The sequence below is a fragment of the Streptomyces harbinensis genome, assembly GCF_900116145.1.
GTDB classification, from domain to species: domain Bacteria; phylum Actinomycetota; class Actinomycetes; order Streptomycetales; family Streptomycetaceae; genus Streptomyces; species Streptomyces carpaticus.
The window spans coordinates 168,167-395,903 of the sequence record NZ_FPAB01000004.1; the positions used below are offsets into that span (position 1 = coordinate 168,167).

At 72.9% G+C, this 227,737-nt stretch carries 203 protein-coding genes, 3 tRNA genes, 4 pseudogenes and 1 riboswitch (2 of these 211 cut by a window edge); of the genes and pseudogenes, 95 read left to right on the top strand and 115 right to left on the bottom strand.

Translation table 11 applies throughout. The features are described 5' to 3' along the window. Window positions 1–24 carry the 3' portion of a TetR/AcrR family transcriptional regulator gene (locus BM385_RS12205; RefSeq protein WP_093843055.1) on the top strand. Its footprint begins 564 nt before the window's first position, so only the last 24 of its 588 coding nucleotides appear in the window; its start codon lies off the left edge, out of view; the stop codon is at window positions 22–24. Window positions 25–92: 68 nt separating this feature from the next. On the opposite strand, the gene BM385_RS12210 is transcribed toward BM385_RS12205, so the two are convergent. Beyond that, entirely contained in the window at window positions 93–1,772 is a 1,680-nt protein-coding gene (locus tag BM385_RS12210; protein WP_093843056.1) for a DUF885 domain-containing protein, read from the bottom strand. Window positions 1,773–1,835: 63 nt separating this feature from the next. On the opposite strand from BM385_RS12210, the gene BM385_RS28370 reads away from it, so the two are divergent. Beyond that, complete coding sequence (locus BM385_RS28370; protein ID WP_367889595.1) at window positions 1,836–3,734, top strand: ATP-binding protein; 1,899 nt, start codon at window positions 1,836–1,838, stop codon at window positions 3,732–3,734. Between the two features lie 1,126 nt (window positions 3,735–4,860). On the opposite strand, the gene BM385_RS12220 is transcribed toward BM385_RS28370, so the two are convergent. The 10 genes and pseudogenes from BM385_RS12220 to paaA form a co-directional block, all read right to left on the bottom strand. Further along, entirely contained in the window at window positions 4,861–5,718 is an 858-nt protein-coding gene (locus BM385_RS12220; protein WP_093843057.1) for an ABC transporter permease, read from the bottom strand. Beyond that, window positions 5,715–6,671 carry an ATP-binding cassette domain-containing protein gene (locus BM385_RS12225; protein ID WP_093843058.1) on the bottom strand — a complete coding sequence of 319 codons (957 nt, stop codon included), beginning with the start codon at window positions 6,669–6,671 and terminating at the stop codon, window positions 5,715–5,717. The genes BM385_RS12220 and BM385_RS12225 overlap by 4 nt, the downstream gene beginning before the upstream one ends. Window positions 6,672–6,703: 32 nt before the next feature. Further along, window positions 6,704–6,970 (bottom strand): annotated as a pseudogene (locus tag BM385_RS12230) (GNAT family N-acetyltransferase); the annotation flags it as partial. 165 nt (window positions 6,971–7,135) lie between these two features. Then, window positions 7,136–7,462, bottom strand: a pseudogene (locus BM385_RS12235) (GNAT family N-acetyltransferase); the annotation flags it as partial. A 7-nt stretch (window positions 7,463–7,469) separates the two neighbouring features. After that, complete coding sequence (locus tag BM385_RS12240) at window positions 7,470–8,354, bottom strand: alpha/beta fold hydrolase (protein ID WP_093843060.1); 885 nt, start codon at window positions 8,352–8,354, stop codon at window positions 7,470–7,472. Window positions 8,355–8,521: 167 nt separating this feature from the next. Then, on the bottom strand, window positions 8,522–9,601 hold the full coding sequence (locus BM385_RS12245; protein WP_093843061.1) for a 2Fe-2S iron-sulfur cluster-binding protein: 1,080 nt from the start codon (window positions 9,599–9,601) through the stop codon (window positions 8,522–8,524). Between the two features lies 1 nt (window position 9,602). Next, window positions 9,603–10,139, bottom strand: a complete 537-nt coding sequence (paaD, locus tag BM385_RS12250; RefSeq protein ID WP_093843062.1) for a 1,2-phenylacetyl-CoA epoxidase subunit PaaD — start codon at window positions 10,137–10,139, stop codon at window positions 9,603–9,605. Further along, window positions 10,136–10,828 carry a 1,2-phenylacetyl-CoA epoxidase subunit PaaC gene (gene paaC, locus BM385_RS12255; RefSeq protein ID WP_246337869.1) on the bottom strand — a complete coding sequence of 231 codons (693 nt, stop codon included), beginning with the start codon at window positions 10,826–10,828 and terminating at the stop codon, window positions 10,136–10,138. Before paaC ends, paaD begins: the two co-directional genes overlap by 4 nt. Further along, complete coding sequence (paaB, locus tag BM385_RS12260) at window positions 10,825–11,118, bottom strand: 1,2-phenylacetyl-CoA epoxidase subunit PaaB (protein ID WP_019432056.1); 294 nt, start codon at window positions 11,116–11,118, stop codon at window positions 10,825–10,827. Before paaB ends, paaC begins: the two co-directional genes overlap by 4 nt. Continuing rightward, window positions 11,115–12,098: a 1,2-phenylacetyl-CoA epoxidase subunit PaaA gene (gene paaA, locus BM385_RS12265; protein ID WP_093843064.1), complete on the bottom strand. Its 984-nt coding sequence runs from the start codon at window positions 12,096–12,098 to the stop codon at window positions 11,115–11,117. The genes paaB and paaA overlap by 4 nt, the downstream gene beginning before the upstream one ends. A 142-nt stretch (window positions 12,099–12,240) precedes the next feature. Here paaA and BM385_RS27765 point away from each other — a divergent pair, with 142 nt between their 5' ends. Genes BM385_RS27765 through BM385_RS12280 form a run of 3 tightly spaced genes read left to right on the top strand, consistent with a single transcriptional unit; the run spans window position 12,241 to window position 14,962 of the window. Beyond that, window positions 12,241–12,963, top strand: coding sequence for a DUF5819 family protein (locus tag BM385_RS27765; protein WP_093843065.1), 723 nt, complete (start codon window positions 12,241–12,243; stop codon window positions 12,961–12,963). Further along, complete coding sequence (locus tag BM385_RS12275) at window positions 12,960–14,222, top strand: HTTM domain-containing protein (protein ID WP_019432059.1); 1,263 nt, start codon at window positions 12,960–12,962, stop codon at window positions 14,220–14,222. Before BM385_RS27765 ends, BM385_RS12275 begins: the two co-directional genes overlap by 4 nt. After that, entirely contained in the window at window positions 14,219–14,962 is a 744-nt protein-coding gene (locus BM385_RS12280; RefSeq protein WP_093843066.1) for a TrmH family RNA methyltransferase, read from the top strand. The genes BM385_RS12275 and BM385_RS12280 overlap by 4 nt, the downstream gene beginning before the upstream one ends. 126 nt (window positions 14,963–15,088) lie before the next feature. Here BM385_RS12280 and BM385_RS12285 read toward each other — a convergent pair whose 3' ends face one another. The 3 genes from BM385_RS12285 to BM385_RS12290 form a co-directional block, all read right to left on the bottom strand. After that, on the bottom strand, window positions 15,089–15,361 hold the full coding sequence (locus BM385_RS12285) for a DUF7848 domain-containing protein (RefSeq protein WP_093843067.1): 273 nt from the start codon (window positions 15,359–15,361) through the stop codon (window positions 15,089–15,091). Then, window positions 15,361–15,525, bottom strand: a complete 165-nt coding sequence (locus tag BM385_RS27120; RefSeq protein ID WP_019432063.1) for a hypothetical protein — start codon at window positions 15,523–15,525, stop codon at window positions 15,361–15,363. The genes BM385_RS12285 and BM385_RS27120 overlap by 1 nt, the downstream gene beginning before the upstream one ends. 66 nt (window positions 15,526–15,591) lie before the next feature. Further along, window positions 15,592–16,806: a helix-turn-helix domain-containing protein gene (locus BM385_RS12290; RefSeq protein WP_093843068.1), complete on the bottom strand. Its 1,215-nt coding sequence runs from the start codon at window positions 16,804–16,806 to the stop codon at window positions 15,592–15,594. 122 nt (window positions 16,807–16,928) lie between these two features. Here BM385_RS12290 and BM385_RS12295 point away from each other — a divergent pair, with 122 nt between their 5' ends. The 3 genes from BM385_RS12295 to BM385_RS12305 all read left to right on the top strand — a co-directional run bounded on the left by BM385_RS12295 (window position 16,929) and on the right by BM385_RS12305 (window position 18,985). Then, the gene (locus BM385_RS12295) at window positions 16,929–18,176 is read left to right on the top strand and encodes an NsdA family TPR-like regulatory protein (RefSeq protein ID WP_093843069.1); all 1,248 of its coding nucleotides are present in this window, start codon (window positions 16,929–16,931) and stop codon (window positions 18,174–18,176) included. A gap of 50 nt (window positions 18,177–18,226) precedes the next feature. Continuing rightward, window positions 18,227–18,439, top strand: coding sequence for a DUF4287 domain-containing protein (locus BM385_RS12300; RefSeq protein WP_019432065.1), 213 nt, complete (start codon window positions 18,227–18,229; stop codon window positions 18,437–18,439). A gap of 90 nt (window positions 18,440–18,529) precedes the next feature. Continuing rightward, on the top strand, window positions 18,530–18,985 hold the full coding sequence (locus BM385_RS12305) for a hypothetical protein (protein WP_093843070.1): 456 nt from the start codon (window positions 18,530–18,532) through the stop codon (window positions 18,983–18,985). Here BM385_RS12305 and BM385_RS12310 read toward each other — a convergent pair whose 3' ends face one another. Both BM385_RS12310 and BM385_RS12315 read right to left on the bottom strand, forming a co-directional pair. Then, window positions 18,986–20,443 (bottom strand): serine/threonine-protein kinase, encoded by a 1,458-nt coding sequence (locus BM385_RS12310; RefSeq protein ID WP_175542969.1) that lies wholly within the window; start codon window positions 20,441–20,443, stop codon window positions 18,986–18,988. A 75-nt stretch (window positions 20,444–20,518) separates the two neighbouring features. Beyond that, window positions 20,519–21,754: an FAD-dependent monooxygenase gene (locus BM385_RS12315; RefSeq protein WP_093843072.1), complete on the bottom strand. Its 1,236-nt coding sequence runs from the start codon at window positions 21,752–21,754 to the stop codon at window positions 20,519–20,521. Between the two features lie 145 nt (window positions 21,755–21,899). On the opposite strand from BM385_RS12315, the gene BM385_RS12320 reads away from it, so the two are divergent. Beyond that, window positions 21,900–22,415 carry a MarR family winged helix-turn-helix transcriptional regulator gene (locus BM385_RS12320; protein WP_093843073.1) on the top strand — a complete coding sequence of 172 codons (516 nt, stop codon included), beginning with the start codon at window positions 21,900–21,902 and terminating at the stop codon, window positions 22,413–22,415. 196 nt (window positions 22,416–22,611) lie between these two features. On the opposite strand, the gene BM385_RS12325 is transcribed toward BM385_RS12320, so the two are convergent. Both BM385_RS12325 and paaN read right to left on the bottom strand, forming a co-directional pair. Next, window positions 22,612–23,589, bottom strand: a complete 978-nt coding sequence (locus BM385_RS12325; protein ID WP_093843074.1) for a GlxA family transcriptional regulator — start codon at window positions 23,587–23,589, stop codon at window positions 22,612–22,614. Between the two features lie 8 nt (window positions 23,590–23,597). Next, the gene (gene paaN, locus BM385_RS12330) at window positions 23,598–25,241 is read right to left on the bottom strand and encodes a phenylacetic acid degradation protein PaaN (protein WP_093843075.1); all 1,644 of its coding nucleotides are present in this window, start codon (window positions 25,239–25,241) and stop codon (window positions 23,598–23,600) included. 109 nt (window positions 25,242–25,350) lie between these two features. On the opposite strand from paaN, the gene BM385_RS12335 reads away from it, so the two are divergent. Continuing rightward, entirely contained in the window at window positions 25,351–25,977 is a 627-nt protein-coding gene (locus tag BM385_RS12335; protein WP_019432071.1) for a TetR-type transcription factor C-terminal domain-containing protein, read from the top strand. 156 nt (window positions 25,978–26,133) lie between these two features. Continuing rightward, window positions 26,134–27,309, top strand: a complete 1,176-nt coding sequence (locus tag BM385_RS12340; protein WP_093843076.1) for a nitric oxide synthase oxygenase — start codon at window positions 26,134–26,136, stop codon at window positions 27,307–27,309. Between the two features lie 36 nt (window positions 27,310–27,345). Here the strand turns inward: BM385_RS12340 and BM385_RS12345 are convergent, their stop codons facing one another. Continuing rightward, the gene (locus BM385_RS12345) at window positions 27,346–27,978 is read right to left on the bottom strand and encodes a dihydrofolate reductase family protein (protein WP_093843077.1); all 633 of its coding nucleotides are present in this window, start codon (window positions 27,976–27,978) and stop codon (window positions 27,346–27,348) included. Between the two features lie 91 nt (window positions 27,979–28,069). Further along, on the bottom strand, window positions 28,070–28,588 hold the full coding sequence (locus BM385_RS12350; RefSeq protein WP_019432075.1) for an Lrp/AsnC family transcriptional regulator: 519 nt from the start codon (window positions 28,586–28,588) through the stop codon (window positions 28,070–28,072). Between the two features lie 149 nt (window positions 28,589–28,737). Between BM385_RS12350 and pdhA (BM385_RS12355) the strand changes: the two genes are divergently transcribed. From pdhA (BM385_RS12355) to BM385_RS12365, 3 genes are read left to right on the top strand one after another with little or no spacing between them, the layout of a single operon-like run. Continuing rightward, window positions 28,738–29,880, top strand: a complete 1,143-nt coding sequence (gene pdhA, locus BM385_RS12355) for a pyruvate dehydrogenase (acetyl-transferring) E1 component subunit alpha (protein ID WP_093843078.1) — start codon at window positions 28,738–28,740, stop codon at window positions 29,878–29,880. Next, complete coding sequence (locus BM385_RS12360) at window positions 29,877–30,875, top strand: alpha-ketoacid dehydrogenase subunit beta (RefSeq protein WP_093843079.1); 999 nt, start codon at window positions 29,877–29,879, stop codon at window positions 30,873–30,875. The genes pdhA (BM385_RS12355) and BM385_RS12360 overlap by 4 nt, the downstream gene beginning before the upstream one ends. Before the next feature lie 5 nt (window positions 30,876–30,880). Next, entirely contained in the window at window positions 30,881–32,137 is a 1,257-nt protein-coding gene (locus tag BM385_RS12365; protein WP_093843080.1) for a dihydrolipoamide acetyltransferase family protein, read from the top strand. A 73-nt stretch (window positions 32,138–32,210) separates the two neighbouring features. Here the strand turns inward: BM385_RS12365 and BM385_RS12370 are convergent, their stop codons facing one another. The 4 genes from BM385_RS12370 to BM385_RS12385 form a co-directional block, all read right to left on the bottom strand. After that, entirely contained in the window at window positions 32,211–34,310 is a 2,100-nt protein-coding gene (locus BM385_RS12370) for a xanthine dehydrogenase family protein molybdopterin-binding subunit (RefSeq protein WP_093843081.1), read from the bottom strand. Then, window positions 34,307–35,311, bottom strand: coding sequence for an FAD binding domain-containing protein (locus tag BM385_RS12375; RefSeq protein WP_019432080.1), 1,005 nt, complete (start codon window positions 35,309–35,311; stop codon window positions 34,307–34,309). The genes BM385_RS12370 and BM385_RS12375 overlap by 4 nt, the downstream gene beginning before the upstream one ends. Next, the gene (locus BM385_RS12380; RefSeq protein WP_019432081.1) at window positions 35,308–35,895 is read right to left on the bottom strand and encodes a (2Fe-2S)-binding protein; all 588 of its coding nucleotides are present in this window, start codon (window positions 35,893–35,895) and stop codon (window positions 35,308–35,310) included. Before BM385_RS12380 ends, BM385_RS12375 begins: the two co-directional genes overlap by 4 nt. A 297-nt stretch (window positions 35,896–36,192) precedes the next feature. After that, window positions 36,193–36,495: a hypothetical protein gene (locus tag BM385_RS12385; RefSeq protein ID WP_093843082.1), complete on the bottom strand. Its 303-nt coding sequence runs from the start codon at window positions 36,493–36,495 to the stop codon at window positions 36,193–36,195. A gap of 182 nt (window positions 36,496–36,677) precedes the next feature. On the opposite strand from BM385_RS12385, the gene BM385_RS12390 reads away from it, so the two are divergent. From BM385_RS12390 to BM385_RS12430, 9 genes are all read left to right on the top strand, one after another. Then, complete coding sequence (locus BM385_RS12390; protein ID WP_254791533.1) at window positions 36,678–37,526, top strand: NTP transferase domain-containing protein; 849 nt, start codon at window positions 36,678–36,680, stop codon at window positions 37,524–37,526. After that, a complete protein-coding gene (locus tag BM385_RS12395; RefSeq protein ID WP_019432084.1) occupies window positions 37,523–38,815 on the top strand; it encodes a molybdopterin molybdotransferase MoeA in 1,293 nt (430 codons plus the stop codon). Before BM385_RS12390 ends, BM385_RS12395 begins: the two co-directional genes overlap by 4 nt. Next, entirely contained in the window at window positions 38,812–39,963 is a 1,152-nt protein-coding gene (locus tag BM385_RS12400) for a potassium channel family protein (RefSeq protein WP_019432085.1), read from the top strand. Before BM385_RS12395 ends, BM385_RS12400 begins: the two co-directional genes overlap by 4 nt. 53 nt (window positions 39,964–40,016) lie before the next feature. Further along, the gene (locus BM385_RS12405) at window positions 40,017–40,985 is read left to right on the top strand and encodes an NAD(P)H-quinone oxidoreductase (RefSeq protein ID WP_019432086.1); all 969 of its coding nucleotides are present in this window, start codon (window positions 40,017–40,019) and stop codon (window positions 40,983–40,985) included. Window positions 40,986–41,071: 86 nt separating this feature from the next. Beyond that, window positions 41,072–41,338 (top strand): hypothetical protein, encoded by a 267-nt coding sequence (locus tag BM385_RS12410; RefSeq protein WP_139275170.1) that lies wholly within the window; start codon window positions 41,072–41,074, stop codon window positions 41,336–41,338. Between the two features lie 60 nt (window positions 41,339–41,398). Next, window positions 41,399–42,082, top strand: a complete 684-nt coding sequence (locus BM385_RS12415) for a PadR family transcriptional regulator (protein ID WP_093843084.1) — start codon at window positions 41,399–41,401, stop codon at window positions 42,080–42,082. Continuing rightward, window positions 42,079–42,828, top strand: a complete 750-nt coding sequence (locus BM385_RS12420; protein ID WP_019432088.1) for an ABC transporter ATP-binding protein — start codon at window positions 42,079–42,081, stop codon at window positions 42,826–42,828. Before BM385_RS12415 ends, BM385_RS12420 begins: the two co-directional genes overlap by 4 nt. Further along, window positions 42,825–45,665, top strand: a complete 2,841-nt coding sequence (locus BM385_RS28190; RefSeq protein ID WP_093843085.1) for an FtsX-like permease family protein — start codon at window positions 42,825–42,827, stop codon at window positions 45,663–45,665. Before BM385_RS12420 ends, BM385_RS28190 begins: the two co-directional genes overlap by 4 nt. 21 nt (window positions 45,666–45,686) lie before the next feature. Next, complete coding sequence (locus BM385_RS12430; protein WP_026047140.1) at window positions 45,687–46,256, top strand: bacterial proteasome activator family protein; 570 nt, start codon at window positions 45,687–45,689, stop codon at window positions 46,254–46,256. 72 nt (window positions 46,257–46,328) lie between these two features. Here the strand turns inward: BM385_RS12430 and BM385_RS12435 are convergent, their stop codons facing one another. From BM385_RS12435 to pdhA (BM385_RS12445), 3 genes are read right to left on the bottom strand one after another with little or no spacing between them, the layout of a single operon-like run. Next, window positions 46,329–47,756 carry a dihydrolipoamide acetyltransferase family protein gene (locus BM385_RS12435; RefSeq protein ID WP_019432091.1) on the bottom strand — a complete coding sequence of 476 codons (1,428 nt, stop codon included), beginning with the start codon at window positions 47,754–47,756 and terminating at the stop codon, window positions 46,329–46,331. Window positions 47,757–47,780: 24 nt separating this feature from the next. Further along, on the bottom strand, window positions 47,781–48,776 hold the full coding sequence (locus BM385_RS12440) for an alpha-ketoacid dehydrogenase subunit beta (RefSeq protein WP_019432092.1): 996 nt from the start codon (window positions 48,774–48,776) through the stop codon (window positions 47,781–47,783). A gap of 1 nt (window position 48,777) precedes the next feature. Next, on the bottom strand, window positions 48,778–50,103 hold the full coding sequence (gene pdhA, locus BM385_RS12445; protein WP_019432093.1) for a pyruvate dehydrogenase (acetyl-transferring) E1 component subunit alpha: 1,326 nt from the start codon (window positions 50,101–50,103) through the stop codon (window positions 48,778–48,780). Between the two features lie 357 nt (window positions 50,104–50,460). Here pdhA (BM385_RS12445) and BM385_RS12450 point away from each other — a divergent pair, with 357 nt between their 5' ends. The 5 genes from BM385_RS12450 (at window position 50,461) to BM385_RS12470 (ending at window position 54,509) form a co-directional block, all read left to right on the top strand. After that, entirely contained in the window at window positions 50,461–51,156 is a 696-nt protein-coding gene (locus BM385_RS12450) for a response regulator (protein WP_093843086.1), read from the top strand. 52 nt (window positions 51,157–51,208) lie between these two features. Further along, a complete protein-coding gene (locus BM385_RS12455; RefSeq protein WP_093843087.1) occupies window positions 51,209–51,595 on the top strand; it encodes a pyridoxamine 5'-phosphate oxidase family protein in 387 nt (128 codons plus the stop codon). A 69-nt stretch (window positions 51,596–51,664) separates the two neighbouring features. Continuing rightward, the gene (locus BM385_RS12460) at window positions 51,665–52,426 is read left to right on the top strand and encodes an IclR family transcriptional regulator (protein WP_093843088.1); all 762 of its coding nucleotides are present in this window, start codon (window positions 51,665–51,667) and stop codon (window positions 52,424–52,426) included. Beyond that, complete coding sequence (locus tag BM385_RS12465) at window positions 52,423–53,625, top strand: CaiB/BaiF CoA transferase family protein (RefSeq protein WP_019432097.1); 1,203 nt, start codon at window positions 52,423–52,425, stop codon at window positions 53,623–53,625. The genes BM385_RS12460 and BM385_RS12465 overlap by 4 nt, the downstream gene beginning before the upstream one ends. Then, window positions 53,622–54,509, top strand: coding sequence for a citryl-CoA lyase (locus tag BM385_RS12470; protein WP_217650950.1), 888 nt, complete (start codon window positions 53,622–53,624; stop codon window positions 54,507–54,509). The genes BM385_RS12465 and BM385_RS12470 overlap by 4 nt, the downstream gene beginning before the upstream one ends. Window positions 54,510–54,596: 87 nt before the next feature. Here BM385_RS12470 and BM385_RS12475 read toward each other — a convergent pair whose 3' ends face one another. After that, window positions 54,597–55,652, bottom strand: coding sequence for a phosphotransferase (locus BM385_RS12475; RefSeq protein ID WP_093843089.1), 1,056 nt, complete (start codon window positions 55,650–55,652; stop codon window positions 54,597–54,599). Between the two features lie 33 nt (window positions 55,653–55,685). Further along, window positions 55,686–57,389, bottom strand: a complete 1,704-nt coding sequence (locus BM385_RS12480) for a protein kinase domain-containing protein (RefSeq protein WP_093843090.1) — start codon at window positions 57,387–57,389, stop codon at window positions 55,686–55,688. 192 nt (window positions 57,390–57,581) lie between these two features. On the opposite strand from BM385_RS12480, the gene BM385_RS12485 reads away from it, so the two are divergent. Beyond that, window positions 57,582–59,207, top strand: coding sequence for a protein kinase domain-containing protein (locus BM385_RS12485; RefSeq protein WP_019432101.1), 1,626 nt, complete (start codon window positions 57,582–57,584; stop codon window positions 59,205–59,207). A 28-nt stretch (window positions 59,208–59,235) separates the two neighbouring features. Here the strand turns inward: BM385_RS12485 and BM385_RS12490 are convergent, their stop codons facing one another. The 7 genes from BM385_RS12490 to BM385_RS12520 all read right to left on the bottom strand — a co-directional run bounded on the left by BM385_RS12490 (window position 59,236) and on the right by BM385_RS12520 (window position 69,858). Beyond that, window positions 59,236–60,060, bottom strand: coding sequence for a maleylpyruvate isomerase family mycothiol-dependent enzyme (locus BM385_RS12490; RefSeq protein WP_019432102.1), 825 nt, complete (start codon window positions 60,058–60,060; stop codon window positions 59,236–59,238). A gap of 241 nt (window positions 60,061–60,301) precedes the next feature. After that, window positions 60,302–61,600 (bottom strand): M18 family aminopeptidase, encoded by a 1,299-nt coding sequence (locus BM385_RS12495; RefSeq protein WP_093843091.1) that lies wholly within the window; start codon window positions 61,598–61,600, stop codon window positions 60,302–60,304. Between the two features lie 81 nt (window positions 61,601–61,681). After that, entirely contained in the window at window positions 61,682–63,127 is a 1,446-nt protein-coding gene (locus tag BM385_RS12500; protein WP_093843092.1) for a DUF6177 family protein, read from the bottom strand. Between the two features lie 22 nt (window positions 63,128–63,149). Continuing rightward, window positions 63,150–67,190: a type VII secretion protein EccCa gene (eccCa, locus tag BM385_RS12505; protein ID WP_093843093.1), complete on the bottom strand. Its 4,041-nt coding sequence runs from the start codon at window positions 67,188–67,190 to the stop codon at window positions 63,150–63,152. Then, the gene (locus BM385_RS12510; protein WP_078575797.1) at window positions 67,187–68,317 is read right to left on the bottom strand and encodes a CpaE/TadZ family protein; all 1,131 of its coding nucleotides are present in this window, start codon (window positions 68,315–68,317) and stop codon (window positions 67,187–67,189) included. Before BM385_RS12510 ends, eccCa begins: the two co-directional genes overlap by 4 nt. 21 nt (window positions 68,318–68,338) lie before the next feature. Next, on the bottom strand, window positions 68,339–69,646 hold the full coding sequence (gene eccD / locus BM385_RS12515; protein ID WP_380979697.1) for a type VII secretion integral membrane protein EccD: 1,308 nt from the start codon (window positions 69,644–69,646) through the stop codon (window positions 68,339–68,341). Beyond that, window positions 69,643–69,858: a hypothetical protein gene (locus BM385_RS12520; RefSeq protein ID WP_019432108.1), complete on the bottom strand. Its 216-nt coding sequence runs from the start codon at window positions 69,856–69,858 to the stop codon at window positions 69,643–69,645. Before BM385_RS12520 ends, eccD begins: the two co-directional genes overlap by 4 nt. 148 nt (window positions 69,859–70,006) lie before the next feature. Here BM385_RS12520 and BM385_RS12525 point away from each other — a divergent pair, with 148 nt between their 5' ends. The 5 genes from BM385_RS12525 to BM385_RS12545 are packed head-to-tail and all read left to right on the top strand — an operon-like array spanning window position 70,007 to window position 73,595. Continuing rightward, on the top strand, window positions 70,007–70,339 hold the full coding sequence (locus tag BM385_RS12525; RefSeq protein ID WP_026047143.1) for a hypothetical protein: 333 nt from the start codon (window positions 70,007–70,009) through the stop codon (window positions 70,337–70,339). Window positions 70,340–70,350: 11 nt separating this feature from the next. Further along, window positions 70,351–70,659 carry a pore-forming ESAT-6 family protein gene (locus BM385_RS12530; RefSeq protein ID WP_019432110.1) on the top strand — a complete coding sequence of 103 codons (309 nt, stop codon included), beginning with the start codon at window positions 70,351–70,353 and terminating at the stop codon, window positions 70,657–70,659. Between the two features lie 25 nt (window positions 70,660–70,684). Next, window positions 70,685–71,080, top strand: a complete 396-nt coding sequence (locus tag BM385_RS12535) for a DUF6507 family protein (protein ID WP_093843095.1) — start codon at window positions 70,685–70,687, stop codon at window positions 71,078–71,080. A 2-nt stretch (window positions 71,081–71,082) separates the two neighbouring features. Further along, a complete protein-coding gene (locus tag BM385_RS12540; protein WP_093843096.1) occupies window positions 71,083–73,233 on the top strand; it encodes a hypothetical protein in 2,151 nt (716 codons plus the stop codon). Further along, complete coding sequence (locus BM385_RS12545) at window positions 73,230–73,595, top strand: DUF6086 family protein (RefSeq protein ID WP_093843097.1); 366 nt, start codon at window positions 73,230–73,232, stop codon at window positions 73,593–73,595. Before BM385_RS12540 ends, BM385_RS12545 begins: the two co-directional genes overlap by 4 nt. Window positions 73,596–74,026: 431 nt before the next feature. Here the strand turns inward: BM385_RS12545 and BM385_RS12550 are convergent, their stop codons facing one another. Then, window positions 74,027–75,856 (bottom strand): acyl-CoA dehydrogenase, encoded by a 1,830-nt coding sequence (locus BM385_RS12550; RefSeq protein WP_019432114.1) that lies wholly within the window; start codon window positions 75,854–75,856, stop codon window positions 74,027–74,029. Between the two features lie 107 nt (window positions 75,857–75,963). On the opposite strand from BM385_RS12550, the gene BM385_RS12555 reads away from it, so the two are divergent. The 3 genes from BM385_RS12555 (at window position 75,964) to aspS (ending at window position 79,392) form a co-directional block, all read left to right on the top strand. Further along, on the top strand, window positions 75,964–76,461 hold the full coding sequence (locus BM385_RS12555) for an SseB family protein (protein ID WP_019432115.1): 498 nt from the start codon (window positions 75,964–75,966) through the stop codon (window positions 76,459–76,461). An 82-nt stretch (window positions 76,462–76,543) separates the two neighbouring features. Beyond that, on the top strand, window positions 76,544–77,518 hold the full coding sequence (locus BM385_RS12560) for a pirin family protein (RefSeq protein ID WP_019432116.1): 975 nt from the start codon (window positions 76,544–76,546) through the stop codon (window positions 77,516–77,518). 101 nt (window positions 77,519–77,619) lie between these two features. Beyond that, the gene (gene aspS, locus BM385_RS12565) at window positions 77,620–79,392 is read left to right on the top strand and encodes an aspartate--tRNA ligase (RefSeq protein ID WP_019432117.1); all 1,773 of its coding nucleotides are present in this window, start codon (window positions 77,620–77,622) and stop codon (window positions 79,390–79,392) included. A gap of 76 nt (window positions 79,393–79,468) precedes the next feature. Here aspS and BM385_RS12570 read toward each other — a convergent pair whose 3' ends face one another. Beyond that, entirely contained in the window at window positions 79,469–80,017 is a 549-nt protein-coding gene (locus BM385_RS12570) for an SgcJ/EcaC family oxidoreductase (RefSeq protein WP_093843329.1), read from the bottom strand. A 120-nt stretch (window positions 80,018–80,137) separates the two neighbouring features. Next, window positions 80,138–80,593 (bottom strand): tellurite resistance TerB family protein, encoded by a 456-nt coding sequence (locus BM385_RS12575; protein WP_019432119.1) that lies wholly within the window; start codon window positions 80,591–80,593, stop codon window positions 80,138–80,140. A gap of 98 nt (window positions 80,594–80,691) precedes the next feature. Here BM385_RS12575 and BM385_RS12580 point away from each other — a divergent pair, with 98 nt between their 5' ends. Further along, the gene (locus tag BM385_RS12580; protein WP_093843098.1) at window positions 80,692–82,260 is read left to right on the top strand and encodes a DUF6461 domain-containing protein; all 1,569 of its coding nucleotides are present in this window, start codon (window positions 80,692–80,694) and stop codon (window positions 82,258–82,260) included. Here BM385_RS12580 and BM385_RS12585 read toward each other — a convergent pair. The 3 genes from BM385_RS12585 to BM385_RS12595 form a co-directional block, all read right to left on the bottom strand. Then, on the bottom strand, window positions 82,220–82,564 hold the full coding sequence (locus tag BM385_RS12585; protein ID WP_093843099.1) for a hypothetical protein: 345 nt from the start codon (window positions 82,562–82,564) through the stop codon (window positions 82,220–82,222). The two genes, BM385_RS12580 and BM385_RS12585, sit on opposite strands and share 41 nt — an antisense overlap. A gap of 192 nt (window positions 82,565–82,756) precedes the next feature. Continuing rightward, window positions 82,757–83,119, bottom strand: coding sequence for a class I SAM-dependent methyltransferase (locus tag BM385_RS12590; RefSeq protein ID WP_093843100.1), 363 nt, complete (start codon window positions 83,117–83,119; stop codon window positions 82,757–82,759). Window positions 83,120–83,246: 127 nt separating this feature from the next. Further along, window positions 83,247–85,571 carry a heavy metal translocating P-type ATPase gene (locus BM385_RS12595; protein WP_093843101.1) on the bottom strand — a complete coding sequence of 775 codons (2,325 nt, stop codon included), beginning with the start codon at window positions 85,569–85,571 and terminating at the stop codon, window positions 83,247–83,249. Between the two features lie 166 nt (window positions 85,572–85,737). Between BM385_RS12595 and trxA (BM385_RS12600) the strand changes: the two genes are divergently transcribed. Together trxA (BM385_RS12600) and BM385_RS12605 are read left to right on the top strand one after the other, a co-directional pair. Then, the gene (gene trxA / locus BM385_RS12600; protein WP_019432123.1) at window positions 85,738–86,136 is read left to right on the top strand and encodes a thioredoxin; all 399 of its coding nucleotides are present in this window, start codon (window positions 85,738–85,740) and stop codon (window positions 86,134–86,136) included. A 10-nt stretch (window positions 86,137–86,146) separates the two neighbouring features. Further along, complete coding sequence (locus BM385_RS12605; protein WP_093843102.1) at window positions 86,147–87,343, top strand: aminotransferase class I/II-fold pyridoxal phosphate-dependent enzyme; 1,197 nt, start codon at window positions 86,147–86,149, stop codon at window positions 87,341–87,343. Here BM385_RS12605 and BM385_RS12610 read toward each other — a convergent pair. Continuing rightward, window positions 87,300–87,812, bottom strand: coding sequence for a MarR family winged helix-turn-helix transcriptional regulator (locus tag BM385_RS12610; RefSeq protein ID WP_093843103.1), 513 nt, complete (start codon window positions 87,810–87,812; stop codon window positions 87,300–87,302). The two genes, BM385_RS12605 and BM385_RS12610, sit on opposite strands and share 44 nt — an antisense overlap. Before the next feature lie 261 nt (window positions 87,813–88,073). Between BM385_RS12610 and BM385_RS12615 the strand changes: the two genes are divergently transcribed. Continuing rightward, on the top strand, window positions 88,074–89,084 hold the full coding sequence (locus BM385_RS12615) for a radical SAM/SPASM domain-containing protein (protein WP_019432126.1): 1,011 nt from the start codon (window positions 88,074–88,076) through the stop codon (window positions 89,082–89,084). A gap of 73 nt (window positions 89,085–89,157) precedes the next feature. On the opposite strand, the gene BM385_RS12620 is transcribed toward BM385_RS12615, so the two are convergent. Genes BM385_RS12620 through BM385_RS12630 form a run of 3 tightly spaced genes read right to left on the bottom strand, consistent with a single transcriptional unit; the run spans window position 89,158 to window position 90,784 of the window. Next, window positions 89,158–89,496 carry a rhodanese-like domain-containing protein gene (locus BM385_RS12620; protein WP_093843104.1) on the bottom strand — a complete coding sequence of 113 codons (339 nt, stop codon included), beginning with the start codon at window positions 89,494–89,496 and terminating at the stop codon, window positions 89,158–89,160. Between the two features lie 16 nt (window positions 89,497–89,512). Beyond that, a complete protein-coding gene (locus BM385_RS12625; protein ID WP_019432128.1) occupies window positions 89,513–90,379 on the bottom strand; it encodes a hypothetical protein in 867 nt (288 codons plus the stop codon). A gap of 27 nt (window positions 90,380–90,406) precedes the next feature. Next, a complete protein-coding gene (locus tag BM385_RS12630; RefSeq protein WP_026047145.1) occupies window positions 90,407–90,784 on the bottom strand; it encodes a winged helix-turn-helix transcriptional regulator in 378 nt (125 codons plus the stop codon). Window positions 90,785–90,911: 127 nt separating this feature from the next. Between BM385_RS12630 and BM385_RS12635 the strand changes: the two genes are divergently transcribed. Beyond that, the gene (locus BM385_RS12635; RefSeq protein ID WP_019432130.1) at window positions 90,912–91,553 is read left to right on the top strand and encodes an FMN-dependent NADH-azoreductase; all 642 of its coding nucleotides are present in this window, start codon (window positions 90,912–90,914) and stop codon (window positions 91,551–91,553) included. A gap of 80 nt (window positions 91,554–91,633) precedes the next feature. Here BM385_RS12635 and BM385_RS12640 read toward each other — a convergent pair whose 3' ends face one another. Both BM385_RS12640 and BM385_RS12645 read right to left on the bottom strand, forming a co-directional pair. Continuing rightward, window positions 91,634–93,106: an NAD(P)-binding domain-containing protein gene (locus BM385_RS12640; RefSeq protein WP_175542970.1), complete on the bottom strand. Its 1,473-nt coding sequence runs from the start codon at window positions 93,104–93,106 to the stop codon at window positions 91,634–91,636. Beyond that, the gene (locus tag BM385_RS12645) at window positions 93,091–94,386 is read right to left on the bottom strand and encodes a carboxylate--amine ligase (protein ID WP_093843106.1); all 1,296 of its coding nucleotides are present in this window, start codon (window positions 94,384–94,386) and stop codon (window positions 93,091–93,093) included. Before BM385_RS12645 ends, BM385_RS12640 begins: the two co-directional genes overlap by 16 nt. Window positions 94,387–94,496: 110 nt before the next feature. Between BM385_RS12645 and BM385_RS12650 the strand changes: the two genes are divergently transcribed. After that, window positions 94,497–95,543, top strand: coding sequence for a glycoside hydrolase family 26 protein (locus tag BM385_RS12650; RefSeq protein WP_093843107.1), 1,047 nt, complete (start codon window positions 94,497–94,499; stop codon window positions 95,541–95,543). 161 nt (window positions 95,544–95,704) lie between these two features. Here the strand turns inward: BM385_RS12650 and BM385_RS12655 are convergent, their stop codons facing one another. Further along, window positions 95,705–96,319, bottom strand: a complete 615-nt coding sequence (locus tag BM385_RS12655) for a TetR/AcrR family transcriptional regulator (protein WP_026047146.1) — start codon at window positions 96,317–96,319, stop codon at window positions 95,705–95,707. A 127-nt stretch (window positions 96,320–96,446) separates the two neighbouring features. Here BM385_RS12655 and BM385_RS12660 point away from each other — a divergent pair, with 127 nt between their 5' ends. Further along, a complete protein-coding gene (locus BM385_RS12660) occupies window positions 96,447–97,451 on the top strand; it encodes a glycoside hydrolase family 113 protein (protein ID WP_019432135.1) in 1,005 nt (334 codons plus the stop codon). A gap of 19 nt (window positions 97,452–97,470) precedes the next feature. Here the strand turns inward: BM385_RS12660 and BM385_RS27125 are convergent, their stop codons facing one another. The 10 genes and pseudogenes from BM385_RS27125 to BM385_RS12710 all read right to left on the bottom strand — a co-directional run bounded on the left by BM385_RS27125 (window position 97,471) and on the right by BM385_RS12710 (window position 114,518). After that, entirely contained in the window at window positions 97,471–98,121 is a 651-nt protein-coding gene (locus tag BM385_RS27125) for a YveK family protein (protein ID WP_175542971.1), read from the bottom strand. A 3,695-nt stretch (window positions 98,122–101,816) separates the two neighbouring features. Beyond that, complete coding sequence (locus BM385_RS12670; RefSeq protein WP_019432137.1) at window positions 101,817–102,905, bottom strand: glycosyltransferase; 1,089 nt, start codon at window positions 102,903–102,905, stop codon at window positions 101,817–101,819. Further along, entirely contained in the window at window positions 102,902–103,594 is a 693-nt protein-coding gene (locus BM385_RS12675) for a polysaccharide deacetylase family protein (protein WP_093843330.1), read from the bottom strand. The genes BM385_RS12670 and BM385_RS12675 overlap by 4 nt, the downstream gene beginning before the upstream one ends. A gap of 164 nt (window positions 103,595–103,758) precedes the next feature. Beyond that, the gene (locus BM385_RS12680; protein WP_254791536.1) at window positions 103,759–105,390 is read right to left on the bottom strand and encodes a lipid II flippase MurJ; all 1,632 of its coding nucleotides are present in this window, start codon (window positions 105,388–105,390) and stop codon (window positions 103,759–103,761) included. Continuing rightward, a complete protein-coding gene (locus tag BM385_RS12685; RefSeq protein ID WP_093843109.1) occupies window positions 105,387–106,814 on the bottom strand; it encodes an O-antigen ligase family protein in 1,428 nt (475 codons plus the stop codon). The genes BM385_RS12680 and BM385_RS12685 overlap by 4 nt, the downstream gene beginning before the upstream one ends. Before the next feature lie 2 nt (window positions 106,815–106,816). Then, window positions 106,817–108,157, bottom strand: coding sequence for an exopolysaccharide biosynthesis polyprenyl glycosylphosphotransferase (locus BM385_RS12690; RefSeq protein ID WP_259454209.1), 1,341 nt, complete (start codon window positions 108,155–108,157; stop codon window positions 106,817–106,819). Between the two features lie 2,587 nt (window positions 108,158–110,744). Next, window positions 110,745–111,881 (bottom strand): annotated as a pseudogene (locus tag BM385_RS27785) (glycosyltransferase); the annotation flags it as partial. A gap of 11 nt (window positions 111,882–111,892) precedes the next feature. After that, window positions 111,893–112,987 (bottom strand): hypothetical protein, encoded by a 1,095-nt coding sequence (locus BM385_RS12700; protein WP_037755279.1) that lies wholly within the window; start codon window positions 112,985–112,987, stop codon window positions 111,893–111,895. A gap of 127 nt (window positions 112,988–113,114) precedes the next feature. Further along, on the bottom strand, window positions 113,115–114,098 hold the full coding sequence (locus BM385_RS12705) for a pyridoxal-phosphate dependent enzyme (RefSeq protein ID WP_175542972.1): 984 nt from the start codon (window positions 114,096–114,098) through the stop codon (window positions 113,115–113,117). 333 nt (window positions 114,099–114,431) lie between these two features. Continuing rightward, a tRNA-Leu gene (locus BM385_RS12710) sits at window positions 114,432–114,518 on the bottom strand. Window positions 114,519–114,863: 345 nt separating this feature from the next. On the opposite strand from BM385_RS12710, the gene BM385_RS12715 reads away from it, so the two are divergent. From BM385_RS12715 to pknB, 6 genes are all read left to right on the top strand, one after another. Then, window positions 114,864–115,676 (top strand): FHA domain-containing protein, encoded by an 813-nt coding sequence (locus BM385_RS12715; protein ID WP_019432145.1) that lies wholly within the window; start codon window positions 114,864–114,866, stop codon window positions 115,674–115,676. A 10-nt stretch (window positions 115,677–115,686) separates the two neighbouring features. Continuing rightward, window positions 115,687–116,199, top strand: coding sequence for an FHA domain-containing protein FhaB/FipA (locus BM385_RS12720; RefSeq protein WP_019432146.1), 513 nt, complete (start codon window positions 115,687–115,689; stop codon window positions 116,197–116,199). A gap of 79 nt (window positions 116,200–116,278) precedes the next feature. After that, window positions 116,279–117,772, top strand: coding sequence for a PP2C family protein-serine/threonine phosphatase (locus tag BM385_RS12725; protein WP_051131035.1), 1,494 nt, complete (start codon window positions 116,279–116,281; stop codon window positions 117,770–117,772). Between the two features lie 73 nt (window positions 117,773–117,845). Next, window positions 117,846–119,240: an FtsW/RodA/SpoVE family cell cycle protein gene (locus tag BM385_RS12730; RefSeq protein WP_019432148.1), complete on the top strand. Its 1,395-nt coding sequence runs from the start codon at window positions 117,846–117,848 to the stop codon at window positions 119,238–119,240. After that, window positions 119,237–120,700: a peptidoglycan D,D-transpeptidase FtsI family protein gene (locus tag BM385_RS12735; RefSeq protein WP_093843113.1), complete on the top strand. Its 1,464-nt coding sequence runs from the start codon at window positions 119,237–119,239 to the stop codon at window positions 120,698–120,700. The genes BM385_RS12730 and BM385_RS12735 overlap by 4 nt, the downstream gene beginning before the upstream one ends. 235 nt (window positions 120,701–120,935) lie before the next feature. Then, window positions 120,936–122,933, top strand: a complete 1,998-nt coding sequence (pknB, locus tag BM385_RS12740; protein ID WP_093843114.1) for a Stk1 family PASTA domain-containing Ser/Thr kinase — start codon at window positions 120,936–120,938, stop codon at window positions 122,931–122,933. 80 nt (window positions 122,934–123,013) lie between these two features. On the opposite strand, the gene BM385_RS12745 is transcribed toward pknB, so the two are convergent. Next, the gene (locus tag BM385_RS12745; RefSeq protein ID WP_019432151.1) at window positions 123,014–123,589 is read right to left on the bottom strand and encodes a DUF5324 family protein; all 576 of its coding nucleotides are present in this window, start codon (window positions 123,587–123,589) and stop codon (window positions 123,014–123,016) included. 171 nt (window positions 123,590–123,760) lie between these two features. Between BM385_RS12745 and BM385_RS12750 the strand changes: the two genes are divergently transcribed. Next, the gene (locus tag BM385_RS12750; RefSeq protein WP_019432152.1) at window positions 123,761–124,282 is read left to right on the top strand and encodes a peptidylprolyl isomerase; all 522 of its coding nucleotides are present in this window, start codon (window positions 123,761–123,763) and stop codon (window positions 124,280–124,282) included. A 90-nt stretch (window positions 124,283–124,372) separates the two neighbouring features. After that, complete coding sequence (locus BM385_RS12755; RefSeq protein WP_019432153.1) at window positions 124,373–125,257, top strand: rhomboid family intramembrane serine protease; 885 nt, start codon at window positions 124,373–124,375, stop codon at window positions 125,255–125,257. A 183-nt stretch (window positions 125,258–125,440) separates the two neighbouring features. Here BM385_RS12755 and crgA read toward each other — a convergent pair whose 3' ends face one another. Next, on the bottom strand, window positions 125,441–125,701 hold the full coding sequence (gene crgA, locus BM385_RS12760) for a cell division protein CrgA (protein WP_019432154.1): 261 nt from the start codon (window positions 125,699–125,701) through the stop codon (window positions 125,441–125,443). A gap of 109 nt (window positions 125,702–125,810) precedes the next feature. On the opposite strand from crgA, the gene BM385_RS12765 reads away from it, so the two are divergent. From BM385_RS12765 to BM385_RS12790, 6 genes are all read left to right on the top strand, one after another. Then, the gene (locus tag BM385_RS12765; protein WP_019432155.1) at window positions 125,811–126,548 is read left to right on the top strand and encodes a DUF881 domain-containing protein; all 738 of its coding nucleotides are present in this window, start codon (window positions 125,811–125,813) and stop codon (window positions 126,546–126,548) included. 91 nt (window positions 126,549–126,639) lie between these two features. Next, complete coding sequence (locus BM385_RS12770; protein WP_019432156.1) at window positions 126,640–126,822, top strand: hypothetical protein; 183 nt, start codon at window positions 126,640–126,642, stop codon at window positions 126,820–126,822. Beyond that, window positions 126,822–127,475 carry an aminodeoxychorismate/anthranilate synthase component II gene (locus BM385_RS12775; protein WP_093843115.1) on the top strand — a complete coding sequence of 218 codons (654 nt, stop codon included), beginning with the start codon at window positions 126,822–126,824 and terminating at the stop codon, window positions 127,473–127,475. The genes BM385_RS12770 and BM385_RS12775 overlap by 1 nt, the downstream gene beginning before the upstream one ends. Then, window positions 127,472–128,650, top strand: a complete 1,179-nt coding sequence (locus BM385_RS12780) for a class E sortase (protein WP_019432158.1) — start codon at window positions 127,472–127,474, stop codon at window positions 128,648–128,650. The genes BM385_RS12775 and BM385_RS12780 overlap by 4 nt, the downstream gene beginning before the upstream one ends. Continuing rightward, the gene (locus tag BM385_RS12785; protein WP_093843116.1) at window positions 128,634–129,410 is read left to right on the top strand and encodes a class E sortase; all 777 of its coding nucleotides are present in this window, start codon (window positions 128,634–128,636) and stop codon (window positions 129,408–129,410) included. The genes BM385_RS12780 and BM385_RS12785 overlap by 17 nt, the downstream gene beginning before the upstream one ends. 188 nt (window positions 129,411–129,598) lie before the next feature. Then, window positions 129,599–130,795, top strand: coding sequence for an MFS transporter (locus tag BM385_RS12790; protein ID WP_367889596.1), 1,197 nt, complete (start codon window positions 129,599–129,601; stop codon window positions 130,793–130,795). 7 nt (window positions 130,796–130,802) lie between these two features. Here BM385_RS12790 and BM385_RS12795 read toward each other — a convergent pair. Beyond that, window positions 130,803–130,875: transfer RNA gene (locus BM385_RS12795), tRNA-Ala, on the bottom strand. Between the two features lie 142 nt (window positions 130,876–131,017). Between BM385_RS12795 and BM385_RS12800 the strand changes: the two genes are divergently transcribed. Next, window positions 131,018–131,578 (top strand): helix-turn-helix domain-containing protein, encoded by a 561-nt coding sequence (locus BM385_RS12800; RefSeq protein ID WP_019432166.1) that lies wholly within the window; start codon window positions 131,018–131,020, stop codon window positions 131,576–131,578. Between the two features lie 154 nt (window positions 131,579–131,732). On the opposite strand, the gene BM385_RS27130 is transcribed toward BM385_RS12800, so the two are convergent. The 10 genes from BM385_RS27130 to dnaA form a co-directional block, all read right to left on the bottom strand. Then, the gene (locus BM385_RS27130; RefSeq protein ID WP_019432167.1) at window positions 131,733–131,876 is read right to left on the bottom strand and encodes a DLW-39 family protein; all 144 of its coding nucleotides are present in this window, start codon (window positions 131,874–131,876) and stop codon (window positions 131,733–131,735) included. Between the two features lie 164 nt (window positions 131,877–132,040). Continuing rightward, window positions 132,041–132,114: transfer RNA gene (locus tag BM385_RS12805), tRNA-Ile, on the bottom strand. A 69-nt stretch (window positions 132,115–132,183) separates the two neighbouring features. Beyond that, on the bottom strand, window positions 132,184–132,729 hold the full coding sequence (locus BM385_RS12810) for a DUF3566 domain-containing protein (RefSeq protein ID WP_019432169.1): 546 nt from the start codon (window positions 132,727–132,729) through the stop codon (window positions 132,184–132,186). Window positions 132,730–132,842: 113 nt separating this feature from the next. Beyond that, window positions 132,843–135,455 carry a DNA gyrase subunit A gene (gene gyrA, locus BM385_RS12815; RefSeq protein ID WP_093843117.1) on the bottom strand — a complete coding sequence of 871 codons (2,613 nt, stop codon included), beginning with the start codon at window positions 135,453–135,455 and terminating at the stop codon, window positions 132,843–132,845. A 50-nt stretch (window positions 135,456–135,505) separates the two neighbouring features. After that, entirely contained in the window at window positions 135,506–137,563 is a 2,058-nt protein-coding gene (gyrB, locus tag BM385_RS12820; RefSeq protein WP_019432171.1) for a DNA topoisomerase (ATP-hydrolyzing) subunit B, read from the bottom strand. Window positions 137,564–137,843: 280 nt separating this feature from the next. Further along, window positions 137,844–138,473, bottom strand: a complete 630-nt coding sequence (locus BM385_RS12825; RefSeq protein WP_078575804.1) for a DciA family protein — start codon at window positions 138,471–138,473, stop codon at window positions 137,844–137,846. Next, window positions 138,409–139,539: a DNA replication/repair protein RecF gene (gene recF, locus BM385_RS12830; RefSeq protein ID WP_026047151.1), complete on the bottom strand. Its 1,131-nt coding sequence runs from the start codon at window positions 139,537–139,539 to the stop codon at window positions 138,409–138,411. Before recF ends, BM385_RS12825 begins: the two co-directional genes overlap by 65 nt. Window positions 139,540–139,566: 27 nt before the next feature. Beyond that, window positions 139,567–140,442, bottom strand: a complete 876-nt coding sequence (gene gnd, locus BM385_RS12835; RefSeq protein WP_019432174.1) for a phosphogluconate dehydrogenase (NAD(+)-dependent, decarboxylating) — start codon at window positions 140,440–140,442, stop codon at window positions 139,567–139,569. A gap of 206 nt (window positions 140,443–140,648) precedes the next feature. Further along, the gene (gene dnaN, locus BM385_RS12840; RefSeq protein WP_093843118.1) at window positions 140,649–141,779 is read right to left on the bottom strand and encodes a DNA polymerase III subunit beta; all 1,131 of its coding nucleotides are present in this window, start codon (window positions 141,777–141,779) and stop codon (window positions 140,649–140,651) included. Between the two features lie 808 nt (window positions 141,780–142,587). Continuing rightward, the gene (gene dnaA / locus BM385_RS12845; RefSeq protein WP_093843119.1) at window positions 142,588–144,423 is read right to left on the bottom strand and encodes a chromosomal replication initiator protein DnaA; all 1,836 of its coding nucleotides are present in this window, start codon (window positions 144,421–144,423) and stop codon (window positions 142,588–142,590) included. Between the two features lie 369 nt (window positions 144,424–144,792). Here dnaA and rpmH point away from each other — a divergent pair, with 369 nt between their 5' ends. From rpmH to BM385_RS12885, 8 genes are all read left to right on the top strand, one after another. Continuing rightward, window positions 144,793–144,930 (top strand): 50S ribosomal protein L34, encoded by a 138-nt coding sequence (gene rpmH / locus BM385_RS12850; protein WP_019432177.1) that lies wholly within the window; start codon window positions 144,793–144,795, stop codon window positions 144,928–144,930. A 28-nt stretch (window positions 144,931–144,958) separates the two neighbouring features. Next, window positions 144,959–145,327 (top strand): ribonuclease P protein component, encoded by a 369-nt coding sequence (gene rnpA, locus BM385_RS12855; protein ID WP_026047152.1) that lies wholly within the window; start codon window positions 144,959–144,961, stop codon window positions 145,325–145,327. Then, window positions 145,324–145,638 carry a membrane protein insertion efficiency factor YidD gene (yidD, locus tag BM385_RS12860; protein WP_078575806.1) on the top strand — a complete coding sequence of 105 codons (315 nt, stop codon included), beginning with the start codon at window positions 145,324–145,326 and terminating at the stop codon, window positions 145,636–145,638. Before rnpA ends, yidD begins: the two co-directional genes overlap by 4 nt. Before the next feature lie 12 nt (window positions 145,639–145,650). Further along, the gene (gene yidC / locus BM385_RS12865; RefSeq protein WP_093843331.1) at window positions 145,651–146,721 is read left to right on the top strand and encodes a membrane protein insertase YidC; all 1,071 of its coding nucleotides are present in this window, start codon (window positions 145,651–145,653) and stop codon (window positions 146,719–146,721) included. Then, window positions 146,721–147,245, top strand: coding sequence for a Jag family protein (locus BM385_RS12870; protein ID WP_276034927.1), 525 nt, complete (start codon window positions 146,721–146,723; stop codon window positions 147,243–147,245). The genes yidC and BM385_RS12870 overlap by 1 nt, the downstream gene beginning before the upstream one ends. A 38-nt stretch (window positions 147,246–147,283) precedes the next feature. Next, a complete protein-coding gene (gene rsmG / locus BM385_RS12875) occupies window positions 147,284–148,021 on the top strand; it encodes a 16S rRNA (guanine(527)-N(7))-methyltransferase RsmG (protein WP_086024429.1) in 738 nt (245 codons plus the stop codon). Between the two features lie 274 nt (window positions 148,022–148,295). Beyond that, window positions 148,296–149,342, top strand: coding sequence for a ParA family protein (locus BM385_RS12880; RefSeq protein WP_078575807.1), 1,047 nt, complete (start codon window positions 148,296–148,298; stop codon window positions 149,340–149,342). Continuing rightward, entirely contained in the window at window positions 149,339–150,442 is a 1,104-nt protein-coding gene (locus BM385_RS12885; protein ID WP_019432183.1) for a ParB/RepB/Spo0J family partition protein, read from the top strand. The genes BM385_RS12880 and BM385_RS12885 overlap by 4 nt, the downstream gene beginning before the upstream one ends. Before the next feature lie 101 nt (window positions 150,443–150,543). Here BM385_RS12885 and trxA (BM385_RS12890) read toward each other — a convergent pair whose 3' ends face one another. From trxA (BM385_RS12890) to BM385_RS12920, 7 genes are all read right to left on the bottom strand, one after another. Then, entirely contained in the window at window positions 150,544–150,891 is a 348-nt protein-coding gene (trxA, locus tag BM385_RS12890; protein ID WP_019432184.1) for a thioredoxin, read from the bottom strand. Between the two features lie 36 nt (window positions 150,892–150,927). Next, window positions 150,928–151,890 carry a thioredoxin-disulfide reductase gene (trxB, locus tag BM385_RS12895; RefSeq protein WP_093843120.1) on the bottom strand — a complete coding sequence of 321 codons (963 nt, stop codon included), beginning with the start codon at window positions 151,888–151,890 and terminating at the stop codon, window positions 150,928–150,930. 111 nt (window positions 151,891–152,001) lie between these two features. After that, window positions 152,002–152,835: an anti-sigma factor family protein gene (locus BM385_RS12900; protein WP_093843121.1), complete on the bottom strand. Its 834-nt coding sequence runs from the start codon at window positions 152,833–152,835 to the stop codon at window positions 152,002–152,004. Beyond that, on the bottom strand, window positions 152,832–153,554 hold the full coding sequence (gene sigM / locus BM385_RS12905) for an RNA polymerase sigma factor SigM (protein WP_019432187.1): 723 nt from the start codon (window positions 153,552–153,554) through the stop codon (window positions 152,832–152,834). The genes BM385_RS12900 and sigM overlap by 4 nt, the downstream gene beginning before the upstream one ends. 67 nt (window positions 153,555–153,621) lie before the next feature. Continuing rightward, on the bottom strand, window positions 153,622–155,259 hold the full coding sequence (locus BM385_RS12910; protein ID WP_019432188.1) for a protein kinase family protein: 1,638 nt from the start codon (window positions 155,257–155,259) through the stop codon (window positions 153,622–153,624). A gap of 172 nt (window positions 155,260–155,431) precedes the next feature. Further along, window positions 155,432–157,522: a murein biosynthesis integral membrane protein MurJ gene (gene murJ, locus BM385_RS12915; protein WP_093843122.1), complete on the bottom strand. Its 2,091-nt coding sequence runs from the start codon at window positions 157,520–157,522 to the stop codon at window positions 155,432–155,434. A 36-nt stretch (window positions 157,523–157,558) separates the two neighbouring features. Further along, on the bottom strand, window positions 157,559–159,841 hold the full coding sequence (locus BM385_RS12920; protein ID WP_093843123.1) for a DUF6049 family protein: 2,283 nt from the start codon (window positions 159,839–159,841) through the stop codon (window positions 157,559–157,561). A 64-nt stretch (window positions 159,842–159,905) separates the two neighbouring features. On the opposite strand from BM385_RS12920, the gene BM385_RS12925 reads away from it, so the two are divergent. Next, window positions 159,906–161,486: a CCA tRNA nucleotidyltransferase gene (locus BM385_RS12925; protein ID WP_086024425.1), complete on the top strand. Its 1,581-nt coding sequence runs from the start codon at window positions 159,906–159,908 to the stop codon at window positions 161,484–161,486. Here BM385_RS12925 and BM385_RS12930 read toward each other — a convergent pair. The 3 genes from BM385_RS12930 to BM385_RS12940 form a co-directional block, all read right to left on the bottom strand. Next, the gene (locus BM385_RS12930; protein WP_093843124.1) at window positions 161,458–162,795 is read right to left on the bottom strand and encodes an MFS transporter; all 1,338 of its coding nucleotides are present in this window, start codon (window positions 162,793–162,795) and stop codon (window positions 161,458–161,460) included. The two genes, BM385_RS12925 and BM385_RS12930, sit on opposite strands and share 29 nt — an antisense overlap. A 12-nt stretch (window positions 162,796–162,807) precedes the next feature. Further along, window positions 162,808–164,244, bottom strand: coding sequence for a glycosyltransferase family 87 protein (locus BM385_RS12935; protein ID WP_093843125.1), 1,437 nt, complete (start codon window positions 164,242–164,244; stop codon window positions 162,808–162,810). Between the two features lie 61 nt (window positions 164,245–164,305). Then, on the bottom strand, window positions 164,306–166,984 hold the full coding sequence (locus tag BM385_RS12940; protein ID WP_093843126.1) for a transglycosylase domain-containing protein: 2,679 nt from the start codon (window positions 166,982–166,984) through the stop codon (window positions 164,306–164,308). Window positions 166,985–167,395: 411 nt separating this feature from the next. Between BM385_RS12940 and BM385_RS12945 the strand changes: the two genes are divergently transcribed. Then, window positions 167,396–168,004: a PadR family transcriptional regulator gene (locus BM385_RS12945; protein ID WP_019432195.1), complete on the top strand. Its 609-nt coding sequence runs from the start codon at window positions 167,396–167,398 to the stop codon at window positions 168,002–168,004. Between the two features lie 71 nt (window positions 168,005–168,075). After that, on the top strand, window positions 168,076–169,158 hold the full coding sequence (locus BM385_RS12950; RefSeq protein ID WP_019432196.1) for an inositol-3-phosphate synthase: 1,083 nt from the start codon (window positions 168,076–168,078) through the stop codon (window positions 169,156–169,158). 103 nt (window positions 169,159–169,261) lie between these two features. On the opposite strand, the gene BM385_RS12955 is transcribed toward BM385_RS12950, so the two are convergent. The 3 genes from BM385_RS12955 to BM385_RS12965 all read right to left on the bottom strand — a co-directional run bounded on the left by BM385_RS12955 (window position 169,262) and on the right by BM385_RS12965 (window position 171,921). Next, entirely contained in the window at window positions 169,262–170,293 is a 1,032-nt protein-coding gene (locus BM385_RS12955; protein ID WP_019432197.1) for an alanine racemase, read from the bottom strand. Between the two features lie 54 nt (window positions 170,294–170,347). Next, a complete protein-coding gene (locus BM385_RS12960) occupies window positions 170,348–171,466 on the bottom strand; it encodes a lipid II:glycine glycyltransferase FemX (RefSeq protein ID WP_019432198.1) in 1,119 nt (372 codons plus the stop codon). A gap of 152 nt (window positions 171,467–171,618) precedes the next feature. Then, the gene (locus BM385_RS12965) at window positions 171,619–171,921 is read right to left on the bottom strand and encodes a hypothetical protein (RefSeq protein ID WP_019432199.1); all 303 of its coding nucleotides are present in this window, start codon (window positions 171,919–171,921) and stop codon (window positions 171,619–171,621) included. Window positions 171,922–172,126: 205 nt separating this feature from the next. On the opposite strand from BM385_RS12965, the gene rpsF reads away from it, so the two are divergent. The 4 genes from rpsF to rplI all read left to right on the top strand — a co-directional run bounded on the left by rpsF (window position 172,127) and on the right by rplI (window position 173,863). Further along, window positions 172,127–172,417, top strand: a complete 291-nt coding sequence (gene rpsF / locus BM385_RS12970) for a 30S ribosomal protein S6 (protein WP_026047156.1) — start codon at window positions 172,127–172,129, stop codon at window positions 172,415–172,417. Between the two features lie 102 nt (window positions 172,418–172,519). Continuing rightward, window positions 172,520–173,083 (top strand): single-stranded DNA-binding protein, encoded by a 564-nt coding sequence (locus tag BM385_RS12975; RefSeq protein WP_093843127.1) that lies wholly within the window; start codon window positions 172,520–172,522, stop codon window positions 173,081–173,083. Between the two features lie 72 nt (window positions 173,084–173,155). Further along, window positions 173,156–173,392: a 30S ribosomal protein S18 gene (rpsR, locus tag BM385_RS12980; RefSeq protein ID WP_003978893.1), complete on the top strand. Its 237-nt coding sequence runs from the start codon at window positions 173,156–173,158 to the stop codon at window positions 173,390–173,392. Between the two features lie 18 nt (window positions 173,393–173,410). Continuing rightward, window positions 173,411–173,863 carry a 50S ribosomal protein L9 gene (gene rplI / locus BM385_RS12985; protein WP_019432202.1) on the top strand — a complete coding sequence of 151 codons (453 nt, stop codon included), beginning with the start codon at window positions 173,411–173,413 and terminating at the stop codon, window positions 173,861–173,863. Window positions 173,864–173,982: 119 nt separating this feature from the next. On the opposite strand, the gene BM385_RS12990 is transcribed toward rplI, so the two are convergent. After that, the gene (locus BM385_RS12990) at window positions 173,983–175,317 is read right to left on the bottom strand and encodes an MATE family efflux transporter (protein ID WP_051131037.1); all 1,335 of its coding nucleotides are present in this window, start codon (window positions 175,315–175,317) and stop codon (window positions 173,983–173,985) included. Window positions 175,318–175,717: 400 nt separating this feature from the next. On the opposite strand from BM385_RS12990, the gene dnaB reads away from it, so the two are divergent. Beyond that, complete coding sequence (gene dnaB, locus BM385_RS12995) at window positions 175,718–177,172, top strand: replicative DNA helicase (RefSeq protein WP_019432204.1); 1,455 nt, start codon at window positions 175,718–175,720, stop codon at window positions 177,170–177,172. Here dnaB and BM385_RS13000 read toward each other — a convergent pair. Further along, window positions 177,136–177,453, bottom strand: a complete 318-nt coding sequence (locus tag BM385_RS13000) for a thioredoxin family protein (protein WP_175542973.1) — start codon at window positions 177,451–177,453, stop codon at window positions 177,136–177,138. The two genes, dnaB and BM385_RS13000, sit on opposite strands and share 37 nt — an antisense overlap. Here BM385_RS13000 and BM385_RS13005 point away from each other — a divergent pair. Next, a complete protein-coding gene (locus BM385_RS13005; protein WP_093843128.1) occupies window positions 177,437–177,862 on the top strand; it encodes a hypothetical protein in 426 nt (141 codons plus the stop codon). The genes BM385_RS13000 and BM385_RS13005 overlap by 17 nt on opposite strands. Before the next feature lie 409 nt (window positions 177,863–178,271). Here the strand turns inward: BM385_RS13005 and BM385_RS13010 are convergent, their stop codons facing one another. Then, a complete protein-coding gene (locus BM385_RS13010) occupies window positions 178,272–179,021 on the bottom strand; it encodes a glucose 1-dehydrogenase (protein WP_019432209.1) in 750 nt (249 codons plus the stop codon). A 101-nt stretch (window positions 179,022–179,122) separates the two neighbouring features. On the opposite strand from BM385_RS13010, the gene BM385_RS28195 reads away from it, so the two are divergent. Then, on the top strand, window positions 179,123–179,800 hold the full coding sequence (locus BM385_RS28195) for a helix-turn-helix transcriptional regulator (RefSeq protein WP_302848650.1): 678 nt from the start codon (window positions 179,123–179,125) through the stop codon (window positions 179,798–179,800). Here BM385_RS28195 and BM385_RS13020 read toward each other — a convergent pair. Then, window positions 179,793–180,185, bottom strand: coding sequence for a VOC family protein (locus tag BM385_RS13020; RefSeq protein ID WP_093843130.1), 393 nt, complete (start codon window positions 180,183–180,185; stop codon window positions 179,793–179,795). The two genes, BM385_RS28195 and BM385_RS13020, sit on opposite strands and share 8 nt — an antisense overlap. Before the next feature lie 147 nt (window positions 180,186–180,332). Between BM385_RS13020 and BM385_RS13025 the strand changes: the two genes are divergently transcribed. After that, a complete protein-coding gene (locus BM385_RS13025) occupies window positions 180,333–181,625 on the top strand; it encodes an MFS transporter (RefSeq protein ID WP_093843131.1) in 1,293 nt (430 codons plus the stop codon). Between the two features lie 220 nt (window positions 181,626–181,845). Here BM385_RS13025 and BM385_RS13030 read toward each other — a convergent pair whose 3' ends face one another. After that, window positions 181,846–182,328: a MarR family winged helix-turn-helix transcriptional regulator gene (locus tag BM385_RS13030; RefSeq protein ID WP_093843132.1), complete on the bottom strand. Its 483-nt coding sequence runs from the start codon at window positions 182,326–182,328 to the stop codon at window positions 181,846–181,848. A 139-nt stretch (window positions 182,329–182,467) separates the two neighbouring features. On the opposite strand from BM385_RS13030, the gene BM385_RS13035 reads away from it, so the two are divergent. Further along, the gene (locus BM385_RS13035) at window positions 182,468–183,754 is read left to right on the top strand and encodes an MFS transporter (RefSeq protein ID WP_093843133.1); all 1,287 of its coding nucleotides are present in this window, start codon (window positions 182,468–182,470) and stop codon (window positions 183,752–183,754) included. Here the strand turns inward: BM385_RS13035 and BM385_RS13040 are convergent. Then, window positions 183,714–184,580, bottom strand: a complete 867-nt coding sequence (locus tag BM385_RS13040; RefSeq protein ID WP_093843134.1) for a GNAT family N-acetyltransferase — start codon at window positions 184,578–184,580, stop codon at window positions 183,714–183,716. The genes BM385_RS13035 and BM385_RS13040 overlap by 41 nt on opposite strands. Before the next feature lie 83 nt (window positions 184,581–184,663). Between BM385_RS13040 and BM385_RS13045 the strand changes: the two genes are divergently transcribed. Continuing rightward, on the top strand, window positions 184,664–186,037 hold the full coding sequence (locus BM385_RS13045; RefSeq protein WP_175542974.1) for a serine hydrolase domain-containing protein: 1,374 nt from the start codon (window positions 184,664–184,666) through the stop codon (window positions 186,035–186,037). Window positions 186,038–186,077: 40 nt separating this feature from the next. Here BM385_RS13045 and BM385_RS13050 read toward each other — a convergent pair whose 3' ends face one another. Continuing rightward, a complete protein-coding gene (locus BM385_RS13050; RefSeq protein ID WP_093843135.1) occupies window positions 186,078–186,542 on the bottom strand; it encodes a GNAT family N-acetyltransferase in 465 nt (154 codons plus the stop codon). Between the two features lie 194 nt (window positions 186,543–186,736). Here BM385_RS13050 and BM385_RS13055 point away from each other — a divergent pair. Both BM385_RS13055 and BM385_RS13060 read left to right on the top strand, forming a co-directional pair. Continuing rightward, window positions 186,737–187,969: pseudogene (locus tag BM385_RS13055) on the top strand (globin domain-containing protein); the annotation flags it as partial. Window positions 187,970–188,002: 33 nt separating this feature from the next. Then, complete coding sequence (locus BM385_RS13060) at window positions 188,003–189,034, top strand: pyridoxamine 5'-phosphate oxidase family protein (protein WP_093843136.1); 1,032 nt, start codon at window positions 188,003–188,005, stop codon at window positions 189,032–189,034. A gap of 6 nt (window positions 189,035–189,040) precedes the next feature. Here BM385_RS13060 and BM385_RS13065 read toward each other — a convergent pair whose 3' ends face one another. From BM385_RS13065 to BM385_RS13080, 4 genes are read right to left on the bottom strand one after another with little or no spacing between them, the layout of a single operon-like run. Further along, window positions 189,041–189,538 carry an NUDIX domain-containing protein gene (locus tag BM385_RS13065; protein ID WP_026047158.1) on the bottom strand — a complete coding sequence of 166 codons (498 nt, stop codon included), beginning with the start codon at window positions 189,536–189,538 and terminating at the stop codon, window positions 189,041–189,043. Window positions 189,539–189,597: 59 nt separating this feature from the next. Continuing rightward, complete coding sequence (locus BM385_RS13070) at window positions 189,598–190,743, bottom strand: cystathionine gamma-lyase (protein ID WP_093843137.1); 1,146 nt, start codon at window positions 190,741–190,743, stop codon at window positions 189,598–189,600. Then, the gene (locus tag BM385_RS13075) at window positions 190,740–191,273 is read right to left on the bottom strand and encodes a low molecular weight protein-tyrosine-phosphatase (RefSeq protein WP_019432222.1); all 534 of its coding nucleotides are present in this window, start codon (window positions 191,271–191,273) and stop codon (window positions 190,740–190,742) included. The genes BM385_RS13070 and BM385_RS13075 overlap by 4 nt, the downstream gene beginning before the upstream one ends. Before the next feature lie 10 nt (window positions 191,274–191,283). Beyond that, window positions 191,284–191,655, bottom strand: coding sequence for a phage holin family protein (locus BM385_RS13080; protein WP_019432223.1), 372 nt, complete (start codon window positions 191,653–191,655; stop codon window positions 191,284–191,286). Window positions 191,656–191,706: 51 nt separating this feature from the next. Here BM385_RS13080 and BM385_RS13085 point away from each other — a divergent pair, with 51 nt between their 5' ends. Both BM385_RS13085 and BM385_RS13090 read left to right on the top strand, forming a co-directional pair. Further along, on the top strand, window positions 191,707–192,024 hold the full coding sequence (locus tag BM385_RS13085; protein WP_019432224.1) for a cupin domain-containing protein: 318 nt from the start codon (window positions 191,707–191,709) through the stop codon (window positions 192,022–192,024). Between the two features lie 149 nt (window positions 192,025–192,173). Next, window positions 192,174–192,386, top strand: a complete 213-nt coding sequence (locus BM385_RS13090) for a DUF5326 family protein (RefSeq protein WP_019432225.1) — start codon at window positions 192,174–192,176, stop codon at window positions 192,384–192,386. On the opposite strand, the gene BM385_RS13095 is transcribed toward BM385_RS13090, so the two are convergent. Continuing rightward, window positions 192,352–193,608, bottom strand: a complete 1,257-nt coding sequence (locus tag BM385_RS13095) for a YibE/F family protein (protein WP_093843138.1) — start codon at window positions 193,606–193,608, stop codon at window positions 192,352–192,354. The two genes, BM385_RS13090 and BM385_RS13095, sit on opposite strands and share 35 nt — an antisense overlap. A 73-nt stretch (window positions 193,609–193,681) precedes the next feature. After that, window positions 193,682–193,794, top strand: a riboswitch (TPP riboswitch). On the opposite strand from BM385_RS13095, the gene thiC reads away from it, so the two are divergent. Beyond that, window positions 193,789–195,375 (top strand): phosphomethylpyrimidine synthase ThiC, encoded by a 1,587-nt coding sequence (gene thiC / locus BM385_RS13100; protein ID WP_019432227.1) that lies wholly within the window; start codon window positions 193,789–193,791, stop codon window positions 195,373–195,375. It overlaps the preceding riboswitch by 6 nt. Before the next feature lie 19 nt (window positions 195,376–195,394). On the opposite strand, the gene BM385_RS13105 is transcribed toward thiC, so the two are convergent. Next, window positions 195,395–196,378 (bottom strand): BRO-N domain-containing protein, encoded by a 984-nt coding sequence (locus BM385_RS13105; RefSeq protein ID WP_019432228.1) that lies wholly within the window; start codon window positions 196,376–196,378, stop codon window positions 195,395–195,397. A gap of 232 nt (window positions 196,379–196,610) precedes the next feature. Here BM385_RS13105 and BM385_RS13110 point away from each other — a divergent pair, with 232 nt between their 5' ends. Further along, window positions 196,611–197,270 (top strand): DUF2637 domain-containing protein, encoded by a 660-nt coding sequence (locus BM385_RS13110; RefSeq protein WP_093843139.1) that lies wholly within the window; start codon window positions 196,611–196,613, stop codon window positions 197,268–197,270. A 131-nt stretch (window positions 197,271–197,401) separates the two neighbouring features. Then, on the top strand, window positions 197,402–198,202 hold the full coding sequence (locus BM385_RS13115; protein ID WP_019432230.1) for an SAM-dependent methyltransferase: 801 nt from the start codon (window positions 197,402–197,404) through the stop codon (window positions 198,200–198,202). A 15-nt stretch (window positions 198,203–198,217) separates the two neighbouring features. On the opposite strand, the gene BM385_RS13120 is transcribed toward BM385_RS13115, so the two are convergent. The 6 genes from BM385_RS13120 to hisC form a co-directional block, all read right to left on the bottom strand. Next, complete coding sequence (locus tag BM385_RS13120; protein ID WP_093843140.1) at window positions 198,218–198,985, bottom strand: SDR family NAD(P)-dependent oxidoreductase; 768 nt, start codon at window positions 198,983–198,985, stop codon at window positions 198,218–198,220. 17 nt (window positions 198,986–199,002) lie between these two features. Beyond that, a complete protein-coding gene (locus tag BM385_RS13125) occupies window positions 199,003–200,670 on the bottom strand; it encodes a sensor histidine kinase (protein WP_093843141.1) in 1,668 nt (555 codons plus the stop codon). A 14-nt stretch (window positions 200,671–200,684) separates the two neighbouring features. Beyond that, a complete protein-coding gene (gene cydD, locus BM385_RS13130; RefSeq protein ID WP_093843142.1) occupies window positions 200,685–204,290 on the bottom strand; it encodes a thiol reductant ABC exporter subunit CydD in 3,606 nt (1,201 codons plus the stop codon). A gap of 33 nt (window positions 204,291–204,323) precedes the next feature. Further along, window positions 204,324–205,328: a cytochrome d ubiquinol oxidase subunit II gene (cydB, locus tag BM385_RS13135; protein WP_093843143.1), complete on the bottom strand. Its 1,005-nt coding sequence runs from the start codon at window positions 205,326–205,328 to the stop codon at window positions 204,324–204,326. A 23-nt stretch (window positions 205,329–205,351) separates the two neighbouring features. Beyond that, window positions 205,352–206,914: a cytochrome ubiquinol oxidase subunit I gene (locus BM385_RS13140; protein ID WP_093843144.1), complete on the bottom strand. Its 1,563-nt coding sequence runs from the start codon at window positions 206,912–206,914 to the stop codon at window positions 205,352–205,354. Between the two features lie 141 nt (window positions 206,915–207,055). Next, on the bottom strand, window positions 207,056–208,204 hold the full coding sequence (gene hisC, locus BM385_RS13145) for a histidinol-phosphate transaminase (protein ID WP_254791543.1): 1,149 nt from the start codon (window positions 208,202–208,204) through the stop codon (window positions 207,056–207,058). Window positions 208,205–208,528: 324 nt separating this feature from the next. Between hisC and BM385_RS13150 the strand changes: the two genes are divergently transcribed. The 3 genes from BM385_RS13150 (at window position 208,529) to BM385_RS27135 (ending at window position 212,260) form a co-directional block, all read left to right on the top strand. Further along, window positions 208,529–209,695 carry a LacI family DNA-binding transcriptional regulator gene (locus BM385_RS13150; RefSeq protein WP_093843145.1) on the top strand — a complete coding sequence of 389 codons (1,167 nt, stop codon included), beginning with the start codon at window positions 208,529–208,531 and terminating at the stop codon, window positions 209,693–209,695. Window positions 209,696–209,894: 199 nt separating this feature from the next. Continuing rightward, window positions 209,895–210,875 (top strand): metallophosphoesterase, encoded by a 981-nt coding sequence (locus tag BM385_RS13155; RefSeq protein ID WP_078575809.1) that lies wholly within the window; start codon window positions 209,895–209,897, stop codon window positions 210,873–210,875. 254 nt (window positions 210,876–211,129) lie between these two features. After that, entirely contained in the window at window positions 211,130–212,260 is a 1,131-nt protein-coding gene (locus tag BM385_RS27135; protein ID WP_093843146.1) for a hypothetical protein, read from the top strand. Between the two features lie 27 nt (window positions 212,261–212,287). Here the strand turns inward: BM385_RS27135 and BM385_RS13165 are convergent, their stop codons facing one another. Beyond that, complete coding sequence (locus BM385_RS13165) at window positions 212,288–213,175, bottom strand: HAD hydrolase family protein (RefSeq protein ID WP_380980860.1); 888 nt, start codon at window positions 213,173–213,175, stop codon at window positions 212,288–212,290. Window positions 213,176–213,279: 104 nt separating this feature from the next. Between BM385_RS13165 and BM385_RS13170 the strand changes: the two genes are divergently transcribed. The 5 genes from BM385_RS13170 to BM385_RS13190 all read left to right on the top strand — a co-directional run bounded on the left by BM385_RS13170 (window position 213,280) and on the right by BM385_RS13190 (window position 217,837). Further along, window positions 213,280–214,209 carry an LLM class flavin-dependent oxidoreductase gene (locus tag BM385_RS13170; RefSeq protein WP_019432242.1) on the top strand — a complete coding sequence of 310 codons (930 nt, stop codon included), beginning with the start codon at window positions 213,280–213,282 and terminating at the stop codon, window positions 214,207–214,209. Between the two features lie 101 nt (window positions 214,210–214,310). Further along, on the top strand, window positions 214,311–215,264 hold the full coding sequence (locus BM385_RS13175; RefSeq protein WP_175542975.1) for an ABC transporter ATP-binding protein: 954 nt from the start codon (window positions 214,311–214,313) through the stop codon (window positions 215,262–215,264). Next, window positions 215,261–216,187, top strand: a complete 927-nt coding sequence (locus tag BM385_RS13180) for a hypothetical protein (RefSeq protein WP_093843148.1) — start codon at window positions 215,261–215,263, stop codon at window positions 216,185–216,187. Before BM385_RS13175 ends, BM385_RS13180 begins: the two co-directional genes overlap by 4 nt. Further along, entirely contained in the window at window positions 216,184–217,101 is a 918-nt protein-coding gene (locus BM385_RS13185; RefSeq protein WP_093843149.1) for an ABC transporter ATP-binding protein, read from the top strand. The genes BM385_RS13180 and BM385_RS13185 overlap by 4 nt, the downstream gene beginning before the upstream one ends. Window positions 217,102–217,114: 13 nt before the next feature. Continuing rightward, complete coding sequence (locus BM385_RS13190) at window positions 217,115–217,837, top strand: ABC transporter permease subunit (protein ID WP_093843150.1); 723 nt, start codon at window positions 217,115–217,117, stop codon at window positions 217,835–217,837. 128 nt (window positions 217,838–217,965) lie between these two features. On the opposite strand, the gene BM385_RS13195 is transcribed toward BM385_RS13190, so the two are convergent. The 10 genes from BM385_RS13195 to BM385_RS26760 all read right to left on the bottom strand — a co-directional run. Continuing rightward, a complete protein-coding gene (locus BM385_RS13195; protein ID WP_093843334.1) occupies window positions 217,966–218,646 on the bottom strand; it encodes a hypothetical protein in 681 nt (226 codons plus the stop codon). Window positions 218,647–218,853: 207 nt separating this feature from the next. Continuing rightward, window positions 218,854–219,693, bottom strand: coding sequence for an HAD family hydrolase (locus tag BM385_RS13200; protein ID WP_019432247.1), 840 nt, complete (start codon window positions 219,691–219,693; stop codon window positions 218,854–218,856). Continuing rightward, the gene (serS, locus tag BM385_RS13205; RefSeq protein ID WP_078575811.1) at window positions 219,690–220,970 is read right to left on the bottom strand and encodes a serine--tRNA ligase; all 1,281 of its coding nucleotides are present in this window, start codon (window positions 220,968–220,970) and stop codon (window positions 219,690–219,692) included. Before serS ends, BM385_RS13200 begins: the two co-directional genes overlap by 4 nt. Before the next feature lie 456 nt (window positions 220,971–221,426). Next, window positions 221,427–222,359, bottom strand: a complete 933-nt coding sequence (gene pheA / locus BM385_RS13210) for a prephenate dehydratase (RefSeq protein WP_019432249.1) — start codon at window positions 222,357–222,359, stop codon at window positions 221,427–221,429. Between the two features lie 34 nt (window positions 222,360–222,393). Continuing rightward, complete coding sequence (gene efeB, locus BM385_RS13215; RefSeq protein WP_019432250.1) at window positions 222,394–223,653, bottom strand: iron uptake transporter deferrochelatase/peroxidase subunit; 1,260 nt, start codon at window positions 223,651–223,653, stop codon at window positions 222,394–222,396. A gap of 11 nt (window positions 223,654–223,664) precedes the next feature. Next, complete coding sequence (locus BM385_RS28200; protein ID WP_093843151.1) at window positions 223,665–225,491, bottom strand: copper resistance CopC/CopD family protein; 1,827 nt, start codon at window positions 225,489–225,491, stop codon at window positions 223,665–223,667. 8 nt (window positions 225,492–225,499) lie between these two features. Continuing rightward, complete coding sequence (locus tag BM385_RS13225; RefSeq protein WP_019432252.1) at window positions 225,500–225,934, bottom strand: copper chaperone PCu(A)C; 435 nt, start codon at window positions 225,932–225,934, stop codon at window positions 225,500–225,502. Next, a complete protein-coding gene (locus BM385_RS13230; protein ID WP_093843152.1) occupies window positions 225,931–226,593 on the bottom strand; it encodes an SCO family protein in 663 nt (220 codons plus the stop codon). The genes BM385_RS13225 and BM385_RS13230 overlap by 4 nt, the downstream gene beginning before the upstream one ends. Before the next feature lie 64 nt (window positions 226,594–226,657). Further along, the gene (locus BM385_RS13235) at window positions 226,658–227,419 is read right to left on the bottom strand and encodes a YcnI family protein (RefSeq protein WP_019432254.1); all 762 of its coding nucleotides are present in this window, start codon (window positions 227,417–227,419) and stop codon (window positions 226,658–226,660) included. Between the two features lie 93 nt (window positions 227,420–227,512). Then, window positions 227,513–227,737, bottom strand: partial view of a hypothetical protein gene (locus BM385_RS26760; RefSeq protein ID WP_019432255.1) — the 3' portion only. Its footprint extends 528 nt past the window's final position; only the last 225 of its 753 coding nucleotides appear in the window; the start codon falls outside the window, past its right edge — the gene reads right to left on this strand; the stop codon is at window positions 227,513–227,515.

Genomic DNA, 227,737 nt, shown 5'->3' on the forward strand with positions numbered 1-227,737 from the left:
GCCGTCGCGACCCTCCGCGACTGAGCCGCACCACGCCCCCGCCCGGGTGGCCCGCCGGTGGCCGTCCCGGGCAGGGGTGGGTCAGCGGGCGGTCACAGGGCGGCGAGTTCGTCCGTCAGATCGTCCAGGCCGAGTGAGCCGAGCGACAGCGCCGCCATGTGCCATGCCTTCGGGTCGAACGCGTCGCCCCGCGCCGCGCGGGCCGCCTCCCGGCCGGCCAGCCAGGCGCGTTCGCCCAGCTTGTAGCTGATCGCCTGGCCCGGCATGCCGAGGTAGCGGGTCAGCTCGGAGCGGGTGTACTCCGGCTCCGTGCCGGTGTGGGTCCGGAAGAACTCCGTGGCCAGCTCCGGCGTCCACACCTCGCCCGGGTGGTAGCTCTCGCCCGCCGGGATCTTCAGCTCCAGGTGCATGCCGATGTCGATGATCACCCGCACCGCGCGCAGCATCTGGCCGGAGAGGTACCCGAGCCGGTGCGCCGGGTCGGTCAGGTACCCCAGCTCGTCCATCAGCCGCTCGGCGTACAGCGCCCAGCCCTCGGTCGCCGCGCTCACCGAGCCGACGCTCACCTGGAAGCGGGAGAGCCGGTCCTGCACCAGCACCCACTGCGCGAGCTGGAGATGGTGGCCGGGGACGCCCTCGTGGTACCAGGTGGAGACGACGTTCCACACCGGGAACCGGGTCTCGCCCAGCGTCGGCAGCCAGGTACGGCCCGGCCGGGCGAAGTCCAGGGACGGCCGGGTGTAGTACGGGGCCGCCGCGCTGCCGGGCGGGGCGATCCGGGCCTCGACCCGCTTGATCGGGTCGGCCAGGTCGAAGTGCGTACCGTCCAGTTCGCCGATGGCGCGCTCCATCAGGTCCTGGAGCCAGACCCGCATCTCCTCCTCGCCCTCGATCGCCTGGCCCTTCTTCTCCAGGTACTGCATCACGGCGAACGTCGACTCGCCGGGCAGGATCTCGGCGGCGACCGCGCGCATCTCGCGCTCCAGGCGATGGAACTCCTCCCAGCCGTACGCGTACGCGTCCGCCAGGTCGAGATCGGAGCCGGTCCAGCGGCGCGCCGAGAGCAGGTAGCGCTCACGGCCCACCGCGTCCGGGGTGCCGGCGACGGAGGGCAGGTAGCTTTCGGCGAGATACGCGCGTAGCTCGGACAAACCGGTGGTGGCGACGTCGGCGGCGGCGGCCAGTTCGGCGCGCTGGGCCTCGGGGCCGCCGGCCGCGAAGGTGCGGTACCAGTCGGACTCCAGCCAGGCGTCCAGCTGTTCGACGACGGTCTCCACCTGGCGCGGCGCCGCGTTCAGGCCGCGGGCGCTGCCGGCCCGCAGCGAGTCGGCGTAACCGCGCAGCGCGGCCGGGACGTTGCGCAGCCGGCGGCCGATGACGGCCCAGTCCTCGTCGGTGGCGGTGGGCATCAGCAGGAAGACCGAGCGCTGTTGCTGCACCGGGGAGAAGAGGTTGCTGACCTGGCGGAGGTTCTCGCCGGCCTCCTCCAGGGCGAGGGAGGCGCCGAGCCGTTCCCGCAGCAGCCGCGCGGCGCGCCGCTCGTCGGGGTCGGCGGCCCGGCCGGCGGCCTCGGCGGCGTCCAGCCGGGCCAGCGTGGCGCGTTCGGTTTCGGCGAGGGCGGCGTGGCCGGCCGGGGAGTAGTCGGGGAAACCGTCCGCGTCCGGGGTGACACCGAGCTGGGTGCCGACGACCGGGTTGAGGGCGACGAGGGCGTCGACGTAGCCGTCGGCGATCTCGCGCGGGGTGGCGGAAGAGGAGTCGTTGCGCTGCATCGTGCCATCCTCTTCCACATGCGAAGCAAAGGGAAGGAACCTTTGTTCGATTATGGTGCGGCGGTGGACCCCACACCCCTCATCGGACGTGAACACCCCGCCGGCGTCCTGCGCTCGGCCGTCGCCCGGGCCCGGGACAGCCACGGCGGGCTGATCCTGGTCACCGGCGAGGCCGGCATCGGCAAGACGACGCTGGTGGCCGGCGCCGCCGAGGAGGCCAGGCGCGGCGGGGCGCTCGTCCTGGGCGGCTCCTGCTGGGAGGCGGCCGGCACCCCCGGCTACTGGCCCTGGACGCAGGTGCTGCGCGCACTGCGGCGCGCCGAGCCCGGCACCGTACTCGACGGGCCGCTCGCCGCCCTGCTCGGCGACCCGCACACCGGGACGGCGCCGGAGGCCGACGCGTTCGCCCTGCACGACGCCGTCACCTCCGCGCTGGTCGCCGCCGCCCAGCACCGGCCCGTCCTCGTCGTCCTGGACGATCTGCACTGGGCGGACGGCGCCTCGCTGCGGCTGCTGGAATTCGCCGCCCGGCACACCTGGTTCGAACGCCTGCTGCTCATCGGCGTCCACCGCGACACCGGACCCGAGGGCCCGCCGGCCGTATCCGCGCCCGCCACCACCCTGGCGCTGACCGGGCTCAGCCGGGACGAGACCGGCGCGCTGCTCGCCCGCACCACCGGCGAGGCGCCGGATGCGGCGCTGATCGACGCCACCCACCGGCGTACCGGCGGCAACCCCTTCTTCATCGAACAGACCGCCGCACTCGGCGAGATCACGCCCGGCGTACGCGACGCCCTGCACCGGCGCCTGGCCCTGCTGTCCGCGCCGGTGACAGCGCTGCTGGGCCACGCCGCCGTCCTGGGCCGGGAGTTCGGCCTGCCGCTGCTCGCCGCCGTCTCCGGCACCCACCCGGCCGAGGCGGCGGCCCTGCTGCGGCAAGCCGTCACCGCCCGGCTGCTCACCCCGCCGACCGGGGACCGGTACGGCTTCGCGCACGATCTCGTCCGCGAGGTGCTGTACGAGGCGCTGCCCGCCGCACACGCCCGCGACCGGCACGCCGCCGCCGTCCGCGCCCTCGGCGACGGCGCGCCGCCCGCCGAACGCGCCCGGCACGCCCGTCTCGCCGGGGACACCCTGCCGCCGGCCGACCGGCTGGACATCCTGCAGGCGGCAGCCGCCGACGCCACCAACCGCCTCGCCCACGAGGAGGCCACCGGCCATCTGCGCCACGCGCACCGGCTGGCACGCGCCGGGGACGACGCCCGCGCCCGCGTGCTGACCGGGCTGCGGTACGGCGAGAGCGTCCGCGACTGGGACGTGCTGCGCCGCACCGCCGACGAGGCGCGGGAGCTGGACGATCCGGGGCTGCTGGCCCGGGTGGCGCTGTCGCTGTACCGGGTCGAGGGCGAGGAACACCGCCCGTTCCAGGCCGAGATGCTGCTGGCCGCAACCCGCGCCCTGACCCGCGCCGGGCAGGTGGCGGCGCCCGGGCCCGCCGGGAGCTGGGCCGAGCTGGAGCGGCTGGCCCGCAAGGTGGCGCTCCAGGCGGCGGTACGCGCCCGCCGGGGGGCGACGACGCGACGCTCGCGTTCAGCCTGCTGGCCCGCTACAACACGATCTGGTCCCCCGAGCACGCCGCCGAACGCGAGGTACTCACCCGGGAGATCCTGGCCCTGGCCCGGCGCACCGGCGACATCGACGCCGAGCACTTCGGCATGGCGCTGCGCTGGGTGGCCCTGGTGGAACTGGGCGATCCCGGCTACGCCGCGCAGTTGCGGGAGTTCGCGGCGGTCGGCCGGCGGCGCGGACTGCCCCGGTACCGGTTGTCGGTGTACACGGACGAGGCCATCGGGGCGGCGCTGCGCGGTGACTTCGCGCTCGCCGACCGGCAGTGGCGGCGGCTGCGGGAGCTGGCGCAGGCGCCGGAGGCGGAGTGCATCCCGTTCGCCGACGCCCATCTGACCTGGTCGTTCGGGCTGCTGCGCGGCCGGTACGACGAACTCGACGCGCTGCACGCCCGGCTGACCGCCCACGAGCACCCCTGCCCGGAGCTGCTGGCCGGGATCACGGCGGCGCACCGCGGTGACCGTCCGGCGGTGCTGCGGACGCTCGCCGCCATCGGCACCGACGGCGACCGCCGCTACGCCGGGGACATGGCCGCGCTGTGGCTGCGCTTCCAGGCGCAGGCGGCCGAGGTGACGGCGGACCGGGCCCTGGCGCTGCGGGCGCGGGACGCGATCGCGCCGCACGAGGGCCGGTGGGCGGTGGCGCTGTACGGGTACGACATCGGCGGTCCGATGGCGCTGTGGCGCGGGGTGGCCGAGGCCGCGCTGGGCGACCGGGACGCCGCGGTGGCGGCGTTCGAGGCGGCGGCCGGCTCGGCCGACGCGCTGGGCGCGCGCCCCTGGGCGCTGGAGGCGCGCACCCGGCTCGCGGCGGCCCTCACCGTACGCGGTGGGCCCGGCGACACCGCTCGGGCCGCGGAGTTGCGGGACCGGGTCCGGGCGGAGGCCGCCGCGCTGGGCCTGGCCACCGGCGGGCCGCTGCCCGCCGCGAACGTGTTCCGGCCGGGCGACGGGGCGGCCGGCGAGGAGGGGGTGTGGACGCTGACGTACGACGGCGTCACCGTCCATGTCCCGGACGCCAAGGGGCTGCACGATCTGCGGCAGCTGATCGCCAACCCGGGCACCGGGATCCCCGCCACGTCCCTGCTTTCCCCGGATCCGGGCGCTCCCGTCCCGCCCGGCGCCGACCCGGTGCTCGACGACGAGGCGCGCGCCCGCTACCAGCGGCATCTGGCCGCCCTCGACGAGGAGATCGACCGGGCGGCGGCGCTCGGCCGGGACGAGAAGGCCACCGCCCTGGACGCCGAACGGGCCGCCCTCGTCGCCGAACTGCGGGCCGCCGCCGGGCTCGCCGGCCGGCCCCGGCGGCTGGGGGACGCGGCCGAACGGGCCCGGAAGACCGTCACCGCCCGCATCCGCGACACCCTGCGCAAGCTGGACGTGCGCCACCCGGCGCTCGCCGCCCACCTGCGCGCCTCCGTCACCACCGGCACGCACTGCACGTACCGCCCGGCGGAACCGGCTCACTTCCGGTTGTAGGCCCGCATCGTCAGCGTCCCGAACACCCCGACCAGCAGCGCGCAGGCCACCGCCACCCACAGCAGATCCCCGGCCACCGGCTCGCCGCCCATCAGCCCGCGCACGGCCGCCACCACCCGGGTCACCGGGTTGACGTCCACGAAGCCCTGGAGCCAGCCGGGCATGGTCGCCGGGTCGACCAGGATGTTGCTGAGGAAGGAGAGCGGGAAGAGCAGCATCATCGACACGCCCATCACCGACTTCTCCGAGCGCAGCAGCAGCGCCAGGTACGTCCACAGCCAGGAGAACGCGAACGCGAACAGGATGAGCAGCCCCATCCCGGCCAGCGCCCCGGCCGCCCCGCCGCCCGGCCGGTAGCCGAGCACCAGCCCCACGGTGAGGATGACGACGCAGGCCATCGCGTACCGGAAGGCGTCGCCCAGCAGATAGCCGACCATGACGGACGGCCGCCAGATGGGCAGGGTGCGGAACCGGTCGAAAACGCCCTTTTCCATGTCGGTCTTGACGGAGACGCCGGTGTACATGGTGGTCATCACGACGCTCATCGCCATGATCCCGGGCAGCAGATAGTCCAGGTACTCGGCGGTCGAGCCGGCCAGCGCGCCGCCGAAGAGATAGGTGAACATCAGCGTCATCAGCACCGGGAACGCCGTGACGTCGAACAGCTGCTCCGGTACGTGCTTGATCTTCAGCATCGCCCGCCAGGTGAAGGCCAGCGAGGCCGCGGCGGCGCTCGGCCGGGGCGGCCGGGCGGGGCCGCCGTCCAGGGCGGCGTGGAACGCCTCCCCCGTGGCGACCGGCTGCGCGGCGTCGCCGGTTCCGGTCTCGGTGACGGTACTCATGCGGCGGACGCCTCCTTGCGGTCGGTCAGGGCGAGGAAGACCTCGTCCAGGCTGGGCTGGCCCAGCGCGAACTCGTCGACGGTGATCCCGGCGGCGCTCAGTTCGGCGAGCGCGCGGGCGGCCGGGCCGGCCGCGCCACCGGGCGGGGTGCGGGCGGTCAGCGCCAGCGGGTCGGCGGCGGCGCGCACCGGGGTGCCGAGCGCCGTGGCCAGGACGGCGCGGGCGGCCTCGCGCTGCTCCGGGTCGCGCAGCCGTACGGCGACGGTGCCGGCGCCGACCGAGGACTTCAGCTCGCCGGGGGTACCCTCGGCGACGACGCGGCCGGCGTCGATGACGGCGATCCGGTCGGCGAGCTGGTCCGCCTCGTCCAGGTACTGGGTGGTGAGCACCACGGTGGTGCCCCGGGCGACGACCGCGCGCACGATGTCCCACACCTGGTTGCGGCTGCGCGGATCGAGGCCGGTGGTCGGCTCGTCCAGGAACAGCAGCTCCGGGGTGCTGACGATGCTGGCGGCGATGTCGAGCCGGCGGCGCATGCCGCCCGAGTAGTTCTTCACCTGGCGGCGGGCGGCGCCGGTCAGCCCGAAGACCTCCAGCAGCTGGGCGGCGCGCTCGCGGGCGGCCGGGGTGCGGTGGCCGAGGAGCCGGCACAGCAGCACCAGGTTCTCCTCGCCGGTCAGGTCCTCGTCCACCGACGCGTACTGTCCGGTGAGGCTCACCAGGTCGCGTACGGCGGCGGCCTCCCGCACCACGTCGTGCCCCAGCACCAGCGCCCGCCCGGCGTCCGGGCGCAGCAGGGTGGCCAGCATCCGCACGGTGGTGGTCTTGCCGGCGCCGTTGGGGCCGAGCACCCCGTAGACGGTGCCGGCCGGCACGGCCAGGTCGATCCCGTCGACGGCGCGCTGGGCGCCGAAGGTTTTCACCAGCCCCGTTGTCTCGATCGCGAGACCCATCGGGTCCCCCCTTGTGTTCCGGTTCTCTGTTGTCACCCCTGGGGCGCGAGATCCGGTCCAGCGGGTGCTGGATGGGGTGCTGGACCGGGGGCCGTCAGCGCGTACTCCACCTCGCCGTGCTCCGAGCCGGGGATGGCCTCGGGCCAGTCGCCGGTGTACGAGCGGACGAAGCGCAGTCCGGCCTTCTCCATGACGCGGCGCGATCCGGTGTTGACGGCCATGGTGTTGGCGGTGACGCGGCGGGCCCCGAGGTCGGTGAAGGCGGCCTCGACCAGGGCGCGGGCGCCCTCGGTGGCGTAGGCCGTGTCTTTCGGATCTTCGCGGGGCCGCGCCGCCAGCTACGGCACCTCGCTGCGTTGTCGCATCTCGCGAGTACGACCCGGTACGAGCGAGATCCTCCGCCTTGCGATGCACCGCATCTGACGACGCGGCCTGATCCACGAAGATCCGAAAGACACGGCCTAGCCATGGCCCCAGGCGGCGCGCGTCAGCCGGTAGCCGAGTTCGAGGACGGCGGCGCTGCCGGCGTCGAGGGGCCGCAGCTCGAACCAGCCGAGGAACGCGCCGTCCGCCCGGCGGTGCGCCGCCCAGAACCCGGGCCGGCCACCCAGGCAGGCGTACCGGCGGGCCAGCCGGGGCAGCGTCCGCTCCCGTACGGTGCGCGGGGTGGTGGGCCGGCCGCCGTTGATCCAGCGCATCACCTCGGGGTCGCTGTCCAGCGCGAGGACGAGCGCCGCGTCGGCCGCCGTGCCGGTGAACGGCCGCAGGGTCATCCGTCCGGTGCCGTACATGCCGGGCTCAGCGGGCGGTGTGGGCGGCGAGGGCGTCGACCAGGACGGGCCACAGCGCGGGCGGCCGGTCGTGGCCCATGTCGGGGACGAGGAGGAGTTCCGCTCCGGGGACCAGTTCGGCGGTGCGCCGGCCGCCGCTCGGGTCGATGAGGGTGTCGTCCAGGCCGTGCACGACCAGGGTCGGGACGCGCAGGGCGCGCAGCCCGTCCGCGCGGGAGCCGGCCAGCACCATCGCGCCGACCTGGCGGCCGGCGCCGGCCGGCTCGGGGGCGCGGTCGTAGCTCCGGGCGGCGAGGTCGCGCAGCGCCGCCGGGTCGGGATAGCGCCGGGAGGCCCACAGCAGTTGCCGCTCGGCGGCGGCGATCCGGCCCGCGCGGTCGGTGGGCTGCGGGGCGAGCAGCGCGGCCAGGGCCTCGGGGCCGGCTTCCCCGTACCCGCTTTCGCCGGTGGTGGACATCATGGAGGTCAGGGTCCGCACCCGCTCGGGGTGGGTGATGGCCATGAGCTGGGCGATCATGCCGCCCATCGAGGTGCCGACGACGTGGGCGCGGTCGATGCCGAGCGCGGTGAGCAGGCCCAGACCGTCCTCGGCCATGTCCTGCAAGGTGTACGGCATCATCGCGCGGGCGGCCGGGAGGTCCCCGGCGGTGACGGCGTCGATGAAGCGCGGCAGGTCCACGGGGTGGTCGTCGAAGCGGGTGGACAGGCCGCAGTCGCGGTTGTCGTACCGGATCACCCGGCGGCCCCGCGCGGCGAGCGCCCGGCAGAAGCCGTCCTCCCAGGCGATCAGCTGGGCGCCGAACCCCATGACGAGCAGCACCGGGGGGTCGCCGGGGTCGCCGAAGCAGTCGTAGGCGAGGGAGATCCCGGGTGATACGGCGACAGTCGGCATATCCGGGATCCTGCCGGAACGGGGGCGGGGGCGCAGCCGAATTGTCCGGGCGTACGGCGTTCGGCGGGCGAGGCGGGCCGGCGACGGCCGCAGCCGCCCCGGGGCCTGTCCGGCGGCCCCTGCCGCCCCGGGATCCACCGGACAGACGCGGTGGGGCCCCCGGCGCGCTACGTGTCGTAGTCCACCTCGACGGCGGCCGTGGCCTGGTGGGACTGGCAGGGGAGGATGTAGCCGGCGGCCAGCTCGTCCTCCTCCAGGGCGTAGGTGCGCGCCATCCGCACCTCGCCGTGCAGCAGCCGGGCCCGGCAGGTGCCGCAGACGCCGCCCTTGCAGGCGTACGGAGCGTCCGGACGGTTGCGCAGCGTCGTCTCCAGCACGGTCTCGCCGGGGCGCGGCTGCCAGGTGGCGGTCTGGCCGCCGAGGGTGGCGGTGAGCCGGGCGCCGGGAGCGTGCGGCACCGGCGCGGGGGGCGGGGGCGCGCCGGCTTCCGTGCCCGCGTGGAACAGTTCGGCGTGCACCCGGGTACGCGCCACCCCGAGCGCGCCGAGCGCCGTGCGCGCGGCCTCGATCAGTCCGAGCGGCCCGCACAGGTACCAGTCGGTGACCTCCGCGACCGGGACCAGCGCGGGCAGCAGGGTGCGCAGCCGGGGGCTGTCCAGCCGTCCGGTGGCCGGGCCGGTGTGCCGTTCCTCCCGGGTGAGGGCGTACAGCAGCTGGAGCCGGCCGGGGTGGCGGTCCTTGAGGTCGGCGGCGGCCTCCAGGAACATCGCGGCGGCGGCGGTGCGTTCGCTGCGCAGCAGAGTGAACCGGGCGGCCGGGTCGCGGTCCAGGGCGGCGGCGGCCATCGCCAGCACCGGGGTGATGCCGGAGCCGCCGGTGATCGCGACCGCGTGGCCGCCGCCGGGGCCGTCCTCGCGGAGGGTGAAGCCGCCGGCCGGGGGCAGCACCTGGAGGGTGTCCCCCTCGGCGAGGTCCTGCACCGCGTGGCCGGAGAAGGCGCCGCCGGGGATGTGCCGTACGCCGATGGTGAGTTCGCGGACCGGGCCGCCGCGCGGAGGCGGTGCGCAGACCGAGTAGGTGCGGCGCAGTTCGGCGCCCGAGACGTCGTGGTGACGGATCGTCAGGTGCTGTCCGGCCGCGTACCGGAACCGCTCGGCCAGGTCCCCGGGCACCTGGAGGGTGAGCGCCACCGCGTCGTCGGTGAGCTGTTCGCGGCGGGCGATCCGCAGCGGGTGAAAGGCCGCCACCTCAGATCTCCTTCATGTGGTCGAACGGCTCCCGGCAGGCGGCGCAGCGCCGCAGTTCCATGCAGGCGGTGCCGGAGAACCGGCTGAGCACGGGGGTGTCCACGGCGTCGCAGCGCGGGCAGTGGATGGCCAGGGTGAGCAGCCCGCCGGGGCGCGGCGGGGCGATCCCGGCCGCCCGCAGTTTGCGGCGCCCGGTGTCGGTGATGTCGTCGGTGGACCACGGCGGGGTGAGCACCGTGCGTACCGCGACCCGGGGCACCCCGGCGCCGCGCAGCGCGGCCGTGATGTCGTCGGCCATGGTCTCCACCGCCGGGCAGCCGGTGTAGGTGGGGGTCAGTTCGACCTCCGCGCCGCCGTCGGCCGTCAGCCGGACGGCGCGGAGCACGCCGAGTTCGGCGAGGGTGAGCACCGGCAGTTCCGGATCGGGGACCGCACCGGCCACCGCGTACAGCTCGGCTTCCCGCCCGCGTGCGCGCCCCGGCGCCCGCCCGGGCTCCTGCGCCCGCTCGCGCTCCCGCGCCTGCTCGCGCCCGGTCACCAGGACGCCCCCGGGTGGCTGCGGTGCAGATGCTGCATCTCGGCGAGCAGCCGCCCGAACGGCTCGGTGTGGATGCCCTGCCGCCCGCCGCCCGCCGCCCAGGCGGTGCGGGGCGGCGGCCCGGCGGGCACGGTGAGCCCGGCGGCGCGCAGCGTGGCGGTGACCCGGGCCAGCCACTCCCCGGGCAGCCCGCCGGGCCCGGTCAGCTCACCGGTGTACGGCCACAGCGCGTCGACGGCCCGCTGGGTCCGCTCGTGGCTCTCGGCCGTCCCGTCCCCGAGCCGCAGCGTCCAGTGCTCGGCGTGGTCGCGGTGGTACGCCGTCTCCCGCACCGCCTTGGCCGCCAGCGGCAGGAGGGGGGCGAGCTGCCGGTAGCGCAGTTCCTGCCACACCGAGAAGTACAGCTGGCGGACGATGGTGTGCGCGAAGTCGCCGTTGGGCCGTTCGACCAGCTGGACGTTGCGGAAGGCGCGCTCCTCGCGCCGGTACGCCAGCGCGTCCTCGTCGCCGACCATCGACAGCAGCACCCGGGCCTGGCCCAGCAGGTCGAGCGCGATGTTGGCCAGCGCCACCTCCTCCTCCAGCACCGGGGCGTGGCCGGCCCATTCGGCGAGCCGGTGGGAGAGGATGAGCGCGTCGTCGCCGAGCCCGAGCAGTTCGTCGCGGTCCACGGCCGCTTCCCGGCTCACAGGTGCCGCACCCCGTCCGGGATGGTGTAGAAGGTCGGGTGCCGGTAGGTCTTGTCGGCGGCCGGGGCGAAGAACGGGTCCTTCTCGTCCGGCGAGGAGGCGGTGATCGCCGCCGCCGGCACCACCCACACCGAGACGCCCTCGCCGCGCCGGGTGAACAGGTCGCGGGCGTTGCGCAGCGCCAGCTCGGCGTCGGGGGCGTGCAGGCTGCCGGCGTGCGTGTGGGCCAGGCCGCGCCGGCCCCGGACGAACACCTCCCACAGCGGCCAGTCCGCGTCCTGCCCGCTCATGCCGCCACCTCCCGTCCCTGCTCGCGCCGCGCGTCGGCCGGCCGCCGGTCCCGCTGCTTGCGGGCGTACGCGGCGGCGGCCTCCCGTACCCACGCGCCCTCGGCGTGCGCCCGGCGCCGCTGGCCGATGCGCTGCTCGTTGCAGGGGCCGGCGCCGCGCAGCACGGCCTTGAACTCGGCCCAGTCGATCGGTCCGTGATCGAAGTGGCCGCGCTCCTCGTTCCAGCGCAGCGCGGGGTCGGGCAGGGTCAGCCCGAGCGTCTCGGCCTGCGGGACGCAGATGTCCACGAACCGCTGCCGCAGTTCGTCGTTGGAGTGCCGTTTGATCTTCCAGGCCATCGACTGGCGGGTGTGCGGCGACTCGGCGTCCGGCGGCCCGAACATCATCAGCGACGGCCACCACCACCGGTCGACGGCGTCCTGCGCCATCGCCCGCTGCGCGTCCGTTCCCTTCGCGAGCGCCAGCAGCAGCTCGTACCCCTGCCGCTGGTGGAACGACTCCTCCTTGCAGATCCGCACCATGGCGCGCGCGTACGGGCCGTAGGAGCAGCGGCACAGCGGGACCTGGTTGGTGATCGCCGCGCCGTCCACCAGCCAGCCGATCGCGCCGACGTCCGCCCAGGTGAGGGTGGGGTAGTTGAAGATCGAGGAGTAGCGCTGGCGGCCCTCGTGCAGCGCGTCGAGCAGCTCCTCGCGCGCGACGCCCAGCGTCTCGGCGGCGCCGTACAGGTACAGGCCGTGTCCGGCCTCGTCCTGCACCTTGGCGATGAGGATCGCCTTGCGGCGCAGCGAGGGGGCGCGGGTGATCCAGTTGGCCTCCGGCTGCATGCCGATGATCTCGGAGTGGGCGTGCTGGGCGATCTGCCGCACGAGGGTGGCGCGGTACGCGTCGGGCATCCAGTCGCGCGGCTCGACGCGCTCGTCGGCGGCCAGCGTCCGCTCGAAGGTGTCCGGGTCCGGGTCCGGGTCTGTGGCCGTCATGGGGCGGTCTCCCCTCCGTCGATCCTCACCGACCGATCGTTCGGTCCGATGGTGGACGGAGGCCGGGAACGTGTCAAGGCGGCCGTGCGACAGGTACCGTGCTCGGGTCAAGCGTGTGCAGTCTGGGGGAAGCCGGCGAGGCATGGTGCCAACCGATCACGACGATCACAGCGGTCCCGCGGACCGCGCGGATGCCGTCGTTCCAACCGAATCCGTAAGGCTCAGCAGCCTCTCGCTGCCCGCGCGGCTGGTCGTCGCGCTCAGCATCGGCGGGCTCGCCGTGTTCGCCGCCTGGCACGCCCTGGCGGCGTTCCTCTTCGTGGCGCCGTCCAACACGATCATGAAGGATCACGGCCCGGCCATCCGCGGCTACATCTACCCGGAGTTCGAACAGAACTGGAAGCTGTTCGCACCCAACCCCCTCCAGCGCAATGTCGCCGTCGAAGTACGCGCCGAGATCACCGACCCGGCGGACGGCAGCACCGAGATCACCGAATGGCTGGATCTCACCGCCATCGACATAGCCAACATCCGGCACCACCCCCTCCCCAGCCACACGGCCCAGAACGAACTGCGCCGCGCCTGGGACTTCTACGTCTCCTCCCACGACGAGGACGGCGCCCCGCGCGGCCTGCGCGGCGAACTCTCCGAGCAATACGTCACCCGCATCGCGCTGCTGCGGCTCGGCGAGGACCTCGGCTACGACCTGGACACCGTGAACCGCATCCAGCTCCGCTCCGCCACCACCCGCGTCCCCGCCCCCTCCTGGAGCGAGGAGAACATCGACACCACCACCGGCTACGACGAGCTGGAGTGGCGCACCGTCGACGCCGCCGACCTGCCGGGCGGGAGGAACAACCGGTGACCACGACGACACCGCACGACGTCCCGTCCCCGTTCGCCGGCCTCGGCAAGAAGTTCGACGCCGCGCTCGGCCGCGGCATCGGCCACATCACCCGCCGCGCGCTCGGCCCGCACCAGACCGCCATCGTCCGGATCGGCTTCGCCGCCACCTGGCTGGTCTTCCTGCTGCGCGAATGGCCGCACCGCGCCGAGCTGTACGGGCCGGACAGCCCGTGGAGCTGGGAGATGGCCCAGCGGCTGCTCGCCGACAACGGCGCCTTCACGGTCCTCATGTGGTCCGACTCCACGCTCTGGTTCGAGCTGGTGTACCACGTCGCCATCCTCGCCAGCGTCGGCCTGCTGCTGGGCTGGCGCACCCGGTTGACCAGCGTGCTCTTCATGCTCGGGGTGCTTTCCCTCCAGAACCGCAGCATCTTCATGGGCGACGGCGGCGACAACGTCATCCACCTGATGGCGATGTACCTGGTGCTCACCCGCTGCGCCCAGGTGTGGTCGCTGGACGCCCGCCGCCGCGCCCGTCCCGGCCGCACCGACCGCGCCGACATCGTCATCTGGTCGCTGACCGGCGCCGCGCTGCTGGCCGCGCTGATCAGCGGCAATCTCACCAGCCCCGTCTGGTCGCTGTTCCTGGCCGGGCTGTGGCTGGTGTACGCGGGCTGGTGGGTGCTGGAGCGGTACGCGCCGGCCGGCGAGCCGCGCACGGTCGCCGACATCCTCGGCAACCTCATCCACAACGCCACGCTCCTCGTCATCATGTTCCAGGTCTGCCTGATCTACGCGACGGCCGGCTGGTACAAGATCCAGGGCTCGCGCTGGCAGGACGGCACCGCCGTCTACTACCCGATGCAGCTCGACTACTTCACCCCGTGGCCCGCGCTCACCGACGCGCTCAGCAACAGCGGCCTGGTGGTGATGGCGCTCTCGTACGGCACGGTGTTCGTGCAGGTCGCGTTCCTGTTCGCGCTGCTCAACCGGCGGGCCAAGAACGTCCTGCTGGTGCTGATGATCGGCGAGCACATCGGCATCGCGGTGCTCATGGGGCTGCCGTTCTTCTCGCTGGCGATGATCGCGATGGACGCCGTGTTCCTGCCGACCGCGTTCCTGCTGTGGCTGGGCTCGCGCACCGTACGGGTACGGGACCGGCTGCTGCGCCGCCGCCCGCCCGCACCGGCGGACGCGCCACCGGCCCCCGCCCCCGCCGCCGTACCGATCCCGCCGCAGAGCGAACGGACCGCCCCCGCCTGGGCGGACCGGCCATGACGGAACCGGCCGAACCCACCGTCGTCCTCGACGGCTTCCACGCCCTCAAACACGCCCTGCGCTTCGGCGCGCACATCGAACGGGCGCTGACCACCGACAAGGCGGCGGCGCTCGACCTGGCGCGGCAGCTCGCCCCCGACCTCACCGACCGGCTGGCCACCCTCCTGGAGCCGGCCGCCCCCGAGGAACTGACGGCGCTCACCCCCCGCCTCCACCCCACCGGCGTCGCCGCCCTCGCGGTGCGCCCCGCCACCGACGTACCCGCGACCGGGCGCACCGCGCCCACCGTCGTCCTCGACAACCCGCGCCACCTCGGCAACATCGGCGCCGTCGTCCGCCTCGCCGCGGGCACCGGCGCCACCGGGGTCATCACCACCGGCACCACCGACCCCTGGCACCCGCACGTGGTACGCGCCGCCGCCGGCCTGCATTTCGCGCTCCCCGTCACCCGCCGCACCAGCCCGGACGAACTGCCGCCGGGTCCGCTGTACGCGCTCGACCCGGAGGGCCAGGACATCCGCACCCTCGCCGAGCCCATCCCGCCGGACGCCCTGCTCGCCTTCGGCTCCGAACGCCACGGCCTGACCGCCGCGACCCGCGCCCGCGCCACCCACCTCATCGCCCTGCCCATGCGGCCCGAGGTCTCCAGCTACAACCTGGCGACCAGCGTCGCCATGACCCTCTACCACTGGCTCAGCACCTCCCCGGCGGAGCCAGCAGGCCCAGCAGCAGGCCGATGAGCCCGGCCAGCCCCACGGCGCAGGCGACCCCGCCCAGGAACAGCAGGCCGCCCACGGTGGGTTCGGCCCGGTACGGGTCGGCGGACCCGCCGCACGCCCGGCACACGCCCCCGTCTCCCGGCCGCCTCACGCCCCGGCCCCCCGCTCCAGCTCCCGCAACGGATTGCCGTGCGCCGGGTCCACCCGCAGGAACCACTCGCTGACCAGCCGGTACTGCCGGTGGGCGGGCAGCGCACCGGTGTGGGCCAGCGCCCACCGCTCCACCCACACCGACTCGTCGTCCACCGCCCCCGAATCCGCCCCACAGGTGAGGCACACCGTGCGGAAGATGCCCCGGGGCACGCCTTCCCCCGTCTGCTCGCCCAGCACCCACGCGGCACCGCCCACGACCAGCCGCATCACAGCGCCTCCACGTCCTCCGGCAGCGCCGCCCACTCCCGGCCCCCACCCTCGGGCCGCAACCAGACCCGCCCCGACTGGTGAGCCATCACCCTGCCGGTCCGCTGCGTGACCGTGTCCCGCACCAGCGCGCCCACAGCCGGGCGCTCGTTCTGTTCATCCATACGCACAGCGTGGCGGCAACTGCACCGTGCGCTACAGGGACGGAACATCCCACTTTCCGGGCGCTGTCACCCGGCGACACCCAACTCCGCCGCCAGCTTGCGCAACCCCGGCGGACGCGCCGGACCCGCCCACAGATCGCTCACCACCGCGACCGCGAGGGTGTGGTGCCGCATCCAGCCAGGGGCCGCTCGGCGCAACGACTCCAGCGTCCGGACCGCGCGTTCGGGGTTCCCGAGGTCGGTGTACGCGCGCGCCACGTCCAGCAGGAGCCAGGTCCGCCACGAGACCGGAACATCCCGGCTCAGCCGCAACCCGCGGGCCAGACCGAGCGCTTCCTCCGGGCGCTCGTGCTGCACGGCCAACCGGACCCGTTCGATGCGCACCGACGACCGGCTGAAGACCGAGACGAGCTTGCCGTTGGCCGCAGGCGGCAGCGCGCCGAGGGAGCCCGCCAACTGCTCGGCCACCCCCATCATGTCGCGGGCACGGTCGTAGTCCCCGGCTCGCGCGGAACTGGTGGCGGCCGACATCAGCAGGCTGCCCCGCACCCGGACGCTCTCCGCCGTGTTCCCCTCCTCACGCTCCGCCCTGTCGGCGGCGCCGACCGCGAGGTGGCCCGCGTCATCGAGCCGGTTCTGCCGCTGGTAGGCCCAGGCCACCGAGTTGCAGATCATCGGAGGGAGCAACGGGTCGGACGACGCCTCGGCTGCGCCCATGGCACGTTCGAGGCTGGAGATGGCGAGATCCGACTTCCCCAGCCGGATGGCCAGATGCCCGCCCAGTTGGAGCGCCTTGGCCAGCGCGGCCTGACCGGCGGCCCGTTCGTCCGGGCTCCCGACCGCTGCGACGAAGCGCGCGTCGGCGATCAGCCCCGGGAGCAATTCCATCAGGCGGCCGAACGCGGCGGCGTGGTACAGCGTCCAGGCTTCGCTGATCTCGGCGAACACCAGCGGCAGCGACAGCCGTTCGGGCCCGCGCGGCTCCGGCGGCGCGGCGAACATCGGTGGCAGGATCGCCCGGCGGATCGCCACCAGTTGCGGTGGCTCGACCTCGCCGGTGGACGGCACCGCCGGCGGATCCCCCAACAGGGCGGTCAGTTCGACCCCGAGCCCCCGCGCCAGCGCGTGCAGCGTGGGCAGCCGCGCGGAATGCTTACGCCGCTGCTCCAGCTTCCGCACCACATCGACGGACACGCCCGCTCGTTCCGCCAACCGTTCCTGCGTCAGATCCCCGATCCGCCGCAGTCTGGCCAGCCGGTCACCCAGGTGCTCACCTGCCATGACCCCACGCTACGCCGGTCGGGGCCGGACAGCACCGGCTGAGCAGGCGCCCGCCCGTACGGCGAAGCGCCGTCGCGGCGCTCCCACCCTGGACCCCCATAGGACCGCCCTATAGTCGCTACATGGGCGCTGGCGACTCCCCGGATGTGTGGTCCCACCCCCGGCTTGCGGCTGCGGCGCGGGCGGGCGACTGGGGGGCCGTGCTGCGGACCTATCGTGCGCTCACCGGCTTGAGTCAGACGCGGATCGGCGCCCGTACCGGTCTGGCGCAGTCCGACGTGTCCGCCATCGAGCGCGGGCGGCGCGTGGTGACCTCCGCCGAGGTCCAGCAGCGGATCGCGGCCGGCCTCGGCATGCCGGACGGCAGGTCAGCGCCCGCGCGGTCGTCCCCTGTCGCCGCGCTCGACCTGGCCGGGACCGCGCCCGATCCCGACCTGCTGGAGCGCATCACCGGCACCGTCCGGGACGGCAAGCGCGTCGACACCGAGACCCTGGAGTGGCTCGAACGGCTGCTGGCCGAGCACCGGCGCGCCGAGGACACCATCGGCTCGCGGCCGTTGATGGCGGTGATGAGCCAGCAATTGTCCACGGTGGTGGGTCTGCACGCCGGGGCACGGGGCAAGCTCGCGCGCCGGGTGGTGCGGCTCGCCGCCGAGCACGCGCAGTTCATGGCGTGGATGACGCACGACCAGGGCAACAGCGCGGCGGCCCTCGCCTGGTACGACCGCGCGCACGAATGGGCGCTGGAGGCCGGGGACGCGGACATGGCGGCCACCACGCTCAGCATGAAGGCCCACATGGCGTGGTCGAAGGAGCAGCCGGCGCGCTGCGTCCGGCTCGCCGAGGCGGCCCGCTGGTCGGCGCCCGGCGCCTCGCTGGGGGTGCAGGGCATGGCGGCGCAGATGGCGGCCAGGGGCCACGCGCTGGGCGGTGAACGGTCGGCGGCCCACCGGCTGCTGGACGAGGCGGAGGACCTGATCAGCCGCGCGGCACAGCGGTCCGCGGACGAGCCGCCCTGGATGTACTTCTACGACGAGACCTGGTTCACCCTGCAACGCGGCATGGCCGACATGCATCTGCGCGACTGGGCGGGCGCCACGGAACGCCTGACGGCCGGTCTCGCCGCCCTTCCCGAGGACTACCGCCGGGACCGGGCCTGGTACCGCTCCTGCCTGGCCACCTCCCTCGCCCGCCGGGGCGAGGCCGTGCCCGCCCTGGACCTGGCGCTGGCCACGGTGCCGGACGCGGACGCGGTGGGCCGTCCGCACTCCTGGAACGAACTCCACACCACGGCCGCCGCCCTGCTGCGCCTCGGCGCCCGGCAAGGGCGCACGCTCGCCGCCGCGCTCCGGGAGTACGGCGGCCCCTGACGGCCCGGCCGGCGGCGGGCGTTGTCAGTGGGGGGTGCGAAGCTGCGGGTATGGCTGAGACGGTGAAAGGTCCCGCGAGTTACTTTCCGGCGATCGAGAAGAAGTACGGGCGGCCGATCGGGGACTGGCAGCAGCTGGTCCGGGAGTCGCCGCTGACGAAGCACATGGAGCTGGTGGCCTGGCTCAAGAGCGAGCACGGTATGGGGCACGGCCACGCGAACGCCCTGGTGGCGCACACGCTCGCGGAGGGCCGTGGCCGGTAGCCGGGGGTCGGTGCCGTGCTGGCGGGAATCCGGGGAAGGGTGGCAATCCAGCCCGTTCCGGTGCGGCGGGCGGGTGTCTAGCGTCCTGGCGTGAACAAGTTTCTGCTCAGTGTCCATGTGCTGGCCGCCATCATCGCGATCGGTCCGGTGACCGTCGCGGCCAGCATGTTCCCGCCGTATGTACGCAAGGCCGTGGCGGAGCCGGGGGATCAGAAGGTGACGGCCGCGCTCGCGCTGCTGCACCGGATCTGCCGGGGGTACGCGGCCGTCGGGATCGTGGTGCCGGTGTTCGGGGTGGCCACCGCCATCGGGCTCGGGGTGCTCACCGACGCCTGGCTGATCGCCTCCATGATCCTCACGGCCGCCGCGGCTGCCGTGCTGCTGGGCCGCATCCTGCCGGTGCAGGAGGCGCTGCTGGCGCCCGAGGGGGATACGGCCGTCCGGCAGAGCCGGCACCTCGGCATGACGGTGGGTGTCTTCAACTTGCTGTGGGCCGTGGTGGTGGTGCTGATGATCGTCCGGCCGGGATCGACGACCGGAGTGTGATCACTTCGGCCCGGCAGCGGCGGGCAGCGCCTCGTTCTGCCAGCCGAACGCGAGGGCGACCAGGGCGGCGATCAGCCCCTGCGCGGTCCAGATCGCGCCCCACAGCGGCAGGACCTCCCACAGCATCCGCACCGTTCCCAGATAGGCGGCGCACGGCAGCAGGACGCCCACGGCGGCCGTCACCGTGTACACCGCCCAGGTGACCGTGGGGCCGGCGGTCCGGACGACGCGGGCGAACCCCGCCCGGACGAAGCGCAGCAGCACCGTGGCCGTGACGGCACCGGCCGCCAGCCCGGCCGCGACCAGCAAAGTGATCATGGGCCGCTGGGGGTTGAGGTCCAGCGGACGCAGCGCCGTCTCGACCGGGCCCCAGCCCACGGCGACACCGACCCAGGCCGCCGGGCAGAGCAGTAGCAGGGTCAGCAGGGACGCCCATGCCTGCCAGGCGAGCGTCCCCTTCCGCCGCCCCGGCGCGCCCGGCTCCGGGACGGTCCGCGTGGTGTGCCCCGCATCCCCGGGCCGCAGGTCCCCGGATGCCGTCTCCCCCTCGGCCCGGTCGCCCCCGTTCCGGCTCCTCTCGGCCCGGTCGCGCGCGGCCGGACCGGCGGGTTCGTACCGGTCCGGTCCCTGCGGCTGCGGGCCGGTCTGCCCGTCCGCCGCGTCCAGGGCGTCCAGCGCCGCCAGCGCGTCCTCGACGGTCGGCCGGTCTGCCGGGTCCTTCGCCAGCAGCCCGGTGAGCAGCGGCGCCAGCCGCCCCGCCCGGCGCGGCGGTGGCACCGGGTCGAACAGGACGGCGGTCAGCGTCTCCGTCGCGCTCTCCCGCCGGAACGGCGAGACGCCCTCCACCGCCTCGTACAGCGTCACGCCCAGCGAGAACAGATCACCGGGCGGCGCCGAGCGGCCCCGGGCCCGCTCCGGGGCCACGTACTCCACCGACCCCAGCAGCGCCCCGGTGACGGTCAGCGTGGTGTCCTCCCGGTGCACCGCGATCCCGAAGTCGGTGAGCAGCGCGCGGCCTTCGTCCGTCAGCAGTACATTGGCCGGTTTCACGTCGCGGTGGACGACGCCCGCCTTGTGCGCCGCGCCGAGGGCCCGCAGCAGCGACCGGGCGATACCGGCCACCTCGTCCACCGGCAGCGGGCCGCCGGCCGCGATCCGGCCGGCCAGCGAACCGCCGTCCGCCAACTGCATGACGATCCACGGCACCTCGTCCTCGACGACGACGTCGTAGACGGTGGCGATGTCCGGATGGTCCCGCAGCCGGGCGGCGTTGCGCGCCTCGCGGGCGGCGCGGGTGAGGCGTTCGGCCCGGTCTTCCTCGGGCAGCGTGGCGGGCAGCCGCAGTTCCTTCAGCGCGACGGGCACCCCGAGTCTGCGGTCCCGGGCGCGCCACACGCGCCCGAATCCGCCGGAGCCCAGCTGTTCGTCCAGGTGATAACGTCCCCCGATGTTCCCCACCCGGCCCACCCTACGCAGCGCCCGGGACCTCCGCCAGGCCCGGGCCGGTGGCGCGGAGCGGAGGGAAGGCGCAGCTCAGAGCGCCGTCGGGTACTCCGGCAACGTCAGGGACGAGTGCGTCGCCCGTCGCGCTTCGGCGTCCGCCGTCGCCAGTTCCCTCGCCATCGCCTCCGGATCGCGGAGCAGCGCGTTGCGGGCGTCCACCTGGGCCCGCGTCGTCGGTACGACGATCGTGCCGCCGCCGGTGGCCAGTGCCTGGTTGCGCTCCGCGAAGGGGCGCATCCGGCGCTCGTACGCCGCGAAGGCCGCGGTGTGGTCCGTGTGCGAGGCGAGTTCGCCGGCCAGGACGTAGGCGCCGACGAGCGCGACGCTCGACCCCTGCCCGGAGAGGAAGGACGTCGCGTGCGCCGCGTCGCCCGCCAGCGCGACCCGCCCGCGGGACCAGGTGGGCAGGTGGATCTGGCTCACGATGTCGAAGAAGAGGTCCTCGGATGCCCGCATCGCCGCCACCAGCCGCGGCACCTGCCACACCTGCTCGGGGAACCGCGCGGCGACCAGGTCGCGTTGGGCGCGCGGGTCGCGGAACGCCTCGAAGGGCGGGGTGTCGCGCACGAAGGTGAGGAAGCCGTGCACGGGCTCGGAGCGCTCGTAGGCGTACACGACCGCGCTGCGTCCCGGCTCGCTCCAGATGAACGCCTCGTGGGAGAGGCCGAGTTCGTTGGGCAGGGTGAACCCCGCGAAGACATGCCCGAGATACTGGTGGAAGGGCTCCTCGGGTCCGAAGACCAGCCGGCGGGTGTTCGAGTGCAGTCCGTCCGCGCCGATCACGAGGTCGAACGTGCGGTGCGTGCCGCTGTCCAGGACGACATGCACGGCGTCCCCGTCGTCGTCCAGCGTGGCGATCGAGTCGCCGAAGAGGAACTCGACGCGGTCCCGCAGCGGCGCGTAGAGGGCGTCGGCCAGGTCGCCGCGCCGGACCTCCAGGTCCTGGCCGCTCTCGCCGCCGGTCACCTGCTCGGGCCGCACCGCGCCGACCGTGTCCCCGGCGGCGTCGAGGAAGGAGATCCGGTGGGTGTCGATGTGGGCCTCGCGCAGTCGCGGCAGCAGGCCCATACGGTCCACGACCTCCCGGGCCGTGCCGCGGATGTCGATCGCGTAGCCGCCGCCGCGGACGGCGGCGGCCTTCTCCAGGACGGTCACCTCGAAGCCGTACCGGTCGAGCCAGTAGGCGAGGGTGGGGCCGGCGATGCTGGCCCCGGAGATCAGTACGCGGCGGGGGGCGGACGGGGACGTGGACGTCGGATGCGTCATGGGAAGGGCACCTTTCCGCCGGGCGGACCCGGGCAAAAAAATACGTACCTTAGGTATCCTTTATGAGGCCATAGAGCACCTTTCGGTGCCGCGGCTCCGTCCCCACGATATAGATACCTAACTTAGGTATGCAAATGGAGGTGTCATGGCGCCCGAGTCCCCCGGGGAGCCCGCGCCCGCTCTCTCGCCCGACGACCTGCTCGCCGTGCTGCCCCGGCTCACCCGGCTCCGCTCCGCGCTCAGCAAGGGCCGGCTCGTCGAACGTGCCGCGCAGGCGGCCAGTCCGTCCCTGGACCGCCCCGCCGTGGGGGTGCTGGTGACCCTGCTCGCCGCCGGAGAGCCCCTGCGCATCGGGGAGATCGCCGACCGCATGCAGGTCGTCGGGCCGCACATCACCCGCCAGGTCCAGGCCCTGGAGAAGCGCCGCCTGGTGCGGCGCATCGCCGACCCCCTCGACCGCCGCGCGAGCCTCATCGAGCCCACGGAGACGGGCAACGAGGTCGCCCACCGCTATGTCGCCTCACTGCTCGGCTGGTTCGCCGAGGTTCTCGCCGACTGGCCCCAGCAGGACCGCGACGACCTCCTCCGCCTCCTCGCCCGCTTCGCCGACGACGTGACGGCCCGGCTGGCTCTGCCGGAGGGGGAGGGGGAACAGGCGTAGGAGGTGGCGGCGTGCCGCTCGGGGCGTGGACGGCAGCTGCCGATCGGCCGGTACGCCTTGCCGTGCGTCACACGACGCGTGCGCCCCCGCAGCCGCTCGGGGCAGGGACCGTCACCGCCGGTCGGCGGGTACGCGGTGCCCGCGCGTCACGGCGCGTGTCCGGCGGCCGGCTGCCGGCTGCCGGCCGCGCAGCCGATCACGCGTCGTACCGGCCTCGGTCCGGGGAACGGAAGGCACCCCGGTACGCCCGTGGGCTGACTCCGACGACGCGTTTGAAGCTGTCCCGGAAAGCTGCGGGCGAGCCGCAGCCGACGTCGGCCGCGATCCGTTCCACCGGCCGGTCGGTGCTCTCCAGCAGGTACTGGGCCCGCCGGACGCGGGTGCGCTGGAGCCAGCGCAGCGGGGTGGTGCCGGTCTGTTCGCGGAACCGCCGGTTGAGGGTGCGCACCGACAGGGCGGCCCGGTCGGCCATGTCGGCCAGGGTCAGTTCGCGGTGGGCGTTCTCCCGCAGCCAGGCCAGCAGCGGCTCCAGCGAGGCGCCGCCGGGGACCGGGGGCTCGTGGTTGATGAACTGGGCCTGGCCGCCGTCGCGTTCCAGGGGGCTGACCACCATCCGGGCCACATCGGCGGCGACCGCCGCGCCGAAGTCGGCGCGGATCATGTGCAGGCACAGGTCGAGCCCGGCGGAGACACCGGCCGAGGTGAGGGTGCGGCCGTTGTCGACGTACAGCACCTCGGGGTCGACGGTGATCGCCGGGTAGCGGCGGGCGAGTTCGGCGGCGCCCAGCCAGTGCGTGGTGGCGCGCTGCCCGTCGAGCAGTCCGGTGGCCGCCAGCAGGAAGGCGCCGGTGCAGATGGAGGCGACGCGCGCGCCCCGGTCGTACGCGCCGCGCACCGCCTCCCGGACCCCGGGCGGCAGCGGGTCGGGCGGTTCGTCCACGCCGCAGAGCACCACCGTGTCCGCCTCCGCGAGGGCGTCGAGACCGTACCCGACCCGTACGGTGAACGGCCCGGCGGTGACCTCCGCGCCCGGCTCCGTTCCGCACACCCGCACCCGGTACGCGGGGCGGCCGTCCGGGAGCCTGGCCCAGCCGAAGGTGTCCACCGGGTTCGACAGGTCGGACGGCACGACCCCGTCGAGGGCGACCACCGCCACCGTGCGGGGTTCGGTCATACCCCGGATTATCCAGGCCGGCGCACCTGCACCGTGCGGAACCTGGGGGTGACGAACGCGGCGTCCACCAGCGCGGCGTTGGCGGCCGGGTTGCCGCCGGAGCCGTGCAGGTCGGCGAACGCGGCGGTCTGGTTGACGAAGACGCCGCCGGTGAGGTTGAGCGAGAGCTGGGCGCGTTCGTCGAGGCAGACCCCGACGAGGGCGCGTTCGACCTCGGGTGCGGTGGTGTAGCCGGAGACGGTCATGGCACCGCGGGTACGCAGGGTGCGGCGCAGCACGTCCAGCGCGTCGCGGGTGGAGGCGGTGGCGATGGCGAAGGCGATCGGGCCGAAGTGTTCGTTCTCGACCGGTTCTTTTCGCTTGACGATCAGTGGGGTGCGGATCGTTGCGTCGGGGTATTCGGGGTGGTCGACGGTGCGCGAGGCGAGGGCGACCTCGCCCAGCCCGGTGGCCCGTTCCAGCCGCTCGGTGACCGCCGGGTTGACGATGGCGCCGAGCAGTCCGGCCGCGCGGGTGTCGTCGCCGAGCAGCCGGTTCACCGCGCCCGCGAGGTCGGCGACGACCTCGTCGAAGGTGCGGTGCCCGTCGTTCTCGGTGGTGATGCCGCCGGCCGGGATGAGCAGGTTCTGCGGGGTGGTGCACATCTGGCCGCTGTAGAGGGAGAGCGAGAAGGCGAGGTTGCCGAGCATGCCGCGGTAGTCGTCGGTGGAGTCGATGACGACGGTGTTCACTCCGGCCTTCTCGGTGAACACCCGGGCCTGGACGGCGTGCTGTTCCAGCCAGTCGCCGAACTCGGTGGAGCCGGTGTAGTCGATCAGCGCCACCTCCGGGCGCAGCGCGAGCGTCCTGGCACTGCCCTCGCCCTCCGCCTCGGCGGCGAGCGCCACCAGATTGGGGTCGAAGCCGGCCTCGGCGAGCGTCTCGCGGGCGATCCGCACCGTGAGCGCCAGCGGCAGGACGGCGCGCGGGTGCGGTTTGACCAGTACCGGGTTGCCGGTGGCGAGGGAGGCGAAGAAGCCGGGGAAGCCGTTCCAGGTGGGGAAGGTGTTGCAGCCGATGAGCAGCGAGACGCCCACCGGGACGGGGGTGTGGTCGCTGGTCATGCGGAGGGTGCCGCGCCGGCCCTGCTCCTTGGCCCATTCGGTGTGCCCGGGGAGGCGGGTCTGTTCGGCGTAGGCGTGCGCGACCGCCTCAAGACCGCGGTCCTGGGCGTGCGGGCCGCCGGCCTGGAGGGCCATGACGTACGCCTGGCCGGTGGTGTGCATGACGGCCTGCGCGAACTCCGGGGTGCGGTCGGCGATCCGGGCCAGGATCTCCAGGCAGGTCAGCGCGCGCCGCTCGGGTCCGGCGTCGCGCCAGGCCGGGACCCCGGCGAGCATCGCGGGCAGCAGGACGTCGGGGTCGGGGTGCGGGTAGGTGATGCCGAGCGGGAAGCCGTACGGGGAGACCTCGGCGCCGACCCAGGCGTCGGTGCCCGGCTGGCCCGGCGCCTCGAACCGGCCGCGCTCGCGCAGGGCGGCGAAGGCGGCGGCACCGGTGCTTCCGTCGCCGTACGCCTTGGGGTGTTCGGGGTGCGGGGACCAGTACGAACGGGTGCGGATAGTCTCAAGTGCCGTGTCCAGGGTGGCGCGATGGCGCTGCCAAGATGTCATGGCCGGGACCAACTCCTCGTCGGCGGCAGTCATGGTCGGGTAGCGGTCGGGCATGGACGATACTGCTACCGAACGATCGGTCGGGCAAGAGCGCGGAAGGAAGAGCCGAGTGACCGCCAGAGGCGACAGGAGCGCTGGAACGGCGCGCGCGCAGCGCGACACCTACACCCCGCAGACCCTGCTGGAGGTCGCGGTCGAGGTGTTCAACGAGCGCGGCTACGACGGCACCTCGATGGAACACCTCTCCCGCGCCGCCGGTATCTCCAAGTCCTCCATCTACCACCACGTGCGCAGCAAGGAGGAACTGCTGCGGCGCGCCGTCAGCCACGCGCTGGACGGACTCGCCGCCGTCCTGGACGAGCCGGGCGCCCGGCAGGGCCGCGCCATCGACCGCCTGGAGTACGTGACCCGCCGCACCACCGCCGTCCTCATGCGGCGGCTGCCGTACGTGACGCTGCTGCTGCGGGTACGCGGCAACACCGACACCGAACGCTGGGCGCTGGCCCGCCGCCGGGAGTTCGACCAGCGGGTGGCGGCGCTGCTGCGGCAGGCGGCGGCGGAAGGCGATCTGCGGCCGGAGGTGGACGTACGGCTGGCGGCCCGGCTGCTGTTCGGGATGATCAACTCGGTGGCGGAGTGGTACCGGCCACAGGGCGAGCAGGACGACCCGGTGGACGAGGCGGTGGTGGAGGCCGTGGTCAGCACGGCGTTCGCCGGGCTGCGGCTGCACCGCTGAGCGCGGGCGGCACCTGTCGCCGAGCGCGGGGGCACCTGCCACCGGCACAGCGACCCGGCATGTGCCGGTCATCAACTACTGTTGTCCGCCGACCACTTAAATTGACGGGGGCGTTGTCCGAGCCGCACCGCCGTGCTCGCCTACCCCGGGGAGTCCATGAACAGCGACCGTCCCATCGGACACACACCGCTCACGACCACCACCACCGGGGCGGCCGACTGGAACGAAGCCGAGGAGTTCATCCGCCTCTTCTACGCGGAGCACCCCGACCAGCCACTGCCGCTGGACATGCGGCTGCGCCAGGTGCGCGAACACATCGAGCACTCCGGCTCGTACCGGCACAGCACCGACGAACTCACCTTCGGCGCCCGGGTCGCCTGGCGCAACTCCAGCCGCTGCATCGGCCGGCTGTACTGGAAGAGCCTGCGCGTCCTGGACCGGCGCACCGCACGCACCCCCGAGGAGATCCACGCCCACCTCTGCGACCACCTGCGGCAGGCCACCAACGAGGGCCGGATACGCCCGGTCATCTCCGTCTTCGCGCCCGAGACCCCGTACCGGCGGGCGCCGCGGGTGTGGAACAGCCAGCTCATCCGGTACGCGGGCTACCGCGGGCCGGACGGCTCGGTCGTCGGGGACCCGGGGCACGTGGACTTCACCGAGACGGTGCGGCGGATGGGGTGGCAGGCGCCGGGCGGCTGGTTCGACCTGCTGCCGCTGGTCATCGAGGTGCCGGGCGACAAGCCGCAGCTGTTCGACGTGCCGCCGGAGCTGGTCATGGAGGTGCCGATCGAGCACCCCGAGTACCCGCAGATCACCCGGATGGGACTGCGCTGGCACGCGGTCCCGGCCATCTCCCACATGCGGCTGTCGATCGGCGGTATCAACTACCCGCTCGCGCCGTTCAACGGCTGGTACCTTGGCACCGAGATCGGCGCCCGCAACCTCGTGGACGCCGACCGCTACAACCTGCTGCCCGTCATCGGCCGGCTGCTGCACCTGGACACCAGCCGCGAGACCTCGCTGTGGCGCGACCGCGCGCTGGTGGAACTGAACATCGCCGTCCTGCACTCCTTCGCCAAGGCGGGCGTGAAGATCTCCGACCACCACACCGAGTCGGAACGTTTCCTCACCCACCTCGCCCGCGAGGAGGCGGCCGGCCGCATCGTCCCGGCCGACTGGAGCTGGATCGTCCCCCCGGTCTCCGGCGGCCTCACCCCGGTCTTCCACCGCTACTACGACGAGGCGGACCTGCGGCCGAACTTCTACCTGGACGAGGAGGCGAAGGACCTGAGCGAGGGCAGGTGCCCGGTCCGGCACGACACGTACTGACGGGCGGCGGGTGCCGCCCGGGGGCGGGGGCGCCGGTCAGAAGGAGCCGTAGGCCGGCTTGCCCGCCGGGTGGTAGGTCTGGATCGTCACCCCCGTCGAGGTGAGGGCCGAGTCGACCAGTGTCAGCGCCGCCGGGGCGCTGCCCTCCGGGAAGAGCCGCTTGCCGCTGCCCAGCACCACCGGGTACACGAACAGGCGGTACACGTCGATCAGCCCGGCCGCGTGCAGCGTCCGGGCGAGCTCGCCGCTGCCGTGGATCTGGAGTTCACCGCCCGGGTGCTCCGGCTCCCGCCGCTTCAGCGCGGTCACCTCCGCCACCACGTCCGGGCCGAGCTGCGTCGAGTGCTGCCACTCCAGGGGCAGGTCCGGCGTGCGCGACGCCACGTACTTGGGCAGCCCGTTCAGCTTCTCCGCGATCGGCGATTCGTCCGGATCGGTCACGTGCGGCCAGTACCCGGCGAAGATGTCGTACGTCCGGCGGCCCAGCAGGTACCCCTCACCGCGCCGGAACCAGCCGTCCACCGCCGCGCCGAACTCCTCGTCCGCGTACGGCACGCTCCAGCCGCCGTGTTCGAACCCGCTGCTGGTGTCCTCCTCCGGTCCGCCCGGCGCCTGCATGACGCCGTCGAGCGTGAGGAAGGTCTGCAGGGTGACCAGGGTGCCGGCCATGATGGCTCCTTCTCCCGATGTCGGTGATCCCGTGATCGCGTGATCGTGCGATCCGTTCTCTCACGACACGGACCCGGCACCGGGCGGAATCTCATCGGCGTTCGGGCGGTGTCTTCTCGACCTGCCGCACCGGTCGCCGTTCGGGCAGCAGATCCGTTTCTTCGAACACCAGCAGCGTCCGCGTGCTGATCACCTCCGGTATCGCCTGGATCCGGGTCAGCACCAGCTCCCGCAGCTCCCGGTTGTCCCGGGTGTGCACCAGCAGCAGTACGTCGAAGTCCCCGCTGACCAGCGCGATGTGCGCCGCCCCCGGCAGCCGTTCGAGCCGGGCCCGCACGGTCCGCCAGCTGTCCTGGACGATCTTCAGCGTGATGTACGCGGCGGCCCCCTGCCCGGCCCGCTCGTGATCCACCCGGGCCGTGAACCCCCGGATCACCCCGCTCGCCAGCATCCGGTTGATGCGCGCGTACGCGTTCGCCCGCGAGATGTGCACCCGCTGCGCGACCTCGCGGATGGAGGCCCGACCGTCCGCCCGCAGGTGCAGCAGTATCGCGCTGTCAATGGGGTCGAGGGGTCTGGCGGGGTTCGGAGTCATCTGGTCATCCGGCATATGGAGCAGCCTCCCCTTTCTGGACGTCCTGCACCCATGGCACGGCAATCGGGGCCAGCGGTCCACAGCGCCCGACCGGCTCTGGCCAACCTGCCTCGACGACCGAACAATCGGTAGGGAGACGGAGGCGCGAGAGGGGAGGCGCGGACATGACCGTGCTGCACGAACCACCAACGCCGTCACCCACCACCGGGCAGGCGCCGGTACCACCCTGGCGCCGCCCGCCCCGGACCGATCCGGCGCCACTGCTGCCCGAGACCGAGCCGTACCACCGGCTCGGCACCGACCGCGAACCACCCGAGGGCCCCGACCGCGCACTGTGGCGTACCCTCCACCGGCACCTCGTCCTGGGGCGCCGCTACAACCAGCAAGCCACCGCCCTCACCCGGCAGGGCCGGCTCGCCGTCTACCCCTCCTCCACCGGCCAGGAGGCATGCCAGATCGCCGCGGCGCTGGTGCTGGCCGAGCAGGACTGGCTGTTCCCCAGCTACCGCGACACCCTCGCCACCGTGGCCCGCGGCCTCGACCCGGTCGCCGCGCTCGGGCTGCTGCGCGGCGACTGGCACACCGGCTACGACCCGCACACGCATCGCATCGCCCCGCTCGCCACCCCGCTGGCCACCCAGCTCCCGCACGCCGTCGGCCTGGCCCACGCCGCCCGCCTCAAGGGCGACGACGTGGTGGCGCTGGCGATGGTGGGCGACGGCGGCACCTCGGAGGGCGACTTCCACGAGGCCCTGAACTTCGCCGCCGTGTGGCAGGCCCCCGTCGTCTTCCTGGTGCAGAACAACGGCTTCGCCATCTCCGTCCCGCTCGCCCGGCAGACCGCCGCCCCGACCATCGCGCACAAGGCCGTCGGGTACGGCATGCCGGGCCGGCTGGTGGACGGCAACGACGCGCCCGCCGTGTACGAGGTGCTGGCCGACGCGGTACGGCGCGCCCGGGCCGGCGGCGGACCGACGCTGGTCGAGGCGCTCACCTACCGGCTGGACGCGCACACCAACGCCGACGACGCCACCCGCTACCGCGAGGACGCCGAGGTCGCCGCCTGGCGCGAACACGACCCGCTGCCGCTGCTGACCGGGGCCCTGGAGCGGCACGGGCTGCTGGACGAGGACCACGCGCGCCAGGCCCGGGACGCCGCCGAGGAGCTGGCGGCCGGGATGCGGGCCCGGCTGAACGCCGAGCCCGTCCTGGACCCGGACGACCTCTTCGCCCACGTCTACGCGCGGCCCACCCCCCAGCTCACCGAACAGGCGGCCCGGCTGCGGCAGGAGGCGGCGGCCCGATGACGAGCACAGCGGCCCGTTCCGTCTCCCTCGCCGAGGCGCTGCGCCGCGCGCTGCGCGACGCGCTCGCCGAGGACCCCACCGTCCACCTGCTGGGCGAGGACATCGGCACCCTGGGCGGCGTCTTCCGCATCACCGACGGCCTGGCGGCCGAGTTCGGGCCCGAGCGGTGCGCCGATACGCCGCTGGCCGAAGCCGGCATCCTGGGCACCGCCACCGGCATGGCGATGTACGGGCTGCGGCCGGTGGTCGAGATGCAGTTCGACGCCTTCGCCTACCCGGCGTTCGAGCAGCTCGTCTCGCACGTCGCCCGGATGCGCAACCGCACCCGGGGCGCCATGCCCATGCCGCTGACCATCCGCATCCCGTACGGCGGCGGCATCGGCGGCGTGGAACACCACAGCGACTCCTCCGAGGCGTACTACATGGCCACCCCGGGGCTGCACGTGGTCACCCCGGCCACGGTCGCCGACGCCTACGGGCTGCTGCGACAGGCCATCGCCTCGGACGACCCGGTGGTGTTCCTGGAGCCGAAGCGGCTGTACTGGTCGAAGGACACGGTCGATCCGGACGCGCCGCCGGACGTGCCCCCGCTCGGCCGGGCCGTGGTGCGCCGCCCCGGTACCTCGGCCACCCTCATCACCTACGGCCCGTCGCTGCCGCTGTGCCTGGCGGCGGCGGAGGAGGCCCGCGGCCGGGGCTGGGACCTGGGCGTGGTCGATCTGCGCACCCTCGTGCCGTTCGACGACGCGACGGTGTGCGCCGAGGTACGGCGCACGGGGCGGGCGGTCGTGGTGCACGAGGCGGCCGGCTTCGCCGGTCCCGGCGCCGAGATCGCGGCCCGGATCACCGAGCGCTGCTTCCACCACCTGGCCGCGCCGGTGCTGCGGGTCACCGGCCACGACATCCCGTACCCGCCGCCCCTGCTGGAACGGCACCATCTGCCCGACACCGCCCGGATCCTGGACGCGGTCGCCCGCCTCCAGTGGGAGGAGTGAACGCCATGGCTCAGACCTTTCTCCTCCCGGACCTCGGTGAAGGTCTCACCGGGGCCGAGATCGTGCGCTGGCTGGTGGAGGTCGGCGACGCGGTGACGGTCGATCAGCCGGTGGTGGAGGTGGAGACGGCCAAGGCGATGGTCGAGGTCCCCTGCCCGTACGCGGGGGTGGTCACGGAGCGGTTCGGGGCGGTCGGCGAGGAGGTGCCGGTCGGCTCGCCGCTGGTCCGGGTCGGCGCGCCGGGCGCCGGGAGCGGTGCCGGGCCGGACGGTGCCGGGCCGGACACGCACCTTCCGGACGACGGGCCCCCGGACGGAGGTTCCGGGCAGGTCCTGGTCGGCTACGGCACCGGCACCACCACCTCCACCGGGACGCCTCCCCCCGCCCCCGCCGCCCCCGCCGCCCGGCCGGCGGTCGCGGTGATCTCACCGCTGGTGCGCAAGCTCGCCCGTGACCACGGCATCGACCTGCGGACGGTACGGGGTTCGGGGCCCGACGGCCTGATCCTGCGGGCCGACGTCGAAGCACGCACCGCACCGCCCGCGCCCGCCACCGCACCGGCGTCCGCGCGGAGCCGGGAGACGGCCGGCGAGGCGACGCGTACCCCGCTGCGCGGCATCGCCGCCACCGCCGCCGCCCGGCTCGGCCGCAGCCGGACCGAGATCCCGGACGCCACCTGCTGGGTGGACGCCGACGCCACCGAACTGCTCGCCGCCCGGCGCGCCACCGAACTCCCGCTGCTGGCCCTCCTGGCCCGCATCTGCGTCGCGGCCCTGGCCCGCTACCCGCAGCTCAACGCCACCTTCGACCCCGCGGACAACACCATCGTCACCTTCCCCGCCGTCCACCTCGGCTTCGCCGCCCAGACCGACCGCGGCCTGCTCGTCCCCGTCCTGCGCGACGCCCACCGCCGTACCACCCGCGAACTCGGCGCCGGACTCACCCGCCTCACCGAATCCGCCCGCGCCGGCACCCTCGCCCCGGCGGACCTCACCGGCTCGACCTTCACCCTCAACAACTACGGCGTCTTCGGCGTCGACGGCTCGACCCCGATCCTCAACCACCCCGAGGCGGCCATGCTCGGTATCGGACGGATCGTCCCCAGGCCATGGGCCCACCAGGGCGAACTGGCCCTGCGCCAGGTGGTCCAGCTGTCCCTCACCTTCGACCACCGGGTCTGCGACGGGGCGGTCGCCGGCGGCTTCCTGCGCCAGGTGGCCGACCGGGTGGAATCCCCGCTCTCCCTCCTCGCCGACCTCTGACCGCCCGCCCGACCCGCCGACGACCCGCCCCGTCCCCGTACCGCACCACCGGCCCGGGGACGGGGCGGGCCCGCTACCCCTCCTCCAGCGCGGGCAGCACCTTGTCCAGGGTGATCGGCAGATCCCGCACACGCACACCGCAGGCGTGCCACACCGCGTTCGACACCGCCGCGGCCGTGCCGACGATGCCGATCTCGCCGATGCCCTTCGACCCCATGGCGTTGACGTGCGGGTCGTGCTCGGGCAGCCAGTACGCCTCGATCTCGCTGACGTCCGCGTTCACCGTGATGTGGTACTCGGCGAGGTCGTGGTTGACGACATGACCGGACCGCGGATCGAGCACGCTGCTCTCGTGCAGCGCCATGGAGAGTCCCATGGTCATCCCGCCGATGAACTGCGACCGAGCGGTGCGCGGGTTGATGATCCGGCCCGCCGCGAACACCCCGAGCAGGCGCGGCACGCGCACCTCGCCGGTGTCCGTGTGGATGTGCGCCTCGGCGAACTGCGCCCCGAAGGCGTGCATGGCGTACCGGTCGTCGGGCCGGCCGACGGAGCCGGACGCCGCGGCACCGTCCGGCGGCTCGTTGCCGTACCGCTCGCGCAGGGCACGGGCCGCCTCCACCACGGCCGAACCCCACGTCGTCATGCCCGAGGACCCGCCCGCCACCGACGCCATCGGGTAGTCGGTGTCGCCGATCCGCACCTCCACCCGGGACACCGGCACCCCGAGCGCGTCCGCGGCGATCTGCGGCAGCGTGGTCCAGGTACCGGTGCCGAGGTCGGCGGCGCCGATCTCGGCGACGTAGCGGTCGCCCACCCGCCGGATCACCGCCGTCGACTGCGACATGCGGTTGACCGGGTACGTGGAGGCGGCCACGCCCGTGCCGACCAGCCAGGCGCCGCGGCGGCGCACGCCGGGGCGCGGGTCCCGCCGCGACCAGCCGAAACGTTCGGCGCCTTCCCGCAGGCAGCCGACCAGGTTGCGGCTGGAGAAGGGCTTGCCGGAACCCGGCTCGACCTCCGGTTCGTTGCGGACCCGCAGGTCGATCGGATCCATGCCGAGACGCTCGGCCAGCTCGTCCATCGCGACCTCGGGGCCGAACATCCCGGGACACTCACCGGGGGCACGCATCCAGGACGGCACCGGGACGTCGAGGGCCGCGAGCCGGTGCGTGGTGCGCCGGTTCGCGGTGGCGTACATGATCCGCGCGGGCACCCCGGTCTGCTCGGCGAACTCCTTGATCCGCGAGGTCTGCTCGACGACATCGACCGCGAGGGCGGTGAGCGTACCGTCCCGGTCGGCGCCCAGGGAACAGCGCAGGATCGTCGGGGTGCGGTAGCCGGCGAGGCAGAACATCTGCTGGCGGGTCAGGGCCAGCCGCACCGGCTGCCCGGGGAGCGCCCGCGCCGCCAGCGCGGCGAGCACCACGTTGACGTGCGGCTGCCCCTTGGAGCCGAAGCCGCCGCCGACGTACGGGCACACGACCCGGATCCGCTGCTCGTCGAGGCCGAACACCCGGGCCAGGGCGGCGCGCGTCGGGTGGACGCCCTGGGTGGAGTCCCACAGGGTGAGGGAGCCGCCGTCCGCCGGGTCCCACAGGGCCGTCGTCGCGTGCGGCTCCATGGGGTTGTTGTGGTTCATCGCGGTGGTGTACGTCTGCTGGACGGTCACCTCGGCTGCGGCCAGCGCCGCTTCCACGTCGCCCTCGGCGGTATCGGTGGGAAAGGTGGGGTTCACCTGCTCGGGCGCGTACAGGTCGTCGCGGTCGGCCCGCAGTTCGGCGTCGTGCGCCTGTTGCGCGTAGGCCACCTCGACCAGGGAGGCGGCGTGCCGGGCGGTCTCGGAGCTGTCGGCGACGACGAGGGCGATCACCTGGCCCCGGAACGCGACCTCCTCGTCCTGGAGGGCCGCCAGTTCCCGGTCGTCGGTGGAGGCCAGCCGCTCGGTGGTGGCGGGGGTGAGCACCGCGGCCACGCCGTCGAGTGCCTCGGCGGCGGTGGTGTCCAGCTCCGTGATCCGGCCGCGGGCGATGGTGGCCTGGACGGGGTGCACGTAGGCGGCGCCGTCGGCGGGGGTCTCGTAGGCGTAGACGGCGGTGCCCAGCACCTTGGCCGGGCCGTCCCGGCGGGGCAGGTCGCTGCCGATGGCGTCCGGTGCGCTCAGGAAGGTCATCGGGCGCCCTCCCGGACCAGGTCGCGCAGGGTGGCGGCGAGGGTGCGGCGCAGCAGCGGGATCTTGAACCCGTTGCCGCCGTCCAGCCCGTCGAGCGGCCGGGCGTCGGCGAGTTCGGCGTCCGCGGCGGCGCGGTAGCGGCGGTCGGAGACCTCGGAGCCGCGCAGTACGTCCTCGGCCCGGCGGGCGCGCCAGGGCACGTGCGCCACGCCGCCGAACGCGATGCGGGCGTCGGTGATCACCCCGTCCCGTACCTCGACGGCCGCGGCGACGCTGACCAGCGCGAACGCGTACGAGGCGCGGTCGCGCACCTTGCGGTAGGCCGAGCGGCGGGCGATCGGCAGCGCGGGCAGGTCGATCGCGGTGATCAGCTCGCCGTGTCCGAGCACCGTGTCGCGCTCGGGTGTGTCGCCGGGGAGCCGGTGCAGTGCGCCGAACGGGACGGTGCGCTCGCCGTCCGGGCCGAGCACCCGCACCTCGGCGTCGAGCGCGGTCATCGCCACGGCCATGTCGGAGGGGTGGACGGCGACGCACTGCTCGGAGGCCCCGAGGATCGCGTGGTTGCGGGTCCAGCCGCCGAGTGCCGAGCAGCCGGAGCCGGGCCGGCGCTTGTTGCACGGCGTGGTGACGTCCTGGAAGTACACGCAGCGGGTCCGCTGCAACGGGTTGCCGCCGGTGGTGGCCATGTTGCGCAGTTGTCCTGACGCGCCCGACAGCAGCGCCTGGGACAGGACGGGGAACCGCTCGCGCACCCGCGGGTCCGCGGCGAGTTCGCTGTTGCTGACGCCCGCGCCGATCCGCAGGGTCCCCGAATCCAGCTCCTCGACCTCGGTGGACAGCAGGCCGGCGACGCCGACGACCAGGCGGGGCGCGACGACGCCGAGCTTGAGGTGGTCCACCAGGTTCGTGCCGCCGCCGAGGAAGACCGCGGTCGGGTCCCCGGCGACCGTGCGCACGGCTTCCGCCGGGTCGGCGGGGCTGCGGTAGTCGAACGGCCTCATCCGGCCACCTCCGTACCGGCCTCGGCCGCGGCCTGCTGGATGGCGGGCACGATATTGACGTAGGCCGCGCAGCGACACAGGTTGCCGCTCATCCGCTCGGCGATCTCCGCGTGGTCCAGGCGCGGTTCCCGCCCGCCCTCGGTGACGGCGCTCGGCCAGCCCCGCGCGAACTCCCGGAGCATGCCGACCGCGGAGACGACCTGCCCCGGGGTGCAGTAGCCGCACTGGAACGCGTCGCGGTCGATGAAGGCGCGCTGCACCGGGTGCAGATGGCGGTCGGTGTCATCGGGGGAGCGCCCGTCGCCGTCGACGGGGCCGCGCTCGTCGGGGGCGGTGTCCTCGGCGGCGAGCCCTTCGGCGGTGGTCACCCGGGCGCCGTCCTGGGTGACGGCGAGGGTGAGACAGCTCAGCACGCGTTTCCCGCCGGACAGTACCGTGCACGCGCCGCACTGCCCGTGGTCGCAGCCCTTCTTGGGACTCGTCACTCCCAGCCGTTCGCGCAGCGCGTCCAGCAGCGTCGTGCGCGTGTCGACGGTCAGCCGGCGCGGTGCTCCGTCGACCCGCACGGTGATTTCGGTATGCATCGCGGCCGGGTACCCGGCCCGCCACCCCTCACACGGCGCGCGACACCGGCTCACACGGGTGGCGGCGGCAACCGGCGGAGTCCGTACCGCATTCCGGACGCCGCCGGGTGTGTCGTCTCGACGACGGCCCGGCCGATGCTCCGGGATGCCCCCACCGGCCCGTGTCCCCCGGCGCCGCTCGGGCCCTTCCCGAACGGGCTCCCCTGGAGTCGACCACCACCTTCCACGACTGAGGATGTCCGAACGGACCCGCCCGGCCCGCCCGGCCCGCTCCGCCCGGCGCCCCGGAGAAGGTGGCTAGTCGACCCAGACGGATCTGCCGATCGAGGCCGAGAAGTCACCGGAGGTGCCGCCGGGCGGGACGACTTCGGCGATCGCCCCCGTGCAGTCCCGGTGCTGGTAGACGAGGGCGTACTCATTGGTGAAGTTGTAGACCTTCAGCGGCAGCTCGGGGACGTTGACACAGCCGCTGGGGTTGGTCGCGTACCAGTTCTTGCCCCGCAGTTCCCCGTGCGCCGCGGACGCCGGGGCGGCGAGAACCATCCCCGACCCCACGGCGATCGCCACCAGACCGGCCACAGCGGTGAGACGCGCACCCATCGCACTCAACTCCTCGGAAGAACATCGCCGGGGCGGCGGACCCACCCCGCGTCGAACGATCACTACACAGAGTAGTCATACATCACCGCTGCGTCATCACCCCGGAGAGTGAAAGACCCCGGCGCCGTGATGGCCGGGCAGGGCCGCGCTCCCGCCGCCGCGCCTCGTCTACAGTGCGGAACGTGACGGACGACCCACCCGTGTTCGACGCCATCGTGCTGGCCGGCGGCGCCGCGCGGCGCCTCGGCGGGGCCGACAAGGCGGCGGTGACCGTCGGCGGCCGGCCGCTGCTCGACCGGGTGCTCGACGCCTGCCGCGACGCGCGCCGCACCGTCGTCGTCGGCCCGCCCCGTCCCACCCGGCGCCCGGTGCGCTGGGTACGCGAGGACCCGCCGGGCGGCGGCCCGCTCGCCGCGCTCGCCGCCGGAGCCGGGGCCGCCGAGGTCACCGCGCCGCTGGTCGCCGTCCTCGCCACCGACCTGCCCTTCCTCACCCCCGCCACCCCCCGCGCCCTGCTGGCCGCGCTGCCGCCCGACGCGGACGGCGTGCTGGAGCAGGACGCGGACGGCCGCGACCAGCCGCTCACCGCCGTGTACCGCACCGAGCCGCTGCGCCGCGCGCTCGCCGGGCTGCCCGCCGTCCACGGCGCGCCGCTGCGTACGCTGCTCCCGGCTCTCACCCTGCACCGGCGGGCCGGGGCCACCACAACGTTCGACTGCGACACCTGGGCCGAGATCGCCGCCGCCCGGGTCCGGATCAAGGAGCATGGGACCGTGCTGGACGAATGGATCGCCGCCGTCAACGCCGAACTCGACATCGACCCGGATCTGGACCGCACCGTGCTGCTGGACGCGGCCCGCGACGTGGCGCACGGGGTGGCCCGTCCGGCGGCCCCGCTCACCACCTTCCTGATCGGGTACGCCGCCGCCCAGCACGGGATCGGCCCCGCCGAGGCCGCCCGCCGGGTGGCCGCGCTCGCCGCCCGCTGGGCGCAGGAGCAGGAACTGCAGGACGAAGGACGCCCCGCATGACCGACGAGTTCGACGAGGCGCTCGCCCTCGCCAACGGGCACCGCCCCGACCACCCCGCCCGCCGGCCGGCGGCCCCCCTCGTCCCCGACCCCGCCGACGCCCCCGACCGGCGCCCGGCGCCGCCGCACACCTGGGAGTCGGCCCGCACCGTCGCGTACCGCAGCGCCGTACCGCTGCCGCCGCGCCGGCTGCCGCTGGAGCGGGCGCTCGGCCACACCCTGGCGGCCCCGCTCACCGCGCTCACCGATCTGCCGGCCTTCGACACCTCCGCCATGGACGGCTGGGCGGTGTCCGGGCCGGGGCCGTGGGAGCTGGCAGGTCCCGGGCTGCTGGCCGGCGCGCCCGGCCGCCCGGAGCGGCTGGCCGACGGCCAGGCGGTGCGTATCGCGACCGGCGCCCGGGTGCCGGACGGCACCACCGGGATCGTCCGGGCCGAACACGGCACGGCCCGCGCCGGCCGGCTGCGCGGCCGGCTGCCCCGGCTCGGCGCCGACATCCGCCCCCGCGCCCAGGAGTGCCGCTCCGGCGCCGAACTGCTGCCCGCCGGTACCCGGCTCGCGCCCGCCGCGCTCGGGCTGGCCGCCGCCGCCGGGTACGACGAACTCGACGTCCACCCGCTCCCCCGCGCCGAAGTGCTCGTCCTCGGCGACGAACTGCTGCACCGCGGCCTCCCCCACGACGGCCGCATCCGGGACGCGCTCGGCCCGATGACCGGCCCCTGGCTGGCCGCCCTGGGCGCCGAGGTGCTGGTCACCCGGCGCCTCGGCGACGACGCCGACGCGCTGCGCGAGGCCATCGAGACCAGCCGCGCCGACCTGATCGTCACCACCGGCGGTACGGCCTCGGGCCCCGTCGACCATCTGCGGGCCACCCTGCGCGCGCTGGGCGCCACCACCCTCGTCGGCGGGGTGACCGTCCGCCCCGGCCACCCCATGCTGCTGGCCGAACTCCCGGACGGCGGCACGCCGGTCGTCGGTCTCCCGGGCAATCCGCTGGCCGCCGTGGCCGGGCTGCTGACCCTGGCGGCGCCGCTGCTGCACGCGCTGTCCGGCCGGATGCCGCCGGCGACCCGGGCCGCCGTCGCGGGCGAGGCGTTCGCCGGGCACCGCGAGGACACCCATCTGGTGCCGGTGCGCCGCCCGGCCGACGGCGGTCCGGTCCTGCCGCTGAACTACGCCGGCCCGGCCATGCTGCGCGGCATCGCCGCCGCGTCCGCGCTCGCCGTCGTCCCGCCGGGCGGTCTCGCACCGCACGATCCGGTCCAGTTGCTGGAGCTTCCCGGGGCATGAGACTGCCGAACCTCGCCGCCTTCCCGACCGTGCCACCCCAGCGCGGCGACGCCGACGACCAGTCGCACGGCGTCCATCTGCCGCGCTCGGTGGGCGGTCCGCTGCTCCAGGTGGCGCGCCGGCTGCTGATGGCGGTGGCGGTGATGGCGGCGGCGGTCGTGATCGTGTACTTCGACCGCAGCGGCTACCGGGACAACGTCACCGGGGAGCCGGTGGGCTTCCTGGACTCCCTCTACTACGTCACCGTCTCGCTCTCCACGACGGGTTACGGCGACATCGTGCCGTTCACCGACAAGGCGCGGCTGCTCACCACGTTCCTCATCACACCGCTGCGCATACTGTTCCTGATCATCCTGGTCGGGACGACACTGGAAGTCCTGACCGAGCGCACCCGCGAGCAGTGGCGGCTGGCCCACTGGAGGAAGATCTTGCGCGATCACACCGTCATCGTCGGCTTCGGCACCAAGGGCCGCAGCGCCGCCGAGACCCTGATGAGCACCGGGCTGCCGCAGGAGCAGATCGTCGTGGTGGACCCGAGCAAAGGCGTGGTGGCCGCCGCCAACGCCGCCGGGTACGCGGGGGTCGTGGGGGACGCCACCCGCTCGGACGTGCTGGTACGCGCGCGGGCCGACCGGGCCCGGCAGATCGTGATCTCCACCCAGCGTGACGACACGGCGGTGCTGGTGGCGCTGACCGCCCGCCAGTTGAGCAAGTCGGTGAAGATCGTCGCGTCGGTGCGCGAGGAGGAGAACGTGCCGCTGCTCAAGCAGTCCGGCGCGGATTCGGTGATCACCAGCGCCAGCGCGGTCGGCCGGCTGCTGGGGCTTTCGATGATCAGCCCGAGCAGCGGCGCGGTGATGGAGGATCTGATCCAGCAGGGGACGGGGCTGTCCCTGCGGGAGCGGCCGGTGACGAAGGCGGAGGCGGGCCGGTCACCGCGGGAGGTGGAGGATCTGGTGGTGTCGGTGATACGGGGTCACCGGCTGCTGCCGTTCGACCATCCGGACGCGGCGCGGCTGGAGCTGACCGACCGGCTGGTGGTGATCCACCGGATCCGGGCGGAGGAGGAGTCCCATCCGCCGGCGGTGGATCCCGAGGCGGGCACCCCGCGGCGGGGGCCGGGTTCCTGGCGCATTCCGCGGCGCTGAGCCGGCGGCGCGGGCCCGCCCGCGGGTGCGGGCGGGGGCGATAGCGTCGGAGCATGAGAGCGATCACGATCACGGAGCCGGGCGGTCCCGAGGTGCTGGCGTGGAGCGAGGTGGCGGAGCCGGCGGCTCCTGGCGAGGGGGAGGTGCTGATCGAGGTCGCCGCCTCCGCCGTGAACCGGGCGGATCTGCTGCAGCGGCAGGGGTTCTACGATCCGCCGCCGGGCGCCTCGCCCTATCCGGGCCTCGAGTGTTCGGGCACGGTGGCGGCCGTGGGTCCGGGGGTGCGGGGCTGGTCGGTCGGCGAGCGGGTGTGCGCGCTGCTGAGCGGCGGCGGGTACGCGCAGCGGGTGGTGGTGCCGGCGGGTCAGGTACTGCCGGTGCCGGCGGGGGTGTCGCCGGTGGAGGCCGCCGCGCTGCCGGAGGTGGTGTGCACGGTGTGGTCGAACGTGTTCCGGGGCGATTCCGGGCTGCGGGAGGGGCAGACGCTGCTGGTGCACGGCGGCGGCAGCGGGATCGGGACGATGGCGATCCAGCTGGCGGTGGCGCGCGGGGCGCGGGTGGCGGTGACGGCCGGGAGCGCGGAGAAGCTGGCGGTGTGCCGGGAGTTGGGGGCTCAGGTGCTGGTCAACTACCGGGAGGAGGACTTCGCGGAGGTGCTGCGCGGGGAGGTCGATGTGGTGCTGGACATCATGGGCGCCTCCTATCTGGACCGGAATCTGCGGGCGCTGGCCACCGGGGGCCGGATCGCGGTGATCGGGCTCCAGGGGGGCCGTAAGGGCGAGTTGAACCTGGGGGCGCTGCTCGCGAAGCGGGCGACGGTGACCGCCACCTCGCTGCGGGCGCGGCCGGCCGGGGAGAAGGCGGCGATCGTGGCGGCGGTGCGCGAGGAGGTGTGGCCGCTGATCGAGGAGGGGCGGGTGCGCCCGGTGGTGGACCGGGTGCTGCCGATGAGCGAGGCGGGCGAGGCGCACCGGATCGTGGAACGCAGCGGCCACACAGGGAAGATCATCCTGACACCCTGACGTTTTCCCCGTGTTCGAGATGCCCGTTTCCTTCGTATATGTGACGCTGGACACATCATCGGACGGTCTACGGAGGATCGAGCGCTGTGAGGGTGTGGGTGTGGACGGAATTGATCGTGATCACGGCGGCGCTCGCCACTCTTCTCCTGCTCGCCGCACCGGGCGCCGCGCGTGCCGATGACGGCGCAGCCGGCCACGGCGCGAGCCGGCAGTACGCCGAACCCGCCCCGTACCGCGAGGCCGATCCCGTGGTGCGGGGCGGCGAGGTGCTGCCGGTCCTGCCGCTGGGCGCCGGGCTGGCCTGCCTGGGGGCGGGCCTCGGTGTCCTGGCTCTGCGACTGCGGCGTATCTGACGTGCAACAAGCCACCGGCGGGTTTGCCAGCCGGGAACATACTCGGTATACATACGCGGTATGTCCATCCGCTACGGCTTGCTGGCCCTGCTCGACTACGGGCCCAAGTACGGTTCCCAGCTCCGCGCCGAATTCGAGTCCCGCACCGGCGCCACCTGGCCGCTCAACATCGGCCAGGTCTACACCACCCTCTCCCGCCTCGAACGCGACGCGCTCATCGAGCCCGCCGGCGAACGCGACGGCAAGCAGCAGCGCTACCGCATCACCGAGAACGGCCGCCGCGAACTCGCCGACTGGTACCGGCAGCCCGTCGACCGTAGCCACCCCTCCCGCGACGAACTCGCCATCAAGCTCGCCATGGCGGTCGGCACCGAGGGCGTCGACGTCGGCGCGATCATCCAGGCCCAGCGCCACCACACCCTCAAGGCCATGCAGGACTACACCCGCCTCAAGGCCCAGGCGCTCGCCGACGGCGGCCCGGAGAGCGGCGAGGAAATGGCCTGGCTGCTCGTCCTCGAACAGCTGATCTTCTCCGCCGAGGCCGAAGCCCGCTGGCTGGACCACTGCGAGTCCCGACTGATGCGCCTCGCCGCCCGGCGCCCCGCGAGGCCCCGAACCGGGACACAGCCCGATGACACCGGCGCCGCCCACGACGCCCACGACGAGCACCACGTCCACGACGACGAGCACGCCCACGACGACGAGCACGCGCACCACCGCATCACGGGGGGAACCACCGCATGACCAGCCCGACCGCCGCATCCGGCGCCGCACCCATCCTCGAACTGCGCGGCCTCGGCCGCGTCCACGGCAGCGGCGTCACCACCGTCCACGCGCTGCGCGACATCGATCTCACCGTCAGCGCCGGTGAGTTCGTCGCCGTGATGGGCCCCTCCGGATCCGGCAAGTCCACCCTGCTCACCCTGGCCGGCGGCCTGGACAACGCCTCCAGCGGGCAGGTCCTCATCGAGGGCACCGATCTCGGCACCCTCAACAAGAGCCAGCTCGCCAAGATCCGGCGCACCAGCATCGGCTACGTCTTCCAGGACTACAACCTCATCCCGGCCCTCACCGCCGCCGAGAACATCGCCCTCCCCCGCGAACTCGACGGCATATCCGCCCGCGCCGCCCGCAAGGAAGCACTCGCCGCGCTGGAGGAGATCAACCTCACCGAGGTCGCCAACCGCTTCCCCGACGAGATGTCCGGCGGCCAGCGGCAGCGCGTCGCCATCGCCCGCGCCCTCGTCGGCGACCGCCGCCTCGTCCTGTCCGACGAACCCACCGGGGCGCTGGACTCCGAGACCGGCGAGGCCGTCCTCGCCCTGCTCCGCAAGCGCTGCGACGAGGGCGCGGCCGGCGTCATGGTCACCCACGAGTCCCGGTACGCCGCCTGGGCGGACCGGGTCGTCTTCCTGCGCGACGGCACCATGGTCGACCAGACCGTCTCCCCGACCGCCGAATCGCTGCTCGCCTCCGAGGTGAAGCGGTGAACAAGGCACTCAACCGCTGGCGGCTCGGGCTGCGCATCGCCCGCCGCGACGCGCTGCGGGCCAAGGGCCGCAGCGCCCTGGTGGTGGCCATGATCGCCCTCCCCATCCTCGGAGTGGCGGGCGCGGACCTGGCGGTGCGCAGCAGCCAGCTGTCCACCGACGAGTGGCTGTCCCGGGAGATCGGCACCGCCGACGCCCGGTACGAGGTCTACGAGGCGGGCGTCCCGATCCTCCAGCACCCCACCGACCCGTCCGACATGTGGTCCTCCTCCTGGGACGATGAGGAGCCCGGCCAGGCGAACCGCGATCCCGGCGAAGACGGCGAGGAGGAGCCCGCCGGCAGGTTCCGCTTCGAGGACGTGCTGCCGGAGGGCGCCACCGTCCAGGAGGAGCGTTCCGGCTACGCGGACATCGCCACCGAGCACGGCATCCTGTGGACGGACATCCAGGAGACCGACCCCACCGCCGAGCTGACCCGCGGCAAATACACCCTGCTGGACGGCGACTGGCCCACCGGACCCGGTGAGGTGGCCGCCACCACGCAGTTCCTGACGGACACCGGCGCCAAGGTCGGCTCCGAGGTGGAGCTGGCCGAGATCGACCACAAGGTCACCATCACCGGCTCCTACGAGCTGCCCGGCTCGCTCCGCTCCACCTCGCTGCTCGCCCCCAGCGACAGCCTGCTGCCGCTGCTGGACCGCGGCGAGGACCCCTCGAACGTCCGCTACCTGGTCGCCGTCGACGGCGGCGTCTCCTGGGACGCGGTGCAGGCCGCCAACGAGCTGGGCGTCCAGGTCACCTCCCGCGCGGTGCACCTCGACCCGCCGGCCGACGCCGACGTGCCGCTGTTCCAGCACCCCGACTACTTCCGGTGGGACTCCGGCATCGACTCCCAGGCCGCCGCCCTCATCGGTGTCGCCGTCGCGCTCGTCGTCCTGGAGATCTGTCTGCTGGCCGGGCCCGCCTTCGCGGTCGGTGCCCGCCGCTCCCGCCGCCAGCTGGGCCTGATCGGCTCCAACGGCGGCGACCGGGCGCAGCTGCGCGCCGTCATGCTCTCCAGCGGCATCGTGCTGGGCGCCGTGGCGGCCGTGATCGGCATCGTCCTCGGCGTCATCGGCGTCGTGCTGGCCAAGCCGTTCCTGGAGAACATCGGCGGCTCCCGCTTCGGCTCCTGGGACTTCCGCTGGCTGGAGATCCTCGGGATCGCGGCGTTCGCCGTGTTCATCGGCACCCTCGCCGCGCTGATCCCGGCCATCAACGCCTCGCGCTCCTCCGTCCTGGAGTCCCTCACCGGGGCCAAGGGCGTGCGCCGCGGCAGCCGGGCCCTGCCGATCGCCGGCACGGTCGCGCTGATCCTCGGTGTGGCCGTCGCGCTGGTCGGTGGCCTGTCCATGGGCAGCGCCGGGATGGTCGGAGTCGGCGCCGTCATCGCCGAGCTCGGCCTGGTGGCCCTCACCCCGCTGCTGGTCGGCGGCTTCGGCAAGCTCGCCCGCTTCCTGCCGCTGTCCGGACGCCTGGCCCTGCGCGACGCAGCCCGCAACCGGGGCCGTACCGCACCGGCGGTCGCCGCCGTGCTGGCCGCCGCGGCCGGCGCGGTCGCGGTGGCCACCATGACCGCGGGCATCCAGGCGCAGGAGCGCGCCGAGTACGTGCCGAACCTCCCGGACGGCACCGTCGCGCTCACCATGTGGAACGGCTCCGAGTCGCAGCTGGACCCGCTGCGCTCGGCGGCCGAGAAGACCCTGCCGGTCACCGACCGCGCCGATCTGTCCACCGCGCAGCCCGCGCCCGCCTTCTGCACCGGCGGCAGTGCCGCGAACCTGGACTGGGACCCGGACGACTGCTACCTGGAAATCCGCACCCCGCCGGAGAACGTGTGCCCGCTGTGGGAAGAGGGCAGTGAGGCGCTGAGCGAGCAGGAGACGCGGGACCTGCGCCAGGACGAGCGCTGCCGGTTCAACCGCTCCGCCGGCTGGGGTATGAGCGAAGCCGGCCCGGTGGCCGTGGGCGGCCCGGAGATCCTGAAGGTCCTGGGCCTGGACCGTCCCGAGTACCGGCAGGCGCTGGAGGACGGCAAGGTCCTGGTCTTCGACCGCACCGACATCGACTCCGAGGGCCGGGTCACCCTCGCCCAGTACGAGAACTGGGAGCAGGAGGAGCCCGCCGGCACCGTCGTCCTGCCCGCCGAGCACCTGGACGGCGACGGCTACGGCCTGGACGCGCTGATGACGCCGCAGGCCGCGGAGGAGGCCGGTCTGGGCACCACCTTCGCCGGCACCTACTACGCGTCCTCGGACCGGCCCACCAGCCAGGACGAGCAGGCGTTCCGCGGCGAGCTGGACGATCTCGTCCTCGGCTCCACCACCTCCTGGACGATCGAGCGCGGCTACACCGGCGACTACTCGCTGTCGCTGCTCATCCTCGCGATCGCCGCCATGGTGATCGCACTGGGCGCGGCCGGGATCGCCACCGGTCTGGCCCAGGCCGACTCGGAGGCGGATCTGGCCACCCTGGCGGCGGTCGGCGCGGCGCCCAGGATCCGGCGTACCCTCTCCGGACTCCAGTGCGGGCTGATCGCCTTCATGGGGGTACTGCTCGGCGCCGTCTCCGGTCTGATCCCGGCCCTGGGGCTGCTGATGGCCGACCACCGGGACCGGCTCGACTGGTGGGAGCGGGAGGTAGCGGAGGGCTGGGACGTCGGCCCGCGCCCCGAGCTGCATCTGGCGCTGCCGTGGGAGACCCTGGGCCAGCTGGTCGTGCTGGTGCCGCTCATCGCGCTGGTCTTCGCCGCCGTGCTCACCCGCTCCCGGGTGACCCTGGCCCGGCGCGCGGGGTGACCCTCGTTGCATGATGGAGGTATGACTCAGCCGAGGAATGAACCCTCTCAGGAGAGCCAGAGCCCGCAGGTCCTGGTCGTGGGCCCGGACGGCATGGCGCTCGCCAACGCCACCGCGCGAGACGGCGAGGGCGGCGAGGAGCACTCCGAGGTTCCCGTGACGGAGATGGTGGAGCAGCCGGCGAAGGTCATGCGGATCGGCAGCATGATCAAGCAGCTGCTGGAGGAGGTCAAGGCGGCCCCGCTGGACGAGGCCAGCCGGTACCGGCTCAAGGAGATCCACGCCAGTTCCGTCAAGGAGCTGGAGGAGGGTCTGGCCCCGGAGCTGGTGGAGGAGCTGGAGCGGCTGTCGCTGCCGTTCACGGACGACCGGCTGCCCACCGAGGCGGAGCTGCGGATCGCCCAGGCGCAGCTGGTCGGCTGGCTGGAGGGGCTGTTCCACGGCATCCAGACGGCGCTGTTCGCGCAGCAGATGGCGGCGCGCGCCCAGCTGGAGCAGATGCGCCGGGCGCTGCCGCCCGGGGCGATGCCGGACGAGGGCGAGCACCCCGGTGATCCGCACGGCCCGGCCCGGTCGGGTCCCTACCTCTGACCTGTACACGGTGAAGGCGCCGGTCCCCCTCGGGGGGCCGGCGCCTTCGCGCTGCGGTGGTACGGGCGGGGGTCAGCCCCAGGTGAGCAGCCGCCGGGGGTGTTCGAGGACGGCGGCCACATCCGCGAGGAGCCGGGAGCCCAGCGCGCCGTCGATCAGCCGGTGGTCGAAGGAGAGCGCCAGGGTGGTGACCTGGCGGGGCTTGACCTTGCCCTTGTGGACCCAGGGCTGGGCCTTGATGGCGCCGACCGCCAGGATGGCGGACTCGCCGGGGTTGAGGATCGGGGTGCCGCTGTCCACGCCGAAGACCCCGACGTTGGTGATGGTGACGGTGCCGCCCTGCATGTCGGCGGGGGTGGTACGTCCCTCGCGTGCCGTGGTCACCAGGTCGCTGAGCGCGGTGGCCAGTTCGGCCAGGGACTTGCGGCCGGCGTCCTTGATGTTGGGGACGAGCAGGCCGCGCGGGGTGGCCGCGGCGATGCCCAGGTTGACGGTCTCCTTGTAGACGATCTCCTGGTTGGCCTCGTCCCAGGCGGCGTGCGCGTCGGGGTTGCGGCGCAGGGCCAGGAGCAGGGCGCGGGCGATGATCAGCAGCGGGTTGATCCGCACGCCGGCCAGGTCCGGGTCGTCCTTGAGCCGGGCCACCAGCTTCATGGTGCGGGTGACGTCGACGGTGATGAACTCGGTGACGTGCGGCGCGGTGAACGCGCTGTCGACCATGGCCTGCGCGGTGGCCTTGCGCACGCCGCGGATCGGGACCCGGCGCTCGCCGGGCCGCTCGGCCGGCTGCTGCCCGGGGACGGCCTCCTCCGGCTGCGGGGCGGGGGCAGGGGCGGCCTCGGGTGCGGGGGCGGCGGCGGCCTGGACGTCCTCGCGGGTGACGGTGCCGTCCGGGCCGGTGGGCCGTACCGCCCGCAGATCGATGCCCAGGTCCTTGGCGAGCTTGCGCACCGGGGGCTTGGCCAGCGGCCGGCCGCCGCCGGCCGGTGCCGCCGGGGCGGGCGGCGCGGGCGCGGCCTCGGGGGCGGGCGCCGGCTCCGGTACGGCGGCGACCGGCTTGCGCGGGCGGCGCTTGGTGGCGGCGGTGGAGACGCCGTAGCCGACCAGCACCGGCTGCCGGGCGGCGGGCTGCTCCGCAGCCGGTGCCGGTGCCGGCTCCGGCTCTCCGGCGGCCTCCGGCGCGGGCTCGGCCGCCGCCTGCGGCGCCGGGGCGGGGGCGGCCGGTGCCTCCTCCGGCGCACCGGGGGTGGTGTCCACCGTGATGATCGGCGAGCCGACATCCACGGTGTCGCCCTCCGCCCACAGCAGCTCGCGCACCGTCCCGTCGAAGGGGATGGGCAGTTCCACGGCGGCCTTGGCGGTCTCCACCTCGACCACCACCTGGCCGTCGCTCACGGTGTCGCCCGGCTGAACGTGCCACTTGAGGATCTCGGCCTCGGTGAGGCCCTCTCCCACGTCGGGCATCTTGAATTCGCGGTAGCGCTGGGGTGCAGCAGCCATCGTCACGACTCTCCTCAGCCTCTCTCAGTACGCCAGTGAGCGGTCGACACTGTCGAGCACCCGGTCGAGCCCGGGAAGATACTCCTCCTCCAGGCGCGCCGGCGGGTACGGGGAGTGGAAACCGCCCACCCGCAGCACCGGGGCCTCCAGGTGGTAGAAGCACCGTTCCGATATGCGGGCGGCCACCTCCGCACCGGCTCCGAAGAAGACCGGCGCCTCGTGCACGGTCACCAGCCGGCCGGTCTTCTCCACCGAGCGCTGCACGGTGTCGAAGTCGATGGGCGAGATGGACCGCAGATCGATGACCTCGATCGACCGGCCCTCCTCCTGGGCGACGGCCGCCGCCTGGAGCGCGGTGCGCACGGTCGGCCCGTACCCCACCAGGGTGAGGTCGGAGCCGGGCCGCACCACGCGCGCGGTGTGCAGCGGCCCGGGGATGCCGGCCTCGTTGACCTCGCCCTTGTCCCAGTAGCGGGATTTGGGCTCGAAGAAGATCACCGGGTCGTCGCACTCGATGGCCTGGCGCAGCATCCAGTACGCGTCGTCCGCGTTGGACGGGGAGACGATCTTCAGCCCGGCGACGTGCGCGAACAGCGCCTCGGGCGACTCGCTGTGGTGCTCGACCGCGCCGATGCCGCCCGCGTACGGGATGCGGATGACGACCGGCAGCTTGACCTTGCCCAGCGAGCGGGCGTGCATCTTCGCCAGCTGGGTGACGATCTGGTCGTAGCCGGGGAAGACGAAGCCGTCGAACTGGATCTCCGCCACCGGCCGGTAGCCGCGCAGCGCGAGGCCGATCGCGGTGCCGATGATCCCGGACTCGGCCAGCGGGGTGTCGATGACCCGCTCCTCGCCGAAGTCCTTCTGGAGGCCGTCGGTGACCCGGAAGACCCCGCCGAGCTTGCCGACGTCCTCGCCCATGACGAGGACCTTGGGGTCGGTCTCCATGGCGGTGCGCAGCGCGGAGTTGATGGCCTTGGCGATGGGCAGCCGGGGCGGGGCGTCGTGGGTGGGGGCCATGTCAGTTCTCCTCCTGCTCGAACGAGGCGAGGTACGCGGCGTACTGGGCGCGTTCCTCGTCGACCAGGGCGTGGCCGTCCGCGTACACGTGTTCGAAGATCGCCATGCTGTCCGGGTCGGGCATGGTACGGATCGTCTCCCGCACCCGGCGGCCCAGCGCGTCGCTCTCCTCCTCGACGGCCGCGTAGAACGCCTCGTCGGCCGCGCCGGTCGCGTCCAGGTGGCGCCGCAGCCGCAGGATCGGGTCCTTGGCCTCCCACTGCGCGAGTTCGTCGTCCGGGCGGTAACGGGTGGGGTCGTCGGAGGTGGTGTGGGCGCCCATCCGGTAGGTGAACGCCTCGACCAGCATCGGGCCCTGCCCGGAGCGGGCGCGCTCGACGGCGGCCCGGGTCACGGCGAGCACCGCCAGGACGTCGTTGCCGTCCACCCGCACGCCGGGGAAGCCGTAGCCGGCGGCGCGCTGGTAGAGGGGAACGCGGGTCTGCCGCTCGGTGGGCTCGGAGATGGCCCACTGGTTGTTCTGGCAGAAGAACACGATCGGCGCGTTGTACACCGCCGAGAAGGTGAACGCCTCGGCCACGTCGCCCTGGCTGGAGGCGCCGTCGCCGAAGTAGGCGATGACGGCGGAGTCGCCGCCGTCCTTGGCCACGCCCATCGCGTAGCCGGCGGCGTGCAGGGTCTGGGAGCCGATGACGATGGTGTAGAGGTGGAAGTTGTTGCTGTTCGGGTCCCAGCCGCCGTGGTTGACGCCCCGGAACATGCCCAGCAGGAGGGTCGGGTCGACCCCCCGGCACCAGGCGACGCCGTGCTCGCGGTAGGTGGGGAACACGTAGTCGCCGGGGTGCAGCGCGCGGCCGGAGCCGATCTGGGCGGCCTCCTGGCCGAGCAGCGACGGCCACAGGCCCAGCTCGCCCTGGCGCTGGAGGGAGGTGGCCTCGGCGTCGAAGCGGCGGGTGAGCACCATGTCGCGGTACAGGCCGCGCAGCTCGTCGGCGCCGATGTCCAGCGTGTAGTCGGGGTGGTCGACGCGTTCGCCCTCGGGGGTGAGCAGCTGCACCATCGCGGGCCGGTCCGCCGCCGGGCCGCGCCGGGCCGCGCTCTTCCCGGGGGCCTTCTTCGCGGCGGAGGTCCGCTTCGCCGTCGCCTTGCCGGCCGCCGCCTTCTTGGCCGTGGATTTCCGGGCCGTCGGCTTCTTCGCGGCGGTTTTCCCGGGGGCCTTCTCCGTCCCGGCCTTCTTCGTCGCGGTCTTCCTCGTCGCGGTCTTCTGGGCGGCGGTGGCGGTCGCACGGCGCGGCGTGCCGCGTTCGGCGGTGCTCTCCACGGTCACTTGCTCCTCCGTCGGTCCGGCTCCCGGGGTCGTCCGGGCGGCCAGTGCGGGCCCGCCCGGCCCCGTACGGCGCACGGGGTCGGGTGCGCGCGGACGGATCCGAGCGGTACTGGTTGTCCCGTCCGGCGGCCCGCTAGAAAGCACGGTACCCATAGTGCTCACAAGCAGCGAAACCGCCCCTGACCTGCGGATTTACCTGGAAATCAAAGTAAATCGCGGGCGTGTGGGGCGATCCGCCGAAAACACCGTGGTCACAGCCTCGCAAGCGCCTGGGACATCCGCACGTTATCCCCGCCACCCGGGGCAGCGGAAGGGTGATGCGCGGCGGCATTCGGGGAGCTGTGTGAGACTGACCCCGTGCCCGAAGACGGAAAAATCACCGTATTCCTGCTTGATGACCACGAGGTGGTCCGGCGCGGGGTGCACGAGCTGCTGTCGATGGAGCCCGACATCGAGGTGGTCGGCGAGGCCGGCACCGCCGCCGACGCCCTGGTGCGCATCCCGGCCACCCACCCCGACGTGGCGGTGCTCGACGTACGGCTCCCGGACGGCAGCGGGGTGGAGGTCTGCCGCGAGATCCGCTCCCGCGACGAGTCCGTCGCCGCCCTGATGCTCACCTCCTACGCGGACGACGAGGCACTGTTCGACGCGATCATGGCGGGCGCCTCCGGCTACGTCCTCAAGGCCATCAGGGGTACGGAGCTGCTGACGGCGGTCCGTGACGTGGCGGCCGGCAAGTCGCTCCTCGACCCGGTCGCCACCCAGCGGGTGCTGGACCGGCTGCGCAGCGGGCCGGGCGAGGAGGAGCCGGACGACCGGACGGCGCGGCTCACCGACCAGGAGCGGCGGATCCTGGACCTGATCGGCGAGGGGCTGACGAACCGGGCGATCGGCGAGCAGCTGCACCTGGCCGAGAAGACCATCAAGAACTACGTCTCCAGCCTGCTGTCCAAGCTCGGCATGGAACGCCGGTCGCAGGCCGCCGCGTTCGTCGCCCGCCGGCAGGCGGAGCGCGAACGCGAGGCCCGGCGCGGCGGCCACGGCGCGCGATAGGGGCCGTTCGTCCCTTGTCCCCCACCCGGCCGGGCCGGGCAGGGTGGGGGACATGGATGCCCGCACGAGTGCCGACCACCCGCTGGCCGAGGCCCTGCGGCTGCTGCCGCGCGCCCCGCACGGCCGGGCCGCCGTCACCCGGCACGCCCTGCCGCTCATCGTCCCCGCCTGCCACCGGCTGAGCGAGGACGGCAGGACGGTGCTGCTGCGCATCGCAGGCGACGCCCTGGAGAGCGGACGGCTGATCGACGGCACGGTGGTGGCGTACGAGACCAACAGCCGGGACGCGGGCGAGGACCTGCGCCCCTGGGGCGTCCAGCTGATCGGCACCGCCCACGCGCTGGTGCCCTCCCCCGCCGAACGCGCCACGTTCGCGCCGCTGCCCGCCGGGCGGCACTATCTGCGGCTCACCCCGACGCTGGCCACCGTCCGCCGCTGACCCCGCCCCCGCTCGTACCACCTGGTGGACCACTTGTGCCGGACAGCGGTTCGGTGATGTGATGCCGCCATGCCGGAAGCCGATCCGGGCGGAGTCCGCAGCGTGCAACGCGCCGTCGACCTGCTCGCCCTCTACGACGCCGAACACCCCAGCCGCTCGGTACGCGAACTCGTCACCGCCACCGGGCTCCCCAAATCCACCGTGGTCCGCCTCGTGCACACCCTCGAACAGTGCGGACTGCTGTGGAGCCGCGGCGACGGCCGTACCGTCCCCGGCCCCGGCCTGCTGCGCTGGGCCGAACTCGCCCGCACCACCTGGCAGCTGCCCGAGGAGGCCCTGGCCCGGCTGCGCGCGCTGAGCGAGGCCGGCGGCGGCGAGAGCGTCGGACTGTACGTACGCCAGGGCGACGCCCGGGTGTGCGTCGCCCGCCACGAAGGCACCCGCTCCCTGCGGCACGTGGTGCACGTCGGCGCCGAGATGCCGCTGTGGGCGGGCGCCGCCGGCCACGTCCTGCTCTCCCGCTCCGACCGCGCCGCCGTCACCGCCGTCGCCGCCCAGGGCCCGGACCCCGAGGGGGCCGCACTCCTATGGGAACGGGTCCAGCGGGCCGCCGAGCGCGGCTGGTCGGTCAGCCACGGCGAACGCGAGGCGGGCATCTCCGGCGCCGCCGCCCCCGTCTTCGACGCCGAGGGACGGCTGACCGCCGCCGTCGCCCTGGGCGGCCCCACCGTCCGCTTCACCGACGAGGCCGTCGCCGGCTTCGTTCCCGCCCTGCTGGACACCGCGCGGGCGCTCACCGCCCTCGGCTCGATCGGAGGCACCGGCCGATGACCCCCCTCCTGGACGGCATCCGCGTCCTCGACCTCACCAATGTGCTGGCCGGGCCGTTCGCCGGCTACCAGCTGGCGCTCCAGGGCGCCGACGTCATCAAGGTCGAACTGCCCGGCAGCGGCGACCTCGCCCGCCGCCTCGGCGCCGACCGCGCCCTCTCCGAGGAGCTGCTGGGCGCCTCCTTCCTCGCCCAGAACGGCGGCAAGCGCTCCCTCACCCTCAACCTCAAGGACCCCGAGGGCCGGGCCGCCCTGCTGCGCGCGGTGCGCGAGGCCGACGTCCTGCTGGAGAACTTCCGCCCCGGCGTCCTGGACCGGCTCGGCCTCGGCTGGGACACCCTGCGCGCCGAGAACCCGGGCCTGGTCTACTGCGCCATCTCCGGCTTCGGCCAGACCGGGCCGCTGCGCGACCGGCCCGCCTACGACCAGATCATCCAGGGCCTCAGCGGCATGATGAGCGTGACCGGCACCGCCGCCACCGCACCCCTGCGGGCCGGCTTCCCGGTCGCCGACACCCTGGGCGGCATGGCCGCCGCGTACGCCGTCACCGCGGCCCTGGTACGGCGCGGGCGCACCGGCGAGGGCGCGTTCCTCGACGTCTCGATGCTGGAGGCCGCGCTCACCTCGCTGGGCTGGGTGACCTCCAACTACCTCATCACCGGTCAGGAACCGGTCCCGATGGGCAACGAGAACTTCACCGCCGCCCCCTCCGGCACCTTCCGCACCGCCGACGGGTACCTCAACATCGCCGCCAACCGGCAGGAGCAATACGCCACCCTGTGCCGGCTGACCGGCCGCGAGGACCTGATCGGGGACGCCCGGTTCGCGCACCCCGCCGACCGCAAGACCCGCCGCGAGGAACTGCGCACCGAACTGGAGGCGGCGCTCGCCGCCCGCCCGGCCGCCGAGTGGGAAGAGATCCTGTCCGCCGCCGGGGTCCCGGCCGCCCGGGTGCTGTCCGTGCCCGAGGTGCTGGAACTGGAACAGCTGACGGCCCGCGACTTCGTCCACGACCTGCCCTTCCCCGACGGACGCGACCGCCCCCTGCGGGTCCTGGGCGGCCCCCTGCGAGTGGACGGCGAACCCCCGGCACCACCGGCCCGCCCGCCGCTGCTGGGCGAGCACACCGACGCGGTACTCGCGGAACTCGGCTACGGGGCGGCGGAGATCGCCGCGCTGCGGGAGCGGGGGGCGATATGAGCGGGGAGAGGGCCGAGGGCGAGGGGAAGAGCGTGACCGAGAACGCGAGCGGACGTACGGGCACGGACCCGGGTACGGACGGCGGCACCGCGGACACCATCGCGCGCGACACGGTGACCGACTACTGGTCCACGGCGGTGAGCCGGATCAGGCCCGGCGAGATCCTGCTGCGCGGCTACCCGGTGGAGCAGCTCATCGGGCAGGTCACCTTCGCCGAACAGATCTGGCTGCTGCTGCGCGGCGACCTGCCCACCCCCGTCCAGGGCCGGCTGCTGGAGGCCGCCCTGGTCGCGGCCGTGGACCACGGGCCGCAGGCCCCGTCCATCGCCGCCGCCCGGATGGCGGCCACCTGCGGCGTCGGCCTCAACAGCGCGGTCGCCACCGGCACCGGACTGCTCGGCGATGTGCACGGCGGGGCCGGCCAGCAATGCATGGAGGTGCTGGCGCGGATCACCGGCGGCGAGGACGCGCGCGCGATCGTCGCGGAGTACCGGGAGCGGCGCGCGTACCTGCCCGGGTTCGGGCACCGCTTCCACCCGCGCGACCCGCGCCGCGATCCGCTCCTGGCGCTGGTGGCGGAGGCGGTGGACAGCGGCGAGGTCCCCGGGCGGGCGCTGGCCGCCGGGCTCGCGCTGGAGGAGGCGCTGGCGGAGGGCCGCACCCGGCCGGTCCCGATGAACATCGACGGCGCCACCGCCATCATCTACGCGGAACTCGGCTTCCCGCCCGAGCTGGGCCGTGGCCTGTTCGTCCTCTCCCGCAGCGTCGGCATCCTGGCGCACGCCTGGGAGGAAACGGAGACCGGCACCCGCATCAAGGGCCCCCTCCCCCGCCCCCTCCTGGCCGGCTACCACGGCCCGGCCCCCCGGGACGTGGAACGCTAGCGACGGGCACGGGCGCAGACGCCGGGTCGCGGGCGCGGCGAGGTGCCCCCGGGCACGTATCCCGCCGACGCCCCGCCCGGCGAGGGGCTACGCGCAGAAGGCGTCCCGTACCGCCCGGCGGTGGCGGGTCCACCACACCACCAGGGCCGAGGCCGCCCCGAACTGGGGGTCGGTGCGGGGGTCGCCGCGCTCGTAGTGCCAGCGCAGCATCCAGAAGTCGTTCAGCCGCTCCCACCACACCCGGTGCACCGCCGCCGCCAGTTCCGCCGGGCCGACGCCCGCCGCGATGCGGTAGGCGCGGGCGTACGCGCTGATCTTCGGCAGTTCCAGCGAGCCGTCTGGCCGCAGGAAGAAGATCGCCGCCGCCCGTACCGCCTCCTCGGCGCGCGGACGTATGCCCAGCCGGTCCCAGTCGATGATCGCCAGCGGATCGGCGGGCCCCTCGGCCCGGTACAGCAGGTTCAGCGGGTGGAAGTCGCCGTGCACCCACCCGGCCGCCGGTATCTCGGTGACCCCGGGCCGCAGGGCCTCGTACCGGCGCAGCAGCACCCGCCGCTCCAGCAGCCGGTGCTCGGCCAGCTCGTCGAAGCCGCTGCGCCGGGGCCGCTGCCGCACGCGGGCCAGCAGGCCGTCGATCACCTGGCGGGTCTCGTTCGGGCAGGCGGCCTTGATCCGGCCCCTGGCCGGTGCCGCGCCCTCGGGGGCCGCGCGCAGTATCACCCGTTCCAGGGCCCGGTGCACCAGTCCGAGCAGCGCGCCGAGCCGCCGGCAGTCCGCCCGCCCCAGGTCGCCGCCGCCCCGGTGCCGGCCGTCGATCCACGGGTGCAGCGCGAAGCAGTGCCCGGCCAGCAGGGTGACGGTGGCGCCGTCCCGGTCGGCGAGCGGCGGGGCGACCGGCAGGCCGAGCGCGGCCAGCTCGGCGGTCGCCCGGTGCTGGCGGGGCAGCGGCAGCACCGTGTCGGGGTCGCCGGCCAGATGCTGTTTGAGGAAGTACCGGCCGCGCGTGGTGGCCAGCCGGTAGCCCCGGTTGAGCAGCCCCTGGGACAGGGGCTGGCAGGACAGCGGTTCACCGGCCCCGTAGCGCCGGGTGAGGGCGTGGAGCGTGCGGCCCGATAACTCCCGGGCGGACGTGCGGGTGGTCACGGTGGATCGGTCGGTTCGGTCGGCCCGGCCGGTTCAGCCGATCGGCCCGCCGTCCGAAACGGCGTTGCCGTTCTCGCCCCCCGGCGTGCCGGCGCCGCCGGGCGTTCCCGGGGCTCCACCGGCCGGGTTGCCGCTCTCGGTCTGACCGCCGTCGCTGGGGTCGGGGTTGGTGGCGTTGCCGTTGTCGGTCTCACCGTTGCCGTCCGCCGCGCCCTCGGTCGCCGCGCCCTCGGTGGCCGCGCCCTCGGTGTCGTCGCCGGCGCTCCCGGCGGTGCCGTCGGTCGGGTCGGGGGAGCCGGTGTTGCCCGGGTCCTCCGGGTCGGTGGGCTGGTCGGTGTCGTCGTCCGGGGGCGGCTGGTAGCCCGAGCCGCCGCTGTTGCTGGAGCCGCCGCCGTTCTGGCTCCACTGGAAGTCGTCGCTGGGCGCGTCCTCGTCGGCAGGGTCCTCCTCGGCGTCGTCCGCCGGGTCCTCGGCCTCGTCCGTCGGGTCGGCGACCTGCTCGGTGTCCCGGGAGGGGTTGTCGGTGTCCTCGCCGCCGCCCAGGTTGGAGATGATCAGGGCGCCCACGCCGATGGCGACCACCGCGAGCAGCGCCACCATGATCATCATCCCGCGCCGGTTGCGCCCGCTCCCGCCGCCGTCGTAGCCGTCACCGGCCGCGTCGGGGTGCCCGAGCAGCAGCGGGGAGGTGTGGATGGCGCTGGTCGGCGCGTCGGTGCGGGAGGCGGCCGGGGTGCCCATCGGCGGGGTGCCGCCGGGGGTGACCGAGCCGGTGTTCCACAGCCCGGCGGTGTGGCTGCCGTGCTCGTCCAGCATGCGCAGCGCGTACTGCACCAGCGCGCGCATCTCCTCGGCGGTCTGGAACCGGTCGTCCGGGTCCTTCGCCAGGGAGCGCATCACCAGGCCGTCCAGCTCCGGCGGGGCCTGCGGGTTGACCTCGGAGACCAGCACCGGCATGTCCTGGACGTGCTGGTAGACGACGGACAGCGGCGTCTCGCCGACGAACGGCGGGCGCAGCGCCAGCAGCTCGTACAGCATGCAGCCGACCGCGTACAGGTCGGAGCGGGTGTCGATGGTCTTGCCGAGGGCCTGCTCGGGCGAGAGGTACTGCGGGGTGCCCATGACCATGCCGGTCTGGGTCATGGTCTGGGCGGCGCCGTGCAGGGCACGGGCGATGCCGAAGTCCATCACCTTGACGGCGCCGGAGTCGGTGATGGAGACGTTGGCGGGCTTGATGTCGCGGTGCACGATGCCGTGCTGGTGGCTGTAGGCGAGCGCTTCCAGCACGCCGGAGACGATGTGCAGGGCCTGCTCGACGGTCGGCGGCTCGGAGCCGACCAGCAGTTCCCGGATGGTGCGGCCCTCGACGAGCTCCATCACCATGTACGGCACGACGTTGCGGCCGACGGTCTCCTCGCCGGAGTCGTAGACGGCGACCACCGCGTGGTGGTTCAGGCCGGCGACCGACTGGGCCTCGCGCGTGAAGCGGGCCTTGGAGACCGGGTCCTCGGCGAGGTCGGCGCGCAGCAGTTTGACCGCGACCGTACGGCCGAGGCGTACGTCCTCGGCGGCGAACACCTCCGCCATGCCGCCGCGGCCCAGCCGGTGCGTGAGCCGGTAGCGGCCCTCACCCACCAGTCCGGCGTTTCCCCACATCTCGGGAGAGTCCGGCACTTCGCTGGCGGTCCCCCCGGCCTCATCCTCGCCCGGGCCCGACGCGCCTTGCTCCTGTGCCATCAGTCCTCGCCGTTGTCGCCGCGTGTCCAATCGCCATCAAACCCGTTCCGGGGTGGCGCTGACAAGTTGAGTATTGATGCGGTCGTTATCCGGCGGCACTCCGAGCCAACCTGGCCAGTCCGTATGATACGGGCGGAGATCCGGGGCCCTGCCGGACCGGAACGCTCCGTAAGCCTAGGGGGATCAGTACCGATGAATGACCAGGCACGTCCGCCTGCCGACCTTTCCGGCCGCACGGTGGGCGGTGGCCGCTATGTCCTGCGCGCCCTGCTGGGGCGCGGCGGCATGGCATCGGTGCACCTGGCGTGGGACACGGTGCTGGAGCGGCAGGTCGCGATCAAGACCATGCACGCGGAGCTGGGCAGCGAGCAGGACTTCCGGGAGCGGTTCAAGCGCGAGGCGCAGTCGGTCGCCAAGCTCACCCACACCAATATCGTCTCCGTCTTCGACACCGGCGAGGACCGGCTGGGCGAGGCCCAGGTGCCCTACATCGTGATGGAGTTCGTCGAGGGCAGACCGCTGCGCGACATCCTGGACGAGGATGTCGCGCGGCACGGGGCGATGCCGGCGGACAAGGCGCTCCAGATCACCGCCGATGTGCTGGCGGCGCTGGACATCAGCCACGAGATGGGCCTGGTCCACCGGGACATCAAGCCGGGCAACGTCATGATCGCCAAGCGCGGCGGCACGGTGAAGGTCATGGACTTCGGCATCGCGCGCGCGATGCAGTCCAGCGGCACCGCCATGACCCAGACCGGCATGGTGGTGGGCACCCCGCAGTATCTGTCGCCCGAGCAGGCGCTGGGGCGCGGCGTGGACGCCCGCTCCGATCTGTACTCGGTGGGGGTGCTGCTGTTCGAGCTGCTCACCGGCCGGCTGCCGTTCGACGCGGACAACCCGCTGGCCATCGCGTACGCCCACGTCCAGGAGGAGCCGCCGGCCCCGTCCTCGGTGAACACGGCGCTGCCGCCCGCGGTGGACGCGCTGGTCGGGCGGGCGCTGCGGAAGAACCCGAACGAGCGTTTCCCGTCGGCCGAGGAACTGCGCGCCGAGTGTCTGCGGGTGGCCGGGACGCTCAGCGGCGCGGCGCCGCGCATCGACCCGGCCGCGGCGGCGGGCGGCAACAGCGGCGCGGGGATCGCCGCGTCGGTGTATCCGGAGTTCGGCGCCCCGACGCCGCCCCGTCCGCCGGGCGGCGTCGCCACCCCGCCGCCGGCCACCCCGCCGGCCTCGCCGTACGCGCCGGGCGGCTACGGCTATCCGCAGCCGGGCCCGGGCCCCGGCACCCCGCCGCCGTACGCGGTCGCGCCGACCGTCCCGGTGTCCCCGGGGCAGGGCGGCGGCGCGGGGCGGCGCGGGCCGCTGGCGGTGGTGATCGCGGTCGTGGCGGTCATCGCCGTGGTGGCGGCCGGGGTGGTGATCACGGCGCTGAACAGCGGCGGCGGCAGCGGCGCGGACGGCGACAGCGAGGCCGGGGAGGGACCCGACGCCGAACGGGAGCCCCGCTTCAAGGAGGGCGACCCGGACAAGGTCATCGACAGCACCACCTGCGTGCACGCCCGGGACTACTGGGACCAGGACGAGCACCCGGGCACCGTGGCGGCCCCCAACTTCTACGGCTACCACATCAACTCGGTGAAGGAGTGCATCCGCTCGGCCGGCTGGCGGTACGAGGAACGGCTCGTCTACAAGGACGAGGTGCTGCTGGGCGAGAACATGGTGGTCAACCAGACCCCGGCGCGCGGCGAGCCCTTCGACCCCGAAGAGACGGTGTTCGAGCTGACCGTCTCCACCGGCCACGAGCCCGACCGGGGCTGAGCCGGCCCGACCGCCGGCCCCCGGCCGGTCACGGCGTGACGGCGAAATGGGCGAGGATGCGCCCGGCCAGCTCCTCGTCGCCCTCGATCTTCACCTTGTCGGCCACCCGCCGGGGCCGGACCCGGCCGCAGGCCAGCCGCACATAGGTCTCCCAGTCGAGGGTGAAGGTGACCACCGGGCCCAGCGACGGGCTGCGGTCCACGCTGCCCCGCCCCTCCTCGTCCACCCGGACCGTGCGCAGGAACTCCACCGGGCCGTGCACGTCGAAGACGACCGCGGACTTCTTCGGCGCCCCGGCGTCCTCGGCGATCACCTTCGGCAGCCGGCCGAGCAGCACGTCGCGGCTGATGACCGCCGCGTCCGAGTCGAGATTGCCGGGCTTGCCGAGCGCGCGGCGCAGATCCTGCTCGTGCACCCACACGTCGAACGCCCGCACCTTCAGGAAGGTCTCCAGCGTCATGTCGCCCAGCACCGGGTGGCTCAGCTCGTACCCCGGGTCGCGCTTCTCGTTCCGCAGCTGCCGGGAGCGGCGGATGATGGTGTACTCCAGCTCGCTGGTCATCTCGGGGGCGGTGTGGTGCCGGCGGACATCGACCTGCACCTCGAAGTAGCGGCCGGCCTCGCCGCGGATGTGGTAGAGGTCCCGGGGCAGGGAATGGATGGGCCGCGGATCGCCGAGCGCCTCGCACTCGCCGCCGATGACGTGCGAGATGACATCGCGCACCGACCAGCCGGGGCACTCGGTGGCACGGTTCCACTCGCCGCCCACCAGCTCCGAGGCCAGCTCGGATATCGCCTCGATCGACTGGGTCCAGGCATCGATGGACGTCTGCAGACTGGGATGCACGGTCACGGGGCCCCTCGTGGCGATCGTCGCTTGGAGTATTCACACGGTACGCCGCTCGCGCGGGACCGGTGAATGCCTTGAGTGAGTCAAATCCTAGGGTGCGAACGCCTGTCAGTTCGAGGGGTTGCCGGGGCCGGTCCGCACCGCAGTGCAGTGCGGTGCGGACCTCCCCCGTGGCCACCAGCTTGGCCCGCCCGTTTCACAGCCGTGTGACGGGCGGGTCCTGGCTCGGTACGGAACGCCGCGGTCAGTGCCGCAGGAACGCCGTCATGGCGTTGGCGAGCAGGTAGGGGTCGGCGGCGCCGCACAGTTCGCGCGCGGAGTGCATGGACAGGATGGCCACCCCGATGTCGACGGTGCTGATGCCGTGCCGCGCCGCGGTGATCGGGCCGATGGTCGTCCCGCACGGCACCGCGTTGTTCGACACGAACGTCTGCCACGGCACCCCGGCCCGCTCGCAGGCCTCCGCGAAAACCGCCCGTCCGCGTCCGTCGGTGGCGTACCGCTGGTTGACGTTGACCTTGAGGATCGGCCCGGCGCCCGGCATCGGGTGGTGGTCGGGGTCGTGCCGCTCCGCGTAGTTGGGGTGCACGGCGTGCCCGGTGTCGGAGGACAGGCAGATGGTGGCGGCCAGCGCCCGCGCCCGGTCCTCGGACGATCCGCCGCGCGCGTGGACCGAGCGCTCCAGCACCGAGCCGAGCAGCGGCCCGCCGGCCCCGGTGTCGGACTCGCTGCCGCACTCCTCGTGGTCGAAGGCCGCGAACACCGGGATGGCGTCCGCCCCGGCCTGGGCGGCGGCGATCAGCGCGGACACCCCGGCGTGCACGGACAGCAGATTGTCCATCCGCGGCCCGGCCACCAGCTCCCGGTCCTTGCCCAGATAGGCGGGCGGCTCCACGCTGTGCGCCATCAGGTCCCAGCCGGCGACCTGCTCGGCCGCCACCCCGGCCTCACCGGCCAGGAACGCGATCAGCTCGCCCTCGTGCGGGTCGCCCAGGCCCCACAGCGGGGTCATGTGCTGCTGACGGTCGAGCTTCAGCCCGTCGTTGACGCCGCGGTCGAGGTGGATGGCCAGCTGCGGCACCCGCAGCAGCGGACGGTCCACGTGCACCAGCACGCTGCCGCCGCCGCGCAGCGACAGCCGCCCGGACAGACCGAGGTCCCGGTCGAGCCAGGTGTTGAGCAGCGTGCCGCCGTACACCTCGACGGCGATCTGCTTCCAGCCGTGCCGCCCGCGGTCCGGGACCGGCTTGACGCGGAGGTTCGGCGAGTCGGTGTGCGCGCCGACGATGCGGTACGGGGTGGCCGCGGTGGCGTCCTCGGGCACGTACCAGGCGATGATCGCACCGCCCCGGGTGACGAACTTCCCCCCGCTCTCCCCGTCCCAGGCGGCGTGCTCCTCCACCTGCCGGAACCCGGCCTTCTCCAGCCGCTGCGCCGCGCCCGCCACCGCGTGGTAGGGAGAGGGCGAGGCGGCGAGGAACCCCATCAGGTCATCGGTGTGCGCGCGGTCGAAGGGTCTGGACGAAGAAGGCGAAGAACTCATACCCCTCAGCATACGAATCCCCCGAATGCCGCCTTCGGGCGAGAGTGCGCACCGCGGACACCCCCGGCCGCCCGGGCGGGCTCAGCCCCCGCCCGCGGATGCCCGCGCGCCGCGCGCCGGGTCGGCGCCGTGCAGATGCGCCATGAGGTGCTGGTACGCCGGCCAGCCGCCGTCCGGGAGCGGGTAGTACAGCCCGGGCCGGCCGGCCGGGCCCAGGCGGCGCGGGGTGGTGGGCAGCGGCGGGCGCAGCGCGTGCGGCAGCCCGATGCGGTGCACGTCCTCGGCTCCGAGGGCGAAGGCCAGCGGGGCGGGCCCGGGCTCCAGCTGGGCCGGCACCGTCAGATCGGCGCGGGCCCGGCGGCGCTGGGCCAGCAGGGACACCAGCCCGTAGCGGGCGGCCAGCTCCCCGGCCAGCCCGGGCAGTTCGGCCGTACCGTCCGCCCCGTTCCCGGTGGCGCCGTCCCGCTGCCCGAGCGCGAAGGTGACCTCCTCCTCCACCCCGCCGGTGGTGATCCGCACCCGCAGGGTGGCGATCGCCGGCGGCCCTTCCGGGTGGCCCACCACCACCAGCCAGGTGGACTGCGGCGCCCGCGCCCGCACCCGTTCGGTCAGCTCCCGCCGCGACCAGGGCAGCGCCGCCGGCTCGCAGGTGCCCCAGCCGGCCGGCTCCGTACCGGTCAGCCGCCGCCACACCGCCGCGAGGCCCCCGCCCAGCAGCAGCTCCCGGTCGGCGGGCCGCCGGGTGGTGAAGGTGAGCAGCAGCTGGTGCTCCTCGCTCACCGCCGCCCGGGGCACCCCGTCCAGGAACCCCGGCGCCGGGGTGCCGGTCGCGGCGAACTGCCCGTCCTGCCAGCGCAGTACGGACCCGGACAGCCCGTCGTAGTACCCCCCGGCGCCGTCCTGCACCACCCAGCGGTTGGGCAGCCCGGCCAGGACCGCACGGGTCGGCAGGGAGAGCCGCACACCGGGCGGGGTCACGATCTGGAACGCCCGCCCGCCGGCCTGCGCCGCCCGCAGCGCGTCCGCCAGCCAGGCGGTCATCGCCACCAGCGGCCGGTCCTGGATGACGACGGCCGCCCGGTCCGTCAGCACGTCCACCGCCGGCTGCGCCGCCGCCGGGGCCGCGGCGCCCACCACCCCGGTCACCGGGGCCTCGCCGCCGTCCGCCGGCACCGCGTCCGGCGGCCAGACCGCGCCGCCGAGCCGACCGGCCAGCCGGGCGGCCACGGTGCCCGCCAGCTGCGGCGCCCGCTCGACACCGGTGGCGGCCCGCACCTCCGTCCACCACACCGGGCCGCCCACCGCCGCCTCCGGGCCCAGCAGCCGGGCCACCTCGCCGGGCAGCCGCACCAGCAGCGGCGCCTCGACCGACACCAGCGGCCGGCCCTGCTCGTCGCACAGCTGGAGCAGCGCGCCCTCCGCCCGGTCCACCGACAGCAGGGTCTGCGGGCCGCCGGCCATCAGCCCGGCCACCAGGCTCCACGGGTCGGGCATCCGCTCGGTGAGCGCGATGACGTCCGTCGTCACGATTCCTCCCCCTCTCCGGCCGTCACCGCTGGTCCGTGCCGCGCGCCAGCGCGGTCTGGACGAGGCGGTGCGGCTCCCCACGGCGTACGAACGTGCCGCGCCCCGGCGGCTGGGCCCTGGCGTACAGGCCCGGGAACAGCTGGCCCTCGGAGCGGTCCCCGGTCATCACCAGCGCCGAGGTGCCGCTCTCCCGCAGCGTCATCAGGAACGGCTCGTACATCGCCCGGGACGCCCCGGCGACCCGCCGGGTGACCACGAAGTGCAGCCCGATGTCCTGCGCCGAGGAGAGGTAGGGGACGAACGGGTCGAGCGGCTGCTGCCGTGCGGTGGTGAGGATGTCGTAGTCGTCGATCAGCACCACGATGCGCGGGCCGCCCGGTGCCGCCCCGCCGGCCGCCAGCACTTCGGGCGAGACCGTGTCGTCCGGCATCCGCTTGTCCAGCTCACCGGCGATGCCGGCGGAGAGCGCCGCCGCAAGCCGCGCGTTGTGCGCGTAGCCGCCCCGGTACGGCTCGGGCACGGCGCTGTGCAGCCCGCGCCGCGGGTCGAGCACCGCGAACACCAGCTCCTCGTCCCCGTACCGCTCCACCAGGCCGTCCGCGATCAGCTTCAGCAGATTGGTCTTGCCGCACTCGCTGTCGCCCAGGACGAGCAGATGCTGATCCCGGTCGAACAGATCGAGCAGCAGGGGCTGCAGCGCGTTCTGGTCCAGGCCGATGGGCACCCGGTGCGGCTCGGCGGACGGCCCCGGCAGCCGGCGGGCGGGCAGCCGGGTGGGCAGCACCCGCACCGGCGGGGCGCCCGGCCCGGACCAGGCGGCCCGGACGGCGCTCACCGCGCGTTCGAGCGCGGCGCCCAGGTCGGCGTCGTCCGCCCGGGCGTCGATGCGGGGCAGCGCGGTGTGCGCGAACAGCTTCCCGTCGGTCAGCACCCGGCCCGGCTCGTCCGGGGACAGGGTCTGGGCCAGGCGGCGGTCGATGCCGGAGTCGCCCGGGTCGTTCAGCCGCAGCTCCACCCGGGTGCCGAACGCGGACTGGACGGCCAGCCGGGCGTCGTTCCAGCGGAGCATGGCGGCCACCACATGGATGCCGTATCCGCCGCCGCGCCGCAGCAGTTCGCCGATGGTGTCCTCCAGCTCGGCGAACTCCTCACGCAGTTCGCCGAAGCCGTCGATGACGAGCACGATGTCGGTGGAGCCCAGTTCGGGGAACCGGCCGGCGGCGCGCAGCCGGCGCAGATGGTCGACCGAGTCGATGCCGTGCTCGCGGAACAGCTCCTCGCGGGCCGTCAGCATCGCCCGGATCTCCTCCACGGTGCGCGCGGCGCGCTCCCGGTCGGCGCGGCCGGCCACCCCGCCGGTGTGCGGCAGCCCGGCCATCGCCGCCAGGCCGCCGCCGACCAGGTCCAGGCCGTAGACGGCGGCCTCGTGCGGGGTGTGGCCGAGGGCGAGGGAGAGCATCAGGGTGCGCAGCAGCGTCGTCTTGCCGGACTGCGGCCCGCCGATGACGGCCGCGTGGCCGCCGGCCCGGGTGAGGTCGAGGACCCACTGGCCCTGCCACTGCTTGCCCGGGTCGTCCAGCAGCCCCAGCGGGATGCGCAGCGGGCCGCCCGCCGGGGCGCGGGAGAACCGCAGCCCGGTGGCCGGTCCTGCCGCCTCCAGCGGCCCGGCGACCGCGTCCAGCGGGAGGGCGGCGGGCAGCGGCGGCAGCCAGATCTGCGCCACCGGCGGGGCGGCCTCCCGCAGCTGGTCCACGACGGTGGACAGCAGGGTGGGGCCGACGGTGCGCCGGGCGGCGGCAGGCCCGGCCGGCTCCGCCGGCTCGCCGCCGGGCTCCGCCCCGCTCTCCGCGAGGGTGTTGTACGCGGGGTACGGCAGCGCCTTCGGCCCCTCGTCGGCCCCGGACTTCTCCAGCCGGACCGGCCCCTGGTAGGGCCCGGAGACATAACCGGCCTTGAACCGGTCGTACGCGCTGGTGTCGACCTTCAGATAGCCGAACCCGGGGATGGGCGGCAGGTGGAAGGCGTCCGGGGTGTCGAGAACGGTGCGCGACTCCTCGGCCGAGAAGGTGCGCAGGCCGAGCCGGTACGACAGGTAGGTGTCCAGGCCCTTGAGCTTGCCGCCCTCGATGCGCTGGCTGGAGAGCAGCAGATGCACGCCGATGGACCGGCCGATGCGGCCGATGGACAGGAACAGGTCGATGAAGTCCGGCTTGGCGGTGAGCAGTTCGCCGAACTCGTCGATGACGACGAACAGGTGCGGCAGCGGCGCAAGACCGGGGCGCCGGGCGCGGGCGGCGGCGTAGGTGGCGATGTCCGGCAGCTCGCCCGCCTCCTTGAGGACCTGCTGGCGCCGCTGGACCTCGCCGGCGAGGCTGGCGTGGACGCGCTCGACCAGCCCGGCCTTGTTCTCCAGGTTGGTGATGACACCCGCGACGTGCGGCAGCGAGGCGAAGGGCGCGAAGGTGGCGCCGCCCTTGTAGTCGACCAGCACCATCGCCAGGTCCTCGGGCGGATGGGTGGCGACCAGGGCCAGCACCAGGGTGCGCAGCAGTTCGCTCTTGCCGGAGCCGGTGGCGCCCACGCACAACCCGTGCGGGCCCATGCCCAGTTCGGCCGATTCCTTGAGGTCGAGCAGCACCGGCTCGCGGTTGTCGCCGAGGCCGATCGGCACCCGCAGGAACGCCTGGTCGCCGCGGCGCGACGCCCACAGCCGGTCCAGGTCGAGCGCGCCCGGGTCCTCGACGCCGAGCTGTTCGCCGAAGTCCACCGGCCCCGACAGCGGGGCGCCGGACGCGGCCGACTCGGGGGTGAGTCGCAGCGGCGCCAGCATTCTGGCCAGCCCGGCCGCCCCGGCGGCGGTCACCTCGTTCAGCGTGCCGGTGAGGGTGAGGGGTTCCTCGCCGCGCAGGTCTTCGACGGTGACGGTCGCCTCCGCGCCGCCGTCCCGGGACACGGTGATCCGTACCGACACCTGGCCCGGCTCGTCGGTGCGTTCGGCCAGCGGGTACAGCACGGTGACGCCCATGTCGGCCAGCGACACGGCGTCGTCCGGCCGGGCCAGCTCCCCGGCCGTACCGCCGTACCCGTCGCTCACCACCACCATGCGCTTGGTCTGCCGCAGCGCCTCCCGCCCGGCCAGACCGCGCCGCACCTCGGCGGCGTACGTGGCGCGCTGCCGCAGTTCGGCGCCCAGCGCCCGGGCCAGCTCCGGCAGCCCGGGAGCGATCCGCCGGGCCGGCACCGGCCCGTCGTGCGTCCCGTCGTCCAGGGTGTGCGGCAGCCACTTCAGCCACGCCCAGTCGGCCAGCCGCTCGCGGGGCGCGGCCAGCGCCAGCGCCACGTCGTCCGGGGCGTGCCCGACGGCGGTCTGCGCGACCAGGGTGCGCACCACGGCCAGGACGTCGGCGCGTTCGCCGATGACGCTGACGTGGCCGGCCCGGTCCAGCGGCACGGTCAGCGGCATCTCCGGGGCGGTGCTGAAGCGTCCGCGCAGCCCCGCCGCCTCGTTGAGCATGAACCGGTCCGGTGGGGTGAGCACCGAGCCGCCCTTGGTCTCCAGGCGCAGCGACCGCACCGGCACCTGCCCGGTGCCCAGCCGTATCCGCAGGAAGTCGCGGTCGGCGCGGCGCCGTTCCCACAGCCGGGCGGGATCGGCCACCACGTCGTACAGCGCCTCGGGGGCGGGGAACAGCACCCGTGCGGCGACCCGGCGTTCGCGGTCCTCGGCGCTCAGCTCCTCGCGCAGTTCCTCCAGATACTCCAGATAGCGTTCGCGCTGGGTGCGCCGGGTGCGCTGGGCGCGCCCGCGCTGGGAGAACAGCAGCCCGAGGCCGCCGATCAGCGCGATCACCAGGACAACGGCGCCGATCACGGCGAACTGGCTACTGCGGACGATGGTCATCATCGCCATCGAGCCGACCATCCCGGCCAGCGGCAGCAGCGAGGTGAGGGCCGAACCCGTCCTGCCCTCCGGCAGGTTGGGCGGCGCCTCGATCACCCGCTCGGCGGGCTCGGGCAGCGGGCGCGTGGTGCGCGCGGGCCGGTGCACCTGCCGGGTGCTCATGGTCTGGCCCCGGCGGCCGTGCCGCCACCGCGCGCCCCGCCCCGTCCCCGGGACATGGCACGGTCCATGACCTCGGCGGCCAGCGCCAGCGCCGCCTCCCGGGTGCCCTGCGCGAGCAGCGCGGTGCGGATCTCCCCGCCCTCCGCGAGCGCCCGGTCGTACGGCAGCGGCAGCACGGCGGCGCCGCCCACGCCCAGGTACTCGGCGGCCTTGCGCGGGTCCACGCCCATGCCGGGGGAGGTGTACGCGAGCGCCACCACGGTGGTGGGCAGCATGCTGCGGTGCAGCCCGCCGATCCAGTCCAGGACGGTCCTGGTGGTGGCCACACCGGCGGCGGTGGCCGGGGCGACCAGCACCCGCGCCTGGGTGGTGGTCATCGCGGTACGGGCCACCTCGGCCGGCAGCGTCTCGCAGTCGACGACGGTGGTGCCGAACCAGCGGCGCAGCGAGGTCATCACGATCCGGTAGGCGTCGAGGTCCAGCTGGGCGCCGACCGCGCCCTGGCTGCCGGGCAGCAGCCAGCCGCCACCGGTGAACGGCAGCAGATAGCCCGTCACGTCGGTGACCCGCATCGAGGGGTCGAGGATGCGGGCCAGGTCCGCGAAGGTCCAGCGGACCTCGCCGGCCCCGAACAGCCGGGGCAGGGTGCCCAGCGACGGGTCGGCCTCGATGGCCAGCACCGGGTCGGCGCGGTAGTGCGCGAAGGTCAGCGACAGCAGCGCGGCCACGGTGGACTTGCCGGCGCCGCCGCGGATGCTGGTGACCGCGATCTGCCGTCCGGTGGTGATGGGTTGCTGGACGGCCCTGGCCAGCCGGACGGCCGTCTCGGTGTCCTTGGCGGTGGCGGACAGCCCCTTGCGCAGCGCCCGGACCACCCGCCGGGCCGGCGGGTCCCCGTGCCGGGCGCGCTGCCCGGTGCGCCGTACCTCGGGCATCACCACGGGTACGGAGACGGGCGCGGGCGGCGGCAGGGGCGGCGCGGCCGGAGCCGGCTGCGCGGCGGCCGGTGCCGGTGCCGGCTGCGCGGCGGCCGGGGGCGGGGACGCGGACTGCTCCGTGCCGGCCACCACCCCGCCCAGTTCCCGAAAGACATCACGCTGCCAATCCCCCGCTCCCGGTGCGGACATCACCGCCTCCCCTTCCCTGTCTCAGAACGTGCCGAGCAACCGGCCGTACACACCGAACGCCCCCAGCGCCACCGGTACCAGAGCCACCACCGCGACCGACTCGACGCCGTTCGTCAGCCGCCGCAGCCGCACCCGTATGTGATCGGGCGGCCGGGCGACCAGCAGCGCCAGCGGCGCCACGGCGAGGGCGCCGAGCACGACCAGCGGCCACGCCGCCGACTGGCCGGGGGTCTGCGCCCACAGCACGATCAGCCGCACCACCAGCACCGCACCGGCGGCGAGCAGCGCGATCACCTCGACGGCCAGCGGGAACGCCCGGGCCCGGGAAAGCAGCACGAGACCGAGCAGCGCGGTGACCGCGACCGTCCAGCCGGTGACCTCGCCGACGGCCAGCCAGCCGCCGGCGGCGGCCGACGCCGCGGTGGCGACGGTGGCCAGCGCGAGCCCGCGATGGGTGGCGGAGAGCGCGGTGTCCACCCGGTACCGGCTCACCGAGACGCCGCCCGACCGCTGGTCGTCCAGCCGCGTCAGCCCGGCGGCCATCATCGCGAACCGCGGCAGAAAACCCAGCGCCAGCACGGAGATCACCCCCAGCAGCACCCCGGTCCGCGCCCCGCCGGCCAGCGCGGCGCCCAGCTCCCACACGCCGATCAGCAGCGCGACCGCGCCGGCGCCCACCAGACCGCCGCGTCCCAGCGGTGTCAGCGCGCCGAGCAGGGCGAGCGACACCACGACCGCCGCCCCAACGGCGGCGAGCCGCAGCGCGTTCCCCTCCGACCAGGTCGTGACCAGCGCCCCGTAGATGCCGAGCGTCCCGCCCAGCAGGATCAGTGCCGTCCCCAGCTCGCGCGCCCGGAACCAGATCGCGGGACCGCTTCCGGCCGCCGCCACGACGGCGGCGAGCACGACCCACCCGCCGACCCGGTCGGCCCCGTACCAGAGGGTCGCCAGCGCGACGGCGGTGAGGACCAGCGCGAGGGCGAAGCCGCCCGCGCTGAGCGCCCGCACCGAGGCGTCCCATCTCCCGCGCCGCAGCTCCAGGTCCTCGGCCACCTCGTCGGTCACGTCGTGCACCACCGGGGCGGCCGGGGTCTCCTGCTCCCGCACCAGCCGCAGCACCGCCCCGTCCGGCACCCCCGCCGAGGCGAGGGTGTCGTCCTGGGCGAGCACGGACCCGTCCGGGGTGACCAGCCGCCGCAGCGCGGGCGTACGGCCCGGCCGCTCACCCAGCATCCGCAGCACCTCGGGCAGCAACTCCCCGATCGGGTCCTCGGCCGGCAGCACCAGGTCGATCCGCCGCCGGTCCCCCACCAGCGTCACGCGGCTCACCACGCGCCCGACTCCATCCGGCTGGAAAGAAACGACCACCCCACCGAGCCGGCGCACAGCACGGCCCCCAGCACCAGCCCCCCGAGGATCTTGCCCAGATTCTCGTCCAGGCTCATCCGGATCCGCTGCGCCCCGAACAACAGGGCGTCCCGCAACCGGCGTCGGCGTACGGAGACCGACTCCAGCAACTGACTGTCGTAATCCCGGGCCACACCATCCCCCCTCCCGTTACGCTGTCCACCCTACGACCCCGTACGGACACTCGCCATGATCACAGCGTGACATCGCGGGGAACCATTTCACCCGACAGGGCGTCAATCACCGTGTGCGGAACCAGGGGAGGGGAACCGGACCATGGGCATGAAATTCGACATGGGCGACCAGGTGCTGTCCACACTGCGTCAGCAGTCCGAGGGCGCCAGCACGGATCTGGGCACGCTCATCCAGCAACTGATCACGGCTGCCGAGCCGCTGGAGGGCAAGTTCAGCGGAGCGGGCAAGGCCGCGTTCGACGCGTTCAAGAACCGTTCCACCGAGATCTCCGCCGAGTTGAACGGGGCGCTCAGCTCCATCCTCGGCGGTCAGGCCGGGATGGACGCGGCGTTCCGCGCCGGTGACCAGGAGGCGACCGACAACGCCCGGCAGGCGATGTCGGCGGCCAACTTCGACGGCGCCCGCTTCTCGGGCCGCTGAGGGGAGGACTCATGAGCGACAACGGCAGGCTCGGCTACGACACCGGTGCCTCGGGCGAGGTCCAGACCAGCATCCACGGGGTGATCCAGCAGCTGGAGCAGGTGATCACCGCCCGCGACGGCCATGTGAAGAACGCCATGTCCGACTTCCAGGCCGACGGCGTCTCGGAGCAGTACCAGGGGGCGGAGCAGCGCTGGCACACCGCGGCCAGTGAGGTCCGCACCATCATCGGCTTGCTGAAGACCACGCTGGAGAACAACGACGGCACCGCGCAGAGCACACTGCGCCGCGCCCAGGGCGCGGTGGACGGCATCGGCTGACCCGGATCGCGGAGGGGAATCGGGTATGACGGGGTGGGACATCGACCCGGAGGGCGTGGAGGGCGTCCTGGAGACGGCCGGCGAACGGGCCGCTGACCTGGAGGGGTGGGGAGCGCACTATCTGGAGACCGTGCAGAGCGCGGCGGTGTCGGCGGGCACGCTGAACTTCGGCGGCCCGGTGCCGGCGGAAGGCGCGGTGGGGCTGGTCGGGCAGGCGCTGGCCGAGTTCGTCGAACACACGCAGCGCGACGTGCTGTTCATCGGCGCCCGCATCGGCAAGTCGCTGGAGGGCGCGCGCGACGCGGCCATCGCCTACCTGGAGGGCGACGCGGAGATGGCCGCCGACACCCAGCGCCTGGCGCTGCGCGCCCCCGAGCTGGACCTGCGTCCGCCGGACCAGCGTCCGGAAGGGCCGAGGTAGCGATGGCCGAGGAGATGTGTGTCCCCGAGACGGGGGACGTGGAGCGGGTCGATCCCGCCGGTATCCCGGAGTTCACCGGGAATCTCGCCATGCTGGCGGCGGACTGCATGGGCTTCGACGCCGCCGCCACCCGCGTACGCACCATCGGCTCGGACGTCCACGACGAGTTCCAGGGCCTGTCCTCCTTCTACACCGCCCCCGAGGCCGAACAGCTCTTCGCCACCACCGCACCCGCCCGCGACCGCGCCGCCGACTTCGCCGACGACCTCACCACCGTCCGCTCCGCCCTGTGGGACTACCACCAGGAGATCACCCCCCTCGTCGGCCGCCTCCGCCGCCTCAAACACGAAGCCGAGGAGTTCGTCGCCTCCATCCGGGACGACGACGACTGGAAGAAGAGCGAGTCGAAGGTCGACCGCAACAACGAACTGCTCACGGAGGTCTCCACCACCGTCGCCCGGTTCTGGGCCGCCGAACGCTCCTGCGCCAACCGGATCAACGCCCTGTGGGGCGGCCCGCAGTGGACCACCGACGACGGCTCCGGCGGCGCCCGCATGTACGGCGTCAGCGAGGAGGAGATGGCACAGGCGGGCGAGACCCCGTGGGGCCGCGCAGTGGAACGCGAGTACCACTGGTACCGCTTCGACCAGCACATCAAGAGCTTCGTCTGGGACGGCATCATCGTCGACGGCATCTGGGGGACGATCACCGGCCTCGGCGGACTGCTCGGCTTCCAGGGCTGGGAGGTGTTCAAGGAGTCCTGGAAGGGCCTGGGCCAGCTCGCGACGGGCCTGGCCATCGTCACCAGCCCGCTGAACGCGCTGGCCTACGGCCTCATGCCGGACGGCGCCGTCAAGGACTGGATGGACGACAGCCTGGACGTCACCCTGGAGACCGCCAAGGGCCTGGTCGCCTGGGACACCTGGAGCGAGGACCCGGCCCGCGCGGCCGGCCTCACCACCTTCAACGTCCTCACCACGGTGGCCACCTTCGGCGCCGGCGCCGGCGTCCGCGCAGCCGCGAGCGGAGCGAGCACGGCCACCCGGATCACCGCCACGGCGGCCCGGGTGGGCACGGCCATCGACCCGATGACGTACCTCACCAGCGGTCTGACCACCCTGACCCGCTTCAGCGAGATCAGCAGCCAGCTGGCACACCTGACCACGGCGCGCGCCTTCGAACTGCCCGACGGCAGCTTCCGCCTGGACAACGGCTCGGTCATCCCGCCCAATGGCCCGTTCAACCCGGAGGTCCTGGCCCCGGGACAGCACGCGGTGGGCCGGCCGGACGGCTCGATCCTGTGGGACGACGGCACGATCCTCCACCCGGACGGCCGCCTGGAGTCCCCCACCGGCCACCCGCTCCAGACCGCCGACGACATCCCGATCGAAATCTCCGCCCGCGACCGCTCCCTCCTGGAATCCGCCACCCAGGAACCCGCCCTGATCGGCGCCGCCCAGAAACCCGACCTGAACGCCCAGGCCAACGCAACCCCTCCGGACTCCCCACCCCCACCCGACCGCCCCGGCCCACCCCCGACGGAAACCCCCGCCCGAGAATTCCCCGGCCCCCGCCCGTCCGAGCCCCCCACCACAGGAGGCACGGGAGGCGGCGGCACCGGCTTCGGCGACGGCCCTGCCGAGCATCCGTCCGGCAACGGCAGTGACTTGCTGGGGGAATCCGGCCGCTCCGAGGCCGAGACACCCGATCGGACACCGGACGCCTCCGACAGAACCGATGGTCCGGAGCCGACGCTTCCGCACGGTGAAGAGCCGGCCAACGGCATGTCCAATCGGGAGCGCCCTCCGCGAGAGGGGGATACCGACTATGTTGTCGACGATCCCAACAACTGGTCCGACACCATCACCGACATCGATCGGATCGAGGACGGGACCCTGTGGGAGGAAAAGACCGCAACAGGCCAAGATCCCCGCCTTGACGCGGACAAATGGACCAAAAAACACGTACTCAAGAAGCTTGATTCCTACGTCCGAGCACGTTCACACCTTCAAGGATACGAAAATTCACCCATCGGAATTCATTTCACGGAAGCGGGAGCAACCCCCGAATTCATGGCAGCCGTGGAGAGTTCCGTCGATGCGTGGCGATCTCGGAATCCTGGAGTCGAAGTCAAAGTAAAGTGGAGCCAATGAGCTGCTATTTCCTGAGCCAGGGCAAAGACCTCTGGAACCCGTCCAATTCCGTTGCACGGATCTTCGTTGATCAAGCAATTATGCTGGCCAAGGAGATGGGCCTCGACTCCGGAATAGAGGGCATCATCGAAGATGAATGCGAAATCCATGGCGACCGGTTCACGGCCTTTCTCCACGCCCTGCTCCTGAGACATGACAAGTCCAACAATCAGGCCTTGCGATCGCTCCTTGAAGGCGTAACCGCGATCGGGCTGGTGATCACAGAGAGGGCAGGCTGGGACATGCCCATCGCAGATACGGGAGACAACTCCTTCTGGGACGAGAAGAAGACCCAGCTGGCGAGAAGCATGCCCACAGGCTGATGGGCCGCCGGCAGCAGCGATATTCGGGGCGCCTGAACTCTCCTCGGCCTACGCGTCGACATGCCGAAATAAGCAGTCTGGTACGACGGCCGGTCCCTGCATCAGAAGGAGAAGCCTTTCTCGCTCACCACGTCCGTCACGCCGGGCTGTCTGACCCTGGACGTGCGAACGTTCTCCGACGCATGGATGCCAGGCGATCTACGCGGACGGGAACAAGCTGCGGTGCACACGGAAGACGACGGAACCGCCTCGGACGTGTGGCACGCGTTCGCAGTTCCCTACCGTCGTCAGGTGTTCTGCTTCGCCCCCGGAGCCCGGCCCACTGACTACGCGCGCTCGGCCTCGGGAGCCCGGTAGAACCCTGGTCTGCGCGCGGCGCCCGGGCGCCGGTTGCATGGACCGGTGCCCGGGCGCCCTGCGGCCATCCGTGCTCAGAACGCCGCTTCGTCCAGGTCCATCAGCGTGGGGTCGGTCGCCTCCGCCGCCGTGCGGGCCGCCGTGACGGCCGGGAGGACCGTTGTCGCGAAGTGCTTCGCCGCGGCGATCTTGCCCGTGTAGAAGGGGCGGTCCTTCGCCGAGGCGCCGGGGAGTTTCTCCGCCGCCACCGCCGCGCCGCGCAGGAGCAGGTAGCCGACGACCACGTCGCCGGTGGCCAGGAGGAAGGAGGTGGTGTTCAGGCCCACCTTGTAGATGGACTTCACGTCCTTCTCGGTGCCCGCCAGGTCGGTGAGCATGATGCCGGCGATCACCTCCAGGTCGGCCGCCGCCGTCGCCAGGCGGTCGCGGGCGGCGGCCAGGTCCTCGCCGCCCGGGGCGTCCGCGAGGAACTTCTTGATCTCGGCCGACACCGTGCCCAGCGCCACGCCCTGGTTGCGGACGATCTTCCGGAAGAAGAAGTCCTGCCCCTGGATCGCCGTGGTGCCCTCGTACAGAGTGTCGATCTTGGCGTCCCGGATGTACTGCTCCAGCGGGTACTCCTGGAGGTAGCCGGAGCCGCCGAAGGTCTGGAGCGACTGGGCCAGCTGCTCGTAGGAGCGCTCCGAGCCGTAGCCCTTGACGATCGGCAGCAGCAGGTCGTTGATCGCCTCCTCCGCCGCCGCGTCCTCGCCGGCCGCCTGCTTGAGCTCGATGGTGTCCTGCACCGTGGCGGTGTACAGCACCAGGGCGCGCATGCCCTCGGCGTACGCCTTCTGGGTCAGCAGCGAGCGGCGGACGTCCGGGTGGTGGGTGATGGTGACGCGCGGCGCGGACTTGTCCGTGAACTGGGCGAGGTCCGGGCCCTGCACCCGCTCCTTGGCGTACTCCAGGGCGTTGAGGTAGCCGGTGGAGAGGGTGGCGATGGCCTTGGTGCCGACCATCATCCGCGCGAACTCGATGATCTTGAACATCTGGCGGATGCCGTCGTGCTTCTCGCCCAGCAGCCAGCCCTTGGCCGGACGGCCGTCCGCGCCGAAGGTCAGCTCGCAGGTGTTGGAGACCTTCAGGCCCATCTTGTGCTCGACGTTGGTGGCGTAGACGCCGTTGCGCTCGCCCAGCTCGCCCGTCTCCCAGTCGAAGTCGTACTTGGGGACGATGAAGAGGGACAGGCCCTTGGTGCCGCCCGCGTGGCCCTCGGGGCGGGCCAGGACGTAGTGGACGATGTTCTCGCTCAGGTCGTGCTCGCCCGAGGTGATGAAGCGCTTGACGCCCTCGATGTGCCAGCTGCCGTCCTCCTGCCGCACCGCCTTGGAGCGGCCGGCGCCGACGTCCGAGCCGGCGTCCGGCTCGGTGAGGACCATGGTGGAGGCCCACTGCTTGTCCACCATCAGCTGGGCGATCTTCCGCTGCTCCTCGGTGCCCTCGTCGTAGAGGATGGAGGCGAAGGCCGGCCCGGAGGCGTACATCCAGATGGCGGGGTTGGCGCCCAGGATGAACTCGGCGTAGGCCCACAGCAGCGAGCGCGGGGCGACGGTGCCGCCCAGTTCCTCGCCGATGCCCAGCCGCCACCACTCGGCGTCCATGTAGGCGGCGTAGCTCTTCTTGAAGGCCTCGGGCAGCGGGGCGGTGTGGGTGGCCGGGTCGAAGACGGGCGGGTTGCGGTCGCCTTCCACGTACGAGGCGGCCAGTTCGTTCTCCGCGAGGCGGGAGATCTCCCGCAGCACGGTGCGGGCGGTGTCGGTGTCGGTCTCGGCGAACGGCCCGGCGCCGTACACCGAGTCGCGGCCCAGGACCTCGAACAGGTTGAACTCGATATCGCGGAGATTCGACTTGTAGTGACCCATAGCGACGACTCCAGCTTCAGTACCGGGTAGTAACTCCCATCATGCTACCCACCGGTAATAAGAAGCAAGCGGAAACCGGCCCCTCCTCACTCAGTAGGCTTTCCGTCATGTACGGCTACGACCAGACCCCGTACTCCGGTCAGCAGCAGCAGCCCTACGGCGATGCCTACAGCGGGCAGCAGCTCTACCCGGAGCAGCCCCAGCCCCAGCAGTCCGCCGCGCCCGCGTCCGGCGGCGCCGCCCCCGCGCCCCCGTCGTTCACCGACGCGCTGCGCGCGTACACCTCGGGCGCGCTGTCCTCGGAGGAGTTCCACGACATCTTCCTCGCCGCCAAGATCTACTGCCCGCGCGGCGAGACGCCCGGCTTCCTGGCGCTGCACAACACCCAGCAACCGGTGATCCCGCTGTTCACCTCGCTGCGCGAGCTGCGCCGCTACGCCGGCAAGGAGTCGCGTTACTTCACGGTCACCGGGGGTGAGGTACTGGACCTGCTGCCCACCGGCTACGGGTTCGCGCTGGACATGGAGGGCGAGCACCGGCTGGTCCTGGAGGCCGCCGCCGTGAACGAAATGGTCGATTACACCATGCGGCGTATGTACGGCTGAGCCGGAAGCTGCGCCCGGGGCGCGCCCTCGACGACTGTTCATCGTTCAACTATTCTGATGACAGTTGCCGAGGAGGTACGTCATGCCCGCCATCACCGTCGAGAACCCGCTCACCCTGCCCAAGGTCTCCGCCCCCGCGCCGACCGGCGACACCCCGGCTCCCGCCCGCCGGGTGCGCACCGTCGTCACCGCGCCCACCGGCTTCGAGGGCGAGGGCTTCCCGGTCCGCCGCGCCTTCGCGGGCATCAACTACCGCCACCTCGATCCGTTCATCATGATGGACCAGATGGGCGAGGTGGAGTACGCCGCCGGGGAGGCCAAGGGCACCCCCTGGCACCCGCACCGCGGCTTCGAGACCGTGACGTACCTGCTGGACGGCACCTTCGTCCACCAGGACTCCGAGGGCGGCGGCGGCGTCATCAAGGACGGCGACACCCAGTGGATGACCGCCGGCTCCGGGCTGCTGCACATCGAGGCCCCGCCGGAGGAACTGGTCGTCTCCGGCGGCGTCTTCCACGGCATCCAGCTGTGGGTCAACCTGCCCGCCCGCAGCAAGATGACCAACCCCCGCTACCAGGACATCGGCGGCGGCAACGTCAAGCTGCTCACCAGCCCCGACGGCGGCGCGCTGATCCGGCTCATCGCGGGCGACCTCGACGGCCACTCCGGCCCCGGGATCACCCACACCCCCATCACCCTCATCCACGCCACCGTCACCGCGGGCGCCGAGCTGACCCTGCCCTGGCGGCCGGACTTCAACGCCCTCGGCTACGTGCTCGCCGGCCGCGGCAGCGCCGGCGAGGAGCGCCGCCCCATCGAGCTGGGCCAGGCGGTGGTGTTCAGCACCGACGGCGAGACGATCACCGTCCGGGCGGACGGGCGGCAGGACTCCCACACCCCGTCGCTGGAGGTCATCCTGCTGGGCGGGGAGCCGATCCGCGAACCGATGGCGCACTACGGGCCGTTCGTGATGAACTCGCACGCCGAGCTGTCCCAGGCCTTCGAGGACTTCCAGGCCGGCCGGCTCGGACGCGTCCCGGCGACCCGCGCGAAGTAAGTCGCGTATGGCCCGCTTCGTCCCTTTGCGGCGAGCGGGCCCCGGGGGGACGGTAGTCTGAGTGGTCCCTTTCCGGAACGCGTTGACGACTTGGATGAACGATGCATAGGTACCGGTCCCACCTCTGCGGCGAGCTGCGCTCCGCGGACATCGGCAAGGATGTCCGGCTGTCGGGATGGCTGCACAATCGCCGCAATCTGGGCGGCATCCTCTTCATCGACCTGCGCGACCACTACGGCATCGTGCAGCTGGTCGTCCGCCCCGGCACGGACGTCAACGAGCGGCTCAGCTCGCTCTCCAAGGAGACGGTGATCCGCGTCGACGGCACGGTCGTGGCGCGCGGCGCGGACAACGTCAACCCCGAGCTGCCCACCGGCGAGATCGAGGTCGAGGTCGGCGAGGTCGAGGTGCTCGGCGCCGCCGACCAGATCCCGTTCACGATCAACGCCGAGGACGGCGTCAACGAGGAACGCCGCCTGGAGTACCGCTTCCTGGACCTGCGCCGGGAGCGGATGCACCGCAACATCATGCTGCGCTCCCAGGTCATCTCCGCGCTGCGGCAGAAGATGAGCGCACAGAACTTCACCGAGCTGGCGACCCCGATCCTCTCCGCCACCTCCCCCGAGGGCGCCCGCGACTTCCTGGTGCCCTCGCGACTGCACGCCGGCAAGTTCTACGCGCTGCCGCAGGCCCCGCAGCAGTTCAAGCAGCTCCTGATGATCGCCGGCTTCGACCGGTACTTCCAGATCGCGCCCTGCTTCCGCGACGAGGACGCCCGCGCCGACCGCTCCCCCGGCGAGTTCTATCAGCTCGACGTCGAGATGAGCTTCGTCGAGCAGGAGGACGTGTTCCAGGTCATCGAGAAGGTGATGACCGAGGTCTTCGAGGAGTTCGGCGGCGGCCGGCACGTCACCTCGCCGTTCCCGCGCATCCCGTACCGCGAGGCGATGCTGAAGTACGGCTCCGACAAGCCGGACCTGCGCGCGCGGCTGGAGCTGACGGACGTCTCGGAGATCTTCGCGGGCTCCGGCTTCAAGGCGTTCGCCGACAAGCACGTGCGCGCGCTCGCCGTCCCGGACACCGCCGGGCAGCCGCGCAAGTTCTTCGACCAGCTCGGTGAGTACGCCATCACGCAGGGCGCCAAGGGCCTGGCCTGGGTCCGGGTCGGCGAGGACGGCCGCACCCTCACCGGGCCGATCGCCAAGTTCCTCACCGAGGCCGACACCGACGCCCTGCTGACCAAGCTGAGCGCCACGGCCGGCACCGCCGTGTTCTTCGGCGCCGGCGAGTTCGACGAGGTCTCCAAGATCATGGGCGCCGTCCGGGTGGAGGCCGCGCGCCGCGCCGGGCACTTCGAGGACGGCGTCTTCCGGTTCTGCTGGGTCGTCGACTTCCCGATGTTCGAGCGGAACGAGGACACCGGGCAGATCGAGTTCTCGCACAACCCGTTCTCCATGCCGCAGGGCGGTCTTGAGGCGCTGCGCGGCAAGGACCCGCTGGACGTGCTCGCCTGGCAGTACGACATCGTGTGCAACGGCGTGGAGCTGTCCTCCGGCGCCATCCGGAACCACGAGCCCGAGGTCATGTACGAGGCGTTCGGCATCGCCGGTTACTCGCGCGAGGACGTGGAGCGCGAGTTCGGCGGGATGCTGCGGGCGTTCACCTTCGGCGCCCCGCCGCACGGCGGCATCGCCCCGGGCGTGGACCGCATCGTGATGCTGCTGGCCGACGAGCCGAACATCCGCGAGACCATCGCCTTCCCGCTCAACGGCAACGCCCAGGACCTGCTGATGGGCGCGCCGAGCGAGGTGGACGAGGCCCGGCTGCGCGAGCTGCACCTGAGTGTGCGCAAGCCGGCCGCGCCGCAGAAGTAGGGCCGGGAGCAACGGGCGGAGCCCGGGAGGACGGTGGTCCTCCCGGGCTCCGCCGTGCCGGGGGTGGTGCCGGTGCTCAGCCCTCGGGGTTGGCCGAGGAGTGGTGGCTGACGATCAGCCAGTCACCGGTGGCCTGGTCCTTCTCGTAGACGAAGGTGTAGCGGGCGTCGACGGTCGAGGTGACGCCGTCCTCGGTGAGGGTGAAGGTGTACGAGCCGGAGTCGACGGCGGAGGTCGGGCTCAGGATGTCGACGTACGACTCGTTGATCTCGCCGACCGGGTACTTCGCCAGGAAGTGCTCGAAGTAGTCGACTATGCCGTCGCGGTCCGACCGGATCTGGTTGGACAGGGTCGGCAGCAGCACGCCGTCAGGGGCGTACAGATCGGCGACCGCCTCCGGGTCGAGCGTGGCGAGCGCGTCGTTCCAGGTGTCGAACTGCGCCCGGATCTCCGCTTGCGTGGGGTAGGGGGTGTGGGGGTGGTGGTGGCCGTGGCCATGGCCAAACGTTTCTGCATCGGTGTCGGCGGAGGCGACGGCGGTGGCCCCGGAGGCCGCGGTGAGAAGGAGCAGGCTGCTCGCGGCGACGGCCCAACTGGCGCGATTCCGCACGGTGTTCTTACGCATGAAGCCCATGACTACCGGTCAGCGGCCAAGCACTCTCCAAGCATTGGTCAAGGAACTGGCATGGCTGGGCAAGGAGTTGACCAAGCCCGGCCATGTTCGTTCAATGCTGATCAATTCAGTTTAAAGATCAAACTCCGCCGGGGGGATGTCCAGGGCGAAGCACACATCGCGGACAACCTTCCGCTCGTCGGCGTCGAAGTCCCCGTCCGCGCCGCCGATCACGATGCCGATCTGGATGACGGCCCGCGCCTCGGCCGGCTTCTTCTTCACCTTGGCGATCTCCTGCATCACCCCGATCCGCCCGAACTCGAAGTCGGTGGTGAGCTGGTCGACGTAACGGTTGAACCGCTGCCGCAGATCGTCCGCGGGGAAGTTCTGCAGCACCTCGTTGGTCCCGATCAGCGCCGCGACCCGCTGCCGCTCCACCGGATCCACCGACCCGTCGGCCGCCGCCACCAGGGCGCACATGGCCATACTGGCGTCCCGGAAGGCCCCGCTCTTCAGGTCGTTCTTCTTCGCCACCAGCTGTGACTGCATGTTCTGGGCGGAATCCTTGATCCGGTCCCACAGGGCCATGGTGCTCTCCTCGGTGCATTGCACGATCGGTACGCCGCGTCAACGAACCCGGTGCCGGGCCGAGTTCCGCTGTCAGTGGCCGCTGCTTCACTGCGCTCATGGGATTCTTCGACGGACTGGACACCCCACCGGCGCCGCCCCCGCCCCCGGAGTTCGTCCATCTCGGCCCGCCACCGGACGCGACGGGCGGGCAGGAGCGGCAGGACGGACCCCCGGCCGACTGGTATCTGCCGGCCGCCCTGCCGGACGTCCGGGAGCTGGGCGCGAGCCGGTACACCCGCGTCCTGCTCCGGGGCTGGTCGGTGTGGCCCAGGGCCGTCACCCTGCATCTGGCGCTCTTCCGCCGCCGCGTCCGCACCCGCCCGCCCGGCCCCGGGCAGGGCCCGCACGGCACGGTGCACCCGGACGGCGGGCTGCGGGTGGGCCTGCTGCTGCCGGACGGCCGCCGGGTGACCACCCTGGACGGCGAACCGTGGCCCGCCGCGGGCGAGGGGCGGCGGCTACGGCTGCGGCACCTCGGCGGCAGCGGCGCGCTGTTCCACGAGGAACTGGACCTCCAGCTGACCGCGCTGCCGCCGGAGGGAACCTTCCGGCTGGCCGTGGCCTGGCCGGACGAGTCCGTCCCCGAAACGGTCACCACGCTCGACGCGGCCCCGCTGCGAGCGGCGGCCCGCGAGGCCGTGGAGGTGTGGCCGGACGTGCCGTGGGAGGAGCCGCCCCGGCGGCCCGGCGCGGGCCGGGGCGGCGTGCGCATGAGCGGTCTGCTCGTCTCGTCCGGTGTCCTGGCCGGCCGGAGTGCCATGGCGCGGAACGTCCCCGCACCGCTGCCGCCCCCGGCCCGCGTCACCCGGCCCAGCGGGATCGACACCCCGGACGAGGTGACCGGCCACACCCCGCTGTGGGAGGCCGTGGCCGACGGGGACGCCGAGGGTGTCGCGGAGCTGCTGGCCGCCGGGGCGCAGGCGTGGCGTCCGGAGGTCGGCCCCTGGTCGCCGGGGCGGCTGGCACTGACCACACCGCTGGCCCCGCTGGTGGCCGGCCTGCCCGGCGCCGTCCCGCTCACCGACGAGGAACGCGCCGCACAGGAGCGGGCGGACCGGCTGATCGCCGCCTTCACGGGGATCCACGGGGACGGGCTCGGCGTCGCCTTCGTCCGCGGCGTCGGCGAGGAGGAGGCGATCGCCCGCCTCGGCGCGGACCCGGCCCGCTTTCCGCCGCTGGACCCGGAGCGTGACCCCGGCCCGTACGGCACCGGTCCCGGTGGTTTCGACCCGGCGGACGCCGGTGCCGCGCCGCGCCACGTCGGTGTCACCGGCGTCGACGGCGGCTGCGTGCTGATCCAGCCGTTCGGGTTCCGGCCGGCCGACGAAGCGGTGCTCGGCCCGCTCTCCGCCGGCACCCGCGCCTGCGCGCTCTTCTTCAACCCCAAGGGCGGCGTCCACCTCAGCACGGCCGAGGACGGCACGGTCCACCACGACGAACTGCACGGCCCCACCGCCGAGTCGCCGTCCGGTCAGTGGCTCTACCGGCACTGGCAGCACAGCGGCGGGAACGACGCGTACTACGCGCGCCGGCTGGCGTTCGCCTGTGCGCGCGCCGGGCTGTGGCTCGGCGAGGGGCGGGCCGTCAGCGGGCCGCCGCGCCGCTGGGTGGAGCTTTCGGGGTGAGCGCGCGGAAGTGGAGGAAGTGCGGGGCGGTGGACATCGACGCGTACCCCTCGGGGTCCACCTCCCGGCCCGCCGGCTGCGGTTGCGGCTCCAGCAGCCGGTCCACCGTGAAGCCGGCGTCGCGCAGCGCGTTGAAGCAGGCGCTCAGCGGGCGGCGGTAGAACCGTACGGTGCGCGGCTTGCCGGCCACCGTCCAGGTGTCCTCGATCTGCTCGGTGCGGAAGTAGTCCGGCCGCCCGAACCAGCGCCAGTCCTCGCCGGGGTGGTGCACCGACATCACCAGCGCGCCGCCCGGCCGCAGCACACGGCGCAGTTCGGCGAGCGGTGGGCCCTAGGCCGTGTCTTTCGGATCTTCGCGGGGCCGCGCCGCCAGCTACGGCACCTCGCTGCGTTGTCGCATCTCGCGAGTACGACCCGGTACGAGCGAGATACTCCGCCTTGCGAAGCACCGCATCTGACGACGCGGCCTGATCCACGAAGATCCGAAAGACACGGCCTAGTCGGCCAGGTAGTGCAGCACGAGCGAGGCCGTGACCAGGTCGAACGCACCGTCCTCGAACAGGTCGAGGGGCGCGGCCAGGTCGGCCCGGTGGAAGGTTCCGGCGGGGCATCGCTCGCGGGCCAGGGCGACCATCGCCGCGCTGATGTCGATGCCGGTGACCGAGGCCGCGCCGCCCTCGGCGAGCAGCCGCGCCAGATGGCCGGCCGCGCACCCCGCGTCCAGGACCCGCAGCCCCGTCAGGTCCCCGGCGAGGGCGAGGATGGCGGGCCGGTCGTAGTGGGCGTTGGCGAGGCCGGCCGCGGAGTGCTCCGCGTACTCCGCGGCCATCTCGTCGTACTGATCCGTCGGCGGTGTCATCCGGCCAGGGTCCACCGGCGCAGTCGCCCCGCGCAACGCGCCTCGGCCTGCCGGGAGCGCGCGGATGCTCCGGCGGTGGTGCCCGGCCGGTTCGCCCCGGTGGATGACAGGTCCACGGCCCGCTGCCTCAGCGGTCCAGGGCCCGGAACGCCCGCAGCCGCAGGCTGTTGGCGAGCACCGACACCGACGAGAAGGCCATCGCGGCGCCGGCCAGCATCGGGTTCAGCAGCCCGGCCGCCGCCAGCGGCAGCGCGGCGACGTTGTAGCCGAACGCCCAGCCCAGGTTGGTCCTGATGGTGAACAGCGTCTTGCGCGAGAGCCGGATGGCGTCGGCCGCCGCCCGCAGGTCGCCGCGGACCAGGGTGAGGTCGCCGGCCTCGATCGCCGCGTCCGTCCCGGTGCCCATGGCCAGGCCCAGGTCGGCGGTGGCCAGCGCGGCGGCGTCGTTGACGCCGTCGCCGACCATGGCGACCGACCGGCCCTCCGCCTGGAGCCGCTTGACGACCTCCACCTTGTCCTGGGGCAGCACCTCGGCGATGACGTGTTCGGCGTCGATCCCGACCTCGGCGGCGACCGCCCGCGCGACCGTCCGGTTGTCGCCGGTCAGCAGGATCGGGGTGAGGCCGAGGTCCCGCAGCCGCGCGACCGCCTCGGCGCTGGTGTCCTTCACCGCGTCGGCGACCTCCAGCACCGCGCGCGCCGTACCGTCCCAGGCGACCACGATCGCGGTCCGCCCGGCGGTCTCGGCCGCGTCCCTGGCCTCGGCCAGCGCGCCGGGCAGGGCGATGGACCACTCGGCCAGCAGCCGCTCGCGCCCGACCAGGACGGCGTGGCCGTCGACGACGCCCTGCACCCCGAGCCCGGGCACGTTCGCGAAGTCCTCGGGTACGGGCAGCGCCGTGGTGCCGAGCCGTTCGGCCGCGCCCGCCGCCACCGCCTGCGCTATGGGGTGTTCGGAGGCGCCCTCCAGCGCCCCGGCCAGCCGCAGCACCTCGGCCTCGTCCGTCCCCTCGGCGGCCCGCACGGCCAGCAGCGTCATCCGGCCGGTGGTGACCGTACCGGTCTTGTCGAGCACGATGGTGTCGGCCTTGCGGGTGTTCTCCAGGACCTCCGGGCCCTTGATGAGGATGCCGAGCTGGGCGCCGCGCCCGGTGCCCACCATGAGGGCGGTCGGGGTGGCCAGGCCGAGCGCGCACGGGCAGGCGATGATCAGGACGGCCACCGCCGCCGTGAACGCGGCCGTCACCCCGCCGCCGGTCAGCAGCCAGAAGGCCAGCGTGCCCAGGGACAGCACGAGCACGGCCGGGACGAACACCGCCGAGATCCGGTCGGCGAGCCGCTGGGCCGCCGCCTTGCCGCTCTGCGCGTCCTCGACCAGCTTCGCCATCCGCGCCAGCTGGGTGTCGGCGCCGACCCGGGTGGCCTCGACGACCAGCCGGCCGCCGGCGTTGACGGTGGCGCCGGTGACGGTGTCGCCGACCGCGACCTCGACCGGGACGGACTCCCCGGTCAGCATGGCGGCGTCCACGGCGGATGACCCCTCGACCACCACGCCGTCCGTGGCGATCTTCTCGCCGGGACGCACCAGGAAGCGGTCACCGACCGCGAGCCGTCCCACCGGCAGCAGGACGGGGATACCGTCCCGCAGCACCGTGACCTCCTTGGCGCCGAGCTCCATCAGGGCCCGCAGCGCCGCGCCCGCCTTGCGCTTGGCGCGCGCCTCCAGGTAGCGCCCGGTGAGCAGGAAGGCGGTCACCCCGGCCGCCGCCTCCAGGTAGATGTCGCCGCCGGCGTCCCCGCGCTGGATGGTCAGCTCGAAGGGGTGGGTCATGCCGGGGTGCCCGGCCATGCCGAAGAACAGGGCCCACACCGACCAGGCGAGGGCGGCCAGCGTGCCGATCGAGACCAGGGTGTCCATGGTGGCGGCGCCGTGCCGGGCGTTGACGAACGCGGCCCGGTGGAAGGACCAGCCGCCCCAGATCACGGCCGGTGCGGCGAGGGTGAGGGAGAGCCACTGCCAGTACTCGAACTGCCAGGCCGGGACCATGGCGAGCACGATCACCGGGACGGCGAGGGCCACCGTGACGAGCAGCCGGTGCCGCAGGACGCCGAGGTCGTCCGGCGTACCGGGCGCCGTTCCGGGTCCCGCGCCGGCCGCCGTACCGGGTGCGCCGCCGGGGGCCGGGGCCGGCTCGGGGGCGGGCGGTGCGGGGACGGCGGCGGTGTAGCCGGTCTTCTCGACCACCGCGATGAGGTCGGGCACCCGCACCTCGCCGCCGTAGCTGACCGTGGCCTTCTCGGTGGCGTAGTTGACGCTGGCGGTGACCCCTTCCAGCCGGTTGAGCTTCTTCTCGATCCGTGCCGCGCAGGACGCGCAGGTCATCCCGCCGATGGCGAGTTCGACCCGGTCCTGAACGCCGCTCGTGCCGGTACTGCCGCTGCTGCCGTTCATCGTCGCTCCTCACGGCGAATATACCCGAGGGAGGTATCCGCTCGCTGCCCACTGTATACCCCCTGGGGGTATCGGCCCGCAAGAAGCCCGCCGGAATACGCATCGACCCCCCGGGGTTCCGGGTAGGGGCAGCCGGAACCCGCCGGAGGCAGAGAGCGAGAGTGCGATGACCACCATCGAACTGACCAAGGACAACTTCGAGGCGCAGGTCGCCAGCAAGGGGATCGCCTTCGTCGACTTCTGGGCCTCCTGGTGCGGCCCGTGCCGCCAGTTCGCGCCCGTCTTCGAGGAAGCGGCCGGCCGGCACGACGACATCATGTTCGGCAAGGTCGACACCGAGGCGCAGCAGGAGCTGGCCGCCGCGTTCCAGATCACCTCGATCCCCACGCTGATGGCGATCCGCGACAACGTCGTGCTGTACGCGCAGCCCGGCGCCATCCCCGGCACCGCGCTGGAGGAGCTGATCTCCAAGGTCCGCGAGGTGGACATGGACGAGGTGCACCGCCGGATCGCCGAACAGCAGGACGCGGCCCAGCAGGGGGACGGCAAGAACCCCGACGCCTAAAGTAGGGCGCATGACCAGCGGCGGGCGGGCGATCGAGACCTCCATCTTCACGGAGATGACGGAGCTGGCCCGGCGCACCGGGGCGATCAACCTCGGCCAGGGCATACCGGAACTCGCCGGCCCGCCCGCATTGCTGCGCGAGGTCGCCGCCGCCGTGCAGGCCGGGGAGAACCAGTACCCGCCGGCGTACGGCCTGCCCGCCCTGCGCGAGGCGATCGCCGCCCACCAGCTGCGCCGGTACGGGCTCGGGTACGCGGCCGACGGCGAGGTGCTGGTCACCACCGGCGCCACCGAGGCGCTGGCCGCCGCCGTCCTGGCCCTGACCGGCCCCGGCGACGAGATCCTGACCTTCGACCCCTGTTACGACGCCTACCCGGCCGGTGCCCGGCTCAGCGGCGCCACGCTGACCGCCGTACCGCTCACCCCGGACCCGGACGGCGGCCGGTTCGCGCTGGACGCCACCGCCCTGCGCGCCGCCGTCACCCCGCGCACCCGGCTGCTGCTGTTCAACTCCCCGCACAACCCGACCGGCAAGGTCTTCACCCCGGACGAACTCGACACCATCGCCGCGCTCTGCCGCGACAACGATCTGATCGCGGTCACCGACGAGGTGTACGAGCACCTGGTGTACGACGACGGCGCCCGGCACCTGCCGCTGGCCGCCCTGCCCGGGATGCGCGAGCGCACCCTCACCATCTCCTCGGCCGGGAAGACGTTCAACGTCACCGGCTGGAAGGTCGGCTGGGCCTGCGGCCCGGCGCACCTGGTCGCCGCTGTCACCTCCGTCAAGCAGTTCCTCACCTACGCCTCCGGCACCCCGTACCAGGCGGCCCTGGCCCGGGCGCTGGACGGCGTCGAGGAGTGGGCCGCCGGGCTGCGCGGCACGCTGCGCGCGCACCGCGCGCTGCTCGGCGAGGGGCTGGCGGCGGCCGGGCTGCGCCCGTACCGCGCCGAGGCCGGCTACTTCCTCCAGGCCGACATCCGGCCGTGGGGGTACACGGACGGGATGCGGTTCTGCCGCGAACTGCCCGAGCGGGCCGGTGTGGTGGCCATCCCCACCGTCGCGTTCCGGGCCGCGCCCGGCGGGGCCGGGACGCCGGCGTGGCTGGCGCGGTTCTCGTTCTGCAAGCGGCCCGAGGCGCTGCGGGAGGCCGCGGCGCGGCTCAGCGCTGCGGCCCCGGCGGGGCCGCCCCGCCCCACGGCGTAGGCCCGGGCCCCGCCGGGGGCCACTCCCCGCTGGCGAGCTTGCGCAGCGGCCCGTGGACCGCGCGCCGCAGCGCCGCCTTGAACGCGGCGCGCTGCGTGGCGTCCAGACCGTCCAGCGCGATCCGTTCGATGGCGGCGACCTCGCCCCGCGCGGCGGCCAGCGCCGCCTTGCCGGCGTCGGTGGCGGTGACGATCCGCGCCCTGCGGTCCTTCGGGTCGGGCCTGCGGGTGATCAGCCCGGCCGTCTCCAGATCGTCCAGGACGGCGACCATCTTGCTCTTGTCGATGGCCGACGCCTCGGCCAGCGCCAGCTGGGTGCGCGCCGGCTCCTCGGCCAGCCCGAGCAGCACGGTGTAGCCCCACAGGTCCATACCGTGCTGCCGCACGGCCCGGTCCTCGGCCACGGTGAGCCCGAACTTCATCTGGAGCAGCAGCCATCGCAGGTCGTCTTCAAGCTCCCCGCTGAACATGCGCAGATGCTAGCAAGGGCAAGATCTTTTCACCCGTAAATGATTTCTCCTGCACTTCATCCGGCCGCCCCGGGCCGCACAGCGCCCTGCGTACGTCAACGCCGCGCTCCGCGGATTCACCCGGCCGAACGCCCCGGCCGCCCCGCCCCGCGCCGCGCCCGGCCCCGGGCACGCGCAGACCGGCGCCCGGGCGTCTCTTCGGGCGCCGTCACGTCGTTAACGCGGTGACAACGCCGCGACGTGACCGCATCCGGAGGACCGATGCCCCAGCCGACCCCCGCGCACACCCGCCACCCGTTGCACCCGCGCTTCGCCTGGCTGGAGATCACCGGCTTCTGCAATCTGCGCTGCCGCCACTGCTACGCCGGCTCGTCCCCGCAGGGCTCCCACGGGACGATGACCGACGCCGACTGGCTGCGGGTGCTCGGCGAACTGGCCGGCCTCGGCGTCCGCGACGTCCAGTTCATCGGCGGCGAGCCCACCCTCCACCCGGGGCTGCCCGGGTACATCGACCGGGCCCTGGAGGAGGGCATGGCGGTGGAGGTGTTCAGCAACATGACGCACATCCGTCCCCGGCTGTGGGACGCACTGCGCCGGGACGGGGTGCGGCTGGCGTTCAGCTACTACAGCGACGACCCGGCCGCCCACGACGCGGTCACGGGCGCGGGCGGCGCGCACGCCCGCACCCGGGCGAACATCCGGCGCGCCCGCGAACTGGGCGTCCCGCTGCGCGGCAACGTGGTCGAGCTGCCAGCCCCGCCGGCGCACGCCGAGGGCGGGCGGCGTGACCTGCTGGAGCTGGGCATCCGGGAGGTGGGGACGGACCGGGTCCGGCCGTACGGGCGCGGCGCGGCGGAAGCCGGTCGCGCGGGCGCCGATGGCGCGGAAGCCGGTCGGGCGGGCGGCGCGGGCGACGGCGCGGGCCGCGCCGCCCGCGCCCCCGAGTGCGGCGGGCTGTGCGGACGCTGCGGCCACGGCCGGCTCGCCGTGCTGCCGGACGGCCGGGTCACACCGTGCGTGTTCGCGCGCTGGCTGACCCTGGGCAACGTCCGCGAGCAGGGCCTGCCCGAGATCTGCGCGGGCGCCGCCACCCGGCGCGCCCGCGACGAACTGGCGGCGCACTTCCCGCCGCCGGCCGACAACACCACACCGGTGTGCCTCCCGGACTGCGGCCCGGCCGCCACCGTCAAGAAGGACAAGGACAAGAAGGACCCCGCCGAGCAGGAGCGGGACCGCGAACCGGGCCGCGGCGTCCCGGCCGGACACCCCTGACCGGCCCCGGCCCCGGCGCCCGCGCCCGTACGGCACCGGCGCCCGGCCCCGGCGCCCGGCCGGGGACGAACGGCTACAGGACGAACGGCTCGCCCGCGTCGCTCACCAGCGGCCTGCCCGCGTCGTGCCAGGCGTGCAGCCCGCCCGCCACATTGGTCGCGTCCACACCCTGCCGCACCAGGTACTCGGTGACCTGCGCCGACCGGCCGCCCACCTTGCACAGCACGTACAGCGGTCCGTCGCCGGCCCGCTCGGTGATCTCCCCGAACCGGTCCACGACCTCGCGGATGGGGATGTGCAGCGCGCCCTCGACGCGGCCGGCCGCCCACTCCTCCGGCTCGCGCACGTCCAGCAGCACGGCGTCGGCGGGCAGGTCACCGACGGAGACGGTGGGGATATTCGCGGAAGTCATACGCCCGAGCCTAACCTCAGCCGTCGGCGAGCACGGCGGCCAGTTCGGCCTCCTTCGCCGTCACCTTCTGCCGCAGTTCGGCCGCGACCTCCTCCAGCAGGGAGTCCGGGTCCTCGGGCGCCATCCGCAGCATCGCGCCGATCGCGCTGTCCTCCAGCGCGGCGGCGGCGTCCGCGAGCAGTTCCTTCCGGTTGGCCAGCCACTCCAGGCGCGCGTACAGCTCCTCGCGCCGCCCGTACCCGGCCGGCTCGGGGGTCGGTCCCACACCGCTGTCCCACTCGGCGGTGAGCGCCCGCAGCTCCTCCGCGTCGCCGCGCCCGTACGCCTGGTTGACGCGGACCAGGAAGGCACCGCGCCGGTCCCGCTCGGTGGGGTCGGCGACGAGGTCGGGGTGCGCGCGGCGGACGAGTTCCCGGTAGAGCTTGCGGGCCTCCTCGCCCGGGCGCACCTTGGTCGGCGGCTGGACGGACTGCTCGGTGAGCATGGCCGCGGCCTCGGGCGAGAAGCCGTCGCCGTCCAGCCAGCCCTGGAAGAGTTCGGAGACCTGCGGCATGGGCGCCACCATGGCGCGTGCCTCGCGGGCGCGCCGCTCGTCCTCGGGATCCTTGGTCCGGGCCGCGACCGCCTCGGCGATCTCGGCCTCCAGCTCCTCCAGACGGGCGTAGAGCGGGCCGAGGCGCTGTTCGTGGAGCCGGGAGAAGTTCTCGACCTCGATCCGGAAGGTCTCGACCGCGATCTCGAACTCGATCAGGGCGGCCTCGGCCGCCCGGACCGCCTGGTCGAGGCGCTCGGTGGCGGCGGCCTCCTCGCGGGCCTCGTCCGCTGCGCTGTCCTGGCGGGCCTCGCCGGCCCCGGGCTGCTCGTGCTCTTCCGGGATTGTCACCCCGTCAGCCTAGGACCCGCCCGGCGGTCACTCGCGCAGGGCCTCGGGGCACTTCTCCGCGCCGTCCACGAGATGCCGCTCGGCCCAGCGGGAGAGCTCCACCAGCGCGGGGCGCAGGTTCTCCCCGGCCTCGGTGAGCCGGTACGTGACGCGCAGCGGCGGGCCCGGGTCCACCTCGCGGGAGACCAGGTCGAGGGCGGCCAGCTCGCTGAGCCGGTCCGACAGCATCCGTTCACTGATGCCGGGGATGGAACGCCGCAGCACGGCGAAGTGCCCCGGGCCGCTCATGAGGGCAGCCACCACCAGGCCGGTCCACCGCTTGCCGAAGACGCCGAACACCCTGGTCATCGCGTCATCAGGCTCGGTACAGCCGCCGCCGTCGTTCCCGTCCCGTCGCTCCGCCATGGCTCCACTCTACTGGAAGGAGGCAAGTTGCTAAATAAAAGTAAGCTGCTACGCTCGAAGAATCTGCGCACTTTGCCGCAGTTACGTACGTGTTTCACTACCAGCCGTCACGAAGGAACCCACCCTCATGCCCACGCTGCTGCACATCGACTCGTCCCTGAACGGTGACAACTCCGTCTCCCGCGAGGTCACCAAGACCTTCCGCGACGCCTGGCTCGCCCAGCACCCCGACGGTGAGGTCATCTACCGTGACCTGTCGGCCCAGCCGCTGCCGCACATCGACGCCGTCTCGTACTACGCGCCGAACGTTCCCGCCGAGGACCGCACCCCCGAGCAGCAGGCCTCCTACGCGCTGCGCGACGAGCTGGCCAAGGAGCTGGAGGCCGCCGACGCCGTCGTCATCGGCGCGCCGCTGTACAACTACACGATCCCCTCCAGCCTCAAGAGCTGGCTGGACCACGTCATCATCGGCGGGCGCACCTCGCAGACCGAGGAGAGCACCGTCGCTGGCAAGCCCGTGACCGTGGTCACCAGCCGCGGCGGCTCCTACGCGCCCGGCACCCCGATGGAGGGCAACGACTTCGCGCAGAACTACCTGCAGTGGGTCCTCGGCGGTTCCCTCCGCCTCGACGTGAACTTCATCGTGCCCGAGCTGACCCTGGCCCGGATCGTCCCGGCCATGTCCGGCCTGATCGAGAAGGCCGACGCCTCCCGCGCCGAGGCGCACGAGCAGGCCCGCGAGCGCGCCAAGGCCCTCGCCGCCGCCTGAGCCGCGCCCACACCACGACGGAGCCCCGCCGGACGTCTGTCCGGCGGGGCTCCGCTGTACGACAACGGCCGGGCGCCGCCTCAGCCGGCCGAGGACCGCGCCTGCGCCTCCTGTCCCTCTTCCCGCTCCAGCGGACCGTCCTCTGCCCGGTCCCGGCGCGGCCCGGACACCCCGGCGGCCCCGGCCGCCGGCTCCCCCGCACCGGCCACCGCGGCCGGACCCGCGTCCGTAGCCGCCGCCCCGTCCGGACCCGCCGACCCCGCGGGCGCATCGGCCGCCGCGGCCTGCGCAGCCTGCGCCGTCCCGCCCTTGCCCTCCGCCGGCCGCGGCACGCTCACCCCGCCCGGCATGCTCGCCAGCCGGGCCAGCCGCTGCCGTACCGCCTTCACCAGCCGCCCGGCCGTGAAGGACGCCCCGTACACGAACCGCATCGACGGCCCGAACGTCGGCGCCGCCAGCAGCCCGGCGAAGAACAGCCCCGGCCGCGAGGACTCGAACCCCGCGTCCAGCTGCGGCGCCCGGGTGCCCAGCACCGCCGTCAGACCGTCCCGCAGCGCCGGGTCCAGCAGCTCGATCCGGCGCAGATCCGGTACGAAGCCGGTCGCCGCGATCACATGTTCCGTCTCGATCAGCGACCGCCCCTCACCCGGCGTCGCCAGCTCAAGACGCACCCCGTCCTCGATGCGGACCGCGCGCCGCAGCCGGTGCCCCAGCCGCACCGGCACCACGCCCTCCACCCGCTCCCGCAGCCACCAGGCGCCCGCAGGACCCAGCGCCGTCGTCGCGATCTTGACCCGGGTGGTCTCCGGCAGCCGGCGCACCGCCCACGGCACCCGCGAGTACGCCCAGCTGCTCCACCCCGTCCCCAGCCCGCTGTGCGGGGCCCGCAGCCGCGCCACGGGGTTGCGGCGCAGCGGCTGCGGCACCGTGTTCCAGTTGAGGGCACCGGCCCGCGCCACCACCGTGGGCAGCGCGCCGTTCTCCATGAGCAGCGCCGCCGTCTCCAGCGCCGCCTGACCGGCGCCGACCACCGCCACCTCCTGCCCCTTGAACCGGGTCAGATCGCGGTGCCCGCTGCTGTGCGTGGCCAGCTCGGCCGGCAGCTCGCGCAGCGCCTGCGGCAGATGCACGAACGGCATGACGCCGATCGCCAGCGCCAGCGTGCGGCACAGCATCACCTCGCCGGTGTCGGTCTCCACCCGGAAGCCGTCGCCGTGCGGGGTGACCGAGACGACGTGCTGCTCCTCGACGGGCACCGGCAGCCGCTCGGCGAACCACATGCCGTAGTCGGTGAAGGTCTCGATCGGCAGCGGGCTGCCGTGTTCGGCCCGCTCCTCGCGCTCCGCGCAGTAGGCGGCGAGCGTGTGCCGACGCGCCGCGTCGGACAGATTGGACGCCCAGGGCTCCGACTTCAGGAACATCCCGTCGGGCATGTGATCGCGCCAGGACGCCATCGGCCGGCCCAGGATCCGCAGGTCCAGGCCGGCCGCCGCCGCGTGCGCGGCGATCGACAGGCCGTACGGGCCGGCACCTACCACTACCAGGTCGTGCATCGGGGTTCGCCGCTCTCTCTCGCTCGGTTGCGTTGGGGTGAAGGGGTGAGGGCCTGCGGTACGCGCCGGGGAGCGGGCGCCGGGAAGAGCCGATCCCACCCCTTGCGGGCGGCCCGCGCCGTCCAGCCGCCGGCCATCGCCGCGAACGGCGCCGGATCGTCCGCCGCGAACCACGCCGTCTCCAGCCGCCGCCCGCGCAGCACCGCCGCGCCCCGGGACGGCGCACTCAGGACGGCCGGCACCCCGTAGTGCTCGGCGACGAACGTCCGGCCCGGCACGGGGCGGGCGGCGGGCACCGGCCGCCCGGTGAGGTCCAGGTGCAGCGCGCGCACCACATCGAGCCCGGACGGGTCGGTGAACAGCCGGAACTGCGCGCCGGGGCGCGGGTTGACGTCCAGCAGGTGGTACGCGCCGGTGCGGGCGTCGCGGCGGAAGTCGAGGTCGAGGATGCCGTGGTAGCCCAGATGCGCCGCGAGCCGCCGGGCTGCCTCCGCCACCTGCGGGTTCTCCCGCCAGCTGCCCACGGCGGTGGCCCCGGCCCGTACCGGCCAGGCCAGTTCCTTGCGCCCGGTGCCGGTGTACAGCGGGGTGCCGCCCGCGCCGAAGCAGCCGTGGAAGAACCAGTCGGCGTCCCGGCCCCCGGGCAGCCGCCGCTGGAGCAGCAGCCGGCTGCCGGCCCGGGCGCTCGCCCCGTACAGCCGCCGGGCCTGGTCGGCCGAGGTGAGGACGACGGCGCTGCGCAGTCCGCTGTCCTTGGGCAGCAGCCAGGGGCGGCTCCACTTGCCGATCAGCGGCAGCCCCAGCTCGCGGACGGCGGCGGTCACCGCCTCCTGGCTGTCGGGGACGAGCGTGCGCGGGTGGGCCAGCCCCAGTTCCCGGCACAGCCGGGCGAGGCGGGCCTTGTCGGCGGCCTGCTCGGCGGCGCCGGGCGGCAGGCGCGGCAGCAGGTACGCCTCGCGCAGCCGGTCGGCGAGCGCGGCGACGGCGAGCGCGCCGGCGTCGTCCATGGGGAGGAGGACGGCGGGCCGCCCGATGCGGTCGGCGGTGCGGAGCAGCAGTTGTTCGACGGCGGCGGTATCGGCGGCCGGAACGGCGGGAAAAGGATGCGCCCGGTGCAGAAAGCGCGAGCGGGCGAGCGGGCCGCCGGGGGATTCCGTGAACGCGTGGACCGCCACGCCCGCGCGCCCGAGCGAACGGACGGCACCGAGCGAACCGTGGTGAAAGGGATTGCGGTCGAGGCGGAGGAGCAGTGCGGGCACCCGGGTGTCGAGCGGCGACATGCCCCTGATCATTCCCCGTACCCGCGCATACGATCGGCAGCGTCCTCGATCGGCCTATCAGAATGCCTACGTGCGGCCCATTCAAGGGATGGTGTGCTTAATCTCGGATCATGTTCGGACTCGGCATTGCCTCAACCCTGCTGCTCGCGACCACGACCGCGACGGCGACCACAGCGGCGGCGCCCGCCCCGGCGGTGTCCCTCGGCGCGTTCCTGGGGTCGGGCCAGGAGGGCGTGGACCGCTCGGCGCTGCTGGAGGAGTGGCTGGGCGGTACGGAGCTGACGGTCGGTCACACCTACCTGCCCGGCGACCTGTGGTCGAACATCGAGGGCAGGCCGGAGTTCCTGGCGCCCTGGGCGCAGTGGCGACAGGAGAAGGCGGAGCGGCTGTTCGTCCTGAACGTGCCGATGCTGGAGCGCAACGAGGAGCAGCTGCCGGACGAGGAGGTGCGGGAGCTGCTGCGCACCGGCGCGGCGGGCGGGTTCGACCACCACTTCGCGACGCTGGCCGAACGGCTGGTGGCGGCCGGCCTGGGGGACGCGGTGCTGGTGCTGGGGTGGGAGATGAACGGCACCACGTACACGCACCGGTGCGCGCCGGACCCCGAGGCGTGGAAGCTGTACTGGCGGCGCATTGTCACCACGATGCGCGCCGTACCGGGGCAGGAGTTCCGTTTCGATTTCGCCCCGAACAGGGGCACCGACGCGATCGGCTGGGACCACTGCTATCCGGGGGACGACGTGGTGGACATCATCGGCATGGATTCCTACGACCAGCCGCCGGGTGAGACGTTCGACGAGCACATCAGCCAGCCGTACGGACTGCAATACCACGCGGATTTCGCGGCGGAACACGGAAAGCCCGTCTCGTTCCCGGAATGGGGCCTGTTCCGCAACGGGGACAACGCCACGTACATGCGGCGGATGCTGGAATGGATCGAGCACGTCCAGCCCGTTTATCACACCATCAGTGATTACTGTCCGCACGGCGTATGGCAATGCCTCCAGAACCCGGTTTCCTCGGAGGTGTTCCGCACCACGCTGTCGGCGACACCCCCCGAGCCCGGCCCCGGCCGCGTCCCGCGCCCCGGCACCACCGACCCGGAGCCGGAGCCGGAGCCAGAGCCGGGCCGCGGCCCCCGGCCCGGCGCGGGCTAGGCCGTGTCTTTCGGATCTTCGCGGGGCCGCGCCGCCAGCTACGGCTCCTCGCTGCGTTGTCGCATCTCGCGAGTACGACCCGGTACGAGCGAGATCCTCCGCCTTGCGATGCACCGCATCTGACAACGCGGCCTGATCCACGAAGATCCGAAAGACACGGCCTAGACCGGCCGGACGGGACCACCCCGGCCGCGTACCAGGGGCAGGTACACCTCGTCGACGATCTCCACCAGCACCTCGTCCGGCACACTCGGCACCCCGCGCACCACGAACTCGTTGCGCAGCAGGACGACGGCGACCGTGGCGACCCGGGGATGCAACGCCTCCGGCGCCGCCTCCCCCCGGGCGACGGCCCGTCCGAGAACCGTCAGCCACGGGGCGGCGGTGGCGTCGGCGGACTGGTCCTGGAGCTGCGCGAGCAGTTCGGTGGCCCCGCCGGCGGCGGCCATCAGCTCGCGCAGGATCGCGCCGAGCGGTGAGCTCCAGTGGCGGTTGGCGCCGTGCAGGAGTGCCAGTACGTCGCCGCGCAGCGAGCCGGTGTCCGGGGGCTGGACGGCGGTGGCCAGCCGGCGGTACGCGGCGATACCGAGCGCGAGCCGGTGCGGCCAGCGCCGGTAGAGCGCGTTCTTGTTGGTGCCGGCCCGGGCGGCGACCTTGTCCATGGTCAGCCCCGCGTACCCGGACGCGGTGAGTTCCTCCACGGCGGCCCGCAGAATCGCCTCCTCCAGCGCGGCCCCGCGCCGCCGCGTCTGCTGCCGCTCCGCGCCGTCCGCCATGACCACGCCCCTTCGTCGTGCGGTACGCCTCGTACCGTCCCATTGTGCTGACGTGGCACCTCCGCCCACAAGTAAGGTACTGTCCGTACCCTAAATCCCCGACCGAGACCGGAGGAGGCGACGCACCATGCGCGCCCAAGGCATCAGCTACGACACGGGCTGGGTGCACCACGGCACCGCCGGGCACGACGGCTTCGACCCCGACGTGGTCCGCCGCGAACTGCGCGTCATCCGCGACGACCTGCACTGCACGGCGGTCCGCGTGATGGGCGGCGACCCCGCACGCCTGGAGATCGCCGCCCGGGCGGCGGCCGACCTCGGCCTGGAGGTGTGGTTCTCGCCGTACCCGCTGGAACTGGCCGAGGACGAGATGCTCGCGCTGTTCGCGGACTGCGCGGAGCGGGCCGAACGCGTGCGGCGCGGCGGCGCCGAGGTGGTCTTCGTGACCGGCGCCGAACTCAGCCTCATGAACAACGGCTTCCTGCCGGGCGACAGCCTGGCCGAACGCGTCACCCACATCCGCGACCACATCGGCCGCGTCGGCGACCGGGTGAACGCCTTCCTCGGCAAGGCCGTCCCGCTGGTGCGGGAACGTTTCGGCGGGCGGGTCACGTACGCGGCGGTGCCGCTGGAGCAGGTCGACTGGACGCCGTTCGACATCCTGTCCATGGACCTGTACCGCTCGGCGCAGATCGCCGGGCAGTTCGAGGACGGCATACGGCAGCTGGTGGCCGGGGGAAAACCGGTCGCCATCACCGAGTTCGGCTGCGCCACCTACCGGGGCGCCGCCGACCTCGGCGCGACCGGGCTCGACGCCGTCGAGTACGACCCCGCGACCCGCCGCCCGCTGAGGCTGAAGGACGTGTACGCGCGCGACGAGGCCGGCCAGGCGGCGTACCTGCGGGAATGCCTGGAGGCATTCGACGCGGGCGGCGTCGACGCGGCGTTCGTCTTCACCTTCGCCCTGTACGACCACCCCCACCGCCCGGACGGCGACCCGCGCGACGACCTGGACCTCGCCAGCTACGGCGTGGTCAGGGTCCACGAGCGCCGCCCCGGGACGGACCACCCCGGCCCGCGCTGGGAACCGAAGGAGGCGTTCGGGGCGGTGGCCGCGTACTACGGGGAGTGAGGCGGCGGGGCGGCCGGGCTCACCGGGGGGAGAGCGAACGGAGCGCGCGGTCGGTACGGTCGGCGCGGTCGGTACCGTCAGGGCGGTCGGTACGGTCCGTACGGGCCGTCTGGTCGGGCACGGCGGTGGCCGCCGGAGCCGGGTCGCGGCCCTCCGTCCGTACCAGCAGCACCAGCAGCCCCACCACCAGACCGGCCACCAGACCGACCGCGAGCCGGACCAGCGGCGTACTGGACACGGGCGCGGCCGAGGGCTGGGCATCGGCGAACACCGTGAGCCGGGCCCCGGTGCTCTCCGCCGCGTCATTGCCGTACGCGATCAGCGCGCGGGCCACGGCGTTGGCCATCTCGGCCGCCCGCGCCCCGGAAGTGGCGGTACCGGTGATCTCGATCATCGGCGCGTCGGGCGAGGTGGCGGCCCGCACCCCGTCGCGCAGTTCCGCGAGTGTGACCCCCGCGTCGGCCTGAGCGGTCGTCAGCACGGCGTCACCGGTGGCGATCCGGCCGAACGCCTGCGCGTTCCCCACCGCCCCGGCGGGATCACTCCCCTCCGCCTGCCGAACGACGACGTAGCCACTGGCCGCGTACTCCCGGTCGGCGACCAGCCCGTACCCCGCGCCACCCAGCGTCCCGGCCAGGGCACACAGGAGCAGCGGCCACCACACGGGCAACGGGCGCGGCAGCCGGGCCCGCGCGGCACGGAGCCGGGCCCGCGTTCCCGGCGGGAGCTGCGGGAGCCAGGCGGTGCGGGTAGTGCGGGCCGGCGTTCTCCGCGAGAGCAGCGGGAACCGGGCGGTACGGGTGGCGCGGACGCCGGCTGGTGTCCTCCGCGAGAACGGCGGGAAGCACGCGGCCCAGGCGGTACGGAGGCGGGCCACGGCCGCGCGCGGCCGGAGGGACGGGACCCGCCGGTGGCGCCCGTGCCGGTTGGCAGCCGGAGCGGCAAGCCCTTCCCGGGCCACCCGCCCCGTCCGGCCGGTCCCGGAGACCCCCCGGGGCCGGCGGCCCCGCGCCTCGTCCTGGGCCACCGCCGGGCGGCGGCCACGGCGGGGTGCGGGCGGTACGGCCCCGGACACCGAAGCGTCCCCTTCCGCGTCCCCGGCACATTCGGCTGCGCCCCGCACCGGGCCCGGCTCGCCCGCACCGGCTTCCCGTGCCACGGACGGCGCACCGGCGGACCGGACCATACGCCACGGCCATGCGACCGTCGAGCCCGAAGGAGAGCCGGCCGCCCCGGCCTCCGAAGCCGCGACCTGGGCAGTCTCCCCTGGGGAAGAGTCCACAGGGACGGAAGACATCGGTCCTGTTCCCGCCGCGCACCGGACACCGGCCCCGGCTCCGGCCGGGGCCTTCTCAGCCGGCTCCCGGCTCTCCGCCGACCCATCACGGAGAGCGAACCGGCCTACCCGCCTCACCCAGCGGCCAACCGGCCCCCGCTGCCGCACCGTGCGGCTGCCGCTGCCGGCCCGGGTGCCCGCTGTCGCAGCATCCGCACTCGCGCCGCCGTCCCGCTCCGTACCGGCAGCCTCGGTGACTGCGGACGGCACAGCGCCTGGGGCCGACCGGCCCGCCCACCTCGACCGACGAGCAACGGCGCCTCGACCCTCGCCAGCCCCGGTCGGGGAAGTCCGGGCACTGATACGCGCGCCGTCCGCCCCGGCCCGCACCGGCTCCGTACCCACGGCCTCGATGGCTGCGGACGGCAGACCACTCGGCGCCGACCGGCCCACCCACCTCAACCAACGAGCAACCGCACCCCGGCCCCCACCAACCCCGGTCTCCCCGGCCCGCGCCGGCTCCGTACCGGCAGGCTCGGTGACTGCGGACGGCAGACGGCTGGGGGCCGATCGGCCCACGCACGTCGCCCTGCGAGCAACGGCACCCCGGCGTCCACCAGCCCCGGCCGCCTCACTGCTCTCGGCGGCACCCGGCGAATCTGCCGACGTGCCCGCGCCCAGCCCCGTACCGGCCACCTCTCCCGCTGCGGACGGCACAGCGCCCGAGGCCGACCGGCCCACCCGCTTCACCCTGCGAGCAACCCAGGCCCGAACCCTGCCGGTTCCGACCTCCGCGCTGCCGAGCGAAGCACCCGCAGCCCCGGCCTCGGCCGCCCCGCCTCCTGCGGAGGGGACGCCGGGTACCGGCCGGCCCGTTCGGGGCGTCTCGGACTCCGGCCGCCGACGCGTACCGGGTGCCGTTCCGTCAGTGGCATCGGCCGCCGGGTGCGGGAGCCCGCTGTGTGTGGCCGGGCGGGCGTCGTCAGCGGGTCGTCCCGCTCCCGCCGCCGACGCGCCGGTGGTCCGGGACGGACCTGCCAGGGGTTCGTTCTCCGTTCGTGCCGCCGCTGTTTCCTCGTCCGTGGCCCGTTCCGTTTCGGCCGGTTCCGGGGCGGCATCCGGCGCTGTCGCGCGGGAAGAGCCGTGCCCCTCGTCTGTGCCGGACCGGCCCGGGACGGCCGGAGCCGACCGCGCGCGGCGCTCCCGCTGCGACCGGGCGAGACGGCGCCCGGCCCGGTGGGCCGGCAGCGGTCGGCGGATACCGACCAGCACCCACAGCAGCCAGGCCAGGCCTGCCACCCGGAACACGCCGGCCGGTCGGCGTCCGGACGCCGACCCCTCGCCGTCCCCCGGCGAGGCGGGGCATGCCGGAGCGGCGCCCTTGCCCCCCGGAGCCGTACCGCAGCCGTCGTGCGCGGGCGGGTCAGCAGGTTCGGTGGGGGAGGCGGGGCGAGTGGTTGTCACGCCGGCCGGGCTCTCGCCTGCCGCAGGCGCCGCTGCCCCCGGGGCCTCGGCCGGGACGACCTGCACCACCCGGAACACCGCCGGGCCACCCGGGAGCCGGGCCACCCGGCCGACCGACACCGCCCCTGCGGTGACGGCGTGGTTCGATACGGCCGCAGGCCCGACCAGGCTCGTCTTCACGTTCCCGGTTCGGGGCACCGCCCTCTCCGTCCGGCCCGCCGGCCGCCGCTCGCGGGCGACCGCACCGGCACCCGTGATCGTTCCGGGTACCGAGCGCCCGACGACACCAACCGGCGCCGGGGACTCCGCGCCCCCGGTACGGGATCGGCCGCCGGCCGGCACAGCCGCCGAGTCCTCCTGGCCGACGCCCCCGTCCGTCATGGCGCGGGCCGACATCGCCCCCGTACCGGCCGGGCCCGAGCCGCCGGTGTCCCCGCTTCCCCGCTCCGTGTCCTCCACCCGCCCGTGCCTGCTCTCGTCGCCGACTTCCGTACCGGCAGCCGCGCGGCCTCCGGGTACGACCGCGACCGGCGTCCCGGTGGCACCGCCCCGCACCGTCCGGTGCCCGCCCCGGGCACGGTCCTCCGTCCCGGCCGCCCCTGCGCCCGGGTCCCGCCGCCCCGTCCCGTGGGCGCCGCCGCGCTCCGGAGTCGATCCGGGCACCGGCGCACCGCCGGAGTCCGCAGCGGACACGGTCGTCGCCGCCTTCCCGGTCGTCCCACTCTGGACGTCATCGCTTCCCGCAGGACCGGACCCGGACTTCCTCCGGCCCTTCCCACCGCGTCCGCCCGTCACCTCGGCGGCACCGCCCGGCACCGGGCGCACAGTCGGGCCGTGCTCGGCGGCGGGCCCGACGTCCATCGGCCCGTTGTCCCGCAGTGCCCGCGCCGCAGGGCTTTCACTTCCAGTACCGCCGGCTCCCGCCCGACCGCTCTCCGACCTGCCCGCCGCCGCCCGTGCGGGTCCCGTTCCGGCGACGTCACCGGGCGACTTCCGGCCTCCCCTGCCACGTCGGCCTGCCCGACCCGCCAGGCCGGCAGCGGCACCCTCCGACTCCGTGACCGACAGCGCCCCGTCCACAGGGGCAGCACCGTCACCCGCCCGACCGGTCACCGCCGCCCCAACGCTCTCCGACCTGTTCGCCGCCGGCCGAGCGGGTCGCGTCCCCGCCGCCTCAGCACTTCCCGCAGGATTGGGCCCTGGCTTCCTCCGGCCCTTCCCCCCGCGTCCGCCCGTCGCCCCAACCACCACCGGGCCGTGCTCCGTGGCAGCCCCGGCTACCTCCGAACCCGTGTCCGGCAGTGCCTCGTCCGGAGGACTCCCACCGTCACCCGCCCGACCGGCCACCGCCCGACCGATCACCAGCGTGCCCGCCTCCCGCGCAGGCCCGTCCGCGCCGTCGCCCCCTCCCGCACCACCGGACCCGGGCGCCCCCCGCCCCGCCGCTTCCGCCGCCGCCCCGCGCACCGCGCCCTCCGCGCTCCCGGTGACCGCCGCACCCGGCATCCCCGTGCCCGCCGCCTCCGAACCCGCCGCCTCCGAACCCGGCGGAACCCGCTTCGCCACCGCCCCGCAGCCGGCCTTCGGGCGGGTTGTCGCCTTCGCTCTCGTCTTCGCCTTGTGTCTCATCGGCTCTGCGCCCCTTCGTACACATCCATCAGTCGCCCGGCCGCCCGGCCGATGTCGTAGTGGCGTACCGCCTCGGGGACCGGGAAGCGGTGCGGGGCCCGGTCGAGTTCGGTGCGCAGCGCCGCCCGCAGGGCTCCGGCCCCCGGCGCCACCCGGCGGGCGCCGGGGGCCGCCCGGGGCGGGAGTTCGTCGATCGCCGGACATGTCACGTGCAGCACCGGCAGCCCCGCCGCCAGGGCCTCCAGCGCGGCGAGCCCGAAGGTCTCCTCCGTCGACGCGGACACGAACACATCCATCGCCGACAGCACCTCCGGCACCGCGCACTCCCCCGGCAGCAGCACCCGCCCGGCCACGCCCAGCTCCGCCGCCAGCCGTTCCAGTCCGCCGCGCAGCGGCCCTTCGCCCGCCAGGACCAGCCGCACCTCGTCCGGCAGCCCCGCCACCGCCCGTACCAGGTCGGGGAATCCCTTGCCCGGCACCAGCCGCCCCACCCCGCCCACCAGCACCGCGTCCGCCGGCACGCCGAGGCGGGCCCGTACGGCGGCGCGCGCCTGCGGGTCGTACCGGAACCGTTCCGGGGCGATGCCGTTCGGGACGACGTGGATGCGCTCCGCCGGCACCCCCCACTGCCGCAGTCGCCCGGCGACCGTCCCCGAGACCGCGACCGTGGCCCGTCCCAGCCGTTCGGTCGCCAGGTAGAGCGCCCGGGTTCCGGGCGTCAGCGGACGGCCCTCCATCACCCGTTCCCCCAGCGAGTGTTCGGTGGCCACGACCGCCCGTACACCGGCGAGCCGGGCGGCGATCCGTCCGTACACGCACGCACGGTACAGATGGGTGTGTACCAGGTCATATCCGCCGCGCCGGATCAGCCGGGCCAGCCTGGGCACGGCGCCCAGGTCCCGGTTGCCGGCCATGCCCAGGTGCGTCACCCGGACGCCGTCGGCCCGCAGTTCGCGCGCCACCGCTCCGGGGTTGGTGAGGGTGACCACGTCGCTGGGCAGCGGCAGCCGGGTGAGCAGGGCGCGCAGCTGGCGTTCCGCTCCGCCCACCCCGAGGCCGGTGATGATGTGCAGGGCCCGCTTCACGCCCCGGCCTCCACCGGGCGGCGGCGCAGCGGGTGCAGCAGCCGCTTCAGGCGCAGCCGGGCGGTGCCGTCCGACTGGCCGACGTGGATCCGGGGCAGGGCGTGCCGGCCGGTGAGCGGTCCGGGGTCGATGGCGCAGGCGTACGCGTAGCCGGCGTCCCGTACGGCGGCCACCGACCGATCGTCGACGGTGCCGTAGGGGTAGCAGAACCCGGCCGGTTCGCGGCCGGTGAGTTCGGCCAGCCGGGCGCGGCTGTCGGCGGTCTCGGCGCGCAGCGTCGCGTCGTCCAGGTCGGGCAGGGCGCGGTGCAGCAGGCCGTGCGAGCCGATCTCCATACCGGCGTCGGCGGCGGCGCGGATGCCGGCCTCGTCGAGGAGTTCCCTGCGGGGGCCGAGTTCGTCCCACTCGTTCTCGCCGCCCAGCCGGCCCGGCAGGACGAACACGGTGGCCGTGAACCCGTGCCGGCGCAGCAGGGGCAGGGCGTTGCGGGTGAAGTCGGTGTAGCCGTCGTCGAAGGTGAGCGCGACAAGTCCGCCGGCGTCGCCCGCGTCGTGCGCGGCGAGCAGTTCGGCGGCGGAGACGCCGCGCAGGCCGCGGGCGCGCAGCCAGTCGAGGTGGGTGCGCAGCCGGTCGGGGGTGACGGTGATGTTGTACGGGTCGGCGGCGGTCACCGTGACGGAGTGGTACATGAGCATCCACAGGTGACGGCGCCTGGCGGGTCCGGCCGCGCGCTCCGGCTCGGTCTCCGGCTCGGTTTCCGGCGTGTGCTCCGGCTCGGGAGCGGGGCCGTGCGGCCCCTCGGGGCCGGGTTCCGGCCCGCGTCCCGGTCCGGTCAGCAGGTCGTCGAGTGAGGTCATGGTGTGGCCTTCGGCTTTCGTCGGACGGCGGACAGCAGCGTCACGGCCTCCGGGACCCGCAGGGCTCTCGCGCAGGCGGCGAAGACCGCCGCTGTCACCAGGGCGGTGAGGAGGGTGGACAGTGGCGCGGAGGGGATGCGGGCGGCGGTGGCCCAGCCCGCCGCGGTGGCGGCGAGGGCGGCCGGGAGCAGGCGGCCGAGCCCGGCCATGACGGCGGCCGGGTCGATGGGGACGACCCGGCCGGCGAGGCCGCGCATCAGCAGCAGGGCGGTGGCGGTGATCCCGGCGGCGTTGGCGGCGGCGATCCCGGGGGCGCCCCAGTACCGCACGGCGACGCTGCCGGCCACCACCGTGATCGCCAGCCCGACGCCCATGGCGGCCAGCGGGAACCAGACGGGGCGGGCGGCGGAGAAGAACGGCCTGATCAGCGCGCCGACCAGGGTGTGGCCGAGCAGGCCGAGCGCGTACACCCGCATCACGGCGGCGGTGGCGGCCGTCGACTCCGCGGTGAACACACCGCGCTGGAAGAGGACTTCGACGAGCTGCGGGGCGCAGGCGATGACGTACGCCGCGCCCAGGGCCGCCACGATGCCGACCAGCAGCAGATCGCGTTCCACCCGCCGCCGCGCCGCCTCGGTGTCGCCCTCGGCCAGCGCGCGGGCGACGAGCGGCAGGGTGACGGTGGGGATCATGAGGGCCAGCACCATGGGGATCTGGCCGACTTTCTGGGCGTAGTTGAGGTGCGAGATGGCGCCGGGGGTGAGCGAGGAGGCGAGGAAACGTTCCACCAGAACCTGGGCCTGCCGGCTGAGGGCGAACAGCACGATCGGCGCGACGAGCGCGAAGGTGACGCCGAGGACGTACGGGCGGCGGGTGCCGTCGGCGGCCGTACGCCGGGCGGCGCGCCAGTCGGCCCAGGCGGCGCGGACCGGGAGGGTGCGCAGGAAGAACGGCAGCTGGAGCAGCACCATCAGGACGCCGCCCACGGCCACCCCGAGGGCGGCGGCGCGCACCCCGAATCGGCTGTGCAGGGCGAGCGCGGTGGCGATGATGCCGATGTTGTAGCCGATGTAGATGGCGGCCGGGGCGAGGTAGCGGCGGTGGGCGCGCAGGGCGGCGCTGAAGTAGCCGGCGATGCCGAAGGTGAGCACCGTGACGGCGGTCAGCCGGGTGCAGTCGACGGCGAGGGCCGGGTCGGCGAGGCCGGGCGCGAGCAGCCGTACCAGCAGCGGCGCGGCGAGCGCGGCCAGCGCGGCGGCGGCGGCGAGGCCGAGCAGGACGCGCGGCAGCGAGCCGGCGAGGAGCCGGCGTACGGCGTCGGGGTCGGCGGTGCCCCGGGCCAGGGCGACGCTGAACGCCGGGACCAGCACCAGGGCCATGGCCTCCTCGATCAGCAGGGTGGAGGCGAACTCCGGGATGGTCCAGGAGACGAGAAAGGCGTCCGTCGCACTGTCCGCCCCGAACAGTCGTGCGATCATCTGATCGCGCAGCAGCCCGAACAGCGCCCCGCCCGCCGCCAGGACGGCCGTCAGCCCCGCCGCGCGCGCGACGAACCGCTGCCCCCGGTCCCGGCCCGGAGCCGGCCGCGGCGCCCCCGCCGGCTCCCGTACCTCCGCCGTACCGCTCATGACGGCCGCCCCACGGGGTCGGGCTGCCGCTCGGGCCGGGCCGTCCCGCCGGGCGGGACCGCCGCATCCGGCCGGGCCGCCGGCTCGGACCGGAGCGCGGGCTCAGGCCGCAGTGCCGGCTCGGGCCGGAGCGCCGCCGGGGCCAGCGCCCACCACGCCACCAGCCCGAACGCCACCGCCGTCAGCACGGTCGTCGGCCCGCCGATGTCCGCGTACACGAAGTTGACGGTCAGCCACACCATCAGCCCCGTGGCCAGCAGCCCCCCGTCCACCGGCCCGCAGCGCCGCAGCCGCAGCACCGCGCCCAGCAGCAGCGCCGCCCAGCAGCCCACCACGGCCGCCGCGCCCAGCAGCCCCTGCTCGCTCAGCAGCAGCAGATACATGTTGTGCGGCGACAGCAGCTCCTGCACCTGGAACTCCGCGCCCGCGCCCGCCGTGTCGCTGCCCGCCGACAGGGCCAGCGAGGCGTGCGTGTCGCGGTACTCGGCGAACCCCCTCGGCCCCACCCCCGTCCAAGGCTCCAGCCGCCACATCCCCAGCGCCGCGTCCCACATCGCGTACCGGTCGATGACGGACTGGTCGGGGGTGCCGGTCACCTGCCCGATGCTGGTGAGCCGGTCCGCGACCGCGTCCGAGACCAGCGCCGCCCCGCCCACCAGCAGCGCGCCGCCGCACAGCAGCAGCGCGAGGGTGCGGCGGGCCCGGCGCCACCCGGCGATCAGCAGCACCGCGCCCACGGCGGCGCCGGTCGCCAGCCACGCGCCCCGGCTGAACGACACCGCGAGCGGCACGCACAGCGCCCCAGCACACCCCAGCGCCACCGGCCGCCACCAGCGCGGCGCGCCGGGCGGCGGCACCAGGCCCAGACAGAGCGCGGCGATGATCCCGTACGAGACCACCGTGGCCATGCCCATCACGTTCAGCGGACCGAACGTGCCCACGGCACGCACGTTCTCGCCCATGTACGACGCGCCGGTGCCGGTGGCGTACTGCACCACCCCGACCGCGCCCTGCACCAGCGCCAGCCCGACCACGGCGACAGCGACCAGCCGCACGTCGCGGCGCGAGCGGAGCAGCAGCACCAGGGCCAGCGGCACCAGGACGAACACCTGGAGGTACCGCAGGAACCCCGGCAGCGCCGCCGCCGGGTCCGGGGCGGCGACGGTGACGACCGCGAACGCCACCGCGGGCACCCCGAGCACCGCCGCCGCCCCCGCGCCGAGCCGGGGCGCGGCCGGCCGGCGCCGTACCAGCGCCACCGCGCAGGCCACGACCAGCGCCAGCGAGGCGGCGTCCGCCGGGGTGACGCGGGTGGTGACCGGCAGCGCGAGCAGCACGACGGGGAGCACGGCGAGCAGGACGGTGCCGTGCGATCCGGCGGCGCGTACGGACCGTACGGCCCGGGCCGGGAGGGCGAGAGCCACGCTCAGCTCCCTCCGAGGCGGAAGCAGGAGGCGGTGGTGCGCAGCATGATGCGCAGATCCGCCCACAGCGACCAGGTCTCGATGTACAGGTTGTCGAACCGGGTGCGGTCCTCGATCGAGGTGTCCCCGCGCAGCCCGCTGACCTGGGCGAGGCCGGTGAGCCCGACCGGCATCCGGTGGCGGTCGGCGTAACCGGGGTACGTGCGGCTGAACTCGTCCACGAAGTGCGGGCGTTCGGGGCGCGGGCCGACCAGGCTCATGTCGCCGCGCAGCACGTTCCACAGCTGCGGCAGTTCGTCGAGCGAGGTACGGCGCAGCAGCCGGCCGACCGGGCTCATGCGGTGGTCGCCCGCGATGGTCCAGCGGGTGGCGGCCTCCTGCTCGGTGTCGGGGCGCAGGGTGCGGAACTTGAGCATGGTGAACGGCTTGCCGTCCTTGCCGATGCGTTCCTGGCGGAAGAGGACCCCGGGGCCGTCGGCCAGCCGGACGGCGAGCGCGCAGCCGCCGAGGACCGGAGCGGCGAGGAGCAGCGCGAGGCCGGAACCGGCGATGTCCACCGTCCGTTTCAGCAGGTCCGCGCCGGGCGGGCGGCGTTCGGGCGGGTCGAGCCGCCGGCAGGTGTACCCCCACAGGTGGGTGGCGGCGGCCGGGAACCACAGGGGTGGTTCGGGATCCACCAGCCAGACCGTGACGCCGCGCTCCCAGCAGCGGCGCAGCGGGGTGGTGTCGTCCTGGGCGCGGGTGAAGACGACGGCGCGGACACCGCCGAGGGCGGCGTCGAGCCGGTCCGGGTCGACGGGGCCCGCGGGGCGCATCCCGTACTCGGGGTGCTCGGCGAGCATCGCCGCGACCCGGCGGGCGGCGGTGCCGGTACCGACCACCAGCGTGCGGCGCGGACGCTCGCGCACGGCGGCACGGCGCAGCTGGTGGACGGCGCCCCGGCCGGCGGCGGCGAGCAGCGGTACGAGGAGGAACGCGAGCCCGCCGCCGCTCACCAGCCAGCCCAGCAGCCCGTGCCCGGCGAGCCGGGGCAGTTCGTCGAGGGCGGCGGCCATGGGGGTGGGGCGGTACAGGCCGGCCCAGGCGTTGAGGGCGAGAAGGACGGCGAGGACGACGAGCCCGTGCAGAAGACCGCCACCGAACACGGCGGCCAGGACGACGGCGAGAACGTCCGCACCGAGCAGCAACCCGGCGACCCCGGGCCGCCACCGCCGCCGGGCGCCGGCGGCCGGCGGCCGGCCGGGGCGCCGACCGGCGGGGGCCGGCACAGCGACGGGGGCGGGGGCGGCGGGGGTGTTGGGTGAGGTGGAGGAAGCGGAGGCGGAGGCGGCGGAGGTGGTCACGGGAGCAGCAGCCGCAACCTCCTGGACCAGCGGCACGCCCGGCTGCGCCGGGGCGGCCGGTGCAGCCGACGCCGGCCCTCCCGCCGACGCGGGTCTGCCCACCGAAACACCCGGGGCAGCAGGGGCGGCCGGGGTCACCGATGCGGCCGACGCGGCTGGCGCGGGATTCCCCACCGATGCACCCGGAGTGGCGGTGGCGGCCCCTGCCGCTGATGTGGCTCTCCCCATCGACGCATCAGGCAGAGCCGAGGCAGCCGGTGGCACCGAGGCGATTGGGGTGGTCGGGGCGGTCGAGGCAGTTGGGGCGGTTGGGGCCCCCGATACCGCCGCTGCGGCCGACGCCACTGCCGCGGTGCTCCGCACCGACGCACCCGGAATTCCCGAGGCCACCGGTACAGCCCCGGCGGCGGAGGCCAACCTTCCCGCCGACGCGATTCTTCCCACCGACAGACCCGGTCCGGCCGGCGCAGCCAGTGCAGCCGGGGCGACCGACACAGCCGGTGGCACCGAGGCCAACGATGCGCCCGGTGCGGCCGACACGGCCGACGCCGCTGGCGCGGGATTTTCCACCGACGCGCCTGCTGCGGCCAAGGCCAACGGTGCAGCGGAAGCGGCGAAGGCCGCTCCTCCCGCCGGTGCGGCTCTTCTCACCGGTGTACCGGGGGCGGCCGGAGCCGCCGGGGTAGCGCGCCCGACCGGGGAGACAGTCGCGGTCCGCGCCGATGCCACGGGCGCCATTGCGGTCGCCGACAGGGCCGAGGGCACGGTGATCATCGTTCCGGCCGATGTCACCGACGACGCCACGGCGGTTCGCCCAGCGGAAGGCTCGGGCACCACCCTGTGCACCACCGCTGCCGGTGCCGCAGACGTCCCAGGGGAGGGAGGAGTCACGCGAGCGCTCGGCGCGCCCCTCTCCACCCGGGGTCCCGCAACGGCCGAGTCGGTCGGCCCCACGGGCGGTGCAGGCACGGGCCTTCCCGCCGAGGCGACAGAGGCCACCGATGCCGCAGGAGCAGCCGAAGTCACACATGCGCCAGGTGTGACCCTTCCCACTGGCGCAGCAGAAGCCACCGCACCAGCCGCACCCACCGCAGGCGCGGACGGAGCGCTGGGCGCCGACACGGCCGCTGCCGTGTGCCCTGCCGAGGGCGCGGGCGCTGCTCCTCCCACCGGCACCACGGGCACCGCCGCCGCATCCGAGGAAACAGAGCCGCCCAACCCAGCAGATTCCCCCGACACCGTTCGCATCTCCGAAAGAGCAGGCGCCGCTCCTCCCACCGCTGCCACGGGCACGGGGCCTGGGTCCGAGGAGACAGAGCCATTCGTCCCAGCAGATTCCCCCGACACCGTCCGCCCCGCCGAAGGCGGGGACGCCACTCCTCCCACCGGCACCACGGGCTCGGGCCCTGCGTCCGAGGAAACAGAGCCATTCGTCCCGGCCGATGCCCTCGGTGCTGTGTGCCCCGCCGCAGCCGAAGGGGCGGGCGCCGCTCCTCCCACCGTTGTGCCCGGGCCCGCCGGCCAGGCGGGGAGCGGGGCGCAGGCCCGGGCGCCGTTCTCGGGTGCGCTGACGCTATCCGTGGACATGCCCGCCCCCGTCCGCCGTCGTCGCCGACCGGACAGCGCCCGGTTCCTGGGGTGCTCCGACCGTCAGGGGGCAGCTCACGAATCCGCGATGCGTCGGCAGCGCGGGCACGGCCGTGGTGGCCGGACCGGCCACCTGGCGCGGCTCATCGCCCGCCGGTAGCGGCGGCACACCGCCGGCCACCGTCCGGTCATCGGACGGGACGGGCCGATCGGCCCGTCCGGCCGCCGGACGCAGGTCGTCATCGGCAGACACCGGTGACACGCCCTCAGCGGCCGGCCGACTCCCGGCCCTGGCAGTCCGGGCCGCCGGACCTGCTACCCGACCCGGCTCGCCCCCCGCCGCCACCGTCGCGCTGCCGCTCCGGACTGCTTCGCCGGTCACCGGACGCGGCTCAGCACCGGACGCCGGTGGCGGCGCACCGCCGGTCTCCGCCCGGACATCGGACGGAACAGCCGGATCGCGCCCGGCCATGAGCCTCCGCTCCGTACCCACCGGCACCAGCGGCGCATCGCCGTTCACCGCCCCACCGTCGAGTTGGACAGCCGGATCCCGCCCAGCCACCAGCTCCGGCTCCGTCCCCACCGGCACCGGCGACCCACCACCGGACGGAACAGCCGCATCCCGCCCAGCCACCAGCCCCGGCGACGCACCGCCGACCGCCGCCCGCCTGCCCCCCTGGGCGGTCCCGGCTGCCGGACCATTCTGAGCACCGTGGGCACCAGCGGCGCCCGGGACGGCCCGAGCCGCCGGCTCCGTCCCGCCTCGCGCCGCCGGGGCGACCTCACCGGCCGCCCGCGTCGCCGCTGGCACCGGAGCCGTGCCGGGACGGCGGATCGTCGGCCGGTCGCGGTGCTCCGCACCGCATCCGCCGCCTGCCGGGCGGCGCGCGCCGCCCCGCGCCACGGCCCGCAGCAGCCCCCGGGTGGCGCCCCGGGCACCCTCCGCAGCCCCAGCCCCAGCCCCAGCCCCGCGCCGCCCACCGGCCCGGGGCCGTGCCCGTACCGTCTCGTACAGCTCGCGGTACGCCTCCGCCGTCGCGTGCATGTCGAAGCCCGTCCTGGCGTGCGCCTGCGCCGCGCGCGCCAGCGCGCGGCGGCGGTCGGGCGCCGTCAGGAGTGCGGTCAGCGCGCGGCCCAGCGCGGCCACGTCGCCCGCCGGGACCAGGCATTCGGCGGCCTGGCCGGGCGCCAGGCTCTCCCGGGCCCCGCCCACGTCGCTCAGCAGCACCGCGCGCCCCACGGCCATCGCCTCCAGCGGGGCCAGCGCCATCCCCTCCCAGCGCGAGGGGAGGACCACCAGGTCGGCCGCCGTGTACCAGGGCAGCGGGTCCTCGGTGTGGCCGGCGAACAGCACCTGCCGGGGGTCGGCCGCCGCCGTCAGCCGGGCCCGCTCGGGGCCGTCGCCGACCAGTACCAGCCGTGCGCCCGGTACCCGTTCGGCCACCCGGCGCCACGCCGCGAGCAGCAGGTCCTGGCCCTTCTGCCGGCACAGCCGTCCCACGCACACCACCAGCGGCGCACGCTGCGGCACCCCGTGCACCGCCGCGAGTGCCGCGCGCGCCTGCCGCCGCTCGACCTCGCCGGCCGCCGCGAACCGTTCCAGGTCGATGCCGTTGCGGATGACCGCCCACGGCGCCGCGATCCCGGCGCGCAGCCCCCGCTCGCGCTCCGCCTCGCTCACGCACAGCACCCGGTCCGCCCAGCGCGTCCCGAACCGCTCCCAGCGCACCGCGAGCCGGCGTGCCGTTCCCTCCGCCGCCTCGAAGGACCAGGCGTGCGGCTGGAACACGGTGGGCACCCGGCCGCGGAGCGCGAGCCGGCCCGCCAGACCGGCCTTCGCGCTGTGCAGATGCACCACGTCGGGGCGCACCGCGCGCACGGCGCGCGCCACGTACGCCGCCTCCCAGCCGAGGTTCGCGCCCGGTTCGCGTCCCGCGACCCAGTCCAGGACGTGCGCGCCGGCCGCCCGCGCCGCCGCGCTCAGCGGGCCGGCGGGCGGGCACAGCAGCGCGGTGCGCGTCCCGGCAGCCGTCTGGGCGCGCACCAGGTCGGTCACGACCCGGGCGACGCCGCCCTCGGTGGGCTGCGCGATGTGCAGCACCGTCGTCACCGTCGTCACCGTCGTCAGCTTCGTCATCGCCTCCCGCCTCACTCGCGCGCCGCGGCGTCGGCCTGGAGGAACACCGCACCGAGCTGGTACGGACGTGATCCGCCGGTGAAGCGCAGTTCGAGTTCGCCGGGTCCCGCGGTGAGCGCCTGCCGGATGTCCAGGACGTTGGAGTCGTAGCCGAGGGTGTTGAGGTGGGCCGGGTCGCGCGTGGTGACCGGGCGTCCGTGGTCGGCGATGGTCGAATCCAGTGCCCGGTGCCGCACGACCGCGCCGCCGCCACCGGTGTCCCGGACGGTGAGCCCGTGCCCGTTCGCGGTGCGCTCCCCGTGGTAGCCGACGACGCCGGCGCTGCCCTGGGCGCCCGGGGTGACCGCCAGGCCGTCCACGGTGATCACGACGTCCTGGGACGGTCCGTCGACCGACTCGAAGCCGTCCCACAGGACGAGTTCGCGCAGGGGTTCGGCCGGGTTCTCGTAGGCGACGACCAGCGTCCAGCCGCCCCAGGCGCCCATGTCCGAGTTGCCCATGGCGACATTGAGCTGGGCGACGGTCCAGGCGCCCGGCTCGGACCAGCGGACGAGTTCGGTGATATCGGCGGAGGCGGAGAATCCCTGGTGGGTTCCGGCGTCGCGGTGACCGACCAGCGAATCGGCGCGGATTTCCTTGTAGTTCCCGCCGGGTTCGGCGATCAGGACCCGGTCGTTGTCGGCCGGGTCCTTCTGTTCACCGACCCGCAGATTGGCGCCCCAGTACAGCCGTGCGTAACTCACCCGGGAGCCTTCGGGCAGCCGCAGTTCGGCGCTGGAGGAGTTGTAGGTGTTGCGGTCGGAGTCGATGTCGATGTACGTCATCTCGTACTGGCCGCTGCGCCCGCCCGCACCGTTGCGCTGCACGTCGGCACAGGCGGGGGCGGTGATGACGACCGCTTCCCCGCAGGTGATGACGGAATTGGCGGCCCGTGCGATACCGCCGTGCTGGACGGCGCGGTACCGCTCGGTGAACGGTACGGATTCGGCTTCCCCGCGATCGGACGGCGCGGGAACGGCGGTGTGCTGGGACACCGTGACGGACAGCAGGAACGCGGACAGCACACAGACTGCCGCGCGTTTCCCGAACCCCACAGAAAAGCGCATGACCCACCTTCCCAAACCATCTTCTGACAGGCGGTGAAAACCATGACAGAAAACAAAAGGGAAAGCACGTAAAACACACGGCGTTGAACGCACGAAGCGACTCTAGGATTTACATACCATCGGCCCTTTAGGCGAGGGTTCCCTCGGTGTTCAGCAGGACCACCGACCCCGGCCCGGCCACCTCCGGGGCCGCCCGCCAGGCCGCGAGGGACGCCGCCCCGCACGGGCCGGCGTCGATGCCGCGGCCGGCCAGCTCCCGGGCCGCCGCCGCGGCCTCCGCGTCCGTCACCGTGACCGCCGCGTCCAGTCCACCGCGCAGATACGGCCAGGCCAGGGCCGAGGGCGTGCCGCAGTTGAGACCGGCCATCGCCGTCAGCCCGGTGCGTACCGTCGTGGGCTCCCCGGCGGTGAGCGAGGCGAGGACGCAGGCGGCGGTGTCCGGCTCCACCGCCAGCAGCGCCGGACGCGGGGCGTCGGCGGGCCCGGAACGGTAGTGGGTGACGGCGGCCTGGGCCAGCGAGCCGACGCCCACCGGCACCACCACAAGACCGGCCGGGGCCGCCCCCGCCGCCGCCAGCTGCGCGTCGATCTCGGCGAACAGCGTGGCGTACCCCTCCACGATCCGGCCGGGGATCTCCTCGTACCCCGGCCAGGCGGTGTCCTGCACCAGCAGCGGGCCGGCCGACCGGGCGCGGGCGACCGCCGCGTCGTAGTCGCCGTCCACCCGGATCACCCGGGCCCCCTCGGCGGCGATGGCGGCGGCAGCGGCCGGGTGGACGCCGCGCGGCACGTACACCTCCACCGGAACGCCGCGCAGCCGCCCCAGACGCGCCACGGCCCGGCCGTGGTTGCCGTCCGTGGCGGTCACCAGCCGCTGCGGTGCGCCGCCCGCGCGGTGCAGCGCCCACGAGGCACCCAGCACCTTGAACGCGCCCAGGCCCATCCGCCGGGACTCGTCCTTGACGAACACCCCGCCGTCCAGCCGCACCAGCGGCGTCTCCCGGTAGCCCGGCAGGCCCCGGTGGAAGGCGCGCACCCGCGCCACCGGCGCCGGATCGCAGTGCCAGGCGCGCGCCGCCGGGTTCCGGTACCGCCGTTGTCCGCCGTCCATGCCCGTCATCATCGGCGCCGCGCGGGCCGCCCGCCAGGGCCGCCGCCCGGCCGGGCCGCTCGTGCGGGTGAAACCTCCCGCGCGGGAGCCGGTACGGGGGCGGAGGCGACCGGGGCGGAGCGCGGACCGCCCCGCCGCCCCGGTCGCCTCCCGACGCGGCCCCGAACCGTGATCCGGTGGACCCGCGCCGTCCACCCCCAGGAAACTTCCGTGGTGTAAATCACACCGGCAGCTCGCCGGTTCTCCGACTACGGAGCGCAGTCGGATCGCCCCGCCCACACCCCCACACAGCGAAGCGGCCGGCATCGTGATTACGATGCCGGCCGCTCCGACTGGTGCGCGAGGGGGGAGTTGAACCCCCACGCCCTTTCGGGCACTGGAACCTGAATCCAGCGCGTCTGCCTATTCCGCCACCCGCGCATTGGGTGTTGCCGCCTTGTTTCGCTGGGCGTTGGCCCCTGGCGACGAACAGAAGGCTAGCACGGTTCGGGCACCGCTCTCACCTCGGTGATCCGCGCCCCCGCCCCGCACCCCCGCGACCCCGGCCCACGGCCGTAATCCCTCCCCATCCCTCCGCAGAACCTTCGCGCATGCGGGACACTGTTCTCTGCTCCCCTTTACGATCCCGGGGGGAGCAGCGGCGTGGGTGCGGGCCCCTTCCCGGAGCCCCGGCGGGAACCACCTGATCGTCTCGCGCGTGGATACGATCAGTAAGCACTACCGCGCCGAACCGCAGGCTGTCGGGACACCGGAAGGAGGTGCGTCATGGGAGTCTTGAAGCGTTTCGAGCAGCGCCTCGAAGGTCTCGTCAACGGCACCTTCGCCAAGGTCTTCAAGTCCGAGGTGCAGCCGGTGGAGATCGCCGGCGCTCTCCAGCGCGAGTGCGACAACAACGCCACCATCTGGAACCGTGACCGCACCGTCGTCCCCAACGACTTCATCGTCGAGCTGAGCGGCGGCGACTACGACCGGCTGGCCCCGTACTCCGGGCAGCTCGGCGAGGAACTGGCCGGAATGGTCAAGGAGTACGCCAAGCAGCAGCGCTACACCTTCATGGGCGAGATCAAGGTCCATCTGGAGAAGTCGCCCTCCCTGGACACCGGCCTGTACCGGGTCCGCAGCCGCACCCTGGCCGCCAGCAGCAGTGCGCACGGCCCCAGCTCGCCGACCTTCGGCGGCGCGGCCCCGATGAGCCCGCCGCCCGGTGCCCCCGCCTACCCCGCACCCCCGGCCGGGGCGCCCCCGGTTCCCGCCGGGCCGCCGCCCGGCGCCGGTGCCGCGGCCGGTTCCCGGGGCACCCTGCGCCGCTGGGTGGAGATCAACGGCACCCGCCACCAGATCTCCCGTCCCACGCTGGTGCTGGGACGCAGCACCGAGGCGGACGTCCGGATCGACGACCCCGGGGTCTCCCGGCGGCACTGCGAGATCCAGGCCACAGAACCGGCCACAATCCGGGACCTGGGCTCGACCAACGGCATCGTGGTCGACGGGCAGCACACCAAACGCGCTACGCTCCGCGACGGCTCACGCGTCGTCGTGGGCAGCACCACCGTCATTTACCGGCAAGCCGAAGGGTGAAGCGGGGGCAATGTCAGAGCTGACCCTGACGGTCATGAGGCTGGGCTTCCTGGCCGTGCTGTGGCTGTTCGTGATCGTCGCCGTACAGGTGATCCGCAGCGACCTGTTCGGTACCCGCGTCACCCAGCGCGGCGCCGCCCGCCAGAGCGCGCCGCCGATGCAGCCGCGCAGCCGGCAGCAGCAGCCCCAGCAGGGCAAGTCCGGGCGGGGCGGGCGGCAGCGCCGCGGTGCCCCGACCAAGCTGGTGATCACCGAGGGTTCCCTCACCGGAACCACTGTCGCCCTCCAGGGCCAGACCATTACGCTCGGCCGGGCACACGACTCGACGATCGTGCTGGACGACGACTACGCCTCGGGGCGGCACGCCAGGATCTACCCCGACCGCGACGGCCAGTGGATCGTCGAGGACCTCGGATCGACCAACGGCACCTATCTTGAGCGCGGCCGGCTGACCAGCCCGGTACCGATCCCGCCCGGAGCGCCGATCCGGATCGGCAAGACGGTCATCGAGCTGCGGAAGTAGGGACGGCCACCATGAGGACCGGGACGACCGGAGAGCGGACAGCGTGTTCGGAGCCCCGGAACAGGCGGGTGAGGTGAGCATGACACTGTCCCTGAGATTCGCCGCCGGATCACACGTCGGCATGATCCGCGACCACAACGAGGACTCCGGCTACGCCGGGCCCCGCCTGCTGGCCATCGCGGACGGCATGGGCGGCCAGGCCGCCGGCGAGGTCGCCTCCTCCGAGGTGATCTCCACCCTCGTCCAGCTGGACGACGACATCCCCGGCTCGGACATCCTCACCTCCCTCGACTCCTCGGTCCAGGGCGCCAACGACCGGCTGCGCGCCATGGTCGAGGAGGACTCCCGGCTGGACGGCATGGGCACCACGCTCACCGCCCTGCTGTGGACCGGCCAGCGGCTCGGCGTCGTCCACGTCGGCGACTCCCGCGCCTATCTGCTGCGCGGCGGCGAGCTGACCCAGATCACCCAGGACCACACCTGGGTGCAGCGCCTGGTCGACGAGGGCCGCATCACCGAGGAGGAGGCCACCACCCACCCGCAGCGCTCCCTGCTGATGCGGGCGCTGGGCAGCGCCGACCACATCGAGGCCGACCTGTCGATCCGCGAGGTGCGCGCCGGCGACCGTTACCTGGTCTGCTCGGACGGGCTCTCCGGCGTGGTCAGCCACGACACCCTCCAGGACACCCTCGGCACCTTCCTGCCCCCGCAGGACACCGTCCGCGACCTCATCGAGCTGGCGCTGCGCGGCGGCGGCCCCGACAACATCACCTGCATCGTCGCCGACGTCCTGGACGTCGACACGCAGGTGGGCGACACCCTCGCCCAGCAGCTCTACGACGCCCCGCAGATCGTCGGCGCGGTCGCCGAGGTCCAGGCGCAGACCGGCGGCGACGCCCCGGCCACGCCCGCCTCCCGCGCGGCCGAGCTGGGCCGGCCGCAGCCCGGCACCGCCGGGGACGGGACGCCCGGCGCCGGCCCCGGCGGGGTCCCGCCCGGCACCTTCGGCGCGTTCACCGACGACGAGTACGTACCGCAGCGGCCCCGCCGCCGCCCGTGGCGCACCATCAGCCTCTCCGTCCTGGCGCTCGCCGTCCTCGGCGGCGGCCTGTACGGCGGCTACCGCTGGACGCAGAACCAGTTCTACGTCGGCGCCAACGGTGACCACGTCGCGCTCTTCCAGGGGCTCAGCCAGGACCTGGGCCCGCTCAGCCTGTCCAGCGTCAAGGAGGACCACCCGGAGATCCCGCTGGACCTGCTGCCCGACTACCAGCGCAACCAGGTCGAGGGCACCATCACCGCCGCCGACCTGGCCGAGGCCCGCACCCGCATCACCGAACTCGGCGAGCAGGCCGACGCCTGCCAGGCGCTCGCCGACCAGCGCGCGGCCATCGAGGAGGCCGAGCGGGCGGGCGAACAGGACAAGCAGGACGCCAAGAACGAGACCACCGACCCCGACACCCCCCAGGACCCGGACGCGGCCGACCCCGGCGAGGGCGGCGAAGCGGCCGGACCCGAGATCCCGACCCTCACCGAACGCCAGCAGCAGCTCGCGCGGCAGTGCGCGTCGTAGCCGGCGTTCCGCGTAAGCGAGGCCCGTATCCGCCCGCGCGGTACGGCCTGGCGCGACCCAGAGACCTGAAGCGATGAGCACCAGCAACACCACCGTCTCCACCGGCGGGCTGCCCAGCCGCCGGAACACCGAGCTGGCGATGCTCGTGTTCGCCGTGCTCATCCCCGTGCTGGCCTACGCCAACGTGGGCCTCGCCAAGGACGGCTCCGTCCCGGCCGGCACCCTCCAGTACGGTGCGGGCCTGGGCCTGATGGCCGGCGTCGCGCATCTGGTGGTACGCCGCTGGGCCCCGTACGCCGATCCGCTCATGCTGCCGATCGCCACCCTGCTCAACGGCATGGGTCTGGTGCTGATCTGGCGGCTCGACCTGGAACCGCAGATCACCACCGCCAAGCTCGGCGGGGCGATGGCGCCCAACCAGCTCATGTGGTCGGCGCTGGGCGTGGCGCTCTTCCTCGGGGTGCTGATCTTCCTCAAGGACCACCGGATCCTCCAGCGCTACACCTACATCTCCATGGTGGTCGCGCTGGCCCTGCTGATCTCCCCGCTGTTCTTCGGCGAGGTCAACGGCGCCCGGATCTGGGTCACCATCCCCGGGGTCGGCTCGCTCCAGCCGGGCGAGTTCGCCAAGATCGTGATCGCGGTGTTCTTCGCCGGCTATCTGATGGTCAAGCGGGACGCGCTGGCGCTGGCCTCGCGCCGCGTCCTCGGCGTCTATCTGCCGCGCGGCCGTGACCTGGGCCCGATCCTGGCGATCTGGGCCGTCTCGCTGATGATCCTGATCTTCGAGACCGACCTGGGCATGTCCCTGCTGTTCTTCGGGATCTTCGTGGTGATGCTGTACGTCGCCACCGAGCGCACCAGCTGGATCATCTTCGGTCTGCTGCTGTCGGTGACCGGCGCGGTCGCGGTGGCCTCCATGAACAGCCACGTCGGCCAGCGCGTCGACAACTGGCTCAACCCGCTGGCCCTGGGCTCCAACGGCGGTGTCACCGAGACCGCCCAGTCCATGTACGCCTTCGGCTCCGGCGGGCTGTTCGGCTCCGGGCTCGGCCAGGGCTACTCGCGCCTCATCGGCGGTATCGCCACCAAGTCCGACTACATTCTGGCCACCGTCGGCGAGGAGCTGGGCCTGGTCGGCCTGATGGCCGTCATCCTGCTCTACGGGCTGCTCATCCAGCGCGGCATGCGCACCGCGCTCGCCGCCCGCGACCCGTTCGGCAAGCTGCTCGCGGTCGGCCTGTCCGGGGTCTTCGCCATCCAGGTGTTCGTGGTGGCGGGCGGTGTGACCGGGCTCATCCCGCTCACCGGTATGACCATGCCGTTCCTCGCCCAGGGCGGCTCCTCCGTCATCGCGAACTGGGCTTTGATCGCGCTCCTACTTCGGATCAGCGACACTGCACGACGACCCGCACCCGCCCCCGCGCCCAACACGGACGTCGAACAGACACAGGTAGTACGAGTATGAACAAACCCATGCGACGCGTCGCGGTCTTCTGCGGCCTGCTCATCCTCGCTCTGCTGGTCCGGGTCAACTGGGTGCAGTTCGTCCAGGCCGATGAGCTCCAGACGGACGCCAACAACCGGCGCGTCCTCATCGAGCGCTACGCCCACCCGCGCGGCGACATCATCGTCGAGGGCCAGCCGATCACCGGCTCGGTCGAGACCGACGACAACGACTTCACGTACAAGCGGACCTACACCGACGGCGAGATGTGGGCGCCGGTCACCGGCTTCGCCTCGCTGTTCAACACCACCCTGCTCGAAGGCATCTACGACTCGATCCTCACCGGGGACGACGACCGGCTGTTCTTCAACCGCACCATCGACATGCTGACCGGCAAGGACCGCACCGGCGGCAACATCATCACCACCCTGAACGAGGACGCCCAGCGCGCCGCGTTCGAGGGCCTGGGCGACAAGAAGGGCGCGGTCGCCGCGATCGACCCGCGCACCGGCGCGATCCTCGCGCTGGTCTCCACGCCCTCCTACGACCCCTCCACCTTCACCGGCAACACGGTCGAGGACAGCGAGGCGTGGACGGCGCTCCAGAAGGAGAACAACCCCGACGACCCGATGCTCAACCGCGCGCTGCGCGAGACCTACCCGCCCGGCTCCACCTTCAAGGTGGTCACCTCCGCGGCGGCGCTGGAGCACGGGCTGCTCGACGGGGTGGACACCAAGACCGACTACCCCGAGCCGTTCATCCTCCCCGACACCCAGGACGTCCCCCTCGACAACCTGATCAAGGGCCGCTGCGAGGACGCCTCGCTGCGCATCGCCCTGGAGGACTCCTGCAACACCGTCTTCGCCGGCATCAGCAACGAGCTGGGCAACGAGAAGATGATCGAGACCGCCGAGTCCTTCGGCTTCAACGAGGAGATCTTCACCCCGGTCCGCGCGGTCGCCAGCCAGTACCCGGAGGACAACCGCCCGCAGAACGCCATGGCCGGCATCGGCCAGGCGTCCAACCGGGCCACCCCGCTCCAGATGGCGATGGTGGCCGCCGCGATCGCCAACGACGGCAAGCTCATGCAGCCGTACATGGTGGACCGGCTCGACGCCCCCAACGCCAATGTGATCGAGCAGACGGAGCCGGAGGAGATGAGCCGGCCGCTGTCGCCCGAGAACGCCCAGGCGCTCCAGTCGGCCATGGAGTCCGTGGTCGAGGACGGCACCGCCTTCAACGCCAAGATCGACGGGGTGAAGGTCGGCGGCAAGACCGGTACCGCGCAGCACGGCGAGAACAACGCCGACATCCCCTACGCCTGGTTCATCTCCTACGCCATGACGGACAACGGCTCCCCGGTCGCGGTGGCCGTCGTCATCGAGAACGGCTCCGACGACCGCTCCGAGGTGGGCGGCAACGCGCTCGCCGCCCCGATCGCCAAGGACGTCATGGAGGCCGTCCTGGCGGGCCAGAATTGACCGCACCGTGACAACCGCGCCCACCCGTCACACGTCATACACATGACCGGCCCGTACCAGGCCCTTCCCGGCCGGACGCGATACCGGTTGCGTATCAGCGGACGGCCGGGAGCCGGGCGCCCGGCTCGCGGCGGGTACCGTAAGCCAGAGCTTGGACCCCTCGTGCCCGAGGGCGGGGGACCCCAGCCGGGCCGACCACAGGTGCGGCCGGGATCGAACGGAGAGGGCAGGAATCATGGATGAGCCGCGTCGCCTCGGCGGGCGGTACGAGCTGGGCCATGTGCTCGGTCGCGGTGGCATGGCCGAGGTGCATCTGGCCCATGACACCCGTCTCGGCCGTACCGTCGCCGTCAAGACCCTGCGCACCGACCTCGCCCGTGACCCCACGTTCCAGGCCCGGTTCCGCCGCGAGGCGCAGTCGGCCGCGTCCCTGAACCACCCCGCGATCGTCGCCGTGTACGACACCGGCGAGGACTACGTCGACGGCATCTCCATCCCGTACATCGTGATGGAGTACGTGGACGGCTCCACCCTGCGTGAGCTGCTGCACTCCGGCCGCAAGCTGCTGCCCGAGCGCGCGCTGGAGATGACGATCGGGGTGCTCCAGGCGCTGGAGTACTCGCACCGCAACGGGATCGTGCACCGCGACATCAAGCCGGCGAACGTGATGCTCACCACGTCCGGCCAGGTCAAGGTGATGGACTTCGGAATCGCCCGGGCCATGGGCGATTCCGGCATGACGATGACGCAGACGGCCGCGGTGATCGGCACCGCCCAGTACCTCTCCCCGGAGCAGGCCAAGGGCGAGACGGTCGACAATCGCTCCGATCTGTACTCGACGGGCTGTCTGCTGTACGAGCTGCTCGCGGTCCGGCCGCCGTTCATCGGGGACTCCCCGGTGGCGGTCGCCTATCAGCATGTGCGCGAGGAGCCGCAGCCGCCGAGCGTCTTCGATCCGGAGATCACCCCCGACACCGACGCCATCGTGCTGAAGGCGCTGGTCAAGGACCCGGACTACCGGTACCAGAACGCCGACGAGATGCGCGCCGACATCGAGGCCGCCCTGGACGGCCGGCCGATCTCGGCCGCGCTGCCGGTGGGCGCGGGGGCGTACGCGTACGACGACCGGCCGACGACCGCGCTGCGGGCGGCCGATCCGCAGACCGCGATGATGCCGCCGGCGGACGGCGGCGGGTACGACGACGGCTACAGCCGGGCGGACCGGCGGCAGCGCAAGAGCAATCTGTCGACGATCCTGCTGGTGCTGGCCGGGGTGCTGGTGCTGATCGGCGCGATCTTCATCGGCAAGGCGCTGTTCGCCTCCGATCCGCCGCCGAGTTCGCTGACGGTGCCGGATCTGGCCGGACTCACCCTGGAGGAGGCCCAGCGGCAGGCGAACGGCATCGACCTCAAGGAGGGCGACAGCAAGCCCTGCGAGGAGGCCGAGGGCACGATCTGCGAGACAGATCCGGCGGCCGGCGAGGAGATCGAGCGCGGTGACACGGTGACCGCGATCATGTCCGAGGGCCCGGCGCCGATCGAGGTCCCGGATGTGACCGACAGCTCCTACGACGACGCGAAGGCGGAGCTGGAGGAGGCGGGCTTCACCGACATCCAGCAGGCGACCGAGGTCAACGCGAACGTCGAGCCGAACACGGTGCTCTCCCAGGACCCGAGCCCGGGTTCCGAGGTGCAACCGGACGAGACCATCACCCTGACGGTGGCGGTGGCGCCGGACACGGTGGCGGTGCCCGATGTGGTGGGCAAGACGTTCGACGAGGCCAAGGGGATTCTGGAGGGCGAGGACTTCACGGTCACCCGGGTCAACCAGACGGACGACTCGCGCCCCGAGAACACGGTGATCAGCCAGTCGCCGGGTGCCGGGAACCAGCACACGCCGAGCGGCACCGTGACGCTGACGGTGGCGATCCCGTCGCAGAACGAGCAGCCGGAGCAGGTGGAGATCCCCGATCTGAACAACCAGCCGCTTTCCTCGGCGCGCGGCACGCTGGAGGGCCTGGGGCTGCGGGTGAAGGTCGAGGGTCACGACACGGAGTCGGCGCAGGTCGTCGCGACCAACCCGGGCGCGGGCACCAAGGTGGACAAGGACACCGAGGTCATCGTCTACACGTGGGACCCGGGCGCGGGCGACCCGGGCGGCAGTGAAGGCGGCGACAACGGGAACAACGGCAACGGCAACGGAGGCTGGCCGTTCGGCGGCGCCGGCGGCTGACGGCCGCGCGACGGAGACGGGTGAGGGCCCGGCGGACACGATGTCCGCCGGGCCCTCACCCGTCTCGTTCGGCTCGCCTTCTAGGAGCGGGAGGCGGGGTCCCCGTCCAGGACGTCGGGTTCGCCGGTCGCGGTCGCCGCGTCGCCCTCGGTGGGCGGGCTGGGCTCCATCAGCCAGTCGGGGCTGGACTGGCTCTGCCACCAGCGCCAGGCGAGCACCGCCACGCCCACGGTGAGGCCGGCCACGCCGACCCGCCGCATCCGGCGCCGGCGGCGCGCGGCGCAGCGGCGGCGGTGGACGACGTGCTGGATCTCCTGGGGGGTGACCTGGCCGCGCAGCGCGGCCAGCGCCGCGGCGGAGCGGGAGGCCGCCTCCTGGGAGGCGGGTCCGGCCGCCGCCATGGCCGCCTCGATCCGGGGACCGGCGATCTCCCGGGTGCGGATGGCCGCGATCCTGGCCCGCTCGGCGGCCCGTACGGCGGCGGCGTCGACGCCCTCGGGGAGGTTCTGCCGGGCCTGGGCGAGCCCCTGCTGGAGGCCGTCGCGGGCATATCCGGCCGCGCGCTGGGCATGCGGGGCCATGTACGAGCCGGCGTCCCTGGCGTAGCAGGCGGCCTGGTCGCGCAGGGACCGGACCCGCTGGGATGTGTGGGGCATTCGTCCTCCTCCGTACCGCTTTACTGTGATAAACGACCTTCTCACCACTTGTGTGGAAATCATGCCGCCTGGGGGAGGTCTCAGCACGCGAAACGGGCATCCGGGCGCACGGTGTGTCGCCGCCGCATGGCAGGATCGTTGACCGTCACTGACGTAAACGGAAGGTACATCGTGGCTGAGCAGCTGTACGCCACCCTGAAGACGAACCGCGGCGACATCGAGGTGCGGCTCTTCCCGAACCACGCGCCGCAGACGGTGCAGAACTTCACCGAGCTGGCTCAGGGCACCCGTGAGTGGGTGAACCCGGAGACCGGTGCCAAGACCACCGACAAGCTGTACGACGGCACGGTCTTCCACCGCGTGATCAGCGGCTTCATGATCCAGGGCGGCGACCCGCTGGGCAACGGCACCGGCGGCCCCGGCTACAAGTTCAAGGACGAGATCCACCCCGAGCTGGCCTTCACCAAGCCGTACCTGCTGGCGATGGCGAACGCCGGCCCGGGCACCAACGGCTCGCAGTTCTTCATCACCGTGTCCCCCACCACCTGGCTGACCGGCAAGCACACCATCTTCGGTGAGGTCACCGCCGGCCAGGACGTGGTCGACGCGATCGCCACCACGGAGACCAACCCGCGCACCGACCGCCCCGTCAACGACGTGGTGATCGAGTCCGTGGTCATCGAGAACCGCTGAGGCGCTCCCCGTACCTCGGGAACCATTGAGGCCCCCCTGTCCGTAGGATCAGGGGGGCCTATCCATGGTGCCGGGACCCGAGGGGATGTCATGACGGAGCAGCAGGGGCAGCAGCAGCCCTCCGGTCTGGCCGTCTGCTATCGCCATCAGGACCGGGAGACCGGGATCCGCTGCACCCGCTGCGAGCGCCCCATCTGCCCGGACTGCATGATCTCGGCCTCGGTCGGCTATCAGTGCCCGGCGTGTGTGCGGGGCGCCTCGGCGGCCGGCCGGGGCAGCGCGCCGCGTACGCTGGCCGGCGGTGCGCTGGTGGCGGACACCCGGCTGGTCACCAAGATCATTCTGGCGCTCAACGTGGCCGTGTTCATCGCGGTGCTCTCGGCGGGCGACCGGCTGGTCACCGATCTGGGCATGCTCGGGCACGCCTGGGACCCCTCGCGCGGCGGCTGGGACTTCATCGGCGTCGCCGACGGCGAGTGGTACCGGATGCTGACCTCGGCCTTCCTGCACCAGGAGATCTGGCATGTGGGATTCAACATGCTGGGGCTGTGGTTCCTGGGCCCGCAGCTGGAGGCGGCGCTCGGCCGGCTCCGGTTCACCGCGCTCTATCTGATCTCGGCGCTGGCCGGCTCGGCGCTGTCGTACGTGCTCGCGGCGCCCAACCAGCTCTCGCTCGGCGCCTCCGGGGCGATCTTCGGCCTGTTCGGCGCGACCGCGGTGCTCATGCGCCGGATGAACTACGACATGCGGCCGATCGGCATCCTGCTGGCGATCAACCTGCTGATCACCTTCACCTGGTCGGGCATCGCCTGGCAGGCGCACATCGGCGGTCTGGTGGCGGGCGCGGCGATCGCGTACGGGATGGTGCACGCGCCGCGCGCGCGGCGGACGCCGGTGCAGGTGCTGACCTGCGTGGCGGTGCTGGCCGTCATCGTCATCGCGTGCGTGGTCCGCACCCAACAGCTGGTCGGCTGATCTTACTTATCCACAGGCCGGATCAGGTTGTGCACACCCGGTAGCCGACCGCGCCGCTTCGCTGTTTCCGCAGGTCAGCGGCGGTACGACCGGGGCGCCCTACCGGCCCGCCGGGGCGGTCGGCACGGGTTATCCACAGCCCATCCGATGATCACTGTGGATAACCCGGGGCCTGCCTTCCGGTCACTTCCACTGCGTCGAGACGACGAACCCCACGGCGATGAACCCGAAGCCCACCACGATGTTCCAGTTGCCCAGCGCGGCCACCGGCAGTTCCGCCTGCGTCACGTAGAAGAGCACGATCCACGCCAGACCGATGACGAACATCGCCAGCATCAGCGGAGCCACCCAGCGACGGCCACCCATGTCGAGCTTGGTGCTCTCCTTCTTCTCCGGCGCGTGGAAGGCGGCGTCCTTCTTCTTCCGGATCCGGGACTTCGGCACGAGGGACTCTCCTGTCGATCGTGCGGCGGCTGGGGCGCGCACAGCGGTGGGATCGTCAGCTAGCGTAGTGCTTCCACGGCCGATACAGGAGACCAGGGGTGGGAGTGGGATGCGTGTGAACCCGATCCGTCCCGCCCGCCTCGGCACCATAGCCGTCTTCGCGCTCGCCGGTCTCCTCTTCTGGGTCAGCTTCAGCGTCTCCGGCGGCAGCAACATCCGCACCGACGACTCCCTGCTCCAGATGTCCGACCTCATCAGGGAACGCGACCGCGACAACGCCCGCCTCGAAGCCGACGCCGCCGAACTGCGCGCCGAGGTCGACGCCCTCACCAAGCGCGAGAGCGGCGCCGACCCGGCCGGCAGCGAACGCCTCGCCCGCGCCGAGGACGCCGCCGGCCTCACCGAGCTGACCGGCGACGCCCTCACCGTCACCCTCACCGACGCCCCGCCGGACGCCGTACCGCTGCTCCCCGGCATCCCCGACCCGCTGCCCAACGACCTCGTCATCCACCAGCAGGACCTCCAGGCCGTCGTCAACGCCCTGTGGGCCGGCGGCGCCGAGGGCATCCAGGTCATGGACCAGCGGCTCATCTCCACCAGCGCGGTGCGCTGCGTCGGCAACACCCTCATCCTCCAGGGCCAGCTCTACTCCCCGCCCTACACCGTCACCGCCGTCGGCGACCGCGACGCGCTGCGCGCCGCCCTCGACGAGGACCCCGTCATCCAGAACTACCGCGCCTACGTGGACGCCTACGGCCTGGGCTGGAAGGTCGAGGAGAACGAGGACCTCACCCTGGCCGCCTACAACGGTTCCACCGCACTGCATTACGCCGGCCCCACCGAATGACCTGATCCACTGAAGGGCGCCCGCCGCCCGTCGTACCCTTGGGGCACGCGGCGCCGCCGCGCGGAGCGGGACACGAAGGAGAAGCGACGCCATGTACGGCTGGATCTGGCGGCACCTGCCGGGCAACACGCTGGTGCGCGCGCTGATCTCCCTGGTGCTCGTGCTCGGGGTCGTCTACCTGCTGTTCAGCTACGTCTTCCCCTGGGCCGAACCCCTGCTCCCGTTCAACGACGTGACGGTCGACGACCAGCAGGGACAAGGGGCAGCCGGCTGATGAACGCACGCATTCTGGTCGTCGACAACTACGACAGCTTCGTCTACAACCTCGTCCAGTACCTCTACCAGCTCGGCGCCGAGTGCGAGGTCCTGCGCAACGACGCCGTCCGCACCGCCGACGTCACCGCCGACCGCTACGACGGCGTCCTGCTCTCCCCCGGCCCCGGCGCCCCCGAACAGGCCGGGGTCTGCATCGACATGGTCCGGCACTGCGCACAGCGCGGCATCCCCGTCTTCGGAGTGTGCCTGGGCCTCCAGGCGATGGCCGTCGCCTACGGCGGCGTCGTGGGCCGGGCGCCGGAGCTGCTGCACGGCAAGACCTCCGAGGTCGAGCACACCGGCGGCGGCGTCTTCGCCGGGCTGCCCTCCCCGCTCACCGTGACCCGCTACCACTCGCTCGCGGTCGCCGAGGGCACCGTCCCCGAGGTGTTCGAGGTCACCGGCCACACCCAGGGCGTCGTCATGGGGCTGCGGCACCGCACCCTGCCGGTCGAGGGCGTCCAGTTCCACCCCGAGTCGGTGCTCACCGAGGGCGGCCACCGCATGCTCGCCAACTGGCTCACCGTGTGCGGCGATCCGGGCGCCGTCGAGCGCTCCCACGGGCTGGCACCGGTCGTCGGACGAGCCGGCCGGCAGGAGCCCGCGGCGTGACCGACGGGCGTGGGGGCGAGGACGGCACCTGGTACCCCGGGGAGGACGCCTACTACCCGCAGCCGCCCCACCCGCCCCACGGGCACCAGCCGCAGCCGCAGCCCTACCAGGACCCGTACGCCGGCTACCCGCCCCCGTACCAGGACACCCCGTACGACAGCGGCCCCGCCGACCCGCAGACCGTGGGCCTGCGCCCGCCGGCCGACCTGCGCCCCGACGAGGCCGCCACCACCGTCCTGCCGCCCGTCCCCGCCGAGGAGAGCCCCGCCGGGCCCGCCCCGCTGCCGCCGCCCGGAGAAGGCCGCGCCGCCCGGCGCAAGGCCGCCAGGGCCGCCGGCCGGCACGGCGCCACCGACCGCCCCCCGGCGCGCCCCGACGCCCCGGCCACCGGCCCCACCGGCCCCACCGGGCCGCCCGAGACCGGCGGCCGGGCCGCCCGCCGCAAGGCGGCCAAGGCAGCCGCCAAGGCCGCCAAGCAGACCGGCACCGCCATCAGCAACGTCATCGGCGAACTGTTCATCACCACCGGTGTGCTGCTGATGCTGTTCGTCGTCTACCAGCTGTGGTGGACCAACGTCGAGGCCCGCGCGCACGCCAACGGCCAGGCCGACTCCCTCCAGGAACAGTGGGACCGCGCCGAGGCCGGCGAGGCGGACGAGGACGAGGACCGCGAGCCCGGCGTGTTCTCCCCCGGCGAGGGCTTCGCCATCATCTACCTGCCCACCCTCGACGTCCGCGCCCCCATCGCGGAGGGCGTGGACCCCAAGGGCGTCCTCGACAAGGGCATGGTCGGCCACTACACCGCCGAGGACCGGCTGCCCACCGCCATGCCCTGGGACGAGGAGGGCAACTTCGGCCTCGCCGGCCACCGCAACACCCACGGCGAGCCGTTCCGCTTCATCAACAAGCTCGAACCGGGCGACCCCATCGTCATCGAGACCGAGAGCACCTACTACGTCTACGAGATGGCCTCCCGGCTCGACTCCACCTCCCCGTCCAACATCGCCGTCCTCGACCCCGTCCCCGACCAGGGCGGCTTCACCGAACCCGGCCGCTACATCACCCTCACCACCTGCACACCGGAGTTCACCTCCACCTACCGGATGATCGTCTGGGGGCAGTTGACCGAGGAGCGTCCCCGCAGCGAAGGAAAACCCGATGCCCTCGTCGACTGAGACGCAAGAGACCGCCCCGGACCCGGAGCCCGCACCCGGCCCGGAGCCCGCGGCGAAGCCGGCCCGCGGGATACGCACCCGGGTCGCGTTCGCCCTCTCCGTCTTCGGCGAACTCCTCATCACCGGCGGCATCGTCCTCGGGCTCTTCGTCGCCTACTCGCTGTGGTGGACCAACGTCGTCGCCAACCAGGAGGCGTCCCGCGCGAGCGACGCCGTGCGCGACCACTGGGACACCGAGGACGCCGGCCCCGAGGACCCGGTGACCTACGACCCCTCCGACGGCATCGGCTTCCTGCACGTCCCCGCCATGACCAATGACGAGATCCTGGTCAAGGAGGGCATCGACCTCGGCACCCTCAACGGCGGCGTCGCCGGCTACTACGACGAGCCCATCGAATCCGCCATGCCCTGGGACGACGAGGGCAACTTCACCCTGGCGGCACACCGCGACGGCCACGGCGCCAAGTTCCACAACATCCACAAGCTCACCGACGGCGACGCGATCGTCTTCGAGACCCGCGACACCTGGTACATCTACCGGGTCTACGCCGTACTGCCGGAGACCTCCAAGTACAACACCGCCGTCCTGGAACCCATCCCCACCGAATCCGGCGCCACCGAGGCCGGCCAGTACATCACCCTCACCACCTGCACCCCGGTCTTCACCTCCCGCCACCGCTACATCGTGTGGGGCGAACTGGAACGCACCGAGCCCGTCGACGACCAGCGCACCCCACCCGCCGAACTCACCACGGCCTGAACCGCACCGCCCCCGCGCCACGAGGGCGTACGCGTACGGCCGTTTCTTCCGCACCGGGACCCGACGTGACAGAGACCTCGAAGCCGGCGGACCCGGGCCCCACGGTGTCCGTCTCCGCTCCCTTACGGCGGCACCGCCCCTTCCTGCTCCTCGCTACCGAACAGGCGGCCGGATCGGTGGGACGACAGGTGACCGCACTCGCGCTGCCGCTCCTGGCGATCAACGAGCTGAACGCGGGCCCTCTCGGCGCCGCCACCCTGATGGCGCTGACCTATGTACCGGGCATCGTCCTGAGCCCGTACATCGGCGTGGCCGTGGACCGCGCGCGGCTGCGCCGGATGCTGGCCCTGCTGACGGGCGTTCAGGTACTGGTGCTCGGCAGCGTCCCGCCGGCCTTCGCCTGGTCCGCACTCACCTGGACGCACCTCTTCACCGTGGCGTGCGTGTCCGGTGCCCTGACGGCCACGGTGTCCGTCGCGCTCCAGTCGGCACTGCCCCGGGTGGTGAGCCGTGAACAGCTCATGGCGGCCAACTCGGTGCTCACCGGCGCCAGAACCGCGGGCATGATCGGCGGGCCGGCCCTGGGCGGCGCCCTGATCGGCATCACCGACCCCGCGTCCGCGCTCCTGGTGGAGTGCGTGGCGTACACGCTCGGCGTGCTGCTGTTCCTCGCCCTGCCCGCCGCTCTCAACGCCCCCGCGGCCACCGGCGTCACCGAGGGCTCGCGCCGGGAAGCGCTCCGCGAAGGGCTGGCGGTCCTGCGGCGCGAGCCCCTGCTCCACCGCCAGGCGCTCGCCGCCGCGGGGCTCAACCTGGGCGGGGGCGCCGCCGGCGCGCTGTTCATCCTCTACGCGACACAGGAACTGGCCCTGCCCCCGTGGCAACTCGGCACCGTCTACACGGCCTACTCCGTCGCCATGGGCGCCGGCGTCCTTGTCGCGACCCCCCTCACCAAGGCACTGGGCCTGGGCCGCACCACCCAGTGGTGCGCGGCGGGCGCGGCCGGGGCGCTGTTCCTCATCCCCGCCGCCTCGCTGGGGTTGGCCTTCCCGGTCCTGCTGCTCTACGAGATCCTGTTCGGGCTTCTCGCCACGGTCTGGATCATCGCCATGACCACCGCCCGGCAACTGGTCACTCCGACACATCTGCTGGGCCGGGTGAACGCGTTCCTGCAGGCGGTCCTCACCTCGACGCTGCCCGTCGGCGCGCTGGTGGGCGGGGCGCTGGCCGCCTGGACCGGCATCGTGCCGGTCCTGATCGGCGCCGCGGTCGTGGCCTCGGCCGGCGCGGCGAGCCTGTGGTTCCCGGGGACGGACAACCCGGTGGTGACCCCCGATACGCGAACAGCTCCCCCGGACTGCGCGGACGCAGGCCGGGGGAGCTGATGGGACGTGGAGCCTAGGAGAGTCGAACTCCTGACATCCGCCATGCAAAGACGGCGCTCTACCAACTGAGCTAAGGCCCCGCAGGCCGATCGGCCACGGCCTAGCGTACCCAATCTTCCCACCGGAAACCGACCGGGTATCGCCCCGCGCCACCTCGCTCCGTAGGATGACGCGCAACTTCGCTCACGTGAAGCGATCAGGGGAGAACAAAGGGGAGACACGATGGACTCAGCGCAACAGGAGGCCACCGAGAAGGCGAGAGAGCAGCAGACCACCTGGTACGGCGAGCCGCTCGGCACGCTCTTCCGCCGGCTGATCGCCGACCTCGGCCTCAACCAGGCGCGGCTCGCCGTGGTCCTCGGCCTCTCGGCGCCCATGCTGTCCCAGCTGATGAGCGGGCAGCGGGCGAAGATCGGCAACCCCGCCGTCGTCCAGCGGGTCCGTGCCCTCCAGGAACTGGCCACCGATGTGCGCGCCGGCCACATGAGCGCGGCCGAGGCCACCGCCGCAATGGAGGAGATCCGCCGCAACTCCGGCGGAAACGTGCTCGGCGACCGGGCCGGCACCGTCCGCTCCGGCTCGCTCGGTATCCCCGCCAACCCCACCAAGCGCGTCGTCCGCGAGATCCAGGCCCTGCTCCGCTCGGTCTCCGACGCCACCGAGATCCAGAGCGCATCCCGGCTGCTCGCCGACAGCCACCCCGAACTCGCCGAGTTCCTGCGCATCTACGGCATCGCCCGCACCCGGGAGGCCGTCGAGCACTACGAGAGCCACCAGGGCTGACGCCCGGCCCCGGGCCCGCCCCACCCCGCGGCGGAGCCCGTGCCGGGCCCCCAGCGGCCCGCACGGCCCGCTCCACGCCCACGACACCGTTCCCCCGGCACACCACGGGCCCCCGACCGCGATCAGCGGTGGGGGCCCGAAAGTTTGACGGGAGTCAGACGCCCGCGGGAGCGGAGTCGGCCGGAACGGTGTCCGTGGCCTCCGTCCACAGGTCGTCCTCGGCCTTCTTGGCCTGGAGCTGGCGGTACACGAGGAGACCACCGACGGTGGCCAGTGCGACCAGGAGGAGCTTCTTCACCGCGCTACCTCGTCCTTCTTCGACGTGAACGAATCATCCGCCGCCCGATGATACCGAATGAGTACGGCCGACGGCTGCTGTCAAGGGGACGGCGCGGGCCGGACTTCCCCTCCCCGGTACGCGGAACGGCCCCGGTCACAAAGACCGGGGCCGTTCTCTGCCGGTGGGGCTAACAGGACTTGAACCTGTGGCCTCATCCTTATCAGGGATGCGCTCTAACCATCTGAGCTATAGCCCCTCGCGCACGGCAAGGTTAGCGCATCCCGGCCCCGCTTCCCAAATCGGTGTGCGGGACCCTGAACTGCGGTTACTCGTCCTCCGCCAGAGTGACCTCCACACCGCCGACGAAGCCCGCCGACAGGTTGTAGATGAAGGCCCCCAGCGTGGCCAGCGCGGTGGCCAGCACCACGTCGATCACCGCGATCAGCGTCGTGAACATCAGCACCCGCGGCAGCGACAGGAACGCCTCCAGGTCGAAGCCCGAGCCGTCCTCCGAGCCGGTCGCCTCGATGATCACGTCACCGATGGAGGAGAAGACCCCCATCGCGTCCATGACCATCCACAGCACCCACACGGCGATGATCGTGCAGATCCCGATCGCTATCGACAGCAGGAAACTGACCTTCATCACGGACCACGGGTCGGCCTTGGCCACCCGCAGCCGCGCCTTGCGGGTGCGCGGCACCGTACGGGCGCCGGTGCGCGGCCGGCGCACACCTGCCCCGTCGGTACCGCCGCCGCCCTGCTGCGGTCCCACCGACGGGGCCCCGCCCGGCGGCGCCGGGTAGGCCTGCGGCGGGTGGTACGTCTGCCCGTCCTGTGAGTAAGGATCCACCGGTCTGGCGCTGGTCATCGTGGAACCCCCACGAGTCGTCTCTTCCTGGGACGGCCCGGCGGACTGTGGCCCGGCCTCACTGCTCGTACCGCTCGTACCGCCCTGCGCGGCGCCCGCGGCACCCCTCACACCTACTCCTCGTCGCTCGTGACCGGGCCCAGGCCGCTGTCGACGCCCTCGGCGTCCTCGCTGGCCTCGACCTCCTCAGCCTCCCGGCCCGCCTCGGCGTTGCGTGCGATACCGACGACGGCATCCCGCTTCCCGAGGTTGATGAGCTGGACGCCCATGGTGTCACGACCGGTCTCGCGCACCTCGTTCACCCGGGTGCGGATCACGCCACCGGAGAGGGTGATCGCCAGGATCTCGTCGGTGGCCTCCACCACCAGCGCGCCGACCAGCGAACCGCGGTCCTCGACGATCTTCGCCGCCTTGATGCCGAGCCCGCCGCGGCCCTGCACCCGGTACTCGTCCACCGGCGTGCGCTTGGCGTACCCGCCGTCGGTGGCCGTGAACACGTACGTCCCCGCCCGCACCACGTTCATCGACAGCAGCTCGTCACCGGGGCGGAAACTCATCCCCTTCACACCGGAGGTCGCCCGGCCCATCGGCCGCAGCGAGTCGTCGGTCGCGGTGAACCGGATCGACTGCGCCTTCTTGCTGATCAGCAGCAGATCGTCGTCCGCCGACACCAGCTCGGCGCCGATCAGCTCGTCGTCGCGACCGTCCTCCATCTCCCGCAGGTTGATGGCGATGACCCCGCCCGAGCGCGGCGAGTCGTAATCCTTCAGTGCCGTTTTCTTCACCAGACCCGACTTCGTGGCCAGCACCAGGTACGGCGCCGCCTCGTAGTCCCGCACCGCCAGGATCTCCGCGATCCGCTCGTCGGGCTGGAACGCCAGCAGGTTCGCCACGTGCTGCCCGCGCGCCTCGCGGCCGGCGTCCGGCAGTTCGTACGCCTTGGCCCGGTACACCCGGCCCTTGTTGGTGAAGAACAGCAGCCAGTGGTGCGTGGTGGAGACGAAGAAGTGGTCGACGATGTCGTCCTCGCGCAGCTTGGTGCCGCGCACGCCCTTGCCGCCGCGCTTCTGCGCCCGGTAGTCCACCGTCTTGGTGCGCTTGACGTAGCCACCGCGGGTGATGGTGACGACGATGTCCTCTTCGGCGATCAAATCCTCGATGGACATGTCACCCTCGAACGGCACCAGCGCGGTACGCCGGTCGTCCCCGAACTTGGCGACGATCGCCGCCAGTTCCTCGGAGATGATGGTGCGCTGCCGCTCGGGCGAGGCCAGGATCGCGTTGTACTCGTCGATCTTCGCCTGGAGTTCGTCGTGCTCGGCGGTGATCCGCTGCCGCTCCAGGGCGGCCAGCCGGCGCAGCTGCATCTCCAGGATCGCGTTCGCCTGGATCTCGTCGATCTCCAGCAGCCGCATCAGACCGCCGCGCGCCACATCGGCCGTGTCCGAGCGCCGGATCAGCGCGATGACCTCGTCGATGGCGTCCAGCGCCTTCAGCAGACCGCGCAGGATGTGCGCCCGCTCCTCGGCCTTGCGCAGCCGGTAGCGGGTACGGCGCACGATCACGTCGATCTGGTGGCCCACCCAGTTGCGGATGAACGCGTCCAGCGACAGGGTGCGCGGCACCCCGTCCACCAGCGCCAGCATGTTGGCGCCGAAGTTGGTCTGGAGGTCGGTGTGCTTGTAGAGGTTGTTGAGCACCACCTTGGCGACGGCGTCCCGCTTGAGGACGATCACCAGCCGGCGGCCGGTGCGCGAGGAGCTCTCGTCCCGCACGTCCGCGATGCCGCCGACCCGGCCGTCCTTCACCAGGTCGGCGATCTTCAGCGCCAGATTGTCCGGGTTGACCTGGTACGGCAGCTCGGTGACCACCAGGCACTGCCGGCCCTGGATCTCCTCCACCGCCACCACGGAGCGCATCGTGATCGAGCCGCGCCCGGTGCGGTACGCCTCCTCGATGCCCTTGCGGCCCACCACCAGCGCGCCGGTCGGGAAGTCGGGGCCCTTGATGCGCTCCATCAGGGCCTCCAGCAGCTCCTCGGAGGTGGCCTCCGGGTGCTCCAGGTACCACTGGGCGCCGGCCGCCACCTCGCGCAGGTTGTGCGGCGGGATGTTGGTGGCCATGCCGACCGCGATGCCGGCCGAGCCGTTGATGAGGAGGGAGGGGAACCGGGACGGCAGGACGGTCGGCTCCTGGTTGCGGCCGTCGTAGTTGTCCTGGAAGTCGACGGTCTCCTCGTCGATGTCCCGCAGCATCTCCATGGCCAGCGGCGCCATCCGGCACTCGGTGTACCGCATGGCGGCGGCCGGGTCGTTGCCCGGGGAGCCGAAGTTGCCGTTGGAGTCGACCAGCGGCATCCGCATCGCCCAGGTCTGGGCGAGGCGCACCAGGGCGTCGTAGATGGAGCTGTCACCGTGCGGGTGGTACGTACCCATCACGTCGCCGACGACGCGGGCGCACTTGTAGAAGCCGCGCTCGGGGCGGTACCCGCCGTCGTACATCGCGTACAGCACCCGCCGGTGCACCGGCTTGAGGCCGTCGCGCACGTCGGGCAGCGCGCGGGAGACGATCACGCTCATCGCGTAGTCGAGATACGAGCGCTGCATCTCGGTTTCGAGCGTGACCGGCTCGATGCGCTGGGTGACTTCCTCTTCGAGCACCGCGGCGGGGTTCTCGACGACGGGGGAGTCCCCGCCGTCCGAGGTGGGGGTGATGTCGTCGGCCATGACTGAAGTCAGATTCCTCTCAGCTGCTCAAACTGCCAGGTGGGGTGCGCTCAGATGTCCAGGAACCGGACGTCCTTGGCGTTGCGCTGGATGAAGGACCGCCGGGCCTCCACGTCCTCGCCCATGAGGATGGAGAACAGGTCGTCGGCGGCTGCCGCGTCGTCCAGCGTCACCTGGCGCAGCACCCGGTGGGCCACGTCCATGGTGGTCACCCGCAGTTCCTCGGCGTTCATCTCGCCCAGACCCTTGAACCGCTGGATGGAGTCCTCGCGGATGCGCTTGCCGCGCTCGCGGCCCAGCAGGACCAGCGAGTCGCGCTCGCGGTCGGAGTAGGCGTACTCGAACTCGTCCCGGCCCCACTTGATCTTGTACAGCGGCGGCTGGGAGAGGAAGACGTGGCCGGCCTCCACCAGCGGACGCATGAAGCGGAAGAGGAGAGTGAGCAGCAGGGTGTTGATGTGCTGACCGTCGACATCGGCGTCCGCCATCAGAATGATCTTGTGATAGCGGAGCTTCTCGATGTCGAAGTCCTCGTGGATCCCGGTGCCGAACGCCGAGATCAGCGCCTGGACCTCGGTGTTCTGGAGGACCTTGTCGATCCGGGCCTTCTCCACGTTGAGGATCTTGCCGCGGATCGGGAGGATCGCCTGGAACTGCGGGTCACGGCCGGCCTTGGCGCTGCCGCCCGCCGAGTCGCCCTCCACGATGAAGATCTCGCACTTGGCGGCGTCGTTCGACTGGCAGTCGCTGAGCTTGCCCGGCAGCGAGGCGGTCTCCAGCAGGCCCTTGCGGCGGGTGAGGTCACGCGCCTTGCGGGCCGCCACCCGGGCGGTCGCGGCCTGGATGGACTTGCGGACGATGTCCGCCGCCTCGGTCGGATTGCGGTCCAGCCAGTCGGCGAAGTGCTCGTGCACGATCTTCTGCACGAAGGTCTTCGCCTCGGTGTTGCCCAGCTTCGTCTTGGTCTGGCCCTCGAACTGCGGCTCGCTGAGCTTGATCGAGATGATCGCCGTCAGACCCTCGCGGATGTCCTCACCGGTGAGGTTGTCGTCCTTCTCGCGCAGCAGCTTCTTGTCCCGGGCGTACCGGTTGACCAGCGCGGTGAGCGCCGACCTGAAGCCCTCCTCGTGGGTGCCGCCCTCGTGGGTGTGGATGATGTTCGCGAAGCTGTAGACACCCTCGCTGTACTGGGTGTTCCACTGCATGGCGATGTCCACCGAGAGATTGCGCTCGGGGTCCTCGGCGTCGATCTCGATCACCGAGGGATGCACCGGCTCGCCCTTGCGGGAGTTGAGGTGGCGCACGAAGTCGGCGATGCCGCCCTCGTAGTGGTACGTCACCGAGCGCGGCTTGTCGTCGTCCTCGGCGGTCGCCGAGTCGGCGCCCGAGGTCTGCTTCGCCGCCGCGCGCTCGTCGGTGAGGCTGATGGTCAGGCCCTTGTTCAGGAACGCCATCTCCTGGAACCGGCGCGAGAGCGTCTCGAACGAGTAGTCCGTCGTCTCGAAGATGGAGCCGTCCGCCCAGAAGGTGACCGTCGTCCCGGTGTCCGGCACCTCCTCGTGCTGCGCGAGGGGGGCGACCGGCACGCCCAGCTCGTACTCCTGCGTCCAGCGGTGGCCGTCCCGGCGGATCTCCACCGCCACCTTCGTGGACAGCGCGTTCACCACCGACACACCCACGCCGTGCAGACCGCCGGACACCGCGTAGCCGCCGCCGCCGAACTTGCCGCCGGCGTGCAGCACGGTCAGCACCACCTCGACCGCGGGCTTGCCCTCGGAGGGCACCATGCCGACCGGGATGCCACGGCCGTTGTCCACGACCCGGACCCCGCCGTCGGCCAGGATCGTCACATCGATCCGGTCCGCGTGGCCGGCCAGCGCCTCGTCGACCGAGTTGTCGACGACCTCCTGCACCAGGTGATGCAGACCACGCTCACCGGTCGATCCGATGTACATGCCCGGCCGCTTGCGGACCGCGTCCAGACCTTCCAGTACCGTGATCGCGCTGGCGTCGTACGACGCACCACCGTCCGCCGGCACACCGAGCGCGACCTCCGGCTCTTCACCGGGGGTCGGGATGTTCTTGTTGGAATCGCCGGAATCGGCCACGAAGCGCCCTTTCTGGCACAGCGCGAGCCGTCTGCGTTCCCACAGAAACGGCTGCGTCGTTCGACATGGTCCGCACAGCACGGATCCCACCCAGTCTACCGCTAGCGCCAACCTCGATGGCGGTTTGCCGGGCCCTGAGTCCGCATGTGCCGCCCTGAACTGGCATCCCCCGACTCCCCATATGCGGCCCAGGGGCCGCATCCGCTCCAGGCGGCGCTCAGCGCCTTCGCCTGTCAACCCACAGCGACGTGACCGGCATCACATCGCGCACCCCCCGGACCTACCCGTACGTGTCCCCAGGACCCCGGCTCCCGGGCGCCCGCAACCGGCCCCCACCGCCCTGCCGAGGCGGCCCCCCGGGACCCAGCACCTTGATCAACCGCACCGAATCCCGGCCCACATCCGCGTTCAGCTTCCGCAGCACCTCCGAGGCCATCCACCGCAACTGCGTCGCCCACGCCGTGGAATCACAGCGCACCGACAACACCCGCTCCGCCTCGTCGAACGACAACGGCACACAGTGCGCGGCGATCTCCGGCCCCACCAGCTCCGGCCACCGGCCCATCACCCCGCCCACCGCCAGCGGAACCTCCCAGCCGCGCTCCACCCGCAGCCGCTCCACCGCCGCCCCCAGCAGCAGCGGATCCCGCCCCCCGGGACGCGCCCCCGACCGCAGCCCGCCGCCGCGCCGCGCCTGCCGCCGCTGACCCGCCTGATCACCGCGCTCCCGCGCCCGCGCCTTCGCCGCCCGCAGCGCCACCCGCGCCAGATCCACCCCCGACGGCTCCGGCGCCTTCTGCGATTTCGACGGCTTCGCCGGTTCCGGCTCGCGCGGCTCTTCCTCGCTACTCACGCTCAACCCGCCCACCGGACACCGCGAACCGCGCCCCCGCCAGCACCGCCGGCACATCCTCCGGCACCGCCGCCGTCACCAGCACCTGCTCACCACCCGACACCAGCCCCGCCAGCCGCTCCCGCCGCCGCGCGTCCAGCTCCGCGAACACATCGTCCAGCACCAGCACCGGCTCGGGCCCCTCCTGCCGCAGCAGCTCGTACGCCGCCAGCCGCAACGCCAGCGCCAGCGACCACGACTCCCCGTGACTCGCATAACCCTTCGCGGGCAACTCCCCCAGCCGCAGCACCAGTTCGTCCCGGTGCGGCCCCACGAGCGTCACCCCGCGCTCGATCTCCCGCTTCCGCGCCTCCCCCAGCGCGGCCAGCAGCACCCCGTACAACTCCTCGCGCCCCGCCGCGTCCACCGGCTCCTCGACGGCCGCCGCACGGTACTCAAGACCCACCGGACCACCCGACGGCGCCAGCTCCTCGTACGCCTTGTCCGCCAACGGGCCGAGCGCCGCCAGCAGCCCCAGCCGCTGCCCCCACAACTCCGCGCCCGCCCGCGCCAGATGCTGATCCCACACGTCCAGCGTCGTCAGATCCACCCCACGGCCACCGTGCCGCCGCGCCATCGCCGCCGACTTCAGCAGCGTGTTCCGCTGCCGCAGCACCCGCTCGTAGTCCGACCGCACCCCCGCCAGCCGCGGCACCCGCGCCGTGACCAGCTCGTCCAGAAACCGCCGCCGGTCCCCGGGATCGCCCTTCACCAGGGCCAGATCCTCCGGCGCGAACAGCACCGTCCGCACGATCCCCAGCACATCGCGCGGACGCACCTGCGACGAACGGTTGATCCGCGCCCGGTTCGCCCGCCCCGGATTCAGCTCCAGCTCCACCAGCTGCCGGCGGTCCCCCTCCACCACCGCGGCCCGCACCACCGCGCGCTCCGCGCCTGCCCGTACCAGCGGCGCGTCCGCGGACACCCGGTGGCTGCCCAGCGTCGCCAGATAACCGACCGCCTCGACCAGATTCGTCTTCCCCTGCCCGTTCGGGCCCACGAACGACGAAACGCCCGGGCCGAGTTCCACCTCGGCCCGGGCATAGGACCGGAAGTCGGCCAGCGACAGATGCGTCACATGCACAATGCGCCCCCGCCGGCCCGACCGCTGCTACTTGCTCTCGACCGCGTGACCGCCGAACTGGTTGCGCAGCGCCGCGATCATCTTCATCTGCGGGGAGTCGTCCTGGCGCGAACCGAACCGCGCGAACAGCGACGCCGTGATCGCCGGCAGCGGCACCGCGTGATCGATCGCCGCCTCCACCGTCCAGCGCCCCTCACCCGAGTCCGCCGCGTACCCGCGCAGCTGCTCCAGGTGCTCGTCGTCGTCCAGCGCCCGCACCGACAGATCCAGCAGCCAGGACCGGATCACCGTGCCCTCCTGCCAGGACCGGAAGACCTCGCGCACATCGGTGACCGAGTCCACGGTCTCCAGCAGCTCCCAGCCCTCGGCGAAGGCCTGCATCATGGCGTACTCGATGCCGTTGTGCACCATCTTCGCGAAGTGCCCGGCACCCACCTTGCCCGCGTGCACGGCGCCGAACTCGCCCGCCGGCTTGAGCGCGTCGAAGATCGGCTGCACCCGTGCCACGTGCTCGGCCTCACCGCCGTACATGAGGGCGTAGCCGTTCTCCAGGCCCCACACCCCGCCGGAGACGCCGCAGTCCACGAAGCCGATGCCCTTGGCCGCCAGCTCACGGGCGTGCTTCTCGTCATCGGTCCACCGCGAGTTCCCGCCGTCGACCACGATGTCCCCCGGGTCGAGCAGCTCGGCCAGCTCGTCGACGGTCGACTGCGTCGCCTCACCGGCCGGAACCATCAGCCACACCACACGGGGCGCGGCCAGCGAGTCCACCAGCTCCTTGAGACTGTGCACGTCCGAGACATCCCGCTGGTGGGCATACCCGACGACGGTGTGACCGGCACGGCGGATGCGCTCGCGCATGTTCCCGCCCATTTTGCCCAGGCCGACGAGACCCAGTTCCATCAGGACTCCTTCATCGTGCTTAACGCTTCCCGCCGAGCCTACGCCCGCACCCCCGCGCTCACCTGCGGGGTCGGCCGCTCACACGGCCGGTACGCGTGCTCCGGCCGGAGCGAGGGCCGCCGCTGGCCGGCCGACAGCCGCACCGGCATACTGCGACCTTGCGAGGGACGACCCTCGCGCTCCCGCCGCACCGGCCGCGCCGCGGATCAGCCCGACAGCCGCACCGGCATGATCAGGTACTTGTACGCCTGGTCCGCCTCGGCGTCCTTCGCGGGACGCCCGCTCAGCAGGGCCGGCTTGGTCGAGGTCGTGAACGCCAGCTGCGCCACCGGCGAGTCGATCGCGCTCAGGCCCTCCAGCAGGAAGCCCGGGTTGAAGGCGATCGAGATGTCGTCGCCCTCCAGGTCCGCGTCCACCCGCTCCACAGCCTGTGCGTCGTCGCTCGACCCCGCCTCCAGGGTCAGCACGCCCTGCTCGAAGCTCAGCCGCACCGGGGTGTTCCGCTCGGCCACCAGGGCCACACGCTTGACGGCCTCCACGAACGGCGCCGTCTCGATCACCGCCACCGAGTTGAACTCGGTCGGGAACAGGGTGCGGTACTTCGGCAGATCGCCCTCCAGCAGCCGGGTGGTGGTCCGCCGGCCCGCGCCCTCGAAGCCGATCAGGCCCTCGCCGGAGCCCGAGCCGGACAGCGCCAGCGACACCGTCTCGCCGCCGCTGAGCGACTTCGCGGTGTCCAGCAGCGTCTTGGCCGGCACCAGCGCCACCGCCGACACATCGGCGATCTCCGGCTTCCACAGGAACTCCCGCACCGCGAACCGGTACCGGTCGGTCGAGGCCAGGGTGACCGTGTCGCCCTCGATCTCGATCCGCACACCGGTCAGCACCGGCAGGGTGTCGTCCCGGCCGGCCGCGATCGCCACCTGGGCGACGGCCGCCGCGAACACCTCACCCGGCACGGTGCCGGTCGCGGTCGGCATCTGCGGCAGCGCCGGGTACTCCTCCACCGGCAGCGTGTGCAGCGTGAACCGCGACGAACCGCAGACCAGCGAGACGCGCACCCCGTCGGTGGAGATCTCCACCGGGCGGTTGGGCAGCGCACGGCAGATGTCCGCCAGCAGCCGGCCGGAGACCAGGACGGTGCCCTCCTCCTCGGCGTCCACCTCCACCGAGACCCGGGCCGAGACCTCGTAGTCGAACCCGGACAGGCTCAGCATCCCGTCCTCGGCCTTCAGCAACAGGCCAGCGAGAACCGGCACCGGCGGTCGGGCGGGCAGGCTCCGAGCGGCCCATGCCACCGCCTCCGCGAGCACATCGCGTTCAACCCGGATCTTCACTTCAGCCGCCTCCTGCTGTCGCTGGCTGCTCCCAGCCCTTGCTGCCTTGCTGGCGTTCTACCGGCCACCAGTCTGACGCACGGCACTGACAGTAGGGGCTGGAGCGCGTCAAATCGATCCGGGATGGGTATGCCGCGGGAGAGCCGTTCATCCACAGCACCCACTTCGAAACGACCTCCCCGCTCTAACTGTGTCGTAGTAGTAGTAGGGCCTGTGGAAACCGTGGATAACTCGTTTTCCCCAGCTCAGGCCCGGTTTTTTGTCCACACGCCCTGTGCACGGACCGGTGGATGAACAGGGGGTCCCTGTGGACCGGGACCCGGTCGTCCACAGACGTCCACAGCAGCGGCCGGGTTACCCACAGCCACGTCCACAGAATCCGGAGCCCTTATCAACAGGGCGCGCGGACGTTCGCTGTGACCCGATTCACCCTCACCGGTGAGTCGGCGCGTTGTGTTGCCGAACAGTGGACAGCCTTGTGGATCACCTGTGGGTAACCTGGCCCCTCCTGTGGATCAAGGGGGTTCGCCTGGGGAAACCGGAGGTGAACCGCCGCCTCCCGCTCGCGTTGTCCACAGGCTGTGGAAGATCGATATCCACGTTTCCACAGCGGCCTGACCTGCGGCGACAACGCATTCCCCGGTGGCCTGTGGACACCGATGTGGGCAACGCGCCGTTCCCACAGGGTGTGGACGCCCGCACACCCTCCTTTCTGTGGATGACCGGGCCGCGGAGCCCCGTAATCGAACAGCGCCCCCGGGACGTCCCGGGGGCGCTGTGGAAGCCGAAGGAGCCGTGAGCGGCCGGCTCAGCCGTTCTTGATGCGGTTGGTGAGCTCGGTGACCTGGTTGTAGATGGGGCGCCGCTCCGCCATCAGCACCCGGATCTTGCGATCGGCGTGCATGACGGTCGTGTGGTCACGGCCGCCGAAGTGCTGGCCGATCTTGGGCAGCGACAGGTCCGTCAGCTCCCGGCACAGATACATGGCGATCTGCCGGGCGGTGACCAGGGTGCGGCTGCGCGAGGACCCCGCCAGGTCCTCCACGCCCAGGCCGAAGTACTCGGCCACGGCGGAGGTGATCGCGTCCGCCGTGATCTCCGGGGTCGACTCCTCGCCGCCGGGGATCAGGTCCTTGAGGACGATCTCGGTGAGCCCGAGGTCCACCGGCTGCCGGTTGAGGCTGGCGAAGGCCGTGACCCGGATCAGCGCGCCCTCCAGCTCCCGGATGTTGCGGGAGATCCGCGAGGCGATGAACTCCAGCACCGCAGGCGGCGCGTTCAGCTGCTCCTGCACGGCCTTCTTGCGCAGGATCGCGATCCGCGTCTCCAGCTCGGGCGGCTGGACGTCGGTGATCAGGCCCCACTCGAAGCGGTTGCGCAGCCGGTCCTCCAGGGTGATCAGCTGCTTGGGGGGCCGGTCCGAGGAGAGGACGATCTGCTTGTTGGCGTTGTGCAGGGTGTTGAAGGTGTGGAAGAACTCCTCCTGCGTGGACTCCTTCGACGCCAGGAACTGGATGTCGTCGACCAGCAGGATGTCCATGTCGCGGTAGCGCTTGCGGAACGCGTCCGCCTTGCCGTCGCGGATCGAGTTGATGAACTCGTTGGTGAACTCCTCCGAGCTGACGTAGCGCACCCGGGTCCCCGGGTAGAGGCTGCGCGCGTAGTGCCCGATGGCGTGCAGCAGGTGGGTCTTGCCCAGCCCGGACTCGCCGTAGATGAACAGCGGGTTGTACGCCTTGGCCGGGGATTCGGCGACGGCCACGGCCGCGGCGTGCGCGAAGCGGTTGGAGGCACCGATGACGAAGGTGTCGAAGAGGTACTTCGGGTTCAGCCGGGCGGTGGGCTCGGCGGGGCCGCCGCTGCCGGTGACCGTGCCGCCGCCCGCGCTCTCCGGCGATCCGCCCGGACCCGGGCCTGGGCCCCGGTCCTGTCCGGGCCGCTGATCGGCGCCGTGCCCGGGGCCGTTGTTCTGGCCGGGCAGCGCGTCCTGCGGCAGCTGCTGCGGGCCGGGGTGCTCGTAGGAGCGGTAGCCGGAGTCGTACGGCGGCGGCTCGTGCCGGGCGTAGCGGGCCGGCTGGGCGGGGATCTGCGGATAGCCGTCCGGGCCCGGCCAGCCGCCGGGCACCCGGCCGCCGCTCGCCGGGCGCGGTGCCTGCGGGTGGTCCGGGTAGGCGGGCCGGGCGGTGGGGAGGTCCTGGCCGTAGCCGTCGTATCCCCCGCCGTCGTCGTAGCGGCCACTGCCGTAACCGTCGTAGCCGCCGTCGTACCCGTCGCGGGGCGGCGCCGGGGGTTCGCGGCGGGCCGGGGGGTTCGGGGCGGGTTCCTCCGGGCGGCGCGGGGCGGGCGGGCCGGCCGCGGCGGGCGGGGGCTCGGGGGGCGGCGCGGTGACCGTGATGGCCAGTCCGATGGGCCGGCCGCACTCCCGGCTGAGGGCTTCGCCGATCAGCGGGGCCAGCCGGCCCTCCAGCACGCTCTTGGCGTACTCGTTGGAGACGCCGAGCAGCGCGGTGCCCGAGACCAGGGCCAGCGGGCGGCAGTCCTGGAGCCAGCGGTGGTCCTTCGACTCGACGCCCTGGCCGTCGGCGAGGATGGCACTGAGCACCCTGGGCCACACCGCGGCAAGATCTGCAGGTAGGTCAGCCACGGGGCACGCTCTCTCACTCGCAGGGGTGGCGCCGGATGTGGTCATGAGGTGTGACGCGGAGGCGACCGGGACATAGATGTCGAGTTGAGCCACGTTAGTCAGCGGGGGCCTGGGACATCAAGTCATTGTCCACAGGGTGTGTACAACGGGTCGGGGTCCGGTTTGACCGTGCGGCCACCTCGCGCGTACCGTTGCCAGGTCTCATTGCCGACGGCTGCTGCCGCCTGCCTCCGATGGTCCGCCCTCCCCGCGCGAGCGGTGGTGGTTCCGTTGCGAGTCCCTCGTGGGCGCACGGTGGCAGCCAGTCGGTCCGCCGCATCCTGTCTCGGCAGCCTGTGCCGGAACACCGAAAACTTCTGGAGCCCCCGAGTGAGCAAGCGCACTTTCCAGCCGAACAACCGGCGTCGGGCCAAGACCCACGGCTTCCGGCTGCGCATGCGGACCCGTGCCGGCCGCGCCATCATCACGGCCCGCCGCAACAAGGGCCGCGCCCGGCTGTCGGCCTGAGCCGCCGCCGGATCGACGGGTCCATGCGGTGCTCCCTCCCGAGAACCGGCTGCGGCGGCGCGAGGATTTCGCGCACGTGGTGCGCCGGGGACGCAGGGCCGGGAGCCGGCGTCTCGTCGTCCATCTGAGCAGTGGTACGGACCCGCACGCGGGCCGGGAGAGTTCTCTTCCGGTGCGTGCGGGTTTCGTCGTGAGCAAAGCCGTGGGCAATGCCGTCGTGCGCAATCGCGTGCAGCGGCGGCTGCGGCACCTCATACGGGCCCGGCTGTTCCGGATGCCCCCCGGTAGCCTTGTCGTCGTCCGGGCTCTGCCCGGGGCGGGCACCGCTGGCCATGAACAGCTGGCCCGGGATCTCGATGCCGCGCTGGAGCGGCTGCTGGGAGGGGTACGGCAGTGAAGTACCCGCTGTTGCTGCTGATCAAGCTGTATCAGTGGACCATCTCCCCGCTGCTCGGGCCGGTGTGCCGTTACTACCCGTCGTGCTCCCATTACGGATACACGGCCGTCGGCCGGCACGGAGCGATCAAGGGTTCCGCGCTGACCGCCTGGCGGATCCTGCGGTGCAACCCCTGGTCTCCCGGCGGTGTGGATCACGTCCCGCCGCGCAAGCGTCCCGTCTGGCATCGGCGTCTGCGTGATCGCTGGCGGCACCGGACTCTCCTCCGGATCCCATCCGGGGGCGCCTCTCACAATGCCCAAGGAGTCTGACTCGTGGACACGATCAACACGATCCTCAGTCCTCTCTATTACGCTGTGTCGTGGATCATCATCCGCTTCCACGATCTCTACAGCCTGGTCTTCAACGAGGACAGTGGGTGGGCCTGGGGCCTGTCGATCGTGTCCCTGGTCATCGTCGTCCGTATCGCGCTGATCCCGCTGTTCTTCAAGCAGATCAAGTCGACGCGCAATATGCAGGCGCTCCAGCCGAAGATGAAGAAGATCCAGGAGCGCTACAAGAACGACAAGCAGCGGCAGTCCGAGGAGATGATGAAGCTGTACCGGGAGACCGGTACGAACCCTCTCTCCAGCTGTCTGCCGATCCTGGCGCAGTCGCCGTTCTTCATCGCGCTCTTCCAGGTGCTCAACCACATCGCGAACAACGACAAGGTCGGCGTGCTCACCGCCGAGCAGGTCACCAGCGCGCGTGAGGCCACCATCTTCGGCGCCCCCATCGCGGCCCGCTTCCTGGACAGCGCGGACAAGCTCGCCGAACTGGGCGCCTCGCTGACCGACGTCCGGGTGGTCACGGTCGTGATGATCGTGCTGATGTCGGCCTCGCAGTTCTTCACCCAGCGCCAGCTGATGACGAAGAACGTGGACCTGACGGTCAAGACGCCGTTCATGAATCAGCAGAAGATGCTGATGTACATCTTCCCGATCATGTTCGCCGTCTTCGGCATCAACTTCCCCGTCGGTGTGCTGATCTACTGGCTGACCACCAACGTGTGGACGCTGGGGCAGCAGATGTACGTGATCACCCGGAACCCCACCCCGGGCAGTGTGGCCTTCCAGCAGCGCCAGGAGCGGCTGCGGAAGAAGGGCAAGCTGAAGGAGGACCCGGCCGAGGTCGAGGCGAAGAAGGCCGCCGAGGCGGCCCGGGCGACCCGGACCCAGCCCAAGCGGCAGTCGAAGTCGCAGCGGCAGGCCGGTGGCACCCACCCGCAGGGCAAGCCGGAGAGCGGTCAGCCGTCCGCCGAGCAGCCGAAGAAGGCGCAGCCCCGGCAGCAGCCCAAGCAGCGGCCGAAGAAGTCGCAGCCGGGCAAGCCCAAGTCCCCCAACAGCAAGAAGTGATGAAGGAGTCCCCCGTGACGGACACCACCCCGACCGCCGCTGAGGGCACCGCCGACGCCCTGACCCGCCTGGAGCAGGAGGGCGAGATCGCGGCCGACTACCTTGAGGGGCTGCTGGACATCGCGGACCTCGACGGTGACATCGACATGGACGTCGAGGCGGACCGTGCCGCGGTCTCGGTGATCTCCGAGGGCACCTCGCGCGACCTGCAGAAGCTGGTCGGCCGGGACGGCGAGGTCCTGGAGGCGCTCCAGGAGCTGACCCGGCTCGCGGTGCTGCGGGAGACCGGCGAGCGGAGCCGGCTGATGCTGGACATCGCGGGGTTCCGCGCCACCAAGCGGGAGAAGCTGACCGCGCTGGCCCAGGAGGCCGTGGAGCAGGTCAAGGAGTCCGGTGAGGCGGTGAAGCTGAGCCCGATGACGCCGTTCGAGCGCAAGGTCGTGCACGACGCGGTGGCCGCTGCCGGTCTGAGCAGCGAGTCGGAGGGCGAGGAACCGCAGCGCCGCGTGGTCGTTCTGCCGTGAGCGAGGACGGGACGCCCGGGGAGTCACCGGGCACCGAGCTGCCGGCCCCGCCGGAGGCGGCGGGAGATGTCTTCGGGGACCGGCTGGCGGACGCGGTGCGGTACGCCGAGCTGCTGGCCGACGCCGGGGTGCGCCGGGGGCTGATCGGCCCCCGTGAGGTGCCCCGGCTGTGGGAGCGCCACCTGCTGAACTGCGCGGTGCTGTCGGAGGTCGTCCCCGAGGGGGTGACGGTCTGCGATGTCGGCTCCGGGGCCGGTCTGCCCGGTATCCCGCTGGCGCTGGTGCGGCCGGATCTGGAGATCACGCTGCTGGAGCCGCTGCTGCGGCGCACCAACTTCCTCCAGGAAGTGGTGGAGCTGCTGGGCCTCGACCATGTGAACGTGGTCCGGGGCCGGGCGGAGGAGGTGCTGGGGAGCTTCACCCCGGTGCATGTGGTCACGGCGCGGGCGGTGGCCCCGCTGGACCGGCTGGCCGGCTGGGGTGTGCCGCTGCTGCGGCCGTACGGCGAGATGCTGGCCATCAAGGGCGACACGGCGGAGCAGGAGCTGAAGTCGGCCCGGGCGGCGCTCGGGAAGCTGGGCGTGGTGGAGACCTCGGTGCTGCAGGTGGGCGAGGGTCTGGTGGACCCGCTGTCCACGGTGGTGCGGGTCGAGGTCGGGGAGAGCCCCGGCGGTGTGCGGTTCGCGGCGAAGCGGGCCAAGGCGTCGCGATCCCAGCGGGGTGGCCGGGACAACTGGCCGGGCCGGGGCAACCGGGGCAGTCGCCGGGGACGCTGAGCGGATTCTCGCGGCCGGATTCCTCCGAACCGGGTAAAAGAGCTGAAGATATCCCGGGTACGGAGTGTCGCCCGGCCGCGGGGATCGCGGCGTGGGCATCGTGTTTCACGTGAAACGCCGCTCACTGCTGCACGGGATCATCAGCCGTGGTCGCGCAGCCACCGGACCGCGCGACCGTAAGTCGTCGGCACCAGCCAAACGGGTGACCGAGGTATCCACACCCCCCGAGTTGTCCACACGTAATCGGGCCTCGCTGGTTCATGACCCCCGAGACATGGCAGGCTTTGACTCCACGGAGCCTTCGCATGTCGAGGAGAGTGAACCATTGCGGTCCGACGCCAATATCGCTGGGCCGACGGCCGATCCGGTCCCCGGCCCCCGGTCCGAGCCGGCGGACGCGCCGGGCGGTGCCGTTGACATCGCCCACACCGCACCGGCTGCGGCCGATGCCCCGGTGGGCAGGGCGGCCCAGCAGACCGTCGCGGCCATGTACCGGGCCGGCGGTGGGCTGCCCCGCCCGGAGCGGACCCGCATCATGATCGTCGCCAACCAGAAGGGCGGCGTCGGCAAGACCACCACCACCGTGAACCTGGCCGCCTCGCTCGCCCTGCACGGGGCGCGGGTGCTGGTCATCGACCTCGATCCGCAGGGCAACGCCAGCACCGCGCTGGGCATCGATCACCATGCCGAGGTCCCCTCCATCTACGACGTGCTCATCGACAGCCGCCCGCTGTCCGAAGTGGTGCAGCCCGTCCGGGACATCGAGGGTCTCTTCTGTGCCCCGGCCACCATCGACCTGGCCGGTGCGGAGATCGAGCTGGTGTCCGTGGTGGCGCGGGAGAGCCGGCTCCAGCGGGCCATCAGCGCCTATGAGCAGCCGCTGGACTACATCTTCGTGGACTGCCCGCCCTCGCTGGGGCTGCTGACGGTCAACGCCATGGTGGCCGGTGCCGAGGTGGTCATCCCGATCCAGTGCGAGTACTACGCGCTGGAGGGCCTGGGCCAGTTGCTGCGGAACGTGGAGCTGGTGCGCGGGCACCTCAACCCGGAGCTGCATGTCTCCACCATCCTGCTGACGATGTACGACGGCCGGACCCGGCTGGCGTCGCAGGTGGCGGAGGAGGTGCGCGGGCACTTCGGCAAGGAGGTGCTGCGGACCAACATTCCGCGCTCGGTGCGGATCTCCGAGGCGCCCAGCTATGGGCAGACGGTCCTGACGTACGACCCGGGTTCCAGTGGCTCGCTGTCCTATCTGGAGGCGGCTCGGGAGATTGCCCTGCGGGGACCCATTCCACGGCAGCATGAGGGGATTCATCAGTGAGTGAACGACGCAGGGGTCTGGGACGCGGGCTGGGCGCGCTGATTCCCGCCGCGCCCAGCGCGGAGACCGCCACACCGACGGTGGAGCAGGGTGGCACCACCTCGCCCAGCGCGGTGCCGGTGCTGGCCCCCGAGCGCGGGATCGCGGCGGCCAAGGTGACGTCGCTGCCGGACACCGAGGTGTTCGGCGAGATCCCCGCTCCCGCCGCCGAGCCGGTCGTGCCGGAGGTGCGGGAGCCGGCCGGGACGGTGGCGGGTGCGCACTTCGCGGAGCTGCCGCTGGACGCCATCACCCCCAATCCGCGTCAGCCGCGTGAGGTCTTCGACGAGGACGCGCTGGCCGAACTGGTCACCTCCATCAAGGAGGTGGGGCTGCTCCAGCCGGTGGTGGTGCGACAGCTCGGTGCGGAGCGCTATGAGCTGATCATGGGCGAGCGCCGGTGGCGCGCGTGCCGGGACGCCGGTCTGGAGGCGATCCCCGCGATCGTCCGGGCGACCGAGGACGACAAGCTGCTGCTGGACGCCCTGCTGGAGAACCTCCACCGGGCCCAGCTGAATCCGCTGGAAGAGGCGGCGGCGTACGACCAGCTCCTGCGGGACTTCAAGTGCACCCATGACGAGCTGGCCGATCGGATCGGCCGTTCGCGTCCGCAGGTGTCCAACACCTTGCGGCTGCTGCGGCTCTCGCCGCGGGTGCAGCGCCGGGTGGCGGCCGGTGTGCTGTCCGCCGGGCATGCGCGGGCGCTGCTCTCGGTGGAGGACTCGGAGGAGCAGGACAAGCTGGCTCGCCGCATCGTGGCGGAGGGGCTGTCGGTGCGGGCGGTCGAGGAGATCGTCAGTGTGCAGGCGGCTGCCGCCAAGGGCGGTGGGCGGCACCGCAAGCCCCGGGCCGGGAAGCTCATCTCGCCGGCGCTGGACGGTCTGGCCGGCCGGCTCTCGGACCGCTTCGACACCCGGGTGAAGGTCGATCTCGGGCAGAAGAAGGGGAAGATCGTGGTGGAGTTCGCCTCGATGGAAGACCTGGAGCGTATCCTCGGTCAGCTGGCTCCCGGTGAGGGCCGGGTGCTGGAGCAGCAGTTGCAGGAGGAGGACGAGGGCTGATCCTTCCCCTCCTGCTCCGGTACGACGAGAGGGCCCGCTGTTTCACGTGAAACAGCGGGCCCTCTCGCATGGGCCGGTGATCCGGCGCCGGTGGGGAGTGCTCAGCCGATGAAGTCGGCGAGGTCACGCTCCAGGGCGGCCTTGGGCTTGGCGCCGACGATCGACTTCACGATCTCGCCGTTCTGGTAGACGTTCAGCAGCGGGATGGAGAGCACACCGTACTTCGCGGTGGTGGCCGGGTTCTCGTCGGTGTTGAGCTTGGCGATGGTGAGCTTGTCGCCGTGCTCGGCGGCGATGGCCTCCAGGGCGGGGGCGATCTGCCGGCACGGGCCGCACCACTCGGCCCAGAAGTCGACCAGGACCGGCTTGTCGCTCTGCAGGACCTTCTCTTCGAAGTCCGCGTCGGTCACGGTGATGGTGGCCTTCTCGGGGGTCTTGGCATCCGCCATGGTGGTTCTCCTTTGTGCTGGGCGTGGGTGGTGGCGTTACGACTGGACGGCTTCGGCGGCTTCGGTGTGGCTGAGTGCCGCCAGGTAGCGTTCGGCGTCCAGGGCGGCGGCACAGCCCGTGCCGGCGGCGGTGATGGCCTGGCGGTAGGTGTGGTCGACCACGTCGCCGGCGGCGAACACCCCGGGGATGTTGGTGCGGGTCGAGGGGGCCTCGACCTTGAGGTAGCCCTGCTCGTCCAGGTCGAGGACGCCCTTGAACAGTTCCACCCGGGGGTCGTGGCCGATGGCCACGAACAGGCCGGTCGCGGGGAGGTCGGAGAGCTCGCCGGTGGTGGTGGAGCGGATCTTCAGCCCGGAGAGCTTGCCGTCGCCCTGGATTTCGGCGACCTCGCTGTCCCACAGGAAGGTGATCTTCGGGTCGGCGAAGGCACGCTCCTGCATGGCCTTGGAGGCCCGCAGGGTGTCCCGGCGGTGGACCACGGTGACGGTGCTGGCGAAGCGGGAGAGGAAGGTGGCCTCCTCCAGGGCGGTGTCACCGCCGCCGATGACGGCGATGTTCTGCTCGCGGAAGAAGAAGCCGTCGCAGGTGGCGCAGTAGGAGACACCCCGGCCGGACAGCTCGTCCTCGTTGGGCAGTCCGAGCTTGCGGTGCTGGGACCCGGTGGCCACGATGATCGCCTTGGCCGGGTGGACGGTGCCGGCGGTGTCGGTGACCGTCTTGATCTCCCCGCTGAGGTCCACGGCGACGATGTCGTCCGGGACCAGCTCGGCGCCGAACCGCTCGGCCTGGGCCCGCATCCCGTCCATCAGGTCCGGGCCCATGATCCCGTCCTTGAAGCCGGGGAAGTTCTCCACCTCGGTGGTGTTCATCAGCGCGCCGCCCGCCGTCACCGCGCCTTCGAAGACCAGCGGCTTGAGGGACGCGCGGGCGGTATAGAGCGCGGCGGTGTAGCCCGCGGGTCCGGAGCCGATGATGATCACGTTTCGGACGTCGCTCACGGAATTCTTCCTTGTCTCGGGGCACTCACCCAGGGCCCCGGGTGGGGTCCACAGTCCAGTAACAGATCCTAGGGTCCCAGACATTCCCGACGGGTCAGTGCCCCCAAGGGGTTACTCGTCGAGCGGGTAGCTCTCCTTGACCAGGACTTCGCCCTCGACGGAGGGGGAAGCGCTCACGCAGTCGGCGTCCACCACATAGGCGTCGACGCGCAGCGGATCGGCGGAGTGCGGGAGCACCACGAGATAGGCGTCGGTGCCCTGGTAGCGCTCCGCCTCGGCCACCAGGGGGTCCTCGGTGCGGCCGATGGCCGACTCGACGCAGGACGGGAGGGGCGCGGACACGGCGCCGTACTCCTCGCCGGGGTCCGGTTCGGCCGCCTCCGTGGTCTCGGGGGAGGGGGTGCCGGGTCGCTGATCGGTCTCCCCGGAGACGGAGCCGGTGTCGGCGGACTCCAGGATCTCGGCGTACTGCGGGACCTCCGCCTCGGCCAGAAGCTCCCGCACCTGGTTCTCCAGGGCGTCCTCGGACCCCGCGGCGTCCGCCTCGATGGCGAGATCGGCGGTGGAGCCGTGGTCGCCGCCCTGGAGGTTCTGTACCAGCAGGGTGCCAAGTCCCACGGCCACCACCGTGCCGACGGCGGCCAGGGCGAGGTGGGGCCGACGTCCGGTTTCACGTGAAACAAGGGCGCGGAAGCGGCTGACCCGCGCGGGGGTGGCGGCGGCCTCGGCGGCCAGGGCGGCGTCGATGCGGGCCGCGACCTCCGGAGGCATCTCCGGGGCGGGCAGTTGGGTCAGCTCCTGGCGCAGCAGTTGGAGCTCCTGCTGGATCTGCGCGCACTCCGGGCAGCCGGCCAGGTGCTCCCGCAGTCGGCGAGCCTCGGCCGGCGGGTGCAGATCTTCGTCGAGAGCCGCGATATCAGCGGGCTCGGGATGCATCTCGGTCATGTGTGTCCGCCTCCACCCCGCACGACCCCATTCTCTCCGGTATCTCTGGGAGGTGGGACGGATGTACCTGGTGTCCGGTTCCTGCCCGCGGTGTCCGGAGGAGAGTCGTTCTGGGCGCTGCGGGGATTGAGATGGCTGACGAGCGGCAGGAGCCGGGCCCTGGCCCGGGCGCAGCGGCTCTTGATGGTGCCGACGGGGATCTGGAGGATCTCGGCCGCTTCGGCGACCGGATAGCCCTGCATGTCGACGAGGACCAGGGCCGCGCGCTGCTCGGGTGGCAGGACCTCCAGGGCCCGCCGGAGCTGCCGGCGCAGGTCCTGGCGTTCGGCGGGGGCCGCCGCGGACTCGTGCGGTTCCAGCAGGGCCTCCAGCCGCTGCGGCTCGGGCACGGGGGTGGCGCGGCGGCTCTTGGCCTTGCGGAGCCGGTCCAGGCAGGCGTTCACGGTGATCCGGTGCAGCCAGGTGGTGACGGCGGACTGGCCGCGGAAGGTGTGGGCGGCCCGGTAGGCCGAGACCAGAGCGTCCTGGACGGCGTCCGCGGCTTCCTCGCGGTCGCCGAGGGTGCGGACGGCGACGGCCCACAGCCGGTCACGGTGGCGGCGTACCAGTTCGCTGAAGGCGTCCGGATCGCCGGCCGCGTGCTGGGCGAGCAGTTCCTTGTCGCTGGGGCCGTCGCCGGCCGCGGGCGTGGAGGGGACGCGTCGCGTGCGCTTGCCCACGGCGGATCCTCCCCTTCTGTCGGTACGGGTGCGGCCGGCCCGGCTGATGTGGTCGGGAGGCGAGCGGTCAGCCGGAAACCGTGATCTCGCTGATGCGGCCACGGTAGTTGCCGTCGCTTCCCATCGGCAGGTCCGTCATCCAGACGAGAATAAACCGTGTCGTCACGGGCTCTTCGGCCGTCAGGGTGTGCGAGCTGCCGCTGCCCTGGGCGACCAGCTCGAAGTCGTCGAGCTGCGAGGGGCGGGTGCTGACAGCGGGGCCGGCCGCCCGGAACTCCAGCGCGGTGTCCCCGACGGTCTGCACGGTGAGGGTTTCCACGGTCTTCGGTTCGCCCAGGTCGAGGATGAGGCCGAGCCCGTCCTTGAGATTGCCGAACGTGGAGTAGCCGTAGAAGTTCTTGGTGTGCCAGAACGTGTCCGGGTCCCCGTCGAAGGCGTTGGGCACGGTTTCGGGGTTCTGCGATCCGCCGGGGACGGCCGGGTCGAATTCGACGGCCTCGACGATCGGGTACAGCTCCGGGCCGGCTACTTCTTCCTCGGACACCGGCGGAGCGCTCTTGGCGGGTGGGTCGGGCGGGGCGTCCCCTTCGAGGAGCGCGTCGGCCAGCTGCCAGCTGGCGAGCGCCAGCGCGGCGATGAGCAGGGCGGAGACCCCCCACTTGAGCGCGGCCCCGGTGCGGCCGGGCAGCGTCGGCGGTGCGGGCGGCGGCGGGGCGTGCTGCGGCAGCGGCGCGCCGTGGGAGCCGGCGCCCAGCGAACCGCGCTGGTAGGTGGTGCGCTGGTAGCCGGCGAGGTCGACCGGGGGCGGCTCGGGGGCGGGGATGCGGGGCAGGGCCGCGATCGCCCGGGACAGTTCCTCGGGGGTGGTGCAGGGCTGCTGCTGGCTGGTGGCGGTGGCGCCGTCGTTGACCATGGCGCGCATCGCCAGCTCGGAGAGGCCCCGGTGCACCCCGGCCCGTACCTGGTCCGGGGCGGCCAGGGACTCCTTGGAACTTTTGCTGAGGCCCGTTACTCCATTGAGGCCATAGCCACCCTCGCCGTAGGGCCAGCGCTGGGTGAGCGCGGCGTACAGGAGGGCGCCGATGGCCTCGGTGTCGGTGCGCTGGGGGTGCTCGGAGCTGATGCCGCGCAGGGCGGCGTCGACGGCCAGCCCGCGGATCCGGAACTGGCCGGTGCCCGTGCGCAGCACGGTGGCGGGGGTGAGCCGCAGATGGGCGAGCCCTTCGCGGTGGGAGGCGGCCATGGCCTGGGAGACCTGGCTGACGAGGGCGTGGGCTTCGTGGGCGTCCAGCGGGCCGCTCTGCAGCACGGTGCTGAGCGGGGTGGCGTCGGGAAGCCACTCGTGGATGACCCAGACGACGTCGGTCTCTTCGACGGCGTCCAGCACCTGGACGAAGCGGGGGTCGCCCAGGAGGGCGGAGGAGCGGGCGGCGGAGATGACGGAGGCGGCCCGGTCGTGGTCGGCCGGCAGCACGTGGACGCCCACGGCGCGGCGGAGTTTCTCGTCGACGGCGCGCCAGCTGCTGAACCCGTCCAGCCGGGTGATGCACTCTTCGAGCCGGTACCGCTTGGCGAGTCTGTGGCCGCTGTGCGGTTCCGTGGCGCGGGAGGGCGCCGGGGGTGTGGCCGTGTCGGCGTGTGCCGCCTGCTCCGCGTCGCGCGTCGTGCGCTGCGGAGGGCTGGTCGCCGTGCTCCGTTCCGCCACCGCTGAATCCGCCTCCCCGTGTTGGCTGCCGCTGGTGACACTGCCTGTCTCATTGTGCCGGTAGTCCGTCACCCTGCACGACATGTGAGTGCGGCCAGAGGTTGTACAGGGGGTGGCCGGCGGCCGGTGGCCGAGCGCCCCGCCACGTTTGGTGATGGCGGGGCGCCGGGGGTCAACGGCCCAGCCGGGAGCGGACCATGCCGACCATGGCGGTCAGTTCCTCGACCCGCATCCGGCGGGCGGTGAGGTAGAAGACCACCAGGAGGACGGCTCCGCCGCCGGCGAGGGCGGCGAGCGAGCCGATGACTCCGTGGCCGAGGGCGCCGGTGATGGCGTATCCGGCGCCGCCGCCGAGGAGGGCGGCGGGGATGCTGGCACCGGCGAGCCGGATGTAGGTGCGCACCACGCGGGCGCCGTCGAGGTCGGTGTTCATCCGGGCGCGCAGCCGGCGCCAGGCGACCGAGACGCCGAGCGTGTAGGCGATGCCGTAACTGAACGCGATGCCGGCCACGACCCAGCGGTCGGGGAGAGTGACGAAGCACACGGCGGACAGCACGATCCAGGCGGCCGAGACGATCACCGTGTTGTAGAAGGGGGTGCGGGTGTCCTCGTAGGCGTAGAAGGCGCGCAGGACGACGTACTGGGCGGAGAAGGGGATCAGGCCGAGTCCGAAGGCCATGAGGATGTAGCCGAAGGAGCGGGCTCCTTCGTCGCCGGCCGAGCCGAAGAGCAGGGTGCACATGGGGATGCCGAGGGCGACGAAGGCGAAGCCGATCGGCACGATGGCGACCGCCGAGGTGCGCAGTCCGTGCGAGAGGTCGTCGCGGACGGCGGCGGTGTCGCCGTCGGCGGCGGAGCGCGAGATGCGGGGCAGCAGGGCGGCCATCACGGAGACGGTGATGATGGCCTGCGGCATCTGCCAGATCAGCAGGGCGCTGTTGTAGGCGATGAATCCGGTGCCGGGGTATCCGGCGCGTTCGGCGTTCTCGCCGGCCCAGGTGGCGAACTGGGTGATGACCACGAGTCCGGCCTGGTTGGCGAAGACGAACAGCACGGTCCACTTCGCGAGCCGGGCGGCCTTGCCCAGGCCGTGGCCGCGCCAGTCGAAGCGGAGCCTGACGCGGAAGCCGGCGGCGCGCAGATAGGGGATCATCGCCAGCGCCTGGACGACGAGACCGAGCAGGGTGCCGACGCCGAGCAGCCGGACGCCTTCGGGGGTGATGGTGGTGACGCCGAGTTCGGAGCTGCGCTGGGTGCCGTAGACCCACAGGAACATGCCGAAGGTGAAGATCACCACGATGTTGTTGAGGACCGGGGTCCACATCATGGGGCCGAAGGAGTCGCGGGCGTTGAGGATCTGGCCCATGACCACGTGGACGCCCATGAAGAAGATCGTGGGCAGGAAGTAGCGGGCGAAGGTGATGGCCACCTCGTTGGCCGCCGGGTCGTCCGCGATCTTGGCGGACATCATCCGGATCAGCAGCGGGGCGGCCAGGACGGCGGCGATCACCAGGCCGCCGAGGACGACCATCACCAGGGTGAGCAGCCGGTTGGCGTAGGCGTCGCCGCCGTCGTCGTCGTTCTTCATCGCCCGGACCAGCTGGGGGACGAAGACGGAGTTGAGGCCGCCGCCGATGGTCAGGATGTAGATCATCGAGGGCAGCGCCCAGGCGACGGTGTAGGTGTCACCGAGGACGGCGGCGCCCAGGGCGGCGACCAGGACGAGCTGGCGGACGAAGCCGGTGAGCCGGGAGACCAGGGTGCCGGCGGCCATGATCGCGCTGGAGCGCAGTATCCCGGCGGCCTTGCCGCCGCGCTTGGGGGCCGGTGGCGGGGTCGGGGCGGGTGCCGGTGGCTGCTGCTGGGTGGTGGCCGGGGCGCCGGCGGCGGGCGGCGGGGTGGGCTGGGCCGGGTAGCCGGTGCCGTGGCCCGGTGGGGTTCCGGGGCCGGCCGGGCTCTGCTGGTCGCGGAAGAGGTGGGCGAAGGCGTCCTGCGACGGCGGCTGCGGCTGGGACGGCTGCGGCTGCTGGGAGGGGTACTGCTGGTGCTGCTGGGGGTGGTGCGGCTGCTGCTGGTGGTACGGCGGCTGCTGTGCGGGCGCGCCGGACCAGCCCTGGGGGTCGCGGGGGGCGTAGGGCTCCTGGTGCTGCTGCTGGTGGTACGGCTGCTGCGGGTGGGGATAGGGCCCCGGGGGATACGGGCCGGGTTGCGGGTCGCCGTCCCCCTGTGCCTGGCCGCCTTCACGGTCGTACGGCGCTTGCATCGTTACCCCACCTCTGGTTCCGGGCCGGAGTCCGGCTCACTCGCTTCGATCCACCCTCTCACCATCGGGAGGGGTGCCGGTGCCGTCGTCACCGGTGTCGGTGCCGCTCTCACCCGCCGGCACGGCACCGTCCGGCGCCTCGTCGGCGGGGCGGGCGGCGCGCTTGCGCTTGGTGTACATGCGGACCCCGGCCAGGACCACCAGGAGCAGACCGCCGGCGATCACCATCAGCACGGCGGAGGTGATGGAGGTGACCTGGGCCTGGAAGCGCATGGGCTTGCCGTAGGGCTTGCCGTCCGCCGTGTACAGCTGGGCTTCCAGGTAGGTGAGGCCGTTGGCGCGGGCGGTGGTGGAGAACTTCACCGAGGCGCTGTGACCGCCGTTGACGGTGACCTGCTGCGGGTCGCCGACCTCCAGGCCGATCTTGCGGCTGGAGGTGAGCCGCAGCTCCAGGTTCTGCACGCCCTGGACCAGGTTGTTCTGGACCGAGATGGGGATGGTGGCGCTCCGGCCGGAGAGCGTGATCCGCGTCTTCTGGATCAGGTGCACGCGCTCGGTGAGCTCGGTGAGGTCGCTCTGCACGGTGGCCCGGTACTGGGCCGCCTCGGTGGCGTGGCCGCGCCAGGAGGTGGACATCTCGCGCCGGATGGCGTTGCCGAACGGGGTGGTGACCCGGTCGGGGCGGGTCAGGATGACCTGGAAGTCGTCCAGGGTGCGCTGCGTCTCGCGCATCTCCTGGAAGGCGCTGGTGGGCAGCTCCTGGTCGCGCAGCCGGTCGGGGTAGGCGCCGGTGCCCGGCACCTGGCGGTTGGCGCCGGGGTCGGGCTGGGCGTCGGCGGCCTCGGTGAGTCCGGTGAAGGAGATCCACTGCGGGTGTTCGGTGAGGGCGGTGATCGCCTCCGCCATGGCCCGGGCCTGGTCGGCGGTGGGGGTGCGCTGCGGGGCGAGCAGCAGGCTGCGGTCCCGGCCCGGGTCCTGCCGGGCGATGGTGAGCGCCTCGGCGAGGAACTGCTGGCGGGCGGTGGTGGCGTTGGCCGGCAGGCTCATGTCGGCTTCGAAGAGCGTCGAGAGCGTGGCGTCGGCGACCAGCGCGGTGGTGCCGCCGCCGATCGGCCGGGCGGCCGTCGCGGTGTAGTCGAGGGAGTCGCCGGGACGCAGGCTGTCGCTGCGGCTGATGATGTGGTGCGCGCCCGCGGAGGTGGCCACGGAGACGATGTCCGGGTCGATGGCGCCCTCGATGGGCCAGGCGAAGTCGGTGCTGGGCTGGACGCCGAGGACGGTTTCGACGGTGAGGGCGGAGACCTCGGTGGCGGTGCGCAGCCGGCCGAGGGCGCCGGGGACGTCCTTGCCGCGGTGCGCGAGCGAGGCCAGGTCGGGGTCGCCGAAGGGCAGGGCGATCACGTCGTCGTCCTGGACGGCGTCCTGGAGGGCGGCGAGCCAGGCCCGGGCCGCTTCCTGGCCGGTGCCCGGCTGGAGTCCGTCCGGGGTGTGGATGCGGTAGTCCTCGGTCATGGCGTCCACCGAGGCGAGGAGGTCGGCGTCGATGACCCAGGTGACGGGGAGGTCGGCGCCGAGCGTGACCAGCTCGTGCAGCCGACCGCCGGGGGAGATGTCGGTGAGCAGGGAGCTGTCGCGGAAGGCGGGCGTCTGCTCCTCGTCGGCGTCGGTCTCGGCGGTGAGGTGGGTGGAGGAGATCAGCGGCCACAGCACCGTCAGCTCGGTCCCGGAAGCCGGGCCGCCCGCGCTCGGCTGCCAGGGCAGCAGGCTGCGGCCGACGCCCAGGATCTGGTCCCAGCCCTCGGCCTCGGTCTGCCCGGTGAGGGTGAGTGCCAGCTGGTAGACACCGTCCTCGCCCAGCTCCAGCGCGGAGACCGGCACCCGCAGGTCGAAGGTGGCGGACATGCCGGGGGCGATGGTGCCGATGTCCTGGCCGTGCTCATTGACGAGCCGGCCGTCCTGCTCGGCGGCGAAGCCGGTGCGCTCCAGTGCTTCCTGAAGGTCCTCACGGGCGGGCAGGAGGGTCCCGGTGCGCGGGGCGAGCCGGCTGTCGGTGATGGCGGAGGAGCCGGCGTTGGTGACGGTCCCGCGCAGCGTGAGGGTGTCGCCCTCGGTGGGCACGTCCGGGGTGATCTCCGTGAGGGAGATGGTGGCGGTGCGCTGCCCGGTGCCGGCGTCCTGGGCGGGCGCGGAGCCCGGAGCGTGCTGGAGCGCGGTGATCAGGGGCAGGACCACCAGAAGGCTCAGCAGCGAGGCGATGATCAGCCGGGCACGGCGCAGGGCGGGACCCGGCCGGCGGTCTCTGTGGGCACGGGAGATCATCGCCGGCACCTCTGTCACGCGATTGCCCCGTTCCCTCGTCCCAGAACCCGCACACATGGTAACGATGCTTGACGGGGCTCCGTGCCGGGGAGCGGCCGGGGGAAGGGGCGGTCCGGCCAGGGCCGGGCACGTACGCTGTGCTGTTGTGCCGAACGACAGGAAAGACACCCACGCCCCGCAGTCCCTCCCCGTGCTCAGCCAGGTGCAGCAGCAGGCCGTGAGTGAGCTGTTGCGGGTCTCCCCCATCGCCGACGATCTCGCCAGGCGGTTCGAGGCGGCGGGCTTCTCGCTGGCCCTGGTGGGGGGCTCGGTACGGGACGCGCTGCTGGGGCGGCTGGGCAACGATCTGGACTTCACCACGGACGCCCGCCCGCAGGACGTGCTGCGGATCGTACGCCCCTGGGCTGATGCCGTGTGGGAGGTGGGGATCGCCTTCGGCACGGTCGGCTGCCGGAAGCGGGCGCCGCACGCCGGGCAAACCGGCGCGGGGGACGGCGTTCAGGACTATCAGCTGGAGATCACCACCTATCGGTCGGAGGCGTACGACCGGGACTCCCGCAAGCCGGAGGTCGCCTACGGGGATTCCCTGGAGGAGGATCTGCTGCGCCGTGACTTCACGGTGAACGCGATGGCGGTGGCGCTGCCCCGCAAGGAGTTCATCGACCCGCACCAGGGGCTGGAGGATCTGGCGCGCAAGGTGCTGCGGACCCCCGGCACCCCCGAGGCGTCGTTCTCCGACGACCCGCTGCGGATGCTGCGGGCCGCCCGGTTCGCGGCCCAGCTGGATTTCCAGGTCGCCGACGAGGTGCGGGCGGCGATGACGGCCATGGCGGACCGTATCGGCATCGTCTCGGCCGAACGGATCCGGGACGAGCTGAACAAGCTGGTGCTGGCGGACCGGCCGCGCCGGGGGCTGGCGCTCCTGGTGGACACCGGGCTCGCCCGTCATGTCCTGCCGGAGCTGCCGGCGCTGCGGCTGGAGCGCGATGAGCACCACCGCCACAAGGACGTGTACGAGCACAGCCTGACGGTGCTGGAGCAGGCCATCGCGCTGGAGACGGAGGGGCCCGATCTGACTCTGCGGCTGGCGGCGCTCCTGCATGACATCGGCAAGCCGAAGACCCGGCGGTTCGAGAAGGACGGCCGCGTCTCCTTCCACCACCACGAGATGGTCGGCGCCAAGATGACCAAGGCGCGGATGACCAAGCTCAAGTACCCCAATGAGCTGGTGAAGGATGTCTCCCGGCTGGTGGAGCTGCATCTGCGCTTCCACGGCTACGGCACGGGCGAGTGGACCGACTCGGCGGTCCGGCGCTACGTCCGCGACGCCGGGCCGCTGCTGGACCGGCTGCACAAGCTGACGCGTTCCGACTGCACCACGCGCAACAAGCGGAAGGCGCTGGCGCTCTCCCAGTCCTACGACAGCCTGGAGCGCCGTATCGCTCAGCTTCAGGAGCAGGAGGAACTGGACGCGATCCGTCCGGACCTCGACGGCAACCAGATCATGGAGATCCTCGGGATCGGCCCCGGGCCCGAGATCGGCGAGGCCTACCGGCACCTGCTGGAGCTGCGGCTTGAGCACGGGCCGCAGGAGCACGAGGCGGCGGTGGCCGCGCTCAAGGAGTGGTGGGCGTCCCGGGACTGACCGGAGGCTGGGGCGGTGTCTCCCGTGTTTCACGTGAAACATCGGCCCGGCGCAGCCGGTAGATGAAGGCCGCGGTGATGGCGAAGAGCACGGAGACGATCAGCAGCAGCTGTACGGAGCGTCCGTCCGTGGGAAGCATCAGCGCGGCCAGCCCGGCCGATGCGACGAACGCGATATTGAAGAGCATGTCGTAGAGGGCGAAGACCCGGCCCCGGAAAGCGTCGTCCACCGAGGACTGCACCACGGTGTCGGTCACGATCTTGGCGCCCTGTGAGGTCAGGCCGAGCATGAACGCGGCGATCAGCATGGGCGCCGGGTGGAAGGGCAGCCCCAGCGGGACCAGCAGGACGGCCGGGGTGGCCGCGCAGAGGGCGAACCAGCCCAGCCGTCCGAAGCGCCGGACCGCGCTGGGGGTGAAGACCGCCGCGACGAAGAAGCCCGCTCCGGTGGTGGCCACGGCGAGTCCGAGCAGGGTCATGCCGCCGCCGTTGCCGTCATTGCCCCAGTGATTGCGGGCGAGCATCAGCAGCATCACCAGCAGGGCGCCGTAGCCGAAGCGCATGAGGCCCACCCCGGCCAGCGCCCAGGAGGCGGTCCGGCGGCGGGCGAGGTGGCCGAGCCCGGCCACCAGTCCGCGTGCGGTGGAGGCGAGAGCCGCCAGGACATGCGGCTGGACCTCGTCCGGCGCCGGGCCGAGCAGATCACGCTGGATGCGGACGGCGGCGAGGCCGGCGGCCAGATAGACGAGCACCGAGACGATCAGTGCCAGTGCGTCCTCGCTGACGGCGGTGTGGGTGAAGATCTGGGTCACCAGCGTGACGCCGCCGCCGATGGTGGCCGCGATGGTGCCCGCCGTCGGGGAGAGGGAGTTGGCGATCACCAGCCGGTCCGCGTCCACGACACGGGGCAGTGAGGCGGACAGGCCGGCCAGGATGAACCGGTTGACGCCGGTCACCGAGAGCGCCGAGAGATAGAACAGCCAGGTGGGCGCGGACTGGATCACCAGCGCGCAGGTGACCGCGGCCATCACCGCCCGCAGCAGATTCCCGTAGAGGAGCACCTGGCGCCGCCGCCAGCGGTCGAGCAGCACGCCGGCGAACGGGCCGAGGAGCGAGTACGGCAGCAACAGCACGGCCATCGCCGCAGCGATATCGGCGGGAGTGGTCTGCTGCTCCGGAGAGAAGACCACATAGGTGGCCAGCCCGACCTGGAACGCGCCGTCGGAGAACTGGGAGAGCAGCCGGACGGTCAGCAACCGTCTGAAGTTGGGAAAGCGCAACAGCGTCCGGAGGTCGGTGACGACGGTCACGCGTTCCGCCCTTCATGTTTCACGTGAAACGCCCCGCCCGGAAGCGGCGACCCGGCGGTGCAGGGTGAAGACATCGGCAGCACCGTCCAGGACACCTCCTCCCGGGTCGTCGGATCCGGTACGCCGGATCACATCATGATCGGGACGCAGTGCATCGCGCACGATCATCACACAGAGATAGAGCGTGCCCAAGAGATGGGCGGCGATGGCCAGCTGATAGCCGCCGACCGGCAATCCGTCCTGGCTCTCCCCGGTGATGTGAGCGAGGTACATCCAGATGCCGAAGTAGTAGAGCACCTCCCCGGCCTGCCAGATGAGGAAGTCCCGCCAGCGCGGGCGGGCCAGGGCCGCGAGCGGGATCAGCCAGAGCACGTACTGCGGCGAGTACACCTTGTTGGTGAGGATGAACACGGCCACGACGAGAAAGGCGAGCTGGGCCAGCCGTGGCCGGTGCGGTGCCCGCAGGGCGAGCAGGGCGATCCCGGCGAAGCCCAGCAGGGTCAGCGCGGTGGCGTAGGTGTTCACGGAGTCCAGCGGGATGTCGGTGCGCTGGGCCAGGATCAGCCAGAAGGAACCGAAGTCGACCGGCCGCTCCTCGCTGAAGGCGTAGAAGGTGACCCAGCCCTCCCAGGCCAGCAGCATCACCGGACCGTTCACGACCAGCCAGGCGCCGGCGGCCCCCAGCAGGGCCGAGCCGAAGGCACGCAACCGTCCGGCTCGCCAGCACAGCAGGAACAGCGGCCCGAGCAGCAGCAGGGGATACAGCTTGGCGGCGGTGGCGAGCCCCAGCAGCACTCCGGCGGCCAGCGGCCGGCTCCGGGACCACATCAGCAGCGCCCCGCAGGTGAGCGCCCCGGCCAGCAGGTCCCAGTTGATGGTCGCGGTGAGCGCGAACGCGGGCGCCAGCGCCACCAGCAGCCCGTCCCACGGCCGGTCGCGGTGGGTGCGGGCGACACAGGCGGCGATGATCGCCGCACAGGCCAGCAGCATCCCGGCGTTGACCAGCCAGTACAGCTGCCCCGGCCCCGGATCGACGGCTCCGCCCGGGGTGAGCCAGGCGGCCACCTCCATGAACAGCCCGGTGAGTACCGGGTATTCGAGGAACGCCTTGTCGGGGGAGAGCGTCTCGGGGATGCGGTCGAAGTACGGGATGAGCCCGTCCGCGAAGCCCCGCCCGTAGTAGAGGTGCGGGATGTCGGAGTAGCAGGCCTGGGTGTACTGGGCGGTGGGACCGCCGACCCAGCTGTCCGTGTAGCAGGGCAGTTTCTGCACCATGCCGAGGGCGAACATCCCGATCATCACCAGCACGACCACCCGCGCCGGATGCCACCAGCCCCGCCCCACGGCGGCCCGTCTGCCGACCGGCCCCCCGATCACCTCACTGCCGGCCGCAGCCACCTCATCATGCGTGGTGGGCCGTACGGGCACGGGTGGGTTGGTCGGTGCCATGCCCACATCCTGCCGTACGACCCACCAGGGTCAGCCGATGACTCGGCCAGTGTCAGAACCGCTAACCGGTTCCTCCGCTCCACCAGCCAGGGCTTCCGCTGTCGCCGTTGTTGGCGTTGCCCGCGGAGTCGGTGTCGCCGGAGCCTCCGTCCGCTCCGGCGTCCGCTCCGGCGTCCGCTCCCTCGTCGCCGTTGCTGGCACCCTCGTTGCCGGCGTTGGCTCCGCCCGGCAAGCCGGACCCGGCGTTGTCACCGCCCTGAGAGCCGCTGCTGTCGTTGGAGCAGGTCGGGTCGCCGGGCTGGCAGGAGTCGGTCGGGTCGGGATCGGGGTCGGCCGGCGGAGTCTCGGTCTCCTCGTCCCGTTCCTCCTCCTGCTCCTCGTCGACCTCCGCCTCTTCGGTCTCCTCGGTGTCCTCCGTGACCGGCGGGTCGGGCTGCTCGGGCTGAGTGCCGATACCGCGGTACTCCTCGCCGATCTTGCCGGGCTTCGGGAACTCGTCCGGAGGATCGTTCTTGGTGGCTTCCTTCATGAAGCCCATCCAGGCTTCGGCCGGGAGGGAACCACCGGTGATCTTGTCCATGCCAGCGGTGCCATACATGGAGAGGAACTTGCGGTCCTCGGGGGCGATGTCCTCGGAGTCCGGGAAGCGCCACATGCCGATCGCGGTGGAGAGATGAGGAGTGTAACCGACGAACCACGCACTGTTGTTCTGGTCCGTGGTGCCGGTCTTGGCAGCGGCTGGCTTGCCGAGTTCCTGCACCTTCCGGGCGCTGCCCTCTTCTCCGGTCACCACGCCGACCAGTACGTCAGTGACATTGTCGGCGACGTTGGCCTCGAAGTGCCGTTCAGTGTTGCTCTCGTGCTCGTAGACGGTGGCGCCCTCGAGCTCCGCATGGGTCACGAAGTACGGGTCGGCCTGCTCCCCGCTGGCAGCGAAGGTGGCATAGGCGGTGGCCATGCGGATCGGACCCGGTGTGGAGACACCGAGCGCGAAGGTCGGCACGGTGTCATTCGCCGGGCCGAGAGTACTTTCGAGCAATCCGGCGTCGATCGCTGCTTCGGCGACCTTGGCCGGGCCGATCTCCATGCCGAGCTGGACGAAGGGCGAGTTGGCCGAGATCTCCATCGCCTTGCGCAGGGTGATGTCGCCCTTGTCGCCCTCCTCGTAGTTCCTCTGCTCCCAGGTGAACGGCTCGCCGTCATCGTCCTCTCCGTACCAGATCTCTCCGTCGTAGTTCCGGATCAGCAGATCGTTCTCGCTGGAGTAGATGCTGTCCGGCGAGATCGGGGTACGGTCCTCGTCCGGCTGGTCCGCCGGCCCGTCCGGGTCGCGGACGCCGTCGCGCATCGCCGCCGCCAGCACGAAGGGCTTGAAGGTCGAGCCGACCTGGGCACCCGCGTTGTTGGCGTTGTTCAGGAAGTGTTCGAGGTAGTTGTGACCGCCGTAGATCGCGACCACCGCGCCGTCGCCGGGGACGACGGCCGCGCCGCCGAACTGGACGTGCTCGTCCGCTTCCCGGTTCTCGGGGTCCAGGTTGTCGTCGATGACCTGCTGCACCGCGTCCTCCATCTGCTTCACCATCTCCTGGTCGAAGGTGGTGTGGATGGAGTAGCCGCCCTGCGCGAGCTTGTCCGCGTCGACATCGATGTCGTCGTTGTTGATCAGATAGCTGTCGGCGAGTTCCTTCAGGTAGCCGATCTGGCCGGCCAGGTCCGTCGACGGCTTGTAGTCCTGCGGCATCGGGAACTCGGTGTACTCGTTCCGCTCCGCCAGCTCCATGTTGCCAACGGCCACCCGGCGGTCCAGGACCGTCACCCACTGGTTCGTGGCGCGCTCGGTATTGGCCTCGGCGCGCTCGGCGCCGCCGGTGCCACCCGAGGTGTCGTACAGGTCGGCGCCCTTCAACAGGGTGGTGAGGTAGGCGCACTCATTCGCGTCGAGGTCCTTGGCGTCCTTGTCGTAGTACGCCCGGGCCGCCGCCTGGATGCCGTAGGCACCGCGGCCGAAGTAGGCCGTGTTCAGGTACCCGGCCATGATCTCTTCCTTGGGCACGTCGGACGCGACCTTGACGGAGATCAGGAGTTCCTTGAACTTACGGCTGAGCGTCTGGCTCTGGTCCAGGTACATGTTCTTCACGTACTGCTGGGTGATGGTCGAGCCGGACTGGGTGTCGCCGCCCTGGGCCATGTTGACCACGGCGCGGGCGATGCCCTTGAGGTCGACGCCGGGGTCCTCCCAGAAGGTGGCGTTCTCCGCCGCGACCACCGAGTCCACCATGTCGGTGGGGATCTCGTTGAACGGGATGATCTGCCGGTTGTACTCGCCACCGCCCGCGACGACCATCTCGCTGCCGTCGGCCCAGTAGTAGACGTTCTTCTGGCTTTCGGCGGCCTTGTTCGGGTCGGGGATGTCGACCATGGCATAGGCGATGCCGATCAGGCCGACCAGCAGGCCCATGAACAGGATCGCGGAGCCCAGGATCTGCTTCCAGGACGGCAGCCAGCGGCGCGCCCCGGTGTGCTGGGCGCGCGGATAGTCGATGAATCGCTTTTTCGGTGGGGGCTCCGGCCTTCGCCTGGACCGGCGGCCGGTGCCTTCGGCGGCGCTGGAGGCCGTCGCGCGCCGATGGCCGCTCCCGCCGCTCTCCTCGCGCTGCGGTGGCGGCGCGGCCCGGCGGCCGGATGGCGCCGCGGCGCGGCGGCCGCGGGACTGCGGCGGCTTGCGACGGTGCTCGCTCATGGACAGCTACTCCTCGGACAGACGCGGGACGTCTGCTGCGGCAATGACGTGTGGTGTCTTGCAATCCCCCCGTTGTGTGCAGTCCGGCTGTGGCTCGGACGCACGTCACCGTGAACGAGGACGCAGATTCCGGCCTCTGGGTTCCCGGACAGTGATCCGCACACGGGGTTCAGCGTACGCAGCACCAAAGGCCATCTTTCTTGGCAAAAGGGCTGCTTCGGGCATTTCACTTTCAGTGAAGCGAAGATGTGATCCCCTTCACCAGGACCCCTCTTGCAGCACCTCTCGGCCCGTTCTATCGTGGCGATGTATCGGGCCGATACATCGGGCCAATACATCGTTCAACAGTTCAAGGCTCAACCGTTCACGACACAGCACGACAGGCAGTCCACCCGGGAGGTGATTCCAGCCGTGAGCCGACGCTCCGGAGTCCTGGAGTTCGCCGTACTCGGGCTCCTGCGGGAATCCCCGATGCACGGGTACGAGCTGCGCAAGCGGCTCAACACCTCGCTGGGCGTCTTCCGGGCGTTCAGCTACGGCTCCCTCTACCCCTGTCTCAAGACGCTGGTCCAGCACGGATGGCTCGCCGAGGAGCCCGGCAGCGACGCGGAGGATCCGCGCGCCACCGCGCTGTCGGGGCGGCGGGCCCGTATCGTCTACCGGCTCACGGCCGAGGGCAAGGAACGCTTCGAGGAGCTCCTGACCCAGACCGGCCCCGACGCCTGGGAAGACGACAACTTCGGTGTCAGGTTCGCCTTCTTCGGCCAGACCTCACGCGACGTACGGATGCGGGTGCTCGAAGGGCGCCGCAGCCGCCTGGAGGAGCGCCTCGCCAAGATGCGCGCCTCCCTGGCCCGTACCCGGGAGAAGCTGGACGACTACACGCTGGAACTTCAGCGCCACGGAATGGAATCCGTGGAGCGCGAGGTCCGCTGGCTCAACGAGCTGATCGAGAGCGAGCGCGAGGGCCGCGAGCGCGGCACCTCCCCGCCGGATGGCTCCGGCGACACCACTTCTTGACCATCACTTGACAATGCCGGGCCCCGCAATGGCGTGGGGCCATGCCGAAACACACACAGGGAGCAACCGGAATGGGTTCGGTTCGCGTAGCCATCGCCGGCGTGGGCAACTGCGCCGCCTCGCTGGTACAGGGCGTTGAGTACTACAAGGACGCCGCCCCGGACAGCCGGGTGCCGGGTCTGATGCACGTCCAGTTCGGCGACTACCACATCTCGGACATCGAGTTCGTGGCCGCCTTCGACGTCGACTCCAAGAAGGTCGGTCTCGACCTCGCGGACGCCATCGGCGCCAGCGAGAACAACACCATCAAGATCGCCGACGTCCCGGCCACCGGCATCACCGTGCAGCGCGGCCGGACGCTGGACGGCCTGGGCCGCTACTACCGCGAGACGATCGTGGAGTCGGACGCCGAGCCCGTCGACATCGTCCAGGTGCTCAAGGACACCAAGGCCGACGTCCTGGTCTGCTACCTGCCGGTCGGCTCCGAGGACGCCGCCAAGTACTACGCGCAGGCCGCCATCGACGCCAAGGTCGCCTTCGTCAACGCGCTCCCGGTCTTCATCGCCGGTACCAAGGAGTGGGCGGACAAGTTCACCGAGGCCGGTGTCCCGATCGTCGGTGACGACATCAAGTCCCAGGTCGGCGCCACCATCACGCACCGCGTGATGGCCAAGCTGTTCGAGGACCGGGGCGTCATCCTGGACCGCACCATGCAGCTGAACGTCGGCGGCAACATGGACTTCAAGAACATGCTGGAGCGCGACCGCCTGGAGTCCAAGAAGGTCTCCAAGACCCAGGCCGTCACCTCGCAGATCGTCGACCGCGAGCTGGGCGAGGGCAACGTCCACATCGGCCCCTCCGACTACGTCGCGTGGCTGGACGACCGCAAGTGGGCGTACGTCCGCCTGGAGGGCCGCGCGTTCGGCGACGTCCCGCTGAACCTGGAGTACAAGCTGGAGGTCTGGGACTCCCCCAACTCCGCCGGTGTGATCATCGACGCGCTGCGCGCCGCGAAGATCGCCAAGGACCGCGGCGTCGGTGGCCCGATCACCTCGGCCTCCTCGTACTTCATGAAGTCCCCGCCGGTCCAGTTCTTCGACGACCAGGCGCGTGACAACGTCGAGAAGTTCATCAACGGCGAGCTGGAGCGCTGAGCCGGCCGTCACACGGCTCAGACACCATGACGGCGGCCCGGGCTCTGTGCCCGGGCCGCCGTCGTTGCGTACCGTTCGGCACCGCCAGCGCGGCGCCGGCCCGTCACTCGTCGACGACCCGGTCCACCTGGGTCGTGGTGTGCCGCAGGATCGCCCGCAGCTCGTCCCCGACCTTCGGGCCCTTGGCCTCGGCCGGCACGAACAGGATCGACACCTGCATGTGCGGCGGCTCGGCGAACCACCGCTGCTTGCCGTCCCACACGAACGGCGACAGATTGCGGTTGACGGTGGCCAGCCCGGCCCGCGCCATGCCCTTCGCCCGCGAGGACATCCCGTGCAGTGCCTTGGGCGCCTCCAGGCCGACCCCGTGCGAGGTCCCGCCGGCGACGACCGCCAGCCAGCCGTCCCCCGGCGCCTTCTGCTGCCGGTACCCGAAGCGGTCGCCCTTGGCCACCGGCGTCACATCCAGCACCGCGCCCCGGTACTCCGTCGCCGCGTGGTCGCCCAGCCACAGCCGGGTGCCGATCCGCGCCCGGAACCGGGTCTGCGGGAACTGCTGGCGCAGCCGGGACAGTTCCTCGGCGCTCAGATGGCTCACGAACATCGTGTCCAGCGGCAGCCGGGCGGCCCGCAGCCGGTCCATCCAGCCGATGACCTCCTCCACCCCGTCCGTGCCGTCCGTGCGGTCCAGCGGCAGGTGGATCGCGAAGCCCTCCAGCCGGACGTCCTCCAGCGCGGCCCCCAGCTTGCCCAGATCCGCCGGCGTCACCCCGTGCCGGCGCATCGAGCTCATCACCTCGACGACGACCCGGGACCCCACGAGCCCGTAGACCCCGTCCACCGAGGAGGCCGAGCGGATCACCCGATCGGGGAGCGGCACCGGCTCCTCGCTGCGCCGGTACGGGGTCAGCACCAGCAGATCGCCGCTGAAGCGGTCCTTCATCGCCTCGGCCTCGTACGCCGTGCCGACCGCCAGCGTCTCGATGCCCAGCTCGGTGACCTCCTCGGCCAGCCGGTCGTGGCCGAAACCGTAGCCGTTGCCCTTGCAGACCGGCACCAGGTCGGGGAAGTCGGCGACGATCTTCCGCTGGTGCGCCCGCCAGCGGTCGGTGTCGACGTAAAGGGTGAGCGCCATGGCCGGGAGGGACCCTTCTGTTGGGGTTGTACGAGGGGTGCGTGGGGGAAGGGGTCAGCGCCGCGACATGTAGATGTCGAGCGCCTTGTGCAGCAGCTTGTTCAGCGGGAAATCCCACTCGCCCAGATACTCCGCCGCCTCCCCGCCCGTACCCACCTTGAACTGGATCAGGCCGAAGAGATGGTCGGTGTCCTCCAGCGAGTCGCCGATGCCCCGCAGGTCGTACACGTGCGCCCCCAGCGCGTGGGCGTCCTGGAGCATGCGCCACTGCATCGCATTCGAAGGGCGCACCTCGCGCTTGTGGTTGGCGGACGCACCGTACGAATACCACACATGGCCGCCCACGATCAGCATGGTGGCGGCGGCCACCGGCTCGCCCTCGTGCTTGGCGATGTACAGCCGCATGCGGTCCGGGTCCTCGGCGTTGAGCGCCTTCCACATCCGCTCGAAGTACGCCAGCGGCCGGGGCCGGAACTTGTCGCGGACGGCGGTGACCTCGTACAGCTCCTGCCACACCGGCAGATCGTCGTACCCGCCGCGCACCACCTCGACACCGGCCTTCTCGGCCTTCTTGATGTTGCGGCGCCACAGCTGGTTGAAGTTCTTGTGGACCTCTTCCAGGGAGCGGTCCTTGAGCGGGATCTGGAAGACGTAGCGGGGCTGGACGTCGCCGAAGCCGGCGCCCTCGTCCTCGCCCTGCTGCCAGCCCATCCGGCGCAGCTTGTCGGAGACCTCGAAGGCGCGCGGCTCCAGCTCGCTGGCCTCGACGTCGCGCAGCCGCTTGACCTCGGGGTTCTGGATGCCGGCCTTGATGGCGGCGGCGTTCCAGCGGCGGATGACGACGGGCGGGCCCATCTTGACCGAGAACGCGCCCTGCTTCTTGAGGTGGGCGAGCATCGGGCGCAGCCACTCCTCCAGGTTGGGCGCGAACCAGTTGATGGTGGGGCCCTCGGGGAGGTAGGCGAGGTAGCGCTTGACCTTGGGCAGCTGCCGGTAGAGGACCAGGCCGGCGCCCACGCAGACGCCGTTGCCGTCGAACCAGCCCAGGGACTCGGTGCGCCACTCGGCCTTGACGTCGCCCCAGGCAGGTACCTGCATGTGGCTGGCCGCCGGCAGCGAGCGGACATACGCCAGATGCTCCTCGCGGCTGATGGTCCTCAGGGTCAGGCTCATTCGGGGCGCTCCTTGGGCGTCTGTCGCGGCGTCTGGCGGGAAGCCTAGCGGCGCGGCGGACGCGCGGGGCGCGGTGGCCTGCCCGGGAGGCGGGTTCGGTGGGGCGATCGGCCGGGGATCGGCGCGGGATCGGCCCCGGATCGGCGCGGGGTTCAGCCCAGGACGCCGCCGAAGAGGCCGCCGTGGGCCATGGCGAGGTAGAAGCCGGTTGCGGCGGCGCCCAGGCCGATGACCAGGACGAATCGTTCGGCGGTGGTGGCCGAGACCAGCTGGCCCCAGCCGCCGGTGACGATGCCGGCCAGGCCGATCCAGGAGGCCGGCAGGTGCATGCCGTGCCACAGGGAGAGGATCAGCGCCACCGGGCCGAGGACGGCGGTGACGGCGGCGAGGGTGTTGGGGAGGGGGTGGGGGTGGCCGTCGGAGTTGAAGACGCTGCCGAGTGTCATGTGGGCCATGGGGCACCTCCTGCGGAGCGCTGGGAAGCCGTGTACCCGATCCATCCAGGTTGCTCGCGCGGGGGCCGGATTTCAACCGGAAGGGGCGGGGCGGGTACGGTGTACTGTCCCGTGTTCCGTCACTGACGGGCAGGGGATACGCATCACGACCCTCCTGCCACGGATCGTCCGTGGCCGCCTGAGTCCAGAGGAGGTGGGTTCCTTCATGCGTCACTACGAGGTGATGATCATCCTCGACCCCGATCTTGAGGAGCGCGCTGTCGCCCCCCTGATCGAGAGCTTCCTTGCCGTGGTCCGCCAGGGCGACGGCAAGGTGGAGAAGATCGACACGTGGGGTCGCCGTCGGCTCTCCTACGAGATCAACAAGAAGCCCGAGGGCATCTACTCCGTCATCGACCTGCAGGCAGCCCCCGAGACCGTCAAGGAACTCGACCGGCAGCTGAACCTCAACGAGTCGGTTCTGCGGACCAAGGTCCTCCGTCCCTCCACCCACTGAGCGAGCACGCTCCGCGGGATCAGCGGGACACCGAGTAGCGATGTCAGTGCCATAAGTAATCATCGCAGCAACAGCAGTTAGCACCCCGCCGAGAGGTTCACCATGGCAGGCGAGACCGTCATCACGGTTGTCGGCAATCTGGTCGACGACCCCGAGCTGCGCTTCACCCCCTCAGGTGCGGCGGTCGCGAAGTTCCGTGTCGCGTCCACGCCGCGCATCTTCGACCGGCAGAGCAACGAGTGGCGGGACGGCGAGAGCCTGTTCCTGACCTGCTCGGTCTGGCGGCAGGCGGCGGAGAACGTCGCCGAGTCCCTCACCAAGGGGACCCGTGTCATCGTGCAGGGCCGGCTCAAGCAGCGGTCGTACGACGACCGGGAGGGCGTCAAGCGCACGGTCTTCGAGCTGGAGGTCGACGAGGTCGGCGCCAGCCTGAGGAACGCGACGGCCAAGGTCACCCGGACCAGCGGCGGCGGCCGCGGTGGTCAGGGCGGCGGCGGCTGGGGCGGTGGCGGCGGCCAGGGCCAGCAGCAGGGCGGTGGCGGCGCTCCGGGCAACGACCCGTGGGCGACCGGCGCACCGGCCGGCGGTGGCCAGCAGGGCGGCGGCGGTGGTGGCGGCTGGGGCGGTGGCTCCGGCGGCGGCTACTCGGACGAGCCCCCGTTCTGAGGCCCGTACGCGGGCTGAGGGGAACGGCCGGGTTCGGCTCTTCACTTCTTTTTGAGATCAACGGAGAAAAACATGGCGAAGCCGCCTGCGCGCAAGCCGAAGAAGAAGGTTTGCGTGTTCTGCAAGGAGAAGATCTCCTACGTGGACTACAAGGACACGAACCTGCTGCGGAAGTTCATTTCCGACCGCGGCAAGATCCGTGCCCGCCGGGTGACCGGCAACTGCACCCAGCACCAGCGCGATGTCGCCACGGCCGTGAAGAACAGCCGTGAGATGGCGCTGCTGCCCTACACCTCGACCGCGCGCTAAGGAAGGGTGGTTAGCAGCATGAAGATCATCCTGACGAGCGAGGTCTCCGGCCTGGGTACGGCCGGTGACGTTGTCGAGGTCAAGGACGGGTACGCCCGTAACTACCTGCTTCCCCGCGGTGTCGCGATCCGCTGGACCCGGGGTGGCGAGAAGGACGTCGAGCAGATTCGGCGGGCGCGGAAGATCCGCGAGATCGCCACGATCGAGCAGGCGAACGACATCAAGGCCGAGCTGGAGAAGGTCACGGTCCGGCTGAAGGTCCGTGCGGGCTCCGGCGGCCGGCTGTTCGGTTCGGTCACCCCGGCGGACATCGTCTCCGCGGTGAAGACCTCCGGTGGCCCGGATGTCGACAAGCGCCGTATCGAGCTGAGCAACCCGATCAAGAGCCTGGGCACCCACCAGGTCTCGGTCCGTCTCCACCCGGAGGTCGTGGCCAAGGTCGGTCTGCACGTCGACGCGTCGGCGAAGTAGGGCACGGGCGGCCCCGCGCGGGCCGTACCGGGCAGCGGCGCCGGCCGCGTTCCCGTCCAGCAGGGCGGGGCGCGGCCGGCGCCGTTCCGTTTCGGTGGGCGGGTGCGGGACCGTACGGGTCAGGCGCGCTCGGCGCCGGTGACCAGCCAGCGGCCGGTGCGGGTGCGCAGCCCGAGGGTGACCAGGCGGGTGGCCATCATCAGTCCGGCCATCGCCCACCACAGGGTGGTGACGCCGCCGCCGATGGTGGGCACCAGCAGGGCGGCGGGGGCAAAGACGGCGAGGGTGAGCAGCATGGCGGCGGCCAGGTATGGTCCGTCACCGGCGCCCATGAGGACGCCGTCCAGGACGAAGACGACACCGGCGAGTGGCTGGGTGACGGCGATGATGAGCAGCACCGGCAGCAGCCGGTCGTGCACGTCGGTGTCGCTGGTGAACAGCCCCATGGTGAGCGGGCCGGCGACGGCGACCAGCGCGCCGAGGGCCAGGCCGGAGACAATGCCCCAGCCGACCATGCGGCGGCAGATGGCCCGGGCGCCTTCGGCGTCGCCCGCGCCGAGGTAGCGGCCGATGATGGCCTGGCCCGCGATGGCGATGGCGTCCAGGGCGAAGGCGAGCAGCATCCAGATGGTGAGAGCGATCTGGTGGGCGGCGACATCGGCGTCGCCGAGCCGGGTGGCGACGAGGGTGGCGAGCAGGGAGATGGCGCGCAGCGAGAGGGTGCGTACCAGGAGCGGGGCGCCGGCCCTGGCGCTGCCCCGGATACCGGACGGGTCGGGGCGCAGCGATACGGCGTGCTGCCGGGCGCCGCGCAGGACGGTGCGCAGATAGACGGCGGCCATGCCGTACTGGGCGATGACCGTGCCCCAGGCGGATCCGGCGATGCCCCAGCCGAGGCCGTAGATGAACAGGCCGTTGAGGGCGATGTTGGCGGTGAAGCCGCCGATGGCGACGTAGAGCGGGGTGCGGGTGTCCTGGAGGCCGCGCAGCACGCCGGTGGCGGCGAGCACGATGAGCATGGCGGGGATGCCGAGGATGCTGATCCGCAGATAGGTGGTCGCGTGCGGGGCGGCGGTGGGGGAGGCGCCGAAGGCGTCGATGAGGGTGGCGGCGGTGGGGATGCCGAGCAGGACGACGGCGAGTCCGAGGAGGACGGCGAGCCAGATGCCGTGGACGCCCTGGCGGAGGGCGGCGGGCAGGTCGCCGGCGCCGAGGCGGCGGGCGACGGTGCCGGTGGTGGCGTAGGCGAGGAAGACGAAGACGTTGACGGCGGTGGTGAGCAGGGCGGCGGCGATGCCGAGGCCGGCCAGCTGGGGGGTGCCGAGGTGGCCGATCATGGCGCTGTCGGCGAGGAGGAAGAGCGGCTCGGCGACGAGGGCGCCGAAGGCGGGGAGAGCGAGGGTGAGGATCTCGCGGTCGTGGCGGCGGTGGGTGGCGGTGCTCTGCGAGGACACGAGGAGATCCAAACATCCACAGGTAATAGACGCAATGGTTTTGTGATCCTTACCTCGATCCCTCTCCGGTGTGATGGTCTGCGGTCGTTGTCGTGAGCCCGGCGAGTGAACGAGCGTTCCCGTCATCGCGGCTGCGCGGAGGGTGAACGCCCAGGTCAGAGCGGGTGCGAAGTGGATCATGAACGGGTGTCACCCGGACCCCGCAACGCCTTGTCCACAGCGAGTCCCGGCTTATCCACAGGATGCGATCTGAAATCCACATAGCCTGTGGATAACTTGTCCGCTCCACCCCTCCCCCGGCTGTCCGCCGCGGCGGCCGACTGCCGTAGCGTAGGTCCGCGCCGGGCGCGGACGATACGGATCCGGGCCGCGCCCGAGGTCCGGGAGGAGGTGGGGTTCGATGGCCGAGTACGAGCACGGGGACCCCCCCTGGGACGACGCAGCACCCGGGGAGGGCCCCCCGCAGGTGCCCCAGGCCCGCGGCGGCTCGCGTCGTGGCCCGGACGACGACGACCCGCCCCCCGCCGGCTTCGAGCGGGTCCCCCCGCAGGACGTCCGCGCCGAACAGTCCGTCCTCGGCGGCATGCTGCTGTCCAAGGACGCCATCGCCGACGTGGTCGAGACCCTGCGCGGTGCGGACTTCTACAAGCCCGCCCACGAGACCATCTACGCCGCGATCCTCGACCTCTACGCCAAGGGCGAGCCCGCCGACCCCATCACCGTCGCCAACGAACTGACCAAGCGCGGCGAACTCGCCAAGGTCGGCGGCGCCGGCTACGTGCACTCGATCGTGCAGATGGTCCCCACCGCGGCCAACGCGCTGTACTACGCCGAGATCGTCCACGACAAAGCGGTCCTGCGCCGCCTGGTCCAGGCCGGCACCCGCATCACCCAGATGGGGTACGCGGCGGACGGCGACGTGGACGACATCGTCAACACGGCACAGGCCGAGGTGTACCAGGTCACCGAGCAGCGCACCTCCGAGGACTACCTGCCGCTCAGCGACATCATGGAGGGCGCCCTCGACGAGATCGAGGCGATCGGCGCCCGCAGCGGCGAGATGACCGGCGTCCCCACCGGCTTCACCGACCTGGACGCCCTCACCAACGGCCTGCACCCCGGCCAGATGATCGTCATCGCCGCCCGCCCGGCCATGGGCAAGTCAACGCTTGCCTTGGATTTCGCCCGGGCCTGCTCCATCAAGCACAAGCTGCCCAGTGTCATCTTCTCGCTGGAGATGGGGCGCAACGAGATCGCCATGCGTCTGCTGTCCGCCGAGGCGCGGGTGGCGCTGCACCACATGCGGTCCGGCAGCATGACCGACGAGGACTGGACGCGGGTGGCGCGGCAGATGACGGAGGTCAACGACGCGCCGCTGTACATCGACGACTCGCCGAACCTGTCGATGATGGAGATCCGCGCCAAGTGCCGGCGGCTCAAGCAGCGCAACGATCTGCGGCTGGTCGTCATCGACTATCTCCAGCTGATGCAGTCGGGCGGCAGCCGCCGCCCGGAGAGCCGGCAGCAGGAGGTCTCGGAGATGTCCCGGAATCTGAAGCTGCTGGCCAAGGAGCTGGAGGTGCCGGTGATCGCGCTCTCCCAGCTGAACCGTGGCCCCGAGCAGCGCACCGACAAGAAGCCGATGGTCTCCGACCTGCGGGAATCGGGTTCGATCGAGCAGGACGCCGACATGGTGATCCTGCTGCACCGGGAGGACGCCTACGAGAAGGAGTCCCCCCGGGCCGGTGAGGCGGACCTGATCGTGGCCAAGCACCGTAACGGTCCCACCGCCACGATCACGGTCGCCTTCCAGGGGCACTACTCGCGCTTCGTCAACATGGAGGGCGGCTTCTGAACGGCGCCGCCCTCGCGGTGCGCCTCCCACGCTGCGTCGATCTCCCGGAGCAGCCGCTGCCGTGACCGGCTGCCGACCAGCCGCAGCACGGGTTGTCCGGCGTCGAAGAGGATCAGGGTCGGCAGGGACAGTACGCCGTGGGCGGCGGTGGTCGCCGGGTGGTGGTCGGCGTCCAGCTGGACGACCTTGAGCCGGTCCGCCCGTTCCGCGGCGATCGCGCCGAGCACCGGGCCCAGCTGGCGGCAGCCTGGGCACCAGTCGGCGGTGAACTTCACCAGCACCGGCCGGTGGGTGCGGGACGGCGAGCGGGAGCGCCGGCTGCCGTTGGTGGCGGGGGAGTTCCCGGCGTACCGGCTGGTGCTGGACGCGCTGGAGCCGGTGCGGCACCGGGTGATCGCGGACCGGGTGGCGCTGGGCGCGGCGCTGTCTCAGGCGCGGACGCCGGTGGTGGTGCGGACGGGGGGTCCGGCGGGGCTGCTGGTGGGTGAGACGGCGGTGCCGGCGCTGGTGACCGGGCCGGGGCTGCGGGTGGCGTTCGATCCGGTGGTGCTGGCGGGGGCGGTGGAGTCGGCGGTGGGCCCGGATGTGCTGCTGGAGCTGGGCGGGGAGGGAGCCGGGCCGGTGCGGGTGCGGTCGGCGGATCAGGGTGGTTTCACGACGCTGGTGATGGTGGTGCGGGATGGATCCTGAGAACGCGGTGGTGGCGCTGTGCGCCGAGGGGATGGCGACGGGGGACGACGCGTTGTTCCTGCGGGCGTGGGAGGTGGCGGCGGACGACTGGGAGCGGTGCGTGGCGGCGCACTACGTGGCGCTGTCCCGGCCGGGGGCGGCCCAGCGGTTGCGGTGGAACCGGCGGTGTCTGGAACTGGCGGACGCGGTGGGGGACGCGCGGGTGGCCGGGTTCTATCCGTCGCTGCACGCCGCTCTGGGCCGGGCGTGGGAGGACCTTGGCGAGGTGGCGGCGGCCCGGGAGGAGTTCGAGCGGGCGGCGGGGCGTGCCGGGGTGCTGGGGAGGACGCGTACGGGGCATCGCTGCGGGAGGCGATCGCGGAGGGGCTGCGGCGGACGGGTGGGGTGGGGCCGCGGGGGTGGGCGGGGGTCAGGTGAGTCCGCCGGTGGCGCGGATGTTCTGGCCGGTGATCCAGCGGCCGTCGGGGCCGGCGAGGAAGGCGATGACGTCGGCGATGTCGGCGGGGGTGCCCAGGCGGCGCAGCGGGGTGAGGGTGGTGACGTGGTCCAGGGCCTCGGGCGGGTTGGCGGAGCGCAGCATGTCGGTGTCGGTGGCGCCGGGGGAGACGGTGTTGACGGTGATGCCGCGCGGGCCGAGTTCCTGGGCGGCGACGGCGGTGAGGAGTTCCAGGGCGGCTTTGCTGGCGGCGTAGGGGGCGATGTGGGGGACGGGGCGGACGGTGTTGAGGGTGGAGACGCTGATGATCCGTCCGCCGTCGGGCATGTGGCGGGCGGCGTGCCGCAGGGTGTGGAAGACGGCGGTGGTGTTGACGGCGAGGGTCGCTTCGAAGGTGGCGTCGTCGGTCTCGGCGAGTGGGGTGGGGACGGGGGAGAGCGCGGCGTTGTTGACGATGATGTCGGGGGTGCTGTGGCGCTGGGTGGCCTGGTCGAGGAGGGTTTCGGCGGCGTGCGGGCCGGTGAGGTCGAGGCGGATGCCCCAGGCGCTGCCCGGGGCGCCGGAGCGTTCGACGGCGGCCACGGTTTCGGCGGCGGCGGTCTCGTCGTGGGCGTAGTTGAAGACGACCCGGGCGCCGTCCCGGGCGAGGCGTTCCACGACGGCCCGGCCGATACCGCGTGAGCCGCCGGTGACGACGGCGGTCTTTCCCTGGAGGGTTGCCATGGGCGGCACTGTAGTGCGGGGGCGGGCGCGGGGGGAGGCGGCGTGCGGCCGGGGATGTCGGGGGCGGACGGGGCGGGGTGGCGGTGTGTCACAGTGGCGCGGTGTACCGGGAGCAGGAGGTGTGGAGCGCCGAGGCGGCTTCGGGTCTTGTCCTGCCCGATGGCTGTATGGATCTGATCTGGTCGGAGCGGGTCGGGCTGCTGGTGGCGGGCCCGGACACCCGCGGGCGGCGGGTGGATCCGGGGGTGGCGTCGGGGCGGGCGACGGGGCTGCGGTTCGCGCCGGGGCGCGGGCCCGTGGTGTTCGGGGTGCCGGCGTGGGAGGTACGGGACCGGCTGGTGCCGCTGGCTCAGGTGTGGCCACAGCGGACGGTGCGGGAACTGGCGGAGCGGGTGGCGGGCGCGGTGGATCCGGGTGCGGTGCTGGCCGGGGCGGCGGCGCGCCGGGTGGCGGCGGTGGGGCCGCCGGAGGCGTGGCGGGCGTGGGCGGCGTCGGCGCTGGGGCGGGGGTGTCCAGTGGCGGAGGTGGCGCGGCGGCTGGGGTTGAGCGAGCGGCAGTTGCGCAGGCGCTGTCAGGTGGCGTTCGGGTACGGGCCGAAGACGCTGGCGCGGGTGCTGCGGATGCGGCGGGCGCTGGGGTGGGCACGGGCCGGGGTGCCGGGGGCCGAGGTGGCGGTCCGGGCGGGGTACGCCGACCAGGCCCATCTCTCGCGTGAGGTGCGGGGCCTGGCCGGGGTGCCGCTGTCGGCGCTGGTGGCGGCGCGGGGGCCGGTCAGCTGAGGGGTGCGAAGAGGTCCACGTGGTTGCCGTCGGGGTCCAGGACGACGGCGTAGCGCTGGCCCCAGGGTGCGTCCCAGGGCGGGTTGGCGCCGGGGTGGCCGGCGGTGGTGAGGTCGGCGTAGAGGCGGTCGACCTCGGCCGGGTCGTCGCAGCGGAAGGCGATGGCGATGCGGTGGCCGCCGCGGGGCGGGGTCCAGTCGGGCTGGAACGAGGTGATGGTGGCGACGGTGTCCCAGGCGAGGCGCAGTCCGCCGGGGAGCCGGGCCTCGACGTGGGGGGTGTCGGGGTCGGTGTCGGGGATGTCGAGGCCGAGGCGCCGGTAGAAGGCGAGGGAGGCGGCGAGGTCGCCGGTGATCAGTCCGATGAGGTCGAAGCGTGGTGCCATGCGGGCAGGTTAGGCGGGTGCCGGGACGGGGGTCTTGAAGGAAACGGACGGGGGCGGGGTGCCGCGGCCGGTCGTATTGTCCACAGAAAGCGGGTGGCTGTGGATAACTTTCCGCGGCTGTCAGTGCCCGCTTCTACGGTCTGAGGCATGACCGTGTCCTCCGGCTCCGCTGCCGCGACCACCACCGCTTCCTCCGTCTCTCCTCCCGCCTCCGCCTCCGGCGCCGCGCCTCGCGAGCGGCTGCCCGGGGTGTTCCGGCTGTGGCTGGCCGGGGCGCTGGTGTCGATGCTCGGCACCAGCGTGATGTGGTTCGCGCTGGGGTGGTCGGCGTCGGCGCACGGTGGCCTGGCGGCCGGGCTGGTGCTGACGGCCGTCAATCTGCCGCGGTTCGCCCTGTTGTTGGTCGGGGGTGCGGTGGGGGACCGGGTGGGGGCCTGGCGGGTGATGGTGGCGGGGGATGTCGCCATGGTGGTGGTGTCGCTCGGGCTCGCGGCGGCGGCGTGGCGGTTCGGGGCTCCGCTGTGGCTGCTGCTGGTGGCCGGGCTGCTGATCGGGGTGGTGGACGCGTTCTATCTGCCGGCGTCGGGGTCGATGCCGCGCCGGCTGGTGGGTGAGGCGGTGCTGTCCCGGGCGATCGCGCTGCGGCAGACCGGGGTGCAGCTGACGATGTTCGCGGGCGGCGCGCTGGGCGGGGTGCTGATGGCCCGGGCCGGGCTGAGCGGGGTGGCGCTGCTGCAGGTGGGGACGTTCTCGCTGATGCTCGTGGTGCTGGTGGGGATACGGGGCCGGTTCGCCGGGGAGCGGCCCGCGCCGTCCGGCGGCTCCGTGGCGCGGGACATCGGGGACGGGCTGCGGCTGGCGTGGCGGACCCGGCTGCTGCGGGTGTCGCTGGCCGTGACGGCGGTGGCGGCGGGGTGTCTGCTGCCGGTGGTGTCGCTGCTGGTGCCGTTGCTCGCGCGGGAGCGCGGGTGGAGCGCGGAGCTGGCGGGGGTGGTCGTCGGGTCGCAGGCGCTGGGGATCGTCGCGGTGTCGCTGGCGGTGCTGTGGCGCGGTGGAGCCGGACTGCCGGGGGTCGCGGCGGCGGTGGGGCTGCTGCTGGCCGGTGGGTCGATGGCGGTGCTCGCGGTGGCGCCGGTGCCGGGCGTGGTGGTGGCCGCCGCGCTGGGCGTGGGGGCGGGGAACGGGCTGTTCGGCGCGCATGTGGCACCGCTGCTGCTGACGGCGGCGCCGCCGTCCCATCTCTCCCGGGTGCAGGCGATCGTGACGATGGTGCAGAGCGGTGCGCTGCTGGCGATGATTCCGCTGCTGGGTGCGGCGGCGGAGCACATACCGGTGGCGGCGGTGCTGGGCGGCTGCGCCCTGGTGGTGGCGGGCACGGCCGCCTGCGCCCTGGCGTCGGAGCCGTTCCGCACGGTCCGCAGGCCGGGGGCGGCGGGCTAGGCAGCGGGCCGCACTGACTCGGGTGGGCTCCGACCGGGATTGCCCGGGGCTGGGCAGGCCTGGCCACATGGGCTGGGATCGGCTGGGCTGAAGGGTCGGGCTGAGGGGCCGGGCCTGACCGGGCCGCGCCGGTTCGGGCGGGGGCTGCCGTCGCCGGGGCTCGGACGGGTCCCGGGGCGGTACGTCGGTCCGGCGGGCGGAAGCGGGGCCGGGCGGCGGGTTACGCCTCGGACGGGGCGCCGGCCGGTACGCCGGCCACGGGGCCGGCCGGGGTGCGCAGGGCGTCGACCAGGGGGGCCAGTTCGGGGTGGGTGCCGGCCTCGGTCAGGGCCCGGTCGAGGGCGGCGTCGTTGGTGGGGCGGGCCTCTTCCAGCAGGGCGCGGCCGGTGTCGGTGACGTCGGTGTAGATGCCCCGGCGGTCGTCCGCGCACAGGTAGCGGGTGAGCAGGCCCCGGTCCTCCAGGCGGTTGACCAGCCGGGTGGTGGCGCTCTGGCTGAGGACGACGGCCTCGGCCAGCTCGTTCATCCGGACGTGGCCGCCGGTGCCGTCGTGCTGCTGGACGAGCACGTTGAGGACGGAGTACTCGCGCACGCTCAGCCCGTGGGCGGCCTGGAGGGCGCGTTCGACGGTGGTCTCGATGCGCCCGTGGAGGGCGGAGAGGGCGCACCAGCGCTGGCTCAGGGTCTGGTCGGGGCGCGTCATCGTGCCTCTCCTTCCGCGTGCCGTTGCGGCTCCCAGGTTAGCGCAGTGCCGCAAGAGACGGCGTTTGCATGTAGCCAGCGTCTGCAATTATTGTCCGAGCGGGTAAGAACTGTCTGCATATACACCGGGAGGGCCGTCCATGCCGCTCGCACTGCTCGCTCTGGCCATCGGTGCCTTCGGCATCGGGGCCACCGAATTCGTGATCATGGGGCTGTTGCCCGAGGTCGCCGGCACCTTCGGGGTGTCCATCCCGACCGCCGGATACCTCGCCACCGGCTACGCGCTGGGCGTGGTGGTCGGGGCGCCGGTGCTGGCCGTCGCCGGGGCGCGGATCCCGCGCAAGCGGATGCTGACGGCCCTGATGGGACTGTTCATCGCGGGCAACGCGCTGTCCGCCGTCGCGCCCGTCTTCGCCGTGATGCTGGCCGGGCGGATCATCGCCTCGCTCGCGCACGGCGCGTTCTTCGGCATCGGCGCGATCGTGGCGGCCTCCCTGGTGGCGCCGCACCGGCGGGCCGGGGCCATCGCCCTGATGTTCACCGGGCTCACGGTCGCCAACGTGGTCGGCGTCCCGCTCGGTACCTGGCTCGGGCAGCAGGTCAGCTGGCGGGCCACCTTCGCGGTGATCGCCGGAATCGGCGTCATCGCCCTGGCCGGCGTGGCCGCTCTGGTGCCGCACGGCGACAGGAGCCCGGACACCGATGCCGCCGCGACGGCCCGGTCCGGCGGGCTGCGCGGAGAACTCGCCGCCTTCCGCAACGCCCAGGTGCTGCTCGCGATGGCCATGACCGTTCTCGGTTTCGGCGGGGTCTTCGCCGCCGTCACCTATCTGGCGCCGATGATGACCGACGCCGCCGGGTACGCACCGGGCGCCGTGACCTGGCTGCTGGTGCTGTTCGGCCTCGGCATGCTCATCGGCAATCTGGCGGGCGGCCGGTACGCCGACCGCGCGCTGATGCCGATGCTGTACGTCTCACTCGGCGGTCTGGCCGTCCTGCTGGCGCTGTTCACCGTCGCCGCCCACCACAAGGCGGGCGCCGCGATCCTGCTGCCGCTGATCGGCGGATTCGGGTTCGCCACCGTGGCACCGCTCCAGAAGCGGGTCCTCGACCACGCCGCGCAGGCCCCGACGCTCGCCTCCGCCGTCAATATCGGGGCGTTCAACCTCGGCAACGCGCTGGCCGCCTGGCTGGGCGGGGTGGCGCTCGGCGCCGGACTCGGCCCGACCTCCCCCAACGCGGTCGGCGCCGTCATGGCCCTGGCCGCACTCGCCCTGGCGGTCGCCGCGACCGTACTGGAGCGCCGGGACAAGCCCGCCCGCCCCGAGCGGGACGCCCGCCGGGAGGGCGCCGCCGAACCCGAGGGCGCCGCCGTCGGGCCGGGCGTCAGCCCAGAGCCACCGAGTACGGTGCGAAGCGGCGGCTGATGTCGCCCGGCAGCGCGGCGGCGCCGCGCACCATCAGGGTGCTGCGCAGCTCACCGGACAGGCCCCGGTCCCGCAGCCACCGGGCGAGGTCCGGATGCCGGTCGTCCACGTCGAAGCGCAGCGGTGCGGTGGCCCGCGCGCCCAGGAAGGTGATCAGGGCCCGGGCGGTGGCGGGGTTCTCGGCGATCAGTGGCCCGATCACCGCCGTGCCGGGGTTCGGCCAGGCCGCCCCGTACCCGGTGAGCCGGCCGTCCGCGTCGTGCGCCACCGCCAGCGCGTCCGCGAAGGCGGGCAGCCGGGTCAGCAGCTGGGTCCGGTCCATGCCGGCCACCGGCAGATCGAGCGCCAGAATGCCCGGCAGATCGGCGGCGCCGGCCGGCCGCACCCGCACCCCGGGCTCGTCGGGCCCGCCGGGTACGAACGCACCGCGCAGGGTGGTCACCGCCCCCACGGCGCGAAAGCCCAGCCGTTCGTACAGCGGGCGCCCGTTGTCGGTCGCGTACAGGAACAGCACCCGCTCCCCCGCCTCGGCGATCGCGTGCCGCATCAGCCGTCCGCCCAGCCCGCGCCGTTCATGACGCCGCGCCACCAGCACCATGCCGACACAGCCGTACCCGGGACAGGACGTCAGCACGAACGCCCCGATCAGGCCGCCCTCCGCGTCGTCGGGCGGGGCGTCGATCCCGTACCCCGTGCCCGCGCTCAGCAGCAGCCGCCACTTGTGCTCCTCCCGGGACCACGAGCGGTCGGCGGACAGATCCAGAGCCGCCGGCAGATCCGCGAGGGTCAGCCGGCGGGTGGGCAGCGTGAGCGAAGAGGTCGGCACGCGGCTCAGGATCGCGGCGCCCCGGGCGCCACCGCCACCCGTTTTCCCCTCCCCCGCCGTTCCCGCGATGGCAGGGTGGCGCCATGACCGACGATCAGTCCCTGCTGCCCGGTACCCACCGCGCCCTGTACCACCGCACCGCCACCGCCCAGGCCACCGGCCGGGCACCGGCCGTCGCCGCCGCCGTCGTCCGGGACGGCACCCTGGTGTGGACCGGCGCCCACGGCGCCTACCCGGCGGGCGAGGACCGGCAGTACCGCATCGGCTCGATCACCAAGACCTTCACCGCCGTGCTCGTCCTGCGGCTGCGCGACGCCGGACTGCTCGACCTCGGCGACCGGCTGGCCACCCACCTCCCCGGCACCCCGTACGGCGGCGACGCCACCATCGCCCAACTGCTCTCGCACTCCGCCGGCCTCGCCGCCGAGGCACGCGGCCCCTGGTGGGAGCGGACCGAGGGAACCCTGCGCCCGCAGCTCGCCGACCTCTTCGGCCCCGACGCGCAGAAACACCCGGCGGGCCGCGGCCACCACTACTCCAACCCCGGCTACGCCCTGCTCGGCGCGCTCGTCGAGCGGCTGCGCGGCGCGCCCTGGACGGAGGTCCTGGACACGGAGATCCTCCAGCCGCTGGGGATGACCCGAACCACCGCCCTGCCGCAGCCGCCGTACGCGCCCGGCTGGGCCGTCCACCCGCACGCCGACGTGCTCCAGCCGGAACCGCTCACCGACACCGGGCGGATGGCACCGGCCGGCCAGCTGTGGTCGACGCCCGGCGACCTGGCGGCCTTCGCCCGGTTCCTGCTCGCCGGGGACGACGCCGTCCTCGGTGCGGACACCCTCGCCGAGATGCGTACCCCCGCCGTCGCGCCGGCCGATCCGGGAGGGGAGGCCGGGTACGGGCTCGGCCTGCAGATCATCCGCAGCGGCGGCCGGGTGCTGACCGGGCACACCGGGTCGATGCCCGGCTTCACCGCCGCGCTGTGGACGAGCCCCGCCGACCGGCTGGCGGCCCTCGCCTTCGCCAACGCGACCTCCGGGGTACCCACCGGGGCGCTGGCCGCCGAGCTGCTGGCGGAGGTCGCCGACCGCGAGCCCACCGTGCCCGAGCCGTGGCGGCCGATGCCGGCCGCGGACGCCGAGCCGTGGCTGGTGGCGCTGACCGGCACCTGGTACTGGGGCACCGGCGCGTACACACTGCGGCTGCTCGCCGGCCGCACCCTCGTCCTCACCCCGGCCGGCGGCGCCGGGCGCGGCTCGCGCTTCCGTCCGGTGCCGGGCGACGAGCGGCGCTGGCGCGGCCTGGAGGGCTACTACGCGGGCGAGATCCTGCACGCCGTCCCCGACGGGCCGGCGCCCCATCTCGACCTGGGCACCTTCGTCTTCACCCGCATCCCCTACGACCCGGACGCCCCGACCCCCGGCGGCGGCGACCCGGCCGGCTGGACGGGACGGTGACCGGGCGGGCCCGCCCCGCAGGCCGCCGCGGGCCGTCCGGTCAGCCGTCCAGCATCATCTTGAAGCCGAGGTGGCTGGCCTCGAAGCCGAGCCGCTCGTAGAACCGGTGGGCGTCCACGCGCGTGGCGTCGGAGGTGAGCTGCACGACGGCACACCCCTGGCGCCGCGCCTCGGCCACCGCCCAGCCGATCATCTCGCCGCCCAGACCGGCCCCGCGCTGCGCCGCGTGCACCCGCACCGCCTCGATCAGAGCGCGCGACGCGCCCCGCCGGGACAGCCCGTGGATCACGGACAGTTGCAGGGTGCCCACCACGGTGTCCGGGTCCTCGGGACGCACGGCCACCATCAGGTGCTGGTGCGGATCGGCGGCGATCCGTTCGAAGGCCGCCAGGTACGGCTTCGGGTCGTCGGTGCTCTCCCGCGCCGCGCCCAGCGGGTCGTCGGCCAGCATCGCGACGATCTCCGGTATGTCCGCGCTCGTCGCGTATCTCATGGTGATGCTCATGCCATCGAGTCTAGAAAACGCGTGCGCACCGGCCATCGCGGCACAGGAAGGGGGTTGTGTCTCGTCCGGGTAACGGTAGGGTCGGTCTCGCCTGCTGGGCGACGGCCAGCCGCTCAGTGTATGAGGTTCGGGGGCTCTCTGGCCGGAATATCCGGCTGACCACCCGGCCCCGGTGCGCGCGCTGGCACGCTGACCCACCGGGAGTTGATCGAGGCGAGGCAGAGCACATGACCGCGATACCGGCCGACGACGGCACCGCTCGTACCGGGGTCCCGCAAGGGCGCCCGCCGTCACCCGATGCCGTGCTGATCCGGCGCACGCTGGCGGAGATGGAGCCGGTGGCCGACGAGGCCACCTCGTTCTTCTACGCGCTGCTGTTCGTGAACCACCCTTATCTGCGCGAGATGTTCCCCCCGGCCATGGACGCCCAGCGCGACCGGCTCTTCGGCGCGCTGCTCACCTCGGCGCGGCACATCGACGACACCGTCTCGCTCACCGAGTACCTGATGCAACTGGGGCGCGGCCACCGCAAGTACGGCACCCGCTCCACCCACTACCCGGCCGTCGGCGAGTGCCTGATGACCGCGCTGGAACGATTCGCCCCGCGCACCTGGGGCCCGGAGGCCGAGGCCGCGTGGGTGCGCGCGTACACCGCGATCTCCCAGATCATGATCGACGCCGCCGCCGACGACGAACTGCGCTCCCCCGCCTGGTGGCACGCGGAGATCGTCGGCCACGAGCCGCGCACCTCCGATGTCGCGGTGGTGACCGTCCGCCCCGACCAGCCCTACCCGTACCGCGCCGGCCAGTACGCCAGCATGGAGACGCCGTGGTGGCCGCGCGAGTGGCGGCAGTACTCCTTCGCCTGCTCGCCGCGCCCGGACGGGCTGCTGACCTTCCATGTGAAGGCGGTGCCGGCCGGCTGGGTCTCCCGGGCGCTGGTGCACCGCGCGCGGCTGGGGGACGTGGTGCGGCTCGGGCCGCCGGAGGGGGCGATGACCATCGACCACACCTCCGACAGCGGGCTGCTGTGCGTGGGCGGCTCCACCGGGATCGCGCCGATCAAGGCGCTGGTGGAGGATGTCGCCGAGCGCGGCAGGCGGCGCCGGATGGAGGTGTTCTTCGGCGCCAACCGGGACTCCGACCTGTACGACCTGGAGTCGTTCCTGGAACTGGAGCGCCGCTACGACTGGCTGTCGGTGCGTCCGGTCGTCGCGCAGTACGCGACCCGCGGCTTCGCGGGGCGGCTGCCGGAGGCGGTGCGGGAGTACGGGCCGTGGCCGGAGTTCGACGGCTATCTGTCCGGGCCGCCGCAGATGATCCGGCACAGCGTGGCGGCGCTGGTCTCGGCGGGGATCGAGGAACGCCGGATACGGCACGACTTCACGGGTACGTTGACCGCCGCGGGGCTGGCCTCGCACCAGTGAGTCACCGAGCACGGCACGACGCAAGGTCTGAGGATGAACAACGGGGATGACAGCGCCCGGCTGCCCGGCAGCGACGGCGAGCACGAGCTGCAGCGGCAGCTCGGCAGCGAGCACCGGGCCGACCGCTTCTACGAGGAGCAACTGCTCGACCACCTCAACGAGCGGATGCGGGAGTTCGTGGCCAGGGCGGAGATGTTCTTCCTGGCCACCGCCGACCGCAACGGGGAGTGCGACAGCAGTTTCCGGGCCGGGCCGCCCGGCTTCATCCACGTCCTGGACCACCGGTCGGTGGCCTACCCGGAGTACCGGGGCAACGGGGTGCACGCCTCGATGGGCAACATCACGGAGAACCCGCACGCCGGGATGCTTTTGATGGACTTCGACCGGGCGCGGATCGGGCTGCACATCAACGGCCGGGCCCACATCGTCCCGGACGCCGAACTGCGTGCCCTGCACCCGGAACTCCCGCGGGACACCGCCCCGGGGCGGCGCGCCGAGCTGTGGGTGCGGGTGGAGGTGGAGGAGGCGTACATCCACTGCGCCAAGCACATCCCGCATCTGGTGAAGGCGCCCAAGCGCACGGCACGGGCGTGGGGCAGCGACGACTACCGGCGCAAGGGCGGCGACTTCTTCGGTGCCGCCCGGCAGGCGCGCGAGGCACGCGGGGAGCCGGGGCCCAGGGGTACGGGCACGGGTACGGGTCCCGGTGCGGCCCCGGGTACGGCGCAGCCGCCGGCGCCGGTTCCGGTCCAGGCACCCCCGCCCCCGCCGCCTCCGCCGCCCGCCGCGCTGCCGCAGCCGGCCCCCGTACCGCCGCCCGCCGCCGTACCGCCACCGCCACCGGCCCCCGTACCGCTTCCCCCGCCCGAGCCGGCGCCCGCCCCGGTGGCCGCGCCCGGGCTGCCGCTGCCGCCGCCGTCCGTCCCGGTGCCCCCGCCCCGGGCGCACGACTGGCAGGAACAGGCCGAGCGGGCGCTGGCCGAGGCCGAGCGGCGCGGCCCGCACGAGCCGCCCCCGGACGCCGGCCGGGAGCACCCGCACGGTGCGGGCTGGTTTGGCCGGTGAGGGGGTTCAGCCGAGGTCGGGGGCGAGCAGCGCCCGCACCCCTGCGATGTTCCGGATCAGGTACCCGCGCAGGGTGAACGGGACGAGATCGACCGCGCCGAGCCCGTCCGGGGTGAACGGCAGCCGCACGATCTCGTACTCCCCGCGCGGCTCGGTCACCTCGGGCCCGTGCCGCAGCGCCGGGTCCATGGCGGTCAGCCGGCACACGAAGAAGTGCTGCACCTTGAGGCCGGGCGGCGTCCGCTCGCCCGGCTCGGGGACGTGCGGCACCGTGTCGACGAACGCCGGCACCGCGCCCGTGATCCGGGCGCCCAGTTCCTCGGACACCTCGCGGTGCAGGGCGTCCAGCACCGTGGTGTCGGACGGCTCGACGCCGCCGCCCGGGGTGATCCAGTACGGCGGCCGGCCCGGCTTGGTGCGCTTGATGACGATCAGTTCGGTGTCGTTCCCGGCCAGCAGGATGGCACGGGCGGTGCGCTTGACCACCGGTGGTGCGTCGGTCATGCGGGTACCCATCGCCCGAACCCCGCCGTACGAAACCTCGCCGGGCCCCGGACGGTGCGTCAGCCGGCCGCCGCGTCGAGGGCGCCGGTCAGATCGGCGATGAGGTCGGCGGCGTCCTCCACCCCCACCGACAGCCGGATGAAGCCCTCGGGTACGTCGTCGCCGCCCCAGCGGGCCCGGCGTTCGGCGGTGGAGCGCACCCCGCCGAAGCTGGTGGCGTTGTCGACGATGCGCAGCGCGGCCAGAAAGCGTTCGGCGGTGTCGCGGTCGGCGAGGGTGAAGGAGACCACGCAGCCGTACCGCCGCATCTGGCGGGCGGCGAGGGCGTGCGCCGGGTCGTCGGGCAGCCCGGGGTGGCGCAGCCCGGTGACCTCGGGCCGCTCGCGCAGCGCGGTGGCGACGGCGAGCGCGTTGCTCGCCTGCCGGTCCACCCGCAGCTGGAGGGTGGCCAGGGAGCGGTGGGCCAGCCAGGTCTCCATGGGGCCGGGGATGGCGCCGATGGCGGCCCGCCAGCCGCGCAGCGCCTCGGCCGCGGCGGCGTCGCGGGTGACGACGTAGCCGAGCAGCAGATCGCCGTGGCCGCTGAGGCCCTTGGTGCCGCTGGCCATGGAGAAGTCGGCGCCCAGGTCGAGCGGGCGCTGGCCGAGCGGGGTGGCGAGGGTGTTGTCGACGGCGAGCAGCGCGCCGCGGGCGTGCGCGGCCTCGGCCAGGGCGGCCAGGTCGCACACGTCCAGGCCGGGGTTGGAGGGGGATTCGGTCCACATCAGCCGGGCCCCGTCCAGCGCCGCGTACTGCCGCGGCCCGCCGGTGGGCACGGTGGTGACGCGGACGCCGAACGCCTCCAGGCGCGGGATGAGCCCCGAGGTGCCGTGGTAGCCGTCGGTGGGCAGGACGGCGGTGTCGCCCGCGCGCAGCTGGGTGAACAGCACGGCGGAGGTGGCGGCCATCCCGGAGGCGAAGACGACGGCGTGCGCCTCGCGGCCGGGGGATTCGAGGCCGGCCAGGGCGGTTTCCAGCGCGGTCCAGGTGGGGTTGGCGTTGCGGCCGTAGCCGTAGGTGGCCTCGGCCGGGTCGCCGGGGAGGTGGTAGTGGGCGGCGAAGACCGGTCCCGGCAGCGCGGGCCGGCCGGGACGCGGGGCGGGGAGCCCCGCGTGGACGGCGCGGGTGCCGTCGCCGGGCTCGGCGGGGGGCGGGAGGTGGCTCATGCGAGGTGCTGCTTTCCGTGGTGTGCGGTGGCGGCGTCGGTGCCGGTGGCCGTGCCGATCGCCGTGCCGACCTCGGTCAGCAGGTGGGGCAGGGCGGCTTCGATCAGTTCGCGGCAGGCGGTGAAGCCTTCCGGGCCGCCGTAGTAAGGATCGGGTACGTCCGTGCCGTCGGGGCACAGCAGCCGGATCCGCGCCGCGTCGGCCGGGGTGGGCGCCAGGCGGCGCAGTGCCGCCAGGTGCCCCCGGTCCAGCGCGACGATCAGGTCGTGCGCGGTGAGATCGGCGGCGGTGAAGCCCCGCGCGACATGCCGCTCCCCGCCCGGGTAGCCGGCGGCGGCCAGCTCGCGCACGGTGCGGGGATCGGCGCCCTCGCCCTCGTGCCAGCTGTCGGTCCCGGCACTGGAGACGGTGACGAGCCCGTCACCGAGCCCGTACCCGGGCAGCAGCTCCCGGCAGATGATCTCGGCCATCGGCGAGCGGCAGATGTTGCCCGTGCAGACGAAGCAGAGGCGGTACGCGCGGGGGGTCATGGCCGGTTCCTCAGTCCCGGTCGAGGATCAGATTGACGGCCCAGGAGACGATGGAGATGATCAGACCGCCGAGGACGGCCGAGCCGAAGCCGTTGACCTCGAAGGAGTCGCCGGCGATCCAGCCGGTCAGCATCAGCATCAGCGCGTTGATCACCAGGGTGAACAGGCCCAGGGTGAGCACCAGGAGCGGAAAGGCCAGGAACTTCACGATCGGCTTGACGATGAGGTTGACCAGGCCGAAGATCAGCGCGACGAGGATCAGGGTGAGGGTCTTGCCGCCGGTGCCGGCGTCGTCGTCACCGAGGGTGATGCCGCTGACCAGCCAGACCGCCGCCAGCAGCGCCACGGCGTTGGCGATGAACTTGAACAGGATGCTCTTCATGGTGGAGATCGTTGCAGACCGGACCGCGGGCCGGGCAAGGGGTGCGAGGCGATGAAGCAGTTTCGGCTGGATCAGCTCGAAGCCGAGCGGATGGCTCACAACGGTGCCTACCTGCGGTTTCTCCGTGAGCGCCATATGTCGGCGGGGCTGTACGCGCTCAATGTCGGTGATGCCGACACGCAGCAGCCGCAGCGTCAGGACGTGCTGTACTTCGTGGCCAGCGGCCATGCCGAGGTGACGGTGGGTACGGAGAGCACACGGGTGGCGCGCGGCAGCATCGTCTACGTACCGGCGCACACCCCGTGCAGGTTCCACCACATCACGGAGGATCTGCGGGTGATGGTGATCTTTTCTCCGCCCGAGGGCTGAGAAGCGGGGGCGCGGGCATCAGGGTCCCGTCAGGGGCCGGTCAGGGGAGGACCGGGGACCGAGGCCCTCCCGCCCGCCCACGGGCCCGCTTAGCATCGGAACAACGGTGCCAGGGGGATGTCGGACTGCGGATTGAGGAGCCGTGCGTCATGAGAGAACTGTTCAGGTCACTGCCGTGGTGGGTGCGCTGGGTCGCCATCCCCGCCATCGTGCTGGTGGTCTTCGGCGGGCTGATCACCTCCGTGCTCACCTGGGTGATGAGTCTGATGTTCAAGATTCTGGTGTGCGCCGCGCTGATCGCGCTGCTGATCTTCCTGGTGCGGAAGTTCACCGCTTCCTCCTCCTCCGGCGGCGGCTGGTAGCGCCGGTGCCGCCCGGCCCGGCGCCCGGTGGCCGGTCGGCGCTGACGACCAGCGCCGCGAGCACGGTGGTGACCGGGACCGAGGCGACCAGTCCGATCGAGCCCACCAGGGTGCGGACGATCTCCTCCGACACCAGCTCGCTGAACGCGACGGTGCCCACCGAGGCCTGGGCCACGGTGAACAGGAGCAGCAGGGGCAGCGCGGCCCCCGCGTAGGCCAGGACGAGGGTGTTGACCACCGAGGCGATGTGGTCGCGGCCGATGCGCATGCCGGCCCGGTAGAGCTTGAGCCACCCGGCGTCCGGCTCGGCGGCCTTCAGCTCCCAGACGGCCGAGGTCTGGGTGACGGTGACGTCGTCCAGGACGCCGAGCGAGCCGATGAGGATGCCGGCCAGCAGGACGCCGCGGATCTCGATGCCGGGGTAGAGGCTGTGGATCAGGCCCGTCTGGTCGTCGGTGTTGCCGGACAGATGGGCCCAGGCGGTGAAGAGCGAGCCGAGCACCCCGATCAGGACGAGCGAGATGAGGGTGCCGAGCACCGCGACCGAGGTGCGGGCGTTGACGCCGTGACACAGGTACAGCGTCACCAGCATGATGGCGCTGCCGCCGATCACCGCCACCAGCAGCGGGTTCGAGCCGTGCAGGATCGCGGGCAGGATGAACAGCGTCAGCACCGCGAAGCTGACCACCAGGCCGATGAGCGCGAGCAGTCCGCGCAGCCGGCCCACCAGGACCACCGCCAGGGCGAAGACGGCGGCCAGCAGCAGGATCGGGAACTGCCGGTCCACGTCGGTGACGCTGTACTGGAGTTCCTCGGGCGCGTTGGGCGCGTACGCCACGATGACCTTCTGGCCCGTGTGGAACTTCTGGGTGGCGTCCGGCGGCACCACCTCGTGGAACGTACGGCCAACGTGCGGGCCGCTGGTCACCTCGACGGTCGCCTGCTCGCAGGTGTCGTCCACGCCGCGCGGCACCTGTACCCCGATGTCGGCGCAGTTCATCTCCTCGATCGCGATGACCTTCGCGTCCTCGAACTGCTGGTCGTAGCCGACGCCGGTGTGCTCGTCGCCCGCGGTGGGCGCGCCGCCGGGCCACAACAGCAGCAGCCCGGCGGCCACGGCGGCGGCGAACGGGATCAGAACGGCCGCTATGACCCGGCGCAGATGCGCCGAGACGGGCGGCGGCGGGCCGTGGCTGTGCGTGTGGTGGTGGGTGTCTGTCACCCGCCGATCATCGCAAGAGAATCCCGGGCGGTCTGTTCAGCGGGGCCGGGAACCGGTTAGCGTGGTGGCGCTGAAGTGACATCGCGGGAGCTCCGAGCACGGGGCTGAGAGGGCGCTGAGCGGCTGCGCCGACCGCCGAACCTGGTACCGGGTAATGCCGGCGTAGGGAGTTGGGTCGTCATGACCAAGCAGGACACACGTGTGCTCGGCTCGCACAAGGGCTATCTCAGCGGATCGCGCCCCGACTTGCGGGTGCCGGTGCGCCGGGTGCATCTGACCGACGGACGCGACGTGACGCTGTACGACACCTCGGGTCCGTACACCGATCCGGAGGTCACCACCGACGTACGGCGCGGGCTGCCGCCACTGCGCGCCCCGTGGCTGGCGGAGCGGGCGGCGCGCCGGCGCTCCGGCGACGGGCTGACGCAACTCGCGTACGCCCGGCGCGGGGAGATCACCGAGGAGATGGAGTACGTCGCGCTCCGGGAGGACCGCAGCCCGGAGTTCGTGCGCGCGGAGATCGCGGCGGGGCGGGCGGTGCTGCCCGCCAATGTGCGCCACCCGGAGGCCGAGCCGATGATCATCGGCAAGAACTTCCTGGTGAAGGTGAACGCCAACATCGGCAACTCCGCCGTCACCTCCTCCATCGAGGAGGAGGTGGAGAAGATGCGCTGGGCCACGCGGTGGGGCGCCGACACCATCATGGATCTGTCGACGGGCAAGGACATCCACACGACGCGGGAGTGGGTGCTGCGGAACTCGCCGGTGCCGGTCGGCACGGTGCCGCTGTACCAGGCGCTGGAGAAGGTCGGCGGCCGGGCGGAGGAGCTGAGCTGGGAGGTCTTCCGCGACACGGTGATCGAACAGGCCGAGCAGGGCGTGGACTACATGACCGTGCACGCCGGGGTGCTGCTGCGGTACGTCCCGCTGACCGCGGGGCGGACCACGGGGATCGTCTCGCGCGGCGGCTCGATCATGGCGGCGTGGTGCCTGGCGCACCACGAGGAGAGCTTTCTGTACACCCACTTCGAGGAACTGTGCACGATCCTGCGGGAGTACGACATCACCTTCTCGCTGGGGGACGGGCTGCGGCCCGGGTCGATCGCGGACGCGAACGACGAGGCGCAGTTCGCCGAGCTGCGGACGCTGGGTGAGCTGAACCGGATCGCCAAGGCGCACGACGTGCAGACGATGATCGAGGGCCCGGGCCATGTCCCGATGCACAAGATCAAGGAGAACGTCGACCTCCAGCAGGAGATCTGCGAGGAGGCGCCGTTCTACACGCTCGGGCCGCTGACGACGGACATCGCGCCCGGGTACGACCACATCACCTCGGCGATCGGCGCGGCCATGATCGGGTGGTGGGGCACGGCGATGCTCTGTTACGTCACGCCCAAGGAGCATCTGGGGCTGCCGGACCGCGACGACGTCAAGACCGGGGTGATCACGTACCGGATCGCGGCGCACGCGGCGGATCTGGCGAAGGGCCACCCGGGGGCCCAGCGGTGGGACGACGCGCTGTCCGAGGCGCGGTTCGACTTCCGCTGGGAGGACCAGTTCAACCTGTCGCTCGACCCGGACACGGCACGGGCCTTCCACGACGAGACCCTGCCGGCCGAGCCCGCGAAGACGGCGCACTTCTGCTCGATGTGCGGGCCGAAGTTCTGCTCGATGCGGATCAGCCGGGACATCAGGGAGCGGATGGCGGAGAAATCGGCCGAGTTCGCGGCGGGCGGCAACCGGGTGTATCTGCCGGTCACCGACTGACCGGACCCGGACGCCCGGCTCAGTACAGGGCGTACACCGGGTGCTCGCGCAGCACGCCGATCTGGCGGACGCAGTGCCGTTTGACCAGGAAACGCAGGCTGTCGTGCACGCGGGCCGCGGTGAGGCCGGTGCGGGCGGCGATGTCGCCGGCGGAGCAGACCACCTGCCCGTCGGCGACGAGCGCGGGCGCGAGCAGTACGGCGACGGCCCACACGTCGTCGGTGATGGTGAGCCGGGCCCGCCAGCCGGCCAGCAACTCCTCGGCGGCGCCCCGGCCCCGCGATCGGGGCGCCGCCCGCTGCCGGGGCACCCGCGGCCCCGGCGGCGGGCCCGGCACGGCGGCGGGACCGGGACCGAGCCGGTCCCGGATCCCGTCGAGCACGTCGGCGACGGACCGCAGGGCGTCGGCCATCTCCCGCCGGGAGGCGTTGGCCTCGCGCTGGAGGGCGGCGAGGGCCTCGTCACTGCGCAGGGCGCGTTCTTCGAGACGCACGATGGCATCGGCGATCTGCGGCGGCATGGCGTAGGCGACGGGCGTGCCGGGGGCGGCGGCCGTGCCCGGGGCATCGGGGAGGGCGGGCTGGACCTCGGCGGTGGGGAGGCGGTAGGAGCCTTCGCGCTGAACGCTGGTGACCACATTGACGATCCAGGCCTTGAAGGGCCGGGTACTCGGTTTGGTCGCTCCTCCCACCAGCATGAGGAGGCCGGCCAGGTTCACCATCCACATGGACTTCTTGAGGCCGTGACCTGCGGGAACATCCAATGTATAAGTTTTGGTTAGACATGAGAGCTTGGCCTGGGCCTCGGCCGGAACATGGTCCGAGAGGGTCTTGGCCGGGTTGGTGTACCCCAGGCCCTTGAGCACATCGGTCACCGGGAACCAGTGCTCGCCGTCCGGGGTGCTGAGGCGGCGGATGCGGGTGCCGGTGGCCGCGTACACGAAATCGCTGATGTCGATGGCGTCGCGGTGCGAGGCCCGCGAGTGGGGCTGCTGTTCCTTCATGTTTGTACGGTAAGCAGGCGTTTGCTGCGGCTTACCACGAACGGGCCATACATCACCCCTGAGTGGGACGCGCGCATCCCGATGTCCCAGGTCAGCGGCGGGCATTGATCGTTTCATTAATCAATAAACTGGACATTCACTCCAATGCCACGCATCGAGGTCACACAGAGGTCGTTGGCGGAGTATGAGCGCACAGAATCCCTCGCCTTTTCCGGAATCCCCTTACAGGTCGGTGCTTTACGAGGCGGACGACACCCAGCAGCTGCTCCAGAACCGGGACGGGAACTGGCAGTTCGACGGCGATCTCGCCCAGCTCCTGCAGACCGCCGCCCCGCAGGCCGGCCATCAGCCGCCGGCGCACAGCGGTCCGGCGCACGCGGCGCCCGCGCCCGATCCGTCGGACCCCAGCGCCCGGCACCGGCGCCCCCGGCGGCGGATCACGCTGCCCAGCCGGCCGGGGCCCGTGCAGTGGCTGCGCTGGGGCAGTCTGCTGATCGCCGCCGCGCTCACCCTCATCGCGGCCATGCTCAGCGTGCTGGGCGGCGTCATCTCCTACCAGCCGCTGCGCGACATGGTCTCCCCGAGCGCGGCCGGCGGGCTCACCGGCTGGTGGCCGGTGCTGATCTACGGGCCGTGGCTGGTCGCCTCGCTCTCCATCGTGCGCGCCGCCCTCCACCAGCGCCGCGCCGCCCACTCCTGGGCCGTGGTGATCTTCTTCTCCGGTCTCGCCGTCTACCTCTGCGTCGAGCAGGCCCCCAAGACCGTCACCGATCTGGCCGTGGCCGGTCTGCCGCCCATCTCCGCGCTTGTCGCCTTCCACCAGCTGGTGCGGCAGATCACCCTGATCAACCCGCCCCGGCACGCCATTCCGCAGCCGCGCGGCGCCCGTTGATCCGGTGAGCGGGTACGTCCGCCCCTGCCGTCGCCGGCGGGTGCCGGGCGGCGTCCCGACCCCTCCCGGCCGCTCCTGGCCGGAGTTAAGCTGACGGCCATTCATCACGCCGTCCGCGGAGGGATACTGAGATGAGCGACGACGCCATCCCGGGGATCGATCTGAGCAGGCCCAGCATCGCGCGGACCTACGACTACCTCATCGGCGGCAAGGACAATTACGCCGTCGACCGGGAATTCGGCGACGAGTTCATCGTAAAACTGCCCGGCGCCGTGCAGATCGCCATCGACAACCGGCACGCGCTGGTGCGCGCCATCGGGGACATCGCCGCCCACACGGACATCCGGCAGTTCATCGACTTCGGCAGCGGGCTGCCCACCGCCGACAATGTGCACCAGGTCGCCGAGCGGCACACCTCCGAGGCGCGCGTCGTCTACATCGACAACGACCCCATCGTCCTCGCCCACGGCCGCGCCCTGCTCGCCGAGAACGCGCAGACCACGGTGGTCCAGGCCGACATCCGCGACCCGCGTGCCATAAGAGAGAACCCCGAACTCCTGCGGCTCATCGACTTCGGCCGGCCCGTCGGCGTCATCCTCTCCGCGGTGCTGCACCACCTCAACGACGACGAGGATCCCTACGGGGTGATGCGGTACTGGCGCGAGGCCGTGCCGTCCGGCAGCTACTTCTTCATCAGCCACTTCCGCAGCCGCCGCGACCCGGAGTCCGCGAAGCTGGAAGGGCTGCTCCAGGGTTCGCTGGGCCGGGGCCGCTGGCGTACCGACGAGGAGATAGCCGCGCTGTTCGACGGGCTCGACATCCTGGAGCCGGGGATCAAGCCCGCCGCCGAGTGGCGGCCCCGGCTGGAGCACCGCTCCGGACTCACCATCTGGCAGCAGCTCCTGGTGGCCGGGCTCGCCGTCAAGCCGTAGCCGGCCGGGGCGGCCTCAGCGGCCCCGCTCCGCACCGCCGTTCACCTGGACGGTCTGGGCGGTGATGTGGCCGGCCGCGTGCGAGGCCAGCCAGTGCAGGGTCTGGGCCACGTCGCCGGGCTCGCCGGCCCGGCCGTTCATGGTCTCCGACACCCGGGCTCGCAGCCGCTCCTGCGGCATGCCGTCCGGGCCGAAGAACTCGGTGTCGGCGATGAGCCCCGGCGCGACCACGTTCACCGTGATGCCGCGCGGGCCGAGCTGCCGGGCCAGGTCGAAGGCGTGCGGGTGCAGCGCCGCCTTGCCCGAGCCGTAGGAGCCCCGGCCCGAGCCCCGGTACGCGGCGATGGAGGACACGAACAGCACCCGGCCGCCCGGGGAGGCCAGCCGCTCGCGCAGGGCCTCGGTCAGCAGCACGGCGCTCAGCGTGTTGAGCCGGAACGCCGTCTCCCACTCCGCGGCCACCGCCGCCAGCCGCTCCGCCGGTTCCGCCCCGGTGGGTTCCCCGCCGCCGGCGAGGCCGCCGGCGTTGTTGATCAGCACGTCCACCGTGCCGAACCGCTCCCCGATCTCGGCCGCCGCCCGGGCCACCTGCGCCGGATCCGTCAGATCGGCGGGTACGGCCACGGCGCCGCCGCCGATCCGTTCCGCCGCCCGCTCCAGCACCTCCGCGCGCCGCCCGATCAGTACGGGGGTGTCGCCTCCGCGGGCGAAGGCGTCGGCCGTCGCGAGGCCGATGCCGGTGCCGCCGCCGCTGATGACCACGGTCCGTTTAGCTGATGTCATGGCCGGACGCTATCGGGTCACAGGGGCACGTGCCAGATCATTTTGAGGCCCGAACCGCCGAGCCCGGGGCCGAGTTCGCTGTATCCGCCCAGCTCGGCGGCCCGGTCGGCGAGGTTGCGCAGTCCGCTGCGGCGGCCGGCGCCCTCCTCCGGCAGGCCCACCCCGTCGTCCGCGACCGTCAGCCGGACCGCTTCCCGTCCGTCCGGCAGCGCGGCGGTGGCGTCCACCGTCACCTCCACCCGCCCGGCCCGGGCGTGCCGGGCCGCGTTGGACAGTGCCTCGCGCAGCGCGGCGACGAGATTGCGGGCCACGCCCTCCGCCACCCGGGTGTCGACCGGGCCGGTGAAGGACACCGAGGGGGCGAAGCCGAGGCTCTGCGCGGCGGTGCCGGTCTCGCGCAGCACGCGGGTGCGCAGCCCGGCCTGGGCCTCGTCCGGCTGTTGCTGGAGGGCGAAGACGGTGGTGCGGATCTCCTGGATGGTCGCGTCGAGTTCGGTGACGGCTTTGCCGATCCGGTCGGCGACGCCGTTGCCGTTGCTCCTGCCGTTACGGTCCCGGTCGCCGTCCCTGCCGGTGCCGGTCGCCTCCGGCAGGGCCCGGCGGGCGCCCTCCAGCAGCATGCCGACCGCGAACAGCCGCTGGATGACGAGATCGTGCAGGTCGCGCCCGATCCGGTCGCGGTCCTCGTACACGGCGAGCGATTCCCGGTCGGCGCGGGCCTGGGCGAGCACCAGGGCGAGCGCCGCCTGCTGGGCGAACTGGGTGGCCATGGCCCGCTCGGGTACGGAGTACGGGTCGCCGCCGGGGGCGCGGGGCAGGCCGAGGGCGCCGAGGGTCCGGTCGCCGCTGGTGAGCGGGAGCAGCATGCAGGGGCCGAAGTGTTCGGCGAAGCGGCGGGTGGTGAGCCGGGGGTCGGTGGCGGTGTCCTCGATGAAGACGGGTTCGCCGGACAGCAACTGGCGCACGGTGTCGGCGTCGGCGGGCAGGGCGGTGCCGATCAGGGGCGGGCCGCCGGGGGTGATGCTGGCGGCGACGACCTCCAGGTTGTCGGCGTCGCCGGTGGGCACCAGGACCAGCCCGGCGTCCGCGTCGGCGAGCCGTCTGGCCTGTTCGGCGACGACGGCGAGCGCGTTGTCGACGTCCTCGGCCAGCAGGGAGGCGGACAGTTCGACGCTGCCGTCCATCCAGCGGGCCTGCTGGCGTACCGCCTCGTACAGCCGGGCGTTGCCGATCGCGATGCCCGCCTCGGTCGCGAGGATGTCCAGCATCCGCCGGTCCTCGTCGGTGAACGGGTGCCCGTCGTGCGTCTCGGCCAGGTAGAGGCCGCCGAAGCCGGCGCCGTGCACCCGGATGGGGACCGCCAGCACGCCGCCGGGTTCCCGGGTGGGGCGGGGGCGTCCGCCGTGCTCCAGGAGTTCGGCCAGGAGCGGGGCGCGGCCGAGGGTGCCCGGGTCGGTGCCGTGTGCGGCGAATTCGCCGATCCGCTCGCCGTCGTCCGACAGGACGGCCAGCGCGGCGTAGCGGGCTCCGGCCAGGTCGGCGGCCGTGGTGACGATCCGGTCCAGCAGGGTGGGCAGCTCGGTGCCGGCGCCGAGGGAGCTCATGGCGTCGAGCAGCCGGGGCATCCGGCGGGCCAGCTCGGGGCTGAGCGGCGGGGGTGGCCCGGCCGGGGCCTGCGGTGTCATAGCAGCGAGGGTAGTTAGTCCCTCTTTGCGGCGAAAGTCGGAATCGGCCGGGCCGGGGCCCCGGCTGCGGCCTCCCGTTCCAGCATCCGCCGGAAGGGCCCCTCGGTGGCGGCCAGCTCGGCGTACGGGCCGCGCTGTACGGGCCGTCCCGCCGCCAGCACCAGGACCTCGTCGACGGCGTCGAGCCCGGCGAGCCGGTGGGTGATCAGCACGGTGGTGCGGCCCTCGGTGGCGGCGAGCAGGTCGTGGGTGAGGGCGTCGGCGGTGGGCAGGTCGAGGTGTTCGGCGGGCTCGTCCAGGATCAGCACGGGGAAGTCGGCGAGGAGGGCGCGGGCGAGTGCGAGCCGCTGGCGCTGGCCGCCGGAGAGCCGGGCGCCGTGTTCGCCGACCTCGGTGTCCAGGCCGTCGGGCAGCGCGTCCACCCACTCCAGCAGCCGGGCTCCGGCGAGCGCGGTGCGCAGGGCGGCGTCGTCGGCGGAGGGGTCGGCGAGCCGGAGGTTCTCGCGCAGGGTGCTGTCGAAGAGGTGGGCGTCCTGGGCGCACAGGCCGATGTGCCGGCGTACGGCGTCGCCGTCCAGGTCGGTGGCCGGGGTGCCGGCGAGGGTGTAGGGGGCGGTGCCGGTGGGCCCGGTGGGGTGCGCCGGGTCGAGGAAGCGCAGCAGCACCTGGGCCAGAGTGGTCTTCCCGGCTCCGGAGGGGCCGACGACCGCGATCCGGTGGCCGGGGATGAGGTCCAGGTCGACGCCGTCCAGGGCGGGCGGGGCGTCGGGTGCGGTGCCGGGGTAGCGGGCGGTCAGGCCGCGCAGCCGCAGCGGGAACGGTCCCGCCGGGGTGGCGGCGGGGTGTTCGGGTTCCCGTACCGGCGCGGGGGCGTCCAGGACGTCGCGGATGCGTTCGGCGGCGCGGCGGGCGCGCTGCCGGTGCTGGACGGCCAGGGGCAGGCCCAGGACCGCCTCGAAGGCGGCCAGCGGGACGAGGACGACGGTGGCCAGCCAGACGCCGGTGAGCCGGCCGTCGGCCACTGCCGGGACGCCGGCCCAGGCGGTGGCGGTGACGGTGAGCCCGGTGATGAGGGCGAGCAGTCCGCCGGCCAGGCCGGTGACGGCGGCCGACCTGGCGGCGATCCGGGTCAGCCGGCTGTCGGCCGCGCGGACGGCGTCCAGCTGGGCGGGCAGGGCGCCGGCCACGGTCAGTTCGGCGGTGCCGGTGAGCAGATCGACGGTGCGGGTGGCCAACTCACCGCGTGCGGGGGCCAGCCGGCGGTCGTTCCGGCGGGCGAGCGCGGCGCTGAGGGCGGGTACGGCCACTCCGGCGAGCAGCAGCCCGGCCGCGAGGGCGGCACCGGCGGCGGGCAGCAGCCAGGTGGTGAACGCGACGGCGCCGGCCGAGACGGTGCCGGCCGCGACGGCGGGCAGCAGCCAGCGCAGGTAGTAGTCCTGGAGGGCGTCGACGTCGGTGACGAGCCGTGAGAGCAGGTCGCCGCGCCGGGTGCGGCGCAGCCCTGCGGGGGCGAGCCGCTCCAGCCGCCGGTAGACGGCGACCCGCAGCCCGGCGAGGATCCGCAGGACGGCGTCGTGGCTGACGAGGCGTTCGGCGTAGCGGAAGACGGCCCGGCCGATGCCGAAGGCGCGGGTGGCGGTGACGGCGACCATCAGATAGAGGATGGGCGGCTGTTCGGAGGCGCGGGAGATGAGCCAGCCGGAGACGGCCATCAGTCCGGTGGCGGAGCCGAGGGCGAGCGCGCCGAGGACGGCTCCGAGGATCAGCTGTCCGCGCCGGCCCGCGCCGGTGTGCCGTATCCAGGCGAGCGGGCCGAGGGCGGGGGCGTCGGCGTCGGTACCGGTGGCGGTGTCGACGGTGGTGTCGGTGTCGGCTGGAGCGTCCGCCGCCCGGTGGGCGGTCGGCTGCGGGGTGGCGGTGGCGGGCCGGTCGGCCACGGCCGGATCGGACGCGTGTTCGCCCACGGGCGCGGGCGGAGCGGGGGCGGCGGCTGCGCCGGTGGTGCCCTGTTTCACGTGAAACACCCGATCGGCGGCAGCCAGCAGAGCCGGACGGTGGGTGACCAGCAGGACGGTACGGTCGGCGGCCAGCGCGGTGATGGTGGCGACGATCTCCGCCTCGGTGCTGCCGTCCAGTGCGGCGGTGGGCTCGTCGAGCAGCAGGATGGGGCGGTCGGCCAGCAGGGCGCGGGCCAGGGCGACGCGCTGGCGCTGGCCGGCCGACAGGCCGCCGCCCGCCTCGTCCAGCCGCCGCCCGGGGTCGAGATCCCCGGCCGCCGCCGCCCGCAGCGCCGCCGCGACCTCCGTGTCGGTGGCCTCGGGGCGGGCCAGCCGGACGTTCTCCGCGATGGTGCCGGCGAACAGCCGGGGGTGCTGCGGCACCCAGGCGATACGGCGGTGCCAGGCGGCGAGGTCCACGGACGCCAGATCCGTGTCGCCGATGAGCACCTGCCCCCGGTCCGGGCGGGTGAAGCCGAGGACGACATGGAGCAGAGTGGTCTTGCCGGCGCCCGACGGGCCGGTCAGCGCCACGGTCTCGCCCGGGGCGAGGGTGAGGGTGGTCGGCGCCAGCGAGTCCTGATCCCGGCCGGGGTGCCGGACCGCCACACCCTCAAGCCGGATCGGCGCACCGGGCGGCGGGGCGAGGGTGCCCGGCGCGCGGCCGGGAGCGGTCTCCAGGACCTCGAAGACCTCGGCCGCCGCCGACAGGCCCTCCTGGGCGGCGTGGAACTGGGCGCCGACCTGGCGCAGCGGCAGATAGGCCTCCGGCGCCAGGATGAGCACCACCAGGCCGGTGTAGAGATCGAGTTCGCCGTGCACCAGGCGCATGCCGATGGTGACGGCGACCAGGGCGACCGAGATGGTGGCGAGCAGTTCCAGGGCGAAGGAGGACAGAAAGGCGACCCGCAGCGTCCGCAGGGTGGAGCGGCGGTAGTCGGCGGTGATGGCCCGGATGTTCTCGGCCTGGGCCTTGGCCCGGCCGAACACCTTGAGTGTGGTCAGCCCGCCCACCACGTCCAGGAAGTGGCCGGAGAGCCGGGCCAGCTGCCGCCACTGGCGGTCCATCTGCGCCTGGGTGGCCCAGCCGATGAGGACCATGAAGAGCGGGATCAGCGGCAGGGTGCCCGCGATGATCGCGGCCGAGACCCAGTCGTCGGTGACGATCCGGGCCAGGACCGCCACCGGCACCACCACCGCGAGGCCCAGCTGGGGCAGATAGCGCGCGAAGTAGTCGTCGAGCGCGTCCACGCCCCGGGTGGCCAGTGCGGTCAGCTCACCGCTGCGCTGCCCGCTCAGCCAGCCGGGACCGAGCCGGGCGGCATGTCCGAGCAGCCGCATCCGCAGCTCGGACTTGACCGCCGCCCCGGCCCGGTGCGCGGCCAGTTCGGTCAGCCAGGCCACCAGCGCGCGCCCCAGCGCGGTGGCGGCGAGCAACAGCAGCGGGGTGCGGAGCGAGGCGAGGTCGCGGCCGTCCCAGAAGGCGCCGGCCACGATCTCGGCGATCAGCATGGCCTGGGCGATGAGCAGGACGGCTCCGGTCAGCCCCAGCGCCACCGAGGCGGCCAGGAAGCCGCGGGTGGCTCGGGCGTAACGGAGCAGTCTCGGGTCTACCGGCTTCATCGGTCCCTTCCGTCCCTGCTGGTGAGGCCGTCGTCAGTGTGCCGCCGGCGCGATGTGCTGGGTCCCGATGCGCTTGCGGAAGACCCAGTACGTCCAGCCCTGGTAGAGCAGCACGATCGGGGTGGCGATGGCCGCGCACCAGGTCATGATCCGCAGGGTGTAGGGGCTGGAGGCGGCGTTCTCGATGGTGAGCGTGCCGGCCGGGTCCCCGGTCGACGGCATCACCTCGGGGAACAGCGCCAGGAACAGCATGGCCACGGCGGCCACGATGGCCAGCCCCGACCAGCTGAACGCCCAGCCCTCGCGGCCCCTGGCGTTCGCGGCCAGCGCAGCGCCCAGCGAGAGGGCGGCGACCACCATGGCCACCAGCGTACGGGTGTCGCCGCTCGCGTCCTGGGTCCACAGCAGGAAGGCGGCGGCCAGCGCCAGGGCGGCCAGGCCGAGTCCGGTGGCGAGCCGCCGGGCCCGTCCCCGGATGTCGCCGACCGTCTTGAGCGCGGTGAAGACCGCCCCGTGGAAGGTGAACAGCACCAGGGTGAGCGCCCCGCCGAGCAGCGCGTACGGGTTGAGCAGGCCGAAGACGTCACCGGTGTACTCGTGGGAGGCGTCCAGCGGGACCCCGCGCACGATGTTGGCGAAGATCACGCCCCACAGGAAGGCGGGCACCGCCGAGCACCAGAAAATCGCGTGCTCCCAGTTGCGCTGCCAGCGCTCGCCGGGCCGCTTGGCGCGGTACTCGAAGGCCACGCCGCGCACGATGAGGCACAGCAGGACGGCGAGCAACAGCAGGTAGAAGCCGGAGAAGAGGGTGGCGTACCAGTCCGGGAAGGCGGCGAAGGTGGCGCCGGCCGCGGTCAGCAGCCAGACCTCGTTGCCGTCCCAGACCGGGCCGATGGTGTTGATGAGGACGCGGCGTTCGGTGCGGTCGCGGGCGAGGGCCTTGGTCAGGACGCCGACACCGAAGTCGAAGCCCTCCAGGAAGAAGTAGCCGATCCACAGGACGGCGATGAGGGCGAACCACACGTCGGGGAGGTTCATCACATGCTCCTTGTGCGCGGGTCTCAGTAGGAGAAGGCCATGGGACGGTCCTCCGGTTGCCGCGTCCCGTCCGGATCGCCGGTGCCGTCCGTGCCGCCGGGTCCGCTGTCGCGGTCGTGGCCGCCGATGCGGGTGGGCGGGTTGAGGTCGGCTTCGGTCAGCTCGGGCGGGCCCGCCTTGGCGTACTTGGCGATGAGCCGCACCTCGACGACGGCGAGGATCGCGTACAGCAGGGTGAACAGCGTCATGGAGGCGATCACCTCACCCTGTGAGACACCGGGGGAGACGGCGTCGGAGGTGCGCAGGACGCCGTAGACCACCCAGGGCTGGCGGCCGGTCTCGGTGAAGATCCAGCCCCAGGCGTTGGCGATCAGCGGGAAGAGCATGGTGAGCAGGGCGAGCCGCCAGTAGCCGCGGGTGAGGGCGGGGCCCAGTTCGCGGTCGCGGGTGAGGGCGAGCCGGGGCACGGTGTCCTCGTCGGTGCGCAGATCCTCGGCGAGCCACAGCCGGCGGCGGGTGAGCCACAGTCCGGCGGCGCCGAGCGCGGCGGAGGACATGCCGAAGCCGATCATCCAGCGGAAGCTCCAGTAGGCGACCGGGATGTTGGGGCGGTAGTCGCCGGGCCCGTACTGCTCCTGCATTGCCTCGTTGGTGTCGTTGATGCCGGGCACCGGGTCGTGGAAGTTGTCGTGGGCGAGGAAGGAGAGCAGCCCGGGGATCTCGATGGCGACGTCGTTGTGGCCCTTGGCCACGTCGCCGATGCTGAACAGGGAGAACGGGGCCGGGGCCTGGGTGTCCCACAGCGCTTCGGCGGCGGCCATCTTCATCGGCTGCTGGTCGTACATGATCTTGCCGAGCCGGTCGCCGGAGAAGGCGGTGAGCATGCCGGCCACGACCATGGTGATCAGGCCGAGCCGCAGCGAGGTGCGCATCACGCGGATGTGCTGCTTGCGGATCAGGTGGTAGGCGGCGATGCCGACCATGAACGCGCCGCCGGTGAGGAAGGCGGCGGTGATGGTGTGCGCGAACTGGGCGACGGCGGTGTTCTGGGTGAGGACGTGGACGATGTCGGTCAGCTCGGCGCGTCCGGTCTCCTCGTTGATGCGGTAGCCGACCGGGTGCTGCATCCAGGAGTTGGCGGCCAGGATGAAGTACGCGGAGAGCACGGTGCCGATGGCCACCATCCAGATGGTGGCGAGATGGATCTTCTGCGGGAGCTTGTCCCAGCCGAAGATCCACAGTCCGATGAAGGTGGACTCGAAGAAGAAGGCGATCAGCGCCTCGAAGGCCAGCGGAGCGCCGAAGACGTCCCCGACGAAGCGGGAGTAGTCCGACCAGTTCATGCCGAACTGGAACTCCTGGAGGATGCCGGTCACCACGCCGAGCGCGATGTTGATGAGGAAGATCTTTCCCCAGAACTTGGTGGCCCGGAGGTACTTCTCCTTGCCGGTGCGTACCCAGGCGGTCTGCAGGCCGGCCGTGAGGGAGGCGAGCGAGATCGTCAGCGGTACGAAGAGGAAGTGGTAGACGGTGGTGATCCCGAACTGCCACCGTGCCAGTGTTTCGTCGGCGAGCGCCAGATCCACGGGGGTCTCCTTCCCTGCGCCCCGTACCTTGTGAACGTATTCACATTCACAAGTACGATGATGGCACACCGCTCCCGGGGTCCCCCGCGGGGGTCCGGGAGCGGTCAGCAGCGCGGAAAGCGCAGGTCAGAAGGGGTGTGATCAGGACGAGACGGAGGCGCGGAAGGCCGCCGCCGTGGCCAGCACCACATCGTTCGCCTCGGGCTCGGCGACCGTGATCCGTACCCCCTCGCCGGCGAACGGCCGCACCGTCACGCCCGCCTCCTCGCAGGCCGCCGCGAACCGGGCGGTGTCCGCGCCCAGCCGCAGCCACACGAAGTTCGCCTGCGAGTCCGGCACCGGCCAGCCCTGCTCGCGCAGCGCGTCCGCCACCCGCGTCCGCTCGGCGACCAGGGCCGCCACCCGCTCCAGCAGCGCCGGCTCGGCGCGCAGCGAGGCGATGGCCGCGTTCTGGGCGATCTGGCTCACCCCGAAGGGCACCGCCGTCTTGCGCAGCGCCGCCGCCACCGGCTCGTGCGCCACCGCGAAGCCCACCCGCAGCCCGGCCAGCCCGTACGCCTTGGAGAAGGTGCGCAGGACGCACACGTTGGGACGGTCCCGGTAGAGCGCGAGCCCGTCGGCCGCCGTGTCGTCACGGACGAACTCCCGGTACGCCTCGTCGATCACCACCAGGACGTCGGAGGGCACCCGGTCCAGGAAGCGGGAGAGCGCGGCGTGGCCGATGGCGGTGCCGGTGGGGTTGTTCGGGGTGCAGACGAAGATCAGCCGGGTGCGGTCGGTGACGGCGTCGGCCATCGCGTCCAGGTCGTGCTCCTCGCCGGCCGTCAGCGGCACCCGGACCGAGGTGGCCCCCGAGATCTGCGTGATGATCGGATAGGCCTCGAAGGACCGCCAGGCGTACACCACCTCGTCCCCCGGTCCCGCCGTCGCCTGGAGCAGCTGCTGGGCGACGCCCACCGAGCCCGTGCCGGTGGCCAGATGGCTCACCGGTACCCCGAAGTGGCCGGACAGCTCGGCCAGCAGTTCGCCGGCCGCGAGGTCCGGATAGCGGTTGAAGGCGCCGGCCGCGCCCACGGCGGCCTCCAGCACCCCGGGCAGCGGCGGGTAGGGGTTCTCGTTGGAGGACAGCTTGTACACCGCGCGGCCGTCGGCCCGCGCGGCGGCCGGGCGGCCCGGCAGGTAGGCGGGGATGTCCTCCAGCGCGGCGCGCAGCCGGGGGCCGGCGACCTCCGCGGCCGGAACGGAGTCGGGCACGGCGTCCCGCGGGGCGTCCTGGGAAGATACGGTCATCCTCCACACTGTATGAGGAAAGCCGCGCCACGCGTATCCCCCCGGAACCGGCCCGATGGCGGGGGCGCAGCGCTCGTACGCCCTTCCGCGCCGGTGGCGAGCGCCCTGGCGCGCATCACTCGTGAGAGTGAACCGCTTGCCGTTGATTTCGAGTGCGGCGTTCGGAAGTAAGCGCTCGTACATCGGTTCCCTTGCAGGGAAAATGGCCTCTTGACCCTTCTATTCGAAGGCAGAACGGCGAGTTGATCATGCAGAAACGTCATCGCGCCCCTGCCGCCGCAGCGCGACGGACCTCTCCGCCCCCGGGCCTACGATCAGGTCGCCATGACAGCAGCGAAGCATCAGGTGACTCGGTCCGCCGGGCGCCGGCCGAGCGGGCGGGCCGGCATCCGGGATGTCGCCGCGGCAGCCGGTGTCTCGATCACGACCGTCTCCGACGCGCTCAACGGCAAGGGCCGGCTGCCCGACGCCACCCGACGCCACGTGCGCAGCGTCGCGGACCGGCTCGGTTACCGCCCCTCGGCCGCCGCCCGTACGCTGCGCACCGGCAAATCGGGGCTCATCGGGCTCACCGTGACCACCTACGGCGAAGAACCGTTCACCTTCACCGAGTTCGCCTACTTCGCGGAGATGGCCCGCGCCGCCACCTCCGCCGCCCTCGCCCGCGGCTACGCCCTGGTGATCCTCCCGGCCACCTCCCACCACCGCGACTTCGACGTCTGGTCGAACGTGGCGCTTGACGGAACGGTGGTCATCGACCCGGCCGACCACGACCCGGTCGTCACCGAACTCGTGCGGCAGGGCATCCCGGTGGTCTCCGACGGCCGCCCCGACGCCGCCCTGCCGGTCACCGCCTGGGTGGACAACGACCACGAGGCCGCCGTCCTCGGCCTGCTCGACCACCTGGCCGGCTCCGGCGCCCGCCGCATCGGCCTGCTCACCGGCACCAGCACCGACACCTACACGCGGCTCTCCACCACCGCCTACCTCTCCTGGTGCGAGCGGGTCGGCCAGGAGCCGGTGTACGAGTCCTACCCGGCCCACGACCCGTGCGCCGGCGCGGTGGCCGCCGACCGGCTGCTGGCCAGACCCGACCGGCCCGACGCCGTCTACGGGCTCTTCGACCCCAACGGCACCGATCTGCTGGCCGCCGCCCGCCGTTACGGACTGCGCGTCCCGGACGATCTGCTGGTGGTGTGCTGCAGCGAGTCCCCGGTGTACGCCACCACCGAACCGCCCATCACCACCCTCTCGCTCAAGCCGGGCCGCATCGGCTCCACCGTCGTCCAGCTGCTGATCGACGCCATCGAGAACGCCGCGGACCGCGAGGGCGGCCGGGACCGCGACCGGGTACGGGCGGCGGCCCGGGCCCCCGCGCACCAACTCATGCCCACCGAACTGATCGTGCGCACCTCCTCCCAGCGCACCGCGCGCCGGGCCCCGCGCACCACGGTCACCGCCCCGCGTACCCCGCCGCTCGGTGACCGCTAGTTTCCAGCCGCTGGTTCCGGCAATATCGTCTTACGACAGAACCTCGCGCCGACCGCATCGGTGGCGACGCGCCGGTACGCACCGTGCCGCGGATCGTCACCCCCGGTGTGTCACACGTGAGCGGCTGGATTCCTATGATGGGCGAATGGCACCGGGACCCGGCCGAAACGGCAGGTCCCGCAGGTGAAGGCGGCGTGTGATGGTGGAGGGGTCGATGACTCAGGGGGCCGGCGAGGGACCCACGACGTGGCAGGGCGCGGCCGAGGGCGGTCCGGCCATTCCTCCCCGGCCCACCCGTGAACCCGATCTGTACACCCCCACCGTGCGCGATCTGCCGGTGATCGAGGGCGCCGGGCCGCTGTACGTGGTCGGTGACGTCCACGGCTATCTGGACGAACTGCGCGCCGCGCTGCGGGCCGCGGGGCTGACCGACGACGAGGACCGCTGGGCGGCCGGGAACGCCCGGCTGTGGTTCCTGGGCGACTTCACCGACCGGGGGCCGGACGGCATCGGCGTCATCGACATGGTGATGCGCCTCTCGGCGGAGGCCGCGGCGGCCGGCGGCTACTGCAAGGCGCTGCTCGGCAACCACGAACTGCTGTTCCTCGGCGCCAGCCGGTTCGGCGACACCCCGGTCGACTCCGGGGCCGGCACCGCGTCCTTCCACGCGGCCTGGATGCTGAACGGGGGTCAGCGCGCCGATATGGAACGGCTGCGCGACCACCACATCCAGTGGATGTCCCGGCTCGATTCGATGGCCGTGGCGGACGGCCATCTGCTGCTGCACTCCGACACCACCGCCTATCTCGAATACGGGCAGAACGTCGACGACGTCAACGACGCCATCTGGCAGGCCCTCGCGCGCAATGACGCGGAGGAGACCTGGGAGCTGTTCCGCAAATTCACCAAGCGGTTCGCGTTCCGGGACGAGGGCGGTCCGCAGGCCGCCAGGGAACTGCTGGACACCTACGGCGGCAAGCGCATCGTGCACGGCCACAGCCCCATCCCGTACCTCACCGGTGAGCCCGCCGAATCCGAGTCCGGCGACCCCGACGCGCCGGACGCCGCGCCCCGGATCGACGGGCCGCACATCTATGCGGATTCCCTGGCCATCGCGATGGACGGCGGCGTCACCATGGCCGGAAAACTTCTGGTGGCCCGGCTTCCCCTGGATGATTGAGCGTCCGTTCCCTGTTGTGCGGAGTGCCCGGCCACGGTGGCGGGCAGGTGAGAAGGGGGCGCACAAGGCCGCGGGGGTGCCGGGAATCCCTCCGGCGAGGTGACGGACGGAAAGATTCCGGCAATCTCCTATGACGGGCGCCGGAAGCCCTTTACCATCAGTCCCTCACCAGCTCTCTGCCCACCTGACCGCCCGGTCGGCAGGAAGGCCCTTCGGAGCATCTGGGGACTTATATGAACAGCGCTCATGATGTGTTGCCAGAGGATCGAGCCGAATTCGAGCGGGTCCTCGACGAGGCGCTGCGCTCGGCGCGGCTGGGAAACGGCGCCGGGGGCACCGACGCCGTCCGCCGGGTGCGGCGTGCCGCGCTGGAGGCCAGACCGCAGCTGACCGCCGCCGCGGGCGACGAGTACCACCGCTACGTCCGGCTGCGGGAACAACTGCGGGCCGGTGCCGGGCAACCGGACGGGCGCGAGAGATCCGGCGGCGGCAATCTGACGGTTGTCTCGGTGCTGATCCCGGTGCTGGCCGGGATCGCCGCCGTGGTGTTCCTGCTGGTCGGCTATGTCATGGGCCTGTCCGACAATGAGGCGGGCGTGGCCAGGTCGATGCGGGACATCGGCTGGCTGTTCGCGCTGTTCGCCGCCTTCGGGCTGCTGCTCGCGGTGGCCGGGCTGGTGATCACGGCGGCCCGCAACGGCTCCGCCTCCGCCATCCGGGCCGGTGAGCAGGACGCGGGGCGCGGCCGGCTGGCCGGGGACGTGGCCGAGGCGCGGGAGGACTGGCGGCGGGCGCTCGTGGAGCGCGGCATCGCACCGTACCTGCGCCAGGCGGTGGCGCTGCACGCCAGCGGCGGCGACGGGGACCGGGACCGGGACCGGGACCGGGACGGCGGAGGCGAGGCGCGCGGTACGGCGTCGGGGCGGGTGGCGCCGCAGCGGCGGTTCTCCAGCCCCGAGTTCTCCAGCCCCACCGGCGGGGCGCCCCGGACCACGCCGCGCGTCGGTCATCCCGAGTACTCGCGGCCGGAGTTCTCCAGCCCGGAGTTCTCCACGCAGCGCGGGGAGGAGCCGGCCCCGGCCAAGGGGTACGCGGCGCCCGACTACGCCTCGCCGGAGCGCTCGGGCGGCGCGAGCCGCGGCTACTCCACCGGGCGGTACACTGCGGGCGATTTCGCGGCGGGCGACTACACCTCGGGTGACTACGCCCGTCCCGGCTTCGACTCGTCGTCCTCCTCCGGCGGGGAGGGCGAGGGGGAGGACCGGGGCGGTGAGCGGCCCGCGAAGGGGTACGCCGCCCCGGACTTCGGCAGCCCCGACTACGCGGGCCCGCGCCGCAAGGACGACGCGGCGGGCCCGGCCGGCGGCGAGGAGAACCGGCCCTGAAGCGCCGCCCGGTGGGCCGCGCGCCGCTCAGCCGCCGGCCAGCAGCTGTTCGATGACGACCGCCACCCCGTCCTTCTGATGGGAGAGGGTGCGCCGGCCGGCGGCGGCCAGCACCGCCGGATGGGCGTTGGCCATCGCGTAGGCGCGGCCCGCCCAGCGCAGCATCTCCAGGTCGTTCGGCATGTCGCCGAACGCCACCACCTCGCCGGGCGCGATGCCGTGCCGGGCGCAGTGCAGCGCCAGGGTGCTGGCCTTGGTGACGCCGGGGGCGCTGATCTCCAGCAGGGCGGTGGGTGAGGAGCGGGTGATCTCGCCGAGCCCGCCGCAGACCGAGCGGGCCAGGGCCAGGAAGGCGTCCGGGGCCAGCTCCCGGTGGTGCGCGAGCAGTTTGAGGAGCGGCTGGCCGGCGTACGGGCTGTCCTCGGCGAGCAGTTCCTCGACGGGGGTGGTGCCGACGACGGTGGGGTCCTCCTCGTGCAGCGGCGGGTAGCCGGTGGCGTAGTGGATGCCGCCGGCGCGTTCCACGGCGAAGGTGACGCCGGGGGCGGCGGCGCGCAGCGCGGCGACCAGGCCGAGCGCGCCCGTGACCGGGAGGGCGCGGGCGGCGAGCAGGGTGCCGCCGGAGCGCAGATCGACGAGGGCGGCGCCGTTGCCGCAGATGGCCAGGGAACGCCCGGTGGCGTGCTCGCGCAGCGGGAGCACCCAGCGGGCCGGGCGGCCGGTCACGAACAGCACCTCGATGCCGGCCCGGCCGGCGGCGGCCAGCGCGGCGGCGGTGCGGGGGGAGACGGTCCCGTCGCGGCGCAGCAGGGTGCCGTCCAGATCGGTGGCGATGAGCTTGGGGAGCGTGGTGCGGCTGGGCGATGGGGGGAGAGTGAGGGTGCGGGAGACTGGTGTGAACACGGCGTCAGGCACAGTCATGCAGCATATGCCCGCCCATGCGTGCAGGGGTGCCGCGCGAATGAGCCATCGGCCGGAAGCGGTGAATTCCTGACCGGAAAGGGCCTAGGCTTCCCCGCATGGCTGTTTCCTCCGCCCTCCCCCTGCGGCTCTCCACCGTCATCCTTCCCGTCTGGCGCTGGCAGGAAGGGGGACGCCGGAGCTGGCAGCACGCCGAGGAGCTGGGCTTCCACACCGCGTACACCTACGACCATCTCTCCTGGCGCACCTTCCGTGACCAGCCCTGGTTCGGCGCGCTCCCCACCCTGACCGCGGCGGCTGCCGCCACGGAGCGCATCCGCCTGGGCACCATGGTGATCTCGCCAAATTTCCGGCACCCCGTCACGCTGGCGAAGGAACTGATCACGCTCGATGACATCTCGGGCGGCCGGCTCACCCTCGGTATCGGCGCCGGTGGCTCCGGCTTCGACGCCACCGCGCTCGGCCACGACGCGTGGAGCCCGCGCGAGCGCGCCGACCGCTTCGCCGAGTTCGTACCCCTGCTGGACCGGCTGCTCAGCGAGGGCGGCAGCGGCGGGGTCTCGTACCGGGGCGACTTCTACTCCGCGCACGAGGTCCGCACCATCCCCGGCTGCGTGCAGCGGCCCCGGCTGCCCTTCGCGGTCGCCGCCACCGGCCCGCGCGGCATGCGGCTGGCGGCCCGGCACGGCCAGGCGTGGGTGACCACCGGCGACCCGAAGTCCCTGGACGGCGGCCCTGACGCGTTCCTCGCCGGTCTCGGCCGCCAGGTGGAGCGGCTGGCCGGCATCTGCGAGGAGACGGGCCGCGAACCGGGCGCGCTGGACAAGATCGTCCTGGACTCCTCCCTCGCCCCCGGGGTCGATCCGCTCCAGTCGGTGGCGGCGTTCGTCGACTTCGCCGGCCGCTGCGCCGAACTGGGCTTCACCGAACTCGTCGTCCACTACCCGGTGCCCGACTCGGTGTACGCCGCCGACCCCGTCGTCTTCGAGCGGATCGCCACCGAGGGGCTCGCCCAGCTGGCACGTTAGGCCGCGCCCGGCACATCCGGGGGCATACCCCGGTTCCCCTAAGGGGAAAGGCAGCCGCGAGAGGGAGGTGGCACCCGGTGGGCGGCACTAGTGTCTGCCGGGTGAGTGTGATTGCGACCGAGAGCCTGAGCAAGCGGTACCCCAGGGTGACCGCACTTGACCGGCTGACCGTGGACATCGGGCCGGGCGTCACCGGCCTGGTCGGCGCCAACGGGGCCGGCAAATCGACGCTGATCAAGATCCTGCTGGGGCTCGCTCCCGCGAGCGAGGGCAGCGCGGCCGTCCTGGGCAAGGACACCGCCCGTGAGGGCGCCGCCATCAGGGAGCAGGTCGGGTACATGCCCGAGCACGACTGCCTGCCGCCCGATGTGTCGGCGACCGAGTTCGTCGTGCACATGGCCCGGATGTCCGGGCTGCCGAGCACGGCGGCCCGGGAACGCACCGCCGACACCCTGCGGCACGTCGGCCTGTACGAGGAGCGGTACCGTCCCATGGGCGGCTACTCCACCGGCATGAAGCAGCGCGTCAAGCTCGCCCAGGCCCTCGTCCACGACCCGAAGCTGGTGCTGCTCGACGAGCCCACCAACGGCCTCGACCCGGCCGGCCGGGACGAGATGCTCGGCCTGATCCGGCGCGTGCACACCGACTTCGGGATATCCGTGCTGGTGACCTCCCACCTGCTCGGCGAACTGGAGCGCACCAGCGACCACATCGTCGTCATCGACGGCGGCAAGCTGCTCAAGTCGCAGTCCACCCGGAGCTTCACCCAGACCACCACCACCCTGCTGATCGAGGTCACCGACTCCGACGCCCACCCGGACGGCGCCGACGCGCTGCGCACCGCGCTGACCGCCGCCGGCGTCACGCCGGTGGCCGAGCCGGACAGCACGCCCGGTGCGGCCCGGCTGGTCGTGGTCGAGGCGGACGAGGAGCGGGTGTACGACACGGTGCGCGACACCGTCGCCGACCTCGGTCTGGGGATGGTGCGCATGGAGCAGCGCCGGCACCGGATCGCCGAAGTCTTCCAGGAGAACCGGACGGAGGCGGCCTCATGAGCACCCCCACCCCCACCCCCACCCCCAGCCCCACCCCGCAGACCGCTACCGCGCGCATCCACAACATCGGCTACCGGCACTACGACGGCCCGCGGCTCGGGATCCCGTACGCCCGGCTGTCGCTGTTCACGCACTCACTGCGCGGGGCGTACGGCCTGGGGCGCTCGGCCCGCTCCAAGATCCTGCCGTTCGCGCTGGCCGCCATCATGGCCGTGCCCGCGCTGGTGATGGTGGCGGTCGCGGTCACGGTCGGCATGAACAGCCTGCCGATCGGCTACACCGAGTACGCGCTGTTCATGCAGCCGATCATCGGGCTGTACCTGGCGCTGGCCGGCCCGCAACTGGTCTCGCTCGACCAGCGCTACCACACCCTGCCCCTGTACTTCTCCCGGCCGCTCGAACACGCCGACTACGTACGGGCGAAGGCCGCCGCGCTGGCCGCCGCGCTGTTCGTGTTCACCGCCGTCCCGGTGGTGCTGCTGTACATCGGCGCGCTGCTCGCCAAGCTGAGCCCGGCCGACGAGACCCTCGGCTTCGGCAAGGGCCTGCTCTTCTCGGCCGTCTTCTCCGTCCTGCACGCCGCCATCGTGCTGCTGATCGCCTCGCTCACCCCGCGCCGCGGCTTCGGCGTCGCGGCCATCATCGGGGCGCTCACCGTGCCGTACTTCGCGGTCACCTCCGTGCAGTTCGTCGTCGCCGAGCAGGGCAGCGGCAGTCTGGACTCCGTCGGCTGGCTGGCGATGCTCTCGCCCGGCTCGCTCCTGGACGGCTTCCAGGGCGCGCTGCTCGGCGGCACGACCGAATTCCCCCACCAGTACGCACCCTCCGGCGCGATGGGCGCCGGCTACCTCGCGGTGATCGCCGGCGTGACCGCCGTCTGCTACGTGCTGCTGCTGCGCCGCTACCGGAAGGCGGGACTGTGACCACCATCCGCATCGAGAACGCCTCCCGCTGGTTCGGCAACGTCGTCGCCATCAACGATGTGAGCGTCACCATCGGACCGGGCATCACCGGGCTGCTGGGCCCCAACGGCGCGGGCAAGTCCACGCTGATCCACATGATGGGCGGCTTCCTGCCGCCGTCCGCCGGTGCCGTCACCCTGGACGGGGAGCCGATCTGGCGCAACGAGGCGGTCTACCGGCACATCGGGCTCGTCCCCGAGCGCGAAGGCATGTACGACTACCTGACGGGCGCCGAGTTCGTGCGGGCCAACGCCGAACTCCACGGCCTGCCCGACCCGGACACCGCCGCCCGGGCCGCCCTGGCCACCGTCGAGATGGAGCACGCCGCCGACCGCAACATCGTCACGTACAGCAAGGGCATGCGGCAGCGCGTCAAGATGGCCTCCGCGCTCGTCCACGAGCCGTCGGTGCTGCTGCTGGACGAGCCGTTCAACGGCATGGACCCGCGCCAGCGCATGCAGCTGATGGACCTGCTGCGCCGGATGGGCGAGCAGGGCAGGACCGTGCTGTTCTCCTCGCACATCCTGGAGGAGGTCGAGCAACTGGCCTCGCACATCGAGGTCATCGTGGCCGGCCGGCACGCGGCGTCGGGCGACTTCCGCACCATCCGCCGGCTGATGACGGACCGGCCGCACCGCTACCTGGTGCGCTCCAGCGACGACCGCGTGCTGGCCGCCGCGCTGATCGCCGACCCGTCCACCACCGGCATCCACTTCGACACCGAGGAGGACGGCCTGCGCATCGAGGCGGCCGACTTCCCGCGCTTCACCACGCAACTCCCCCGGCTGGCCCGGGAACACGGCGTCCGGCTGCTGTCGGTCTCGCCGTCCGACGAATCCCTGGAGAGCGTCTTCTCCTATCTGGTGAGCGCGTAAAGGAGCCCTCGCGATGTACCACCACACCGTCGCCCGGCTCACCCTCCGGGCCCTGCTCGGCCGGCGCCGTGCCCTCTTCCTGCTCGTCCTGCCCGCGCTGCTGATCGCCATCGCGCTCGCCGTCCGCCTGGTGACGGGCGCGGACGACCGGGCCGCCGGCGAGATCCTGGGCGGCTTCGCCCTCGCCGTGATGGTGCCGCTGATCGGCGTGATCGCCGGCACCGGGGCGATAGCGCCGGAGATCGACGACGGCTCGATCGTCTATCTGCTGGCCAAGCCGCTGAAGCGGCACACCATCATCCTGACCAAGCTGTGGGTGGCCATCGGCGTCACCCTGTCCTTCACCGTCGTGCCGACACTGCTCGCGGGGTTCATCCTCAACGGCAACAGCCAGCAGATCGCGAGCGCGTACGCCCTGGCCGCCGCCGTCGCCTCGGTCGCGTACAGCGCGGTGTTCCTGCTGCTCGGCACCGTCTCGCGGAACGCGGTGGTGCACGGGCTGATCTACGCGCTGGTGTGGGAGTCGCTGTTCGGCAGCCTGGTGCCGGGCGCGCGGGCGCTCAGCATCCAGCAGTGGGCGCTGGCCCTGGCCGAGCGGGTGGCCGCCCCGGGCGCGAACATCACCTCGGAGGTCGGCCTGCCCGCCGCCCTGATCCTGCTGACCGCCGCCACGGCGGCCGGCACCTGGTACGCGGCGCGCCGGCTGCGGGCGCTGACCCTGGCGAGCGAGGGCTGAGCGCCGGGCGAAACGCGGCAGACGGGGCGGCCCGGCGGCACACCGCCGGGCCGCCCCGCGCCGTTCGGACGCCGTTCGGGCCGGGCTCGCGGCCCGGCCCCGAGTCCGGCCGTGCGCGCGGTGGACGGCTACGGCCGCCCGTGCCGGTAACGGCGGCAGAGCCGGTGGGAGAATGCCGGATCCCCGGCCAGATCGGCGAGCCGGACACTCATCCCGGCGACGATGTGTTCGGTGTTCCCCAGCCGCGTCTCGACGTCCGCGAGCCGGGTCTCGACCCGGCGCAGCCGGTCGTCCATCCGGTTGACCACCAGCGCGACATCCCGCAGCGCCGGGCCGATGCCGGCCAGGACTCCTTCGATCGCAGTGACCCGCTGTTCAAGACCCGCACCGGCGGCGGTGTTCCCCTCCACGGCGTCCAGCAGATAGGCCCGTACCTCACGCGCCACGGCGCTGTCCCGGAGCAGCATCGCGATGTTGAGAACGGTGCGGCGGGTGTAGAGGGTGAGGCGACGCCGCATGGCCTGTGGATAACTCTCATTTGAGAGTTGCATCATGTAGCTCTCAAATTCCTGCAGGTCAGAGCCTTCCACTACGGTCAGACCGCTCTCGTTCAGCTCCTCACGATGCCGCGCCACCAGCGTCCTGATGGTGCTCCTGTGGACAACGAAATACTCCGCGACGATCTCCGTCGTCATATGCAGCCCATCGGGCAGCAGCGCCAGCGCCTTCACCTTGTCGAGGACTTCGGTGCGCCCCCGGGTGTTCTCGCGCAGGGTGCGCGACTCCAGCAAAGCTTGTTCCTTGATCATGACGAGACAGCCCTCCCAGGGCATCCGTGAACAGGTTGCCGGGCCCTGTCGCATCAGGGATCGTCGGACGGTCACGCGTTCGGAAGAGACGGAGGAATCCCGGGAAGCAGTGCGTTAGGGGGTCAACTTGACCCTCTAAAATCCGCAGGCCGCTCATTTGAGAGGGTCAAGATGACCCTCTCAAATGAGCGGCCTGCGCCCCCCGCCTCAGCCCAGCAGCAGGCGCTCCAGCACCTTGGCGATGCCCTCCGCCTCGTGCCCCGCCGTGACTTCGTCGGCGACCGCCAGCAGCGCGGGGTGGGCGTCGGCCATGGCCACGCCGTGGCCCGCCCAGGACAGCATCGGGATGTCGTTGGGCATGTCGCCGAACGCGATGGTGTCCGCCGCCGTGACCCCCAGCCGGCGGGCCGCCAGGGAGAGGCCGGTGGCCTTGGTCAGGCCCAGGGGCAGCATCTCCACCAGGTCCTCGCCCGAGACGACGAACGCCGCGTAGGCGCCCGCCGCCTCCGTGCAGGCCGCCGCCAGCCGGTCGTCGGACAGGTCGGGGTGGCGCAGGTACAGCTTGCTGATGGGCGCGTCCCACAGCCCGTCCCGGTCGGTCAGCGGGCGGGCGAGATCGGGCGCGTTGGGGTGGGGGACCGCTTCCGGGTCGCGCCGCCAGGCGAAGCCGGGGCCCATGGCGATGCCGCCGTCGATGCCGTCGAGCGACGCCGCGACCGCGACCGGGCCGATGCGCGCCTCCAGCGCCTCCAGCGCGCGGCGGGCCACCGTCCGGTCCAGCGTGACGGAGGTCAGCAGCCGGTGCTCGCCCGCGTGGTACAGCTGCCCGCCCTGGCCGCACACGGCGAGGCCGGTGTAGCCGAGGTCGTCCAGGATGTGCCGGGTCCAGGCGACGGTGCGCCCGGTGGCCACGAGGTGCGCGGCCCCGGCGGCGCCGGCCGCTGCCAGCGCCGCCCGGGTGCGCTCCGATATCGTCTGGTCGCGGCGCAGCAGCGTGCCGTCGAGATCGGTGGCGATCAGCCGGTAGGGGAAGCGGTCCTCACTCACGCGGCGACCGGCTCCAGCACGTCGCGCCCGCCCAGGTAGGGCCGCAGGACCTCCGGTACCCGCACCGAGCCGTCGGCCCGCTGGTGGTTCTCCAGCAGCGCGACGATGGTGCGCGGGACGGCGCACAGCGTGCCGTTGAGGGTGGCCACCGGCCGCACGGCACCGCCCTTCTCGCGCAGCCTGACCTGGAGCCGGCGGGCCTGGAACTCGGTGCAGTTGGACGCGGAGGTCAGCTCGCGGTACTTGCCCTGGGTGGGGATCCACGCCTCGCAGTCGAACTTGCGGGAGGCCGAGGCCCCCAGGTCGCCGGAGGCCACGTCGATGACGCGGAAGGGCAGTTCGAGGGAGGTGAGCCACTGCTTCTCCCAGCTCAGCAGCCGCTCCAGCTCCGCCTCGGCCTCCTCGGGGGCGACGAAGCAGAACATCTCCACCTTGTCGAACTGGTGCACCCGGAAGATGCCCCGGGTGTCCTTGCCGTAGCTGCCGGCCTCGCGGCGGAAGCACGGCGAGAACCCGGCGTAGCGGCGCGGGAGGGTGTCCGCGTCGAGGATCTCCTCCATGTGGTACGCGGCGAGCGGTACCTCGGAGGTGCCGACCAGGTACGCGTCGTCCTTCTCCAGGTGGTAGACGTCGGCGGCGGCCTGGCCGAGGAAGCCGGTGCCCTCCATGGCGCGCGGCTTGACCAGCGCGGGGGTGATCATCGGGACCAGTCCGGCGGCGGTGGCCTGGGCGATGGCGGCGTTGACGAGGGCGAGTTCCAGCAGGGCGCCGACGCCGGTGAGGTAGTAGAAGCGGGAGCCGGAGACCTTGGCGCCGCGCTCGGTGTCGATGGCGCCCAGGCCCTGGCCCAGTTCCAGGTGGTCCTTGGGCTCGAAGCCCTCGGCGGCGAAGTCGCGGTGGGTGCCGATGGTCTCCCGGACGGTGAAGTCGTCCTCGCCGCCGACGGGGACGTCGGGGTGGACGAGGTTGCCGACGGCCAGGAGCAGTTCCTGGGTGCGGGCGGCGGCCTCGTCGCGTTCGGCGTCGGCGGCCTTGACCGCGGCGGACAGCTCGCCGGCCCGGCGGAGCAGTTCGGCCTTCTCCTCGCCCGCGGCCTTCGGGATGCGCTTGCCGAGCTGCTTCTGCTCGGCGCGCAGTTCGTCGAAGCGCACACTGGAGGACCGGCGCAGTTCGTCGGCGGCCAGGAGTGAGTCGACGATGCCGACGTCCTCGCCACGGGCGCGCTGGGAGGCGCGCACTCGGTCAGGGTCCTCACGAAGCAGGCGAAGGTCAATCACCCCACCAGGCTACCGGTGATTCCGGGCGGAATCCCTGGCAATTGATTAGCGGCCTTTGTCCGCTTTGCCGGAGTGGCCATCGCGGTCGAATCCACAGGTCAGAGCCGGGTTTCCCACATGTTTTCCACAGGCTCTCGACTGCCCTGTGGATGAATGGGGGCCACGGCGGGAGCGCTAGGATGTGAGGCCGGAGAATTCCCCGGCCAAACATCATCCACTCGCTCTTTCGAGGGAATCCCGGTGAATCTTGCGGTGATTTCCCTCACTCCAAAGAGTCACCCGCCGGAAATGGGGTGACGAAGGGTGATGCGTCCCCTGTGGATGAGGTGTGGACAAGGGGTGCGGTCACCAAGCCGTTATGTCGACAATGACCGATTGTGACCTGACGGGTTATCCACAGCCGACCGAGTGGCCCTGTGGATAACCCGGGGGCCCCGCCCCGTACGTCCACAGCCGTCACGCACCGCGCCCGTCCAGACACCGCGTGAGCCAGTCGGCCGCCCGCAGGAAATCCGGATCGGTGGTCCCCTCCCGTACCGTGGCCGCCACCCGGTCCGCGCGCGGGTACGAGCCCAGGAACCTGATGTCCCGGCACAGCCGCCGCAGCCCCATCAGCGCCTCGCCCACCCGCCGTTCGGAGATGTGCCCCTCGCAGTCCAGCGAGAAGCTGTACTGCCCGATGCCCGCTCCCGTCGGCCGCGACTCGATCCGCATCAGATTCACCCCGCAGGTCGCGAACTCCTGCAACACCTCAAGCAGCGCGCCCGGATGGTCCTCCCGCAGCCACAGCACCACCGACGTCTTGTCCGCCCCGGTCGGCGCCGCCGGCCGGGCCGGGCGCCCGGTCAGCACGAAGCGCGTGGTGGCGTTGTCCGCGTCGTGGATCTCGGTGACCAGCGGATCGAGCCCGTAGGTGGCCGCCGCGAACTCCCCCGCGAACGCCGCGTCGTAGCGCCCCTCCTGCACCAGCCGCGCGCCGTCCGCGTTCGAGGCCGCCGACTCCCACTGCGCCTGCGGCAGATGCTGCGCCAGCCAGCCCCGCACCTGCGGCTGGGCCACCGGGTGCCCGGTGACCGTCTTGATGTCGGCCAGCGTGGTGCCCGGCCGCACCAGCAGCGCGAAGGCGATCGGCAGCAGCACCTCGCGGTAGATCATCAGGGGCTCGCCGGAGGCCAGTTCGTCCACCGTGGCGGAGACCCCGCCCTCCACCGAGTTCTCGATCGGCACCAGCGCGCCCGCCGCGTCCCCGGCCCGTACCGCGTCCAGCGCGGCCGGCACCGAGATCATCGGGACCAGCTCCCGGGTCGCCGCCTCCGGCAGGGTGCGGAGCGCGGCCTCGGTGAAGGTGCCCTCGGGACCGAGATAGGTGTAGCGGCTGGCTGCTGTCATGCCGCCACCGTATCCCCTTCCCGGACCCCGCCCGTCAGCCCTCGAACAGCGCCTGCCCGACGTACTCGCCCTCCGCCGCGCCGCCCGGCACGGCGAACAGCCCGCTCGCCTCGTGCCGCAGGAACGGCGAGAGCGCGTCGCCCCGGTCGAGCTTGCGCTGCACGGGCACGAAGCCGCGCAGCGGATCGGCCTGCCAGCAGATGAACAGCAGTCCGGCGTCCGGCGCCCCGTCCGGCAGCAGCCCGTCCTGGTACGAGAAGGGCCGGCGCAGCATGGCGGCGCCGTCGTTGGTCTCGGGGGAGGAGACGCGGACGTGCGCGTTGACGGGGATCACCGGGTTGCCGGCGTCGTCGAGCGCGGTGAGGTCGACCGGGGTGGTCTCGGTGTCGCCGCCGAGCGGGGCGCCGTCCGCCTTGCGGCGGCCGATGACCCGCTCCTGGTCGGCCACCGGCAGGTCCTCCCAGGTGTCCAGCAGCATGCGGATGCGGCGGACGACGGCGTACGAGCCGCCCGCCATCCACGGCGGGTCGCCGTCGGCGGGGACGAAGATCCGCCGGTCGAAGTCGTCGTCGCCGGGCAGGGGGTTGTTGGTGCCGTCGATCTGGCCCATGAGGTTGCGCTGGCTCATCGGGTGGGCGGTGGCGCCCGGGGTGCGGTTGAAGCCGGTCATCTGCCAGCGCGGGGTGGCGGTGCCGAGCGCCGCGCGGCGCACCGCGCGCAGTGCGGCGAGCGCCACCAGGGCGTCGTCCGCGCCGATCTGGACGAACAGTTCGCCGTCGGAGCGGGACCGGTCCAGGGCGTCGTTGCTGAACTCGGGCAGCGGGGCGAGCGCGGTGGGCCGCTGGTCGGTCAGGCCGAGGGTGTCGAAGAGCGCGGCGCCGAAGCCGAAGGTGAGGGTGAGGGCGCAGGGCCCGGCGTCCAGCGACATGTGGGTGCCGTCCGCCTCCTCGCCCCGGCCGGCCATCAGCGCGGCGGCCGTGGCGGACCAGCGGCGCAGCAGTGCGGCGGCGGCCCGGCGGTCGGTGCCGGGGTCGAGGTCGTAGGCGATCAGGTGGCCGTGGGCCTGCAAGGGGCTGGTGATGCCGGCCTGGTGGGGGCCGTGGAAGGGGTGCGCGGTGCTGCCGACGCTGGTGAGCGGGGTGGTGCCGGAGCCGGCGTGGGCGGTGCCGAACAGGGTGCCGCCGGTGGCTCCGGCGGCCAGTCCTGCGGCGCCGGTGGCGCCGGCGGTGCCCAGCAGGCGGCGGCGGCTGATCGCCGCCGGGGGTGCGGGGGCGGGTTCTGGGGTGTCTGGCATGGCGGGGTTCGCTATCCGACCGTGAGGGTGGTGGTTTCGGTGGTCTGGTCGATCTCGGAGGTGCGCAGGGTGAGGGAGAGTTCCCAGTCGCCGGGGCGGGGCAGCCGGAGGTCGTCGGCGACCCAGTGGCCGACGTCGACGTGGGCGGGTTCGTAGCGCAGCGGGCCGAGGTCCTCGGCGGGGAGGGTGAGGGCGATACGGACCTCCTCGGCGCCGTTCGGCAGTCCTTCCGGGTCCTCCAGGCGCAGGTGGAGTACGTTCTCGCCGGTGACGCCTGGGGTGATGTCGATGAGGGCGGTGCCCCGGCCGTGCGGGCCGCCGGTGTCGTAGGGGAGTTGGAGGGAGAGGGGCTGCGGGGCGGTGGCACTGGTGCCGGCGGCGGCTTCGGTACGGGCGGGGGTGCTGCCGGTGAGGGCGGTGGTGACGGCGAGGACGGCGGCGGCGATGGCGGCTTCGGCCAGGACGCTGCGGCGCAGTCCGGTGCGTCCGCTGTCGCGGTCCCGGTCGCGCTGCCGGCGGGTGCGCTGGACGGCGGCGCGCTGCCGGGCGAGCTGGGCGCGGCGGGCCGGGTCGTCGGGGCCGTCCGGGGCCGGGGGCGGGGTGTGCGGTGCGTCCGGTGCGTCCGGTGCGTCCGGTGCGTCCGGTGCGGGGCCGGCCGGGGGGTCGGCGAGCCGTGCCGTCCAGCGGCGGGAGATCCAGGCGGTGCCGACGAGCAGCGCCACCAGCGCGGTTTTGACGACGAGCAGCTGACCGTACCGGGTGCTCAGCAGCGGGTCCCAGCCGCCGACCTGCCGCCAGGACTGGAAGAGGCCGGTGGCCGCCAGTGCCACCACCGACCAGAACGCCAGCCGGGAGAAGCGCCGTACCGCCGCGCGCGGTACGGGTACCGGTGACCGGTACAGCAGCGCCAGCAGGGCGGCGAGTCCGCCGAGCCAGGCGCCGGCGGCCAGCAGGTGGACCAGGTCGGCCGGGACGGCCAGCCACGACCACGGGCCGGTGGAGGCGTGTTCGGCCAGCGCCCAGGTCGCGGCGGTGGCCGGCGCCAGCAGCACTCCGGTGCCCGCGAGCGCGGCGCGGGCCCGGCGTCCGCGCGCCCGGTCCGCGGTCAGCGCCGCCACCCAGAGGGCGGCGGCACCGAGCAGCAGCAGCCGGCACAGCAGCGCCGTACCGGTCTTGGTGTCGACGACGTCCCGCAGTCCGGTGCCGGTGTACGGGCCGCGCAGGAGCAGCAGGGCGAGCGTGGCGGCGGTCGCCGTCGTCCAGCCGGCCAGCATCAGCCGCTGGAGGTGGGGGCGGACGGCCGGGCCGGGCCGGCACACCAGGAGGAAGGCGGCGCCGCCGGTGAGCAGCAGGAACCCGGCGTACGCGGGGAAGCGGGCCAGGTCGTACAGCGTTCCGGCCGTGGATCCGCCAGGGCCCTGGGCCGGCAGCCGTACCGAGGTCTCGGAGGGGGCGCCGATGGAGAAGGTGAAGGCACCGGCGATGGGGTGGCTGTCGGCCGAGATGGCCTGCCAGGCGACGGTGTAGGTGCCGTCGGCGAGGCCGTCGGCGAGCGCCACCCCGTGCCGTACCACTCCGTCCGCGCTCAGGTCGGTGATCTCGCCGGTGTCGACCCGCTCCCCGGCGGGGTCGAGGACGCGCAGGGCCTGGTCGCCGGTGAGGGAGACGCGTTCGGAGAAGGTGAGTTCGACGCGTTCGGGCGAGGTGGCCACCACCTCCCCGTCCGCCGGGCTGCTGCCGGTGAGGCTGGCGTGCGCGTGCGCGGGCCCGGTGGCCGCGACGAGCACGGCGCCCAGGGCCGTCAGCAGGACGAGCAGCCGGGAGAGGGTGGTGGTCATCCGCCTGATCACTCCCCGGTGTAGGTGGTGGCCCTGACCGGGACGTCGACGGTGATGGGTGCCGACTTCTCGAACCGCAGCTCCAGCTCGACCTGCTCGCCTTCGACGGGCTTGTGGGTCAGGCCGAGCAGCATCAGATGGCTGCCGCCCCGGGACAGGCTCAGGGTGCCGCCGGCCGGGACGGTGAAGGAGTCGACCGGGCGCATGGCGTTGTCGACGGTCTCGTGCATCTCGACGGTCTCGGCGAGGTCGCTGTGCACCGAGGTGAGGGTGTCGTCGGCGTCGCCGGTGTTCTCGATGACGAGGAAGCCGCCGGCCATGTCGCCGGTGATGGGTTCGGGGATGTAGGCGTTCTGCGCGGTCAGCCGTGGCTCGCCGTCGCCGGCCGAGCAGCCGGTGAGTGCGAGCAGCGCGGCGGTCACCGCGAGCGCCGTGCGCCTCACGGGGTGCGCCCCTCGATCAGTCCGGGCAGGTCGGCGGCGTAGGTGTCCTGGGTGACGCCCTCCATGTAGATGACGTGTGCCTTGTCGTCGGTGGGGAGGAAGGCGAGCACCTGGGAGCCGTGGGTGGAGATCCAGGTGCCGTTCTCGTCCTGGGTGGGTGCGTCGATGTGGATGCCGAGCGAGCGGGCGGCTTCCTGGATGGTGTCGAAGTCGCCGGTGAGCCCGATGAAGTCCTCGCCCTGGGCGCGCAGCCAGGGGCCGAGGGATTCGGGGGTGTCGCGCTCGGGGTCGGAGGTGATGAAGACGACGCGCAGGTTCTCGCGCTGTTCCGGGGTGAGTCCCGCGGTGGCGTTGCCGATGTTGCTCATGGTGAGCGGGCAGACGTCGGGGCAGTTGGTGTAGCCGAAGTAGAGGAGGGTGGCGTGGCCGGCGGTCTCGGCGACGAGGTCGTACGGCTCGCCCTCGGTGTCGGTGAGGGTGATGGCCGGCTTGGCGAACGGGGTGTCGAGGACGGTGCCCTGGGTGGGGTCCTGCTCGCCGGAGACGTCGGCGAGGGAGTCGCCGCCGCCGTCGGAGGAGGTGTCGCCGCCGCAGGCGGTGAGGGCGAGCACCGCCGCGAGGGCGACGGCGGCGGTGCGGGCATGGGTGCGCAGACGCATGTGTGTTCCTGTGGTGCGGTTCGGGTACGGGGCGGGCGGCCGGGCGCCGCCCGCCCCGCGGGGGTCAGTCCTGGGAGCGGTCGCCGGTGGCGGGGCCGGTGGGGCGGCGTCCGGCGAGGACGCCGAAGGTGATGCCGGCCAGTCCGGCGATGATGCCGCCGGCGCCGAGGATGCGGGCGGTGGTGTCGGTGGCGTCCGCGGCGTCGGCGACGACCGATTCCGTGCCGTGGCCGGCGTCGCCGTCCGTGTCGTCCCCGGAGGCGGGGGCGCCGTGGCCGTGGCCGTCGCCGTCGCCCGGGGTGAGGGCGAGGACGGCGGCGGGGTGCTCGGGTTCGGTGCCGTCGGCGGTGGGCTCCTCGATCCAGCGGACGATCTCGTCGCTGTCGTAGGTCTGGATGGCCTTGAACACCAGCTGGTCGGTGTCGGTGGGGAGCTGCCCGATGGAGACGGGGAACTGCTGGAAGGTGCCCGGGGCGATCTCGCCGCCGCTCCAGGTGATGACGCTGGCGGCTTCGGTGATCTGGTTGCCGTGCGATTCGAGGGGTTCGTCGAGGGTGACGGTCTGCACCTCGACGTCCCAGCCGGGGACCGGCTGGGGCATGACGGAGGCCAGCGGGTGGTCGGGGTCGAGGTGCACTTCGAGCCGGATGGTGGAGGCGTCGGCCCGCTCGTTGGGGACCTTGAAGTTGACGACGCCGTAGCTGCCCTGGGCGGCTTCGCCGGGGTCGACGGAGACGTGGGCGTGGGCGGTGCCGGCGAGGGCGAGGGCGCCGCCGAGGGCGAGGCCGAGCGTGGCCGCGCGGGCGGCGGCACGGGTGCGGTGCATGGGAAGGCTCCATGGGCGCTGGGATCGGACGGTCGGGGTGGTGCGCGCGGCAGGGCGACGCGCTCCCCTTTCGCTGTCCGTCCGGGGAGGCGTTCAGGCCGCGAGTGCGAGCGGCGCGGCCGGTGGCCCGCGCCGGTGCATGCTGTGCGCCAGGAGCAGGGTGGGCGGCTTGGTGCCGGCCGGGAGCCGGTCGGCGCGGGCGGCGCCGGGCAGGTACGGGGTGGGGCGGGTGGCGCCGTGCAGCAGCCGGGCCAGGTGGACGGCGAGCGGCCACGGCAGGTGGGCGGCGGCGACGCGGGCGGCCAGCCGTACCAGTTG

Excerpts from the sequence above, each read along its gene's own strand:
- BM385_RS13120 (WP_093843140.1), bottom strand. The coding sequence starts at position 198,985 with ATGACATCAGCTAAACGGACCGTGGTCATCAGCGGCGGCGGCACCGGC.
- BM385_RS12220 (WP_093843057.1), bottom strand. The coding sequence starts at position 5,718 with ATGAGTACCGTCACCGAGACCGGAACCGGCGACGCCGCGCAGCCGGTC.
- BM385_RS12495 (WP_093843091.1), bottom strand. The coding sequence starts at position 61,600 with ATGAGTTCTTCGCCTTCTTCGTCCAGACCCTTCGACCGCGCGCACACC.
- trxA (WP_019432123.1), top strand. The coding sequence starts at position 85,738 with ATGACCACCATCGAACTGACCAAGGACAACTTCGAGGCGCAGGTCGCC.
- BM385_RS13150 (WP_093843145.1), top strand. The coding sequence starts at position 208,529 with ATGACAGCAGCGAAGCATCAGGTGACTCGGTCCGCCGGGCGCCGGCCG.
- BM385_RS12745 (WP_019432151.1), bottom strand. The coding sequence starts at position 123,589 with ATGCCCCACACATCCCAGCGGGTCCGGTCCCTGCGCGACCAGGCCGCC.
- BM385_RS12590 (WP_093843100.1), bottom strand. The coding sequence starts at position 83,119 with ATGACACCGCCGACGGATCAGTACGACGAGATGGCCGCGGAGTACGCG.
- BM385_RS12370 (WP_093843081.1), bottom strand. The coding sequence starts at position 34,310 with ATGACCTTCCTGAGCGCACCGGACGCCATCGGCAGCGACCTGCCCCGC.
- BM385_RS12280 (WP_093843066.1), top strand. The coding sequence starts at position 14,219 with ATGACGGAACCGGCCGAACCCACCGTCGTCCTCGACGGCTTCCACGCC.
- gyrA (WP_093843117.1), bottom strand. The coding sequence starts at position 135,455 with ATGGCCGACGACATCACCCCCACCTCGGACGGCGGGGACTCCCCCGTC.
- BM385_RS13180 (WP_093843148.1), top strand. The coding sequence starts at position 215,261 with ATGAGCACCCCCACCCCCACCCCCACCCCCAGCCCCACCCCGCAGACC.
- BM385_RS12660 (WP_019432135.1), top strand. The coding sequence starts at position 96,447 with ATGCGCGCCCAAGGCATCAGCTACGACACGGGCTGGGTGCACCACGGC.
- BM385_RS12605 (WP_093843102.1), top strand. The coding sequence starts at position 86,147 with ATGACCAGCGGCGGGCGGGCGATCGAGACCTCCATCTTCACGGAGATG.
- BM385_RS13235 (WP_019432254.1), bottom strand. The coding sequence starts at position 227,419 with ATGCACCGCACCCGTGCCGCCGCCCGCGCGGCCACGCTCGGCCTCGCC.
- rplI (WP_019432202.1), top strand. The coding sequence starts at position 173,411 with ATGAAGATCATCCTGACGAGCGAGGTCTCCGGCCTGGGTACGGCCGGT.
- BM385_RS12610 (WP_093843103.1), bottom strand. The coding sequence starts at position 87,812 with ATGTTCAGCGGGGAGCTTGAAGACGACCTGCGATGGCTGCTGCTCCAG.
- BM385_RS12290 (WP_093843068.1), bottom strand. The coding sequence starts at position 16,806 with ATGGCAGGTGAGCACCTGGGTGACCGGCTGGCCAGACTGCGGCGGATC.
- BM385_RS12595 (WP_093843101.1), bottom strand. The coding sequence starts at position 85,571 with ATGAACGGCAGCAGCGGCAGTACCGGCACGAGCGGCGTTCAGGACCGG.
- BM385_RS12925 (WP_086024425.1), top strand. The coding sequence starts at position 159,906 with ATGCTTGACGGGGCTCCGTGCCGGGGAGCGGCCGGGGGAAGGGGCGGT.
- BM385_RS12415 (WP_093843084.1), top strand. The coding sequence starts at position 41,399 with ATGTCCATCCGCTACGGCTTGCTGGCCCTGCTCGACTACGGGCCCAAG.
- BM385_RS12630 (WP_026047145.1), bottom strand. The coding sequence starts at position 90,784 with ATGGCGGAGCGACGGGACGGGAACGACGGCGGCGGCTGTACCGAGCCT.
- BM385_RS12975 (WP_093843127.1), top strand. The coding sequence starts at position 172,520 with ATGGCAGGCGAGACCGTCATCACGGTTGTCGGCAATCTGGTCGACGAC.
- BM385_RS13010 (WP_019432209.1), bottom strand. The coding sequence starts at position 179,021 with ATGGCAACCCTCCAGGGAAAGACCGCCGTCGTCACCGGCGGCTCACGC.
- BM385_RS12645 (WP_093843106.1), bottom strand. The coding sequence starts at position 94,386 with ATGTCGCCGCTCGACACCCGGGTGCCCGCACTGCTCCTCCGCCTCGAC.
- BM385_RS12730 (WP_019432148.1), top strand. The coding sequence starts at position 117,846 with ATGAGCACCAGCAACACCACCGTCTCCACCGGCGGGCTGCCCAGCCGC.
- BM385_RS12640 (WP_175542970.1), bottom strand. The coding sequence starts at position 93,106 with ATGCACGACCTGGTAGTGGTAGGTGCCGGCCCGTACGGCCTGTCGATC.
- BM385_RS12325 (WP_093843074.1), bottom strand. The coding sequence starts at position 23,589 with ATGACCGAACCCCGCACGGTGGCGGTGGTCGCCCTCGACGGGGTCGTG.
- BM385_RS12880 (WP_078575807.1), top strand. The coding sequence starts at position 148,296 with ATGGCAGGCTTTGACTCCACGGAGCCTTCGCATGTCGAGGAGAGTGAA.
- BM385_RS12385 (WP_093843082.1), bottom strand. The coding sequence starts at position 36,495 with ATGGGTGCGCGTCTCACCGCTGTGGCCGGTCTGGTGGCGATCGCCGTG.
- BM385_RS12955 (WP_019432197.1), bottom strand. The coding sequence starts at position 170,293 with ATGGCGCTCACCCTTTACGTCGACACCGACCGCTGGCGGGCGCACCAG.
- BM385_RS12580 (WP_093843098.1), top strand. The coding sequence starts at position 80,692 with ATGGGATTCTTCGACGGACTGGACACCCCACCGGCGCCGCCCCCGCCC.
- BM385_RS13070 (WP_093843137.1), bottom strand. The coding sequence starts at position 190,743 with ATGAGCCACCTCCCGCCCCCCGCCGAGCCCGGCGACGGCACCCGCGCC.
- BM385_RS27120 (WP_019432063.1), bottom strand. The coding sequence starts at position 15,525 with ATGGATGAACAGAACGAGCGCCCGGCTGTGGGCGCGCTGGTGCGGGAC.
- BM385_RS12470 (WP_217650950.1), top strand. The coding sequence starts at position 53,622 with ATGAGCGGGGAGAGGGCCGAGGGCGAGGGGAAGAGCGTGACCGAGAAC.
- gnd (WP_019432174.1), bottom strand. The coding sequence starts at position 140,442 with ATGGAACTGGGTCTCGTCGGCCTGGGCAAAATGGGCGGGAACATGCGC.
- BM385_RS12435 (WP_019432091.1), bottom strand. The coding sequence starts at position 47,756 with ATGGCTGCTGCACCCCAGCGCTACCGCGAATTCAAGATGCCCGACGTG.
- BM385_RS12405 (WP_019432086.1), top strand. The coding sequence starts at position 40,017 with ATGAGAGCGATCACGATCACGGAGCCGGGCGGTCCCGAGGTGCTGGCG.
- BM385_RS12365 (WP_093843080.1), top strand. The coding sequence starts at position 30,881 with ATGGCTCAGACCTTTCTCCTCCCGGACCTCGGTGAAGGTCTCACCGGG.
- BM385_RS12635 (WP_019432130.1), top strand. The coding sequence starts at position 90,912 with ATGCCCACGCTGCTGCACATCGACTCGTCCCTGAACGGTGACAACTCC.
- BM385_RS12770 (WP_019432156.1), top strand. The coding sequence starts at position 126,640 with ATGTACGGCTGGATCTGGCGGCACCTGCCGGGCAACACGCTGGTGCGC.
- efeB (WP_019432250.1), bottom strand. The coding sequence starts at position 223,653 with ATGCCAGACACCCCAGAACCCGCCCCCGCACCCCCGGCGGCGATCAGC.
- BM385_RS13115 (WP_019432230.1), top strand. The coding sequence starts at position 197,402 with ATGAGCGACGACGCCATCCCGGGGATCGATCTGAGCAGGCCCAGCATC.
- BM385_RS12465 (WP_019432097.1), top strand. The coding sequence starts at position 52,423 with ATGACCCCCCTCCTGGACGGCATCCGCGTCCTCGACCTCACCAATGTG.
- BM385_RS12800 (WP_019432166.1), top strand. The coding sequence starts at position 131,018 with ATGGACTCAGCGCAACAGGAGGCCACCGAGAAGGCGAGAGAGCAGCAG.
- BM385_RS12735 (WP_093843113.1), top strand. The coding sequence starts at position 119,237 with ATGAACAAACCCATGCGACGCGTCGCGGTCTTCTGCGGCCTGCTCATC.
- BM385_RS12295 (WP_093843069.1), top strand. The coding sequence starts at position 16,929 with ATGGGCGCTGGCGACTCCCCGGATGTGTGGTCCCACCCCCGGCTTGCG.
- BM385_RS12680 (WP_254791536.1), bottom strand. The coding sequence starts at position 105,390 with ATGAGCGGTACGGCGGAGGTACGGGAGCCGGCGGGGGCGCCGCGGCCG.
- paaB (WP_019432056.1), bottom strand. The coding sequence starts at position 11,118 with ATGAGCGGGCAGGACGCGGACTGGCCGCTGTGGGAGGTGTTCGTCCGG.
- BM385_RS12715 (WP_019432145.1), top strand. The coding sequence starts at position 114,864 with ATGGGAGTCTTGAAGCGTTTCGAGCAGCGCCTCGAAGGTCTCGTCAAC.
- BM385_RS12785 (WP_093843116.1), top strand. The coding sequence starts at position 128,634 with ATGCCCTCGTCGACTGAGACGCAAGAGACCGCCCCGGACCCGGAGCCC.
- BM385_RS12720 (WP_019432146.1), top strand. The coding sequence starts at position 115,687 with ATGTCAGAGCTGACCCTGACGGTCATGAGGCTGGGCTTCCTGGCCGTG.
- BM385_RS12545 (WP_093843097.1), top strand. The coding sequence starts at position 73,230 with ATGAGCTGCTATTTCCTGAGCCAGGGCAAAGACCTCTGGAACCCGTCC.
- BM385_RS12725 (WP_051131035.1), top strand. The coding sequence starts at position 116,279 with ATGACACTGTCCCTGAGATTCGCCGCCGGATCACACGTCGGCATGATC.
- BM385_RS12240 (WP_093843060.1), bottom strand. The coding sequence starts at position 8,354 with ATGCCGACTGTCGCCGTATCACCCGGGATCTCCCTCGCCTACGACTGC.
- dnaB (WP_019432204.1), top strand. The coding sequence starts at position 175,718 with ATGGCCGAGTACGAGCACGGGGACCCCCCCTGGGACGACGCAGCACCC.
- paaA (WP_093843064.1), bottom strand. The coding sequence starts at position 12,098 with ATGACGGCCACAGACCCGGACCCGGACCCGGACACCTTCGAGCGGACG.
- BM385_RS13050 (WP_093843135.1), bottom strand. The coding sequence starts at position 186,542 with ATGAGCATCACCATGAGATACGCGACGAGCGCGGACATACCGGAGATC.
- BM385_RS13080 (WP_019432223.1), bottom strand. The coding sequence starts at position 191,655 with ATGAAGAGCATCCTGTTCAAGTTCATCGCCAACGCCGTGGCGCTGCTG.
- BM385_RS12285 (WP_093843067.1), bottom strand. The coding sequence starts at position 15,361 with ATGCGGCTGGTCGTGGGCGGTGCCGCGTGGGTGCTGGGCGAGCAGACG.
- BM385_RS13230 (WP_093843152.1), bottom strand. The coding sequence starts at position 226,593 with ATGCGTCTGCGCACCCATGCCCGCACCGCCGCCGTCGCCCTCGCGGCG.
- BM385_RS12650 (WP_093843107.1), top strand. The coding sequence starts at position 94,497 with ATGTTCGGACTCGGCATTGCCTCAACCCTGCTGCTCGCGACCACGACC.
- BM385_RS13155 (WP_078575809.1), top strand. The coding sequence starts at position 209,895 with ATGGTGGAGGGGTCGATGACTCAGGGGGCCGGCGAGGGACCCACGACG.
- BM385_RS12525 (WP_026047143.1), top strand. The coding sequence starts at position 70,007 with ATGAAATTCGACATGGGCGACCAGGTGCTGTCCACACTGCGTCAGCAG.
- BM385_RS13105 (WP_019432228.1), bottom strand. The coding sequence starts at position 196,378 with ATGAAGGAACAGCAGCCCCACTCGCGGGCCTCGCACCGCGACGCCATC.
- BM385_RS12340 (WP_093843076.1), top strand. The coding sequence starts at position 26,134 with ATGAACAGCGACCGTCCCATCGGACACACACCGCTCACGACCACCACC.
- BM385_RS12375 (WP_019432080.1), bottom strand. The coding sequence starts at position 35,311 with ATGAGGCCGTTCGACTACCGCAGCCCCGCCGACCCGGCGGAAGCCGTG.
- BM385_RS12810 (WP_019432169.1), bottom strand. The coding sequence starts at position 132,729 with ATGACCAGCGCCAGACCGGTGGATCCTTACTCACAGGACGGGCAGACG.
- BM385_RS12765 (WP_019432155.1), top strand. The coding sequence starts at position 125,811 with ATGCGTGTGAACCCGATCCGTCCCGCCCGCCTCGGCACCATAGCCGTC.
- BM385_RS13020 (WP_093843130.1), bottom strand. The coding sequence starts at position 180,185 with ATGGCACCACGCTTCGACCTCATCGGACTGATCACCGGCGACCTCGCC.
- BM385_RS12900 (WP_093843121.1), bottom strand. The coding sequence starts at position 152,835 with ATGACCGAGATGCATCCCGAGCCCGCTGATATCGCGGCTCTCGACGAA.
- pdhA (WP_093843078.1), top strand. The coding sequence starts at position 28,738 with ATGACCGTGCTGCACGAACCACCAACGCCGTCACCCACCACCGGGCAG.
- BM385_RS12620 (WP_093843104.1), bottom strand. The coding sequence starts at position 89,496 with ATGACTTCCGCGAATATCCCCACCGTCTCCGTCGGTGACCTGCCCGCC.
- BM385_RS13065 (WP_026047158.1), bottom strand. The coding sequence starts at position 189,538 with ATGACCGACGCACCACCGGTGGTCAAGCGCACCGCCCGTGCCATCCTG.
- BM385_RS12935 (WP_093843125.1), bottom strand. The coding sequence starts at position 164,244 with ATGGCACCGACCAACCCACCCGTGCCCGTACGGCCCACCACGCATGAT.
- BM385_RS13085 (WP_019432224.1), top strand. The coding sequence starts at position 191,707 with ATGAAGCAGTTTCGGCTGGATCAGCTCGAAGCCGAGCGGATGGCTCAC.
- BM385_RS12540 (WP_093843096.1), top strand. The coding sequence starts at position 71,083 with ATGGCCGAGGAGATGTGTGTCCCCGAGACGGGGGACGTGGAGCGGGTC.
- BM385_RS12440 (WP_019432092.1), bottom strand. The coding sequence starts at position 48,776 with ATGGCCCCCACCCACGACGCCCCGCCCCGGCTGCCCATCGCCAAGGCC.
- BM385_RS12920 (WP_093843123.1), bottom strand. The coding sequence starts at position 159,841 with ATGATCTCCCGTGCCCACAGAGACCGCCGGCCGGGTCCCGCCCTGCGC.
- eccCa (WP_093843093.1), bottom strand. The coding sequence starts at position 67,190 with ATGAGCACCCGGCAGGTGCACCGGCCCGCGCGCACCACGCGCCCGCTG.
- trxA (WP_019432184.1), bottom strand. The coding sequence starts at position 150,891 with ATGGCGGATGCCAAGACCCCCGAGAAGGCCACCATCACCGTGACCGAC.
- BM385_RS13195 (WP_093843334.1), bottom strand. The coding sequence starts at position 218,646 with ATGATCAAGGAACAAGCTTTGCTGGAGTCGCGCACCCTGCGCGAGAAC.
- BM385_RS12460 (WP_093843088.1), top strand. The coding sequence starts at position 51,665 with ATGCCGGAAGCCGATCCGGGCGGAGTCCGCAGCGTGCAACGCGCCGTC.
- BM385_RS12825 (WP_078575804.1), bottom strand. The coding sequence starts at position 138,473 with ATGTGCCGGCGGTGCTGGCGGGGGCGCGGTTCGCGGTGTCCGGTGGGC.
- cydD (WP_093843142.1), bottom strand. The coding sequence starts at position 204,290 with ATGAAGCCGGTAGACCCGAGACTGCTCCGTTACGCCCGAGCCACCCGC.
- BM385_RS12380 (WP_019432081.1), bottom strand. The coding sequence starts at position 35,895 with ATGCATACCGAAATCACCGTGCGGGTCGACGGAGCACCGCGCCGGCTG.
- pknB (WP_093843114.1), top strand. The coding sequence starts at position 120,936 with ATGGATGAGCCGCGTCGCCTCGGCGGGCGGTACGAGCTGGGCCATGTG.
- BM385_RS12755 (WP_019432153.1), top strand. The coding sequence starts at position 124,373 with ATGACGGAGCAGCAGGGGCAGCAGCAGCCCTCCGGTCTGGCCGTCTGC.
- BM385_RS13170 (WP_019432242.1), top strand. The coding sequence starts at position 213,280 with ATGGCTGTTTCCTCCGCCCTCCCCCTGCGGCTCTCCACCGTCATCCTT.
- BM385_RS12360 (WP_093843079.1), top strand. The coding sequence starts at position 29,877 with ATGACGAGCACAGCGGCCCGTTCCGTCTCCCTCGCCGAGGCGCTGCGC.
- BM385_RS12210 (WP_093843056.1), bottom strand. The coding sequence starts at position 1,772 with ATGCAGCGCAACGACTCCTCTTCCGCCACCCCGCGCGAGATCGCCGAC.
- BM385_RS13030 (WP_093843132.1), bottom strand. The coding sequence starts at position 182,328 with ATGACGCGCCCCGACCAGACCCTGAGCCAGCGCTGGTGCGCCCTCTCC.
- BM385_RS12510 (WP_078575797.1), bottom strand. The coding sequence starts at position 68,317 with ATGTCCGCACCGGGAGCGGGGGATTGGCAGCGTGATGTCTTTCGGGAA.
- rpsR (WP_003978893.1), top strand. The coding sequence starts at position 173,156 with ATGGCGAAGCCGCCTGCGCGCAAGCCGAAGAAGAAGGTTTGCGTGTTC.
- BM385_RS12350 (WP_019432075.1), bottom strand. The coding sequence starts at position 28,588 with ATGCCGGATGACCAGATGACTCCGAACCCCGCCAGACCCCTCGACCCC.
- BM385_RS12965 (WP_019432199.1), bottom strand. The coding sequence starts at position 171,921 with ATGGCCCACATGACACTCGGCAGCGTCTTCAACTCCGACGGCCACCCC.
- BM385_RS12700 (WP_037755279.1), bottom strand. The coding sequence starts at position 112,987 with ATGCGCTTTTCTGTGGGGTTCGGGAAACGCGCGGCAGTCTGTGTGCTG.
- BM385_RS13075 (WP_019432222.1), bottom strand. The coding sequence starts at position 191,273 with ATGACCCCCCGCGCGTACCGCCTCTGCTTCGTCTGCACGGGCAACATC.
- BM385_RS12705 (WP_175542972.1), bottom strand. The coding sequence starts at position 114,098 with ATGGACGGCGGACAACGGCGGTACCGGAACCCGGCGGCGCGCGCCTGG.
- BM385_RS12485 (WP_019432101.1), top strand. The coding sequence starts at position 57,582 with ATGAATGACCAGGCACGTCCGCCTGCCGACCTTTCCGGCCGCACGGTG.
- BM385_RS12655 (WP_026047146.1), bottom strand. The coding sequence starts at position 96,319 with ATGGCGGACGGCGCGGAGCGGCAGCAGACGCGGCGGCGCGGGGCCGCG.
- pheA (WP_019432249.1), bottom strand. The coding sequence starts at position 222,359 with ATGACAGCAGCCAGCCGCTACACCTATCTCGGTCCCGAGGGCACCTTC.
- BM385_RS12575 (WP_019432119.1), bottom strand. The coding sequence starts at position 80,593 with ATGGCCCTGTGGGACCGGATCAAGGATTCCGCCCAGAACATGCAGTCA.
- BM385_RS12615 (WP_019432126.1), top strand. The coding sequence starts at position 88,074 with ATGCCCCAGCCGACCCCCGCGCACACCCGCCACCCGTTGCACCCGCGC.
- BM385_RS12550 (WP_019432114.1), bottom strand. The coding sequence starts at position 75,856 with ATGGGTCACTACAAGTCGAATCTCCGCGATATCGAGTTCAACCTGTTC.
- BM385_RS12960 (WP_019432198.1), bottom strand. The coding sequence starts at position 171,466 with ATGAGCCTGACCCTGAGGACCATCAGCCGCGAGGAGCATCTGGCGTAT.
- paaN (WP_093843075.1), bottom strand. The coding sequence starts at position 25,241 with ATGACATCTTGGCAGCGCCATCGCGCCACCCTGGACACGGCACTTGAG.
- BM385_RS12455 (WP_093843087.1), top strand. The coding sequence starts at position 51,209 with ATGGATGCCCGCACGAGTGCCGACCACCCGCTGGCCGAGGCCCTGCGG.
- BM385_RS12395 (WP_019432084.1), top strand. The coding sequence starts at position 37,523 with ATGACCGACGAGTTCGACGAGGCGCTCGCCCTCGCCAACGGGCACCGC.
- BM385_RS12430 (WP_026047140.1), top strand. The coding sequence starts at position 45,687 with ATGACTCAGCCGAGGAATGAACCCTCTCAGGAGAGCCAGAGCCCGCAG.
- BM385_RS12480 (WP_093843090.1), bottom strand. The coding sequence starts at position 57,389 with ATGGCACAGGAGCAAGGCGCGTCGGGCCCGGGCGAGGATGAGGCCGGG.
- cydB (WP_093843143.1), bottom strand. The coding sequence starts at position 205,328 with ATGAACCTCCCCGACGTGTGGTTCGCCCTCATCGCCGTCCTGTGGATC.
- BM385_RS13190 (WP_093843150.1), top strand. The coding sequence starts at position 217,115 with ATGTACCACCACACCGTCGCCCGGCTCACCCTCCGGGCCCTGCTCGGC.
- BM385_RS12940 (WP_093843126.1), bottom strand. The coding sequence starts at position 166,984 with ATGAGCGAGCACCGTCGCAAGCCGCCGCAGTCCCGCGGCCGCCGCGCC.
- BM385_RS12420 (WP_019432088.1), top strand. The coding sequence starts at position 42,079 with ATGACCAGCCCGACCGCCGCATCCGGCGCCGCACCCATCCTCGAACTG.
- BM385_RS12675 (WP_093843330.1), bottom strand. The coding sequence starts at position 103,594 with ATGTACCACTCCGTCACGGTGACCGCCGCCGACCCGTACAACATCACC.
- BM385_RS13090 (WP_019432225.1), top strand. The coding sequence starts at position 192,174 with ATGAGAGAACTGTTCAGGTCACTGCCGTGGTGGGTGCGCTGGGTCGCC.
- BM385_RS12570 (WP_093843329.1), bottom strand. The coding sequence starts at position 80,017 with ATGCGTAAGAACACCGTGCGGAATCGCGCCAGTTGGGCCGTCGCCGCG.
- BM385_RS12225 (WP_093843058.1), bottom strand. The coding sequence starts at position 6,671 with ATGGGTCTCGCGATCGAGACAACGGGGCTGGTGAAAACCTTCGGCGCC.
- BM385_RS12315 (WP_093843072.1), bottom strand. The coding sequence starts at position 21,754 with ATGACGCATCCGACGTCCACGTCCCCGTCCGCCCCCCGCCGCGTACTG.
- BM385_RS12535 (WP_093843095.1), top strand. The coding sequence starts at position 70,685 with ATGACGGGGTGGGACATCGACCCGGAGGGCGTGGAGGGCGTCCTGGAG.
- BM385_RS12345 (WP_093843077.1), bottom strand. The coding sequence starts at position 27,978 with ATGGCCGGCACCCTGGTCACCCTGCAGACCTTCCTCACGCTCGACGGC.
- BM385_RS12300 (WP_019432065.1), top strand. The coding sequence starts at position 18,227 with ATGGCTGAGACGGTGAAAGGTCCCGCGAGTTACTTTCCGGCGATCGAG.
- BM385_RS12320 (WP_093843073.1), top strand. The coding sequence starts at position 21,900 with ATGGCGCCCGAGTCCCCCGGGGAGCCCGCGCCCGCTCTCTCGCCCGAC.
- aspS (WP_019432117.1), top strand. The coding sequence starts at position 77,620 with ATGCATAGGTACCGGTCCCACCTCTGCGGCGAGCTGCGCTCCGCGGAC.
- BM385_RS13035 (WP_093843133.1), top strand. The coding sequence starts at position 182,468 with ATGCCGCTCGCACTGCTCGCTCTGGCCATCGGTGCCTTCGGCATCGGG.
- BM385_RS12530 (WP_019432110.1), top strand. The coding sequence starts at position 70,351 with ATGAGCGACAACGGCAGGCTCGGCTACGACACCGGTGCCTCGGGCGAG.
- thiC (WP_019432227.1), top strand. The coding sequence starts at position 193,789 with ATGACCAAGCAGGACACACGTGTGCTCGGCTCGCACAAGGGCTATCTC.
- BM385_RS13125 (WP_093843141.1), bottom strand. The coding sequence starts at position 200,670 with ATGACACCGCAGGCCCCGGCCGGGCCACCCCCGCCGCTCAGCCCCGAG.
- rpsF (WP_026047156.1), top strand. The coding sequence starts at position 172,127 with ATGCGTCACTACGAGGTGATGATCATCCTCGACCCCGATCTTGAGGAG.
- BM385_RS12400 (WP_019432085.1), top strand. The coding sequence starts at position 38,812 with ATGAGACTGCCGAACCTCGCCGCCTTCCCGACCGTGCCACCCCAGCGC.
- BM385_RS13060 (WP_093843136.1), top strand. The coding sequence starts at position 188,003 with ATGAACAACGGGGATGACAGCGCCCGGCTGCCCGGCAGCGACGGCGAG.
- BM385_RS12555 (WP_019432115.1), top strand. The coding sequence starts at position 75,964 with ATGTACGGCTACGACCAGACCCCGTACTCCGGTCAGCAGCAGCAGCCC.
- BM385_RS13045 (WP_175542974.1), top strand. The coding sequence starts at position 184,664 with ATGACCGACGATCAGTCCCTGCTGCCCGGTACCCACCGCGCCCTGTAC.
- hisC (WP_254791543.1), bottom strand. The coding sequence starts at position 208,204 with ATGACCGTATCTTCCCAGGACGCCCCGCGGGACGCCGTGCCCGACTCC.
- BM385_RS28200 (WP_093843151.1), bottom strand. The coding sequence starts at position 225,491 with ATGACCACCACCCTCTCCCGGCTGCTCGTCCTGCTGACGGCCCTGGGC.
- BM385_RS12775 (WP_093843115.1), top strand. The coding sequence starts at position 126,822 with ATGAACGCACGCATTCTGGTCGTCGACAACTACGACAGCTTCGTCTAC.
- murJ (WP_093843122.1), bottom strand. The coding sequence starts at position 157,522 with ATGCAAGCGCCGTACGACCGTGAAGGCGGCCAGGCACAGGGGGACGGC.
- BM385_RS27765 (WP_093843065.1), top strand. The coding sequence starts at position 12,241 with ATGGTGCCAACCGATCACGACGATCACAGCGGTCCCGCGGACCGCGCG.
- BM385_RS12950 (WP_019432196.1), top strand. The coding sequence starts at position 168,076 with ATGGGTTCGGTTCGCGTAGCCATCGCCGGCGTGGGCAACTGCGCCGCC.
- BM385_RS12870 (WP_276034927.1), top strand. The coding sequence starts at position 146,721 with ATGAAGGAGTCCCCCGTGACGGACACCACCCCGACCGCCGCTGAGGGC.
- BM385_RS12560 (WP_019432116.1), top strand. The coding sequence starts at position 76,544 with ATGCCCGCCATCACCGTCGAGAACCCGCTCACCCTGCCCAAGGTCTCC.
- BM385_RS13025 (WP_093843131.1), top strand. The coding sequence starts at position 180,333 with ATGACCGTGTCCTCCGGCTCCGCTGCCGCGACCACCACCGCTTCCTCC.